This is a genomic window from Neorhizobium galegae (assembly GCF_017877055.1).
GTDB classification, from domain to species: domain Bacteria; phylum Pseudomonadota; class Alphaproteobacteria; order Rhizobiales; family Rhizobiaceae; genus Neorhizobium; species Neorhizobium galegae_D.
The window spans coordinates 1,236,462-1,458,975 of sequence record NZ_JAGIPG010000002.1 but is presented as its reverse complement, the minus strand read 5'-3'; the positions used below and the strand labels follow the sequence as shown (position 1 = coordinate 1,458,975).

The 222,514-nt window shown below is 62.2% G+C and carries 228 protein-coding genes, 1 tRNA gene and 1 pseudogene (2 of these 230 only partly in view); 137 read left to right on the top strand and 93 right to left on the bottom strand.

Translation table 11 applies throughout. The features are described from left to right. Positions 1–408, top strand: partial view of a GNAT family N-acetyltransferase gene (locus tag J2857_RS17590; RefSeq protein ID WP_210011366.1) — the 3' portion only. It extends 114 nt beyond the left edge of the window; 408 of the gene's 522 nt are visible here — the last part of the coding sequence; its start codon lies off the left edge, out of view; its stop codon occupies positions 406–408. 13 nt (positions 409–421) lie between these two features. Here the strand turns inward: J2857_RS17590 and J2857_RS17585 are convergent, their stop codons facing one another. From J2857_RS17585 to J2857_RS17565, 5 genes are all read right to left on the bottom strand, one after another. Next, on the bottom strand, positions 422–1,036 hold the full coding sequence (locus J2857_RS17585) for a riboflavin synthase (protein WP_210011365.1): 615 nt from the start codon (positions 1,034–1,036) through the stop codon (positions 422–424). After that, a complete protein-coding gene (gene ribD, locus J2857_RS17580; protein ID WP_210011364.1) occupies positions 1,036–2,124 on the bottom strand; it encodes a bifunctional diaminohydroxyphosphoribosylaminopyrimidine deaminase/5-amino-6-(5-phosphoribosylamino)uracil reductase RibD in 1,089 nt (362 codons plus the stop codon). The genes J2857_RS17585 and ribD overlap by 1 nt, the downstream gene beginning before the upstream one ends. A 3-nt stretch (positions 2,125–2,127) precedes the next feature. Then, positions 2,128–2,607, bottom strand: a complete 480-nt coding sequence (gene nrdR / locus J2857_RS17575) for a transcriptional regulator NrdR (RefSeq protein ID WP_007771094.1) — start codon at positions 2,605–2,607, stop codon at positions 2,128–2,130. A 63-nt stretch (positions 2,608–2,670) separates the two neighbouring features. Continuing rightward, the gene (gene glyA, locus J2857_RS17570; RefSeq protein WP_210011363.1) at positions 2,671–3,960 is read right to left on the bottom strand and encodes a serine hydroxymethyltransferase; all 1,290 of its coding nucleotides are present in this window, start codon (positions 3,958–3,960) and stop codon (positions 2,671–2,673) included. A 177-nt stretch (positions 3,961–4,137) separates the two neighbouring features. Further along, positions 4,138–5,469 (bottom strand): L,D-transpeptidase family protein, encoded by a 1,332-nt coding sequence (locus J2857_RS17565; protein WP_210011362.1) that lies wholly within the window; start codon positions 5,467–5,469, stop codon positions 4,138–4,140. 412 nt (positions 5,470–5,881) lie between these two features. Between J2857_RS17565 and J2857_RS17560 the strand changes: the two genes are divergently transcribed. Both J2857_RS17560 and J2857_RS17555 read left to right on the top strand, forming a co-directional pair. Then, on the top strand, positions 5,882–6,103 hold the full coding sequence (locus J2857_RS17560) for a hypothetical protein (protein ID WP_210011361.1): 222 nt from the start codon (positions 5,882–5,884) through the stop codon (positions 6,101–6,103). Between the two features lie 122 nt (positions 6,104–6,225). Further along, a complete protein-coding gene (locus J2857_RS17555) occupies positions 6,226–6,462 on the top strand; it encodes a hypothetical protein (RefSeq protein WP_210011360.1) in 237 nt (78 codons plus the stop codon). A gap of 134 nt (positions 6,463–6,596) precedes the next feature. Here J2857_RS17555 and ldtR read toward each other — a convergent pair whose 3' ends face one another. Next, entirely contained in the window at positions 6,597–7,112 is a 516-nt protein-coding gene (gene ldtR / locus J2857_RS17550) for a transcriptional regulator LdtR (protein WP_210011720.1), read from the bottom strand. A gap of 234 nt (positions 7,113–7,346) precedes the next feature. Beyond that, a complete protein-coding gene (locus tag J2857_RS17545; RefSeq protein WP_210011359.1) occupies positions 7,347–7,784 on the bottom strand; it encodes a DUF6163 family protein in 438 nt (145 codons plus the stop codon). Between the two features lie 118 nt (positions 7,785–7,902). Here J2857_RS17545 and J2857_RS17540 point away from each other — a divergent pair, with 118 nt between their 5' ends. From J2857_RS17540 to J2857_RS17520, 5 genes are all read left to right on the top strand, one after another. Further along, the gene (locus tag J2857_RS17540; protein ID WP_210011358.1) at positions 7,903–8,283 is read left to right on the top strand and encodes a cupin domain-containing protein; all 381 of its coding nucleotides are present in this window, start codon (positions 7,903–7,905) and stop codon (positions 8,281–8,283) included. Positions 8,284–8,376: 93 nt separating this feature from the next. Then, complete coding sequence (hemB, locus tag J2857_RS17535; RefSeq protein ID WP_210011357.1) at positions 8,377–9,390, top strand: porphobilinogen synthase; 1,014 nt, start codon at positions 8,377–8,379, stop codon at positions 9,388–9,390. A 62-nt stretch (positions 9,391–9,452) separates the two neighbouring features. Further along, positions 9,453–9,911, top strand: coding sequence for an RDD family protein (locus tag J2857_RS17530; RefSeq protein WP_210011356.1), 459 nt, complete (start codon positions 9,453–9,455; stop codon positions 9,909–9,911). Positions 9,912–10,038: 127 nt separating this feature from the next. Next, a complete protein-coding gene (locus J2857_RS17525; protein ID WP_210011355.1) occupies positions 10,039–10,800 on the top strand; it encodes an arginyltransferase in 762 nt (253 codons plus the stop codon). A 10-nt stretch (positions 10,801–10,810) separates the two neighbouring features. Next, a complete protein-coding gene (locus J2857_RS17520) occupies positions 10,811–11,716 on the top strand; it encodes a DMT family transporter (RefSeq protein WP_210011354.1) in 906 nt (301 codons plus the stop codon). Here the strand turns inward: J2857_RS17520 and parC are convergent, their stop codons facing one another. After that, entirely contained in the window at positions 11,717–13,999 is a 2,283-nt protein-coding gene (gene parC / locus J2857_RS17515; protein WP_210011353.1) for a DNA topoisomerase IV subunit A, read from the bottom strand. Positions 14,000–14,256: 257 nt separating this feature from the next. Between parC and J2857_RS17510 the strand changes: the two genes are divergently transcribed. Continuing rightward, the gene (locus J2857_RS17510; protein ID WP_210011352.1) at positions 14,257–15,447 is read left to right on the top strand and encodes a hypothetical protein; all 1,191 of its coding nucleotides are present in this window, start codon (positions 14,257–14,259) and stop codon (positions 15,445–15,447) included. 75 nt (positions 15,448–15,522) lie between these two features. On the opposite strand, the gene J2857_RS17505 is transcribed toward J2857_RS17510, so the two are convergent. Next, positions 15,523–15,843, bottom strand: a complete 321-nt coding sequence (locus J2857_RS17505) for a DUF1236 domain-containing protein (RefSeq protein WP_210011351.1) — start codon at positions 15,841–15,843, stop codon at positions 15,523–15,525. 388 nt (positions 15,844–16,231) lie between these two features. On the opposite strand from J2857_RS17505, the gene J2857_RS17500 reads away from it, so the two are divergent. The 7 genes from J2857_RS17500 (at position 16,232) to J2857_RS17470 (ending at position 22,656) form a co-directional block, all read left to right on the top strand. Continuing rightward, complete coding sequence (locus tag J2857_RS17500) at positions 16,232–17,386, top strand: serine hydrolase domain-containing protein (RefSeq protein ID WP_210011350.1); 1,155 nt, start codon at positions 16,232–16,234, stop codon at positions 17,384–17,386. Positions 17,387–17,661: 275 nt separating this feature from the next. Next, positions 17,662–18,051, top strand: coding sequence for a c-type cytochrome (locus tag J2857_RS17495; protein ID WP_210011349.1), 390 nt, complete (start codon positions 17,662–17,664; stop codon positions 18,049–18,051). A gap of 129 nt (positions 18,052–18,180) precedes the next feature. Beyond that, positions 18,181–18,999, top strand: coding sequence for a cytochrome c oxidase subunit II (locus J2857_RS17490; RefSeq protein ID WP_210011348.1), 819 nt, complete (start codon positions 18,181–18,183; stop codon positions 18,997–18,999). Between the two features lie 49 nt (positions 19,000–19,048). After that, the gene (ctaD, locus tag J2857_RS17485) at positions 19,049–20,827 is read left to right on the top strand and encodes a cytochrome c oxidase subunit I (RefSeq protein WP_210011347.1); all 1,779 of its coding nucleotides are present in this window, start codon (positions 19,049–19,051) and stop codon (positions 20,825–20,827) included. Beyond that, entirely contained in the window at positions 20,824–21,543 is a 720-nt protein-coding gene (locus J2857_RS17480; protein WP_210011346.1) for a cytochrome c oxidase subunit 3, read from the top strand. The genes ctaD and J2857_RS17480 overlap by 4 nt, the downstream gene beginning before the upstream one ends. 23 nt (positions 21,544–21,566) lie before the next feature. After that, positions 21,567–22,286, top strand: a complete 720-nt coding sequence (locus tag J2857_RS17475) for a heme-copper oxidase subunit III family protein (RefSeq protein ID WP_007770184.1) — start codon at positions 21,567–21,569, stop codon at positions 22,284–22,286. Between the two features lie 7 nt (positions 22,287–22,293). Further along, positions 22,294–22,656: a cytochrome C oxidase subunit IV family protein gene (locus J2857_RS17470; protein ID WP_210011345.1), complete on the top strand. Its 363-nt coding sequence runs from the start codon at positions 22,294–22,296 to the stop codon at positions 22,654–22,656. Between the two features lie 28 nt (positions 22,657–22,684). On the opposite strand, the gene J2857_RS17465 is transcribed toward J2857_RS17470, so the two are convergent. The 3 genes from J2857_RS17465 to J2857_RS17455 form a co-directional block, all read right to left on the bottom strand. Beyond that, positions 22,685–23,509 (bottom strand): DUF2189 domain-containing protein, encoded by an 825-nt coding sequence (locus J2857_RS17465; protein WP_210011344.1) that lies wholly within the window; start codon positions 23,507–23,509, stop codon positions 22,685–22,687. Positions 23,510–24,039: 530 nt separating this feature from the next. Next, positions 24,040–25,830 (bottom strand): aspartate--tRNA ligase, encoded by a 1,791-nt coding sequence (gene aspS / locus J2857_RS17460; protein WP_210011343.1) that lies wholly within the window; start codon positions 25,828–25,830, stop codon positions 24,040–24,042. 104 nt (positions 25,831–25,934) lie between these two features. Next, on the bottom strand, positions 25,935–26,867 hold the full coding sequence (locus tag J2857_RS17455; RefSeq protein ID WP_210011719.1) for a LysR family transcriptional regulator: 933 nt from the start codon (positions 26,865–26,867) through the stop codon (positions 25,935–25,937). A gap of 126 nt (positions 26,868–26,993) precedes the next feature. Here J2857_RS17455 and J2857_RS17450 point away from each other — a divergent pair, with 126 nt between their 5' ends. The 4 genes from J2857_RS17450 to J2857_RS17435 all read left to right on the top strand — a co-directional run bounded on the left by J2857_RS17450 (position 26,994) and on the right by J2857_RS17435 (position 30,419). Beyond that, on the top strand, positions 26,994–27,350 hold the full coding sequence (locus tag J2857_RS17450) for an antibiotic biosynthesis monooxygenase (protein ID WP_210011342.1): 357 nt from the start codon (positions 26,994–26,996) through the stop codon (positions 27,348–27,350). 162 nt (positions 27,351–27,512) lie between these two features. Continuing rightward, positions 27,513–28,751 carry an MFS transporter gene (locus J2857_RS17445; protein ID WP_210011341.1) on the top strand — a complete coding sequence of 413 codons (1,239 nt, stop codon included), beginning with the start codon at positions 27,513–27,515 and terminating at the stop codon, positions 28,749–28,751. 77 nt (positions 28,752–28,828) lie between these two features. Continuing rightward, on the top strand, positions 28,829–29,974 hold the full coding sequence (rnd, locus tag J2857_RS17440; protein WP_210011340.1) for a ribonuclease D: 1,146 nt from the start codon (positions 28,829–28,831) through the stop codon (positions 29,972–29,974). A 115-nt stretch (positions 29,975–30,089) separates the two neighbouring features. Further along, positions 30,090–30,419 (top strand): hypothetical protein, encoded by a 330-nt coding sequence (locus J2857_RS17435; RefSeq protein ID WP_210011339.1) that lies wholly within the window; start codon positions 30,090–30,092, stop codon positions 30,417–30,419. On the opposite strand, the gene J2857_RS17430 is transcribed toward J2857_RS17435, so the two are convergent. Continuing rightward, the gene (locus tag J2857_RS17430; protein ID WP_210011338.1) at positions 30,391–30,798 is read right to left on the bottom strand and encodes a DUF2000 family protein; all 408 of its coding nucleotides are present in this window, start codon (positions 30,796–30,798) and stop codon (positions 30,391–30,393) included. The genes J2857_RS17435 and J2857_RS17430 overlap by 29 nt on opposite strands. Between J2857_RS17430 and J2857_RS17425 the strand changes: the two genes are divergently transcribed. Next, positions 30,797–31,693, top strand: coding sequence for an AraC family transcriptional regulator (locus J2857_RS17425; RefSeq protein WP_245363397.1), 897 nt, complete (start codon positions 30,797–30,799; stop codon positions 31,691–31,693). The genes J2857_RS17430 and J2857_RS17425 overlap by 2 nt on opposite strands. Before the next feature lie 128 nt (positions 31,694–31,821). After that, entirely contained in the window at positions 31,822–33,192 is a 1,371-nt protein-coding gene (locus J2857_RS17420; protein ID WP_210011337.1) for an esterase-like activity of phytase family protein, read from the top strand. A 116-nt stretch (positions 33,193–33,308) separates the two neighbouring features. Here J2857_RS17420 and J2857_RS17415 read toward each other — a convergent pair whose 3' ends face one another. From J2857_RS17415 to J2857_RS17395, 5 genes are all read right to left on the bottom strand, one after another. Next, positions 33,309–34,610, bottom strand: a complete 1,302-nt coding sequence (locus J2857_RS17415) for a HEAT repeat domain-containing protein (protein ID WP_210011336.1) — start codon at positions 34,608–34,610, stop codon at positions 33,309–33,311. Between the two features lie 141 nt (positions 34,611–34,751). Further along, positions 34,752–36,272, bottom strand: a complete 1,521-nt coding sequence (gene ppx / locus J2857_RS17410; RefSeq protein WP_210011335.1) for an exopolyphosphatase — start codon at positions 36,270–36,272, stop codon at positions 34,752–34,754. A gap of 5 nt (positions 36,273–36,277) precedes the next feature. Beyond that, complete coding sequence (locus J2857_RS17405) at positions 36,278–38,479, bottom strand: RNA degradosome polyphosphate kinase (protein WP_373426734.1); 2,202 nt, start codon at positions 38,477–38,479, stop codon at positions 36,278–36,280. A gap of 68 nt (positions 38,480–38,547) precedes the next feature. After that, entirely contained in the window at positions 38,548–39,267 is a 720-nt protein-coding gene (gene hdaA / locus J2857_RS17400; protein ID WP_210011333.1) for a DnaA regulatory inactivator HdaA, read from the bottom strand. Between the two features lie 7 nt (positions 39,268–39,274). Further along, on the bottom strand, positions 39,275–40,471 hold the full coding sequence (locus J2857_RS17395; protein ID WP_210011332.1) for an AI-2E family transporter: 1,197 nt from the start codon (positions 40,469–40,471) through the stop codon (positions 39,275–39,277). 179 nt (positions 40,472–40,650) lie between these two features. Here J2857_RS17395 and purM point away from each other — a divergent pair, with 179 nt between their 5' ends. Genes purM through J2857_RS17375 form a run of 4 tightly spaced genes read left to right on the top strand, consistent with a single transcriptional unit; the run spans position 40,651 to position 43,100 of the window. Next, a complete protein-coding gene (gene purM / locus J2857_RS17390) occupies positions 40,651–41,724 on the top strand; it encodes a phosphoribosylformylglycinamidine cyclo-ligase (RefSeq protein WP_210011331.1) in 1,074 nt (357 codons plus the stop codon). Further along, entirely contained in the window at positions 41,721–42,401 is a 681-nt protein-coding gene (gene purN / locus J2857_RS17385) for a phosphoribosylglycinamide formyltransferase (protein ID WP_210011330.1), read from the top strand. The genes purM and purN overlap by 4 nt, the downstream gene beginning before the upstream one ends. A gap of 55 nt (positions 42,402–42,456) precedes the next feature. Further along, the gene (locus J2857_RS17380; protein WP_210011329.1) at positions 42,457–42,696 is read left to right on the top strand and encodes a type II toxin-antitoxin system Phd/YefM family antitoxin; all 240 of its coding nucleotides are present in this window, start codon (positions 42,457–42,459) and stop codon (positions 42,694–42,696) included. Continuing rightward, positions 42,696–43,100 carry a type II toxin-antitoxin system VapC family toxin gene (locus J2857_RS17375; RefSeq protein ID WP_210011328.1) on the top strand — a complete coding sequence of 135 codons (405 nt, stop codon included), beginning with the start codon at positions 42,696–42,698 and terminating at the stop codon, positions 43,098–43,100. The genes J2857_RS17380 and J2857_RS17375 overlap by 1 nt, the downstream gene beginning before the upstream one ends. A gap of 2 nt (positions 43,101–43,102) precedes the next feature. On the opposite strand, the gene J2857_RS17370 is transcribed toward J2857_RS17375, so the two are convergent. The 3 genes from J2857_RS17370 to J2857_RS17360 all read right to left on the bottom strand — a co-directional run bounded on the left by J2857_RS17370 (position 43,103) and on the right by J2857_RS17360 (position 47,169). Then, positions 43,103–44,272: an alpha-D-ribose 1-methylphosphonate 5-triphosphate diphosphatase gene (locus tag J2857_RS17370; RefSeq protein WP_210011327.1), complete on the bottom strand. Its 1,170-nt coding sequence runs from the start codon at positions 44,270–44,272 to the stop codon at positions 43,103–43,105. A gap of 153 nt (positions 44,273–44,425) precedes the next feature. Next, positions 44,426–45,019 (bottom strand): NUDIX domain-containing protein, encoded by a 594-nt coding sequence (locus tag J2857_RS17365; protein ID WP_210011326.1) that lies wholly within the window; start codon positions 45,017–45,019, stop codon positions 44,426–44,428. Continuing rightward, positions 45,016–47,169 (bottom strand): molybdopterin-containing oxidoreductase family protein, encoded by a 2,154-nt coding sequence (locus J2857_RS17360; RefSeq protein ID WP_245363395.1) that lies wholly within the window; start codon positions 47,167–47,169, stop codon positions 45,016–45,018. The genes J2857_RS17365 and J2857_RS17360 overlap by 4 nt, the downstream gene beginning before the upstream one ends. Positions 47,170–47,252: 83 nt before the next feature. On the opposite strand from J2857_RS17360, the gene J2857_RS17355 reads away from it, so the two are divergent. The 3 genes from J2857_RS17355 to J2857_RS17345 are packed head-to-tail and all read left to right on the top strand — an operon-like array spanning position 47,253 to position 49,479. Continuing rightward, a complete protein-coding gene (locus tag J2857_RS17355; protein ID WP_210011325.1) occupies positions 47,253–48,131 on the top strand; it encodes a 23S rRNA (adenine(2030)-N(6))-methyltransferase RlmJ in 879 nt (292 codons plus the stop codon). Between the two features lie 50 nt (positions 48,132–48,181). Then, positions 48,182–48,859 carry a ribonuclease T2 family protein gene (locus J2857_RS17350; protein WP_210011324.1) on the top strand — a complete coding sequence of 226 codons (678 nt, stop codon included), beginning with the start codon at positions 48,182–48,184 and terminating at the stop codon, positions 48,857–48,859. Positions 48,860–48,882: 23 nt separating this feature from the next. After that, a complete protein-coding gene (locus tag J2857_RS17345) occupies positions 48,883–49,479 on the top strand; it encodes a glutathione S-transferase (protein WP_210011323.1) in 597 nt (198 codons plus the stop codon). Positions 49,480–49,537: 58 nt separating this feature from the next. Here the strand turns inward: J2857_RS17345 and J2857_RS17340 are convergent, their stop codons facing one another. After that, positions 49,538–50,173, bottom strand: coding sequence for an outer membrane protein (locus tag J2857_RS17340; protein WP_210011322.1), 636 nt, complete (start codon positions 50,171–50,173; stop codon positions 49,538–49,540). 682 nt (positions 50,174–50,855) lie between these two features. On the opposite strand from J2857_RS17340, the gene uvrC reads away from it, so the two are divergent. The 4 genes from uvrC (at position 50,856) to J2857_RS17320 (ending at position 54,454) form a co-directional block, all read left to right on the top strand. Beyond that, the gene (uvrC, locus tag J2857_RS17335; protein ID WP_210011321.1) at positions 50,856–52,895 is read left to right on the top strand and encodes an excinuclease ABC subunit UvrC; all 2,040 of its coding nucleotides are present in this window, start codon (positions 50,856–50,858) and stop codon (positions 52,893–52,895) included. Between the two features lie 127 nt (positions 52,896–53,022). Next, complete coding sequence (pgsA, locus tag J2857_RS17330; RefSeq protein ID WP_210011320.1) at positions 53,023–53,610, top strand: CDP-diacylglycerol--glycerol-3-phosphate 3-phosphatidyltransferase; 588 nt, start codon at positions 53,023–53,025, stop codon at positions 53,608–53,610. Then, positions 53,607–53,864, top strand: coding sequence for a molybdopterin converting factor subunit 1 (moaD, locus tag J2857_RS17325; RefSeq protein WP_210011319.1), 258 nt, complete (start codon positions 53,607–53,609; stop codon positions 53,862–53,864). Before pgsA ends, moaD begins: the two co-directional genes overlap by 4 nt. A 125-nt stretch (positions 53,865–53,989) precedes the next feature. Then, positions 53,990–54,454 (top strand): molybdenum cofactor biosynthesis protein MoaE, encoded by a 465-nt coding sequence (locus J2857_RS17320; RefSeq protein ID WP_210011318.1) that lies wholly within the window; start codon positions 53,990–53,992, stop codon positions 54,452–54,454. 1 nt (position 54,455) lies between these two features. On the opposite strand, the gene J2857_RS17315 is transcribed toward J2857_RS17320, so the two are convergent. After that, on the bottom strand, positions 54,456–55,352 hold the full coding sequence (locus tag J2857_RS17315; protein ID WP_210011317.1) for a branched-chain amino acid ABC transporter permease: 897 nt from the start codon (positions 55,350–55,352) through the stop codon (positions 54,456–54,458). A 64-nt stretch (positions 55,353–55,416) separates the two neighbouring features. Here J2857_RS17315 and J2857_RS17310 point away from each other — a divergent pair, with 64 nt between their 5' ends. Next, complete coding sequence (locus J2857_RS17310) at positions 55,417–55,965, top strand: CGNR zinc finger domain-containing protein (protein WP_210011316.1); 549 nt, start codon at positions 55,417–55,419, stop codon at positions 55,963–55,965. Then, a complete protein-coding gene (locus tag J2857_RS17305) occupies positions 55,965–56,459 on the top strand; it encodes a hypothetical protein (protein ID WP_210011716.1) in 495 nt (164 codons plus the stop codon). The genes J2857_RS17310 and J2857_RS17305 overlap by 1 nt, the downstream gene beginning before the upstream one ends. Before the next feature lie 90 nt (positions 56,460–56,549). Here the strand turns inward: J2857_RS17305 and ndk are convergent, their stop codons facing one another. Then, complete coding sequence (gene ndk, locus J2857_RS17300) at positions 56,550–56,972, bottom strand: nucleoside-diphosphate kinase (RefSeq protein ID WP_007769585.1); 423 nt, start codon at positions 56,970–56,972, stop codon at positions 56,550–56,552. Between the two features lie 97 nt (positions 56,973–57,069). Beyond that, entirely contained in the window at positions 57,070–57,759 is a 690-nt protein-coding gene (locus tag J2857_RS17295) for a glutathione S-transferase family protein (protein WP_210011315.1), read from the bottom strand. A 218-nt stretch (positions 57,760–57,977) separates the two neighbouring features. On the opposite strand from J2857_RS17295, the gene J2857_RS17290 reads away from it, so the two are divergent. The 3 genes from J2857_RS17290 to J2857_RS17280 all read left to right on the top strand — a co-directional run bounded on the left by J2857_RS17290 (position 57,978) and on the right by J2857_RS17280 (position 61,989). Continuing rightward, entirely contained in the window at positions 57,978–59,021 is a 1,044-nt protein-coding gene (locus tag J2857_RS17290; RefSeq protein ID WP_210011314.1) for a GGDEF domain-containing protein, read from the top strand. 91 nt (positions 59,022–59,112) lie between these two features. Continuing rightward, positions 59,113–60,996 (top strand): ATP-binding cassette domain-containing protein, encoded by a 1,884-nt coding sequence (locus J2857_RS17285; protein WP_210011313.1) that lies wholly within the window; start codon positions 59,113–59,115, stop codon positions 60,994–60,996. Between the two features lie 141 nt (positions 60,997–61,137). Next, complete coding sequence (locus J2857_RS17280) at positions 61,138–61,989, top strand: polysaccharide deacetylase family protein (protein WP_210011312.1); 852 nt, start codon at positions 61,138–61,140, stop codon at positions 61,987–61,989. Positions 61,990–62,007: 18 nt separating this feature from the next. Here the strand turns inward: J2857_RS17280 and J2857_RS17275 are convergent, their stop codons facing one another. Next, positions 62,008–62,457, bottom strand: a complete 450-nt coding sequence (locus tag J2857_RS17275) for a DNA polymerase III subunit chi (RefSeq protein WP_210011311.1) — start codon at positions 62,455–62,457, stop codon at positions 62,008–62,010. After that, complete coding sequence (locus J2857_RS17270) at positions 62,457–63,947, bottom strand: leucyl aminopeptidase (RefSeq protein ID WP_210011310.1); 1,491 nt, start codon at positions 63,945–63,947, stop codon at positions 62,457–62,459. Before J2857_RS17270 ends, J2857_RS17275 begins: the two co-directional genes overlap by 1 nt. Before the next feature lie 230 nt (positions 63,948–64,177). Between J2857_RS17270 and J2857_RS17265 the strand changes: the two genes are divergently transcribed. The 7 genes from J2857_RS17265 to rsmA all read left to right on the top strand — a co-directional run bounded on the left by J2857_RS17265 (position 64,178) and on the right by rsmA (position 72,642). Continuing rightward, on the top strand, positions 64,178–64,969 hold the full coding sequence (locus J2857_RS17265) for a phosphatase PAP2 family protein (RefSeq protein ID WP_210011309.1): 792 nt from the start codon (positions 64,178–64,180) through the stop codon (positions 64,967–64,969). Positions 64,970–65,083: 114 nt separating this feature from the next. Next, positions 65,084–66,259: an LPS export ABC transporter permease LptF gene (lptF, locus tag J2857_RS17260; RefSeq protein ID WP_210011308.1), complete on the top strand. Its 1,176-nt coding sequence runs from the start codon at positions 65,084–65,086 to the stop codon at positions 66,257–66,259. Then, the gene (lptG, locus tag J2857_RS17255; protein ID WP_210011307.1) at positions 66,256–67,344 is read left to right on the top strand and encodes an LPS export ABC transporter permease LptG; all 1,089 of its coding nucleotides are present in this window, start codon (positions 66,256–66,258) and stop codon (positions 67,342–67,344) included. Before lptF ends, lptG begins: the two co-directional genes overlap by 4 nt. Further along, the gene (locus J2857_RS17250) at positions 67,344–69,671 is read left to right on the top strand and encodes an LPS-assembly protein LptD (protein ID WP_210011306.1); all 2,328 of its coding nucleotides are present in this window, start codon (positions 67,344–67,346) and stop codon (positions 69,669–69,671) included. Before lptG ends, J2857_RS17250 begins: the two co-directional genes overlap by 1 nt. A 199-nt stretch (positions 69,672–69,870) precedes the next feature. Next, entirely contained in the window at positions 69,871–70,749 is an 879-nt protein-coding gene (locus J2857_RS17245) for a peptidylprolyl isomerase (RefSeq protein WP_245363545.1), read from the top strand. A gap of 43 nt (positions 70,750–70,792) precedes the next feature. Continuing rightward, positions 70,793–71,809, top strand: coding sequence for a 4-hydroxythreonine-4-phosphate dehydrogenase PdxA (gene pdxA / locus J2857_RS17240; RefSeq protein ID WP_210011305.1), 1,017 nt, complete (start codon positions 70,793–70,795; stop codon positions 71,807–71,809). Further along, the gene (gene rsmA, locus J2857_RS17235) at positions 71,809–72,642 is read left to right on the top strand and encodes a 16S rRNA (adenine(1518)-N(6)/adenine(1519)-N(6))-dimethyltransferase RsmA (RefSeq protein ID WP_210011304.1); all 834 of its coding nucleotides are present in this window, start codon (positions 71,809–71,811) and stop codon (positions 72,640–72,642) included. The genes pdxA and rsmA overlap by 1 nt, the downstream gene beginning before the upstream one ends. A 56-nt stretch (positions 72,643–72,698) precedes the next feature. Here rsmA and J2857_RS17230 read toward each other — a convergent pair whose 3' ends face one another. Next, entirely contained in the window at positions 72,699–73,487 is a 789-nt protein-coding gene (locus J2857_RS17230; protein WP_210011303.1) for an AraC family transcriptional regulator, read from the bottom strand. A 97-nt stretch (positions 73,488–73,584) separates the two neighbouring features. Here J2857_RS17230 and J2857_RS31410 point away from each other — a divergent pair, with 97 nt between their 5' ends. Then, entirely contained in the window at positions 73,585–74,487 is a 903-nt protein-coding gene (locus tag J2857_RS31410) for a DMT family transporter (protein ID WP_210011302.1), read from the top strand. A 149-nt stretch (positions 74,488–74,636) separates the two neighbouring features. Here J2857_RS31410 and J2857_RS17220 read toward each other — a convergent pair whose 3' ends face one another. From J2857_RS17220 to fabD, 8 genes are all read right to left on the bottom strand, one after another. Further along, entirely contained in the window at positions 74,637–75,029 is a 393-nt protein-coding gene (locus tag J2857_RS17220; protein ID WP_210011301.1) for a hypothetical protein, read from the bottom strand. 254 nt (positions 75,030–75,283) lie between these two features. Beyond that, a complete protein-coding gene (gene gmk / locus J2857_RS17215; protein WP_210011300.1) occupies positions 75,284–75,964 on the bottom strand; it encodes a guanylate kinase in 681 nt (226 codons plus the stop codon). Positions 75,965–75,967: 3 nt separating this feature from the next. Further along, positions 75,968–76,855: a YicC/YloC family endoribonuclease gene (locus J2857_RS17210; RefSeq protein WP_210011299.1), complete on the bottom strand. Its 888-nt coding sequence runs from the start codon at positions 76,853–76,855 to the stop codon at positions 75,968–75,970. A gap of 32 nt (positions 76,856–76,887) precedes the next feature. After that, on the bottom strand, positions 76,888–78,081 hold the full coding sequence (gene mltG / locus J2857_RS17205) for an endolytic transglycosylase MltG (protein ID WP_210011298.1): 1,194 nt from the start codon (positions 78,079–78,081) through the stop codon (positions 76,888–76,890). Positions 78,082–78,257: 176 nt separating this feature from the next. Then, positions 78,258–79,520, bottom strand: coding sequence for a beta-ketoacyl-ACP synthase II (gene fabF / locus J2857_RS17200; RefSeq protein WP_210011297.1), 1,263 nt, complete (start codon positions 79,518–79,520; stop codon positions 78,258–78,260). Between the two features lie 128 nt (positions 79,521–79,648). Next, positions 79,649–79,885: an acyl carrier protein gene (locus tag J2857_RS17195; protein ID WP_003502080.1), complete on the bottom strand. Its 237-nt coding sequence runs from the start codon at positions 79,883–79,885 to the stop codon at positions 79,649–79,651. A 286-nt stretch (positions 79,886–80,171) separates the two neighbouring features. Beyond that, a complete protein-coding gene (fabG, locus tag J2857_RS17190) occupies positions 80,172–80,909 on the bottom strand; it encodes a 3-oxoacyl-[acyl-carrier-protein] reductase (protein WP_210011296.1) in 738 nt (245 codons plus the stop codon). 28 nt (positions 80,910–80,937) lie between these two features. After that, positions 80,938–81,885, bottom strand: a complete 948-nt coding sequence (gene fabD / locus J2857_RS17185; protein WP_210011295.1) for an ACP S-malonyltransferase — start codon at positions 81,883–81,885, stop codon at positions 80,938–80,940. A gap of 166 nt (positions 81,886–82,051) precedes the next feature. Between fabD and J2857_RS17180 the strand changes: the two genes are divergently transcribed. From J2857_RS17180 to J2857_RS17120, 13 genes are all read left to right on the top strand, one after another. Further along, a complete protein-coding gene (locus tag J2857_RS17180; protein WP_210011294.1) occupies positions 82,052–83,095 on the top strand; it encodes an aldo/keto reductase in 1,044 nt (347 codons plus the stop codon). A 106-nt stretch (positions 83,096–83,201) separates the two neighbouring features. After that, positions 83,202–83,504 carry a hypothetical protein gene (locus tag J2857_RS17175; RefSeq protein WP_210011293.1) on the top strand — a complete coding sequence of 101 codons (303 nt, stop codon included), beginning with the start codon at positions 83,202–83,204 and terminating at the stop codon, positions 83,502–83,504. Between the two features lie 293 nt (positions 83,505–83,797). After that, positions 83,798–84,277, top strand: coding sequence for a 30S ribosomal protein S6 (gene rpsF, locus J2857_RS17170; protein WP_038541657.1), 480 nt, complete (start codon positions 83,798–83,800; stop codon positions 84,275–84,277). A 21-nt stretch (positions 84,278–84,298) separates the two neighbouring features. After that, the gene (rpsR, locus tag J2857_RS17165; protein ID WP_007771634.1) at positions 84,299–84,553 is read left to right on the top strand and encodes a 30S ribosomal protein S18; all 255 of its coding nucleotides are present in this window, start codon (positions 84,299–84,301) and stop codon (positions 84,551–84,553) included. Between the two features lie 159 nt (positions 84,554–84,712). Next, a complete protein-coding gene (locus tag J2857_RS17160) occupies positions 84,713–85,699 on the top strand; it encodes a DUF2232 domain-containing protein (RefSeq protein WP_210011292.1) in 987 nt (328 codons plus the stop codon). 22 nt (positions 85,700–85,721) lie between these two features. After that, entirely contained in the window at positions 85,722–86,297 is a 576-nt protein-coding gene (gene rplI / locus J2857_RS17155) for a 50S ribosomal protein L9 (protein WP_210011291.1), read from the top strand. Between the two features lie 265 nt (positions 86,298–86,562). After that, a complete protein-coding gene (locus J2857_RS17150; RefSeq protein ID WP_210011290.1) occupies positions 86,563–88,059 on the top strand; it encodes a replicative DNA helicase in 1,497 nt (498 codons plus the stop codon). A gap of 279 nt (positions 88,060–88,338) precedes the next feature. Continuing rightward, the gene (alr, locus tag J2857_RS17145) at positions 88,339–89,502 is read left to right on the top strand and encodes an alanine racemase (RefSeq protein ID WP_210011289.1); all 1,164 of its coding nucleotides are present in this window, start codon (positions 88,339–88,341) and stop codon (positions 89,500–89,502) included. Between the two features lie 104 nt (positions 89,503–89,606). Beyond that, positions 89,607–91,010 carry a DNA repair protein RadA gene (gene radA / locus J2857_RS17140; protein WP_210011288.1) on the top strand — a complete coding sequence of 468 codons (1,404 nt, stop codon included), beginning with the start codon at positions 89,607–89,609 and terminating at the stop codon, positions 91,008–91,010. A gap of 104 nt (positions 91,011–91,114) precedes the next feature. Further along, complete coding sequence (locus J2857_RS17135; RefSeq protein ID WP_210011287.1) at positions 91,115–91,702, top strand: CvpA family protein; 588 nt, start codon at positions 91,115–91,117, stop codon at positions 91,700–91,702. Positions 91,703–91,857: 155 nt separating this feature from the next. After that, a complete protein-coding gene (gene purF / locus J2857_RS17130) occupies positions 91,858–93,360 on the top strand; it encodes an amidophosphoribosyltransferase (protein ID WP_210011286.1) in 1,503 nt (500 codons plus the stop codon). A 227-nt stretch (positions 93,361–93,587) separates the two neighbouring features. Continuing rightward, positions 93,588–94,328, top strand: a complete 741-nt coding sequence (locus tag J2857_RS17125; RefSeq protein ID WP_210011285.1) for an SDR family NAD(P)-dependent oxidoreductase — start codon at positions 93,588–93,590, stop codon at positions 94,326–94,328. Between the two features lie 25 nt (positions 94,329–94,353). Then, complete coding sequence (locus J2857_RS17120) at positions 94,354–94,584, top strand: hypothetical protein (protein WP_210011284.1); 231 nt, start codon at positions 94,354–94,356, stop codon at positions 94,582–94,584. A gap of 19 nt (positions 94,585–94,603) precedes the next feature. On the opposite strand, the gene J2857_RS17115 is transcribed toward J2857_RS17120, so the two are convergent. Then, positions 94,604–94,996, bottom strand: coding sequence for a low affinity iron permease family protein (locus J2857_RS17115; RefSeq protein ID WP_210011283.1), 393 nt, complete (start codon positions 94,994–94,996; stop codon positions 94,604–94,606). Positions 94,997–95,174: 178 nt separating this feature from the next. Here J2857_RS17115 and J2857_RS17110 point away from each other — a divergent pair, with 178 nt between their 5' ends. From J2857_RS17110 to cimA, 8 genes are all read left to right on the top strand, one after another. Beyond that, a complete protein-coding gene (locus J2857_RS17110) occupies positions 95,175–95,555 on the top strand; it encodes a hypothetical protein (protein ID WP_210011282.1) in 381 nt (126 codons plus the stop codon). A 207-nt stretch (positions 95,556–95,762) separates the two neighbouring features. Then, the gene (gene cysS / locus J2857_RS17105) at positions 95,763–97,148 is read left to right on the top strand and encodes a cysteine--tRNA ligase (RefSeq protein WP_210011281.1); all 1,386 of its coding nucleotides are present in this window, start codon (positions 95,763–95,765) and stop codon (positions 97,146–97,148) included. A gap of 35 nt (positions 97,149–97,183) precedes the next feature. Further along, positions 97,184–97,582 (top strand): VOC family protein, encoded by a 399-nt coding sequence (locus tag J2857_RS17100; RefSeq protein WP_210011280.1) that lies wholly within the window; start codon positions 97,184–97,186, stop codon positions 97,580–97,582. Beyond that, entirely contained in the window at positions 97,579–98,079 is a 501-nt protein-coding gene (locus J2857_RS17095; protein ID WP_210011279.1) for a GFA family protein, read from the top strand. Before J2857_RS17100 ends, J2857_RS17095 begins: the two co-directional genes overlap by 4 nt. Next, entirely contained in the window at positions 98,076–98,603 is a 528-nt protein-coding gene (locus J2857_RS17090; RefSeq protein ID WP_210011278.1) for a GFA family protein, read from the top strand. Before J2857_RS17095 ends, J2857_RS17090 begins: the two co-directional genes overlap by 4 nt. Beyond that, complete coding sequence (locus tag J2857_RS17085) at positions 98,600–99,088, top strand: GFA family protein (protein WP_210011277.1); 489 nt, start codon at positions 98,600–98,602, stop codon at positions 99,086–99,088. Before J2857_RS17090 ends, J2857_RS17085 begins: the two co-directional genes overlap by 4 nt. Beyond that, positions 99,085–100,044 (top strand): prolyl aminopeptidase, encoded by a 960-nt coding sequence (pip, locus tag J2857_RS17080; protein ID WP_210011276.1) that lies wholly within the window; start codon positions 99,085–99,087, stop codon positions 100,042–100,044. The genes J2857_RS17085 and pip overlap by 4 nt, the downstream gene beginning before the upstream one ends. A 155-nt stretch (positions 100,045–100,199) precedes the next feature. Continuing rightward, a complete protein-coding gene (cimA, locus tag J2857_RS17075) occupies positions 100,200–101,816 on the top strand; it encodes a citramalate synthase (RefSeq protein ID WP_210011275.1) in 1,617 nt (538 codons plus the stop codon). A 99-nt stretch (positions 101,817–101,915) separates the two neighbouring features. Here the strand turns inward: cimA and J2857_RS17070 are convergent, their stop codons facing one another. Then, complete coding sequence (locus J2857_RS17070; RefSeq protein WP_210011274.1) at positions 101,916–102,896, bottom strand: phosphotransferase family protein; 981 nt, start codon at positions 102,894–102,896, stop codon at positions 101,916–101,918. Positions 102,897–103,040: 144 nt separating this feature from the next. On the opposite strand from J2857_RS17070, the gene rsgA reads away from it, so the two are divergent. Then, positions 103,041–104,063 carry a ribosome small subunit-dependent GTPase A gene (gene rsgA / locus J2857_RS17065; RefSeq protein ID WP_210011273.1) on the top strand — a complete coding sequence of 341 codons (1,023 nt, stop codon included), beginning with the start codon at positions 103,041–103,043 and terminating at the stop codon, positions 104,061–104,063. A 271-nt stretch (positions 104,064–104,334) separates the two neighbouring features. Then, positions 104,335–104,493, top strand: a complete 159-nt coding sequence (locus J2857_RS17060) for a hypothetical protein (RefSeq protein WP_172745617.1) — start codon at positions 104,335–104,337, stop codon at positions 104,491–104,493. A gap of 56 nt (positions 104,494–104,549) precedes the next feature. Here the strand turns inward: J2857_RS17060 and J2857_RS17055 are convergent, their stop codons facing one another. After that, positions 104,550–105,239 carry a pentapeptide repeat-containing protein gene (locus J2857_RS17055; protein ID WP_210011272.1) on the bottom strand — a complete coding sequence of 230 codons (690 nt, stop codon included), beginning with the start codon at positions 105,237–105,239 and terminating at the stop codon, positions 104,550–104,552. Between the two features lie 159 nt (positions 105,240–105,398). Then, entirely contained in the window at positions 105,399–106,271 is an 873-nt protein-coding gene (locus J2857_RS17050; RefSeq protein WP_210011271.1) for a protein-L-isoaspartate O-methyltransferase family protein, read from the bottom strand. Between the two features lie 151 nt (positions 106,272–106,422). Here J2857_RS17050 and rarD point away from each other — a divergent pair, with 151 nt between their 5' ends. Further along, a complete protein-coding gene (gene rarD / locus J2857_RS17045) occupies positions 106,423–107,337 on the top strand; it encodes an EamA family transporter RarD (RefSeq protein ID WP_210011270.1) in 915 nt (304 codons plus the stop codon). Positions 107,338–107,356: 19 nt separating this feature from the next. Next, positions 107,357–107,686, top strand: coding sequence for a DHCW motif cupin fold protein (locus tag J2857_RS17040; protein WP_210011269.1), 330 nt, complete (start codon positions 107,357–107,359; stop codon positions 107,684–107,686). Between the two features lie 17 nt (positions 107,687–107,703). On the opposite strand, the gene J2857_RS17035 is transcribed toward J2857_RS17040, so the two are convergent. Continuing rightward, positions 107,704–108,333 (bottom strand): TIGR00730 family Rossman fold protein, encoded by a 630-nt coding sequence (locus J2857_RS17035; protein WP_210011714.1) that lies wholly within the window; start codon positions 108,331–108,333, stop codon positions 107,704–107,706. Positions 108,334–108,478: 145 nt separating this feature from the next. Here J2857_RS17035 and J2857_RS17030 point away from each other — a divergent pair, with 145 nt between their 5' ends. The 5 genes from J2857_RS17030 to J2857_RS17010 all read left to right on the top strand — a co-directional run bounded on the left by J2857_RS17030 (position 108,479) and on the right by J2857_RS17010 (position 115,278). Continuing rightward, the gene (locus J2857_RS17030; RefSeq protein ID WP_210011268.1) at positions 108,479–110,305 is read left to right on the top strand and encodes a LysM peptidoglycan-binding domain-containing protein; all 1,827 of its coding nucleotides are present in this window, start codon (positions 108,479–108,481) and stop codon (positions 110,303–110,305) included. 813 nt (positions 110,306–111,118) lie between these two features. Then, positions 111,119–111,805 (top strand): hypothetical protein, encoded by a 687-nt coding sequence (locus J2857_RS17025; protein WP_210011267.1) that lies wholly within the window; start codon positions 111,119–111,121, stop codon positions 111,803–111,805. A gap of 157 nt (positions 111,806–111,962) precedes the next feature. Continuing rightward, positions 111,963–113,852, top strand: a complete 1,890-nt coding sequence (locus J2857_RS17020) for an ABCB family ABC transporter ATP-binding protein/permease (RefSeq protein ID WP_210011266.1) — start codon at positions 111,963–111,965, stop codon at positions 113,850–113,852. Positions 113,853–113,874: 22 nt separating this feature from the next. Next, positions 113,875–114,015, top strand: a complete 141-nt coding sequence (locus tag J2857_RS17015) for a hypothetical protein (protein WP_210011265.1) — start codon at positions 113,875–113,877, stop codon at positions 114,013–114,015. A 240-nt stretch (positions 114,016–114,255) separates the two neighbouring features. Further along, entirely contained in the window at positions 114,256–115,278 is a 1,023-nt protein-coding gene (locus tag J2857_RS17010) for an LLM class flavin-dependent oxidoreductase (RefSeq protein WP_210011264.1), read from the top strand. Positions 115,279–115,334: 56 nt separating this feature from the next. On the opposite strand, the gene J2857_RS17005 is transcribed toward J2857_RS17010, so the two are convergent. Beyond that, entirely contained in the window at positions 115,335–116,180 is an 846-nt protein-coding gene (locus J2857_RS17005) for an SDR family oxidoreductase (RefSeq protein WP_210011263.1), read from the bottom strand. 94 nt (positions 116,181–116,274) lie between these two features. Between J2857_RS17005 and J2857_RS17000 the strand changes: the two genes are divergently transcribed. The 4 genes from J2857_RS17000 (at position 116,275) to J2857_RS31290 (ending at position 119,185) form a co-directional block, all read left to right on the top strand. Then, a complete protein-coding gene (locus J2857_RS17000; RefSeq protein WP_210011262.1) occupies positions 116,275–117,201 on the top strand; it encodes an AraC family transcriptional regulator in 927 nt (308 codons plus the stop codon). 114 nt (positions 117,202–117,315) lie between these two features. Continuing rightward, on the top strand, positions 117,316–118,014 hold the full coding sequence (locus J2857_RS16995; protein WP_210011713.1) for a phosphatidylserine decarboxylase: 699 nt from the start codon (positions 117,316–117,318) through the stop codon (positions 118,012–118,014). Positions 118,015–118,031: 17 nt separating this feature from the next. Then, positions 118,032–118,883 carry a CDP-alcohol phosphatidyltransferase family protein gene (locus J2857_RS16990; RefSeq protein ID WP_210011261.1) on the top strand — a complete coding sequence of 284 codons (852 nt, stop codon included), beginning with the start codon at positions 118,032–118,034 and terminating at the stop codon, positions 118,881–118,883. 173 nt (positions 118,884–119,056) lie between these two features. Continuing rightward, a complete protein-coding gene (locus J2857_RS31290; protein WP_255759033.1) occupies positions 119,057–119,185 on the top strand; it encodes a hypothetical protein in 129 nt (42 codons plus the stop codon). Positions 119,186–119,233: 48 nt separating this feature from the next. Here the strand turns inward: J2857_RS31290 and J2857_RS16985 are convergent, their stop codons facing one another. The 5 genes and pseudogenes from J2857_RS16985 to J2857_RS16970 all read right to left on the bottom strand — a co-directional run bounded on the left by J2857_RS16985 (position 119,234) and on the right by J2857_RS16970 (position 121,592). After that, positions 119,234–119,851, bottom strand: a complete 618-nt coding sequence (locus J2857_RS16985) for a LysE/ArgO family amino acid transporter (RefSeq protein WP_210011712.1) — start codon at positions 119,849–119,851, stop codon at positions 119,234–119,236. Positions 119,852–119,891: 40 nt separating this feature from the next. After that, positions 119,892–120,659, bottom strand: coding sequence for an SOS response-associated peptidase (locus tag J2857_RS16980; protein WP_210011260.1), 768 nt, complete (start codon positions 120,657–120,659; stop codon positions 119,892–119,894). Positions 120,660–120,704: 45 nt separating this feature from the next. Further along, positions 120,705–121,031 (bottom strand): YnfA family protein, encoded by a 327-nt coding sequence (locus tag J2857_RS16975; RefSeq protein ID WP_210011259.1) that lies wholly within the window; start codon positions 121,029–121,031, stop codon positions 120,705–120,707. Between the two features lie 168 nt (positions 121,032–121,199). Beyond that, positions 121,200–121,292, bottom strand: a pseudogene (locus J2857_RS31405) (type II toxin-antitoxin system RelE/ParE family toxin); the annotation flags it as partial. Between the two features lie 39 nt (positions 121,293–121,331). After that, a complete protein-coding gene (locus J2857_RS16970; RefSeq protein WP_210011258.1) occupies positions 121,332–121,592 on the bottom strand; it encodes a type II toxin-antitoxin system ParD family antitoxin in 261 nt (86 codons plus the stop codon). Between the two features lie 112 nt (positions 121,593–121,704). Here J2857_RS16970 and J2857_RS16965 point away from each other — a divergent pair, with 112 nt between their 5' ends. From J2857_RS16965 to J2857_RS16930, 8 genes are all read left to right on the top strand, one after another. Continuing rightward, positions 121,705–122,121 (top strand): NUDIX domain-containing protein, encoded by a 417-nt coding sequence (locus J2857_RS16965; RefSeq protein ID WP_210011257.1) that lies wholly within the window; start codon positions 121,705–121,707, stop codon positions 122,119–122,121. A gap of 34 nt (positions 122,122–122,155) precedes the next feature. Continuing rightward, a complete protein-coding gene (locus J2857_RS16960) occupies positions 122,156–122,587 on the top strand; it encodes a TIGR02301 family protein (RefSeq protein ID WP_210011256.1) in 432 nt (143 codons plus the stop codon). A 101-nt stretch (positions 122,588–122,688) separates the two neighbouring features. Further along, on the top strand, positions 122,689–122,946 hold the full coding sequence (locus J2857_RS16955) for a hypothetical protein (protein WP_007752665.1): 258 nt from the start codon (positions 122,689–122,691) through the stop codon (positions 122,944–122,946). 16 nt (positions 122,947–122,962) lie between these two features. After that, positions 122,963–123,721, top strand: a complete 759-nt coding sequence (locus tag J2857_RS16950; RefSeq protein WP_210011255.1) for a hypothetical protein — start codon at positions 122,963–122,965, stop codon at positions 123,719–123,721. Between the two features lie 359 nt (positions 123,722–124,080). Next, positions 124,081–124,923 carry a YgfZ/GcvT domain-containing protein gene (locus tag J2857_RS16945; protein WP_210011254.1) on the top strand — a complete coding sequence of 281 codons (843 nt, stop codon included), beginning with the start codon at positions 124,081–124,083 and terminating at the stop codon, positions 124,921–124,923. Between the two features lie 35 nt (positions 124,924–124,958). Continuing rightward, on the top strand, positions 124,959–125,543 hold the full coding sequence (locus J2857_RS16940) for a YfbR-like 5'-deoxynucleotidase (RefSeq protein ID WP_210011711.1): 585 nt from the start codon (positions 124,959–124,961) through the stop codon (positions 125,541–125,543). Then, the gene (locus J2857_RS16935; RefSeq protein WP_210011253.1) at positions 125,540–126,064 is read left to right on the top strand and encodes a tyrosine phosphatase family protein; all 525 of its coding nucleotides are present in this window, start codon (positions 125,540–125,542) and stop codon (positions 126,062–126,064) included. Before J2857_RS16940 ends, J2857_RS16935 begins: the two co-directional genes overlap by 4 nt. A gap of 120 nt (positions 126,065–126,184) precedes the next feature. Beyond that, positions 126,185–127,108, top strand: coding sequence for a mechanosensitive ion channel family protein (locus J2857_RS16930; RefSeq protein ID WP_037080886.1), 924 nt, complete (start codon positions 126,185–126,187; stop codon positions 127,106–127,108). Positions 127,109–127,187: 79 nt separating this feature from the next. Here J2857_RS16930 and J2857_RS16925 read toward each other — a convergent pair whose 3' ends face one another. Continuing rightward, entirely contained in the window at positions 127,188–127,880 is a 693-nt protein-coding gene (locus tag J2857_RS16925) for an RES family NAD+ phosphorylase (RefSeq protein WP_210011252.1), read from the bottom strand. Next, entirely contained in the window at positions 127,877–128,266 is a 390-nt protein-coding gene (locus J2857_RS16920) for an MbcA/ParS/Xre antitoxin family protein (RefSeq protein ID WP_007768817.1), read from the bottom strand. The genes J2857_RS16925 and J2857_RS16920 overlap by 4 nt, the downstream gene beginning before the upstream one ends. 141 nt (positions 128,267–128,407) lie before the next feature. Here J2857_RS16920 and J2857_RS16915 point away from each other — a divergent pair, with 141 nt between their 5' ends. Then, positions 128,408–128,902, top strand: a complete 495-nt coding sequence (locus J2857_RS16915; RefSeq protein WP_210011251.1) for an HIT family protein — start codon at positions 128,408–128,410, stop codon at positions 128,900–128,902. A gap of 38 nt (positions 128,903–128,940) precedes the next feature. Here J2857_RS16915 and J2857_RS16910 read toward each other — a convergent pair whose 3' ends face one another. The 3 genes from J2857_RS16910 to J2857_RS16900 form a co-directional block, all read right to left on the bottom strand. Then, positions 128,941–129,750, bottom strand: a complete 810-nt coding sequence (locus tag J2857_RS16910) for an ABC transporter permease (RefSeq protein ID WP_210011250.1) — start codon at positions 129,748–129,750, stop codon at positions 128,941–128,943. A gap of 10 nt (positions 129,751–129,760) precedes the next feature. Further along, positions 129,761–130,549, bottom strand: a complete 789-nt coding sequence (locus tag J2857_RS16905; RefSeq protein WP_210011249.1) for an ABC transporter ATP-binding protein — start codon at positions 130,547–130,549, stop codon at positions 129,761–129,763. A 183-nt stretch (positions 130,550–130,732) separates the two neighbouring features. Then, entirely contained in the window at positions 130,733–131,773 is a 1,041-nt protein-coding gene (locus tag J2857_RS16900; protein WP_210011248.1) for an ABC transporter substrate-binding protein, read from the bottom strand. Between the two features lie 523 nt (positions 131,774–132,296). Here J2857_RS16900 and J2857_RS16895 point away from each other — a divergent pair. Genes J2857_RS16895 through J2857_RS16880 form a run of 4 tightly spaced genes read left to right on the top strand, consistent with a single transcriptional unit; the run spans position 132,297 to position 137,099 of the window. Continuing rightward, positions 132,297–135,068: a DUF2339 domain-containing protein gene (locus J2857_RS16895; protein WP_210011247.1), complete on the top strand. Its 2,772-nt coding sequence runs from the start codon at positions 132,297–132,299 to the stop codon at positions 135,066–135,068. 20 nt (positions 135,069–135,088) lie between these two features. Then, positions 135,089–135,727, top strand: a complete 639-nt coding sequence (locus J2857_RS16890; protein ID WP_210011710.1) for an HD domain-containing protein — start codon at positions 135,089–135,091, stop codon at positions 135,725–135,727. Between the two features lie 10 nt (positions 135,728–135,737). Beyond that, positions 135,738–136,589, top strand: a complete 852-nt coding sequence (locus tag J2857_RS16885; protein ID WP_210011246.1) for an MOSC domain-containing protein — start codon at positions 135,738–135,740, stop codon at positions 136,587–136,589. Next, the gene (locus J2857_RS16880) at positions 136,590–137,099 is read left to right on the top strand and encodes a GNAT family N-acetyltransferase (protein ID WP_348635683.1); all 510 of its coding nucleotides are present in this window, start codon (positions 136,590–136,592) and stop codon (positions 137,097–137,099) included. Positions 137,100–137,124: 25 nt separating this feature from the next. Here J2857_RS16880 and J2857_RS16875 read toward each other — a convergent pair whose 3' ends face one another. Next, the gene (locus J2857_RS16875) at positions 137,125–138,348 is read right to left on the bottom strand and encodes an MFS transporter (protein WP_210011245.1); all 1,224 of its coding nucleotides are present in this window, start codon (positions 138,346–138,348) and stop codon (positions 137,125–137,127) included. Between the two features lie 158 nt (positions 138,349–138,506). Between J2857_RS16875 and J2857_RS16870 the strand changes: the two genes are divergently transcribed. Continuing rightward, complete coding sequence (locus J2857_RS16870) at positions 138,507–139,124, top strand: TetR/AcrR family transcriptional regulator (protein WP_210011709.1); 618 nt, start codon at positions 138,507–138,509, stop codon at positions 139,122–139,124. Between the two features lie 305 nt (positions 139,125–139,429). Here J2857_RS16870 and J2857_RS16865 read toward each other — a convergent pair whose 3' ends face one another. Continuing rightward, positions 139,430–139,726, bottom strand: a complete 297-nt coding sequence (locus tag J2857_RS16865) for a hypothetical protein (protein ID WP_210011244.1) — start codon at positions 139,724–139,726, stop codon at positions 139,430–139,432. Next, the gene (locus J2857_RS16860) at positions 139,707–141,740 is read right to left on the bottom strand and encodes a PHP domain-containing protein (RefSeq protein WP_210011243.1); all 2,034 of its coding nucleotides are present in this window, start codon (positions 141,738–141,740) and stop codon (positions 139,707–139,709) included. Before J2857_RS16860 ends, J2857_RS16865 begins: the two co-directional genes overlap by 20 nt. Positions 141,741–142,121: 381 nt before the next feature. Between J2857_RS16860 and J2857_RS16855 the strand changes: the two genes are divergently transcribed. Further along, entirely contained in the window at positions 142,122–143,021 is a 900-nt protein-coding gene (locus J2857_RS16855) for a DMT family transporter (RefSeq protein WP_210011242.1), read from the top strand. A 103-nt stretch (positions 143,022–143,124) separates the two neighbouring features. Beyond that, a complete protein-coding gene (locus J2857_RS16850) occupies positions 143,125–144,384 on the top strand; it encodes an MFS transporter (protein WP_210011241.1) in 1,260 nt (419 codons plus the stop codon). A gap of 16 nt (positions 144,385–144,400) precedes the next feature. On the opposite strand, the gene recO is transcribed toward J2857_RS16850, so the two are convergent. Continuing rightward, complete coding sequence (recO, locus tag J2857_RS16845) at positions 144,401–145,153, bottom strand: DNA repair protein RecO (protein ID WP_210011240.1); 753 nt, start codon at positions 145,151–145,153, stop codon at positions 144,401–144,403. Positions 145,154–145,356: 203 nt separating this feature from the next. Between recO and J2857_RS16840 the strand changes: the two genes are divergently transcribed. Beyond that, entirely contained in the window at positions 145,357–145,746 is a 390-nt protein-coding gene (locus J2857_RS16840) for a hypothetical protein (RefSeq protein WP_210011239.1), read from the top strand. 9 nt (positions 145,747–145,755) lie between these two features. Here the strand turns inward: J2857_RS16840 and J2857_RS16835 are convergent, their stop codons facing one another. From J2857_RS16835 to J2857_RS16805, 7 genes are all read right to left on the bottom strand, one after another. Continuing rightward, positions 145,756–146,259 (bottom strand): PAS domain-containing protein, encoded by a 504-nt coding sequence (locus J2857_RS16835; protein WP_210011238.1) that lies wholly within the window; start codon positions 146,257–146,259, stop codon positions 145,756–145,758. Positions 146,260–146,416: 157 nt separating this feature from the next. Next, complete coding sequence (gene era, locus J2857_RS16830) at positions 146,417–147,370, bottom strand: GTPase Era (RefSeq protein ID WP_210011237.1); 954 nt, start codon at positions 147,368–147,370, stop codon at positions 146,417–146,419. 10 nt (positions 147,371–147,380) lie between these two features. Then, positions 147,381–148,100, bottom strand: coding sequence for a ribonuclease III (rnc, locus tag J2857_RS16825; RefSeq protein WP_210011708.1), 720 nt, complete (start codon positions 148,098–148,100; stop codon positions 147,381–147,383). Continuing rightward, positions 148,097–148,846: a signal peptidase I gene (lepB, locus tag J2857_RS16820; protein WP_210011236.1), complete on the bottom strand. Its 750-nt coding sequence runs from the start codon at positions 148,844–148,846 to the stop codon at positions 148,097–148,099. The genes rnc and lepB overlap by 4 nt, the downstream gene beginning before the upstream one ends. 83 nt (positions 148,847–148,929) lie before the next feature. After that, the gene (gene acpS, locus J2857_RS16815; RefSeq protein WP_210011235.1) at positions 148,930–149,331 is read right to left on the bottom strand and encodes a holo-ACP synthase; all 402 of its coding nucleotides are present in this window, start codon (positions 149,329–149,331) and stop codon (positions 148,930–148,932) included. Between the two features lie 39 nt (positions 149,332–149,370). Further along, positions 149,371–149,931, bottom strand: a complete 561-nt coding sequence (locus J2857_RS16810) for a DUF2062 domain-containing protein (protein ID WP_210011234.1) — start codon at positions 149,929–149,931, stop codon at positions 149,371–149,373. A 233-nt stretch (positions 149,932–150,164) separates the two neighbouring features. Further along, positions 150,165–150,320 (bottom strand): DUF3563 family protein, encoded by a 156-nt coding sequence (locus J2857_RS16805; RefSeq protein ID WP_210011233.1) that lies wholly within the window; start codon positions 150,318–150,320, stop codon positions 150,165–150,167. Between the two features lie 303 nt (positions 150,321–150,623). Between J2857_RS16805 and J2857_RS16800 the strand changes: the two genes are divergently transcribed. Together J2857_RS16800 and J2857_RS16795 are read left to right on the top strand one after the other, a co-directional pair. Beyond that, positions 150,624–151,277 carry a glutathione S-transferase family protein gene (locus tag J2857_RS16800; protein WP_210011232.1) on the top strand — a complete coding sequence of 218 codons (654 nt, stop codon included), beginning with the start codon at positions 150,624–150,626 and terminating at the stop codon, positions 151,275–151,277. A gap of 182 nt (positions 151,278–151,459) precedes the next feature. Further along, positions 151,460–152,938, top strand: a complete 1,479-nt coding sequence (locus J2857_RS16795; protein WP_210011231.1) for an FAD-dependent oxidoreductase — start codon at positions 151,460–151,462, stop codon at positions 152,936–152,938. Positions 152,939–153,006: 68 nt separating this feature from the next. Here J2857_RS16795 and J2857_RS16790 read toward each other — a convergent pair whose 3' ends face one another. Next, on the bottom strand, positions 153,007–155,235 hold the full coding sequence (locus J2857_RS16790; protein WP_210011230.1) for a RelA/SpoT family protein: 2,229 nt from the start codon (positions 155,233–155,235) through the stop codon (positions 153,007–153,009). Positions 155,236–155,393: 158 nt separating this feature from the next. Further along, complete coding sequence (rpoZ, locus tag J2857_RS16785; protein WP_210011229.1) at positions 155,394–155,801, bottom strand: DNA-directed RNA polymerase subunit omega; 408 nt, start codon at positions 155,799–155,801, stop codon at positions 155,394–155,396. Positions 155,802–156,090: 289 nt separating this feature from the next. Between rpoZ and J2857_RS16780 the strand changes: the two genes are divergently transcribed. Beyond that, complete coding sequence (locus J2857_RS16780) at positions 156,091–156,666, top strand: NYN domain-containing protein (protein WP_210011228.1); 576 nt, start codon at positions 156,091–156,093, stop codon at positions 156,664–156,666. Positions 156,667–156,751: 85 nt separating this feature from the next. After that, the gene (locus J2857_RS16775; RefSeq protein WP_210011227.1) at positions 156,752–157,813 is read left to right on the top strand and encodes a bifunctional transcriptional activator/DNA repair enzyme AdaA; all 1,062 of its coding nucleotides are present in this window, start codon (positions 156,752–156,754) and stop codon (positions 157,811–157,813) included. Positions 157,814–157,913: 100 nt separating this feature from the next. Here the strand turns inward: J2857_RS16775 and arr are convergent, their stop codons facing one another. The 5 genes from arr to dapA all read right to left on the bottom strand — a co-directional run bounded on the left by arr (position 157,914) and on the right by dapA (position 161,340). Beyond that, positions 157,914–158,327, bottom strand: coding sequence for an NAD(+)--rifampin ADP-ribosyltransferase (gene arr, locus J2857_RS16770; RefSeq protein WP_210011226.1), 414 nt, complete (start codon positions 158,325–158,327; stop codon positions 157,914–157,916). A 110-nt stretch (positions 158,328–158,437) separates the two neighbouring features. After that, on the bottom strand, positions 158,438–159,403 hold the full coding sequence (locus tag J2857_RS16765) for a lysylphosphatidylglycerol synthase transmembrane domain-containing protein (RefSeq protein ID WP_210011225.1): 966 nt from the start codon (positions 159,401–159,403) through the stop codon (positions 158,438–158,440). 70 nt (positions 159,404–159,473) lie between these two features. Then, positions 159,474–159,767, bottom strand: a complete 294-nt coding sequence (locus J2857_RS16760; RefSeq protein WP_210011224.1) for a WYL domain-containing protein — start codon at positions 159,765–159,767, stop codon at positions 159,474–159,476. Positions 159,768–159,858: 91 nt separating this feature from the next. After that, positions 159,859–160,335 carry an SsrA-binding protein SmpB gene (gene smpB, locus J2857_RS16755; RefSeq protein ID WP_210011223.1) on the bottom strand — a complete coding sequence of 159 codons (477 nt, stop codon included), beginning with the start codon at positions 160,333–160,335 and terminating at the stop codon, positions 159,859–159,861. A 120-nt stretch (positions 160,336–160,455) separates the two neighbouring features. Continuing rightward, positions 160,456–161,340 carry a 4-hydroxy-tetrahydrodipicolinate synthase gene (dapA, locus tag J2857_RS16750; RefSeq protein WP_210011222.1) on the bottom strand — a complete coding sequence of 295 codons (885 nt, stop codon included), beginning with the start codon at positions 161,338–161,340 and terminating at the stop codon, positions 160,456–160,458. Between the two features lie 276 nt (positions 161,341–161,616). On the opposite strand from dapA, the gene J2857_RS16745 reads away from it, so the two are divergent. Beyond that, entirely contained in the window at positions 161,617–163,692 is a 2,076-nt protein-coding gene (locus tag J2857_RS16745; protein ID WP_210011221.1) for a lytic transglycosylase domain-containing protein, read from the top strand. Between the two features lie 264 nt (positions 163,693–163,956). Here J2857_RS16745 and J2857_RS16740 read toward each other — a convergent pair whose 3' ends face one another. The 5 genes from J2857_RS16740 to J2857_RS16720 all read right to left on the bottom strand — a co-directional run bounded on the left by J2857_RS16740 (position 163,957) and on the right by J2857_RS16720 (position 168,928). Continuing rightward, the gene (locus J2857_RS16740) at positions 163,957–165,012 is read right to left on the bottom strand and encodes a porin (RefSeq protein ID WP_210011220.1); all 1,056 of its coding nucleotides are present in this window, start codon (positions 165,010–165,012) and stop codon (positions 163,957–163,959) included. Between the two features lie 182 nt (positions 165,013–165,194). Beyond that, positions 165,195–166,265, bottom strand: coding sequence for a porin (locus J2857_RS16735; protein ID WP_210011219.1), 1,071 nt, complete (start codon positions 166,263–166,265; stop codon positions 165,195–165,197). Positions 166,266–166,683: 418 nt separating this feature from the next. Continuing rightward, a tRNA-Ser gene (locus J2857_RS16730) sits at positions 166,684–166,773 on the bottom strand. Between the two features lie 125 nt (positions 166,774–166,898). Next, positions 166,899–167,699, bottom strand: a complete 801-nt coding sequence (locus tag J2857_RS16725; RefSeq protein WP_210011218.1) for an aldolase/citrate lyase family protein — start codon at positions 167,697–167,699, stop codon at positions 166,899–166,901. Between the two features lie 11 nt (positions 167,700–167,710). Then, positions 167,711–168,928, bottom strand: a complete 1,218-nt coding sequence (locus tag J2857_RS16720) for an NAD(P)/FAD-dependent oxidoreductase (protein WP_210011217.1) — start codon at positions 168,926–168,928, stop codon at positions 167,711–167,713. 275 nt (positions 168,929–169,203) lie between these two features. On the opposite strand from J2857_RS16720, the gene J2857_RS16715 reads away from it, so the two are divergent. From J2857_RS16715 to J2857_RS16705, 3 genes are all read left to right on the top strand, one after another. Next, complete coding sequence (locus tag J2857_RS16715) at positions 169,204–169,557, top strand: PilZ domain-containing protein (protein ID WP_210011216.1); 354 nt, start codon at positions 169,204–169,206, stop codon at positions 169,555–169,557. Between the two features lie 351 nt (positions 169,558–169,908). Further along, on the top strand, positions 169,909–170,772 hold the full coding sequence (locus J2857_RS16710) for a LysR family transcriptional regulator (protein ID WP_210011215.1): 864 nt from the start codon (positions 169,909–169,911) through the stop codon (positions 170,770–170,772). Between the two features lie 75 nt (positions 170,773–170,847). Further along, positions 170,848–171,957, top strand: coding sequence for a pyridoxal phosphate-dependent aminotransferase (locus J2857_RS16705; RefSeq protein WP_210011214.1), 1,110 nt, complete (start codon positions 170,848–170,850; stop codon positions 171,955–171,957). A 187-nt stretch (positions 171,958–172,144) separates the two neighbouring features. On the opposite strand, the gene J2857_RS16700 is transcribed toward J2857_RS16705, so the two are convergent. Further along, complete coding sequence (locus J2857_RS16700; protein ID WP_210011213.1) at positions 172,145–172,411, bottom strand: sel1 repeat family protein; 267 nt, start codon at positions 172,409–172,411, stop codon at positions 172,145–172,147. A 531-nt stretch (positions 172,412–172,942) separates the two neighbouring features. Between J2857_RS16700 and J2857_RS16695 the strand changes: the two genes are divergently transcribed. The 11 genes from J2857_RS16695 (at position 172,943) to vapC (ending at position 178,896) form a co-directional block, all read left to right on the top strand. Next, complete coding sequence (locus J2857_RS16695; protein WP_210011212.1) at positions 172,943–173,281, top strand: DUF2147 domain-containing protein; 339 nt, start codon at positions 172,943–172,945, stop codon at positions 173,279–173,281. 572 nt (positions 173,282–173,853) lie between these two features. Continuing rightward, positions 173,854–174,072, top strand: a complete 219-nt coding sequence (locus J2857_RS16690) for a hypothetical protein (protein WP_210011211.1) — start codon at positions 173,854–173,856, stop codon at positions 174,070–174,072. 86 nt (positions 174,073–174,158) lie between these two features. Further along, positions 174,159–174,425 carry a hypothetical protein gene (locus J2857_RS16685; protein ID WP_210011210.1) on the top strand — a complete coding sequence of 89 codons (267 nt, stop codon included), beginning with the start codon at positions 174,159–174,161 and terminating at the stop codon, positions 174,423–174,425. 87 nt (positions 174,426–174,512) lie between these two features. Continuing rightward, positions 174,513–174,737: a hypothetical protein gene (locus tag J2857_RS16680; protein WP_210011209.1), complete on the top strand. Its 225-nt coding sequence runs from the start codon at positions 174,513–174,515 to the stop codon at positions 174,735–174,737. Between the two features lie 87 nt (positions 174,738–174,824). Beyond that, a complete protein-coding gene (locus J2857_RS16675) occupies positions 174,825–175,091 on the top strand; it encodes a hypothetical protein (RefSeq protein WP_210011208.1) in 267 nt (88 codons plus the stop codon). Positions 175,092–175,177: 86 nt separating this feature from the next. Next, positions 175,178–175,432, top strand: a complete 255-nt coding sequence (locus tag J2857_RS16670; protein ID WP_210011207.1) for a hypothetical protein — start codon at positions 175,178–175,180, stop codon at positions 175,430–175,432. A 447-nt stretch (positions 175,433–175,879) separates the two neighbouring features. Beyond that, on the top strand, positions 175,880–176,173 hold the full coding sequence (locus J2857_RS16665; RefSeq protein WP_210011206.1) for a hypothetical protein: 294 nt from the start codon (positions 175,880–175,882) through the stop codon (positions 176,171–176,173). A gap of 300 nt (positions 176,174–176,473) precedes the next feature. Then, positions 176,474–176,644 carry a hypothetical protein gene (locus tag J2857_RS16660; protein WP_210011205.1) on the top strand — a complete coding sequence of 57 codons (171 nt, stop codon included), beginning with the start codon at positions 176,474–176,476 and terminating at the stop codon, positions 176,642–176,644. Positions 176,645–176,718: 74 nt separating this feature from the next. Continuing rightward, the gene (gene amn, locus J2857_RS16655; protein WP_210011204.1) at positions 176,719–178,221 is read left to right on the top strand and encodes an AMP nucleosidase; all 1,503 of its coding nucleotides are present in this window, start codon (positions 176,719–176,721) and stop codon (positions 178,219–178,221) included. 59 nt (positions 178,222–178,280) lie between these two features. Continuing rightward, positions 178,281–178,496, top strand: a complete 216-nt coding sequence (locus tag J2857_RS16650) for a type II toxin-antitoxin system VapB family antitoxin (RefSeq protein ID WP_210011203.1) — start codon at positions 178,281–178,283, stop codon at positions 178,494–178,496. Between the two features lie 10 nt (positions 178,497–178,506). Continuing rightward, entirely contained in the window at positions 178,507–178,896 is a 390-nt protein-coding gene (gene vapC / locus J2857_RS16645) for a type II toxin-antitoxin system VapC family toxin (RefSeq protein WP_210011202.1), read from the top strand. Here vapC and J2857_RS16640 read toward each other — a convergent pair whose 3' ends face one another. Continuing rightward, complete coding sequence (locus tag J2857_RS16640; protein WP_210011201.1) at positions 178,897–179,856, bottom strand: lysylphosphatidylglycerol synthase domain-containing protein; 960 nt, start codon at positions 179,854–179,856, stop codon at positions 178,897–178,899. It abuts the gene before it with no gap. An 85-nt stretch (positions 179,857–179,941) separates the two neighbouring features. On the opposite strand from J2857_RS16640, the gene J2857_RS16635 reads away from it, so the two are divergent. Beyond that, complete coding sequence (locus J2857_RS16635) at positions 179,942–180,961, top strand: glycosyltransferase family 2 protein (protein WP_210011200.1); 1,020 nt, start codon at positions 179,942–179,944, stop codon at positions 180,959–180,961. After that, the gene (locus J2857_RS16630; RefSeq protein ID WP_210011199.1) at positions 180,945–182,444 is read left to right on the top strand and encodes an ArnT family glycosyltransferase; all 1,500 of its coding nucleotides are present in this window, start codon (positions 180,945–180,947) and stop codon (positions 182,442–182,444) included. The genes J2857_RS16635 and J2857_RS16630 overlap by 17 nt, the downstream gene beginning before the upstream one ends. Positions 182,445–182,497: 53 nt before the next feature. Here the strand turns inward: J2857_RS16630 and J2857_RS16625 are convergent, their stop codons facing one another. Next, complete coding sequence (locus J2857_RS16625) at positions 182,498–183,865, bottom strand: aspartate aminotransferase family protein (protein WP_210011198.1); 1,368 nt, start codon at positions 183,863–183,865, stop codon at positions 182,498–182,500. Positions 183,866–183,949: 84 nt separating this feature from the next. Here J2857_RS16625 and J2857_RS16620 point away from each other — a divergent pair, with 84 nt between their 5' ends. After that, on the top strand, positions 183,950–185,284 hold the full coding sequence (locus J2857_RS16620) for a glutamine synthetase family protein (protein ID WP_210011197.1): 1,335 nt from the start codon (positions 183,950–183,952) through the stop codon (positions 185,282–185,284). Here J2857_RS16620 and J2857_RS16615 read toward each other — a convergent pair. Then, entirely contained in the window at positions 185,281–186,006 is a 726-nt protein-coding gene (locus J2857_RS16615; protein WP_210011196.1) for a hypothetical protein, read from the bottom strand. The genes J2857_RS16620 and J2857_RS16615 overlap by 4 nt on opposite strands. Before the next feature lie 377 nt (positions 186,007–186,383). On the opposite strand from J2857_RS16615, the gene J2857_RS16610 reads away from it, so the two are divergent. Continuing rightward, positions 186,384–187,127, top strand: coding sequence for a GGDEF domain-containing protein (locus J2857_RS16610; protein ID WP_210011195.1), 744 nt, complete (start codon positions 186,384–186,386; stop codon positions 187,125–187,127). Between the two features lie 43 nt (positions 187,128–187,170). On the opposite strand, the gene J2857_RS16605 is transcribed toward J2857_RS16610, so the two are convergent. After that, on the bottom strand, positions 187,171–188,109 hold the full coding sequence (locus J2857_RS16605) for a diacylglycerol/lipid kinase family protein (RefSeq protein ID WP_210011194.1): 939 nt from the start codon (positions 188,107–188,109) through the stop codon (positions 187,171–187,173). Positions 188,110–188,379: 270 nt separating this feature from the next. On the opposite strand from J2857_RS16605, the gene J2857_RS16600 reads away from it, so the two are divergent. Continuing rightward, a complete protein-coding gene (locus tag J2857_RS16600; protein ID WP_210011193.1) occupies positions 188,380–189,621 on the top strand; it encodes an MFS transporter in 1,242 nt (413 codons plus the stop codon). A 201-nt stretch (positions 189,622–189,822) separates the two neighbouring features. On the opposite strand, the gene J2857_RS16595 is transcribed toward J2857_RS16600, so the two are convergent. Together J2857_RS16595 and J2857_RS16590 are read right to left on the bottom strand one after the other, a co-directional pair. Continuing rightward, positions 189,823–190,251, bottom strand: coding sequence for a hypothetical protein (locus tag J2857_RS16595; protein ID WP_210011192.1), 429 nt, complete (start codon positions 190,249–190,251; stop codon positions 189,823–189,825). A gap of 82 nt (positions 190,252–190,333) precedes the next feature. Beyond that, positions 190,334–190,729, bottom strand: a complete 396-nt coding sequence (locus tag J2857_RS16590; RefSeq protein ID WP_210011191.1) for a winged helix-turn-helix transcriptional regulator — start codon at positions 190,727–190,729, stop codon at positions 190,334–190,336. A 123-nt stretch (positions 190,730–190,852) separates the two neighbouring features. Between J2857_RS16590 and J2857_RS16585 the strand changes: the two genes are divergently transcribed. After that, on the top strand, positions 190,853–191,869 hold the full coding sequence (locus J2857_RS16585; protein WP_210011190.1) for a zinc-binding alcohol dehydrogenase family protein: 1,017 nt from the start codon (positions 190,853–190,855) through the stop codon (positions 191,867–191,869). Positions 191,870–191,946: 77 nt separating this feature from the next. Here the strand turns inward: J2857_RS16585 and J2857_RS16580 are convergent, their stop codons facing one another. Beyond that, positions 191,947–192,555 (bottom strand): L,D-transpeptidase, encoded by a 609-nt coding sequence (locus tag J2857_RS16580; protein ID WP_210011189.1) that lies wholly within the window; start codon positions 192,553–192,555, stop codon positions 191,947–191,949. A 458-nt stretch (positions 192,556–193,013) separates the two neighbouring features. Beyond that, on the bottom strand, positions 193,014–194,690 hold the full coding sequence (locus J2857_RS16570; protein WP_210011188.1) for an electron transfer flavoprotein-ubiquinone oxidoreductase: 1,677 nt from the start codon (positions 194,688–194,690) through the stop codon (positions 193,014–193,016). A 257-nt stretch (positions 194,691–194,947) separates the two neighbouring features. On the opposite strand from J2857_RS16570, the gene J2857_RS16565 reads away from it, so the two are divergent. From J2857_RS16565 to J2857_RS16545, 5 genes are all read left to right on the top strand, one after another. Beyond that, on the top strand, positions 194,948–195,736 hold the full coding sequence (locus J2857_RS16565) for an SDR family oxidoreductase (RefSeq protein ID WP_210011187.1): 789 nt from the start codon (positions 194,948–194,950) through the stop codon (positions 195,734–195,736). Between the two features lie 128 nt (positions 195,737–195,864). Then, positions 195,865–196,224, top strand: a complete 360-nt coding sequence (locus tag J2857_RS16560; protein WP_037080972.1) for a hypothetical protein — start codon at positions 195,865–195,867, stop codon at positions 196,222–196,224. 98 nt (positions 196,225–196,322) lie between these two features. Continuing rightward, the gene (locus J2857_RS16555; RefSeq protein WP_210011186.1) at positions 196,323–196,526 is read left to right on the top strand and encodes a hypothetical protein; all 204 of its coding nucleotides are present in this window, start codon (positions 196,323–196,325) and stop codon (positions 196,524–196,526) included. A gap of 201 nt (positions 196,527–196,727) precedes the next feature. Further along, positions 196,728–197,954, top strand: coding sequence for an efflux RND transporter periplasmic adaptor subunit (locus tag J2857_RS16550; protein ID WP_210011185.1), 1,227 nt, complete (start codon positions 196,728–196,730; stop codon positions 197,952–197,954). Continuing rightward, positions 197,951–201,076 carry an efflux RND transporter permease subunit gene (locus J2857_RS16545; RefSeq protein ID WP_210011184.1) on the top strand — a complete coding sequence of 1,042 codons (3,126 nt, stop codon included), beginning with the start codon at positions 197,951–197,953 and terminating at the stop codon, positions 201,074–201,076. Before J2857_RS16550 ends, J2857_RS16545 begins: the two co-directional genes overlap by 4 nt. A 207-nt stretch (positions 201,077–201,283) precedes the next feature. On the opposite strand, the gene blaOXA is transcribed toward J2857_RS16545, so the two are convergent. Beyond that, complete coding sequence (blaOXA, locus tag J2857_RS16540; protein ID WP_210011183.1) at positions 201,284–202,108, bottom strand: class D beta-lactamase; 825 nt, start codon at positions 202,106–202,108, stop codon at positions 201,284–201,286. 104 nt (positions 202,109–202,212) lie between these two features. On the opposite strand from blaOXA, the gene J2857_RS16535 reads away from it, so the two are divergent. Then, positions 202,213–203,100: a LysR family transcriptional regulator gene (locus J2857_RS16535; protein ID WP_210011182.1), complete on the top strand. Its 888-nt coding sequence runs from the start codon at positions 202,213–202,215 to the stop codon at positions 203,098–203,100. A gap of 3 nt (positions 203,101–203,103) precedes the next feature. On the opposite strand, the gene J2857_RS16530 is transcribed toward J2857_RS16535, so the two are convergent. Beyond that, positions 203,104–203,427 (bottom strand): hypothetical protein, encoded by a 324-nt coding sequence (locus J2857_RS16530; protein WP_210011181.1) that lies wholly within the window; start codon positions 203,425–203,427, stop codon positions 203,104–203,106. A 260-nt stretch (positions 203,428–203,687) separates the two neighbouring features. On the opposite strand from J2857_RS16530, the gene J2857_RS16525 reads away from it, so the two are divergent. The 4 genes from J2857_RS16525 (at position 203,688) to J2857_RS16510 (ending at position 206,613) form a co-directional block, all read left to right on the top strand. Further along, positions 203,688–204,980 carry an Hsp70 family protein gene (locus tag J2857_RS16525; protein WP_210011180.1) on the top strand — a complete coding sequence of 431 codons (1,293 nt, stop codon included), beginning with the start codon at positions 203,688–203,690 and terminating at the stop codon, positions 204,978–204,980. Positions 204,981–205,175: 195 nt separating this feature from the next. Beyond that, positions 205,176–206,066, top strand: a complete 891-nt coding sequence (locus J2857_RS16520; RefSeq protein ID WP_210011179.1) for a uracil-DNA glycosylase — start codon at positions 205,176–205,178, stop codon at positions 206,064–206,066. A gap of 176 nt (positions 206,067–206,242) precedes the next feature. After that, on the top strand, positions 206,243–206,434 hold the full coding sequence (locus J2857_RS16515; RefSeq protein ID WP_210011178.1) for a hypothetical protein: 192 nt from the start codon (positions 206,243–206,245) through the stop codon (positions 206,432–206,434). A gap of 26 nt (positions 206,435–206,460) precedes the next feature. Beyond that, complete coding sequence (locus J2857_RS16510) at positions 206,461–206,613, top strand: hypothetical protein (protein ID WP_210011177.1); 153 nt, start codon at positions 206,461–206,463, stop codon at positions 206,611–206,613. Positions 206,614–206,623: 10 nt separating this feature from the next. On the opposite strand, the gene J2857_RS16505 is transcribed toward J2857_RS16510, so the two are convergent. Next, on the bottom strand, positions 206,624–207,562 hold the full coding sequence (locus tag J2857_RS16505; protein WP_210011176.1) for a DMT family transporter: 939 nt from the start codon (positions 207,560–207,562) through the stop codon (positions 206,624–206,626). Between the two features lie 326 nt (positions 207,563–207,888). On the opposite strand from J2857_RS16505, the gene pepN reads away from it, so the two are divergent. Beyond that, complete coding sequence (pepN, locus tag J2857_RS16500; RefSeq protein WP_210011175.1) at positions 207,889–210,537, top strand: aminopeptidase N; 2,649 nt, start codon at positions 207,889–207,891, stop codon at positions 210,535–210,537. Between the two features lie 15 nt (positions 210,538–210,552). Here pepN and J2857_RS16495 read toward each other — a convergent pair whose 3' ends face one another. Next, on the bottom strand, positions 210,553–211,272 hold the full coding sequence (locus tag J2857_RS16495; protein ID WP_210011174.1) for a hypothetical protein: 720 nt from the start codon (positions 211,270–211,272) through the stop codon (positions 210,553–210,555). 126 nt (positions 211,273–211,398) lie between these two features. Between J2857_RS16495 and J2857_RS16490 the strand changes: the two genes are divergently transcribed. Then, the gene (locus J2857_RS16490; protein WP_210011173.1) at positions 211,399–211,863 is read left to right on the top strand and encodes a winged helix-turn-helix transcriptional regulator; all 465 of its coding nucleotides are present in this window, start codon (positions 211,399–211,401) and stop codon (positions 211,861–211,863) included. A gap of 14 nt (positions 211,864–211,877) precedes the next feature. Here J2857_RS16490 and J2857_RS16485 read toward each other — a convergent pair whose 3' ends face one another. Beyond that, positions 211,878–212,429, bottom strand: coding sequence for a TetR/AcrR family transcriptional regulator C-terminal ligand-binding domain-containing protein (locus tag J2857_RS16485; RefSeq protein WP_210011172.1), 552 nt, complete (start codon positions 212,427–212,429; stop codon positions 211,878–211,880). 121 nt (positions 212,430–212,550) lie between these two features. Between J2857_RS16485 and J2857_RS16480 the strand changes: the two genes are divergently transcribed. The 3 genes from J2857_RS16480 to J2857_RS16470 all read left to right on the top strand — a co-directional run bounded on the left by J2857_RS16480 (position 212,551) and on the right by J2857_RS16470 (position 216,672). Continuing rightward, on the top strand, positions 212,551–213,750 hold the full coding sequence (locus tag J2857_RS16480) for an MFS transporter (RefSeq protein ID WP_210011171.1): 1,200 nt from the start codon (positions 212,551–212,553) through the stop codon (positions 213,748–213,750). Positions 213,751–213,860: 110 nt separating this feature from the next. After that, the gene (locus J2857_RS16475) at positions 213,861–214,190 is read left to right on the top strand and encodes a carboxymuconolactone decarboxylase family protein (RefSeq protein ID WP_210011170.1); all 330 of its coding nucleotides are present in this window, start codon (positions 213,861–213,863) and stop codon (positions 214,188–214,190) included. A 139-nt stretch (positions 214,191–214,329) separates the two neighbouring features. Then, positions 214,330–216,672 carry a PAS domain-containing sensor histidine kinase gene (locus tag J2857_RS16470; RefSeq protein ID WP_210011707.1) on the top strand — a complete coding sequence of 781 codons (2,343 nt, stop codon included), beginning with the start codon at positions 214,330–214,332 and terminating at the stop codon, positions 216,670–216,672. A gap of 37 nt (positions 216,673–216,709) precedes the next feature. Here J2857_RS16470 and J2857_RS16465 read toward each other — a convergent pair whose 3' ends face one another. The 4 genes from J2857_RS16465 to J2857_RS16450 form a co-directional block, all read right to left on the bottom strand. After that, the gene (locus J2857_RS16465; RefSeq protein ID WP_210011169.1) at positions 216,710–219,661 is read right to left on the bottom strand and encodes a bifunctional [glutamine synthetase] adenylyltransferase/[glutamine synthetase]-adenylyl-L-tyrosine phosphorylase; all 2,952 of its coding nucleotides are present in this window, start codon (positions 219,659–219,661) and stop codon (positions 216,710–216,712) included. 32 nt (positions 219,662–219,693) lie between these two features. Further along, positions 219,694–221,085: a sensor histidine kinase gene (locus tag J2857_RS16460; protein ID WP_210011706.1), complete on the bottom strand. Its 1,392-nt coding sequence runs from the start codon at positions 221,083–221,085 to the stop codon at positions 219,694–219,696. Between the two features lie 27 nt (positions 221,086–221,112). Continuing rightward, complete coding sequence (locus J2857_RS16455) at positions 221,113–221,871, bottom strand: response regulator transcription factor (RefSeq protein WP_281068622.1); 759 nt, start codon at positions 221,869–221,871, stop codon at positions 221,113–221,115. A 77-nt stretch (positions 221,872–221,948) separates the two neighbouring features. Further along, a protein-coding gene (locus J2857_RS16450) for a Do family serine endopeptidase (protein WP_210011168.1) crosses the window boundary here: on the bottom strand, positions 221,949–222,514 show its end. The gene runs 1,015 nt beyond the window's last position; the window shows 566 of its 1,581 coding nt (coding positions 1,016–1,581); the start codon falls outside the window, past its right edge; the stop codon is at positions 221,949–221,951.

The window sequence follows — 222,514 nt, the reverse complement described above, 5'->3', positions numbered from 1 at the left end:
TCCGGCATCCCCTCGTCCCGCGAAAACAGCTGGAGCCGCATGCTGCGCGTCACCGGCATGTGGCATCTCATGGGTTTCGGCTTCCTGGCGATCGAAGAGAAGGCGACCGGGCGCTTTCTCGGTGAGGCCGGTTTCCAGGACATGCGCCGGGAGTTTCAACCCTCCATCGAGGGGACGCTCGAGACGGGCTGGGCGCTCATCCCTTCCGTCCATGGCCGCGGTTACGCGACCGAGGCGGTGGGCGTAATGATTTCCTGGGGCGAAGCCCATTTCCCCGATCGCCGGATGACCTGCATCATCAGCCCGGAGAATGCCGCCTCGCTCAGGGTCGCGGCAAAACTCGGCTTCCGCGAGTTCGCCCGCGCCGATTACCACGGCCCGATCATGGTGCTGGAACGCGAAAACTGATGGGTGTGAACCGTCAGCTCTTCGCCGGGAATTCCGCGAGCCGCGCTGCGTAACGCGCCATCGTGTCGACTTCGAAATTGACGAAATCGCCCGCCTTGCGGTCGCCCCAGGTGGTGACGGCAAGCGTGTGGCGGATCAGCAGTACGTCGAAATCGGTGCCCTCGACGGCGTTGACTGTCAGCGACGTGCCGTCCAGCGCGACCGAGCCCTTCGGAGCCACAAATCGGGCAAGCGCCTCGGGTGCGCGAAGGCGGATGCGCACCGCCTCGCCTTCATGTTCGATGCCCAGAATTTCCGCCGTGCCATCCACATGGCCGGAGACGATATGGCCGCCGAGTTCGTCGCCGATCTTCAGCGCCCGCTCCAGATTGACCCGCGTGCCCTCGGTCCAGGCGGCGATCGTCGTCAGCCGCAACGCCTCTTCCCAGGCCTCGACCTCGAACCAGCGTTCGTTGCTGCCTTCGTCCGGCAGGTTTGTCACCGTCAGGCAGACGCCGCCATGGGAAATCGAGGCGCCCATATCGATGGTCTTCGGGTCGTAATTGGTGGCGATCCTGAGCTTGACGCCTTCGTCCATCGGCGTCGTTGCCGCGACCGTGCCGACATCGGTGACAATTCCGGTGAACATCAGAAACCTCTCTCGTATTCAAAACAGCGGTCCGGTCCGAAGCTTTCCTCGCGCACGAACTTAAATCCTGCCGGCATATCGGATGGCGTCAACGGCGATTCAAGTCCATTCTCGCCGACAATCCCGGTCCCCTGGAAGAGGAGGACGCGGTCGACGAGGTCTGCTTCGAGAAAAGCTCTTGCGATGGTGGCGCCGCCTTCGACCAGAAGGGAGGACATGCCGCGAACCGCGAGGATCGCCAGCAGGATATCGAGTTCGGTGGCGTCCATGATCTCGACGCCGGCCTCGATCAGTTTCTCGCGCTTGTCCCCCGCCCCAGTCTCCAAGGTGGAAGAAGGCGCAGCCACCACGATCACCGGCACATCCCGCGCAGTCTGCACCAGCTTGGACGTCAGCGGCAGTTCCAGCCGCCGGTCCAGCACGATGCGGATCGGAGAGCGTTTCTCGAGACCGGGAATGCGTACGGTCAGCTCCGGATCGTCCGACAGCACCGTCCCGATGCCGACGAGAATCGCATCCGCCTCGGCCCGCAGCCGGTGCACGTCCGCCCTCGCCTCCGCGCCCGTGATCGACACTTCCTCGCCTCGGCGGCCGAGCATGCCGTCGGCGGAAACCGCAAGCTTCAGAGTCACATGCGGGCGGCCTTTCGTCTGGCGGGTGAGGTAGGCGGCAAGCGCACGGCGCCCCTCCTCCTCCATCAGCCCAGTCTCGACGACGATCCCGGCATCGCGCAGGATCGCGATCCCACGGCCGGAGACGCGCGGATCGGGATCGGTCAGCGAGATGACGACACGGGCGACGCCGGCTTCGACCAGAGCGTTGGCGCAGGGAGGCGTGCGGCCGTAGTGAGAGCAGGGTTCAAGCGTGACGTAGGCCGCCGCTCCCCTCGCCTTCTCGCCTGCGATATCGAGCGCCTGGGTTTCCGCATGCGGCCGCCCGCCGGGTGCGGTAACGGCGGAACCGACGACCTCGCCGTCCCTGACGATCACGCAGCCGACCGAAGGATTGGTGCCCGTCTGACCGGTATGAAGGCGCGACAGACGCAGCGCCGACGCCATGAACCACCGGTCTTCGGCAGCGCTCGTCATGATCTACGGCTCGATGCCGGGATCGCGGGCGATCTTGGCGTTGATCTCCTGGATCACCTTCTCGAAATCTTCCGCATGGGAGAAGTCGCGATAGACGGAGGCGTAACGGACGAAGGCGACGTCATCGAGGCTCTTCAGGGCTTCGAGCACCTGCAGGCCGATCTCTTCCGACGAGATCTCGTTTTCGCCCGAGCTTTCGAGCCGGCGCACGATGCCCGACACCGCCCGCTCGATGCGGTCATTGTCGACCGGCCGCTTGCGCAGCGCGATCTGGAACGACCGTACCAGCTTGTTGCGATCGAACGGCACCTTGCGGCCGGTCTTCTTGGTGACCATCAGTTCACGAAGCTGCACGCGCTCGAAAGTCGTGAAGCGGCCGCCGCAATCCGGGCAGATGCGCCGCCGGCGAATGGAGGTATAATCCTCCGCCGGACGACTATCCTTGACCTGCGTGTCTTCCGAACCGCAATAGGGGCAGCGCATCGCCTCTCCTTGGGCTTGCAAGAGGGACCGCGAGATTGCGGTCCCCGTTGGTACCAGTTGGGGTCACATGTAGGGATACATGGGGAAGCGGCCGGTGAGTGCTACCACCTTGTCGCGCACACCGGCTTCCACCGTCGCGTTGCCCTCGTCGGAATTGGCGACCTTCAGTCCGTCGAGAACCTCGATGATGAGATTGCCGATCTCCCTGAATTCCGCTTCCTTGAAGCCGCGCGTCGTACCGGCCGGGGTCCCGAGGCGGATACCTGACGTAACGAAGGGCTTTTCCGGGTCGAAGGGAATGCCGTTCTTGTTGGTGGTGATGTAACCGCGGCCGAGAGCGGCCTCGGCGCGCTTGCCGGTGGCGTTCTTCTTGCGCAGATCGACCAGCATCAGGTGGTTGTCGGTGCCGCCGGAGACGATGTCGAGACCGCCGGCCATCAGCGTTTCGGACAGCGCCTTGGCATTCTTGACGATCTGGGCGGCATAGTCCTTGAAATCCGGCTGCAGCGCCTCGCCGAAGGCAACCGCCTTGGCGGCGATGATATGCATCAGCGGGCCGCCCTGGAGACCCGGGAAGACGGCCGAATTGAACTTCTTGGCCAGTTCCTCGTCGTTCGTCATGATGACGCCGCCGCGGGGCCCACGCAGCGACTTGTGCGTGGTCGTGGTGGCCACATGGCAGTGCGGGAACGGTGACGGATGCTGGCCGCCGGCAACCAGGCCGGCGATATGGGCCATGTCGACCATCAGATAAGCGCCGACCGAATCGGCGATCTCGCGGAAACGCTTCCAGTCCCATATGCGGGAATAGGCGGTGCCACCGGCGATGATCAGCTTCGGCTTGTGCTCTTCGGCCTTCTTCTGCACTTCGTCCATGTCGAGCAGGTTGTCGCCTTCGCGCACGCCGTAGGACACGACGTTGAACCATTTTCCGGACATGTTGACCGGCGAGCCGTGGGTAAGATGCCCCCCCGAATTCAGGTCGAGACCCATGAAAGTATCGCCCGGCTGCAGCAGCGCCAGGAACACCGCCTGGTTCATCTGGGAACCGGAATTCGGCTGGACGTTGACGAAGTTGACGCCGAACAGCTTCTTGGCGCGCTCGATGGCGAGTTCCTCGGCGATATCCACGAACTGGCAACCGCCGTAATAACGCTTGCCCGGGTAACCTTCCGCATATTTGTTGGTCATGATCGAACCCTGCGCCTCAAGCACGGCGCGGGAAACGATGTTCTCCGATGCGATCAGCTCGATTTCGTGGCGCTGGCGACCCAGTTCCTTCTCGATCGCGCCAAAGATTTCCGGATCGGATTCGGCCAGCGGGCGGGAGAAGAAGACGTCGGTGTTCGACATGTGCGAGGCTCCTCAAAGGGGTGGGCATTGCAATGTCGCGTCTTAGCGTTCCGCCTCCCGCAGGGCAATACGCAGAACGACATTTGCGCGTCGGAAGACGCGGAGATGCTCCTGGAAACGAAAAAGCCGCACCCTTGGCAGATGCGGCTTCCCGTAAACGGAAGATGAGGTCGGTTCTTATTGCGGCAGCAGATCGTCGTCGGCAGCGCCGGCCGGCTTTTCGATGCCGGTGGTCGTCTGCAGTGCCAGTTCCTGGTTGCCGTCACGCTCGTAGATGTCGTCACGGAACTGAACGACACGGTCCTTCGCCGACCAGGCGGTGATGTAGACGATATAGACCGGAACTTCCACGGCAAGCTTGATCGGGTTGTTCTGGCGCGTCGAGATCACCCGTTCGATCTCCTGGCGCGACCAGCCGGTCGTGTCGCGCAGAAGCCAGGTAATGAGGTCGCGGACGTTCTGGACGCGCATGCAGCCCGAGGACTCGAAGCGCATCAGCTTGTTAAACAGGCCCTGCTGGGGCGTGTCGTGCATGTATTCGTTGTTCGGATTGTGGAAATTGATCTTCGTCGAGGCCATCGCGTTGATCTTGCCCGGGTCCTGCCGGAACATGAAGTTCGGCGCCTTCGGCGCGAACCAGTCGACCGTTTCCGGCGCAACCTCGTTGCCCTTGCCGTCGATCAGGCGGATGTTGTTGCGCGTCAGATAGGTCGGGTCCTTGCGCATCAGCGGCACGATGTCCTTCTCGACGATCGAGCGCGGCGCAGTCCAATAGGGGTTGAGGATGACCTCGTAGATCTTCGAATTGATGGCGTGGGTCGGACGGTCGATGCGGCCGACAACGGCATTGGTGCGCAGTGCCACGCGGTCGTTCTCCACCGCCTCGATATAAGCGGCCGGAATATTGACCATGACGTAACGCGGGCCGAGGTCGCCGGACATGGACTGCAGGCGCACCAGATTGGTCCCCAGCTGACGCAGGCGCACGTCGGCGGAGATGTTCATCGCCTTGACGGTGAACTCGCCCATCACGCCGTCGGAGGGCAGGCCGTGGCGGGCCTGGAAACGCTTCACCGCGCCGTCGACGTAAGAGTCGAACGAAGACGACATGCCCGCCTCGCGCGGCAGGTCGCCTGAAATCATCAGACGCTGGCGCAACTGCTGGACGGAAGGATCGACGACGCCGAGGCGCAGGCGCTGCTGGCCGGGATTGACCTCGGGCCAGCCGCCATTGGCGACAATCTGCTGGTAGTCGACGATTGCCTGCTGGATGTTCGCCGGTCCGCCGGGACCGAGCACCGGATTGTTGGAAACGACGTTGACGGCGGTGCGCGATGCGGCCTTGGCATCGAACTGGTCGTCCCAGGTGCCGCGGCGCGGCGCATTGATCAGATCGTCCATCGCCGTCTGGGCGAATGCAGGCGCTGCAAGCGCTGCGGCGCCTGCAGAGACGGCCGTGCGAAGCAAAGCACGGCGGGAAAGAGCTTCAGATCCGATCTTCTTCGACATCAATTATACCCATCTCATCCGAGCAGCATCAGAGACGCCTACAGGGATATGGTTAAGAACGCGCAAAAAGTTAGCGCAGCCGCTTAGGGGTTCGTCGTCATCGCAATGTCATGAAAGCGCGAATTCCCGCCGGCCCGTTGCATCCAGCCGGTCCCATAGCAATATGGCCAATTCGTGTCAGGTACTTGCGCGTCACAAAGCCGTGTTGGCACGTGATTTTTTCACGCGGCATATAGGCCACACCGCGGACCGCAAGCGATCCCGGACGTGCGAGATGGTCGGTCGAGATCCGCGTTTGATAAAAACCGCTCAAGTCGCTTGGACATCAGCCCCTTTACCGAACGCAAGAGCCGTAAGCCTGGGGCAAGCGGACTGGCTAAAAATTATCCCTCATTAATGAGGAATTTGAGATTTGAACTGGTACCCGATCGAAGCGCTTGAGCCTGGAAAGCTGGTCGTCCTGCATTTTCGCGATGAGACCGCACCGCAATGCGTCGGCTATGTCGAACAGGACGGCGTCTGCGGGTGGCCCGAAAAGGTGACAGGCCGCAGACCTGACGGCTGGCTCGACCTCTCCTCGATGTTTGCGGGCATGACAACTGAAATTCGCCGGGTTGTGGCGGCGACGTTATAGGCAGATATCCCGGCGCAAACGGACGTATCGGAACGTATTTCCGACGCTCATGGCAGAATTTGTCTATCTACCCGGGCTCCATACTGGTACGCACCCCGTACATCACCCATTGGAGAGCTACCGTGACCCTGGACGAAAAGTACCAAATTATTGTCAATGCTTTCCAGAACAACAAATTTGGCGTCTCGCCGACCTCCACACGAGGAGCCGTCCAGAATTACTGCAAAAAGCACGGTCTGCAGGGCGAAGACTATACAGAGACACTCGCCGCAGCGATGACCGCCGGCTTGATTGCGCAGATGGCGGACTCGGCACTCACCATCAGAAACGCCGGCCGCGCCCTGCTGGCCCAGCGATAGGGCCGTATCCGCCAGAAGCGCTACGCAACCGGCACGCAAACAAGCGTAACGGCACGTCTTCCGACGTCCCGTTACGCTTTTGCGTAGCACCGCATGACTGGAGGTAATGGAGTGTTTCGCAAGCCCCCGGTGGATTAAAGGCGGTAAAGGATCTGGTCGTTCCAGAAGCGGTCGAGGCGCTGGAGCAACTTGTTCATCTGGGAGAACTCGCCCTCGCCGATGCCGCCGACCTTTTCGATCGAGCCGATATGGCGCTCGTAGAGCTTGCCGACGGCCTCGGCGATCTCCTGGCCTTCCGGCGTCAGGCTGATGCGGACCGAGCGGCGGTCGATGCGCGAGCGCTGGTGGTTGATGAAGCCGAGATCGACCAGCTTCTTGACGTTGTAGGAGACGTTGGAGCCGAGGTAATAACCGCGGGAGCGCAGTTCACCGGCCGTCAGTTCCGAATTGCCGATGTTGAACAGCAGGAGCGCCTGGACGGCGTTGACGTCGTCGCGACCCTGGCGGTCGAACTCGTCCTTGATCACATCGAGAAGGCGGCGGTGCAGGCGTTCGACCAGATGCAGCGACTCCATGTAGAGGGCGCGAATGGTTTCTTCATGCGGATCTGCTACTGCCGGTGCCGCCTGCGGCTTCAGTTTCGTGTTCATCATGACTGCCTCATCCTGTTTTGTTTGGCGGTGTTTGTTTTCTTCCCGCCTTGAGACAGACACTATCCAATACGCATAAAATTCGACTTAAAACATAGGCTTAACAAGCGCTTAACGCGTTCCGCTGAATTCCTTCGGCACGTCACCGACCGGAAACGCCGCCACGCAGATTTAAAATAAATCAATGACTTAACAGAGAATTCTCGGTCAAATCCGGCCGTCAAAGCTTTAATTTCAGGGTGAATCAATCCTTACCCGCTCCGCCTTGCGGCGCGCCTCGATCCATAAGGAGAGCCGAAATACGACGTAAAGCGCGGCGACGAGGCCGTGCATGAGGGGAACGAGACGGTTGTGTCCGAAGATCTCCGGCCAGACGATATACATCGACACCTGCGAGATTGCGGCAATCGCCCAGAGCACAGGCCCCCAGGACACGGTGAGCCAGAGGCCGAGCGAGGCGACCGGAAACAGCACGGCAAGCGAAGACGCCGCCACCTTCCAGGGAAGTGACAACAGATCGAAGCGGGCCAGGCCCTTCAGCGAATAGCCGACCAGCATCGCCCAATATTGCAGGCCGAACCAGAAACAGGCGACTGCGACCAGCCTGAGGAAGACGACGTAGAGAATTTCGGTCAGCGTGCGCTTCGGCACCGTGAGTGAATCGGGTTCCATGGGGCTACACTAGCCGCCACGGTCGCCGACCGCCAGTACCGGCCTGTCGTCTGCACGATCGTTCAAGAGCCTTGCGCGTTGCCCTGATAGGGTTTGCCGCCAAATCAAAGGAGAAGGCATGACCGATCGGAACTTTTCACATACGCCGATAAACCTCGCCGAGAAGCTCGCACGGATACCCGACCTCTGGCAGCAGCGCGTCGTCGCCGAAATGAACGACTACCAGTTCAAGCTCGTCCGTATCGAAGGCGATTTCATCTGGCACGATCATCCGGAAACGGATGAAGCCTTCATCGTCATCGAAGGCCAGTTGCGGATCGACTTCCGCGATGGCAGCGTTCACGTCGGCCCGGGCGAAATGTTCGTCGTGCCGAAGGGCGTGCAGCACAAGCCGTTCGCCGAAAAGGAAGTGAAGATGATGGTTATCGAGCCGCGCGGCGTTTTGAACACCGGCAGCGAGGGCGGCGACCGTACTGCTCAAAACGATCTCTGGATCTAATCCGGGTCCCAGCTGCGGCGATCGTTCCCATTCGCAAATGGCGTGCTGCATGATAATGACCCGCGCATGGGAAGAGAAGTTGGAGACTTTGCCATGGACAGGACGCATCTGGTCGACGAAATCACCGGCCACCGCCGCATGCGGCGCAACCGCAAGGCCGACTGGACGCGCAGGCTGGTACAGGAGAACCGGCTGACGGTGGACGACCTGATCTGGCCGATCTTCATCGTTCCCGGCACCGGCATCGTCGATCCGATCGCCGCCATGCCCGGCGTCAACCGCATGAGCGTCGACAAGGCGGTCGAGGCGGTGAAGGAAGCCGCCGGTCTCGGCATTCCGGCGATCGCCACCTTCCCCGATATCGAGATGGAATTGCGCGACGAGACCGGCTCCAACAGCCTGGTCGCCAACAACCTGATCAACCAGGCGACTGCCGCTTTCAAGAAAGCGGTGCCAAATATCGGCATCGTCACCGACGTGGCGCTCGATCCGTTCACCAGCCACGGCCATGACGGGATCCTCCGGAACGGCGTCATCGTCAACGACGAGACGGTCGACCAGATCGTCCGCGCCGCCGTCATGCAGGCGGATGCCGGCGCCGACATCATCGCGCCGTCGGAAATGATGGACGGTCGTATCGGCGCCATCCGCCGCGGGCTCGACGCCGCCGGCCACCAGGATGTCGGCATCATGTCCTATGCGACAAAATTTTCGTCCGGCTTCTACGGCCCTTATCGCGAGGCGATCAACACCAGCGGCCTGTTGAAGGGCGACAAGAACAGCTATTACATCTCGCCGGCCAACGGCACCGAAGCTCTCCGCGACGCGGCTCTCGACGTCGAGGAAGGCGCCGACATGCTGATGGTCAAGCCCGGCATCGCCTATCTCGACATCTGCTGGCGCATCAAGGAAGCGTTCGGCCTGCCCGTCTTCGCCTACCAGGTTTCCGGGGAATACACCCAGATCAAGGCGGCGGCGATGAACGGCTGGATCGACGGCGACCGGATCATGATGGAGACGCTGCTCTGTTTCAAACGCGCCGGCTGTGACGGCATTCTTTCCTATTTTGCGATGGACGTAGCGAAGAAGCTGGCGAAAAACGGATAAGTCTTGTTGCAGAGGCGGTTTCTTCCCATATCAATGTGCGAGAAACAGGAGATGTTGAAACGATGAGCCTCGACCCGAACCCGACCTATGCCGCACCGGACGATTGGCGCGCCTATAGCGGCGTTCTTTCGCGCCGGGTGTTCGCCTTCATCATCGACTATGTGATCGTGCTCTTGCTGTGCATTCCGGCTGCGGTTGTCGTGTTCTTCCTCGGCATCATCACGCTCGGCCTCGGCTTCATGCTCTATCCGGTCCTGTTCGTGATCGTCGCGCTTCTCTATTTCGGGATGACGCTCGGCGGCACGGCCCAGGCCTCGCCCGGCATGCGCGCCATGGGGCTCGCCATGGTGCGGCTCGACGGCCGGCGGATGGATTTCCTGACCGCCATGGCCCATACGGTGATTTTCTGGATCATCAATTCGGTGCTGACGCCGCTCATCCTGCTCGCAGGTTTGTTCATCGAGCGTTCGCGCCTCGTGCACGACCTGTTGCTCGGCACGATCGTCGTGCGCACCTCGTAACGATCACGCTACTGGCCAAAAGTTTATGGTGCAAGCCGGCTGAGCGTCGCAGCATGTGGTTGACGTTTTGCTTTTATGCGCCATGGTATGACATTTACGATCATAGAGACCGGACTGCCACGACGCAATGAACACCCAGGCAACGCCCTCACCGCAGTTCTACCTGACGGCCCCGGCAGTTTGTCCCTATCTCTCGGGTGAAATGGAGCGAAAGGTCTTCACTCACCTGGTAGGCTCTCGCGCCGCCGAGATGAACGACCTACTGACCCAGGGCGGTTTCCGCCGTTCGCAGAACATCGCCTATCGGCCGGCCTGCGAATCATGCCGTGCGTGCATTTCCGTGCGCATCCTCGCTCACGAATTCGAACCCGTGCGCTCGATGAAACGGGTTCTCGCCACCAATCGCGACGTGATCGCCACGGTCTACCCCGCGCAGCCCTCGACCGAACAGTTCTCGCTCTTCCGCCGCTATCTCGATGACCGCCATCAGCGGGGCGGCATGTCGGACATGTCGGCGCTCGACTATGCGATCATGGTCGAGGACACGCATGTCAACACCCGGATCATCGAGTACCGCCGCCGCGAGCCTGGCTCCGGCATCAGCGCCGAGCCGAAGGGCGAACTGCTTGCCGTCGCGCTCACCGACATGATGAGCGACGGCCTTTCGATGGTCTATTCCTTCTTCAATCCCGAGTATGAAAAGCGCTCGCTCGGCACGTTCATGATACTCGACCACATCGCCCGCACCAGAACGCTCGGCCTGCCGCATGTCTATCTCGGTTATTGGGTGAAGGGTTCGGCGAAGATGGGCTACAAGACCCGCTTCCTGCCCCAGGAACACCTGACGCCGCGCGGCTGGGAAATCTTCGATCCCACCACGGACATCTGAAATCATCCCCATGAACGATCATAAAAAGGGCCTCGTGCTCACCGCAATCGGCGGGCTTGCGCTCTCCTTCGACGTGCCGCTCGTGCGTCTCGGGCATGGCGAGATGTGGTCGACGGTGGCGGTACGGAGCACGGCGACCTTTGTCGCCGCCATCGTGCTGTGGCTGCTCGTCCGCCGCTTCGGCACCAGCCGCCCGGTGCTGATCCCCGGCAAGGCGGGCCTTGCCGCAGGCTTCTGTTACGGCATTTCGACGATCGCCTTCCTCGGCGCAGTCTTCAACACGGCAACCGCCAATGTCGTGTTCATCGTCGCCTTCACACCCATGTATGCCGCCCTTCTAGGCTGGCTGGTCCTGAAAGAACGGCCCTCACCCTCGACGCTCGTCACCATGCTGGTGATGTTTGCGGGCGTCGGCCTGATCGTCTCGGGTGGCCTTGCCGGCGGGCACATCTTCGGGGACGTCTTGGCGGCAACCGCCTCGCTGCTTCTGGCGCTGGCGATCACGCTCAGCCGGACGGCCCGCATCGACATGGGTTTCGTGCCGCTGGTCGCGACCATCATCCCTGCAACGATCGGACTTTCCCTGGTCGGCGCATCTTCGCTGGCCGGTACGGGCGGCTTTTCAGTCGCGGACCCCGTCTGGGTTCTGTTCGACGGCGCGATCATGATGCCGCTCGCCTTCTGGTGCCTGGCAACCGGCCCTAAATATCTCTCCGGCCCCGAAGTCGGCATGTTCTACCTGCTCGAAACCATCCTCGCACCGATCTGGGTCTGGCTGATCTTTTCCGAAATCCCCTCCGCCCGCACCCTTCTCGGCGGCTCGATCCTCGTGCTGGCGCTGATCGGTTATTCCGCATGGCAGATGCGGCGGGTTGCGCGCCGCGACTATCTCGCGACGCCCCCTATCAGTCCCTGATTACCCGGCAAACTTCCCGCTTCGCGGAAAGCCCTTCGGAACGGCGCGGCCGGCGGTGGCACGGTCGGCGATCCATTCCAGCAGTTCGTCCTTGTTGCGGGTGAACGAACGGCCGGCGCTGTCTTCCCAGGAAAGGCCGTCGGCCATGGTGAAGCAGCGGATGTCGGAAATGCCGCCGTCCTTGTAGCGCTGCAGGCGCACGCCCTTGCCGCGGGTCATTTCCGGCAATTGGGTCAGCGGGAAGACCAGCAGCTTGCGGTTCTCGCCGACGACGGCGACGTGATCCCCCGAGACCGGCACGACCAGCTTCGCCTCGTCGGGCATGGCGACGTTCATGATCTGCTTGCCCTTGCGGGTATTGGCGATCATCTCGCTTTCGGCCACTACAAAACCGTTGCCCGCAGTCGACGCGAGGATCAGCTTGCGCTGCGGATCGTGGACGAAGGCAGTCAGGATGTCCTGGTCGTTCTCCATGTCAACGATGATGCGGATCGGCTCGCCATGGCCGCGGCCGCCCGGCAGCTTGTCGGCGCCGAGCGTATAGACCTTGCCGCCCGTCGTGACGAGCAGCAGCTTGTCGGTGGTCTGCGCGGTGAAGGCGATCTTCGGCCCGTCGCCCTCCTTGAAGGTGAGCGTCGAGGTATCCGAGATGTGGCCCTTCAGCGCGCGGATCCACCCCTTCTGCGAGACGACGACGGTGATCGGTTCCTTTTCGATCATCGCCTGGTTGATGGCGTCGATATCGGCATCCGGCGCATCGGCGAAGGTGGTCAGGCGCGCATAGGGCTTGCCGCGGCCCTTGGCGAAATTCTTGCGGACGTCCTGTATCTCGTGCTCGATCACCCGCCACTGCTTGTCCTCGGAGGCAAGCAGCGCCTCGATATCCGCCTTCTCCTTGGTAAGGTTCTCGTGCTCGGTGCGGATCTCGATTTCTTCCAGCTTGCGCAAGGCGCGAAGCCGCATATTGAGGATCGCCTCGACCTGGATGTCGGAGAGCGACCAGCGCTCCATCATCACAGGCTTCGGCTCGTCCTCCTCGCGGATGATGCGGATCACCTCGTCGATATTGAGGTAGGCGATCAAGAGGCCGCCGAGGATTTCCAGGCGCCTGTCGATCGCGGCCAGCCGGAAGCGCGAGCGGCGCACCAGCACGTCGCGGCGATGCGCCAGCCATTCCAGCAGCACTTCGTTGAGCGCCATCACCTTGGGCACGCGGCCCATGGAGAGCACGTTCATGTTGAGCGGCAGGCGGGTTTCCAGCTCGGAAAGCTTGAACAGCGATTCCATCAGCAGGGTCGCATCGACCGTGCGGCTCTTCGGCACCAGAACGACGCGAACGTCTTCAGCCGATTCGTCGCGTACGTCTTCGAGAAGCGGCAGCTTGCGGGCAAGTAGCAGTTCGGCGATCTTTTCGATCAGCCTGGACTTCTGCACCTGGAACGGGATTTCGGTGACGACGATCTGGTAGCCGCCGCGGCCGAGATCCTCGATGATCCAGCGGGCGCGGACGCGAAAACCGCCGCGGCCGGTCTTGTAGGCCTCGACGATCGACTCTCGGCTGTCGATGATGATGCCGCCGGTCGGCAGATCCGGACCTTCGATGCCACCCTTGGCCGGCTCGGCCGGATCCGCCATCAGATCCTCGACACTCGCCGCCGGGTTCTTGATCAGGTGCAGCGCGGCATCGCAGAGTTCATGGACATTGTGCGGCGGGATCGACGTCGCCATGCCGACCGCAATGCCCGACGTGCCGTTGGCGAGCAGATTCGGGAACGCGCCGGGCAATACGACCGGTTCCGAATTCGATTCGTCGTAGGTGTCGCGGAAATCCACCGCGTCCTGGTCGATGCCCTCGAGCAGCAGTTCGGAAACCGCCGTCATCTTCGATTCGGTGTAACGCATCGCCGCCGGGCTATCGCCGTCGATATTGCCGAAATTGCCCTGGCCGTTGACGAGCGGATAACGCTGCGAGAAATCCTGCGCAAGGCGTGCCAGCGCATCGTAGATCGACTGGTCACCGTGCGGGTGGAAGTTACCCATCACCTCGCCGACGATCTTGGCGCACTTGCGGAAAGCGGCGTTGGGGCGCAGGCCCATCTCGCTCATCGCGTAGACGATGCGGCGGTGGACGGGTTTCAGGCCGTCGCGCACGTCCGGCAGCGCGCGGTGCATGATGGTGGAAAGCGCATAGGCGAGGTAACGCTCTTCGAGCGCTGCTTTCAGATCGACCGGCAGGATATTGTCGCCGCCGTCGCCGCCGGGTGGTGTCAGATTTTTTCCCATGGGCCTTGACTAGCGGAAAGCCCGATTCTCGGCAAGAAAGTACCGGCGACAGCCTGTGGATGAAGGCTTTTCCCAAGCTGAAATCAGTGTTTGATTTACCCTGATTCGTCAGCCGCAATTTTGACGAAAGGAATGTGGAACACAGCCATAAACCTTTTACCCGGCTTGCCTATAAGGTGCCGCGAACAAGCAGACCGAACTATCGACAAACCCTAAACGATCGCGGGCCGGACCACTGCCCGCCAGGAGGAAATCCGATGCAATATTCCACCAAGGCCCGGCTTCTGCTCGCCGGCGCAGCGCTTTCGACTTTCGCCGGCCCGGCCTTTGCGCTCGACGGCAATGATCTTGTCGCCAAGATCAACAACGTGCTCGCGATCCAGGGCGCCGCCGGCTTCTCGGCGGAAAAGACTACCGTCAGCGGTTCGGACGTGACACTCACCAATGCCAAACTGGTGGTCGAAGCCGGCAAGCAGAGCCTGCCGCTCGGCACCGTCAAGTTCGAGGGCGTCGAAGAGGATAACGGCGGCTACACGGTCGAGAAAGTCACATTCGACAATATCAACGTTGCGGAGGACAAGACCACCTTTACCGCCTCCGATATCTCGATTAGCGGCCTCACCGTGCCGGCCAAGGCGACCGGCGACGGCCTCGATGCGATCCTGCTCTACGACGAAGCCCATGTCGGAAAGATAGCGGCCACCGTTGACGGCAAGCCGGCCTTCACGGTCGACGAGGCGAACGTCACCACCGAGGTCGCAGACGACAATTCCTCCGTCGGCTTCGACCTCCAGGTCAACGGCATCAAGAGCGACCTCAGCCTCGTCGAGGACGCGCAGGCCAAGGACACGCTTAAGCAGCTCGGCATCACCTCGCTTGACGGCAAGGTCGCCATGTCCGGCGCCTGGACCCTCAAGGACGGCACGCTCGATATCGACGAATACGCGCTGGATTTCGCCAAGGTCGGCCGCCTCAACCTCGCCTTCAGCATGTCCGGCTACACGCTCGACTTCATCAAGTCGGCGAACGAAACGGCCAAGGCGATGGAAGCCAATCCGAACAAGGAAGAGGCCCAGCAGGCCGCCGGCCTTGCGATGCTCGGCCTGATGCAGCGCCTGACCTTCAACAGCGCCGAGATCCGCTTCGAGGACGCCGGCATCACCAAGAAGGCGCTCGACTACGCCGGAAAGAGCCAGGGCACCACGGGCGAAGCCATGGCGCAGATGCTGAAGGGCATGACGCCGATGATGCTGGCGCAGTACAATGTGCCGGAACTGCAAAACATGGTGAGCGCCGCGGTCAACACCTATCTCGACAAGCCCGGCAGCTTGACGATCACTGCGGAACCGGCCGATGCCGTCCCCTTCCCGATGATCGTAGGCGCCGCGATGGGCGCGCCGAATACGCTGCCGAAGGTCCTCGGCGTCAAGGTCACCGCCAACGACTGAGGCCCCGGGTCCGCGAACAAAAAAAACCGGCGAGCGATCGCCGGTTTTTCTGTTGCTCGAAAGAGCCAGATGAAACTATTCCAGAACCTGGATGACTGTCCGGGTCTGCGGATTGACGATGACGCGTCGATCGTTGACGACCGTGTAAGCGTAGTCGTCGTAACCATCCACCGTGTGGACCTCGACCGTTTCCGGCAGGGCCGCGCCGACAGCGATCTCTCCCTGGTAGGAAACTGACGGAACCTTCTGCTCCATGACGTAGGTGCGAACTTCGCCGGGCAGAACGACCGTCGAACTGGTGGTGACCGGATCCTGGGTGACGATCGTCGTCTGGGCGTAAGCTCCGCCTGAGAGGGCGATCAGGACCGCCGAGGCGGCCAGTAGGGTCTTGCGCATGTCTTTTTCTCCCTGTGCTTCTGCTGCCCTAACAACACGAGCGCACGGATATGGTTCCCCCATTCGCTCGACTCACGGGAAAGCCAGGGCCGACGTGTTGACGCCGCAGGCAGGCACAAGCGACAAGATTGCGATGACGAGGCGGGGACCGACAACCAGACATCGGCAGATGTATCATGGCGAGAGGTTTGTATTCCATACCGTCCGGGCTTGCCGCCGAAATCCTCCGTCGAGCTCCGGTAGCCGACTGATTCAGGATGTGAAACCGATCCGTTCCGCCGTCCAGGCGATCGTCTTCAACCAAGTCGTCCAATATTTTGTCGCCCGTCGGGTCGTCCCCCTCAGGGGCGACCCTAGATAAAGGCGTCTTTAGCGGAGGTTTTGCCACATGAATTTGCCGATCAGTCACTCGAACCGAACACCTTGCCCCACGATTGAGGCAGTGATCGATGATGCCCTCGCCGCAAAACGGCTTGTTGGCACGGTCGTGATGGTCGCCAGGGATGGCGAAATCGTCTACCGCCGCGCCGCAGGATTGGCGGACCGGGAAGCGGGCCTGAAGGCCAGCGAGGACACGATCTTCCGCCTCGCCTCGATAACCAAGCCGATCGTCACCATCGCCGCCATGCGGCTGATCGAACAGGGCCGCATCGGCCTCGACGATCCCGTGACGAAATGGCTGCCGGATTTCCGGCCGCGCCTCGAAGACGGCTCGGAACCGGCGATCCTGATCCGCCATCTCCTCACCCACACCTCTGGCCTCAGCTATGGTTTCCACCTGGAAGATGGTCCCTATGTCCGCGCCGGCGTTTCCGACGGCCTTGATCAGCCGGGCCTCTCGCTCGCGGAGAACCTGCGGCGAATCGCTTCCGTGCCGCTGCTTTTCGCGCCTGGCACCGGCTGGCAATATTCCGTCTCCATGGACGTCATCGGCGGCGTCATCGAGAAGGAAACCGGCAAGCGCCTCGGCGAGGCCGTTACTGAGCTGGTGATGCGGCCGCTCGGCCTTTCCGATACCGGCTTTTCCGTCACCGACCGCAGCCGGCTTGCGGCACCTTACGCCGACGATTCGCCGGAACCGAAGCGGATGGGCGAGACGGAAAGGGTGCGAGCCCTCGATGGCTCGGTAACGTTCGTGCCGGACCGGATCTTCAACCCGGACTCCTTCCACTCCGGCGGCGGCGGCATGGCAGGGACCGCGTCCGACGTGTTCACCGTGCTAGAGACTATCCGCAAGGGCGGCGCGCCGCTGCTTTCGGAAAAAACCGTCAAGGCGATGATGACCAACCAGATCGGCGATCTTCTCGAACCGGCACGGCCGGGCTTCGGCTTCGGTTTCGGGTGGGCGATCGTGCGCGATCCCGCAAAGGCAGGCCTGCCGGTTTCCCCCGGCTCGCTGCAATGGGGCGGCGTCTACGGCCACCATTGGTTCATCGATCCGGCAAGGAAGGTCACGCTTGTGGGCCTGACCAATACCACGCTCGAAGGCATGTGGGGCCAATTCACGCTCGACCTGAAAAAGGCTGTCGCCGCCGACCTTTAAGGCGGGCATCCTCCGCTCGACTTTGTACATTATGCGGCGAAGCAAATTGCCTGTGTCATGCGTGTGAGCCGACTTGGTGGAACTTTATGAATATCCGGGTCTGACGGGCATTGTCGATAAATGTCCTGGCTCCACAAAACCATGCGGACTGATCTTGGCCCCGGTTGACTTGCCACCCCGGAGGACTACTCTTTTAGTGGTCGCAAACATATCCGCGCGAAGATGACGGTGGATGATGTGGCGATTGGGCAACCTTGAGGAGGATGAGGTTTGCCATGACCTATCGTGTTGTTCTGTGGATCGGCGCGTCCATCGTCGCCGTTTCGTCACTTGATGCCCAGGCTCAGGAAGGTGACGCAACGGCGGGCGCCACCGTTTTCAAGAAATGTGCGACCTGTCATATCGTCGATTCCGATACGAACAAGGTCGGTCCGTCGCTGAACAAGCTGTTCGGCCGAAAGGCCGGAACGCATCCCAATTTCGCCTATTCGACCGGGATGAAAGAGGCCGGAGACGGCGGCCTCGTCTGGGACGAGGCGACACTGCGCGACTATCTGCACAATCCAAAAGCGAAGGTGAAGGGCACCAAGATGGCCTTCGTCGGCGTGAAGGACGAGCAGGAGATCACCAATCTCATCGCCTATCTGAAGCAATATTCCCAGTAACCGGCCGAGAGACCACCGGCTGGACATGCCTAAATTGCAGTAATTGCCCATCTTTTCCATTCGTGCGATAATAACCCGGTATTTTCGCGGAATGCGGTTTCACGGTCGGTCGCTCAGGGAGGGGCGGAGATGGCTGTTGTGCTGATTCTCGTCATGATTGTTGTCGGCTCCGTGCTGTTCCATGTGCTGAGCCCGTGGTGGTGGACGCCGATCGCCTCCAACTGGAACTATATCGACAGCACGCTTGTCATCACCTTCTGGATCACCGGCATCGTCTTCGTGGCGGTGGTTTCGTTCATGGCCTATTGCGTCTTCCGCTTCCGGCACAGACCAGGCAACCGCGCGGCCTATGAGCCGGAGAACCGTAGGCTGGAGGTGCTGCTGGCGGGAGGAACGGCGGTCGGCGTCGCGGCGATGCTGGCGCCCGGCCTGGTGGTATGGAACCAGTTCATTACGGTGCCTGACGATGCCGTGCCGGTCGAGGTCGTCAGCCAACAGTGGCTGTGGAGCTTCCGCCTGCCGGGCGCGGACGGAAAGCTCGGGCGCGCAGAAACGCGCGACGTGAGCCCCGACAATCCGCTCGGCCTGAACAAGAACGACGCAAGTGGCCTCGACGACGTGATCATCGAGGGCGGCGAGCTGCATCTGCCGATCGGCAAGCCGGTGCGCATATTGCTGCGCTCCGTCGATGTCCTCCACGATTTCTACGTGCCGGAATTCCGCGCCAAGATGGACATGATCCCCGGCATGATCACCTATTTCTGGTTCACGCCGACGCGGACGGGAAGCTTCGAGATTCTCTGTGCCGAGCTCTGCGGCATCGGCCATGCGCAAATGCGCGGGACCGTCGTCGTCGACGAAGCGGCGGACTATCAGACCTGGCTCGGGCAGCAGCAGACATTCACCCAGCTTATGGCGTCATCGGGAGAGCCGCCGCCGGCAAACTGAACCAGCGAAGCGGTTTCAGGCAGCATCGGAAGGAAAGGGAAGAGACATCATGGTCGAGATTCCATCCGGCAGCGCAGGCGCCATCCCGTCCGCCGAAGTCGAGGATGTCGAGCTTTATCATCCGAAAAGCTGGTGGACGAAATATGTGTTCAGCCAGGATGCCAAGATCATCGCCGTGCAATATTCGGTCACCGCCATCTCGATCGGTCTTGTGGCGCTGGTGCTCTCCTGGCTGATGCGGCTGCAGCTTGCCTTTCCCGGTTATTTCGCCTTCATCGATGCCGACCACTATTATCAGTTCATCACCATGCACGGCATGATCATGGTGATCTATCTGCTGACCGCGCTGTTTCTCGGCGGCTTCGGCAACTACCTCATTCCGCTGATGGTCGGCGCGCGAGACATGGTGTTCCCCTATGCGAACATGCTGAGCTACTGGATCTATCTGCTGGCCGTACTGATCCTTGCCGCGGGTTTTTTCGCCCCCGGCGGACCGACAGGGGCCGGCTGGACGCTCTATCCCCCGCAGGCCGTTCTGTCAGGCACGCCTGGTGGCAAGGACTGGGGCATCCTCCTCATGCTCACCTCGCTGATCGTCTTCATCATCGGCTTCACCATGGGAGGCCTGAACTATGTGGTAACCGTGCTGCAGGGACGCGCGCGCGGCATGACGCTGATGCGCATGCCGCTCACCGTCTGGGGCATCTTCACCGCCACCGTGATGGCGCTGCTCGCCTTCCCTGCCCTGTTCGTAGCCTGCGTCATGATGCTGTTCGACCGCCTGCTCGGCACGAGCTTCTTCATGCCGGCCATCGTCGAAATGGGCGAGCAGCTGCAGCATGGCGGCGGCAGCCCGATCCTGTTCCAGCACCTGTTCTGGTTCTTCGGGCATCCGGAGGTCTATATCGTCGCGCTGCCGGCCTTCGGCATCGTCTCGGATCTGATCAGCACGCACGCGCGCAAGAACATCTTCGGCTACCGCATGATGGTCTGGGCGATCGTCATCATCGGCGCGCTCAGCTTCATCGTCTGGGCGCACCACATGTATGTCAGCGGCATGAACCCGGCCTTCGGTTTCTTCTTCGCCACTACGACGCTGATCATCGCCATCCCGACGGCGATCAAGGTCTACAACTGGGTGCTGACGCTGTGGCGCGGCGACATCCACCTGACGCTGCCGATGCTCTTTGCGCTCGCCTTCATCGTCACCTTCGTCAATGGCGGCCTGACCGGCCTGTTCCTCGGCAACGTCGTCGTCGACGTGCCTCTGTCGGATACGATGTTCGTCGTCGCGCATTTCCACATGGTCATGGGCGTGGCGCCGATCCTCGTCATCTTCGGGGCGATCTATCACTGGTATCCGAAGGTGACAGGACGCATGCTGAACGAGACGCTCGGCCAGATCCACTTCTGGACCACCTTCCTTGGCACCTACGCGATCTTCTTCCCGATGCATTACCTTGGCCTGCTCGGCGTGCCGCGCCGCTACTTCGAGATGGGAGAGACGGCCTTCGTTCCGCCTTCGGCCCATACGCTGAACATCTTCATAACGGTCATGGCGCTGATCGTCGGGGCCGCGCAGATGGTTTTCCTGTTCAATCTGGTTTGGAGCCTTTTCCGCGGCAGGGAGGCAGGCGGCAATCCATGGCGCGCAACGACGCTCGAATGGCAGACGCCGCAGACGCCGCCCGCGCACGGCAACTGGGGCAAGGAACTGCCGGTGGTCTACCGCTGGGCCTATGATTACAGCGTGCCGGGAGCGGCCGAGGACTTCATTCCGCAGACAGTGCCGGCAAGCGGCGGCGTCACACGGGAGGTTCCGGCATGAACGTCACGCTGATCTTCCTTGCCGTCATCGGCGCCATCATCGTCTGGTGGCTTTCCGGACAGCGGCTGACCTCGAAACCCTGGCTCGAAACCGGGTCCGTGCAGCTGCCGGATCATCACGGCGCCGATCGGCAACAGCCGCCCGTGCCGGCGGTGAAAATCGGCCTCTTCGTGTTCCTCGGCGTCGTCGGCGCACTCTTCAGCCTTGCCGTCAGCGCCTATTTCATGCGCATGGCGTCAGCGGATTGGTGGGCCACACCCGTTCCCCGGCTGCTCTGGGTCAACACCGCGGCACTCGCCTTGAGCAGTGTCGCGCTGCAATGGGCGAAAAGAGAAGCGGAGCACGGCCGCATGGAAAGCCTGCGGCCGGTGCTTTCTGCCGCCTTTGCCCTTGCCGTCTTCTTTCTCGTCGGACAGGTCCAGGCATGGCGGGAACTGACGGCGGCCGGTTACGTGCTGGCTGACAATCCCGCCAACAGCTTCTTCTATATGCTCACCGGCCTGCACGGCCTGCATATCCTCGGCGGGCTCGCTGTCCTCGCTCACACGACGGTCAGGGCATTCGCGAGTGACGTTCAGCCAGACAGGCTGCGCCTCAGCATCGATCTATCCGCCATCTATTCGCATTTCATGCTCGCCGTCTGGCTCCTGCTCTTTTCGCTCTTTGCCGGGTGGGCGAATGATTTTGTCGATCTCTGCCGCACATTGCTGACCTAGGGGCCGAACCAGGAGATTTGCAGATGGCACAGACTATCGGGACACATGGCGAGCCAGACCTCAGGCCGGCGGGCCTGCGCGGAGTCGCTGCCGATTTCAGTTCGGATCAGCGCGCCTTCAAGACCGCCTCCTGGGGCAAGGCGATGATGTGGATCTTTCTGCTCAGCGACACCTTCGTCTTCGGCTGTTTCCTGATCGCCTACATGACCGCCCGCATGTCGACGCCGGTCGCCTGGCCCAATCCGAGCGAGGTCTTCGCGCTGCATATCGGCGGCCAAGACGTGCCGCTGATCCTGATCGCAATCATGACCTTCGTGCTGATCTCGAGCAGCGGCACCATGGCGATGGCGGTCAATTTCGGCTATCGCCGCGAACGCCACAGGACCGCGATGCTGATGCTGCTGACGGCGCTTCTCGGGGCATGCTTCGTCGGCATGCAGGCCTTCGAATGGACGAAGCTGATCACCGAAGGCGTCCGCCCCTGGGAAAACCCCTGGGGGGCGGCCCAGTTCGGATCGACCTTCTTCATGATCACCGGCTTTCACGGCACCCACGTCACGATCGGCGTCATCTTCCTCCTCATCGTCGCCCGCAAGGTCTGGCGGGGCGATTTCGACCAGGAACGGCGCGGCTTCTTCACCAGCCGGAGAGGCCGCTACGAGGCCGTCGAGATCATGGGCCTCTACTGGCACTTCGTCGACCTGGTCTGGGTCTTCATCTTCGCATTCTTCTATCTGTGGTGAGGTCGTCATGAACGAGACAACGGCGCATACACACATCCAAGTTGGACAGCAGCTCCAAACCGGACAGCAGCATCCGATCCGGCTCTACCTCTTCGTCTGGGGCCTGCTCTTCGTGCTCAGCGCCTTTTCCTACATGGTCGATTATCTCGGCTTCCAGGGTTATCTCAGATGGACGCTGATCCTGCTCTTCATGATGCTGAAAGCCGGGCTGATCGTTGCCGTCTTCATGCACATGGCCTGGGAACGGCTGGCGCTCGTCTACGCCATCCTGCTGCCGCCGCTGCTGGTGCTGGTTTTCGTCGCGCTGATGGTATCGGAGGCCGACTATACAATCTTCACCCGACTCGCCTTCTTCGGCACTGGCCCTTGACCGGCAGTGCCGAAGCCTATTTTCCGACCTACCTGCCGCTGCTGCTCCCCAAGCCGGTTTCCGGTTCAACGACCTTGCGATACAGATGCCAGGTCGCGTGGCCAAGCACAGGGATCACGATAGCCAGACCGGCAAAGAACATCACAAAACCGACGACCAGAAGCACCGCCACGATGAGGCCCCAGAGCATGATCTCCAAGGGATTGCCTGCAAAGGCTTTCATCGAAGTATAAACCGCTGCCGCCGCGCCGGTATCACGATCAAGAAGCAACGGAAATGCGACAACTGTGGTGCTAAGCACGGCCACAGCAAAGAGGAAGCCGACGGCATTGCCGTAGAGGATCAGTTGCCAACCCCTGCTCGTCGAGAACACCTCGTTTAAGAATGTCATCAGCGATTCCGGCCGTCCCGGCCCGAACAGGCTGACATACAGCGACTGCGCCGTCAGAAGCCACAGGATAAAAATCACCGCCAGCAGAAGGCCGATGGCAAGGATTGCCGGGACCGCCGGGGAATGCCTGATTTCGAGCGCATGCTGCCAGGAGGTGTCGAGGCCAAGCTCACGCCGGCGACTGATTTCATAAAGACCGAGCGCCGCTATCGGACCGACCAGGGCAAAGCCTGACATCAGCGGAAACAGCAGCGGCAGCGCATTGGCGCCGGATGTCCAATACGCGAGGACCACGCCGGCCACAGGATAGATCAGGCAGAGAAAGACGTAGTGCGACGGCTTGGTCCAGAAATCATCCAACCCCTGACGTAGCGAGGTGAAGACATCTGCCACATTGATGCGCCGCACGGTGGGATAGGCCACCTTCCTGGCGCCTCCCGCGATCACATGAAAATGTGCCATAACAATTCCTCTCCATTCTTGTCACAGACAACAACGATCACAACGGATGCCCACGTGAGGAACGGCGCTATCGGACTGAACCTGCACGCGTGAAGGATTATACGCCCACGGTCGAAACTTGACCAGCGGCCCACGTTACGGCGCAGAATCGCTGCGCATCCAAGCGTTGTCACATAAACCATGTGTCAGTGAGCGGGGCATGAGGTTGTCACCTTATCGAGCGATGATCGAACTATGCCGCTGCTGTCTGAGATCGGGCAACGTTGCCGTCCACGTCGCTTCCGCAGCTTGATCCAAGAAAACAGATTTTACCTTCTCCGATGCCACCGGAGCGGTCCGCATGGTTTTGTGGAGCCAGGACATTTATCGACTGCCCATCAGACCCGCATATTCATAAAATCCCACCAAGTCGGCTCACATGCATGACACAGGCATTTTGCTTCACCACTTAATGTACAAAGTCGAGCTCAGAGATTGAATCAAAAAGCCCGGCGCTTGGCCGGGCTTTTTCAGTTCAGCGTCCGAAATACTCAGTCCTTCTTCGGCGTCGGCACGACGCGGATCGCGAGTTCGCGCAGCTGCTGCGGCGTTGCCGGCGACGGGGCACCCATCAAAAGGTCCTGCGCCTGCTGGTTCATCGGGAACAGCGTCACTTCGCGCAGGTTCTTGGCGCCGACAAGCAGCATGACGATACGGTCGATGCCGAAAGCCGCGCCGCCATGCGGAGGCGCGCCGTACTGGAAGGCGCGGTACATGCCGCCGAACCGGTCCTCGACATCCGCCTGGCTGAGGCCGACCTTTTCGAAGGCCTTGACCATCAGTTCCGGCGACTGGTTGCGGATCGAGCCGGAGGCGATTTCGAAGCCGTTGCACACCGCGTCATACTGGTAGGCCTTGATCGTCAGCGGATCCTGGTTTTCCAGCGCCTCAATGCCGCCCTGCGGCATCGAGAACGGGTTATGGGCGAAATCGAGCTTCTTTTCTTCCTCGCTCCATTCGTAGAACGGGAAGTCGACGATCCAGCACATCTCGAAACGGTCGCGATCGACAAGGTTCAGTTCCTCGCCGGCGCGGGTGCGGGCTTCGCCTGCGAACTTGTAGAACTTGGCCGGATCGCCGGCGACGAAGAAGCAGGCGTCGCCGTCATCGAGGCCGAGCTGGGTGCGGATCGCTTCGGTGCGCTCCTCGCCGATGTTCTTGGCGAGCGGGCCGGCGCCTTCGAGCTTGTCGCCTTCCTTGCGCCAGAAGATGTAGCCGAGACCCGGCTGGCCGGTCGATTGCGCCCAGGCGTTCATGCGGTCGCAGAAGGCGCGGCTACCACCGGTCTTGGCCGGGATCGCCCAGACTTCGACCTTCGGGTTGGAGGCGATCATGCCCGCGAACACCTTGAAACCGGAGCCGGCGAAGTGTTCGGTGACGGCCTGCATCTCGATCGGGTTGCGCAGATCCGGCTTGTCGGAACCGTATTTGCGGATCGCCACGTCATAGGGAATCCGCGGCCAGTCCTTGGTGACCGGCTTGCCTTCGGCGAACTGTTCGAACACGCCGGTCATGACCGGACCCATCGTGTTCCAGACGTCTTCCTGAGTGACGAAGCTCATTTCCAGGTCGAGCTGGTAGAACTCACCCGGCAGGCGGTCGGCGCGCGGGTCTTCGTCGCGGAAGCAGGGGGCGATCTGGAAGTAGCGGTCGAAACCAGCGACCATCAGCAGCTGCTTGTACTGCTGCGGCGCCTGCGGCAGCGCGAAGAACTTGCCTTCATGGATGCGGCTCGGCACCAGGAAGTCGCGCGCGCCTTCCGGGGACGAAGCGGTCAGGATCGGCGTCGAATATTCGGCAAAACCGATCTCGCCCATGCGGCGGCGCATGTCGGAGATGATCTGGGTGCGCTTGACGATGTTCCTGTGCAGGGTCTCGCGGCGCAGGTCGAGGAAGCGGTACTTGAGGCGCACGTCTTCCGGATAGTCCGGCTCGCCGAACACCGGCAGCGGCAATTCCTTGGCGGCGGAGAGCACTTCGATCTCCTGGGCGTAGAGTTCGATCTCGCCGGTCGCCATGCCCTTGTTGACGGTATCTTCCGAGCGCGCCTTGACGAGGCCGTCGATGCGGATCACCCACTCGCCGCGGACGATCTCGGCGGTCTTAAAGGCAGGGCTGTCCGGATCGGCGACGACCTGGGTCATGCCGTAATGGTCGCGAAGGTCGATGAACAGCACGCCGCCGTGATCTCGCACGCGATGCACCCAGCCGGACAGGCGGACGGTCGATCCGACGTCGGACTTCTTGAGGGCGGCACAGGTATGGCTGCGGTAACGGTGCATTTCAGTATCCTGGACTGGTAGGTTTTGCGGTCTTTTGGCGTGCGAAGCAGGCCTGCCGGCTTTATGGAAAATCGGCGGGAAAAGCGCATGGCCCGCCCCGTTTGTCAAGGCTTGGCAGCAGAGCCTGCCGTGAGCGGCGCGGCCGCGGCGCCGTCCACAACCAGATTATCCGCCATGAAATCCACAAACGCGCGGATTTTTGGCGACAGGAAGCGGCCGGTAGGCCAGAGCACGCGGAAGGTTCCCGTCTGGACGATGTGGTCATCCAGCAGGGTGACGAGGAGTCCGTCATCAAGCTGTGGCCTGATGACGAAGGGAGGCAGGCAGGCGATGCCAAAACCTTCCTCGGCAAGATCGATGATCGGCTCAAGCGTGCTGGCGGTGACGGCGACCGGCAGGACCAGGCGCGCATTGCCATCTTCAACGGCGAGCGGCCAGGGCTCGAGCCTGCCGGTACTCGGATAGCGATGGTGCAGGCATCGGTGATCCAGAAGGTCGGATGGCACCTCGGGCCGCCCCCACGCCTGGACATAGCCGGGAGAAGCGACAATTCGATGGCGAAACGAACCGAGCTTGCGGCTCATCAATCGTGTGTCCCGTACCTCGCCGGTGCGGACGACCGCGTCGAACCCCTCTTCGATCACGTCGACCAGGCGATCGGTAAAATCCAGATCCATGGTGATTTCGGGATAGGCGCGCATGAATGCCGAGATGGTCGGCATCAGGAGCATGCCGACCAACGGCAGGCTGACGCGCAGTATGCCCCGGGGGGCCGCCCGCAGCCGCGACAGCTCCGATTGCGCCACATCCAGTTCGGACAGGATACGCCGGCACGTATCCAGAAAATAACTGCCCTCCTCCGTCAGAGTCATGCTGCGCGTGGATCGGTGGAAGAGGCGCACGCCCATCTCCTGCTCCAGCCTCGCCACCGCCTTGCCCACGGCGGAACTCGATATCCCGAGCCGCCTGGCGGCGGCGACGAAACTGCCACCCTCCGCCGCCTGAACGAAGATGTCGAGCGTTCCCAACCTGTCCATCATCACTCCAATTGCGGAATTTGTATCCGCACTGTTGCGAATAGCGGATTATTTATCTGTGATCATCACGTCGATATCCAGTCGGCGCGGCCAAAAGACCGCTTCCCGACTGAAAGGACCTCACTGATGGATACGCTTCTAACCGCCGGCTTCTCCGCAACGCCGGAACCGACCACTTTCATCGTCAACGTCATCCACGCTCATCCCGGCAAGCAGGAAGAAGCCTTCCGCATCATTCAGGATGTCGTTCATTACGTCGCGGAACGGAAGGAAGGCTTCCTCTGGAGCAACCTCGCCAAAAGCACGGACGGCAAGACCGTGGTGAATATCGAAGCCATCCGCGATGCCGGCAACGTCGACGATTTCTTCTCCGATCCGGTCTTCCGCGAAAAGTTCCGCAAGCTCGACGAAGTCTCCACGTTCGAGTTCCATACCTATGGCGTCGATGACCTCATCCTGCCCAAGCTTGGCCGACAGGTTTAGCACCACCTTGGCAGAAGCCCCGTCCGCGGGGCTTCTGCATCCAGGCACAAACTCCCGCACGAGAGGACCGGGCAAGGTCGTTTATGAGCTGTATTGGACATCGCTGACGCGATAGAAACGCATTGTCATCTCCGACAGCGATTCTCTTCCCCTGCGGCACCCATGAGCCATATCCGTCCGCTGATCCCCCTCCTCGTCACCGCAGGCATCCTGATCGGCGGCAACGGGTTGCAGGGCACCTACATCGCGCTGCGTGGCTCGGCCGAAGGTTTTTCACCCTCGACCATCGGCATGATCGGCGCCGGCTACAGCATCGGCTTCGCCTTCGGCTGCATGTATGTGACGCGACTGCTCCGCCAGATCGGCCATATCCGCACCTTCTCGGCGATGGCAGCGGTCACGGCTTCAGCCTCGATCGGCATGTCGATGATCATCGACCCGGTCTTCTGGTTCGCGATGCGCTTCGTGATCGGTATTGCCGTCGCCAGCCTGTTTGCAACGGTCGAGAGCTGGATCAACGCCAAGGTCACCAATGCCAACCGGGCGCGCACGCTCTCCGTCTACCGTTTCGTCGACCTCGGCTCGGTAACGGTGGCGCAATACATCATCCCGACGGTCGGCATCGAAGGGCCGGTCATCTTCAACATTATCGCCATCGCGCTGATCCTGTCGCTGGTGCCGATCTCTATCGCCGACAAATCGAGCCCGGCGCCGCCGGAAACGATCGCCTTCGACCTCAAGGCCGTGTGGCGGATTTCGCCGCTCGCAGTCGTCGGTGTCATTTCGGTCGGCCTGTCGATGGCGGCCTTCCGCAACATCGGACCGATCTATGCGAAAGAGATCGGTATGAGCATCACCTCGATCGCCACCTTCATGAGCGCCGGCATCATCGGCGGCGTGGTGCTGCAATATCCGCTGGGCCTCTATTCCGACCGGCTAGACCGGCGCCGCGTCATCCTGTGGACGACGATCGGCTCGATCATAACCGGCGTCTATCTCTCCTTCGGGGCCGGCGCCAGCGAGACTGCCAATATCGTCAGCGTCTTCCTGTTCGGTGCCTTTTCGATGCCGCTCTATTCGCTGTGCTCGGCGCATGGCAATGACTACGCCAAGCCGGGCGAGCACGCGCTGGTCTCGGCAGGCCTGCTGTTCTACTGGTCCGTGGGCGCGACGGTCGGGCCGCTGCTCGCCTCGGTTCTCCTGCAATACCTCGGACCGCGCGCCTTTTTCGCCTATACCTCGTTCATCTTCCTGGGCTTCATGATCTTCACGCTCCGACGCATGCGGGTGCGTGCCCCGGTGCCCCCGTCGGAGCGCACCTGGCGTTTCCGCTCGTTGCTTCGGACATCGGCCTATTTCAACAGGCTCGCCGGCCCGCCCGATAAAGACGAGCGCGAGTAAAGGTTAAACAGCGTTGCGTATTGACATATGCGGCGGGAAGGAGAAGGAAGGTTGATCACCCTCACGTGAATGAAACGATGATCCAGACGACCGCCGCACTCGAAGAAGCCTGCATCCAGCTGGCCCAATCGGACTTCATCACCATCGACACCGAGTTCCTCAGGGAAACGACCTTCTGGCCTGAGCTGTGCCTCATCCAGATGGCGAGCCCGACGGTCGAAGTTCTCATCGATCCGCTCGCCAAGGGGCTGAGCCTGAAACCCTTCTTCGAGCTGATGGCCAATCCCGCCGTCACCAAGGTGTTTCACGCCGCCCGCCAGGATATCGAAATCATCCACCACCTCGGCAATCTGGTGCCGCATCCGATCTTCGACACCCAGGTCGCCGCCATGGTCTGTGGTTTCGGGGATTCGGTCTCCTACGACCAGCTCGTCAGCCGCATCAAGGACGTCCATATCGACAAGTCCTCGCGCTTCACCGACTGGAGCCGCCGGCCGCTTTCCGACAAGCAGCTCGAATATGCGCTGGCCGACGTCACCCATCTGCGCGACGTCTATCTCTTCCTCAAGACCCAGCTCGAACGCGAAGGCCGCGCCCTGTGGCTGACCGAGGAAATGGCCGTGCTGGAATCGCCCGGCACCTATGACCTGCATCCGGACGACGCCTGGCAGCGCCTCAAGTCGCGCCTGCGCAAGCCGACCGAGCTCGCCGTCCTCAAATTCGTCGCCGCGTGGCGCGAGCGAGAAGCCCGCAGCCGCAATGTGCCGCGCTCGCGCGTGCTGAAGGACGATGCGATCTACGAGATCGCCCAGCAGCAGCCGAAGGACGTGGAAGCCATGTCGCGGCTGCGCACCATCCCGAAGGGCTGGGAACGCTCCGCCTCCGGCACCGCTATCATCGAAGCGGTCAACGCCGCGCTTGCCCTGCCGAAGGCCGAGATGCCGCATGCGCCGAAACACGTGCATGTCCCCGAAGGCACCGCCGCCGCCGTCGAACTGCTCAAGGTCCTCCTGAAGCTGATCTCCGACAAGCAGGGCGTCGCCGCCAAGATCATCGCCAATACCGACGATCTCGAAAAGATCGCCGCCGAGGGCGAGGCAGCCAATGTCGGCGCCCTCTCCGGCTGGCGCCGCGACCTCTTCGGCGAAACCGCACTCAAACTAATCAGCGGCGGCGTGGCCCTGCGCTTCGTCAACAAGAAGGTCGAGGCTGTGGAGCTTTAAGGGTTATGCCCCAATCGCTTGCCCGGCATTTTGTGACAAGCGCCAGGCCCCCCGCCGCCTGCGATTCCAAGACCGAACGTTGGATGGCGAGCTTCACCATCCTGGTGCTCGAAGTATGAACCACGGAACGAGGCTTCCCTCCTCCCTCCTACTGGTGGTGATCGCCGCCCTCCTGTCACTGCTTCTCATCTTCCTCACGGAGGCAGCGTTGCTGGGAGCCTTCTCGTCGGTCTGGATCCGCCCGTCCATCCGGGTGATCTGCGCCGCCAACCTGCTCGTCGCCCTGCCGGGCCTGATGACGGCGAAGCAGGTCGCCTGGCTAAACTACCTGCTCCTCAGCATCGCCACTTATGTCGTGGCCTCGACCACGCCGATCGCCGCGCTCTGGGTCATTCCGAGGACTGCGTTCCTCGCCGTCAGGCATGCATTTTCGAGCCTTTGGTGATCTTGTCGACGATCTTCTTCTCAGTCCTGATCGCGATGCCCACCAGTTTCGCATCCTCCGGCGAGAATTGCGCAAACACCTCGCGGTTGGCCGCATCATGGCCGGTCGAGAACATTTCCTCGATATAGGCCGAGGTCGTCACTTCGCGTTCCAGCGAGCGCCGGTGGATGGCACGCAGCGTCTCCTGGTCGGCGGTCAGCACCACGATCGGCTGGATGCTCATCGGATTGTAGACATGACCCGCCCCATCCCGATATGGTTCACCGATGATCGCGGGATTTTGCGCGATGATGCCGCTGGTCAGGAAGGCGGTCACATTGAGCTCCTGCCAGGGGGCAAGGTCATCGCGAAGCACGATCGCGATCTTGGTATCGAACATGAAGAACAACTCCGTCGAAGGTTATGCGAGAGCTGACGAGATAACGGCAGCTGATGCCGCGGGTCTTGAACGTTCGTGCAACGCCGCAGACACATCTGACGGCATCGTCCAGGCCCCTTCGTCGCGCGGCATCGAGCGGATCGAGGTTCGCTTCCATGGCAACGGTTTCGAGCCGCATCGCCACGACACATACGCGCTCGGCGTTACGCTGTCGGGCGTCCAGACCTTCCAGTATCGGGGCTCCGCACGCGCCAGCCTGCCCGGCAACGTCATCGTGCTGCATCCGGACGAGGTGCATGACGGTGCTGCCGGCACCGATGCCGGCCTGCGCTATCGCATGCTCTACCTGCCACCGGAACGGCTGATCGAGGCGGCCGGCGGTTCACGCGGCCTGCCCTTCGTGCCCGATCCCATCATCGCGGATGCGCAATTCCGGCAGTGCCTGACCGAAGCGTTGGACGATCTCGAAGCCGAGCCGCAGGACCTGTTGCTCGACGACCTGATCGCCCGCATGGCCACCAGCCTCTGGCGCCATGCGGACGGCAAGGGCGGTGCGGCGAGCACGCCGCGCGCGCAAGAGGCGGTGCGGCGCTGCCGCGATTACCTGCAGGCGAACACGGACCGGACGGTCTCTTCCGAAGAACTCGAAGAGGTGAGCGGCTTCGACCGTTATACGACCGCCAGGCAATTCCGGAAGCTTCTGGGTACCAGCCCGCACCGCTATCTCGTCATGCGCCGGCTCGACCGAGCGAAGATCCTGCTGTCGCAAGGTGGCAGCCTGGCGGAGATCGCAGCCGATACGGGGTTTGCCGACCAGGCGCATTTCACCCGTCATTTCAAGAAGACGTTCGGCATGACGCCGGGCCGCTGGATGGCGCTTCGCAGGAGCGCCTAAGTTCCCCTGATGTTTGTGAAATTACCGTCATCAAAGCTTCATCGAAGCGTCAATCTTCCATCACCTCACCGTCATGCACTCGCCTTAACCGGTTTGCGTCTTCGACACGCCAACCAACAGGTGATCCCATGACTCGCTTTCCGCTTGCTTCCCCCGTAGTGATTGGCGCGCTCGCCGCGCTGATCGGCGGCTCCGCTTCCGCTGACGACAAGGTTTTCCCGGCCAAGCTCACCGGCCAGGCGATCCTGCCCGCCAATACGGTCGTCGCGGCTCCGGCCGATGCGCCGGCATTCCTCAAGACCTCCGGCAAGTTCACCACTGCCGACCGCAAGCGCACCGAAGCCCTCGGCACCCTGCCGAGCAAGGACGGCGCGCGCGTCACCGACGTCAAGCTGCCGCTCGACGGCCAGCCGGTCCAGGGTTTCTCCGGCATCAAGACCATGGCCGACGGCACCTTCTGGACGCTGTCGGACAACGGTTTCGGCGGCAAGACCAATTCCGCCGACGCCATGCTCTTCCTGCACCAGATGAAGTTCGACTGGGCCGCCAACAAGGCTGAAGTCGTCAAGAACGTCTTCCTCTCGGACCCGAACAAGATCGCGCCGTTCCCGATCGTCACGGAAGCTTCGGAAACGCGCTACCTTACCGGCGCCGATTTCGACATCGAATCGATCCAGCCGGTCGCCGACGGCTTCTGGCTCGGCGACGAGTTCGGCCCCTCCCTCATCAAGGTCGACATGCAGGGCCGCCTGACCGACGTCGTATCGACGCTCGTGGACGGCAAGCCTGTCACGTCTCCCGACAGCCCGCTCGTCCAGCTGCAGGCCAACCCGGCTGCCAAGGCACCGGTCTTCAACGTGAAGCGTTCCGGTGGTTATGAAGGTCTTGCCATGTCCAAGGACGGGGCCAAGCTCTACGGCCTGCTCGAAGGCCCGCTCTACAAGGACGACGGCAAGGTTGAAGACGCAGACGGGCTGACGGCGCTGCGCGTCATCGAGTTCGACGTCGCCTCCAAGAAGTGGACCGGCCGCTCCTGGCTTTACCCGCTCTCCAAGGGCGGCGAAGCGATCGGCGATTTCAACATGATCGACGCGACCACCGCTCTCGTCATCGAGCGCGACAACGGCGCCGGCACCGCCGACAAGCCCTGCGCCGACCCGGCAAAGCCGGAGCCGACCTGCTTCAACGCGCCTGCCAAGCACAAGCGTGTCTACAAGATCGAAATGACCGACGCCAATGTCGGCAAGGCGGTCCGCAAGATCGGCTATATCGATCTGATGAACATCCAGGACCCGGACAACAAGAAGAAGGCCGGCAGCGTCGCCGGCGTCTACGACATGCCGTTCGTGACGATCGAGAATGTCGACGTGATCGACGCCACCCACATCATCATCGGCAACGACAACAACCTGCCCTTCTCCGCCGGCCGCGCCGTCGACAAGGCCGACAACAACGAGTTCAGCGTGCTCGAGGTGGGTGAGTTTTTAGGCGCGAAGTAAACTCGTCTTACGGCCTACGCTCAATACAAAGGGCATCCGCAGCCGCGGATGCCCTTTTGGGTCTGCAGGTGAAACCGTATGTACTCGTAGGATTCAATTTGCCCTCTGTCGCTGCTCTACCATTTGAGAATTCGATTGAGCGACGACGGATCCTTGAAAGTTTTATTGAGATTGCCGGACGGATCGTTCAACTGCCTGACAATATCGTCCTTCTGAGACGAAGGCAGATAGCTGCCCGATTGACGCAGAATGAGGATTTGGTTGTTCGCAACGCCTTCATCCGTGGCCTCCTTTGCAGCGTCAATGCTGGGCTGGACGGCGCGCCGGTCTTGCAGCATGTAAAGAAACTCGGCCGCTTGGTAGCGGATGGTCCTGTCCTGATCTGCCGCAGCCCGCACCAGAAACGGGAAATCCTCCGCCTGCAATTGAGCCGAAATGGCGGGAGCCTGTTTCGGATCTGACCGCAGCATTTCGGCAAGTGCATAAATGACACCCAGCTTTATGCGATAATCCTCCTCCGATCCGCGTAAGGCCGCCATCAGGATGGGTACCGCGCTTTCTCCTGCCGAGGCGAGAAGGTCGCGCGAATTCCGGCGCACGTAGGTGTCTTCGGCACGCAGTCCCTCAAGCGCAGCCCTGATCCGGTCCGGATCGCCGCCGGGAAGCGGTTCCTGTGCGAATGCATTCAGGCTCCACCAGTTCCCCACCACAGGAATGCCCGCTCTCGGAATGTCCAGATCGGCGGAACGAACAGGATCGATCCCATCCAGTTCAGAGAGAATGACGACCGATCCGTCCTTCACCTGGCGCGCCTTGTAGTCGAATTTCCACTGCACCGGCTTGCCCTGTGAGAAAGCGCCCCGGATCGTCTCGGTGTCACCGGTCAGTTCGAAGAATTCCTTCCCTGCCTCCTTTTCAGTCGTATCGACCTGCATGCGTATCCGGGTACTTTTAAGTGATTTTCCAACGCCGAGAAACTTGATGCGCCTTACCTGCGTGTCCCGGTAGATGTACATCGGCTCTTCGTCGATGATCCTAATCTCTGCAACCCGTGAAAAATCACCGCCGATTTCCCCCTTCATCAATTCTGGCTCATCGACAGGCGTGTATTGCTGGAGCACTATAAACAGGAGCACGGTCATTGCGCCCGCGCCGGTGACCGACCAACCAGCCCAGCTGCCGGCGATCTTGGCGCCGAACGCCGCAAGAACGAGGCCAAAGCCGACACATATCGTCAAGGACGAAGCGACCTGGTTTTTTCCGAATAGGAGAATGCCTGTGCCCAGCAGCACGAGGAACAAACCAACCCCAATGCCAAGTATAATATAACGCTCGGGAAAGTTGTTTTCCGGTTTTAGGCCTTTGGGTTTGGAAGCGACTGCTTCGTCGTTCCCGTTTTCGATGCCTGCCTCTGCCATGTTCCAGCCCCCTCAAGCCAACAGCAACAACAGCGCTCGTCATTCAACCTATGATAGATTCAAGATCAGCACTTGCCAATATACTAATTGCAAGTGTGGATGGAGACACAGGGGGCGTGAGTCATCGCACGACCGGAGCTCCTACTCGAACCTGAACGCCAGCCGCTTGCCCGTCAGCCTCGCCAGCTGCTGCAGACGGCCGTCCAGCCGCTCGCCGGCGAAATCGCGGTAGGCGGAGGGGACGACGAATTCAAGGTCGAGGTCCGGCTCGGAGGACGGGCGGAAGGTCAGGTTGTGGACGAGGCCCGGCATCGAGGCCGAGAACAGGTAGACGACCCGGAGCAGCCCGCCGAGCAGCTTTGCGAGATCGAGCAGACGGGGTGTGGCGATCGTCGCCAGCGGCCCGGTCGCGCCGTCGTCGTGCAGGCCTTCGAAGCGGTAGTAGTTGGCGAGCGCCAGATAGGCGCGGCCGGCATGGGTGATGCCGACGAAGGAGGAGTGGGCGATCAGGTTCAGGGCCTGGAGGCCGCGATAATCCGGATGGGCGCGCCAGCTGATATCAGCAAGCAGGCAGGCAGCCTGGCGATAGCGGCTTTCCTCTTCCGTTTCGTTGATCCCGAAAGCCGGCACCATGCGGCCGGTCCAGTCTGCGAGCTCGCGGGCGTGTTCGGGCGAGCGGGCGCGCAGGATGGCGAGCTGGTCGGCAGCGACCAGCAGCGGATCGCCTGCCTTCTCTTCGTCGGAAAGCAGCGAATAGAGATAGCCTTCGCGAACGCCCTGCGCCGAAAAGCTCACTCTGGCGGGCTTCATCACCGCCAGGACTTCCTGCATGGCGATGGCGCCGAAGGGCAGCAGCGAACGGCGACTCTTCGAGACGGCCTGCCAGGCGGGATCCTTGCTGTCCTTGGCGGCAATCACCTCGTCAAGGAATTTCTGCATATCCTCGAAAGACAGCTCGTAACCCTGCATCATGTGCAGCGGATACTTGCTCATTTCCATGTGCAGCTTGGCGATGTTTCGCCACGTGCCGCCGACGGCATAGAAGGTGCGGCCGGCGCCGTTTTCCAGGAACCGCGCCGTATTGAGCTGCTTGCGGGCGAAGGTGCGCGCCTTGGAAAGCGAATTGCCGGAGGATTCCGAGAGCCTCAGGCCGCCGAGCGGCAGGGTGATGCCCTTGCCGAATTCCGTGCCCTTGATGTCGATCAGTTCCAGCGAACCGCCGCCGAGGTCGCCGGCAATGCCGTCCGCGTCATGGAAGCCGCTGATGACGCCAAGCGCCGAATAGCGCGCCTCTTCCTCGCCCGACAAAAGCTGGATTTCCTGCCCGAGGATCTCTTCCGCCTGGCGGATGAAATCCGGACCGTTCGACGCTTCGCGGGCGGCGGCGGTCGCCAGCACGTAGACTTCGGTTGCCTGGGCCTGTCTGGAGAGCGCCCGGAACCGCTTCAGCGACGCCAGGGCGCGTTCGACACCCTCGTCGTCCATGCGGCCGTTCGAACCCAGCCCCTTGCCGAGGCCGCACAAAACCTTCTCGTTGAAGAGGACGGTCGGCGCGCGGGACAGGCCTTCGTAGATGACGACACGGACGGAGTTGGAGCCGATGTCGATGACGGAGACAGGAGCGATCCCCGGAAGGCGCCCCTGGGCTTCTGATCGTACCATATTGCCTATTTCTTGCGTCCCGACACAAGGCCGGCGATAAGTTTCGGAGCACTCGACTTCAGGGCTTCACCGCGCCCCGAGAGGCTCGGATTGGTCATGAAATAGTGCTGCGCGTTAAAAGGTTCCTCGCCCTTGCGAACTTCCATGCGCCGCGACGTGCCGTCGGCCAATATCTCGTAGCTCTGCTGGTTGTCAATCAGGTTGCCCAGCATGATCTGGGATAAAACCTGCTCGTGCACGGTCGGATTGAGGAGCGGCACCAGCGTTTCGACCCGGCGATCGAGGTTGCGCGGCATCATGTCGGCCGAACCGATATAGACGAGCGCCTTGTCGGACGGCAGGCCGAAACCGTTGCCGAAGCAGAAGATGCGGCTGTGTTCCAGGAAGCGGCCGACGATCGACTTGACGCGGATGTTGTCGGAGAGGCCGGCCACCCTCGGACGCAGGCAGCAGATGCCGCGCACCACGAGATCGATCTCCACGCCGGCGCGGCTGGCGCGATAGAGCGCGTCGATAATCTCCGGATCGACCAGCGAATTCATCTTCATCCAGATTGCCGCCGGCTTGCCTTCCTGGGCGTGGCAGATCTCTTCCTCGATATGGCGCAGGATGCGCGGCCGAAGCGTATAGGGCGAGACCGCCAGTTTCATGCTCTCGGCCGGCTCGCCGTAACCGGTGATGAAGTTGAAGATGTTCGCCATGTCGTGGGCGATCTTCGGGTTGCAGGTGAAGAAGGACAGGTCCGTGTAGATCTTGGCGGTGATCGGGTGGTAGTTGCCGGTGCCGAGATGGCAATAGGTCCTGAGCTTGCCGTCCTCGCGGCGCACCACCATCGACATCTTGGCATGCGTCTTCAATTCGATGAAGCCGAAGACCACCTGCACGCCGGCGCGCTCCAGGTCGCGCGCCCAGCGGATGTTGGCTTCTTCGTCGAATCGGGCCTTGAGCTCGACCAGCGCCGTCACCGACTTGCCCATTTCGGCCGCGTCGATCAGCGCCCGGACGATCGGGCTGTCGTTCGAGGTGCGGTAGAGGGTCTGCTTGATGGCGAGCACGTCCGGGTCGCGCGCCGCCTGCAGAAGGAACTGCACAACCACGTCAAAAGATTCGTACGGATGATGGACCACCATGTCCTTTTCGCGGATGGCTGCAAGGCAGTCGCCGGCGTGTTCGCGGACCCGCTCGGGAAATCGGGCATTGTGGGTCTCGAAGCGCAGGTCGTCGCGCGGCGCCTTGGTGATCTCCGACATGGTGTTGAGCGCCAGAAGGCCCGGCAGAACCGCGACGCGATTGTCCGGCACGCCGAGTTCCTGCACCACGAACTGGCGCAGCGACGCCGGCATTTCCGAATCGGTCTCGATGCGGATGACCTTGCCGCGGCGGCGGCGCTTCAGCGCCGTCTCGAAGAAGCGCACCAGGTCTTCGGCCTCTTCCTCAACTTCGATATCGCTGTCGCGGATGATGCGGAACGTGCCGGCGCCCTTTACCTCGTAACCGGGGAAGAGCCGGTCGGTGAACATGCCGACCACATCTTCCAGGGTGATGTAGCGGATCGCCGAATTGAGGTCCGGCAGACGGATGAAGCGGTCGAGCGTGGTGGGCAGGCGCAACAGGCCGGTCATCGGCTCCTTGCCGTGCTTGCTGTGCAGCTGCAGGCCCATCGAGAAGCCGAGGTTCGGGATGAACGGGAACGGATGGGCCGGGTCGATCGACAGCGGCGTCAGGACCGGGAAAAGTTCGTCGTCGAAGGAGTTCGCCAGCCAGTTGCGATCCTCGGCGGACAGGGCCGCGGGTCGGACGATCAGGATATCTTCCTTGGCGAGATATTGCTGCAGCACGGCTAGCGAGGCCTGCTGCTCCATCTGCAGGTTATCGATCTCCTGCAGGATGTTGTCGAGCTGTTCGGCCGGCGTCTTGCCATCGGGTGATCGGATGACGATGCCCTGCCGCACCTGGCCTTCGAGGCCGGCGACGCGCACCATGAAGAATTCGTCGAGATTGGCCGCCGAGATCGACAGGAAACGTACCCGCTCCAGAAGCGGATGGGCGGTGTTCAGCGTTTCCTCGAGGACGCGGCGGTTGAACTGCAGCCAGGAGAACTCACGATTGATGAACCGGTCCGGGCTGGTCATCAGGTCGAGGTCGGTATTGGCCGCCTCCAGGCCGGGCTCGCGCGCTTCCGTCGTGATCGAATCCATCTCATCCATCCCATGCTGACCCTTGGCCAATGCTAACCCTAAGGGCTGATTACAGTTTGACGAGGGAACTGTCACAGTCAATCGTCAGAGCCGGCGCCGGTTCCGGAATTCCCAAAATCATTCAGCACTTCGGCCGCCAAGGGGCGGGTGATCCGTGTCCCCCGCGCCAGCGCCAGGCGGTCCAGCCGCTCGACGATCGTCTGCGCCGCGCCGAGCGACCGCTCCATCCGGTTGACGATGTAGCCGACCAGCTTGTCGTCGATATAAAGCTGGCGGTCGGCGAACAGCTTGACGATCACCTGCGCCAGCAGGTCCTCGTCCGGCTCGCCGATTTCCACGACGGTGGCTGCCTTCAGCCGGGATTTGAGGTCCGGCAGGCTGACACCCCAGGAGACCGGCCAGAGGCGCGAAGTCATCAAAAGGCTATGACCATTCTCGCGCACGCTGTTGATGACGTGGAAAAGTTCGGTTTCGTCAAAACCGCGGCGTTCGGCATCCTCGAACAGGACCGGTCCTGCGGCGGCAAGGGCTTCGGCATTCGAGCCGGCAACGGGATGGATGTCGGCGGCGCCTGCCTTTTCCCGCCAGATATGCGCCAGATGCGATTTTCCCGACCCCACGGGGCCTGCCAGCACGACGACCGGCGACGGCCATGCCGGCCATTCGTCGACGATCGCCACCGCCGCAGCCAGCCGTTCGGACACCAGGAGGTCATCCCGGGTTCTCGCCGCATCATGGGTGAATTGCAACGGCAACTGTTCTTGTCTGCGCCGCTCGCGCTCGCTCGTCTCGGTCATTGGTCTTTCAAATGCTCTTCTGAGAGTCATTCGCGTGAGGATCGTTCGGGGCGGTTATCTGCCCAGCATTTTCGCCGTGTTCCAGCACGTGCGGCCGCTCGGCCTCTTCCCAGGGAAGCGACGCCGCTCGCCCGAAATAGATATCGCTGTCAAGATACCGCGCCAGCACGAAACGAACAAGCACGCCGACCACGGCGGCGGCCGGCACGGCGATCAGCAGGCCGACGAAGCCGAATATCGCGCCGAAGGCGAACAGCGCGAACATCAGCCAGACCGGATGCAGGCCGACGCTTTCGCCGACCAGCTTCGGCTGCAGGATATTGCCCTCGATGAACTGGCCGACGAAGAAGACGCCGGCGACGGCGAGAATCCATGGATAATCCGGCCAGAATTGCACCAGCGCCACACCGACCGAGAGCACCAGGCCGATCAGCGAACCGATATAGGGGATGAAGCTGATCATGCCGGCGACGAAGCCGATCAGAAGCCCGAAATTGAGCCCGACCACCGACAGGCCGACTGCATAGAAGATGCCGAGAATGAGGCAGAGCGAGCCCTGGCCGCGAATGAAACCGGCGACCGATTCATCCATTTCCCGGGCGATCTCGCGCACCGTCGCCACCTGGTCGCGCGGCACCCAGCTGTCCACCTTGGCAACCATGCGGTCCCAGTCGAGCAGGATATAGAAGGCGACGACGGGCGTGACGATCAGCAGCGACACGACGTCGATGATCGCCTTGCCGGAATTCCAGATCTGGGTCAGCAGCGAACCGACGAAACCGGCGCCCTGGCTCAGCACTTCGGAAAAGTTCTGCTTGACCGTCTCGATCTGGGCGCTGATCCAATGCGGCAGGAACGAGCTTTCCGGGCTCGATATGATCTGCTGCAGCTGGGAAATATAGCCCGGCAACGCGGCGGCGAACTCGGTGAACTGGTTGATGATGATCGGGATCACCAGCATCAGCGAGAGCGCGAAAACCAGCACGAAACAGACGAGGATCACCACCGTCGCCATCAGACGGCTCAAGCCCCGTCGTTCCAGCCAGTCGGCCACCGGATCGAGAAAATAGGCGAGTGCCATGCCCGCCACGAAGGGGAGAAGGATCGAGCGGAAGAACCACAGGAAGACGATGAAGACGATGAGAACGCCGACCCAGAAGAAGACGTAGCGCTTCAGGCTCGCGCCGCTGATATGATATGCCATCGCCGCTTCCTCTGAATTGCCCGGGCGAAAAAAGGGATAGGGAAGCCCTTGACCCAGGTCAAGGGTTTGGAAGCGGTGCAGCAAGACCTGTGAAAAGCCTTCAAAACCGCGTCCAACGCTTGCATCCGGCGCCATGTCGTGCAATTGCGGGCCGCTACAACGATCATTGGAGATGAACGATGAGCGAGGCGGGCAAGAACGGTCTCACCTATAGCGATGCCGGCGTCGATATCGACGCGGGCAACCTCATGGTCGAGAAGATCAAGCCGGCGGTGCGCTCCACCCGCCGCCCCGGCGCAGACGGCGAAATCGGCGGTTTCGGCGGGCTCTTCGATCTCAAGGCCGCAGGCTTCACCGATCCCATCCTGGTTGCCGCCAATGACGGCGTCGGCACCAAGCTGAAGATCGCTATCGACGCCAATTTCCACGACACGGTCGGCATCGATCTCGTCGCCATGTGCGTCAACGATCTGGTCGTCCAGGGCGCCGAACCGCTGCTCTTCCTCGACTATTTCGCGACCGGCAAGCTCGACCCGGACCAGGGTGCGGCGATCGTTTCAGGCATTGCTGCCGGCTGCCGCGAGGCGGGCTGCGCGCTGATCGGCGGCGAGACCGCCGAAATGCCCGGCATGTATTCCGACGGCGACTACGACCTGGCGGGCTTTGCAGTCGGTGCCGCCGAACGCGGCCAGCTGCTGCCGGTCGGCGATATCGCTGCCGGCGACGTCATCCTCGGCCTCACCTCCTCCGGCGTCCATTCGAACGGCTTTTCGCTGGTTCGCAAGATCGTGACACTCTCGGGCCTCGAATGGGATGCGCCCGCCCCCTTCCGCGAGGGCATGACTCTGGGTGAGGCACTCCTGACGCCGACCCGCATCTACGTGAAGCCGCTGCTGAAGGCGATCCGCGAGACCGGCGCCCTCAAGGCGCTCGCCCACATCACCGGCGGCGGTTTCCCGGAGAATATTCCGCGCGTGCTGCCGAAGCACCTCGCGGCAGAAGTTGATCTCGACGGCATTCCCGTGCCGCCCGTCTTCTCGTGGCTCGCCAAAACCGGCGGTGTCGAGGCGAAGGAAATGCTCCGCACTTTCAACTGCGGCATAGGCATGATCGTCGTGGTCGCGCCGGAAAACGCCCAGGCCGTCGCCAATATCCTGACCAATGAAGGCGAGATCGTCGTGCCGCTCGGCCGCATGGTCGAACGTTCCGAAGGCGCTGCCGGCGTGATCTACCAGGGCACGCTCGGCCTATGAGCACGCCTACGGCCGAAACGGCGCGCCGAAAGCGCGTCGCCGTATTCATTTCCGGCGGAGGCTCCAACATGCTGGCGCTCGCCGATGCCTGCGTCGCACCGGATTTCCCGGCGGAAATCGTCGCGGTCTTCTCCGACAAGCCCTCGGCGGGCGGCATCGAGAAGGCGCAGGCGCGCGGCATCAAAACCTTCGTCTTCGAACGCAAGGGTTTTCCCGGCAAGGCCGAACACGAGGCGGCGATCCTCGCAGCCCTCGACGAGGTCCAGCCGGACATTCTCTGCCTCGCCGGCTACATGCGGCTTTTCTCCGCCGAATTCATCAGCCGTTACGAAGGCCGCATCCTCAACATCCACCCTGCCCTACTGCCGCTCTTCCCTGGCCTCCACACCCATGAACGCGCCATCGAAGCCGGCGTGAAGATCGCCGGCTGCACCGTGCATTTCGTCACCGAAGGCATGGACGAAGGCCCGATCGTCGCCCAAGGCGCCGTCCCGGTGCTGGCAGACGACACCCCCGAGACCCTGGCCGGCCGCGTTCTGACCGTCGAGCACAGGCTCTACCCACTGGCGCTGAAGCTTCTGGCGGAAGGTCGGGTAAGGATGGAGAGTGGGAAAGCGGTCTTCGAGGGCCCTCCGGCGGATGACGCGGCAAGGCTGATCTCACCCGAGCTGCCGTAATTGACCGCAACCGCAACTGCGGTCATCATTGCCGCCAGTCTACGGGAGCCCGGACATGACGATCACGGTGAATATCAGCGACGCCAATCTTGCAGAACTGCTGGCAAAGGTGGAAGCCGGCGAAGAGATCATCCTTGCGCGCGGCGACGTTCCGGTGGCAAGAATTGCCCCGGTCACTGACGGCGATGCCGAGCGGCGCAAAAAGGCGATGGAGGAAATCCTCGCCTTTCGGGCAAGGATGCCGAAGATCACCCAGGAAGAAATCGCTGAATGGAAGGCAATCGGCAGACGCTGATGGCTGATTTTGTCGTCGATGCGTCGGTCGTATGCGGCTGGGTTCTGCCTGATGAAAATTCGCCGGTCGTCTCGGCGGCCTTCGAGAAGCTGCAAACCGCGAACGCCATCGCTCCGGATATTCTCTGGCATGAGGTGCGCAACGTCCTCATGATGGCGCGCAGACGCAAGCGCATCGATTTCGAGGCGGTCCGCGAGGGTATCAGCCTGTTGCGTCAGCTCAGCATCGGGACACGCCCGTCGCCGGGCGACGATGTCATCCTTGAGCTTGCGGAACGTCACAAGCTAACCGCTTATGACGCCGCCTATTTCGCGCTTGCAGTCGAGATGGACTTGCCGCTGGCGACGCTCGATCGACAGTTGATCGACGCAGCGGCACAAGAAGGCGTACCGCTGCTGGCTTAACTTTACGCCGCCAGCGCCCGCAGCGGGTGCAGCGTGCCGTCGCTGTAGACGAAGCGGCCGGCGCGGAAGGTGGCGCGGATGCGGTGCACGTCGCCCTTTTCCACCGCAACCAGGTCGGCGCGCTGGCCGATGGCGATCTCTCCACGGTCGGTCAGTCCGGCGGAACGTGCAGCATTGCCGGTCGCCATGGCGACGGCCGCCGGCAGGCCACCTTCGGATACGTCCGCGAGCTTGAAGACGCCGGGCACAAAAGCGGCCGGGTGGTAATCGGCGGCAATCACCGTCAGCAGGCCGGCCCTGGCGGCGTCGAGGGCGCTGAGATTGCCGGACATGGACTGGCCGCGCAGCGCGTTCGGGGCACCCATCAGCGTCCAGAGACCGCGACGGCGGGCTTCTTCGGCGGCCGGCAGCGTCACCGGGAATTCGCTGATGGTGACGCCGAGATCGAACATTTCAGCGACCTTTTCGACGCTGTCGTCGTCATGGGAGGCGAGCGACAGGCCGTGTTGCAAGGAGAGCGAAACGATTTCCTTCAGCTTCACCTCGATCTGCGGGTTGTCGCGCATGGCGATGCGCTTCTGGACGATCTCTGCGGCCATTTCCTCCGAAATCGCCCTGCGTTCGGAAATGCTGGCGACATAGGCGGCGATGTTGTTGTACTGGCCCTGGCCCGGCGTGTGGTCGGTCAAGGAGACCATGTCGATCTCGTCGGTCCTCAGCAGCCGTTCGAGTGTCGGGGCAGCGCCGATATTGGTGATCTCGTAGCGGGCATGGACGCGGTGATCGATCAGCAGGTTGTCGCGCAGGCGGTTGATGCCTTCGATGATCGCCGAGGTCGTCTCCAGCGAGCGGACATGGCCATAGACGCTCTCGGTGGCGAAGGAAACGGCGGCATAGGCCGTGGTGACGCCGGCCGCGGCCAGCTTCTTGTCGAGTTCGTGGATGCCGAAATCGATCGGCATCTGGGCGTTCGGCCGCGGCGCGATCTCCCGCTCGATCATGTCGCCATGCAGATCGACGAAGCCCGGCATCAGCAGCCGCCCGCCACCGTCGATCACGGCGCCTGCGACCTGTTCGGCGCGGATTTCGGCGATCATGCCATCTTCAATCCGCACAGAACCTGAGTTCACCACCTCGTTCGGCAGAACGAGGGTGAAATTGCCGAGCCACATGGCTTTCTCCTGACCATATAAGGATGATTATCAAGAGGCAGCGCTTAGCCGCCATTCGTGACAATCATGTGAAATCGGCGCAGCACCAGGTCAAGTCACAATCAAACGGCGGCTGAAACAACAGGCGAGCAGATAATTTTGACGTTTCCGCTTTCAGGTTGCGAGCGATGCCCGATTGATCGCCGCCCATTGCAGCATCATGATCGTCTTGGCGTCGATAATGTCGCCGGAACCGATCATCGCCACCGCCTCGTCGAGCGGCAATTCCAGGACCTCGATATCCTCGTGCTCCTCGACCAAGCCGCCGCCGCCGTTAACCCGGTCGGCGAGGTCGATCGGAGCATAGAAGAAATGCACAAGCTCGGTGATCGCCCCCGGGGACATGAATGCCTTGAAGAGAGACCGCACATCCCGCAAACGGTAACCGGTTTCCTCCATTGCTTCCCTTCGGATCGCATCCTCGGGATGATCCTCGTCAAGCAAACCGGCGGGTACCTCAATCATCCAGGCCGGCTTCCCGGAGAGATAGGCGGGCAGTCGAAACTGCTTCACCAGCACGACCGTGTCGCGCCTGGCATCGTGGAGAAGGATGCAGGCAGCCTCGGACTTATGGTAGATTTCCCGGTGCAGGCGATGCGTCTCGCCGCCGCGATCGGTGTAATCGATCTCGTAGTTCGAAAGCCGCGTCCAACCGTCCGACAGCGTCTTTTCGCTGGCGATCTTCACCCGATCATTCTGCCCGGTCATGCGAATTCCTTGCGAAGCCATACCTTGTTGTCGTGGAAGGCGGCGCCGCCATAGGGCGCCACGGCGTCGGCGCCTGTCAGCACGTTGATGCCCTCGCCGTCGAGATGCTTGTGGTTCGGCCACAGCCCCTCGGCGATCAGCACGCCCGGCCTTGCGCCGGCCACCAGCCTCGCATGCAGGCGGATTTCGCCACGCGCATTGCCAAGCCGGACGATATCGCCGTCAACGATGCCGAGGCGTTGGGCATCGGTCGGCTCGATCATCACCTCCGGCCTCCCTTCCCGCTCGTAGGAGCTTTTCGTCTCGGTGAAGGACGAATTGAGGAAGCTGCGGGCCGGCGAGGTCGCCAGCCGGAACGGGTGTGCTTCGTCCGCCACTTCGATGACGTCGACTTGGTCCGGGAATACCGGCAGTTCGGCGATCGGTCCCAGCGGCCCGACATTTTTCGGCGGCTTGTCCGGTGATGGGCCGTTCGCCCAGTCCGGCCTGAAGCGGAACTTTCCGTCCGGGTATCCGAAGCCCTTTATGTAATGCGCGGTTTCGAAATCCGGCTGCGCGTCGATCCATTTGTCACGCGCCAGATCCTCGTAGGCGCCCCAGTGGCTGGCCTTCAGGATGCGGTCTATATGCTGGCGTTCGTCGAGGCCGAAGCCGGGGAAATGAGCCACGCCGAGGCGTTTGGCCAGTTCCTCGATGACGAAGAGATTGGTGCGCACCGTTGACGGCGGCTCGACGAGCTTCGGGCCGAGCAGGATATGCTGCTGGCCGCCGGCGCGGTAGAGGTCGTCATGCTCGACGAACATGGTGGCCGGCAGGACGATATCGGCGACCTCGGCCGTGTCGGTCATGAACTGCTCGTGCACCGCGACGAACAGGTCGTCGCGCAAAAAACCCTGGCGGACGAGGCGCTGTTCCGGCGCCACGTTCATCGGGTTGGTGTTCTGGATCAACAGCGCCGTCACCGGCCCGCGGCCCCGCAGCGCTTCCGCATCGCCGGTCAGCACCCGGCCAATCTGCGACTGGTCGAGCTGGCGGATATCCGGATCGGCGTAGGCCGTGCCCATCAGTTCAGACTTGTTGAGCCGGAAAATCTCGCCATTGTTGTGGAAGGCGCCGCCGCCCTCGTATTGCCAGGAGCCGAGTACGGTGGCGATCGACAGCGCCGCGTGCATGGCGACCGTGCCGTTGCGCTGACGGGCGAAGCCGTAGCCCAGCCGGAAGAACGTCCTTTTCGTCGCACCGACGAGGCGTGCGAAAGCCTCGATTTCCTCAATGGATAGCCCGGTAATGGCGGAGGCCCATTCCGGCGTCTTCGTCCTCAGATGTTCTTCGAGGCCGAGTGGATCATCAGCATATTTCGCCATGTAGGCGCGATCGGCGTAACCATCTCGGAAGGCGATATGCATGACGGCGCAGGCAAGCGCGGCATCCGTGCCGGGGCGCACGGTCAGCGCCATGTCGGCCTGTTTCATCGTCGGGTTGTCGTAGATGTCAATGACGACGATTTTTGCGCCGCGTTCCTTGCGGGCCTTCACCGCATGGGTCATCACGTTGACCTGGGTGGAGACGGCATTCGTGCCCCAGATGACGACGCAATCGGACTTCGCCATCTCGCGCGGGTCGGGACCGCGCAGGGCACCGGTACCCATCACATAACCGGTCCAGGCCATGTTGGTGCAGATCGTACCGAAGAAGCCGGAGTATTTTTTCGCGTGCCGCAGGCGCTCGATCGAATCGCGCTGCACCTGGCCCATCGTGCCGGCATAGAAATAGGGCCAGACCGCCTCCGAACCATGCCTCGCCTCGGCCTTGACGAAGGCATCGGCGATCTCGTCGAGCGCGGCCTCCCAGGAAATCTCCTGCCAGTTCCCCTCGCCCTTGGCGCCTGCGCGGCGCTTTGGAAACATCAGCCGGCCGGGATGGTAGAGCCGTTCGGTATAGCGGGCGACCTTGGCGCAGATGACGCCGGCCGTGTAGGTATTGTCCGCAGCCCCGCGCACCCGGCCGATCCTGCCGTCGGCGGTGAGATCTATGTCCAGCGCACAGGCCGAGGGACAGTCGTGCGGACAGACGGTGTGTCCGACGGAATTGTGGCCGGACTTTTCTGGGGCGATTGGGGTTTTCGCGGTGATCGGGGTCGCAACGTTCATGGCTTTTCTATATTGCAAGCTGACGTCCGCAAAAAGCGTGATTTGCAGCGCATCAATTTAATTCAAGCGAGACACCAGCAACGATGAACTACCGGCACATCTATCACGCGGGCAATTTTGCCGATGTCCTCAAACACGCGGTTTTGGCGCGGCTGATCCGCTATGCGCAGAACAAGGACAAGGCTTTTCGCCTGCTGGATACCCATGCCGGCATCGGGCTCTACGATCTGTCTTCGGACGAGGCGCAGAAGACCGGCGAATGGCGAGACGGCATCGGCCGGCTGATGGAAGCGGAACTGCCGGCAAAGGTCGCCGATCTGCTGGAGCCCTATCTGACGGCGGTCAGGGAATTGAACCCCACCGGCCCGCTGAAACTCTATCCCGGCTCGCCGAAGCTTGCCCGCATGCTGTTCCGCCCGCAGGACCGGTTGTCGGCGATGGAACTGCATCCGGACGATTTCAACCGCCTGCACAATCTGTTCGAAGGCGATTTCCAGGTGCGTGCCACCGAACTCGACGGCTGGCTGGCGCTCGGCGCGCATCTACCGCCGAAGGAAAAGCGCGGCATCGTACTCGTCGATCCGCCTTTCGAGGAAGAGGGCGAATACAAGCGGCTGGTCAAAGGCCTGTCGACCGGCTGGCGTCGATTCCAAGGCGGCACCTATTGCCTCTGGTATCCGATCAAGAAGGGCGCACCGCTCAAGGCCTTCCATGACGAGTTGAAGGCACTGGAAATCCCGAAGATGCTGTGCGCCGAACTCACCGTTCAAAGCGACCGCGAGACGACCGGGCTCTCCGGCTCCGGCCTCATCATCGTCAACCCGCCGTTCACGCTGAAGGACGAGTTGCACGCTGTCCTGCCGACGTTGAAAACCATCCTGGCACAGGACCGGTTCGCCTCGCAGCGTGCCTTCTGGCTGACCGGCGAAACCGTCGACAACGACCTCGATTCGGAGTCTTGACCGGGCGGGCCTTCCCGCCCATGGTGCCGCGCATTGCAGGGGGCCGGCCGATGACCAACCGATTTATCGCTTTCCTTTTTCTCGCGCTTTTCGCATCCACTGCCTTCGCCCAGGAGCGCCGATCGGACAATCGGCAGGATCATGCGGGGCAGTTTGATTTCTACGTCCTGTCGCTTTCCTGGTCGCCGACCTTTTGCGCTTCCCAAAGCGGGGGCAAGAGCGGCGGCAAGAACGACCAGCAATGCAGCACGGACAAGGATTTCCGCTTCATCGTCCACGGGCTGTGGCCGCAATACGAAAAGGGCTATCCGGATTTCTGCGACACAAAGGAGCCGGGCCGCGTTCCGCAATCGCTCGGCGAGCCGCTGTTCGACATCATGCCGTCGATGGGCCTGATCGGCCATCAGTGGCGCAAGCACGGAAGCTGCACAGGCCTCAGCCAGCGCGAATATTTCGGCAAGCTCCGCGACGCCTTTTCGCGGATCAAACTGCCCGCCGATCTGTCCCGCGGCGATGCAGCCGTGACGCTGTCGGCCGACCAGATCGAAGAGAAATTTCTTGCCGCCAATCCGGGCATGAGCCGCCGCGGCATTTCGACGAGCTGCGAGGGCCAGCAGCTGGAGGAAGTGCGCATCTGCCTCAGCAGGGACCTGCAATTCCGCGATTGCGCCGAAGTAGACCGTGACGGCTGCCGGATCAGCCAGATCACCCTGCCGCCCGCACGCTGACGTTTATCCAGAAGGACACGACCATGAAGCTGCTTTATTCCCCGGCCTCGCCCTATTCCGCCAAGGTGCGCATGGCGGCGCGCCATCTCGGCATCACGATCACCGAGGTGAAGACCGATACAAATGCCGCCCCGCCGGAACTCATCGACAACAACCCCCTCGGCAAGATCCCGGTTCTGATCCGTGAGGGCGAGCCGCCGATCTACGACAGTATCGCGATCATGCACTGGCTCGACCGCCAGTCGGGCGGCAAGCTCTATCCGAAGAAGGATGCCAAGCGCACCGAGACCGAAGTGCTGGAAGCGCTCTGCGACGGCATCATGGATTGCCTGCTGGCAATCGTCTACGAACGTCGCTCGCGCGAAGAAAGCAAGGTCCACCAGCCCTGGATCGACAAGCAGTGGAGCAAGGTGGTGCGCGGGCTCGACCACCTGGAAAACAACCTGCCGAAAACGGGCAAGAAGCTGCATGGCGGCCATTTCGCGCTGGCCGCATTGATCGGTTACCTCGACCTGCGCTTCAACGGCCAATGGGCCGAGGGCCGGCCGGAGCTCGCCTCCTGGCCGGATGTCTTCGCCAAGCGCTTCGCCTCCTACACCACCATGAAATCGGCGGCCTGAAACAAAAAAAGCCCGGGCCGAAGCCCGGGCTTTCCCCAGCCTGTTAAGGCTATCGAACTTAGAACTTCACGCCGATACCAACCTTGACGCTGTGGTCGTCGAAACCCTTCGAGACCGAACCGGAATCGAGCGAGTAGCTGTCCGAACCGTAGTCCGTGTAACGGTATTCGACACGAGCGGTGATGTTGTTGGTGACGAAGGCTTCCGCACCGGCACCGACCGTGTAACCGACGCCGGTCTTGTTGTCGGACGAAGTCGCGTCGCGCAGTTCATTGTCCTGCAGGGCGACACCGGCCGTACCGTAGATCAGGAAGGGGTTGAGGTCGTAACCGACGCGGCCGCGAACAGAGCCGTTCCAGCCGGCCTTGCCTTCAAAGCCGTCGTCCGTGGTGCTCTTCGTGCCGTTATAACCGACGTCTGCTTCGACGCCGTAGACGATCGAGCCGCTCTGGAAGTTGTAGCCCGTGTAAGCACCGCCGCCGAACTGGCCGTCACGGTCGCCGCTACCGAAGCGACCCCAGTCATACTGACCGTAACCACCGAGATAGAAACCCTGCCAGCTGGCGGCCGGGGCCGGCTCTTCGACTGCAACCGGGGCCTGCGGAATTTGTTCGACGGCATCAGCGGCATTGGCCGCAGAGATGGCGATGAAGCTGGCTGCCGAGGCCATCAGAGTTGCGATGAGAGTACGCATACATTTTCTCCTTTTACTGCTGCGCCGGGAATTCGCCGCGACAACATGGTTGGCGACACATTTGTTCCCTGCTCGCTGAAACGGAATGTGGAGGTCAATTGAGGAATAGAAAGAGCCGAAATGTGAATTGATTGTGGCGCGGAGAAGGCCAAAATTGGATGTTGCTGTACCGCAACACACGTTTGATTAACCTTAAGCAATGCTTACTTTGAATATAAATATTTTTACATTTATAACTTACTTCTTAAATCCAAAGCACAACTCAGTCAATACACTTGCTGGCGCGGACGGACGCGGGCGCCATTGGCCAAGTTCGACTTGTATTCGCAGCAAAACCGGATCCGGCACCTGCAGAAACCGAAATCTGAGCAGAAACACCGACGTATTTCCCCTCCCAGCAGGCGCACGCCTGGAGCTGGCGGTGCCCGCCGCCGGATTTCTGCCTCAAATATTCCACCGCGGGAACGGGCATTTCGGCCTTCGTCAAGAGCAAGGGGCGGAATTCTCGCCGGCGCTTTCAAAATCTGCCACGACACACTATTTCTCCGGCAGCGGCCTTCCTGCAGGGAATCGGGTCGCTTCAGCGCTATATTTTGACAAGCAGCCGGTCTCCGGCACATGTCATGGGCGCGTGGTTCGAATCGGCGATGGCCGGATGTCGATATCCGGCGGAGACTGTGGAATGAACGGAACGAAGCTGCCCGACGGCGGCGTTCTCTATGACGAGACGGAAGAAGATGACGATGATGTGGTCGTGGCAGAACCGAGCCAAGGCCCCGCTGCGTCGATCGATTGGAACGAGGGCTGGAAGAACGAAACGGGGCTGAAGGGCGCCGACCTGATCGCCGAATTCGTCAAGCACCTGCCGAATGCACCGGGCGTCTACCGGATGTTCAACGATGCGCAGGACGTGCTCTATGTCGGCAAGGCGCGCAGTCTCAAGAAGCGCGTCGGCAATTATGCGCAGGGCCGCGTCCACTCCAACCGCATCGCCAAGATGGTGCGCGAAACCACCCACATGGAATTCGTCACGACGCGGACGGAAACCGAGGCGCTGCTGCTCGAAGCCAATCTCATCAAGCGCTTGCGGCCGCGCTTCAACGTTCTCCTGCGCGACGACAAGTCGTTTCCCTATATCATGATCACCGGCGACCACCGGGCACCGGCGATCTTCAAACATCGCGGCGCGCGGGCGCGCAAGGGCGATTATTTCGGCCCCTTCGCCTCGGCTGCCGCCGTCGGCCGCACCATCAACTCGCTGCAGCGCGCCTTTCTGCTGCGCACCTGCACCGACAGCGTGTTCGAGACCCGCACCCGCCCCTGCCTGCTCTTCCAGATCAAGCGCTGTTCGGGGCCTTGCACCCGCGAGATCAGCGACGAGGGGTATGCGGCACTGGTGGGCGAGGCCAAGGACTTCCTGTCCGGCAAGAGCCAGAATGTCAAGTCGGCGATCGCCCGCCAGATGGCGGAAGCCTCCGAGGACCTGGATTTCGAGCGCGCCGCGGTCTATCGCGACCGTTTGGCGGCGCTTTCCCACGTCCAGAGCCACCAGGGCATCAACCCGGCCGGTGTCGAGGAGGCGGACGTCTTCGCCATCTACAACGAGGGCGGCCTCTCCTGCATCCAGGTGTTCTTCTTCAGGACCGGCCAGAACTGGGGCAACCGCGCCTATTTCCCGAAGGCCGATCCGCAGCTTTCCGGCCCGGAAGTGCTCAACGCCTTCCTCGCCCAGTTCTATGACGACAAGCCGGTGCCGAAGCAGATCCTGTTGTCCGAGGCCGTCGAGGAACAGGAATTGCTTGCCCAGGCGTTTTCCGAAAAGGCCAATCATAAGGTCACGATCTCGGTGCCACAGCGCGGCGAGAAGAAGGACCTGACCGACCATGTTCTGGCCAACGCCCGCGAGGCGCATGGCCGCCGGCTTGCCGAGACCTCGTCGCAGGCGCGCCTGCTGCAGGGCCTGGCCGAGACCTTCGGCCTGTCCTTCGTGCCGCGCCGGATCGAGATCTACGACAACTCGCATATCATGGGCACCAATGCCGTCGGCGGCATGGTTGTGGCGGGGCCGGAAGGTTTCGTGAAGAGCCAGTACCGCAAGTTCAACATCAAATCGACCGACATCACCCCCGGCGACGACTTTGGCATGATGCGCGAGGTGATGACCCGCCGTTTCAGCCGTCTCCTGAAGGAAGAGGGTATTCCCGACCGCACCATTACGGCCGGCACGGGCGGCGAGGATGCGATCGATGCCGCCTTCCCCGCCTGGCCCGACGTGATCCTGATCGACGGCGGCCAGGGCCAGATGACCGCCGTGCGCGCCATTCTCGACGAACTCGGCATCCGCGACGTGGTAACCGCGATCGGCGTCGCCAAGGGCGTCGACCGCGATGCCGGCCGCGAGCGGTTCTTCGCCGACGGCCGGTCAGACTTCTCACTGCCGCCGCGCGATCCAGTCCTCTATTTTATCCAGCGCATGCGCGACGAGGCGCATCGTTTCGCCATCGGCTCGCACCGGGCTCGGCGAAAGAAGGAGATGGTCAAGAACCCGCTCGACGAAATTTCCGGCATCGGCCCGGGCCGCAAGCGCAAGCTGCTGCAGCATTTCGGCACCGCGAAGGCGGTGTCGCGCGCGGGCCTCACCGACCTCATGGCCGTCGAGGGAATTTCGGAGGCCGTTGCTAAGCAGATCTACAACCATTTCCACGAGAACCGGGCGGGATGAGGAATTATTCGCCGCCGATCGGCCACCCGAACCCGTCCGACGCAATCGGCTGCAAAAAAGCCGCGAAACCCTGTTGACGCTTCGACCTCAACACATCAACTAGGAGCAAACATTCGGAAGGCTCCCCATGGCGTCGCGCGCGTACAATATTCCCAATCTTCTGACCTATGCGCGCATCGTGGCAGTTCCGATCATCGTCGGTTGCTTCTTCATCGAGGGACAGCTTGAAAGCTCGGACGTGGCACGCTGGACGGCGCTTATTCTCTTCGCCGTCGCCTCGATCACCGACTATCTCGACGGTTATCTCGCCCGCATCTGGAACCAGACGTCGAATATCGGCCGCATGCTCGATCCGATCGCCGACAAGCTGCTGGTCGCCGCAGTGCTGCTGTTGCTCGCCGCCGACCAGACGATCGCCGGCTGGTCGCTCTGGGCGGCAATCACCATCCTCTGCCGCGAAATCCTGGTCTCGGGCCTGCGCGAATACCTGGCTGCGCTGAAGGTCTCCGTGCCGGTGACGCGCATCGCCAAGTGGAAAACGACGATCCAGATGGTGGCGATCGCCTTCCTGCTGGCCGGGCCTGCCGGCGACAAGATCTTGCCCTACACGACCCAGATGGGCATCGTGCTGCTTTGGCTCGCGGCAATCCTGACCTTCTACACCGGCTACGATTATTTCAAGGCCGGCGTCAAACATCTGGTGGACGAAGAATGAGCGTCAAACTCGTCTATTTTGCCTGGGTGCGCGAGCGGATCGGCAGACCCGGGGAAGATCTCGACCTGCCGGCAAGCGTCGTCACCGTGCGTGATCTGCTCGCCCATCTGACGACATTGGGCGAGGAATACGAAAGCGCCCTGCAGTTCCCCGATGTCATCCGCGTCGCCATCAACCAGGAACATGCCGAACACGACGAACCGATCGCCGGTGCGCGCGAGATCGGTATCTTCCCGCCGATGACAGGCGGGTGAGGAGTGGTCCGGCGAAGCCGGAGAAATCGATCCAGTGAATCGATTTCAGCGACGAACGCCCTGAGCCAAAGCGAAGGGCGGGGAGCGGGTGAGGCAAACTCGGCCCGCCGCAATGGAGACAGCAGATGTCGATAATTACCCCCACCATCCGCGTCCAATCCGCCGACTTCGACCTGCAGGCCGAACTCACGGCACTGACCGCCGACCACAAGAATATCGGCGCCGTCGTCACCTTCACGGGCCTCTGTCGCGACGAACAGGGTGCGCTCTCGGCGCTGGAGCTCGAACACTATCCGGGCATGGCGGAAGCGGAGATGTTTCGTATCGGCGAACTGGCGATCGAGCGTTTCTCGCTCATCGGCCTCACCGCCATCCACCGCTTTGGCAAGATCATGCCCGGTGAAAACATCGTGCTGGTCATCGCCGCCGCCCCGCACCGGCAGGCAGCCTTCGACGGCGCCAATTTCGTGATGGATTTTTTGAAGACCTCGGCCCCGTTCTGGAAGAAGGAACATGCCGCCGACGGCCAGCAAGGCGACTGGGTCGCCGCCAAGGATGCGGACGACACCGCCCGCGACAAGTGGCGGTGATCTAAGGCACCACCCGCTCGCGCCGGCTCATCACCAACACCATGACCAGAGCGGCGACCACAAAAAGGTCGCGCCAGACGATCGGGCCGTAGCCGCTCCAGAGCGTTTCGGCAAAGCCGATAACGGCAGCCCCCGCCGCCGAGCGCAGCGGATTGGAATAGCCGCCGGCGGCGGCGATCAGCACGACCTTCAGACCGAACAGCAGGCCTGCGCCAAAATCCATCGTGCCGTAATGGGAGGTGGCGAGCACGCCGCAGATCGAGGCGTAGAGCGCTGCCGCCGCATAGGCGGTGACGAAAACCCCCGCGGAATTGGTGCCTGACAATTCGGCCGCGAGCGGGTCGTCGGAAACCGCCCGCCACATGCGGCCCCAACGGGTGTACGCCAGCACCAGATAGCCGGTTCCGATGGCCGCCAGCATGATGGCGGTGTTGAGGAGCTGGATCAGCGTCAGCGCCACCGGAAAGCCGTCTGCTTGCCAGAAGACGATCGCGTCATTGAGGAACGGCGGCAGCCAGAGTTCGCGCGTATCGGCAGCAATCCGGGCGCCTTCCATCAACACCATCAGAACGCCGAGCGAGGCGACGATGACCGCATTCGGCGAGATCTTTGCAAGCGGCCTCATCACCAGCTGCCCGATCGCCACCCCTGCCCCGATGCCGCCGGCGATTCCGGCCGCCGCCCCCAAAGCCAGAGCCGCCGGCAGGACCAGCCACAACTGGTTCCAGCCGAAATGGGCAAAGAGCAGGTAGAGATGGCCGGAAAAGGCAAAGATCGCGCCGTAGGTGATGTCGGCCCTTCGGGTCACCGCAAAGGCGATCGAATATCCGAAGGCGAGCGTCGCATAAAGCGCCGCCAGCGGAAACGCGTTCGCCAATTGCTGCAGCAGATAGGCCATGGGCACTCCGATAGCGACAACGAATATAACTGGTCAATGACAGTTTACCAGTTATAATATTGCCATGAGCTTTTCCTGGACCCCGCATCGTTTTGCCGGAGGCGCGCTGGCGCTGGATGTCGCCAACAGCGTTATCCTGCGCTTCGACCCGACACGCAGCATCGACCGGTTCGCCGAGCCGCAGCAGATGGATGCCTTTCCGAAGGCGGCCGAGAAATTCTCCGCCGAACGGGCGCTGTTCGGCGATCTCGCACCTGTGGAGCCCGACAACCACACGCCGTTCATCGCGCTGCGTGAAGCCATAGACCGCTATTTTCGCGCCCGGGTGCTGGGCGACGATGCACAGACGTTGCTTGCCGATTTCCTTGAAGCGACGGCGGCCATCCTGCGCCGTGCGGAAAGAAATTCGCTGGAGGCCGCGACCGCCCATTCGGCGCTCAGGCTGCTTGCCGACGAAGAGATCTCCCGCATGAAGATCTGCGGAAGCTGCGGCTGGCTGTTCGTCGATCGCAGCCGGAACCGCAGCCGCACCTGGTGCGACATGGCAGTGTGCGGCAATCGCATCAAAGCCAGCCGCCATTATCACCGCAGGAAGAAGGAGGCCGTATCATGATGCGCCGGTTTATGGTTCTCAGCCTTGCCCTCGCCCTTGCCGCCTGCCAGCGCGAGGCGGAAAAGCTGGTGGAGGTGAGTGGGCATATCTTCGTGTTCAATTACCGGGTCGCCAGCGCCACTTATCTCGTGACGCTCAACAAGACCGGCCCGATCCCCGAGGGAACCATGGTGATCGCCAAATTCGACGACCCCGCCGGTGGCGATCCGATCGTCATCAATGAAAAAATCTTCCCCGCCTGGAACAAGATCACGCTGCAGAGCCCCAATGTCCGCTGCGTGCGTAAGGACAAGCCGTATTTCGTCGACATCAGGCTGGTGGATGCGAGCGGCGGCACATTGCAGGAGTTGAGGACCCAGCTCGTTTCCGACGTCGACCAATCGGTGCTTCCCAGCAAGCCGCTGGTGCTCGGCGCCGGTTACGAGCGGAACCCGGAGGTCTTCAAGCCGGATGGCACGGTGGACTATGGCCGGGATGCCGGCTGCCCGGCGTGAGGCGGCAGATGCCAGCCGAATATCCAAAAACGAAAAAACCGGGGCCAAAACCCCGGTTTCATCAAAGTCTTCCGTCGAGACAGGCTTAAATCAGCCAACGATCTCGGTTTCGGAGAACCAGTAGGCGATTTCCTGGGCGGCGGTTTCCGGAGCGTCGGAACCGTGAACCGAGTTTTCGCCGATCGACAGCGCGAAGGTCTTGCGGATGGTGCCTTCGTCGGCATTGGCCGGGTTGGTGGCGCCCATGATCTCGCGGTTCTTCAGGATGGCGTTTTCGCCTTCCAGAACCTGAACGATGGTCGGGCCGGAGGTCATGCCTTCGACGAGTTCGCCGAAGAACGGGCGTTCCTTGTGAACGGCGTAGAAGCCTTCGGCTTCGCGCTTGCTCATCCAGACGCGCTTGGAAGCGATGACGCGCAGGCCATTGTCTTCAAACACCTTGGTGATGGCGCCCGTGAGGTTGCGCTTGGTGGCATCCGGCTTGATCATCGAAAACGTGCGTTCAATCGCCATTGTTCTGTCCTTCGTTTCCAGTGGCCCCGTAGTTAAGGGGGAAAGTGGGCGGTCTTTACCCGCCCCTTTCACTGGAAACAAGGGGGTTCCGGCAATTTCACGCCGGTGTCACACTGCGCCCGACGCCATTATGCAGGTCGAGGCAGCGCTCGAACCACAACCCGACCGGATCGTCATCGGAAAACACCTTGTCGCCGGCGGTGATGCGCATCCACTGCAGCGCGCCGAACAGGATGTAGTCGACGAAAAGCGGGCCGTCGCCGCCGATAAAGTCATGATATTTCAAGGCGTGGCGGATCGGCTCCAATTTTGGCGCAAAGCCGTCGATCTCCGCCTGGCGGCTCGCCTCCATCTCTTCCAGCGTCCGGCCGAGCCGGGCCTCGCGGCTGGTGCGGAAATAGACCTGGTCCGTCTCTCCGAGCATGTCATGAATGTTCTTGACGGCGATCCTGGTGATCGCGGTGTGCACCACCATCTGGGAAAACCCCTCGACGAAACGGGCGAGCGCCTTTCCGGCCTCTCCACCGAACAGCGTCGGACGGTCCGGATAGGCCTCTTCCAGATACAGCGCGATCTCGAAACTGTCGCGGATCAACTCGTTGCCGTCCCTGAGGATCGGCACTGTCTTCGAAAACCCGCCTTCGAGGCTGGGGATCTCGGTAAACGGCACCGGCTTCTCTATGAAATCGAGGCCCTTGTGGGCGAGCGCCTGCACGACTTTCCAGCAATGCGGCGAAAACGGGCGGCTCTCGTCGGCGCCGCAGAGCGAATAGAGAATACGGGTCATGCCAGGCTCCTGATCCGGATGGTCGGCCGACGATATTGAAAGCAAATTCTGATTTGAATCCAGTCAGGAAATTTCATGGATCGCATTCGATCGGCTGTCTGGACGATCCCTTAACCGTAACTCCCGACGATCCCGTCATTTTTAGCAAATGTTAAAAGCCGGGGCCGCATGGCTTGTCGCACAATCGAACAAACCGGATCAACCTGTGGGGACGAGAGATGGCGGGCGAAGCGAGCAGAACGGGACAGGATCGCAGCCTGCAGGCTGTCGTCCAGCTCATGGCGAAGCTGGACGTGAGTGGTCTGCCGCGCAATTACGAGCTCTTCCACGAGGCGCTGCTCGGCGCCGACCCCGCCCTTTCGCGCGAAGTGCTGGCGCTCCCGCCCGGTCCTTCCCAGACGGTGCTCGACGAGATGGGGCTGCGACATCAGCTCTCGGCTTTCGTCGCGCTCATGCCCGTCAGGGGTCGCGATCAGGAGATAAAGCTGCTGCTGGAGCTCCAGGACAAGATGGCCAGCGGCGTCACCCAGAAGAAGGGCTTCAGCCGTGTGCTGGAAACCGTCGCCCGCAGCCTGCGCCAGGACAGCAATGCGGGACCTGAGGATATTCTGGCCGAGATCGAATACCTGAGCGTCTCGCTTTCCGATGCCGTGGTCGCCGAAACCGAACTGGAAGCCATTCTCCGCGCCGGTGCCGATCGTCTCGTCAAGGCCGAACGCGAGGCATCGGCTGCCCGCTCGGTGACGCTGCGCGACCGGCTGACCTCGCTGCCGAACCATGCGGCGCTCGCCGAACGGCTGGAGGCTCTTTACGGCGTCGATGCCGACAGCCGAGATACCGCGCTGTTCCTGGTGACGATCAACGACCTGCCGCACCTCGCCCGCACCTACGGCGAACCTGCCGTCAACAGGATCGTCAAGAAGGCCGCCTCGATCTTCCGCAAGGCAATCAAGAAGAACGATTTCCTGGCGCGCATCGGCAAGGGCGATTTCGCCTTCGTCTTTCGCGACGTCAGCCGCGACAGCGTGCAGCCGATCGCCGAACGGCTGCACGCCTCGATCACCGACAATCTCGTCTTCGCAGCCTCCGACGGCACGAACGGGATCGGTCTTTCGGTCGGTGCGGCCCTCACCGCGGATGCCTTTTCACCACAGGAACTCCGTCTCCAGGCCGGTACGGCGCTTGAAACGGCAAAAGCCAATCCGCGCCTGATCGTCGCGCTTCACGGCGAGGCGCCAAAACGGTCATCCCGAGACGGATAGGACTGCCGGAACCCAAAAGGCCGCAGTTTCCCGCTCCATCGGCCCATCGGCGCCCTTGCCAACAAACGGGGTTTCCGCCAAAACCCCGGCCATGATCACGATTACCGACCTTTCCGCCCGCATCGCCGGGCGCCTTCTCCTCGACAATGCCAGCGTGACGCTTCCCGCGGGCACCAAGGCTGGGCTCGTCGGCCGCAACGGGGCCGGCAAATCCACGCTGTTCAAGGTCATTACCGGTGAGCTCGGCTCGGAAACCGGTTCGGTCTCCTATCCGAAAAACGCGCGTCTCGGCCAGGTAGCGCAGGAGGCACCAGGCACCGAGGATTCGCTGATCGAAATCGTGCTTGCCGCCGACAAGGAGCGCGCCGCACTGCTGGCGGAGGCGGAAACCGCCACCGACCCGCATCGCATCGCCGACATCCAGATGCGGCTGGTCGATATCGACGCGCATTCGGCAGAGGCGCGCGCGGCCAGTATTCTCGCCGGTCTCGGCTTCTCCCAGGAAGCGCAGTCCCGTCCTGCCTCGTCGTTTTCGGGTGGCTGGCGGATGCGTGTTGCGCTCGCCTCCGTCCTGTTTGCGGAGCCCGACCTGCTGCTGCTCGACGAACCGACCAACTATCTCGATCTCGAAGGCACGCTGTGGCTGGAGGACTATATCCGGCGTTATCCGCATACCGTCATCATCATCAGCCATGACCGCGACCTCCTCAACAACGCGGTCAACGCCATCGTTCATCTCGACCAGAAGAAGCTGACCTTCTATCGTGGCGGCTACGACCAGTTCGAGCGACAGAAGGCCGAGGCCGACGAATTGCAGACCAAGGCCAAGGCCAAGAACGAGGCGGCCCGCAAGCACCTGCAGAGCTTCATCGACCGCTTCAAGGCCAAGGCCACCAAGGCCCGGCAGGCGCAAAGCCGCGTCAAGGCGCTGGAGCGCATGGGTACCGTTGCCGCGGTGATCGAGGATCACGTGCAGCCGATCACCTTTCCCGAGCCGGAAAAACAGCCCGCCTCGCCGATTGTTGCGATCCAGAACGCCGCCGTCGGCTACGAGCCGGGCAAGCCGATCCTCAAGAACATCACCCTGCGCATCGACAATGACGACCGCATCGCCCTGCTCGGTTCGAACGGCAACGGCAAGTCAACCTTCGCGAAATTCATCGCCAGCCGTCTCAAGGCGGAAAGCGGCGATATCCGCCTCGCGCCCAACCTGAAGATCGGTTTCTTCGCCCAGCACCAGCTCGACGATCTCGTGCCGGCGGATTCGCCCGTTGCCCACGTGCGCCGGCTGATGCCGGATGCGCCCGAGGCCAAGGTTCGCGCCCGCGTGGCGCAGATGGGGCTTGCGACGGAAAAGATGGCGACGGCAGCAAAAGACCTGTCGGGCGGCGAAAAGGCGCGCCTGCTGATGGGCCTCGCCGCCTTCCATGCGCCGAACCTCCTGATCCTCGACGAACCGACCAACCATCTCGACATCGACAGCCGCCGGGCGCTCATCGAGGCGCTGAACGACTACGAAGGCGCCGTCATCCTGATCAGCCACGATCGTCATCTGATCGAGGCCACCGTCGACCGGCTGTGGCTCGTCAACAACGGCACCGTGTCGAATTTCGAAGGCGACATGGAGGAATACCGCAACCTGATTGTCAGCTCCGGCAAAAAAAAAGACGAAAAAATTGAGCTGACCGAAGATCTCTCCTCCAAGGCGGACCAACGCAAGGCGAATGCCGAAAAGCGCGCATCGCTCGCGCCGCTCAAGAAAAAGATCAACGAAATCGAGGCCGTAACCGCCAGGCTCGAGAAACTGATCAAGGCTCTTGATAAAGAACTTGCGGACCCGGCACTCTACGAAAAAGCTCCCGCCAAGGCGGCCCAGAAGGCCAAGGAACGCGGCGAAGCCGCCGCAAAACTCTCTGCCGCCGAAGAGGAATGGCTGATGCTGTCGTCGGAGTACGAAGAGGCGATGGCGAGCTAACCTCGTTCAGCTCGGAATTCTGCCCTCTGCCGTCGCGCAATTTGAATGCGGCGGCCGACCCATCATAACCACCCGTTAACCATAATCGGCGAATGTGACGTCGCTTCAACTTCTTAGTCACTTTTTAGCCGAGTCGCCCCCATGTTTGTCCGCGTCCTTTGTGTCGCCGCCGCCGTCGCGTGCCTTCTTTCCTCCTGCGCCGGTCGCAGCCAGACCGAGAGCGGCTCGCTTGCCACTTCATTTGCGCCCGCCAAGGCGCTCTCCTCGACCAGTCTGGCCAAGAAGGCCGAGGCGGATTCGCCGGTGGCGCTGACGCCGGTCGCCTGGGGGCGTTTCAACAATCCGGGCAGCCTTTCCGGCCGTACCCTCACCGTTTCGTCGCTTTCCGACCTGAAGCTCGCCAACAAGGAGGTCGTGCTGACCTTCGACGACGGTCCGATGCCGAAGAAGACCGAGAAGATCCTCTCCATCCTCGACGAATACGACGTCAAGGCGACCTTCCTGATGGTCGGGCAGATGGCCAAGGCCCATCCGGAGATCGCCCGCAAGGTCGTCAATGCCGGCCACACGATCGGCAGCCATACCTACCGCCATGCCGACCTGCAGCACCTTTCCTTCGATGCGGCCGTGGCCGAGATCGAAAAGGGGCGCGATGCGGTGACCAGCGTCACCCACGAGGATGCCGGCTTCTTCCGCTTCCCCTATCTCGCCGACACCAACCGCCTGCGCCAGTGGGTCGCCTCCAATGGCATGGTCGTGCTGGACGTCCAGATCGACTCCAAGGACTATTTCGGCGTCTCTCCCGCCGCCGTTGCGACACGGACGATGAATTCGCTGAGGGCAAACGGCAAGGGCATCATCCTGCTGCACGACATCCATGCCCGCACCGCGGCCATGCTGCCGGCGCTGCTGACGCAGCTGAGCGCCGAAGGCTACAAGGTCGTTCGCCTGCGGCACAGCAATTCGTCGATGATGATGGCCTGGCTGAACTGAGAGGAAGAATGCGCAAGGTCAGGCTTTCTTGACCCAGCGCCCCTCTTCCGACTGCTGCCAATAGGTCAGCGCATGGCCCTCGCCCTTCAGCTTCTTCCATTGGGCGCGGGCATTGTCGAGCTGGACGGTATCGTAGCCGTCGAACATGAAGACGATCCGGTCATAATCGGCGACCGGCGGCGGCTCTGCACCATCCACCAGAAAACGAACCGTCGCACCATTGCCGTTTTCGGCAGCGGAGGTCAGCAGCACCGGCTGCGCCTCGGCCATCGGCGAGGCATCGGTGCCATGCGGCAGAAAACTGTCCTCGCGAAAAGTCCAGAGATGCGCGTCGAGAAAATCCCGACGCACATCGCCGCTCGTCTGCACCGCCACCTTCCAGCCGCGCTCGACGCTCTTTTCGAGAAGCGCCGGCAGCGCCTCCTCGAGCTTGGATTCGGTCAGGTGATAGAAGAGAACTTCGGTCATCAGCTCTCGTAGTGCGCGCGGACGAGTTCGTCCAGCAGCCGGACGCCGTAGCCCGATCCCCAGGACTGGTTGATCTCGCTCGACGGCGAGTTCATCGCGGTGCCGGCGATGTCGAGATGCGCCCAGGGCGTGTCGCCGACGAAGCGCTTCAAGAGCTGCGCCGCCGTGATAGACCCTGCATTGCGGCCGCCGGTATTCTTCATGTCGGCGAATTTTGAATCGATCAGCTTGTCATATTCCTTGCCGAGCGGCATGCGCCACAGGCGCTCGCCGGTCACATCGCCGACACTGGTCAACTGACCGGCCAGCGTGTCGTCGTTGGAGAACAGGCCCGCCTGCAAATTGCCGAGCGCCACCAGGATCGCGCCAGTCAGGGTGGCGAGATTGATCATGAAACGCGGCTTGAAGCGATCGTTGCAATAGTGAAGCGCGTCGGCAAGCACGAGGCGGCCTTCCGCATCGGTGTTGATGATCTCGATCGTCTGGCCGGACATGGTGGTGACGATGTCGCCCGGCCGCTGGGCATTGCCGTCCGGCATGTTCTCGACCAGACCGAGAATGCCGATCGCGTTGACCTTGGCCTTGCGGGCGCCGAGCGTATGCATAAGGCCGATGACGGCGGCCGCGCCGCCCATGTCGCCTTTCATGTCCTCCATGCCGGCGCCCGGCTTGATGGAAATGCCGCCAGTGTCGAAAACCACACCCTTGCCGATGAAGGCGACCGGCGCATCCTTCGGCTTGCCGCCCTTCCATTGCATGATGGCGAGCCGCGGCGGCCGGACGGAGCCCTGCGCCACGCCGAGAAGCGCGCCCATGCCGAGCTTCTTCATCTCCTTTTCGGTGAGAATTTCCACCTCGACGCCGAGTTTCTCCAGGTCCTTCGCCCTGTCAGCGAACTCGACCGGCCCGAGCACGTTCGGCGGCAGGTTGACGAGCTCGCGGGCCAGCAGCACGCCGCCGGCAATCGCTTCGGATTCGGCAAAGGCCTTCCTGGCGGCCGCATGTTCGGCGGTGACGATCGTCACCTTCACCGTCTTCGGCGCCTTTTCCTCGTCATCGCCCTTCTTGGTCTTGTAGGTGTCGAAACTGTAGGCTCGCAGCAGCATGCCGAGCGCGAAGCCGGCCAGTTCGGCAGCGCCGACCGCAAGGCCGGGCACATCCGTGAAGATCGCCACCTTGGTCATCGACTTGACCGTGGACGCAGCGATGCCGCCCGCCTTCAGCCAGTCGTAGGCGGTCAGCGCCTCGGCCTTGCCCAGCCCCAGCACGACCAGCCGGTCGGCCGGAGAGCCTTGCGGCGCGATAAGGTCCAGCGTCGACATCGGCTTGCCGGAAAACTTCGAGATCTCTGCCGCCCGGGTCACGATGCCGGCAGGGTCGGCATCGGCAGCTCCCGCTGCCGGCCCGTCGCCGGCAAGCTTGAGCTGGATGGCAAGGCCGCCGTCGATCTTGGCGGACTTGGCGAAGGAGATATCGAATTTCACGGACATTGCGACTCCAGGAGGCTTTCGAATGGAACGCGGCGATCATCGCCGTTTCGGCTTGAAGCGCAAGGGCGAGATGTCACAACTGCGTCAACGAGTTCACGGCTCCTTCTCAGCCGCGTCATTTAGCCCGATGTCGGGAGCGGACATTCCCTTCTATCGGCAGCCGGCCCTGTTCAAATCCGGCGCGCCATGCTCTAGGGTCGCGCCGCCCGACGACCAACGGATCAGTTCGCATGACCTCGCCTTCCCAAACCGTCCCCGAATGGCTTGCTGCCATGCGACGATTCTTCGCCAGGCCGAAGGGATGGTTCATCGTGCTGATGGCGCTCTGGTGGGTGCTGCTGGCGGTCTTCTATCTGGTACCCCAGATCGACCTTGCCGTGGCGCGCGCCTTCTTCGCCCAGGCCACCTGCGGCGACGCTATCGAACAGGGCCGTGTCTGCGGCAGTTTCCCCTATGGTACCGAAACCCTGTTCGTCCTGATCCGGCGCATCCTCTTCTACCTGCCGACGCTGGTCGCGATCTATCTCCTCTACCGGCTGATCGCCAACCTGCAGCACCACGGCACGACCTACAGCCCGCGCAAGACGCGGGATTATTCCATCGCCCTGATCTCGTTCCTGATCGGCCCGTATGTGTTGGTCAACCTGATCCTGAAGCAGGTCTCCAACCGGCCCCGCCCCTACGAAACCGACTTTTTCGGCGGCAAGGACGTGTTCACGCCGGCCGGCGATTTCGGCGGGGCCTGCGCCGGCAACTGTTCCTTCATTTCCGGCGAGGCGGCGGGCGCCGGATGGCTGGCCTGCCTCATCGTTTTGCTGCCGAAACCGCTGCGCCCGGTGCTCGGCCCGCCGCTGATCGCCATCTCGCTGATCTCGCCGGCGCTCAGGACCTCCTTCGGCGGCCACTATTTTTCGGACGTGACGCTCGGGTGGTTGTCGTCGCTGGTGGTCTATGCGGGCGTAGCTGCGTGTTTCGAAATGTCACAGCGAAGAAGAAAACGGAATTCGCAAACAAATTTGTGACGCAGGCCCTGTCGCAAAGCTGATCTCAATCGCTTAGATAGGCGCGACCGTCATCTCGGGGCAATCTGTCGTCACTATCCCCCGGGTGACGTTGTGCAGGGTATCTAGGCCGGAATGAAGCTTCTCGAAGTCTACATATTGCGCCGGATTTTTCAGATGTTCCTGGTGACGCTCCTGCCGGTGCTCACCATCATCTGGACCATCCAGGTGCTGGGACGCATCAACCTGGTCACCGATACCGGCCAGTCGATGGGCTCGTTCGCGACTCTCGCCACCTACATCCTGCCCACCATCATCCCCGTCGTGCTGCCCTTCGCGCTCGTCATCGGCATCACCCAGACGCTGACGGCAATGAACAACGATTCGGAACTGCCGGTCATCGACGCGGCCGGCGCGTCGCGCAGCATCATCTACCGGCCGGTGCTGGTGCTCGGGCTCGCGCTCAGCCTGTTCTCCTTCCTGGTGACGAATTTCGTCGAGCCGCCTTCTCGCGTCGCGGCCCGCCAGATGGTTGCCGCCGCCTATGCCGACCTGCTCTCCTCGGTGATCGAGGAAAAGACCTTCCGCAGCATCGAGCCGGGACTCTACGTGCAGATCTCGGAGCGCCATTCCGGCCGCGTGCTCAAAGGCCTGTTCGTCGTCGATTATCGTGACCCGAATTTCGACCTCATCTATTACGCCCGCGAGGGATCGATCGACGAAAGCGGCACGTCGCTCACGATGCGTGACGGCGAGGTCCACCGCAAATCCGCCGACGGACGCATCTCGATCATCAAATTCGTCTCCTATGCCTTCGACCTGTCGGCGATGGCGAAGGCGGAAGGCGGTCTGCCGCAATATTCGACCGACCGCAGCCTCGCCTTCCTGCTGAACCCGGATCCGAGCGACCCGGTCTACCAGAAATCACCGGATGCCTACCGGTCGGAACTGCACAGGCGCTTGTCCGACTGGCTTTTCCCGATCACCTTCGCGCTGATCTCGCTGGTGATTGCCGGCAGCACCCGGTCGCACCGGCAGACCCGGGTCCATCCAATGGTGTTTGCGCTGTTCCTCGCCTTTGGCGTGCGCTGGCTCGGGTTCTCGGCCACCAACATGGTCGAACGCCATCCGCTCTACACCCCGCTCCCCTATGCGGTGCCGATCGTCTTCTCGCTGATCTCGATCTTCATGCTTGCCACCAACAGACAGTTCTCGGCGCCGCGCTTCGTGGCTCGCGGCATGTCGCGCCTGGCCGGCAGCCTGCAGCGGCGCATGCCCGCCTCGCGGACTTCGGGCGGAGGCACGGCATGATCTTCACGACGCTCGGCCGGTATTTCTTCCGTCGTTATATCATCACAGCGCTCTGGTTCCTGCTCGGCGTCGGCGCCATCATCTTCCTCGCCGACTTCAGCGAAACCAGCCGCCGCATGTCGGGCTTCAGCGGCTACACGGTGTCGGCCGGGCTGGCGATGACCGCAATGCGCGTACCGCTCATCCTGCAGCAGACCATCCCGACGCTCAGCCTGTTCATCGGCATGACGGTGCTGATCGCGCTCAACCGCCGCTACGAGTTGGTGGTGACACGCGCCGCCGGCATTTCCGTCTGGCAGTTCATCTCGCCCTTCGTCATCGGAGCGTTTCTGATCGGGCTCGCCACCTTGCTTGTGATCAATCCGCTCGCGGCCTGGGGCCAGCGCGAATCCGCTTCCATGGAGGCAAGCTGGCGCGAAGCGAGCAACCGCTCCCGGGCATCCACCTTCATTCCCTGGATCCGCCAGATCAGCGGCGACGACGATACGGTCATCGGCGCCAAGAGCTATCAGGAGAAGGGAACGCTGCTTGTCGACGTGGTGGCTTTCCAGTTCGACAAGGATGGCCGCGTAATCCTGCGGCAGGATGCCAAGACGGCAAAATTGGAAGATGGTTACTGGCTGCTTAACGAGGTTCTGGAAAACCGGCCGGGCGAAATTCCGGTGCGTCGCGAGACAGCACAGGTTCGCACCAACTTGAAGCGGGAATATATCCAAGAGAGCCTTGCGCAGCCTGATACTGTTGCGTTTTTTGATCTTTCCAGAAAAATCGAGGTCAGCAAATCTTTCGGCATTCCCACAAAGGCGCTCGAGACGCAGTACCACTCGCTTCTCTCTCTGCCGATCCTGCTCGTGGCAATGACTCTCATTGCTGCAACAGTCTCATTAAAATTCAGTCGGTTCGCCCAGTCCCGCTCCGTGATTCTGGGTGGAATAGTTTCTGGCTTCGTGCTTTATGTCGTCACGGTGCTTGTGAAGGCATTCGGGAGCAGCGGGGCAATTCCTCCTTTCGTGGCGGTCTGGATTCCAGTGATCGTCGCGACGGCACTGGGGACGACGATTCTGCTTCATCAGGAGGATGGCTAGTGGCGGTAAGTGACCGCAAACATATAAGACGGCTCGCCGCCGCCCTGCTGACAGGTGTGTCTGTATGCGTATTCGGCGTATCCGCAACGGTCGTGCAGGCTCAGGGTCTGGTGCCTCAGGCAGCTGATGGCGCCAAGATGCTGCTGCGCGCCAATGAACTCGTCTATAATCAGGACGCCGAAGTGGTCACCGCGACCGGTGGCGTGCAAATCTATTACAACCGCTACAAGATGGTGGCGCAGCGCGTTCAGTACGATCAGAAGAGCGGCCGCGTCATGGCGACCGGTAATATCGAGCTGATCGAGCCGGGCGGCAGCCGCGTCTATGCCGAACAGCTGGACGTCACCGACAGCTTCGGCGAAGGTTTCATCAACGCGCTCCGCGTCGAGACCACCGACAATACCCGCCTTGCCGCCGAGAGCGCCGAGCGCCAGCCTGGCGACTTGATGGTGCTCAACAATACCGTTTATACGGCCTGCCTTCCCTGCACCCAGACGCCGGGCAAGGCTCCGCTCTGGCAGGTCAAGGCGCAACGGGTGGTCCGCAATGGCCAGACCCATACGATTCGGCTTGAAAATGCCCAGTTCGAACTGTTCGGCCTGCCGATCGGTCGTCTGCCCTTCGCGATCGAGGTGCCGGACGAAACGGTCGAGCGCAAGTCGGGCCTTCTGTTCCCGCAATACAGCGCGAGCGACAACCTCGGCTTCGGCGTAACTGTACCTTACTATCACGTGTTCTCGCCGAGCATGGATGCGACGCTCAGCCCCACCTATTATTCCAATCAGGGCCTGCTGCTTCAGGGCGAGATCCGCAACAAGTTCGAGACCGGTGAACATACGTTCCGCTTCGCCGGGATCCACCAGAACGATCCGGAAGCCTTCGATCCGAATACCAGCGACCGGGCTGCGAACAACCGCCTCATGGCCGCCTCCAAGGGCGAGTTCAAGATCAATCCGCGCTGGACATTCGGCTGGAATGTCATGACCCAGAGCGACAACAATTTTTCGCGGACCTACAAGCTGACGGGCGTCGGCGGCGGCACGTTCACCAACGACGTCTATCTCACCGGGCTGGGGACGCGGAACTACTTCGACCTGCACAGCTATTACTTCAACATCCAGGACGACACCTACAGCAACACGGCCGAACAGAAGCAGGCGATCGTCTATCCATCGCTCGACTACACCTACTACGCGCCGGAACCGATCCTCGGCGGCGAGTTTTCGGTCACCTCCAACATTACCAACCTGTCCCGTCGCGAAGACGACTGGTACAGGGACGGCACGACCAATCGTTTCCCCGGTCTTGAAGGCAGCTACAGCCGCTTGACCGTGGAAGCCGAATGGAAGCGCACCTTCAATACGCTCGACGGCCTGCTGCTGACGCCGATCCTCGCCGCCCGCGGCGACGGCATCCGCCATACCGGTTCCGGCACGCCGGGGGCCTATTTCGGTGACATGGAGACTGAAGGCGCCAACGGCCGTTACATGCTCACGGCCGGCCTTGAAGCCCGTTATCCGATCCTGCTGACCACCGAAAACAGCAGCCATATCATAGAGCCTATTGCACAGATCTTCGCGCGTCCCGATGAGCAGATGGCCGGCGGATTGCCGAACGAGGATGCGCAGAGCTTCGTCTTCGACGCCACCAGCCTGTTCGAGCGCGACAAGTTCTCGGGCTTCGACCGTGTCGAAGGCGGCACGCGCGCCAATGTCGGCCTGCGTTACACCGGCACCTTCGCCAATGGCATCGGCGTGCGCAGCATTGTCGGCCAGTCCTACCAGATCGCCGGCCAGAACTCGTTCGCGACCGAGGACCTGGTTCAGGCAGGCGCCAATTCCGGTCTCGAAACGCGCCGGTCCGATTATGTCGCGATGGCGGCCATCGACCTGCCGCAGGGCTTTACGATCGGGGCAAACGCCCGCTTCGACGAGAAGACGTTCGCGATCAAGCGCACCGATGCCTCGCTTGGCTACACGACGCCGCGGGTAAGCGGCACGCTGGTCTACACGCAGGTCGATGCTCAGCCGGAATACGGTTCAGACGACGCAAGAGACGTGCTGAAGCACTCGATGAGCTTCCGGATCAACGAAAACTGGGCGCTTGCCGGCACGGCGACCTGGGATCTCACGGACAAGGAACTGATCCGGCGCGGCATCGGCATCAGCTATGCGGACGAGTGCACGATCTTCACGCTTGCCTATACGGACAAGCCGTCGGACACGGCCGCCAACGACTGGACCGTCAGCGCACGCCTGAGCTTCCGCACGCTCGGCGACATCAGTGTCGGCTCGACCGAAGGTTTCGATCAGGACTACCGCTACTGACACAGCGGCTCGTCCGATCGGTCGATTGTCATCGTTTCGCCGCAAGAATTGTGCAAGCGGTCGCAAATAGAGTATGAAATGCGAGGCCGGTCGGGCTCAAGTGCCCACCGGGGCGGGAAAAGGGATTGGTATGATGTTCGCAATGACCGCAACGCGCAAGCTGGTGCTGGCCGCAGCCGTCCTGGCTGCCTCGGTCGTCATGCAGCCCGCCGTGCAGCAGGCGCAGGCCGCAAGCGAAGTCGCAGCCGTCGTCAACAGGACGGCGATCACCAGCACCGACGTCAGCAGGCGCGTCGCTTTCCTGCGCCTTCAGCGCCAGAAGGCCGATGCCAAGACCGCGCGTGAGGCGCTGGTGGATGAAACCCTGAAGCGCCAGGAAATCTCCCGCGTGAAGATGTCGGTCAGCACCGAGGACGTCGACAAGGCCTTCGAGCGGTTTGCCGCCGGCAACAAGCTGAGCGTGGCGCAGATGAGCCAGATCCTCGACAAAGCCGGCGTCGGCGTCGAGCATTTCAAGAATTACATCGCCGTGCAGATGAGCTGGCCACGACTGGTCAACGCACGCTACGGCGGTTCGCGCGGACGCATGTCGAGCCAGGAACTCGTCACGCGCATGATGGAGAACAAGGAAAAGCCGGTCACGACCGAATATTTCCTGCAGCAAGTGATCTTCGTCGTGCCGCCGGCCAAGCGCAACGCCATTCTCGCCAAGCGCCAGAAGGAAGCAAACGCCGCGCGCTCAAAATTCCCGGGCTGCGAGCAGTCGAGGGATTTCGCCGCGACCATGCTGGACGTGTCGATCCGCGACCTCGGCCGCGTCCTCGCCCCCGAACTGCCGGCCGACTGGAAGCCGCTGATCGAGAAGACGACCGATGGCGGCACGACGGGCACCCGCGTCACCGAACGCGGCGTCGAGTTCCTGGCCATCTGCAAACAGCGCCAGGTGTCGGACGATCTCGCGGCAGAAGTCGTCTTCCGCGCCGAGGATCTCGGCAAGGAAAAGAAGGGCGCCCCAGACCCCAACGACAAGAAATATCTCGATGACCTGCGCAGCAAGGCGCAGATCGAGTATCGTTGAGAATATCGCTGATCGCGACACTTAAGTCATTTTCGGAGCCGTAATGCCTCTCGACCGTCCGCTTGCGTTGACCCAGGGCGATCCTGCCGGCATCGGCCCCGATATCACGCTTGTCGCCTGGGCCTCGCGCCAGGCACATGACCTGCCGCCCTTCCTCTTCCTCGGCGATCCGGCCGTGCTCAAGGCACGTGCCGTGATGCTCGGCCTCGACGTGCCGATCCGGGAGGCGGATAGCGACAGCGCGATGTCGATCTTCGACGACGCCCTACCCGTGCTGCCAATTGCCGCCGGCGCAGAGATCGCCGCCGGACAACCGCATGTGGCGACCGCCAAGGGAACGATCCAGGCGATCGAGACCGCCGTTTCGCTCTCGCTTGCAGGCAAGGCCGCCGGCACCGTCACCAATCCGATCGCCAAATCCATTCTCTACCAGGCTGGCTTCGGTTTTCCCGGCCATACGGAGTTCCTGGCCTCCCTCGCCGAGCGCGCCATTGGAAAAAAAGTCCTGCCGATGATGATGCTGGCGGGGCCGAAACTCCGGGCGATCCCGGTCACCATCCACATCCCGATCGCCCGAGTCCCGGCAGCCCTCACCGAGGAGCTGATCGCCGAGACCTGCCGCATCGCCCATCACGATCTCAAGACCCGCTTCGGCATCGACAAGCCGCGGCTTGCGGTCGCAGGCCTCAACCCGCATGCGGGCGAGGACGGGGCGATCGGCCGCGAGGACCAGGACATCATCCATCCGGCGATCTTCAAGCTGCGGGCCGAGGGCCTGCACGTGTTCGGGCCGCTGCCGGCCGACACGATGTTTCACGACGAGGCGCGCGCCCGTTACGACGTGGCGATCTGCATGTATCACGATCAGGCGCTGATCCCCGCCAAGGCGCTCGGCTTCGATACCTCGGTCAACGTCACGCTCGGCCTGCCCTTCATCCGCACCTCGCCGGACCATGGCACCGCGTTCGGCATTGCAGGCCAGGGTGTGGCCCGCGAGACGAGCCTCGTCGAGGCGATCAAGCTCGCCGGCAATCTCGCATCGAAGTCGAAAGCCGCCTGATGGCCACTCTGGACGGCTTGCCGCCGCTGCGTTACGTGATCCAGCGTCACGGGCTCGATGCTAAAAAGGCGCTCGGCCAGAATTTCCTTCTCGACCTCAACCTAACCCAGAAGATCGCCCGCAGCGCCGGACCGCTTGCAGATGCGACGGTCTTCGAGGTTGGCCCCGGCCCCGGCGGCCTCACCCGCGCCATCCTGTCGCTCGGCGCCAAAAAAGTGATCGCCGTCGAACGGGACAGCCGCTGCCTGCCGGCACTCGCCGAAATCGGCGACCACTATCCCGGCCGGCTGGAGGTGATCGAAGGCGACGCCCTGAAGACCGACTTTACGGCGCTGGCGCCCGAAGGCCCGGTGAAGATCATCGCCAACCTGCCCTACAATGTCGGCACCCAGCTTCTCATCAACTGGCTGCTGCCCTCGCCGGACCGATGGCCGCCCTTCTGGGAAAGCCTGACGCTGATGTTCCAGAAGGAAGTCGGCCAGCGGATCGTCGCCGACGAGGATGACGACCATTACGGCCGCCTTGGCGTGCTCGCGGGCTGGCGCACCGATGCGCACATGGTCTTCGACGTACCGCCGCAGGCATTCTCGCCGCCGCCGAAGGTCACCTCGACGGTCGTGCACCTGACGCCCCGGACAAATCCCCTACCCTGCGACGTCGCCAAGCTGGAGCGCGTCACCCACGCCGCCTTCGGCCAGCGCCGCAAGATGCTGCGCCAGAGCGTCAAGTCGCTCGGCGGCGAGGCGCTATTGGTGAAAGCCGGCATCGACCCGGCGAGGCGGGCGGAGACGCTGTCGGTGGAAGAGTTTGTCAGGTTGGCGAACAGCCTTTGAGCTGCGGCCAAGACCGCTTTCGGCCCGAAGCGGACAGTCTACTTTTACGTCGACCTTCAGGATTGGATGACACTCTGGCTGGTCGCCATGGACGCCAAATGTGTCGGGCTAGTCCCCGTCTGTCTTTTGAACATGGCAATAAACGCCGACGCGCTGCTGTAGCCCAGTTCGTTCGCGATCGATTGAACCGATTTACCATCTTCGATGAGCGAAAGCGAAGCGACCAGCTTCAGCCTCTGGCGCCATTCGTTGAACGATATTCCAAGCTGTCCCTGAAACCGCCTCGACAAGGTTTTTTCGGTAGTGCCGAGAGATCGTGCCCATTCTGCGAGAGACTTCCGATCGCTGGCATTTGCCTGAAGTGCATGGATGACGGGACGGAGCAGTTCATCGTCCGATATGGGTAGAAAGCTCTCCCGCCTTGGAGCCTTGAGCAACTGGTCGACCAGAACGAAGGCAAGTCGCCGATCGGCATCCGTCTCGGGCACTGTGATCCGACGATCGGCGAAGTCAGCGAGGATAGCCTTGATCAACGGGCTGAGTGCAAGCGTGCAGGGTCTTTCCGGCATGTTGGTGCAAAGACTGCTGTCGATGTAGATCGACACGAATTTGACGTTCTCGCGATTGTGGCACGCGTGCAAGGCATCGGCGGGGATCCATGTAGCGTAGTGCGGCGGACAGAGAAATCGCCTGCCCTCCACTTTCGCTTCAACCACGCCCTTCACCGCGTAACCCACCTTGCACCAGGGCTGCCGTCTTTCTTGAAATACAGATCCGGCCTCATAGTTTTCCGTCCGGAATGAGAGGGGGGCCGGTGTCTCTCCAGCGGCGATTTCAGTCTTCATGATCCGTCCGATCGCAACTGCTCGATGTCCTTTTATTGCTATATATTGATAATTGGACATTTGCTAGCAAAAGCCTTCATCAGCAAGGAGGCTTCTTGTGCCTATCAAATATCTTCTATTCGCCCTGCTCGCGGTGTTCATCTGGGTTGGAAACACCATCGTCAGCAAGCTCGCAGCAGGCGCGATCGCCCCAGGCGATATCGCCTTCGAGCGCTGGTTTATTGCCCTGGTCATCTTGACGCCGATCGTCGGGCGCGACGTTTGGCGTCACCGCAGAACAGTTGCAACCTACTTTCCAAAACTGGTCGTTCTAGGCCTGCTCGGCATGGCGGCATGCCAAGGGCTCGGCTATTATGCGGCCGCGTTCACCTCGGCAACCAACATAGCGATCATGCTGTCGCTTGTTCCACTGCTGACCCTGATCCTGAGCATCGTCTTCCTGGGCGACAAACCATCCAGCCTTGCGATGCTTGGCGGCCTTATTTCCCTTTTCGGGATCTTCGTTGTGCTGGGTCAGGGCGAGCCATCACGCCTCCTGTCGCAAGGCGTGGGCCGTGGAGATGCGATCATGCTGATCGCAGTGCTCGCCTATGCCGGTTATGGAATTCTTCTCAAGCGCTGGGCTATTCCGCTGGCCATGTGGACGTCCATCTACGTCCAGATCTGCACTGCGGTGGTGTTCCTCATCCCAACCTACCTAATGTCAGCACCGTCGACTTTTAACATGTCAAACACGGCCATGGTCCTTTATGCGGCGCTTCCTGGCTCCATCCTTGCCCCATTCGTATGGATGTCAGCGGTCAAGCATCTGGGGGCAGCCCGGACGGCAATCTTCATGAACCTGATCCCGATCTTGACAGCCATCGTCGCCGCTGTCTTTCTCGGAGAGACCTTGCATGTCTACCATCTCGTTGGCGGTGGCATGACCATCGTGGGGATCATCCTGGTCCAACGGAAAGCGACGAGGACGCAGTTGGGCGTGAAGGCATTGGCTGAATAGAAGCCAACCAAGTTCTTTCAATGGAGACATGCGGTGTCTTTTCGGCACTCAACATTCGTTTTATCGAAATTTTCAACGACAAGCGCATGTCTCCTCTTGGCGCGAAACTGCCACCGCAACCAGAATCCTTCAAGTTTAGAGCGCGGGGTTCAGGCCGGCGGCTGCCGCCCGAGATTGTTGAGTTCCGGAAACGAGTAGTATTTGAGGCGGCGGTCCTGGCAACGGATATCGTCGAGCGTGTAGCCCAAAATCTTTCCGTCGCGCATGGATACACCGTAACGAGCGGGATAATTATACTGCCGTCCAAAGCCGGAAACGCAGAAGGCGTAGATATTCTTCTCCGGCTTGAGCAGGACGATGCTTGAAATCTGCGCGCCGTAGATGTCCTGGCCGCGGAAACCCATCCGATAGGCAGTTCTCAGCACCTCCCGCTTCACGGAAGCCGTCGGCGGTGTCTGCGACGATGCAACGCTTTCCGGCACGGATGTCTGACAGCCCGTCAACAGCAATAAGCCCGCGAATGCGGCAAGCATAAATTTCATGAATATCCCCGGTCACCTTTAGTAGACAGGGATCATACAGAACCGGATCAAGCGGTCTACTCACTGCGCCATTGTCGCGCGAAACACTTGGAGCGTGTGGACATGCTGCAACGTCATGACCTGAAGAGGTTGCGATCTCCGCTTCTGAGCGCAAGCGGTCCCGTTATTCCTCACATTTGGCGTGTAAACCGCAAATGGCGGCGGTGAACCGCTAGGATTCCCTGCAACAGGCAAGCACACCACCAGCCCGCCCCCTAAAGCTTCGGCTCCTCCGTCAGCAACTCGCTCACAAAATCGAACAACCCATGCCGCCGGTCGCGGCGGATGCGTTCGGCGTTGACGATGCAGCTGACATGCCCGAAGGCCTCGTCGAGATCGTCGTTGACGATGACGTAGTCGTATTCCCGCCAGTGCTCGATCTCGGCGCGCGAGTTCAGAAGCCTGGTGCGGATCACCTCTTCGGAGTCCTCGGCGCGGCGGTGCAGGCGCGACTGCAGTTCGGTCATGGTCGGCGGCAGCACGAAGATCGAGACGACGTCGGCGGCCATCTTTTCCTGCAGCTGGCGGGCGCCCTGCCAGTCGATGTCGAACAGCATGTCGCGGCCTTCGCTCATCGCCTGTTCCACAGGCTCGCGCGGGGTGCCGTAGAAGTTGCCGTGCACTTCGGCCCATTCGAGCAGGTCGCCGGCGTCGCGCATCTTTTCGAACTGCGGCACGGTGATGAAGTGATAGTGCTTATCCGCGATTTCGCTCGGCCGCTTGGCCCGCGTGGTGACGCTGATCGAGATTTCGAGGCTGCGATCCGCATCCAGAAGATTGCGGGCGATCGTCGACTTGCCGGCGCCCGACGGCGAGGAAAGAACCAGCATCAATCCGCGCCGGGCGATCTTCACGGCCGAGGACGGCTTGCCCTGAGACGATGGGGCCGGGCTCATGTCTTACTCCAGATTCTGGACCTGTTCGCGGAACTGGTCGATGACGACTTTCAATTCGATGCCGGCGGACGTGACCGCGGCCGAATTGGACTTCGAACAGATAGTATTCGATTCCCGGTTAAATTCCTGTGCAAGGAAATCGAGCCGGCGGCCAACCGGGCCGCCCTTGTCTATAAGCTCGCCCGCGGCCGCGACATGCGCCTTCAGCCGATCGATCTCCTCGCGCAGATCGGCCTTGGTGGCAAGCAGGGCCGCTTCCGCATGCAGCCGATCGCGGTCGAGCGTCGGCGCCTCCTGGAGAAGGGCTGCAAGCTGGAAGGAGAGCTTGCGGGCGATCTCCTCCGGCGTGCGGGAAGGGTCGGCTTCGACGATCCGAGCAAGCTCGGCGATGCGGGCGACCTGCCCCTTGAGCACGGCCGTAAGCGCCGTCCCCTCGCCTTCGCGCATTCGCTGCAGATGGCCGACCGCTTCCTCGAGGCTTGCAAGGATCGCGGCATCGCGGGCGGCAACCGTCTCCTCGTCCTCTTCCGCCTCGCGGATATCCACCAGGCCGCGAATGCCCACCAGCGTATCGAGCCTCAGCGGCGAAGGGTCGACGAGATCGCCGAGTTCGGCGCGCAGCGCCAGCACGGCCGCCAGCGCATCGCGATTCAGCACCGCTTCCACCTTGGTCTCGGCAACGGTGAGGGTAAGGCTCGCCTGCAGATTGCCGCGCGAAAACTTTTCCGAGATCAGCCGGCGGACGTCCGGCTCCAGCCGTTCGAGACCCGGCGGCAGACGCAGCCTCATATCGAGGCCTTTTCCGTTCACCGAGCGCAGTTCCCATGCATAACGGTTGCGCCCGCTCGTGCCTTCGCTGCGGGCAAAACCGGTCATGGACTGCAATGTCATCGGTGTCTCCAGATCATGCTTCAAGGAAGCGGTCAGTTGCTCTTCGGCGGCTTTTCCGCTTCGTCGCCGTCCGGCTGGCCGTCCACCACTTCCGGGTTGGCGGCGCGCTCGGATTCCATTCTGCGCCAACGGCGAACATTGGCATTGTGTTCCTCGAGGGTTGCTGCGAACACATGCCCGCCGGTGCCGTCGGCGACGAAATAGAGATCCTTGGTCCGCCAGGGATTGGCAACCGCCTGCAGCGCCGCACGGCCGGGATTGGAGATGGGCGTCGGCGGCAGGCCCTTGATCTGATAGGTGTTGTACGGCGTCTGCTTGGCAAGATCCGACTTGAAGATCGGCCGGTCGGAGGGTTTTCCCTCGCCGCCGAAGATGCCGTAGACGATCGTTGGGTCCGATTGCAGGCGCATGCCGCGCTGCAGCCGGTTGATGAAGACGGAGGCCACATGGGCGCGCTCGTCTTCCTTGCCGGTCTCCTTCTCGACGATCGAGGCGAGCACGACGAATTCTTCCTTGGTCTTGACCGGCAGGTCCGGATCGCGGCGCTCCCAGATCTGGTCCACCATCTTCTGCTGCGCAACCCGCATCTGCTGGATGATGTCGGCGCGCTTGCTGCCGCGCGAGAACTTGTAGGTATCGGGCCTCAAGCTTCCCTCGGGCGGCAGTTCGGACGGCAGGTCGCCTTCGAGCACCGTATCCTCGGCGAGACGCAGCATCATCTGGCGCACCGTCAGGCCTTCCGGCATGACGACCGAATAGAGGATCGACTTGCCCGATTCCAGGATGCCCATGATGTCCTTCATGGAGGCGCGCGCCTTGATTTCATATTCACCGGCCTTCAGCGTGTCGCCCTTGCGCAGGTAGGTCGCCGTCACGTAGCGGAAGATGCGTGCATCGGCGATGATACCGTTGCGTTCGAGATTGGTGGCGATTTCCGCAAGCCCGTTGCCGGGCCGGACCATGAAATGAGTATTGGCTTCGAGCGGGCCTGGCTGCTGGAAGGCCGAGATCATGTAGTAGAATCCGGCCACCCCGATCACGCAGAGAACCACGACCATGGTCATCACGAAATTCAGGAAGATGACGACCTGGCTGCGCGCCTTCTTGGAACGACGGGGCGGTTCCGGAACGCGTTCGGGCTTCAGGGCCTCGTTCGGCGATTTCGGAATAATCGGCCCTCTGCCATTGCCGGGCGGCAATTCACTGACATGATTCGTATCGTTCAACCGCGCCCCCCGGGGTTAACGCCCCCTACAGACTCAAATACTTGAAACCCGCTGTTTGGCCAACCAATGCGGCGAAAAACAGGTCCAGAAGATGATACGAGCCGGCTCGCGAGTCCAGCCGGCATGTGTTTCAGTACCCGAAACAATCGGTGCCCTAGAAATGAGGCATCGAGAGATCAAGCGTCGTAGCGGCGCAGCACGAGAGATGCGTTGGTGCCGCCGAAGCCGAAGGAGTTCGACAGCGCGACATTGATCTCGCGCTTGCGCGCCTTGTACGGCACGAGGTCGATCGCCGTCTCGACATCGGGATTGTCGAGGTTGAGCGTCGGCGGCGCGATGTTGTCGCGGATGGCGAGCGCCGAGAAGATCGCCTCGACCGCACCGGCGGCACCGAGAAGATGGCCGATCGCCGACTTGGTCGACGACATGGAGATCTTCGAAGCGGCATTGCCGACCAGGCGCTCGACCGCGCCGAGCTCGATCGTGTCGGCCATGGTCGAGGTGCCGTGGGCGTTGATGTAATCGATGTCTGAAGCCGAGATACCCGCGCGCTTCAGCGCCGCAGTCATGCAGCGGAACGCACCGTCACCGTCTTCCGAAGGCGCTGTGATATGGTAGGCGTCGCCGGACATGCCGTAGCCGACCACTTCCGCGTAGATCTTAGCGCCGCGTGCCTTGGCATGTTCCAGTTCTTCGAGAACGACGATGCCGGCGCCCTCGCCCATGACGAAACCGTCGCGGTCGCGGTCATAGGGGCGCGAGGCCTTCTGCGGATCGTCGTTGTGCTGCGTGGACAGCGCCTTGCAGGCGGCGAAGCCGGCGAGCGCAATGCGGCAGATCGGCGATTCCGCGCCGCCGGCGACCATCACCTCGGCATCGCCGAAGGCGATCATCCGGGCCGCGTCGCCGATTGCATGGGCACCGGTGGAGCAGGCCGTGACGACCGCATGGTTGGGACCGCGCAGCTTGTGGCGGATCGATACCTGGCCGGAGACGAGATTGATCAGCCGGCCGGGGATGAAGAACGGCGAAATACGGCGCGGCCCCTTGTCGCGCAGCGTATAGCCTGCCTCGACAATGCCCTCGAGACCGCCGATGCCCGAGCCGATCAGCACGCCGGTGGCGATCTGGTCTTCGTCGGTCTTCGGGTGCCAGCCGGCATCTTCGAGCGCCATGTCGGCTGCCGCCATGCCGTAGATGATGAAGGGATCGACCTTGCGCTGTTCCTTCGGCTCCATCCACTGGTCGACGTTGAACGTGCCATCCGAACCGTCGCCGACAGGAATGCGGCAGGCGATCTTTGCGGGAAGGTCTTCGACCTCGAATTCAGTGACGACGCGGGCGGAGTTCTCGCCGGCCAGCAAGCGCGACCAGCTGACTTCCGTTCCGCATCCGAGAGGAGATACCATGCCGGTACCGGTGATAACGACCCGTCTCATCGCCAGTGCCCTACCCTATAATTTTTTGTCGATTTTCAGGGGCCGAGCCCCAATTGCTGAAACGGCCCGAACAAGCGGGCCGTTTTCGGGACCTGCCTTGCGGCGTCATCCCCACTATGTCGGGTTGATCAGGCCTGGGCCTTCTCGATGAACTTCACAGCGTCGCCGACGGTCAGGATGGAATCGGCAGCATCGTCAGGGATTTCAACGCCGAATTCTTCCTCGAAAGCCATGACCAGTTCGACGGTGTCGAGCGAGTCCGCACCGAGATCGTCGATGAAGCTTGCGCCTTCGACGACTTTGTCGGCATCGACGCCGAGGTGGTCAATAACAATTTTCTTCACGCGTTCTGCGATATCGCTCATGTCGGTTTCCTCGACCTTTGTCTTTATCGAATGCCCGATTGGCATCCGCACCCTGTTAAAAACCTGCGACCGCCGCTTGTTCAGCGCCGATGCGGGCAAACCCGTTCTCCCCTTTTCAGGTTCCGATCCTATTGCACTCACGCAATATGACGGCCTGCATTTCAGGGTGACCATTCACAGTCATGGCCCGCTTAACATGGTTTCCGTGTTCAGCAAAGCCAGAATTTGTTCCATTGCACAGCCGCCAACAACCGATTGTAACGTGTTTCCTGACGGCGGCACTCAATCAGATCATCGCCATGCCGCCGTTGACATGCAGGGTCTGGCCGGTGACGTAGCCAGCCTCGCTGGAGGCGAGATAAAGAACCGCAGACGCTATGTCCGACCCGACGCCCATGCGCTTCATCGGGATGGCGCCGAGGATGGCCTCTTTCTGCTTGTCATTGAGCTTGCCGGTCATCGCACTGTCGATGAAGCCCGGCGCGACGCAGTTGACCGTCACGTTGCGGGTGGCGATTTCCTGGGCGAGCGACTTCGAAAACCCGATCATGCCGGCCTTGGAGGCGCAGTAATTGGTCTGGCCCGGATTGCCGGTGACGCCGACCACCGAGGTGATGTTGATGATGCGGCCGTAACGGCGGCGCATCATCGGATGGGTGAGTTCGCGGGTCAGGCGGAAGACCGCCGTCAGGTTGACTTCGAGCACCGCATCCCAGTCCTCGTCGCTCATGCGGACGAACAGGCCGTCCTTGGTGATGCCGGCATTGTTGACGAGGATGTCGACGCCTTCGAGTTCGGCTTCCGCCTTCTCGCCGAGCGCCTTCACCTCGGCGCGATCCGAGAGGTTGGCCGGGAAGATCTTGACGCGTTCGCCGAGTTCGGAGGCAAGCGCCTCGAGCTTCTCGACACGCGTGCCGTGCAGGCCGACTGTGGCACCCTGCTTGTGGAGCATCCGGGCGATCTCTTCGCCGAGCCCGCCGGTTGCGCCCGTCACCAGTGCCTTGCGGCCGGTCAAATCAAACATGATCCTGTTCCTTCGCGTATCTTTGGTTTCAGCCGAGAATGGCTGCGAGCGCGGCTTCGATATCGGCCGGCGTGTTGACGGCAATGCCGGAGATATTCTTGTCGATGCGGCGGGCAAGGCCGGTCAGCACTTTTCCCGAACCGATCTCATAAAGAGTGGTGACGCCGTTGGCGCCGAACCATTCCACCGTCTCGCGCCAGCGCACCTGGCCGGTCACCTGGGTGACCAGCAGCTTGGCGATCTCGTCGGCATCGTAGACCGGCATGGCGCGCACGTTTGCGACGACCGGCACGACCGGGTTGTTCTTCTCCACCTTGTCGAGCGCGTGGCGCATGGCGTCGGCCGCCGGCGCCATCAGGTCGCTGTGGAAGGGTGCGGAGACCGGCAGCATGATGGCGCGCTTGGCGCCCTTTTCGGTCGCAAGCGCAGCCGCCTTTTCGACAGCCGCCTTCGAGCCGGAGATGACCAGCTGGCCGCCGCCATTGTCGTTGGCGATCTGGCAGACGCCGGCATCGCGCGCTTCAGCGCAGATCGCGTCGACGTCACCGTGTTCGAGGCCGATGATCGCCGCCATGGCGCCCTGCCCGACCGGAACCGCCGACTGCATCGCATCGCCGCGGATGCGCAGCAGGCGTGCCGTATCGGCCAGCGAGAAGGTGCCGGCGGCACAGAGTGCCGAATATTCACCCAGCGAATGGCCGGCGACGAAGGCGACCTTGTCGGCGAGTTTCAGGCCGCGCGCTTCCATGACCCGGATCGCCGCGACAGAGACGGCCATCAGCGCCGGCTGCGCATTGGCGGTCAGCGTCAGCGTTTCTTCCGGGCCGTTCCACATGATGGCGGAGAGTTTCTGGCCGAGCGCCTCGTCGACTTCATCGAAGACGGCACGGGCTTCGGGAAAAGCCTCCGCCAGGTCCTTGCCCATGCCGACGGCCTGGCTGCCCTGGCCGGGGAACGTGAATGCGATCGTGCTCATGGGGATGATTTCCTTCCCTTATGTTTTGCCTCTCCATTCACATTCCGGCCCGGAGAGTCAAGGGCGGCGCAGTTTTCGGGGCCTTTTCCGGCCCGTTGTCCCCTTGCGCTTCGTCAAATCGCGCTTAGAGTGCCGCCGACTTTTTTGAGAACGGGATCTCATTGCCATGAAGTATCGGAAACTCGGCCGCACGGATATCTCCGTGTCGGAAATCTGCCTTGGCACCATGACCTGGGGCACCCAGAATTCGGAAGCCGAAGCCCATGAGCAGATGGACTACGCGTTCGAGAACGGCATCAACTTCTTCGATACCGCCGAACTCTATCCGACCACGCCGGTCGGCCCCGCCACCTATGGCCGCACCGAGGAATATATCGGCACGTGGCTGAAGAAGAGCGGCAAGCGCAAGGACCTCGTCCTCGCCACGAAGATCGCCGGCAGCGGCCGCCCGCATATCCGCGAGGGCCGCGACATCGAAGCCGCCACCATCCGCCAGGCGGTTGACGCCAGCCTCAAGCGCCTGCAGACCGATTATCTCGATCTCTACCAGATCCACTGGCCGAACCGCGGCACCTTCCATTTCCGCAATTCCTGGACCTTCGACGTTTCCAAGCAGGACCGCGACAAGGCCGCCGCCGAAATCGCCGAAATCCTCGAAACGCTCGGCGACCTGGTGAAGGAAGGCAAGGTCCGCGCCGTCGGCTTGTCCAACGAAAGCGCCTGGGGCGCGATGAAATATCTCCGCCTGTCGGAGAAAAAGGCCCTGCCGCGCATCGCCTCGCTGCAGAACGAATACAATCTACTCTACCGGCACTTCGATCTCGACCTCGCCGAGGTCGCCCATCACGAGGATGTCGGGCTGATGGCCTATTCGCCGCTCGCCGCCGGTCTCCTCACCGGCAAGTACCAGAACGGCGCAAGGCCGGAAGGGTCCCGCGCGACGATCAACAAGGATCTCGGCGGCCGCCTGACGCCCTATCAGGAGCCGGCGGTGAAGGCCTATATCGAGGTCGCAGCCAAACACGGCCTTGACCTCGCCCAGATGGCCCTCGCCTTCTGCCTGTCGCGCCCCTTCATGGCCGCAGCCATCATCGGCGCGACGTCGATGGCCCAGCTGAAGCACGACATGGCGGCCGCGGAACTTAAGCTGTCTAACGAGGTGTTTGCGGATATCGCCGCGGTCCATCGGCAATATCCGATGCCGCTCTAACAAGTGCGAAGGCCGGAGGACATCTACCTCGAATGGGCGACTTGCTCCGGCCCGCAAAAAGACCGCTAATCAGTGCCCTCCATATCCGGAGCGGCGCGCTGAAATCATGCAATCCGTTGTGCCCCGAAGAGAGTTCGCAAGGCGTCGAAAGCAACTGAAACTGACGCGGGAGGAACTTGCCTCGGAACTGGATCTGCCGCTTGACGAACTGCGGAAGCTGGAAAGCGGCGATCAGCCAGTGCGCAGGCTTCATTTTCTGGCGCTCGACCAGTTGCGATTGGAGGCGGCCGTGCGGGATTCGACGCTTGTGACCGCAGCGATGCTTTTGAATGCCGAACAGCTCCTGGAAAGCGTCGGCTACCGCATCAGCCGAAGCCAGGACGTGGGCGGCGATTGGAGCCCGGACTAGGGCCGGGAACAGGGCTGCAGACCGGATTTCGAACCTTCCCCTTGCCATCCTCCCAAAAATCCGTATAAGCGCGCTGTTCGCAACACCCGGTCTTCTGGCTGGTGGCTGAACGGAGGGCAGGCTTCCCCGAAAAGGAAGCCGCAGGGACCACAGGGTCCAAGCCTCCCGTGTCTCCGCTCTCGACCGTCTCGATACAACACTTTTCTTGGGTACGGGTTTTCCCGTTCAGGAGCAGTCGTTGAGGCTTAGCCGCCGAGGTCCGGGTAGACAACCGCAAGAAAAGGCAAAGCTACATGGCTCTTTACGAACACGTATTCCTTGCCCGGCAGGATATGTCCGCTCAGCAGGTTGATGCCCTCGTCGAACAGTACAAGGGCGTCATCGAAGCTAACGGCGGCAAGGTCGGGCGCATTGAAAACTGGGGCCTCAAGTCCCTCACCTACCGCATCAACAAGAACCGCAAGGCTCATTACGCGCTGATGGACATCGACGCACCGGCTCCGGCCGTGCACGAGATGGAACGCCAGATGCGCATCAACGAAGACGTTCTTCGCTACATGACGATCGCCGTCGAAAAGCATGAAGAAGGTCCGTCGGCGATGATGCAGAAGCGCGACCGTGACGACCGTCCGCGCCGCGATGGCGACGACCGTGGTCCGCGCCGCGAATTCGGCGACCGCCCGCCGCGCCGCGAAGGCGGCTTCGGCGACCGTCCGGACCGTGGCCCGCGTGAAGGCGGCTTCGAGCGCCGTCCGCGCGAAGACCGTGCGTAATAGAGGCTAAGGAGAAAAAACATGGCTGACGTATCATCCTCTTCCTCCCAGGCACGCCGTCCTTTCCATCGCCGCCGCAAGACCTGCCCGTTCTCGGGCGCCAATGCGCCGAAGATCGATTACAAGGACGTACGCCTCCTGCAGCGCTACATTTCCGAGCGCGGCAAGATCGTTCCGTCGCGCATCACGGCCGTTTCCCAGAAGAAGCAGCGCGAACTCGCGCAGGCGATCAAGCGCGCCCGCTTCCTCGGCCTGCTGCCCTACGTCGTAGCGTAATTTCCGAATACCGGACCCGCTGAACAAAAGTCAGCGGGTTCATCCCTTCCGCGATGGGCGCGGATCGGAACTTCCAAATCCCATGTTGGGGATGAAGTACCTGAGACATCGATCCAGGACTTGTCCCCTAACTGCTTCAAAAAGCAGGACAGCGAGACCGTGACGAACAAGATACAGACAGTGCTGCCCACCGGCATTCTCGCCGGCATTGCCGCCACCCTGCTCGTGCTGGGTGCGAATGCGCAGCTGTCCTTTGCGTCCTTGCTCTACGCTGCTTCCTCGCTCCCGATCTTCATCGCCGGCCTTGGCTGGGGCAATCGCGCCGCCGTCATCGGCATCGTCACTGCCGGCATCCTTGGCGCCATCCTCGTTTCGCCGATGTTTGCGGTCGCCATGGCGGTGTTCACGCTGATCCCGGCTGGCTGGCTGTCGCATCTCGCCAACCTTGCGCGTCCCGCTTCGGAACTCGGCGGCCCGGACAACCTGATGGCCTGGTATCCGATCTCGGATATCCTCCTGCATCTCTGCGGCCTGGTGACTATCGCCGTCATCGCGCTCGGGGTTGCGATCGGCTACGGCCCGGAACTCACGGACCGGATGGTCGACGCGATGATCGCGGCTCTGCAGGCCCAGGAACCTGCCTTCACGCCGGAACCGGCGGGCATGGCGCAGACCAAGTCGCTGCTGGTGCTGATGCTGCCGCTCGTCCAGGGCGGCGTCTGGGTGACACTGCTGTTTGCCGCCTTCTACATCGCCGTGCGCATCGTCTCGCGCTCCGGCCGGGCGCTCCGTCCACGCGAGGACATGCCCTCGGCACTCCGGATGAACCGGCACGCGATCTTCGTCTTCCTCGGCGGCATCGTGCTGGCCTTCCTCGGCGGCGTTCCGGCAATGATCGGCGCCACCATCTGCGGCACCTTCGGCGCCGGTTTCCTGATGGCGGGCTTCGCCTCCCTGCATTTCCGCAGCCTTGGCAAGGACTGGCGCATTCCAGTCCTCGTCCTCTGCTATCTCTCTTCCATGCTTGTCCTGCCGGCGATCGCGATCCTCATTCTGGGGCTTTCCGATACACGGCGGACGATCGCGCTGACCCCGCTGAAAGGCGGCGCGAGCCCCGATAACAAGACCACCGAAAACAAGAATTGACTGATCGAAAGGAAACCTAACCATGCAAGTCATTCTGCTTGAACGCGTGCCGAAGCTCGGCCAGATGGGCGAAACCGTCAAGGTCCGCGACGGCTTTGCCCGTAACTACCTCCTGCCGCTTGGCAAGGCGCTGCGCGCCAACGAAGCCAACAAGAAGCGTTTCGAAGCCGAACGCTCCACGCTCGAAGCCCGCAACCTCGAGCGCAAGGGCGAAGCCCTGAAGGTCGCTGAAGTTCTCGACGGCAAGTCCTTCGTCGTCGTGCGCGCCGCCGGCGAAACCGGCCAGCTCTACGGCTCGGTCGCCGCCCGCGACATCGTCGAGGCACTGGCTGCCGAAGGCTTCAACATCGGCCGCAACCAGGTCGACCTCAACACCCCGATCAAGGAAATCGGCCTGCACAAGGTTTCCCTGCACCTGCATGCGGAAGTCGAAGTTTCGGTCCAGCTGAACGTCGCCCGCTCCGCGGAAGAAGCCGAACGTCAGTCCCAGGGCGAAAGCCTCACCTCGGCCGACGCCATCTACGGCGTGGACGAAGATGCCCTGCGTCCGGAAGACTTCTTCGATCCGGAAGCCGACGGTCTCGGCGACGACGAATAATCGTCGTCTTCCCAGGACGTTTCAAAGAGCGCCCGGCCTGCAAAGGCCCGGGCGTTTTTTTGTCTTTTTCGGGCTATAAAAAGAGAGAAATCCGAGTCGATTCGCTCCGGGAACACAGTCAAACAGATTCACGGTTTCCGACCGTTTTTTGCTTCACGCAGTGCTTTGGCCTGTGAACTACTGTGGGAATCAAGATTACCGTTTCGTGACAGGCCGGACACCTCTAAGGGTACTGCCGGGGTACAGGGACAGAACGGAAAAGACCATGAACGACGCAGTACGCAAGCTCGCCAACATCCAGCCGGCAGAGCCGCATTACCGCGAAGCCCCGAACAATATCGAGGCCGAACAGGCACTTCTCGGCGCGATCCTGGTCAATAACGACGCCTATTACCGCGTCTCCGACTTTCTGAAGCCCGTCCATCTCTACGAGCCGCTGCACCGCAAGATCTTCGAGGTCGCCGGCGACATCATCCGTATGGGCAAGACCGCCAATCCGGTGACGATCAAGACCTTCCTGCCCGCCGACGACAAGGTCGGCGACCTGACGGTGGCGCAATATCTCGCGCGCCTCGCCTCCGAAGCCGTGTCAATCATCAACGCGGAAGACTACGGCCGGGCGATCTACGACCTGGCGCTCCGCCGCGCGCTGATCACCATCGGCGAGGACATGGTCAACATCGCCTTCGACGCGCCACTCGACATGCCGCCGCAGACGCAGATCGAGGATACCGAACGGCGCCTCTTCGAACTGGCCGAAAACGGTCGCTACGACGGCGGTTTCCAGTCGTTCAACGACGCGGTGGCGCTTGCCATCGACATGGCCGGCCAGGCCTTCGAGCGCGACGGCCATCTCTCCGGCATCTCGACCGGCATCATGTCGCTCGACAGCAAGATGGGCGGGTTGCAGCGTTCCGACTTGATCGTGCTCGCGGGACGCCCCGGCATGGGCAAGACCTCGCTTGCCACCAATATCGCCTATAACATCGCGGCCTCCTACGAGCCGGAAGTGCAGCCGGACGGTTCGTTCAAGGCCAAGAACGGCGGCGTGGTCGGCTTCTATTCGCTCGAAATGTCGGCCGAACAGCTCGCCACCCGTATCATCTCCGAGCAGACGGAAGTCTCCTCGTCAAAGATCCGCCGCGGCGACATCACCGAGGCCGATTTCGAAAAGCTCGTCGCCTGCAGCCAGATGATGCAGAAAGTGCCGCTGTTCATCGACCAGACCGGCGGTATCTCGATCGCCCAGCTTTCCGCCCGCGCCCGTCGCCTCAAGCGCCAGCGCGGCCTCGATTGCCTGGTGGTCGACTATATCCAGCTGATGACCGGCTCGGGCAAATCCGGCGAAAACCGCGTGCAGGAAATCACCCAGATCACCACCGGCCTGAAAGCGCTCGGCAAGGAACTGAACGTGCCGATCATCGCCCTGTCGCAGCTTTCGCGCCAGGTGGAAAGCCGCGACGACAAACGCCCGCAGCTCTCCGACCTTCGCGAATCGGGCTCGATCGAACAGGACGCCGACGTGGTGCTCTTCGTGTTCCGCGAGGAATATTACGTGAAGAACATGGAGCCGCGCGACATTTCCGATCCGAAATACCCGGAATGGGAAGCGCATATGGACAAGGTCAAGGGCACGGCGGACGTCATCATCGCCAAGCAGCGCCACGGACCGACCGGCACCGTCAAACTCGCCTTCCAGTCCGAATACACCCGCTTCGCCGACCTGGCCGACCCGAGCTTCACGCAGTACGAAGAGCATTGATCGAGGGCGGTTGCATTCTCTCTTCTCCCCAGCGGGGAGAAGAGACTTGCCGCGCCGTTTCACTCCAACGTACGTCGGGACCTGGAGCATGCGGCTTGTGTCCTTCTGCCCGTCCAAACGGGGAGAAGGTGGCAGTAGCCGAATGAGGGACACTCTCCAATCGCAACTACCTCGCCCCTAAAAGATTGTGCAGCGCGAAGGATTTTCCGGGCGCGGTCTTTTTCCTGCCTTCGAAACCGGTAGGATCGTTGCAACCGTCCTCATGCCCAACGAGCCGACATGACCGATTTCGACAGCGAGCTTTCCTATCCCGACGATTTCGATATCGCACCCGTCCGGCTGACGGTCGATCTGGGTGCGCTTGCCGACAACTGGCGGGAGATGGCGCGGCGTTCGGGGACAGCGCGGGCAGCGGCTGTCGTCAAGGCAGACGCCTACGGGCTCGGGCTTGAGGATTGCGGCGTTACGCTTTACGAGGCCGGCGCTCGGGATTTCTTCGTCGCCGTGGCACGGGAGGGCGTAACGCTGCGCGCCTATGCACCGGATGCCCGCATCTATGTTCTCTCCGGCATCTGGCCCGGCCAGGAGGGAATGTTCTTCGAACACGACCTCGTGCCGGTCCTCGCCTCGGAAGAACAGCTCGCCTTCTGGATGTCGGTGACCTCGGAATATGGCGACCACCCCTGCGCGCTGCAGGTGGACACCGGCTTCAATCGTCTCGGCCTGCCGCTCGAGGATGCCATCGCTTTTGCCGACGACGTGTCGCGTCCGGCAAGCTTCTCGCCGGTCCTGGTGCTCTCGCATCTCCACAGCGGCGATACTCCCTCCTCGCCGCTCAATCAGAAACAGCTTTCCGCTTTCCAGAGGGTCGCGGAGGCTTTCGAAGGCATCGAGACGAGCCTCTCTGCCTCCGCCGGTATCTTTTTAGGCCCGGACTATCATTTCGATCTCACCCGCCCCGGTATCGCGCTTTATGGCGGCGAGGCGGTCGTTGGGGTACCGAACCCGATGAAGCCGGTCGCCAAGGCGGAAGCCCGCATCATCCAGATCCGCGACGGGAAAAAGGGCGAGACGGTTAGCTATGGCGGCACCTACCAGCTTTCCCGCGACAGCCGGCTGGCGATCGTCTCTGCCGGTTATGCGGACGGCTACAGCCGGGCGCTCTCCGGCTCCGGCGTGCCGCTGCGCCAGACGGTCGCCCAGGGCGGTTTCGGCTTTGTCGCCGGCCGCAAGGTGCCGGTGATCGGCCGCATCACCATGGACCTGACGATCTTCGACGTCACCGATATCCCGGCCTCGGACATCCAGGCCGGTGACTATGTCGAACTGTTCGGCCCCAACGTCGCCCTCGACGACGTCGCCCGCGCCGCCGGCACGATCGGCTACGAGCTGCTCACCAGCCTCGGCCTGCGCTATGAGCGCCGGTATATCGAGGCCGAATAACTCCCTTCCTCCTTGCCATCATCTGCATTTTCGGATTAGAGAAGAAAAGTTCCGCTTTTGTTCACGGTGGAATGTTGTGAATATCGAAGGCGGCAACTGACCCCATGGCAAAATCCAAGACCCAATTCGTGTGCCAGAACTGCGGCACGGTGCATAACCGCTGGGCCGGCAAGTGTGACGGCTGCGGTGAGTGGAACACGATTATCGAAGACGACATGATGGGCGGCATCGGTGGAGGCCCCGGCAAGGTGCCGAAGAAGGGCCGCGCCGTGGCGCTCACCACGCTGTCGGGGGAAACCGAGGAAGCGCCGCGCATCTTCACCGGCATTTCCGAGCTAGACCGGGCGACCGGCGGCGGTTTCGTGCGCGGCTCGGCGGTGCTCGTCGGCGGCGATCCGGGCATCGGCAAGTCGACGCTGCTGATGCAGGCGGCCGCCGCCCTCTCCCGCCGCGGCCACCGGATCATCTACGTCTCGGGCGAAGAGGCGGTGGCGCAGGTGCGGCTGCGCGCCCAGCGCCTGGATGCCGCCGATACGGAGGTGCTGCTTGCCGCCGAAACCAATGTCGAGGACATCCTCGCCACGATCGGCGAAGGCAAGCGCCCCGACCTCGTGATCATCGACTCGATCCAGACGCTGTGGAGCGACACCGCCGATTCGGCGCCGGGCACCGTCACCCAGGTGCGTACCGGTGTGCAGGCGATGATCCGGTTTGCCAAGCAGACCGGGGCCGCCATGGTCCTTGTCGGCCACGTCACCAAGGAAGGCCAGATCGCCGGCCCGCGCGTCGTCGAGCACATGGTCGATGCGGTCCTCTATTTCGAAGGCGACCGCGGCCACCACTACCGCATCCTGCGCACCGTCAAGAACCGATTTGGGCCGACCGACGAGATCGGCGTCTTCGAAATGTCCGACAAGGGGCTTCGCGAAGTCACCAATCCGTCCGAACTCTTCCTCGGCGAGCGCAACTCGAAATCGCCTGGCGCCGCCGTCTTTGCCGGCATGGAGGGTACGCGGCCGGTTCTGGTCGAGGTGCAGGCGCTGGTGGCGCCGACCTCGCTCGGCACGCCCAGGCGCGCCGTGGTCGGCTGGGATTCGTCGCGCCTGTCGATGATCCTCGCGGTGCTGGAGGCCCATTGCGGCGTCAAGCTCGGACAGCACGACGTCTATCTCAACGTCGCAGGCGGCTACCGGATCACCGAACCCGCGGCCGACCTTGCGGTCGCTTCCGCACTGGTATCGTCGCTCGCCGGCCTTGCCCTGCCGGCCGATTGCGTCTATTTCGGCGAAATCAGCCTCTCGGGCGCGGTGCGGCCGGTTTCACAGACTGCGCAACGCCTTAAGGAAGCTGAGAAACTTGGTTTTGCAGGAGCGATGCTGCCGGCCACGTCCGCCGAGGTGCCGAAAGGTGTCAACGGACGCTGGGTGACGATCGAGGACCTGCCGGATCTGGTGTCCCGCATCGCGGGTTCCGCCGCCAAGCTGAGACAAACGCCGGAAGATGATTGATCTTCCGTTAACAAGCCCGCTGATGTATGACGGCTGCGGTAAGGCGGGGCGCCGGGCTTGAAGCCGGCAAGTCTTGAAGTCGGCAAGTCTGGAGTAGATCATATATGCCCATCACGATTTTCGATGGTATCGTCATTGCTGTGACGCTGTTTTCCGCCGTACTCGCCATGGTTCGCGGTTTTTCGCGAGAGGTGCTGTCGATCGCAAGCTGGGCGGGCTCAGTCGCCGCCGCCTATTACCTCTACCCTCTGGTTCTGCCCTATGTGAAGCCGCACCTCAGTGACGAGCGCATCGCGATCGCCGCATCCGCCGGCGCCATCTTCATTATCGCGTTGATCGTCATCTCGTTCATCACCACGCGGATCGCCGATTTCATCATCGACAGCCGCATCGGTGCGCTCGACCGGACGCTCGGCTTCCTGTTCGGCGCCGCCCGCGGCATCCTGCTGCTCGTCGTCGCCGTCGCATTCTGGAACTGGCTGGTGGCCGCCAACGCCCAGCCGACCTGGGTGACCCAGGCGAAATCCAAGCCGTTCCTCGACACGCTGGTCGCGCGCCTCGAAGCCGTGCTGCCCGCCGATATCGAGCCACAGATCCGGGCCCGCATCCTCGGCCGCGAGGCAGCGCCCACCGATGGCGCTCCGGCTCAGGATCAACCGGCGGCAGATGACGCGCCTGCGACAAATAATTGACGTGATCTTGCGCTTGATGCAGCGCAAAACGTCACCATTTGTGGTAACATTCGCATCCAAGTGAAAAACAGGCTGGTTTCCGGGGAGATACTCCCCCGGCCGGCCTTTCCATTTTTCCGACAGGGACAGGTTGTCCAAAGGGATAAGGGGCCAAGATGAATCAGCCGGTTTCCGAGACATTCGCCGCAGACAGCGTCAATGAATGGGATGGCGATACTCTACATGAGGAATGCGGCGTGTTCGGCATTCTCGGCCATCCAGAGGCCGCGACGCTGACGGCGCTCGGGCTGCACGCCCTGCAGCACCGTGGCCAGGAAGCCGCCGGCATCGTCTCCTTCGACGGATTACGCTTCCATTCGGAACGCCGCATGGGCCTCGTCGGCGACCATTATACCGATCCCGTCACCCTTGCCCGCCTGCCCGGCAATATCGCGATCGGCCACAACCGTTATTCGACCACCGGCGAAGTGGCGCTGCGCAACGTCCAGCCGCTGTTTGCCGAACTCGAAGTCGGCGGCATTGCAGTTGCCCATAACGGCAATTTCACCAATGGCCTGACCCTGCGCCGGCAACTGATCGCCGGCGGCGCCATCTGTCAGTCGACCTCCGATACCGAGGTCGTCCTGCATCTCATCGCCCGCTCCCGCTATTCGTCGACCGCCGACCGCTTCATCGATGCGATCCGGCAGATGGAAGGCGGCTATTCGATGCTCGCGGTCACCCGCACCAAGCTGATCGCCGCCCGCGACCCCACCGGCATCCGCCCGCTGGTCATGGGCGAACTCGACGGCAAGCCGATCTTCGCGTCGGAGACCTGCGCGCTCGACATCATCGGCGCCAAATTCGTCCGCGATGTGGAAAACGGCGAAGTCATCATCTGCGAGATCCAGCCGGATGGTTCGATCTCGATCGACGCCCGCAAGGCCGGCAACGGCCAGGCGGAACGGCTTTGCCTGTTCGAATACGTCTATTTCGCCCGTCCCGATTCCGTCGTCGGCGGCCGCAGCGTTTATGTCGCCCGCAAGAACATGGGCATCAACCTTGCCAAGGAAGCCCCGGTCGAGGCCGATGTGGTGGTGCCGGTCCCGGATGGCGGCACGCCGGCTGCCCTCGGTTACGCGCAGCAAAGCGGTATCCCGTTCGAATACGGCATAATCCGCAACCACTATGTCGGCCGCACCTTCATCGAGCCGACCCAGCAGATCCGCGCCTTCGGCGTCAAGCTCAAGCATTCCGCCAACCGGGCGATGATCGAGGGCAAGCGCGTCGTGCTGGTCGACGATTCGGTGGTGCGCGGCACCACCTCGCTGAAGATCGTGCGGATGATCCGCGATGCCGGCGCCAAGGAAGTGCATCTGCGCGTCGCCAGCCCGATGATCTATTATCCGGACTTCTACGGCATCGACACGCCGGACCGCGACAAGCTGCTTGCCAATCAGTATGACAGCCTGGAAGCCATGTGCCAGTATATCGGCGCGGACTCGCTGGAATTCCTGTCGATCAACGGCCTCTACCGCGCCGTCGGCGGCGAGGACCGCAATCCCGCCCGCCCGCAATTCACCGACCATTATTTCACCGGCGACTATCCGACCCGCCTGCTCGACAAGGATGGCGAGACGATGGGGCGGAAAGTTTCGGTTCTGGCCAGCAACGGCTGAGGTGAGCTTCTCCCGAAGCTGAAATCAGATGTCGAGCAAGCTTGACGCCTATTGCGCGCAGGTCTGCGAATGACGAAAAGGGTCTCCCGCGCGCAAGGACTTGCGCGCACTGGATCCCTGTGACAAGCACAGGGATGAGGGAGATCGAGGCCGGACTGGTGCAAAAAAGCAGCCGCCTCCTCCTCGAAGATCTATCGGCGCGCATTGCATTTTGAAGGCGGAAAATCATGACTATCGATCTGAAGGGCAGGATCGCGCTGGTGACCGGCGCATCGCGGGGCATCGGCTATTTCACGGCGCTGGCGCTCGCGAAAGCCGGCGCGCATGTGATCGCCACCGCCCGCACCGTCGGCGGCCTTGAGGATCTCGACGACGCGATCAAGGCGGCCGGCGGCACCGCCACGCTCGTCCCCTTCGACATCACCGACATGGCCGCGATCGACAAGCTCGGCGCCTCGATCTTCGAGCGCTGGGGCAAGCTCGACATCCTCGTGGCGAATGCCGGCATCCTCGGCGTCATCTCGCCGCTCGGTCACATCGAGGCGAAGGTGTTCGACAAGGTGATGCTGACCAATGTCACCGCCACCTGGCGGCTGATCCGCTCGGTCGAGCCGCTGCTGACCAAATCCGATGCCGGCCGGGCGCTGATCATGTCGTCGGGCGTCGCCTCCAAGGCGCCGGCCTTCTGGGGCGCCTATTCGATCTCCAAGGCGGCGGTGGAGAACATGGCCCGCATCTGGGCCGCCGAGACCAACCACACGCCGCTCAAGGTCAACATCGTCAATCCCGGCGCCACCCGCACCGCGATGCGCGCCCAGGCAGTGCCCGGCGAAGATCCGGAAACCCTGCCGCATCCGTCGGAAGTCGCCGAAAAGATCCTCTTCCTCGCCTCCCCCGATCTTCAGGATACCGGCCGCCTGTTCGTCGTGCGCGACAACAAGTTCGTGGATTTTCGCGCGCCGGAATAGACGCGACCCATCAAGGCATGGAGGCTTGCGTTCGACATTGCAACCGCACCTTACCGACGAGCAGAGAGAACAGGCGACGGCAACCGCCAATCTGGTTGCCGCGGCGATGGCCCGCCTTTACCGCGAGCATGGCGACGCCGCCGTCATGGAGGCGATGCGGCTGATCAGCTCCGCCATGACCGACGACGCGCGGCGCAAATCCATCGCCCAAGCCCTGCTCGACAACAGCAATCCCCCCGCCGACAAAGGACGCTGACGCGGCAACTTCGGTTGCCTCAGACCCTCCCCGCCTCCTGATCCAGCTCCTTGGCACGGCGCTGCAGGCTTTCGCTGAGCTTGCGGAGCTGTTTCTCGTCCAGCTTTTCAATGCCGATGAACTCGTTGGCGGCCTGACTGGACAGGATCAGTTCGTCGAGCTTCGCCTGGACCGCCTCGCCATCCCTGTTCTGGGAGTTTTGCAGGACAAAGACCATCAGGAAGGTGATGATCGTCGTGCCAGTGTTGACCACCAGCTGCCAGGTTTCCGAAAATCCGAAGAACGGTCCGGTAACGCCCCAGATGACGATCAGCACGACGGCCGCAACGAACGTGACCGGCTTTCCCGACCAGGAGGAGATGGCGCTCGAGAAGATGTCGAAAACGTTGTGGTGTCTATCCTGGCTGGCCATTTTGGCATCCATCCGATTGGTGGAATTCGTGTCCGTCAACGTGCGAAACCCATGTTTTGATCCCGGTGGCACACCAGCGGCGACCCGGGAGATACCCCGTGTATGAAAATCGGATTTTCCGTTATGCTGGGGGCCCTGCGATAGGGCGCAGGAACTTCATATTTCGGGGGACAATCTGATGAGAAATATCGCTTTCTATTTCTTCGGCGCAGCCGTGCTCTGTGTCACCGTCGGCATGTTCTGGGGCATTCAGATGGCAATCTCCGGCGACCATCTGATGGCGCCGGCGCATGCGCATCTGAACCTGGTCGGCTGGACGACGATGGGGATCTTCGGCCTCTATTACACCGCCACGCCGGCGGCTGCGGATACCCTGCTGTCGAAGGTCCATCTCGGCTTTGCGGTTCTCGGCGTGCTCTGTCTCGTGCCGGGCATCGCGATGGCGGTATCCTCGGGCGGCGAGGCGCTGGCCGCGATCGGCTCGATCCTCACCGCCATCTCGATGCTGATCTTCCTGTTCACGGTCGCCAGGAACGGCATCGGTCGCAGGACGGCATAAGGCCGCTTTCGGAGGCCCGGCGCGGGTGAAGCCCACTTGACCAAACGGCTTCCCCGCGCCATAACCACTTCCATGAAAACGGCGATTTCCATTTGTGGGATCATTATCCGCTAGCGTTCGCGCTGGCCCGGCCGTTTTCGTCTCTCGAAAAGCCTTGAAGACAAACGACCCGGTCCGGCCGGCCCCTTGTTGTCGGGAGATTTTTCGATGAGCATTCCGCTCAGGTTCTACAATACGCTGACCCGTGAAAAGACGGCGTTCGCGCCGATCGATCCCCAGAACGTGCGCATGTATGTCTGCGGCCCGACGGTCTATGACTATGCCCATATCGGCAATGCCCGACCGGCCATCGTCTTCGACGTGCTGTTCCGGCTGCTCCGCCACGTCTATGGCGAGGCTCACGTGACCTATGCCCGCAACATCACCGACGTCGACGACAAGATCAACGCGCGGGCGCTGCGCGACCATCCCGGCCTGCCGCTCAACGAGGCGATCCGCCTCGTCACGGAAAAGACCGAGACGCAGTATCACGAGGACATTGCCCTGCTCGGCAATCTGGAGCCGACCGTCGAGCCGCGTGCTACCGACACCATCGCCGAGATGATCGAGATCATCGAGAAGCTGATCGGCAACGGCCATGCCTATGTCGCAAAGGGCGAAGTGCTGTTCGACACCAAGTCGATGCGCGACTACGGCCAGCTTTCCAAGCGCCCGCTCGACGAGCAGCAGGCCGGCGCCCGCGTCGCCGTCGATACGCACAAGAAGAACCCGGCCGATTTCGTGTTGTGGAAGCTCTCGTCCCACAACGAACCCGGCTGGGAAAGCCCCTGGGGCCGCGGCCGGCCGGGCTGGCATATCGAGTGCTCGGCGATGAGCCGGCGTTATCTCGGCGAGGAGTTCGACATCCATGGCGGCGGGCTGGACCTGATCTTTCCGCACCATGAGAACGAGATCGCCCAGTCGCGCTGCGCCCATGGCACGGAGGTGATGGCGAATGTCTGGATGCATAACGGCTTCGTGCAGGTCGAAGGCCGCAAGATGTCGAAGTCCGAGGGCAATTTCATCACCATCTACGACCTGCTGCACACCGAAGCGTTCGGCGGTCGCAAATGGCCGGGCGAGGTGCTGCGGCTTGCCATGCTGATGACGCACTACCGCGAGCCGATCGACTTTTCGGTGAAGCGGCTGGAAGAGGCCGAACGTCTTCTCGCAAAGTGGCCGGCGGCAGAAGCCTCCGGCGCGGTCCCCTGCGATACCGTCATCAACGCGCTTGCCGACGACCTCAACACGGTCGCCGCCGTTCAGGCGCTGCACGCCCTGGCGCAGGACGCCCACGGCGACCCGGAGGCACTTGCGGTGTTTGCCGCCAGCGCCGCCTTTCTCGGAGTGCTGCCTGAGAAAACCGAGGTCGACGAGGCACTGGCGTCCGCCGTCGATGCGCTGGTCGCCCTGCGGCTCGAAATGCTCAAGGCGAAGAATTTCGCCGAGGCCGACAAGATCCGCAACGAACTGTCGGACAAGGGCATCCAGCTCAAGGACGGCAAGGACCCGGCGACGGGCGAGAGGGTGACGATCTGGGAGGTGAAGCGGTAAGCTTCACTTCCTGGAACAACGCGGAGGAGCAGGCGATGATCGATCACATGGGCATCAAGGTCGCGGATTTCGACCGGGCCAAGGCATTCTACGACGCAGCCTTCGCGCCGCTCGGCGCCTCGCTGCTTTACATGGTTCCGGCCGAATATACCGGCGGCGTCAAGGTCGGCGGCTACGGGCGCGAGCGACCGATCTATTGGCTGCATGAGGATAAGCCGGTCCCCGGCCATTCCCAGCACGTCGCGTTTACCGCCCACAGCCGCGCCGAGGTGGACGCCTTCTACGAAGCCGCGATCGCTGCCGGCGGCCGCGACAACGGTCCGCCCGGCCTGCGCACGCATTACCACCCGAACTATTACGGCGCCTTCGTCTTCGACCCCGACGGCAACAATATCGAGGCGGTGTGTCATGCGCAGGAAGGAACTCAAGGATGAGCGCGGCGATCCACACCGGTGGGTGCCAGTGCGGGGCGGTACGCTACCGGGCAGAGGGCGAGCTCGGGTTTCCGCATCTGTGCCATTGCCGCATGTGCCAGAAGGCGGCGGGCAATTATTTCATGCCGCTCGGCGGGGTGATGCATGAAAACTTCAAGCTGACGCGCGGCGAGCCGGCATGGTTCCGGTCGTCGGAAACCGTGCGGCGCGGTTTCTGCGAGAAATGCGGCACACCGCTCTTCTACGACGGGTCGAGCGATCATATCAGCATCACGCTCGGTTCGCTCGACGATCCGCAATCGGTGAAGCCGGCGCTGCAGACCAATCTTGCCCACAAGATGTCCTGGTTCGGCGAGCTCGACCACCTGCAGCACGATATCGCCATGGACATGACCGAGGAACAGGAAAAGACTGTCTCGGCCAGCAGCAACCAGCACCCCGACCACGACACAGAGGTCTGGCCTCGAGGCAAGCGACATGCGGAGGGTCATTCATGAGCGATACCATCCGAACCGGCGGCTGCCAGTGCGGGGCGATCCGTTTCCGGCTTGAAGGAGAGCCGTTCGATTCCTCGGTCTGCCATTGCCGCATGTGCCAGAAGGCCTTCGGCGCCTATTACGCGCCGCTGGTGGCGACCGGCGAGGCGAAGCTTACCTGGACGCGTGGCGAACTGAAGTATTTCCAATCGTCGAACCATGTCCGGCGCGGTTTCTGCGGGAATTGCGGGACGCCGATGACTTACGAGGCGGCGGACGGGATTGCCATCTCCGCCGGCAGTTTCGACGACCCGGCCCTGCTGCCGCCGGTCGTGCAGTTCGGCGTCGAGGGCAAGCTTCCCTTCGTCGACCGGCTGTCCGAATTGCCGGCGCGCCACACGATGGACGATATCGACACCGCCCCCTTCCTGGCCGATATCGTCTCCTACCAGCATCCCGACCACGATACTGAAATCTGGCCGCCAGAGAACGATATACCGGAGCCCCGCCCGCCAGAAAACCAGCCACCGGAGAACAAGCGATGAGCGAAACCCTTAGAACAGGCGGCTGCCAGTGCGGCGCCGTGCGCTTCCGAATCCACGGTGAACTCGGCCGCGCCTCGATCTGCCATTGCCGCATGTGCCAGAAGGCCTTCGGGGGCTTTTTCGGGCCGCTGGTCAGCGCACCGCCCGAGGGGAACGGCTCCGGCGTCGAATGGACCCGCGGCGAGCCCAAATATTTCCAGTCCTCGGTCAATATCGACCGCGGCTTCTGCGAGAACTGCGGCACGCCACTCACCTACCGCTATCCCGGCGGGCTGGAACTGGCGATCGGCGCCTTCGACGACCGCAGCGACCTCGCCCCGAAGATCCAGGTGAACTACGCCTCGCATATCCCGTGGGTGACGACGATCTTCGACCAGCCGGTCCGCGACTCAGGCGAGGACGCCGTCAAGCAGGAGCAGATCATCTCCTTCCAGCATCCCGATCACGATACCGAAAACTGGCCGGCAAAAGGTCTCCATCTATGACTGAAGTTCTGCGTACCCTCTATCCCGAGGTCGAACCCTACGCGACCGGGCAGCTCGATGTCGGCGACGGCCATGTGATCTATTGGGAGCGGGTCGGCACGCCGGGCGCCAAACCCGCCATCTTCCTGCATGGCGGCCCCGGTGGCGGCTGCAACCCCAACCAGCGCCGGCTCTTCAATCCGGACCTCTATGACGTGGTGCTGTTCGACCAGCGCGGCTGCGGTCGCTCCACCCCGCATGCAAGCCTCGAAGCCAACACGACCTGGCACCTGGTCGCCGATATCGAGCGGCTGCGTGAAATGACCGGCGTCGACAAATGGCAGGTGTTCGGCGGTTCCTGGGGATCGACCTTGGCCCTCGCCTATGCGGAAACCCATCCCGAACGGGTCAGCGAACTCCTGGTGCGCGGCATCTATACGCTGACGAGGCCGGAGCTCGACTGGTATTACCAGTTCGGCGTCTCGGAAATGTTCCCGGACAAGTGGGAAGCCTTCGTCGCCCCCATTCCGGAAGCCGAGCGCCACGAGATGATGGCCGCCTATCACCGCCGCCTCACCGGCACCGACACGGCCGAGCAGATCCGCTGCGCCAAGGCCTGGAGCGTCTGGGAAGGCTCGACCATCACGCTTCTGCCGAGCCCCGAACTGGCGTCGGACCACGACGACGACCATTTCGCGCTCGCCTTCTCGCGCATCGAAAACCACTTCTTCATGAATGCCGGCTGGCTGGAGGACGGGCAGCTCCTGCGCGACGCGGTGAAGCTCAAGGGCATTCCGGGCGTCATCGTGCACGGCCGCTACGACATGCCCTGCCCGCTGAAATACGCCTGGCAGCTCTCGAAAGTCTGGACGGACGCGGATTTCCACATCATCGAAGGCGCCGGCCATGCGGTCTCGGAACCGGGGATCACTGACCAATTGATCCGCGCGACGGACCGGTTTGCGGGGAAGGTTTAGAACCATACCTCCGTCATCCTCGGGCTTGACCCGAGGATCCATCTCTTCGGTCGGCGGGTCGCCTCCATCAAACCCGTAAGCTTGGCCTTGGATCCTCGGGTCAAGCCCGAGGATGACGGCCTAGAATTAGAACCACCGCTCCAGGAGGAGCACCCATGACACGCGAACGCATCTATCTCTTCGACACCACGCTGCGCGACGGGCAACAAACCCCCGGCGTCGATTTTTCCGTCGAGGACAAGATCGCCATTTCCAACCTTTTGGACGAGTTCGGCCTCGATTATGTCGAGGGCGGCTACCCCGGCGCCAATCCGACCGACACCGCGTTCTTTTCCCAGAAGCGGACGGCAAAATCGAAATTCGTCGCCTTCGGCATGACCAAGCGGGCTGGCATGTCCGCCTCCAACGATCCGGGCCTGGCCGTGCTGCTGCAGGCGAAAAGCGACGCCACCTGTTTCGTCGCGAAAAGCTGGGATTACCATGTGCGGGTCGCGCTCGGCTGTTCGAACGAGGAGAACCTGGAATCGATCCGCGACAGCGTGGAGGCGGCCCGCGGCGCGGGAAAGGAAGCGCTGGTCGATTGCGAGCATTTCTTCGACGGCTACAAGGCCAATCCGGAATATGCGCTCGCCTGCGCCAGGACCGCCTATCAAGCCGGCGCGCGCTGGGTGGTGCTCTGCGACACCAATGGCGGCACCCAGCCGAGCGAGATCCGCGCCATCGTCGAGGCGGTGATCGCGTCGGGCATTCCCGGCGCCTCGCTCGGCATCCATGCCCATGACGATACCGGACAGGCGGTCGCCAATTCGCTCGCGGCGATCGAGGCGGGCTGTCGGCAGATCCAGGGGACGCTCAACGGCATCGGCGAACGCTGCGGCAACGCCAATCTCGTGACAATCATCGCGACGCTTGCCCTGAAAGACGCTTACTCCAGCCGGTTCGAGACGGCGATCGACGCGGAGCGGCTGACCGGCCTCACCCGCCTCAGCCACGCCTTCGACGAGCTCTTGAACCGCTCGCCGAACCACCAGGCGCCCTATGTCGGCGCGTCTGCCTTCGCCACCAAGGCCGGCATCCATGCCTCGGCGCTGCTGAAGGACCCGCGCACCTACGAACACGTGACGCCGGAGAGCGTCGGCAACCTGCGCAAGGTGATGGTGTCCGACCAGGGCGGCAAGTCGAACTTCATCAACGCGCTGAAGCGCCGCGGCATCGAGGTCGGCAAGGACGACCCGAAGCTTGACCAGCTGATCTCGATCGTCAAGGAACGCGAGGCAACCGGCTACGCCTATGAAGGCGCGGATGCCAGTTTCGAACTGCTTGCCCGCCGCACGCTCGGCACCATTCCGGAGTTCTTTTCGGTCGAAGGGTTCCGGGTGATGGTCGAGCGCCGGTTCGACAGCCACGGCCGCATCAAGATCGTCTCCGAGGCGGTGGTCAAACTCGTCGTCGACGGCCAGACGCTGATGTCGGTCGCCGAAGGCGACGGCCCGGTCAACGCGCTCGACCGGGCGCTGCGCAAGGACTTCGGCAAATACCAGCACGAGATCGACGACCTGGTGCTCGCCGACTTCAAGGTGCGTATCCTCAACGGCGGCACCGAGGCGATCACCCGCGTTCTGATCGAATCGATCGACAGCACCGGCGTGCGCTGGTGGACGGTCGGCGTCTCGGAAAACATCATCGACGCGTCGTTCCAGGCGCTGATGGACTCGGTCATCTACAAGCTGATGAAAAACCGCCAGCTGGCGGGGAAGATCGCGGCTGAGTGAGGCTGGTGAGAGCGAGGCTGAGGCAGCCTCGCCATCTTCCGGCGGTCGCTACCATGCGCCGTTCCGAACTCCACCGCGCCGCGCTGGTCCGGGCGTCGTTCAGCTCACCGCAGAGCCTCGGCCAGCCATCTCGCGCAGATTCCGGATAAGACCGCCGGGGCCGGTCTCGGCCGTCGCATCGACGCCGAGCTTGGTCAGCCAGCACCACATGCTGGTGCGGTGGAAAAGGGTGTAGAGCCACAGCGCCCGCTCCATATCCGGATGATCGGTCCGGCCGTAACCTTCGAGGATCGGCCGATGGCTGCGCGGGTCCTCGTGCGAAGAGCAGAACAGAGCCTTGGCCAGATCGAAGAGCCTGTCTCCTGCCCGCGCGTTGCCGAAATCGACGAGCCCGCTCAGCCGAAGATCTCCTGCCTCGTCGCGCAACGCGAGCACATTGCCCTGATGGAAGTCGTCGTGGCAGAGCACCGGGCCGGCGCTTTCGGCCAGCAAACCAAAACTGCCTTCGGCAAGGCGCTGGAGGTTTCGCCCGAGTTCGGCATCGCCGCCGAGATCGCGAAAACGCCGGAACACGTCTTCGAACGCCGCCGTCATATAGTCCGTATTGGTCGGACACGGCTTGTCGATCCCGTCGCCGCGAATGTAGCCATAGGCTGGCATGGGCACGGCGTGAACCTGCCTCAGCAGCTCTCCCATCTGCCGATAAGCCTGCGCGATATCCGGTTCGCCCATCCAGTGGCGGAGCGAACGGCCGGGCAACAACGTCAACAGAGCGTAGCGCAACGGCAGAAGGGTGCGCGTTTCATCGACCCGCAGCCACCGGGGAACAGGCGGTATCAGCCCTTCCAGCCAGCCGGCCACCAGGTTCTCCTTCCTCGGCGGCCATTCGGGTTGATCCGGATAGATTTTGAGGACGAGCGGGCCGTGCTCCGCCGCGACGAGATCGATCCTGTAAACCTCGGTACTGCCGCCCTCCAGCCTGTTGAAGCCGCTGGCGACAAAATCACGATCGAGGTGCTGGACGAGCCGATTGACGGTTTCCCCGTCGAGCTCGAGGGTCGTTCTTCGCTGCGGCGCCATTTCCACCGTCCAGTGATTGCTGTATTGGGTTACCCGCTATCGACACTGTTGGAGCGTGGACAACGCGGTTCTCCATAAAACCACGCAATCGCAACCTGCGGAAAGCCTACCCATGACGTCGTCCCCGAATTTCCGTATCGAACCTTGACCGGCTCCAACCCGCCTTCATCGCTTGAACTGCTCGGCTGGTCCGATTTCTTTGCGGCTCAGGTCGGGCCGGACGAGACGGAACTCCTGGTCCGGCGCATTGCCTCCGTTCACCGGGCGCGCGTCGATGCGATCGATGTCAATGGGCCGGTCGATCTAGAACTGCCTGCCAATGCCAATACCGCGGAGTTTGCGGTAGGCGACTGGGTTCTTGCCGACCCGCTGACAGGCCTGTTCGTGCGCCGTCTCGACCGGAAAACCGTGTTTCAGCGGCGTTCGGAAGGCGGGCACGGCCAGCAGCTTGCCGCAGCCAATGTGAATACCCTGTTCATCGTCACGTCGTGCAATGCCGATTTCAACCCCGGACGGCTGGAACGCTACCTGATCATGGCCAACCAGGCAGGCACCAATCCGGTGATCGTGCTGACCAAGGCCGACACGGTTGAAGACGCCGGCCTCTTTGAGCAGCAGGCCAAGGCGCTGCAGCGCGACCTGCCGGTGGTCGTCCTGAATGCACGGTCCGACGATGCGGTTTCCCTCCTGAAGCCGTGGTGCGGTGTCGGGCAGACCGTCGCCCTGGTCGGTTCCTCCGGCGTCGGAAAGTCGACGCTGGTCAACACCCTGGCCGGACCTCACTCCGATACGATGCAGAAGACCGGAAGCATCCGCGAACATGACGCGAAGGGCCGTCACACCACGACGGCACGATCGCTGCATGCGATTGCGGGCGGCGGCTGGGTGATCGATACGCCGGGCATCAGGACGCTCTATGTCAGCGACGTTACCGACGGCATCGATACGCTGTTTGCCGAGATCACCGATCTGGCGCCGAATTGCCGGTTCCGCGATTGCACCCATGCCCACGAACCGGGCTGCGCGGTGCAGGCGGCCGTCGCCAGCGGCGAACTTTCCGCCGAGCGTCTGGAACGCTGGCGCAGCCTGCTTGCGGAAAACCGCGACAGGACGCCGGTGCTGAGCGGGCCACGGGGCAACAAGATCGTCCGCAAGAAGAAATATTGAAGGGTTCGTGCGGCAATACCGTCCCTGCAAGACCCCCGTGGGGGCCGGAGTGGGCAGAGTTTCGATGCGGTGCCTTGCCGGATCCTGCAGACCTGATCCTTGGCTGTGATCCTGGCCATTGTGTATCGGGGGCTTTCGTACCATATAGACGACATATTGAGGTGGCCGCTCGCGGTAATGTCGCAGCAGCGCCTGGCAACCAACTCCCTCACTATTTCATTCATCCAAGAGGCTGCGGCATCCTGCCGGAGCATCGAGATCGGAGACGTCCATGTCTGATAAAAAAGCAAACACCCCGGACCAGCCTTACCAACCTATCCCCTTTGCCAAGAAGCATCGCATTTCGGTTGAGGATGCGAAGGCCATCATCGAAAAACACGGCGCAGACCGCAAGTCGGCCGACAAGGAAGCACGGCGGGTGGCCGTCTAACCCTGCTCACCTGCAAGACGACTGGAAGAACCGGAGACTGAGGATGCCGCACCCGGCTATTGAACCTTCAGTCCCAGTTCCGCCAGGATATCTCCGGCCTGCTGCCGCGAGATCGTGGCACCCTTGAACTTCCTGGCGTCGATCAGCTTCAGCCCACCGAGGTCCGCGCCGCGCAGATCGGCCCCTTCGAACCTCGCATCGACAAGCCCCGCGTCGCGCAGGCTGCAGCCGTCGAACACGACATCGCGAAAATCGCATTTCGACAGATCGGCCATGCCAAAATCGACCCGCTCGATCCGGGATCTCCGGAACGACACTGCGGGAAGCCTCGCCTGCGCCAGGATCGTCTCCTTGAACGACAGGCCGAGCGAGGCGATCCGCGTCAGATTGGCGCCCGTCAGCTTGCAGCCAGCGAACCGGGTGTCGTTCATTTTGGCTTCCAGGAAAACGGCGTTGTTGAAGTCGCAGTTCCGGAATTCCGCTTCCGCGAGGTTCGCGCCTGAAAAATTGGCGAACGGTCCCCGGCATCCCTCGAACTTGGCCCCTTCGAGATCCGCGGCCCGCAGATTGACATTCGTCATCCTGCAGTTCCTGAATTCCCAGCGCTGAAGATCGAGCCCCGACAGGTCCGCCGCCTCCAGCGTGCAGCCGTTCAGGACCACGGTGCTTCCGGCGGCCGTAAAGCCGAGCACGTCCGCGCGTCCGATCTGCTGTTCGAAAAGCTCGATGGAATCCTGCTCCGCCATGACATTCGCCTCCGCCGACATTTGTTTGCGTGGTTGATCAGAGATTCGGGTTGGAAACAACCGGTGGGACGGCGCGGCAGACTCCCAATGATCTCCCCCTTTGGCAGGGCGATCAACTACGGGACATGAGGCGGTACGGCATCCCTAACCCTCCCCCCCTCACACCTCCTCAAAACTCAGCCCCCAATCCTCCTCGCCGTACCACTCGCCCTCTTGAGGCGGCTGCCGCCAGCGCAGGCTGCGGACCTGATAGCCGCGGCGCGAGCGGAAGGCTTCGGCGAGGCCCTCGTGGCGGCCCGGCGGAGGTGGCTGCTGGCCTTCGGCCCAGACGAAGGAGACCGGCTGCAGGAATCTGGCGCCAAAACCTTTGGCACGGCGGTCGATCATCAGGAAACCCGCGGAACGGGTAAAGCCGCTCGACCGGCCGTGGTCGGTCGCCGGGAAGCCGAGCGGGAAGAGTGCGCGCCCGGAGACCGCGAGATTGTCCATCCAGGCGGCCGGCGGGTGGTCGAGCGCGAAATTGGCGTAGATCACGTCCGCATCCTCCTTCGGCCATTCGGTCGCGTCGCCACGGACGAGCTCGACATTGGCGTAACCGGCCAGGTTCCGCCGCGCCTTTTCCGCGAGAGCCTCGTCGTATTCGACGGCGATCACCCGGCCCGACGGCCCGGCCAGCTCGGCGATGATCGCCGTGTAATAGCCCGTCCCGGCGCCGAGATGGGCGACCGTCTCGCCGTCGCGGATGCCAAGCGCGTGGAGGCCTCCGGCATGCAGCGACGGCATGCCGTTGTTGACGCCGCGCGCCGTGTCCAGCCCGACCAGCACATCCTGGTAGAGCACCAGCGGATCTGTGGAAGCGAGCTCGCGGTAATTGCGGAAATCATTGTAGACCCAGGGCGGCGGGCCCACGAATTGTTCGCGCGGCACGGCGGCGAAGGCGGCAAGCAGCCGATCGTTGGCCCCAACGCCGGCCTTGGCCAGGATCTGGCGGGCATAGATCTGCCGGTGCAACGGCTGGTTCTCAAAATTCATCCAATTCCTCCGTTCTAACAGGGGATCACTATCGCAAGCCAAGCCGACGGAATCGCGACAAACGATTGGTCCTTCAATGAAATGAATTGGTCCGGCTCGACCCATTCGTTTAAACGGGAGACAACCAGAACAACATACCGGAAACACCCGCATGGCCACCGACACCGCCCCGGCGACGACAGTGAAGAACGAAGATACGCCGCGCGGCTTCGCCTTCGGGCTGACGGCCTATTTCCTCTGGGGTTTCCTGCCGTTCTATCTGAAGGCGGTTGCCCATCTTCCTTCGCTGGAAGTACTGGCGCATCGGGCGATCTGGTCAGTGCCGGTCGCCGGGGCCGTACTCTTGGTCCTGCGTCGCACCGGCGATCTCAAGGTGGCCGTGCAGAACCCGCGCATGCTGGCCATGGCATGCCTGACCGCCCTGATCATAATGGCGAACTGGGGCATCTATGTGTGGGCGGTCGCCGCTGGCCGGACGCTGGATGCGGCGCTCGGTTATTTCATCAATCCGCTGTTCAGCATCTTCCTAGCGGCGGTCCTGCTCAAGGAGCGGCTGGCGCCGGTTCAGCTCGCCGCGATCGGCCTTGTGGCGGTGGCGGTGGCGATCCTCACCTATGACGCGGGCGGATTGCCGTGGGTTTCGCTGGCGCTCACCGTCACCTGGGGGTTTTATGCGCTGTTCCGGAAAACCCTGCCGATCGGCCCGAACCAGGGTTTCTTCCTGGAAGTGCTTCTGATCAGCATTCCCTGCCTGCCCTATGTGATCTGGCTGGAATCGACCGGCCAGGGCCATCTCCTCAACTCGACCGGCTGGGACACGTTCATTCTGATGGCCGCCGGCATCATCACCGCCGCACCGCTGATGATCTATGCCAACGGCGCCAAACTGTTGAAGCTGTCGACCATCGGGATCATGCAGTACATTGCCCCGACGATGATCTTCCTGGTCGCGGTCTTCGCCTTCCACGAGCCACTCAGCCCCGTGAAGCTCGGTGCCTTTGTGCTGATCTGGACGGCACTGGCGATCTATACCTGGTCTCTTCTGAAGCAGGCGCGCGGCCGATAGGCCTTTCCGGAGCATTCCCATGAAAATCAGCGATATCCCGTTCGGCACCACCGACTGGAGCGCCGTACCGAAGACCGAGCACAAGGGCGATACGGGACTGGCGACCTGGCAGACATGCCATTTCGGCGGGATCCGGGTGCGGATGGTCGAATATACCCCGGGCTATCTCGCCGACCACTGGTGCGTCAAAGGCCATATCCTGCTCTGCCTTGAAGGCGAGCTGACGACGGAACTCACAGACGGCCGGGTCTTCGTGCTGAAGCCCGGCATGAGTTATCAGGTGGCGGATGATGCCGAGCCCCACCGCTCGTCGACATCGGCCGGAGCCCGGCTCTTCATCGTCGACTAGAAGTTAAGCGCCTGCTCTCAAAGCCTTGAAATCACCGCGTCTTCGCCACCGGACGGCAGGCGGTCCTCGCCCTGTTCGAGGATCGCCGGAACGATCTCCTCAACATCGGCGATGACCAGCGGCTGGACCAGATGCGCACGGTGGATGAAACCCTGTTCGCGCATGTGGGTGATGAGGTCGAGCATCGGATCCCAGAAACCGCCGATATTGGCGAACACCATCGGCTTCTCATGCCGCCCGAGCTGCGCCCAGGTCATGATCTCGACGATCTCCTCCAGCGTGCCGATACCGCCCGGCAGGGTCACGAAAGCGTCAGCGCGCTCGAACATCTTGTGCTTGCGCGCATGCATGTCCTCGGTCACAATCAGCTCGTCGAGCTGGCCGAGCGAATGGCGCGTGGCCTCCATGTCGACCAGGAATTCGGGAATGATGCCGGTAACCTGACCACCGTTCGACAGAACGCCGGCTGCGACCGCACCCATGATGCCCTTGGTGCCTCCGCCATAGACAAGCCGAAGCCCATGGGCGGCGATGGATTTTCCGAGCGCACGGCCGGCTGCAATATAGGCGGGATCGCGTCCCGGCTGCGAGCCGCAGTAAACGCAAATGGATCGAATCGGCACAGTTTTCTCCGCAACGCATTTCAAAGGGAGGGCCAAACCTGCCCCCGGTCGTCAAAATTGACGGGAAATGCCCGGAAGAGCAAGGGTTTATCGTGTGAAAAGCTTGTGAAGGCGGGAGGAAAAGGTTAATCCGAATATGCGACAGCCATAGCTGTCGGGAGAGGCATTGATGATGAAAAACCGCGCCGGCTGGCTGGCTCTGATCGTATTGGCTATCGCATCGCTGCTGATGGTGTTCTTGGTGATGCCTGCGATAAACAAGGATTCAAAGCCGATCGGCGATGCGATCAATGCCGCAGGCAATGCCGTCAAGGACGCAGTGACGGAACCCCAGCCGACGGCCAGGGCGCCCGACGCCGCAAAGCCGGCCGACCAGGCCGCTGCCACCGCGCCGCAGACGGCCCAGCCTGCCGCGTCTTCCCCAGCAGGCCAGACGACCGCGATGACTCCGCCCTCCTTCGACGTGCTGCGCGTCGAGCCGGACGGTTCGACCGTGATCGCCGGCCGCGCTGCCCCCAATTCCAAGCTCGAAGTCACCGATGGCGCCGCGACCGTCGCCAAGGTCGATGTCGGCCCGAGCGGCGATTTCGCCGCCATCCTGGAAAAGCCGCTGCCGCCCGGTGACCACCAGCTCGTGCTCAAGGCGATCGGCAAGGACGGCAAGACCACCGTGTCGGAAGAAACGGCGACCGTCTCGGTGCCCGCCGACAAGAACGGCAAGCTGCTCGCCATGGTCACCAAGCCCGGCAAGGCAAGCCGCCTGATCGCCACGCCGACCCCGGACGCCGCAACTCTTCCTGGCGTGAGCGCTGCGCAGCCGGCCGCCCAGGCCGCGGCAGCTTCGCCCGCCGCCAATCCGGCTCCCGCCAGCCCCGCGCTTGTCGCCCCGTCGGCCGCCCCCTCCGCCAACCCGTCGGCCACGCCCTCCGTTGCCACCCTGCCGGCACCGCCGTCCGGTTCGTCCAATCTTGCGTCTTCCGCGCCGAGCATACCGGTCTCGACGCCCGCCTCTCCGACGGCGACATCCGCTGCACCTGAACTGCGCATCACGGCTGTCGAAATCGAGGGCAACAAGATCTTCGTCGCCGGTAACACGAAGGCCGGCACCTTGCTGCGCGGCCAAGCCGACGGCCGGCCGATCGGCACCGCCCAGGCGGGCCAGGACGGCAGTTTCGTGATCGAAGGAGCGATCGACCTCGCAGTCGGCGACCATCGGATCGGCGTCGAGGTGCTCGGGGCCGGCGGCCAGCCTCTGGTACGGGTCGAAGTGCCCTTCAACCGCCCGGCCGGCGATCAGGTCGCCGCCGTTGCGGCGTCGCAGGCCGCCAATAACGGCATGTCGGCGGCCGACAGCGGCGCCTTCGACAAGCTGCGCAATGAGGCGGTACGCGCCTTCAACCTGCTGCGCGGGCTTTACGACGACGGCCGCGTACCCTCTGCGGAACAGATGGCAGCCGCCCGCTCCGCCACCTCGATCGCCCTGAAATCGCTATCCGAATACCGCCTGCCGGCCGAGGCGGCCGCCTCCGCCCGGGTGCTTGCCGAAACCACCGTCCAGAACGCGGCCGCAGCAGGCGCCGCGCTCGACGCGCTTCCCAAGGATGTCGCAAGCGTCGGGGCCGGCCTGAAGCGGATCGGCGAAATGATCGCCCGCGCCGTCGGCCCGGTCATTGCCCGCGAACTGCACGGCATTCCGGCCACCACAGCCGCCCCGATGACGGTGACCGACGCCAGCGGCACCCGCACCATCCAGCAGGAGCCGTTGACTCAGAGCGAACGCAGCTCGGTGATCATCCGCCGCGGCGATACACTCTGGCAGATTTCCCGCCGCGTCTACGGCCAGGGTGTGCGCTATACGACGATCTACCTCGCCAACGAAGACCAGATCCGCAACCCCGACGTCATCCAGCCCGGCCAGATTTTCGGCGTACCGGACGAGGCCCTGCCGGACGCCGAAGAACTCCATCGCCAGCGGATGATACAGCGCCGGTCGTAAGGGGGCGATTTGGGGTATCAATACCCCTCCTGGTCCATTTGGGACATCGTTTGGGATTGCCGCGGCTCCCCGACCTTCCTCATCCCTGTGCTTGTCACAGGAATCCAGCCGCGCCGCGTCGGCGGTGCGAATGACCTTTCCTGCGCATCTCCCCTGCCAAGAAACCGGGGACAATTTCCCACCTCGTGAAAAAACCGCCCAACCCAACCAAGTCTTTAGCCGCATTCATTTCCCCAGCCATCCCCGCCTTCCGAAGCCGCCCCATAATGCCCCCGTCATCGGATGGGAAACGGGGTTCGCGAACCGGCATCCTCGTCCAAGGGTTTTCGGACCCCGGTTTCCGGTGATGGCCGTCGAACGTAGTGGAACGGGAACTGACAACTCTCGGAAAGCTGCAGGAAACGGTCGGGGCAGGCGGAAAGCCTGAACACCCAGTATCCCGAAATACCCCGCCTGCCCTTTTTCCCAACCAAAACCGCACCGGACACGACGTCCGGTGCGGCCGCCCGGGTTTGCGGCCAAAGCGCTCGGTGCAGGAATCTCCTTGAGCCACAGCAGAAACTGGCAGTGCCCCCGAGTCGGCCCGTTGTCGCACCCGACCCGGATAACGCGAGGTCCTCGCTCCACCCGACACGCTGCGAAGGCACCGCCGTTGCCCTGCACCAGCGAGAACCGCGCATTTCCGCGCCGGCAGCCCCCGAGATGCAGCATCGGCCAGCTTCGCGCAGGTTGGGAGGAATACGGCGGTGGTCAGGCGGCGTGCTCGCATATTATCTCCGACTCTGATCCATGCCGCGCGGACAGGAGAAGAAAATGGTTTCCAGCATTAATTCCGTTCGGATTTGGTCCTCTCAGGTGGCCCTCAACGCATTTAAGGATGTCTCCGACAACAGGACACCCGGCAGCTCGACGTCCGGCTCGTCCTCCTCGTCGCTCGCCGACATGCTGTTTTCCAGCGGCAGCGGTGGCGACAACGACTATGAGGATGACAAGATTGCGGCGCTGATTGCCTCGCTGCAGCAGACCCTGAACGGCAATGCCCCCGATACCGCGGGCGACGGATCGGTTGGCGACATGTCCAGCAAGGCGTTCATGAAGGCGCTCCAGGAGAAGCTGGACGCGCTGAAGGCGAGCCCCGACAGCAAGGCGATGGCCGAGGCAATGCAGAAGGCGATCGATGCCGGCACCCTGACTTTGACCGACGCGGTCGCCGGCGACAAGATCACCGCCTGGGACATTACCGACGGCAAACAGACTTCAGCCGGCATTACTTCCGTCGACAAATCCGACTGGACCCAGTTCCTCAAGGACCGCCTGACGCGGGACGAAAGCGGCAAGTTCGTGCGCAATGCCGATGGCAGCTATATCGAGAAGGCGACCGGCGCGAGCTCCTATTTCGGCATGGTCGGCGAGGCCTATTACTACATTTCCTGGGCCGCGTCGGCAACCACCAAGCCGGCCACAAGCCCCGCGCCCGCCTCCTCCACCAATACCAAGTAAGGCGATCAGCCAGGGCGGGTAACATCCCGCCCTCGCCACTGAGTGCCGCCTGCCGCCGATCGCCCGGCCTTCAAGTTTCACGAAACCGTCATTGCAACATTCTTCCCCGGACCTTATGTGCGGGAGGCGTTTCCACGCGCCCGTCCCGGAGACATTGATGGCGAATACCAAGAAGACCATATCGGCGGATGCCAGCAATCCGCTCGGCACGCTCGTCAACCTGTGGCCCTATATGTGGCCGCAAGGGCGCGCCGACCTGAAGGCCCGCGTCATCTGGGCCACCTTCTACCTGTTCCTCGCCAAGTTCGTGCTCTTGACGGTGCCCTATTTCTTCAAATGGGCGACGGACGCGCTGAACGGCAAGCTGGACATGGCGGGCATCCTGCCCGCCTTCCTGCTTGGCGCCGTGGTTTTGGTCATCGCGCTCAATTTCACCCGCATCCTGCAGGTCGGGCTGAACCAGCTTCGTGACGCGCTGTTTGCCTCGGTCGGGCAATATGCGGTGCGCCAACTCGCCTATCGCACCTTCGTGCACATGCACCAGCTCTCGCTCCGCTTCCATCTGGAGCGCAAGACCGGCGGCCTGTCGCGGATCATCGAGCGCGGCACCAAGGGCATCGAAACCATCGTCCGGTTCACCATTCTCAACACCGTCCCGACGCTGCTCGAATTCCTGCTGACGGCCATCATTTTCTGGGTCAGCTACGGCTTCTGGTACGTTCTCGTCACCGCCGTCACGGTGGCGCTCTACATCTGGTTCACAGTCAAGGCCAGCGACTGGCGCATCGCCATCCGCCGCTCGATGAACGACAGCGACACCGACGCCAATACCAAGGCGATCGATTCGCTCCTCAATTTCGAGACGGTCAAATATTTCGGCAACGAGGAGATGGAAGCCAAGCGCTTCGACGCGTCGATGGCGCGCTACGAGAAGGCCGCGACCGACGTGTGGACCTCGCTCGGCTGGCTCAACTTCGGCCAGGGCGTCATCTTCGGCCTCGGCACGACCGTCATGATGGTGATGTCGGCGCTGGCCGTACAGCGCGGCGAGCAGACGATCGGCGATTTCGTGTTCGTCAACGCGCTGCTGCTGCAGCTTTCCGTGCCGCTCAACTTCATCGGCTTCGTCTATCGCGAAATCCGCCAGGGACTGACCGATATCGAGCAGATGTTCGAACTCCTGGAAGTGCAGCCGGAGGTCGTCGATCGGCCGGATGCCAGGCAGCTGGACATCGGCCAGGGCGCGATCGCCTTCAAGAACGTGCATTTTTCCTACGATCCGGCCCGGCCGATCCTGAAGGGTGTCTCGTTCGAGGTGCCAGCGGGCAAGACGGTGGCGATCGTCGGGCCGTCCGGCGCCGGCAAGTCGACGATTTCCCGGCTGCTCTACCGGTTCTACGACGTCCAAGGCGGTTCTATCACCATCGACGGGCAGGACGTGCGCGACATCACGCAGCATTCGCTGCGCGCGGCGATCGGCATGGTTCCGCAGGATACCGTCCTGTTCAACGACACGATCGCCTACAACATCCGCTACGGCCGCCCCTCGGCCAGCGAGGAAGAGGTGCTGGCCGCCGCCGACGTGGCACAGATCGGCCATTTCATCAGCGCGCTGCCGGACGGTTTCGGAACCAAGGTCGGCGAGCGCGGCCTGAAACTTTCGGGCGGCGAGAAGCAGCGCGTGGCGATCGCCCGCACCGTCCTCAAAGCCCCGCCGATCCTCATCCTCGACGAGGCGACCTCGGCGCTCGACACCACGACCGAACACGAGATCCAGTCGGCCCTCGACGTGGTGTCCAGGAACCGCACGACGCTGGTCATCGCCCACCGGCTTTCGACCGTCATCGGCGCCGACGAGATCATCGTGCTGCGCGACGGGCAGATCGCCGAACGCGGCACACACAATGCGTTGCTCGAACAGAACGGGCTTTACGCCTCGATGTGGAACCGCCAGCGCGAAGCGGTGCAGGCCGAAGAACAACTGCGCAAGGTGCGCGAGGAGGACGACCTCGGCGTCGTCATGCGTGGCGTTCCGGCAGCGGAATGAAACAGACAGGACAAGGTTTGACGTGAAGAGATACCTCACTCCCCGCATGCTCGTCCTCGGCAGCATTGCCATCGCCTATATGCTGGTGTTGATCTTCTTCGGCTCGCCACTGCTTGCCTTCACCACCTGGATGGGCTGGGTGGACCCGCAGGCGGCGCGGTAAGCGGACGCACTGTTCACAGGGCGGTGACTGTGAATGTGGGGGACGGCGTGCCATCTGTGGGGCAAGTCAATGCCGCTATGGTATTCGGCCGTGGAATGACGGTTGGGGAGCGCGCGCGCTCCGTCTTCATTCCTGTGCTCGTCACAGGGATGAGGGAGGTCGCAGGTCCGGCCCCGCCCCAACACCCGTAGCCGGAAGACCATATGCCGTGCGCCCACCCCTCTCAGAAACGGTAGCATCATGAAAAAGATCGGCTTTCTCTCCTTCGGACACTGGACCCCCTCGCCGCAGTCGCAGGCGCGGTCGGCGTCCGACGTCCTCCTGCAATCCATCGACCTTGCGGTGGCGGCCGAAGAACTCGGTGCCGACGGCGCCTATTTCCGCGTCCACCATTTCGCCCGGCAGCTTGCCTCGCCTTTCCCGCTTCTCTCCGCCGTCGGTGCCCGCACCAAGAAGATCGAGATCGGCACGGCCGTCATCGACATGCGTTATGAAAATCCGCTCTACATGGCGGAAGATGCCGGCGCTGCCGACCTGATTTCCGGCGGGCGCCTGCAGCTCGGCATCAGCCGCGGCTCGCCGGAACAGGTGATCGACGGGTTCCGCTATTTCGGCTATCAGCCGGCGGAAGGCGAGACCGACGCCGACCTGGGCCGGCGCCATGCGGAAGTGTTCTTCGACGTTTTGCGCGGCGAAGGTTTCGCCAGGCCCAATCCGCGGCCGATGTTCCCGAACCCGCCCGGCATGCTGCGCCTGGAGCCGCATTCCGCCGGCCTGCGCGACCGCATCTGGTGGGGTTCGAGCTCCAACGCGACCGCCGTCTGGGCCGCCAAGCTCGGCATGCACCTGCAGAGCTCGACGCTCAAGACCGACGAGAGCGGCAAGCCGTTCCACATCCAGCAGGCCGAGCAGATCCGCATCTATCGCGAGGCCTGGAAGGAAGCCGGCCATGTCCGCGAACCGCGCGTCTCCGTCAGCCGCAGCATCTTCGCGCTGATGAACGACACGGACCGCGCCTATTTCGGCGGCAGCGGCGAGAGCCAGGACCAGATCGGCAATATCGACCCGCAGACCCAGGCGATCTTCGGCCGCTCCTATGCCGCCGAACCGGACAGGCTGATCGACCAGCTGAAGGCCGACGAGGCGATTGCCGAGGCGGATACGCTGCTGCTCACCGTGCCAAACCAGCTCGGCGTCGATTACAACGCCCATGTGCTGGAGAGCATCTTGAAGCATGTGGCGCCGGGGCTTGGGTGGCGGTGACATGCCGCCAGTCGCGATGACGAGGGGCCGGCTCGCACCGGTCCTTCGCGCTGCGATCATTTTTCCTTTGCCTGCCAGGCGGTGTGGCCGGTCAACCGTTGCATGCCGGCGCGATATTCGGCCTCCGAGGTCGACCAGCGCAGGCGGGCATATTCCTCCACATCCGGGCCGACCTGGTAGCGAAGGCGGTCCGTCGGGTCGATGGCGGCCGCAAAGATCGCCTCGACCACCGACTGCTCTTCCGTCGAGGCGAAGGGATAGTTGATCATCGACTGGAGCATGTGGTCGAAATAGGGCCTGTAGCTTTCCGGCACCGGTGCCGCCTGCGAAGCGGCCATGCCAGTGGCGGTGAAGTTGGTGCTGCGCATCGCGCCGGGCTGGATCAGCCGGACCTTGATGTTCTGCGATGACAGTTCATAGGAGAGCGATTCGGACAGGCCTTCGACCGCCTGCTTGGAGGCACTGTAGAGCGACAACAGCGGCATGGCCGCGATGCCGACGCCCGAGCCGACGTTGACGATCGTGCCGCCGCCGCGCCGGCGCAGATACGGGACGGCGGCCCTGATGACGTTCATCATGCCGAAGACATTGGTCTCGAAGATCCGGCGGATCGCATCGACCGGCGTCGCCTCGAAGATCGAAACCATGGTGATGCCGGCATTGTTGACGACCGCGTCGAGACCGCCGAAGCGATCGACGCCGGCCTGGATGGCTGCCTCGATACTCGCCGGATCGGCGACGTCGAGGGCGGCGACCAGGATGTGGTCGGGATATTGATTGGCGAGCTCCGGTTCCGCCCTGCGCATTGTCGCAACGACGTTCCAGCCCTTGGCGGCGAAATGGCGCGCAGTCGTCTTTCCGAGGCCCGACGAGCAGCCGGTGATGAGAATGGTCTTGGTCATGTGTTTGGCTCCAAATTGCTGATGAGCGCTCACTAGCCCGGCCAAGCGGAACACTCTATAATAGAAACTCCATTATTCATTACGGATCGTCCCGATGGATGCTCTTGCCGACGTTATCAAGCTGCTTCGCCTATCCACCGTTCTGCTCGGCAGCATGTCGGCCAGGGGACGGTGGGGCGTTCGCGTTCCCGAACAGTCGGGACCGACCTTCTACTTCGTCACGGAGGGCCGCTGCTGGTTCAGGACCAATGACAGCGGCCCCGTCGAGCTGCAGGAGGGCGATTATGTCCTCTCGGCTAGACCGCTCTCGGATTCGTTCCAGAACGAAATCGGCGCGCAAACCGAGCTGTCGGACGATGCCTTCAAGGCCCGCCATACCGTTGACGGCGAGATACGTATTGGCGACGAGGGATCGGGACCAGCGACGCGCGTTCTCGGCGGGCTCATCCAATGCGATCCCGCCAATGCCGACCTGCTGATCGGATTGCTGCCGCGCCTCGTCCATGTGCCGGCCACCGAGAAGACGGCCGTGCGATTGCGGGCGCTGGTCTCGATCATCCTGGAGGAGGCCGCCGACAGCCGGCCCGGGCGCGAGGCGGTCCTCTGCCGCCTGATCGAGGTGATGCTGATCGAGACCCTGCGGCGCGAAGCCGCCTGGTCGCCGCATGCCGGTCTGCTTGGCGGCCTTGCCGATCCGCAGCTCGCCCAGGCGCTCGGCCATATCCATGCCGATGTCGCCCGCGGCTGGACGGTCGAGGAACTGGCAAGGCGCGTCGGCATGTCTCGCTCGGTCTTCGCGCGGCGGTTTTCCGAGGCGGTCGGGGTCGCGCCGGTCGAATATCTGCTCGGCTGGCGCATGGCGCTGGCGAAGGACGTGCTGCTGCGCGGCGGCAATACGCTGGAGGAAGTCGCGGAGACCGTTGGTTACCAGTCAGCCAGCGCCTTCAGCACCGCGTTCAGCCAGCGCGTGGGTTGCCCGCCAAGTGAATATGCCGCGTATCTGCGGGCCGCACGGGGGTAGCGGCGGCATTTTTGTGCAACATGTTGGCGCGGCGGGTTCACCCCACGGAACCGCATTGCCGCAAAAACGGTTTCGCTGTAGTCAGATGGCACTGACATACGGGAGAAAACGTTGATCAACCTCTTCGACACCATCCGCAATACGCTCGTGCCGATCCACAAGGAAGGTTACATCTTCGTCGCTGCCTTCTTCATCGCCTCGCTGATCCTCGGTTATATCGCCGAGCCGCTGTTCTGGATCGGCCTGGTGCTGACCTTGTGGTGCGCCTACTTCTTCCGCGATCCGGAACGGGCGGTGCCGCAGGACGACGACCTCATCCTCAGCCCTGCGGACGGTCGCATCAGCCATGTCGCCATGGTAGTGCCGCCGGTCGAGCTGCAGCTCGGCTCGGAGCCTATGCTGCGCATCTCGGTGTTCATGAACGTGTTCGACTGCCACATCAACCGTTCGCCGGTGCGTGGCCAGGTGTCGCGCATCGAATATCGCCCCGGCCAGTTCATCAATGCCGAACTCGACAAGGCCTCCGAGGACAATGAGCGCAACGGCCTCGTCATCGAAACCCGCCACGGCAAGGTGGGCGTCGTGCAGATCGCCGGGCTGGTGGCGCGGCGCATTGTCTGCTGGGTGAAGCCGAGCGAATCGGTCAATGCCGGCGAACGGTTCGGCCTGATCCGCTTCGGCTCGCGTCTCGACGTTTTCGTACCGGCGGGCGGCCAGGCGCGCGTTTCGGTCGGCCAGCTCGCCATCGGCGGCGAAACCGTGCTTGCGGAATTCGGCTCGACCAAGGGTCCGATCATCAGCCGCCGTACGTAAAGGGAAGACCAAGCTTCATGGAGACGCCAGCCTCACCGCCTTCGCGCCCCTCTTCGCAGAATGAGCTTCACCGGGAACCACATCGCCCCAATGACGAGGCCCGCGGGCCTCGTCTGCGCGAAATCCCGCTCCGGCTGCTGGTGCCGAACCTCATCACCGTGCTTGCCATCTGCGCGGGCCTGACCGGGATCAGGCTCGCCTTCGAGGGGCGTTACGAACTCGCGGTCGCCATGGTGCTGCTCGCCGCTTTTCTGGACGGGATCGACGGGCGGGTGGCGCGGCTCCTGAAGGCGACGTCGAAATTCGGCGTGCAGATGGATTCGCTTGCCGACATCATCAATTTCGGCGTCGCGCCGGCGCTGGTCTCCTACGCCTTCCTGCTCGACCAGGCCCATTCGATGGGCTGGATCGCCGCCCTGCTCTATGCGATCGCCGCCGGCCTGCGCCTCGCCCGGTTCAACGTCATGGAGGACCGCAACATCAAGGCCGACTGGCAATCGGAATTCTTCGTCGGCGTGCCGGCGCCGATGGGCGCCATGCTGGTGCTGCTGCCCGTCTATCTCGGCTTCCTCGGCCTCCAGCCGACGCCGGTCTTCGTTTATGCCAGCGTCGCCTATACTCTGCTGATCGGCTACCTGCTGGTGTCTCGCCTGCCCGTCTGGTCCGGCAAGTCGAGCCGGATCCGCCGCGACATGATGCTGCCGATCATGCTCGGCGTGGTGCTCTATGTGGCGCTGCTGATGAGCTACACCTGGGAAGTGCTGTCGATCACTGTCGTCGGCTATCTGCTCGTCCTGCCGTTCAGCGCCCGCGCCTGGCACCGCCGCTACGGCACGATTACAATCGAGGATGACAGTGCGAACGTCTGAAGGCAGACGCACTCGGTAAGTTGCAACTTCCGCGCAACAGTTTCCCGCAAGATGACAGTTCTATGAATAGCGGGCGGCGGTGCCGGCTTGCCGGCCACGATTCCGCCCGCTTTTATGGGAAAAGCCGCGATCGCAAAATGCAAACAAGAGATTCGCGTGTTGAGGAGACAGCCATGAGCACCGAGAAGAAGATTGAATCCAAACCGGAAATGACCACGCCCTACCGTCCGTTGGGCTTGAAGGCCGTGGTTGCCGCCGCCCTGATGCTGAACCGCAAGCCGAAGCTTACCCCGGCCGGCTGATCAGGCAGGCTGACCCGGCCCGGCCCAGGGACCAGCCGAGCCGATCGGTCACCTACCGCTGAGAAAACTCCACAGGAGCCCCAGCGCGAGAAGGCCCATGACGATGCCGATGACGACATCCAGCACCCGCCAGGCGGCGGGTCTGGCAAACAGCGGCGCCAGGAACCGCGCGCCGTAACCGAGCCCGAAGAACCAGACGAACGAGGCAATCGCCGCACCGGCGCCATAGGCCACCCGTTCCACCCCTTCGAAGGCCGCTGACAGGCTGCCGAGCAGCACGACCGTATCCAGATAGACATGCGGATTGAGAAAGGTGAAGGCAAGGCAGGTCAGAACCGCCGCCTTCAGCCCCATCGGTTCCGGCGCACCTGCCACCATCGCAGCCGGCTTCACCGCCCGGCGGAAGGCCATGAAGGCGTAGACTCCGAGAAACACCGCGCCACCCAGCGTCACCACCGAGATCAGCACCGGGGATTGCGCGACGATCGTGCCGAGCCCGCCGATGCCGGCGGCGATCAGCGTCGCATCCGACAGGGCGCAGATCAGGCAGAGGATGAAGACATGGGACCGGATAAGCCCCTGGCGCAGGATGAAGGCGTTCTGGGCGCCGATTGCGATGATCAGCGAAGCCCCGAGTGCGAGGCCGGAAAGGCTGGCGGAAAGCAGGTTCATGGGATTGTCCGTCTTAAGGAAGAAAGCCGAAGGATCAGAAAAGCGACATCTGGGTGGAGTCGGGTTTCGGCTTCTTCGGCGGCTCCTCTTCCGGCGGGGCGACCGCGACTGGCTTCTGCAGGTCCGGCCCCATGTTGGCGACCTTGTTGACGAGGTCGGAGACCGGCAGCGCCTCGAAGAAATCCTCCTGCACCGGCCGCATCAGGTCGGCCACTTTGCGCGGTTCCTGCGTCCTGCAATCGAGCCAGCGGGAAAAGTCCTCCGGCTCGATAACGACCGGCATGCGGTCGTGGATGTGGCGGATGCCGCCGCTTGCCGCCGTGGTCATGATCGCGGCGGTATCGACTTCGGAACCGTCGGCCGAGGACCAGGTCTCCATCAGGCCGGCAAAGGCGATGACGCCGCCGCGCTTCGGGCGGATCCAGTAGGCCTGCGGCTTGACGCCGCTTTCCTTCGGGGGCCGGCGCCATTCGTAGAAGCCGGTGGCGGGGATCAATATACGGCGATGGCGCATGGCGGCACGGAAGGAGGCCTTGCCGATCGCCGTCTCGGAGCGCGCATTGATCAGCAGCGGAAACTCCTTCATGTCCTTCACCCAGCCGGGGATCAGCCCCCAGCGGGCGAGGAAGGCGCGGCGCTCCGGCAGGTTGCTGCCAGGCTCGCGCTTTTCCGACGACATGACGACGAGGATCGGCTGGGTCGGGGCGATATTGTAGCGGGCCGGGAAATCGTCGAGATCCGCCAGGCTGAAGAACTCAGAAACATCCTTGGGAGTCGCCGTCAGGGCGTAACGTCCGCACATGCGGACTATGTGGCATCGGGCTTTAGACGGGTCAAGCGTCGACGATCAGACGCTGCGCGGTCCGAAGAGGATGATGGCGCCGCCAACCAGGCACACCGTGACGCCGAGAATGTCCCATCGGTCCGGCACGCGGGCTTCGATGGCCCAGAGCCACAGGATCGAGGCGAGGATATAGATGGCGCCGTAGGCCGCATAGGTGCGCCCCGCCGCCTCGCTCGGCACCAGCGCCAGCAACCAGGCGAAGACGACCAGCGACGCAATGCCCGGCGCCAGCCACCAGGCCGGCTTTTCCAGCCGGAACCATGCCCAGAAGGCGAAACAGCCGGCGATCTCGGCAAGAGCGGCGATGGCGTAGAGGGTGTAGGTTTTCATCTTACCTATTCGAAATCCTGCGGCTTCACATCCCGAACGCCATGCATGACCCGGAGAACCGCGATCCGGTCGGGTTAGGACCGGTAGTAGATGCAGCGCTGCCGATACGGGAACCCGCGAAGTCCCCGGCGAAACATGGTCGCGCGGGGTGCCGGTGAAATCCGACTCGGCGATCCAGGCGATCCTTTCGGTGATGTCTGCCAGGAATTCCCGGGCGTAGAAGGGGCTGCTTTCTGCGATGAAGCGACGGATGCCGCGCAAGTCCTCACGTGCCAGAGGCGCGATGATGAGGCGCTTGGGCTAATGGCCTTCGCCCTCGTTCATGACGTCGGCCAGCAGGTCGGCACCCGAGGCATATTCCTTGCCGAGCCCGGCCTCGATTTCCGCATCCGCCGCACTGATCGCATGTCGGAGCGACCGAACACGCATCTCGTAGTCCGCAAGCATCCGGATGCCTGCACGAACGGCTTCGGTCTCGGTGCCAAAGCGGCCATTCTTGACGAGATCGGCCAAAATGCCGTCATAGGCATCGCCGAGGGAGAATGTTTTCGCACGCGCCATCGCAAGCTCCTTCGCTTGAAGCATACGATAAAATACAATACTTTTACAATATCAGCTCGCCGCCCTGAAAGCCTTCGGGGATCTCACGATCAGGCCAATGGTTACGTCAAACATGCCCCCTTCCCCTCAAGCTGCGTCCTCCGCCATTCTCGAGCGCGATGGCCGATTCCTGCTGATTCGCCGGATGAACCCGCCATCGATGGATCTGTTTGCCTTTCCGGGCGGCCGGGCCGAGCCCGGCGAGACGCCGGACCAGACGGCAGTGCGGGAATTCCTGGAGGAGACCGGCATTCCGGTGCGCAATCCCATCCTCTTCGCCACCTATGACCTGAAGAGCGAGAGGCAAGACGGGCGGCATTTCTTTCTGTCGGTCTTCCGGGTCGAAGCGGATGCGGATCTCGAAGCGGCCGCCGCTGACGATGCGGCGGATGCGGGCTGGTATACGGTGGAGGAGATCCGCAGTCTGCCGGTGCCCGCAAGCGTGCTCGAATGTGCCGAGAGGCTGGCGGCGGAGATCAATGCCCGCTAAGACGAAAACAATCGCGCCCTTTCGAGACCCGTTCATGAAGCTGATTCCGCGACTTGCCTGCCTGGCGCTGCTGGCACTTTCAGCGGCCACCCCGCTCGCCGCCCAGTCGACAAGGCAGCAGCCGGCCACCCCGCCGCCGCCTCCCCCGGCGATCGAGGAAAAGCCGGCGCCCTATGACGCGCAGTTGACGCGGCTGGCGGAAGTGCTTGGCTCAATCCAGTATCTGCGCACGCTCTGCGGCGCACCGACATCCGAGTGGCGGGCCTCGATGCAGCAGCTGCTGGATGCCGATACCGGCACCGAGCCGAAACGCCGCGAGCGGTTGACGGCGGCCTTCAACCGGGGGTATCGGTCGTTTGCCGCCGTGCATACGTCCTGCACCGATGCGGCAAGGACCGCCGAGGAGCGTTATCGTATCGAAGGCGCAACACTCGCGACAGAAATCGCCGCGCGCTTCGGAAATTAGAGGATTATTTACCTCTTTTCGCAGGAGGCCGTGTCGTTTTGATAAAAGGCTGATAAAGTTTTTAACGGGCTAGTAATTAAACGGGCACCGAGGACGACAGAATGCAGACAGGCCGCAACGACATCGACGACATGATTGTGCATGAGAAGATGCAGGCTGCCTTGGAATATCAGAGTGAGGCTTGGGCCGACGGCCGTGCCGACGGTATCGAGCCGGAAATCATCGCCGACGCAGCTCTGGTACTTGCCATGCGGGAAACCATCCGCATTCATGGGGAAATGGGTGCCGAGGCCATGCTCGATTCGCTCAAGAGCCGCATGCTCGCCGGCGAATTCTCCCCCGAGCGCACTGTTCAATAAACGATAGAGGTTTCCCGTGCGGAATGCGGCGGAAACGACGACAGCCCAATTGATCATCCGCCTTTCGGCGGCAACCGTGCTTGCCGTGGCGGTCGGTGGCCAGGCTCTTGCGCTGTCCGAGCTTCGCTCGGGCGACGAGCCTAGCCAGCCGGAACAGGCCCAGAGCCGGGCCATCCTCCAGGCTTTCGAAGGCACGACACTGCCGCAGCCGGGTCCCGCGATCAATCGCTCGGCACAGGCCGGCGACACCAAGACGACCGCTCCCCCGGCGGACCCCAACGCCGCCAAACCCGCGCCGGCCGATGGTAAGCCGGCGGAAATCATTCGCGACATGACCAAGCTGCCGGCGCCGGTCAAGCACATGCGCGAGCAGCTCGTCGAGGCCGCGGCCTCCGGCGATGTCACCCGCCTGCGTGCCCTGATGGGAACGGGACCCACCCAGACGCAGGTGATGAACGGCGAATTCGAGGATCCGATCGAGACGCTGAAGAGCTTTTCGGGCGATGCGGACGGCCAGGAGATCCTCGCCATCCTGCTCGACATCCTCTCCACGGGCGCTGCGCATTTCGACGTCGGCACACCGGACGAGGCCTATGTCTGGCCCTATTTCGCCGGCAAGCAGCTTTCGACGCTGACGCCCCCCGAACGGGTCGACCTGCTGCGAATCGTGACGGCCGGCGACCTCGCCGGCATGGAAGAGAACGGCAACTACAACTTCTTCCGCGCCGGCATCAGCCCGGACGGCAAATGGAAGTTCTTCTCCGGCGGCGATTGAGGCGGGTGGGGAATTCGGGTTTTGCGATTGGCTTTGTGCTGGTCGCGACCACTGCATTTGCGGAGCCGCCGTTACCCCCTCTGTCACTTTCGTGACATCTCCCCCTCAAGGGGGAGATCATGGGGAGATTGCCGCGCCGGCTTCATTCCCCCGAATAACGTCTCAGGAAGACGACACCGCATATTGGGAACCGGACGGTGCCCCCAGCCAATCCTCCCCCTTGAGGGGGAGATGCCCGGCAGGGCAGAGCGGGATGCGGCGGCATATTTCCCCGCCTCTGCATTTGCCGCCCGGCATGTCTTGCCGCCGCCGTCGCGAAGACTTAACTCTCAGTCTCAGAACAACCGGATTCCCGCACCATGCCCGCCGCTATTCTTCCCTCGCGAAGCCTGATCCGCCTCACCGGCAAGGATGCGCAGGATTTCCTGCAGGGGCTGATCACCACCGACATCGATGGGCTGCCGGAAGGCGAAGCCCGGCCGGGGGCGCTTTTGACGCCGCAGGGCAAGATCCTGTTCGATTTCCTGGTCTGGCGTGACGGCGACGGGTTCGTCATCGAGACCGAGACGGCCCAGCGCGAGGCGCTGATGCGGCGCCTGACCATGTACAAGCTGCGCGCAGCCGTAGATATCGCTGCCGGTCCCGAAGACGGGGTTACCGTTTTCTGGGGCGACGATTCGGTCAAAGGCGCGGTGAAGGATGCCGCCTTTGCCAAGTCCGGCATCACGCTTACCCGCACGCCCGGCAAGCTGGGTGACGGGCCGGAAGCGGTTTATCACGCTCTCCGCATCGGCGCCGGCATCTCGATGTCGGGCCACGACTATGCGCTGCAGGACGCCTTTCCGCACGACGTGCTGCTCGACCAGACGGATGGTCTTTCCTTCCGCAAGGGCTGCTATGTCGGCCAGGAAGTCGTTTCCCGCATGCAGCATCGCGGCACGGCGCGGCGGCGGGTGGCGATCGTTTCGGGCGAGGCCGCCCTGCCTGCCTCCGGCACCGAGATCGTGGCCGGCGGCAAGCCGGTCGGCACGCTCGGATCGGTTTCCGGCAACAAGGGACTGGCGATCGTGCGCATCGACCGAGTCGGCGACGCTTTGGCACGCGGTGTTCCGGTTTCGGCCGGGGACGTAGTGGTCAATCTGACGCTTCCCGCCTGGAGCGGGCTCTCCTTCCCGGTCGAGGCTGAAGAGGCCGAGACGTGAGCCCAGTGGTGACGGCACCACGTGCCTGGCAACGAATGCTGTCGGGACGCCGGCTCGACCTGCTCGACCCCTCGCCGCTCGACGTCGAAATTTCCGATATCGCCCACGGGCTTGCCCGCGTCGCCCGCTGGAACGGCCAGACGCGCGGCGACCACGCGTTTTCGGTCGCCCAGCATTGCCTCGTCGTCGAAGAAATCTTCCGACGCTGCAACGAGGACTGCACGGCCGATGCGCTGCAGATGACCATGCTGCACGACGCGCCGGAATATGTGATCGGCGACATGATCTCGCCGTTCAAATCCGTGGTCGGCGGCGGCTACAAGGCGGTCGAGCAGCGGCTGGAGGCGGCGATCCACCTGCGCTTCGGCCTGCCGCCGCATCCGACCCGTGAACTCAAGGCGCTGATCAAGAAGGCCGATACCATCGCCGCCTTTTTCGAGGCCACCGAGCTTGCCGGATTTTCGGTCGCCGAGGCCCGAAAATTCTTCGGCCAGCCGCGCGGCATCACCCGCGACATGCTGCCGATCCAGCCGATGCCGGCACTGACGGCGCAACAGCGTTTCCTCGACCGGTTCCATGAGATAGAAGCCGCACGCGCCACTTCGGGCAAGGCGTCATGACCGCGATCGTTGTCTGCCCGCTCGGCGCCATCGCCGAGACCGCCGTGCGACACAAGGCGCGCGAAATGGTGAGCCTGATCGCCGAAAAACAGGATTTTCACCGGCCGGGCGTGATTTCCGCCGATCGCCACCTGAAGCTTGCGATGAACGATATCGGCTTTGCCGGCACGGGAGGCTTGATCGCGCCCAGCGAAGCGCATGTGGAAAGCCTGATCGCCTTCGTGCGCGACTGGGACCAGTCGGCGCCGATCATCATCCATTGCTGGATGGGCGTCTCCCGTTCTCCGGCCGCGGCGGTGATCGCCGCGCTCTCTCTCAACCCGGAAGAGGACGATTTCGCGCTGGCCGCAAGGCTTCGCAGCGTCGCGCCGCATGCGACGCCAAATACGCGGCTGATCGAGATCGGCGACCGGCTGCTCGGGCGGAACGGCCGGCTGATCGCCGCCATCAAGGGGATCGGCCGCGGCGCCGAGACGGATGGGCGTGCGTCCTTCATCCTGCCGCTCAAAATCTCCCATTGAACCTGAAAGTTGAACTTTCCTAATTGTTTAGCCAGGCGCGGGAAAGCGCCATTTTTTTCTTGACCTCGCGGCCTGCTGCGCCAATTAACGGCGAAACCGAAAGAGGGAGCAGATTGCCGGATGGACCAGGCATCGGAATTCGTTGTGGCCACCAGAGCAGCGCTCGCTCAGTTGAGCGCGCTGGCGGTGCAATATTCCTTCTCCGCCGTCGGCGCGATCGTTCTGCTCATCCTCGGCTGGATGGCCGCCGGCCTGATCAGCCGCTGGGCGCATCGCGGCTTGTCGCGCATCCACGGAATCGATGCGACGCTGTCGCAATTCTTCTCCAACATTATCCGCTACGCCATCCTCGTCATCGTCATCGTCATGGTGCTCGGCCAGTTCGGGGTGCAGACGGCGTCGGTGCTCGCGGCGCTGGGCGCGATCGGACTTGCGGTCGGCCTCGCGCTCCAGGGCACGCTGCAGAACATCGCGGCCGGCATCATGCTTCTGGTCCTGCGGCCGTTCCGGGTCGGGGAGAGCATCGAGACCGGCAGCGTTACCGGCACGATCGTCGATGTCGGGTTGTTTGCAACCGAACTTCGGACTGCCGACGGCGTCTACCGGCTGGCGCCGAACTCAACGCTGTGGAACGTGCCGATCACCAATTACAGCCGGTTGAAGACACGCCGCAACGAGATTTCAGTCAGCATCGGCACCGACCGCGATATCGGCCGGACCCAGGCGAAACTGATGGCAATCGCCAGCGGCGACAGGCGGGTGCTGAAGGATCCGGCACCGACCGTCTACGTGGCGGAATTCGATGCCGGCAGCGCCAAGCTGACGCTGCGCTACTGGACGAAGAGCAGCGACTGGTGGGAAACCGGCCGCGACCTGACCAGGGACGTCAAGCTCGCTTTCGATAAATTCCCTGGCGACAAGTTCCCTGGCGACAAATCGCCAGAACAGCTTCCAGACCCTCAGGTAGAAACCCGCGACGTTTCCGGTGAGAGCGGACCTCCGGCTCCTCACGGTGCGGACGAACCGGTCGCAGAGCGGACCTGAAGGAAAGGATGCATCGGGCCGGCTTTTCACGAGGAAGCCGGCCCGATGCCCAAATCTCATGAGAATCAATTGGCCATCGTCACACGGCCTTGAGGCCGTATTCCTCGCTGCCCGACCAGACGATGTCCCACGAGGCGCCGGGGCGGACGTTGCGGATGGCCGTCGGCTCAAACGCGACGAGGCAGCGGCCCTGGCTGTGGCGCACCGATGGATAGATCAGGCCGTCATGGCCGTCGCGCCTCAGTTTCTCGGCAAGCGCCTGGCCCTGGGGATAACCGATCGCCGGATCGGGGTCGAGCGCCGGGTGGCCTCGCTCGTCGGTGATGTCGGGATACTCGCCGATGAAATCCGCCAGCAGTTCGACGTAACGCGCCGTCTCCTCGAACACGCCGATGAACTTCAGTTCGCGGGTCTTGTGGAAGGCGACTTCGGCGAGCGAGGTCATCGTGTCCCAGCCGCAGTACCAGGCGCCGCGGTTTTCGTCGTTGAAGCGGTTCCCGCCTTTTCGCGTATAGGTGAAGGCAGCGTTGATATGGGTGTTGCCATAGACCTGCAGGTCGTGCTTGCGGCGTTTCCAGGCGAGTTCGCGGCGGTCGAGATAGAGGTTCAGCCCTCGCTCGGCGGCAAGGCGAGCGCTGGTAATGCCCTCGATCTCGGCAAGGATCGCCAGTTCCTCGTCGCTATCCACCAGGCCGCGCAGGCTGGGCGGCTTGTGGTAGGTCGCCGGGATCAGCCGCACCAGGCCCCGGTCGCTGACCGCCGTGACGATCACGCGCCGCCCCGCAGGGCATCCAGGTAATTGCGGACGGCGAGGAATTGCGGCAGCCCCTCGTCGATCAGCGTATCGATCGGCCGGGCGCCGCGGAACAGCGGCCCCTCGTTCGGAAGCGTCATCCACCTGGTGGCGATCGGATCGCTGAAATAGAGTTTCAGCGCCTTGTAGATGCCGATCACGGCGCTGAGGCGCAGCATCTGGTCCTTGGTCAGCCCGCCGGAATAACCGGGCTTTCGGGCGCGTTTCCAGGTGCTTTCCGACATGTCGGCAAGTGCTGCCGCCTCGTTTACCGGCACGCCCCATTCGGCGACGACATTGCCGAAGGCCTTGAGCGCCACCGCCGTCAGCTGTTCCGCCTGTTCTTTCCTTGCCGTGACCGCCATGCCGAGGCTCCTTTGCGTCGAACCAAATTTAGTTCATCTGGTCTAAAAGTAAAGGTCAAATGACCTTATATTGCTAACGTTGCGCCGGCACATGGCTGTTGCTACCTCTTTTGCAAGAGATCCACATATGGACCGGTCGAAATGCCCATCCCTTCAGAACTTCATGTCTTCGAGACGCCGCACTGGCTCGTCAATCACCGGACGAATTCCGCCCTTCCCGGCTATCTGATGATCGGCTCCAAGCGCTTCGCGGATGATCTCTTCGAACTTGCGGACGAAGCACTCCTGGAGCTCGGGCCGCTGATGGCGAAGGCTCAGAAGGTGCTGAGGCAGAACCTAAATGCGGAGCGGGTCTATATTGGACGATACGGACATTCGCCGGGCCATTCGATCCATTTCCACGTGATTCCGATCTACGCTTGGGTAGAGGCACTTTTCTGGCAGGACGAGCGATACAGGATGCTCAATACCATCGCGGAAGGCCCGGGCGAGACCGCGACCGACGGGGCAGAACTGACGTTCTTCGTCTGGCGGGAATTCTGCGAACGATTAGTACCGCCCCCGATTCAGGGGCCAGGCGCTGCAGAGGTCGTCGAACGCTTGCGGGATGTTTTTCGGGCGGAGCCGCGGGAGTAACCGGGATCGCAGACGCAGAACCGGCGCCGAAGGCCACGTCACTGCGACATGGTCGAACGATGCGCCCAGCCGGTCATACGCATCTCGATCCAGGCCATCAGCGCATACATGGCGATGCCTTCGACGGCGAGCATCAACAGGCCGGCGAAGACCAGCGGCACGTTGAACTGGCTCTGCGCGGAACTCATCATGTTGCCGAGGCCATAGTTCGAGGCGACGGTTTCGGAGACTACGGAGCCGACGAAGGCGAGCGTGATCGCCACTTTCAGCGAGCCGAAGAAATAAGGCATCGAGCGTGGGATGCCGACCTTCAGCATGATGTCGAGTTTCTTCGCGCCGAGCGCGCGCAGCACGTCCTCGGTTTCCGGCTCGATGGTGGCAAGGCCGGTCGCGACGTTGACGACGATCGGGAAGAACGAGATCAGAAAGGCGGTGAGGATGGCAGGTACCGCGCCGATGCCGAACCAGATGACCAGGATCGGCACGAGCGCCACCTTGGGGATGGCGTTGAAGCCGATCATCAGCGGATAGAGCCCGGCATAGATCGCCTTCGACCAGCCGATGAAGAGGCCGATCGCCAGGCCCGCCACCACCGCGATCGCGAAGCCGACGGTGGTCGTATAGAGCGTCTGCAGGGAGTTCTTCCAGATCGGCGACCAGTATTGCACGATCGCCTGGAAGACGCGCGACGGCGCCGGGAGGATGGTGGGCGGTGTCTGGAGCGCTATGACCAGCAGTTCCCAGGCGACGAAGAGCCCGATCGTGTAGAGCCAGGGCGCGAGCTTCACCCAGTTGATCCGCTGGGCAAGCGGTTTGACCGGCGTCGTGTTTTCCGTGACGGCGCTCATTGTGCATTCCTCATGCGACAACCCTCGCGCTGGCGATTTCGCCGTGCAGTTCATGCACCATGTCGTTGAAGGCCTTTTCGTACATGACTTCGAGATCGCGGGGCCGGGCGAAGGGCACGGCGTGCTCCTTCAGCACCTTGCCGGGACGGGCGCTCATCACGAAGATGCGGTCGGCTAGGAATGTCGCCTCGCGCAGGTCGTGGGTGACGAGGATGATGGTGACGCCCTGCGCCGCATGCAGGTCCCGGATGACGCACCACAGTTCCTCGCGAGTGAAGGCGTCGAGCGCGCCGAACGGTTCGTCGAGCATCAGCAATTCGGGTTCGTGGATCAGCGCGCGGCAGAGATTGGCGCGCTGCTGCATGCCTCCGGAAAGCTGCCAGGGGAATTTCGAGCCGAAACCCTTGAGGCCGACGGTTTCGAGGAGGTGTTCGGCCTTTTCGACATATTCCTTTTTGTTGGTGCGCAGGCGGTGGCGGTGCCGTTCAACGATTTCGAGCGGCAGGAGGATGTTGTCGAGAGTGGTGCGCCAGGGCAGCATGGTCGGGTTCTGGAAGGCCATGCCGACGATCGAGACCGGCTTGGTCACCTGTTTGTCCGCCACGATGACCACGCCGCTCTGCGGGATGTGCAGGCCGGTAACCAGTTTCATCAGGGTGGACTTGCCACAGCCCGACGGGCCGACGACGGCCGCGAACTCGCCCTTGCCGACTTTCATGGTGAGGCCCGAGACCGCAAGCGTGCCGGCCGCGCCGCCGTAGCGCATGTCGACATTGTCGATGGTAACGAGGTGGGGCATCTGGTCTCCGTTGCTGACGGCTTGTTTCCTCTTCTCCCCTCGGGGAGAAGGTGGCTCGAAAGGATGGATGAGGGGGCGCTTGCCGCAGGTTCGGCCTTTCGCTTTCGCTCAAGGCGTCGCTGCGCTCCTCCCCCTCATCTGCCCTGTCGGGCATCTTCTCCCCGAGGGGAGAAGATAGTCCAATCAGGGCAGCATCCGCTGTTCCTTGGCCGGCAGGAAGCTGGCGTCGAAGACCTGGTCGGCCTTGACGTTGCCCTTGAGGCCCATGGAGACTTTCAGCGTGTCAATGGAGGCGGTGAGCCGCGCCGGGTCGATGCCGCCGAAGCCGTTGGCGACGACGTAAGGGGTCTTGATGTTCATCGCGTTCGCCATCTTCAGGCGCTCGAGCTCGATATCCTTGTTGAGCGTCTCGTTGCGCTTGAGGACGGCGGCGACGCCTTCTTCCGGCTTGGCGACGGCATCGGCAAAGCCCTTGGCGAGCGCCTTCAGGACACCCTTGACGGCAGCCGGGTTCTTGGCCGCGAAATCGGTGTTGATGAGGATGGCGTTGCCATAAAGGTTGAGGCCGTTCTCAGCCATCAGGATGGTGGCAATGTCGTCATCCTTGATGCCCTGGGCCTTCAGGTTGAGGATGACCGAGAAGGCGAAACCGAAAACCGCATCGACCTTGCCCTGGGCGAGCATCGGTTCGCGGACCGGGAAGCCGATCGATTCGATCGTGATCTTGGAATCGTCGATCTTCGCGACCTGCTTGAAGGCCTTCCACTGGGCAAAAGCGCCATCCGGCGGCGGCGCGCCGAGCTTCTTGCCTTCCAAGGACTTCGGATCGGTGGTGATGCCGAGGGACTTGCGGCCGACGACGGCGAAAGTCGGGCGCTCGTAGATCATCATCGCGGCCCTGATCTTCTGGTTCGGATCCTCGTCGAGGAACTTGATCAGCGAGTTGATGTCGCCGAAACCCATCTGGTAGGCACCAGTCGCGACGCGCGGGATCGCCTCGACCGAGCCATTGCCGGTATCGATGGTGACGTCGAGGCCTTCGGCCTTGAAGTAACCCTTGTCCTGGGCGAGCAGGAAGCCGGCGGCCGGGCCTTCGAACTTCCAGTCGAGCGTGAACTTGACCGCGGTTTGCGCCAGCGCGGAAGTGGCGGGCATGGAAAAGCCGGCAGCAAGCGCCAGCGCCGTGACGGCCGACAGTTTTGAAAGCAGTCTGCGCGAGATCATGAAAGGTCGTCCCCCTGGAGTTTTTTGTTCGGATGGTTTGCATCCAAGCGTTAATTCATAGGCCGCGCAAGCCGAAACTGCACATAAAACCATCATATTTTAGTATTGATCATAATATATGCGATTGCCGTTCTAGCGCGCAGAATTCTGCCAATGTTTTTGGCAGAACCGATGGAGAACCGCACGTCGGGCGCGAACACTGAAATTCCTTTTCCATATCATTCAGCCAGTTAGCGAAACGATGGGCCACGCCCTCGCCCATCACGCGAATGCGGTACGGAAGCAGTTGAGAAGAAAACGAGGCGGACAGCGTCTTGCACAGCTGCGGAGCCGCGGACCATTGTCGGCCATCCAGCCTGAAACCCGCCCCGGCCACAGAACGCGGCATGGCGCTGCTGTGAAAACGACAATAGTTTCCATGGCTTCCGATCGGTGATTGGTGTGGAACACGGCTCTTCCCTTCCCTCGCCCGGCAATTGTATAACCGCTTGACCGAACTCTTCACCCGCGAGCGAGCGTGCCGATGATTGAAATCCTCCTTCTGCTGCTGGTGATCCTGATGGTGGGTCTCAATCGCAAGACATCGAACCGGGTGACTGCACTCGAAACAGAACTCGAGGCGATCAAGGCCGATCTCCTGGTTCGGCAACCGGTCTCCGGGGCGGCGCCGGCGGTGGCTCCCGTCGTGGCGGCCATTGCCGCTACCGAGGCCGTGATCGAAGAACCAGCATCAAAGGCCGAACCGGTTGCGGCCGAAGCCCTGCCGGAAGAGACGATCGCGGCGAGCGTGACGGCCGAAGAGATTGCGGCCGCAGAAGAAGTCCCTGCTCCCACGGTGGCCACGGTACCGCTGACTGCCAAGCCGAAAACCAAGGAAAACCTCGAAAGTTATCTCGGCGCCCGCTGGCCGGTCTGGGTCGGCGGCGTGGCGCTGGCCTTCGGCGGCATCTTCCTGGTGCGCTATTCGATCGAGGCGGGGCTGCTTGGTCCCGGCGCGCGCCTGACGCTCGCCTGCCTGTTCGGCCTCGTCCTGATGGCCGGCGGCGAGATCGTGCGGCGCCGGGCGATGCCGCAGGTGTCCGACCGGTTCAGAAATGCGATGATCCCCGGCGCGCTGACGGCCGCCGGTGCGGTGACGCTGCTCGGCGCGATCTATGCCGCCTATGGCGTCTACGAATTCATCGGCGCGACGCCGGCCTTCGTCCTGCTGGCGCTCGTCTCGTTTGCCACCATCGCGCTCTCGCTGCTGCACGGGCAGGCGCTGGCCGGACTCGGCCTGCTTGCCTCGCTGCTGACGCCCGGCCTCGTCGCCAGCGGCGAGCCGAACGCCAATGCGCTGTTCCTCTTCCTCGGCCTCGCCTGGGTGGCGGTCAATGCCGCCTCGCGCTTCCGCCAATGGACGATCGTGCCGATGCTCGCCAATATCGGCATCGGGCTGTGGGTGGTTGCCTATGCCGTGGGAGCCGACGATTTCGACCCGATGCCGCCGGCTCTGACGCTGATCGTGATGATCGCCGGTACCGGCTTCTTCTGGCCGGGTGCAGTCTATGGCAGGGACCGGGTGGCCAAGACCGGCTGGGGCGGAATGCTCGGACGCCAGCCGCTGACCATCACGCTGTCGGTGGCGATCATGTCGGTTCTGCCGTCGCTCGCCATGCTGGCGACCAACCCGGTGACCGGCATCGATCCGTATTTTCCCGCCGCGGCGGTGATCGCGGCACTTGCGGCACTCGGCGCCAGCCGCATCTACACGGTCTGGCCGGCGATGATCGCCGCCGGCGGAGCGGTGCTGAGCCTTGCCATCGTGGCGATTTCGCTGCTCGACACCTATGTGCCGCAGCCGGTCGGCAACGAGCCACTGCCTGTCATCACCTATACGACCGAAATCGCAGTCAGCCTGCTGCTCGGGGCGGTGTTCACGATGCTCGGCTTTGCGTTTCTCAGGCGCTTCCGCAAAACGGAGCTGGAATTTGCTATGGTCTGGAGCGTACTGATGTCCGGCGTGCCGGTGGCGCTGGCGACGATCAGCTTCCTCAATTTCGGCAATCTCGGACGCGACTGGACGCACGGACTTTACGGGCTCGGCCTCGGCCTCGTGCTCTTGGCGGGCGCCGAATGGTTGTTCCGTGAACGTGACGAAACACGGGGAGGACGCATCGACTGGGCGGCCAATCTGCTCGTTGCCGGCTCGTTTGCCGGTTTCACGTTTGCGCTGCATGCACTGACCAACGGCATCGTCACCACCATTCTCCTGTCCGTGCTGGGTTTCGCCTATGTGCTCGGCATGCGGGCACGGCCGTGGCCGGCGCTGCCGTGGATGATGGCGGCGGCGATCCTGATCGTCTTCGGCCGCATCGCCTGGGAGCCGACGCTGATCGGCCAGAACAGTCTCGGCACCACGCCGTTCTTCAACGCGCTTCTGCCGGGTTACGGCATTCCGACGCTGCTGGCGATCGTGACGGCCTATCTCTTGAAGGATTCGGCCGATTTCCGCATCCGCAACCTGATGCAGGCGCTCGCGTCGCTCGCCGGTCTGATGACGGTTGCCGTTCTGGTGCGCCACGCGATGAACGGCGGCGTGCTCGACGACCGGGTGCCGACGCTCGGCGAACAGTCGATCTACACGCTGCTGACGGTGGGTTTCTCCGGCATATTGATGACGCTCGATCTCAAGTCGCCGAGCCCGGTGTTCCGCTGGGGTTCGATGATCGCCGGCGTGCTCGCGACGATCAACGCGCTGTCGCTGCACGTGTTTGCGCTCAACCCCTATTTCAGCGGCGAAAACACCGGCCCCTGGCCTTTCTTCAACCTGCTGCTGCTCGGTTACCTTCTGCCCGGCCTCGCCTATGCGCTGGTCGCCTATTATGCGCGCGGGCGGCGGCCGATGCCTTACGTGACCATGCTGGCGCTCGCCGGCGCGGTGCTCGGCTTCCTGTGGGCGACGCTTTCGGTGCGCCGCTTCTGGCAGGGCGAGAACATCGCCGACTGGAAGGGGTTTTTGGCCGCCGAGACCTATACCTATTCGGTGGTCTGGCTGCTGATCGGCGTGGCGCTTCTGGCGCTCGGCTCGAAGCTCGACGCCAAGAGCCTGCGGCTGGCTTCCGCCGGGCTGGTGCTGGTCGCGGTGGTGAAAGTGTTCCTGGTCGACATGTCGAACCTCGAAGGGATTCTTCGGGCGCTGTCGTTCATCGGGCTCGGCGCGGTGCTGATCGGGATCGGGCTTTTCTACCAGCGCATTCTGGTGAACAAGGGTGGTGACACCGCCACCACCGATTCCCAGGAAACCGCTTCGTGACCGCTTCGCTTGCCTCTCCTCTGGCCGCAGCCTTCTTGCCTTTCGAAGCGCTTGCCGAGACCCTGATCCCGCATGCGACCGAGGGCGACGACGGCTCGCACGACATCGCCCATATCCTGCGCGTCTTCCGCAACGCGATGCGCATCCATGCAAAGGAAGGTGGCGACGGACGGGTGCTGGCGGCCGCCGTGCTGCTGCATGATTGCGTGTCGGTCGAGAAGAACTCGCCGCTCAGGGCGCAGGCCTCGCGGCTGGCGGCGGAGAAGGCGTCCCTGATCCTTGGCGATCTCGGCTGGGACAAGACGGATGTCGCATCCGTCGCCCATGCGGTGACGGCGCACAGTTTTTCGGCGAACATAACGCCGGAGACGCTGGAGGCGAAGATATTGCAGGATGCCGACCGGCTGGACGCGATCGGCATGGTGGGCGCGGCGCGCTGCTTCTATATCGCCGGGCGCATGGGCTCCGGCCTCTACGACCCGGCCGATCCGCTGGCCAGACACCGGCCGCTCGACGACAAGGCCTTTGCGATCGACCATTTCGAAGTGAAACTGTTCAAGCTCGCCGACGGCTTCCAGACGGCCGCGGGCCGGGCTTTTGCCACTGAGCGGCACGCGCGGCTGAGACAGGTCCTCGACCTCTTCATCGACGAGATTTGAAGGAGAAACCATGCGGATCAGCGAACTCAATTTCTATCCCCTGAAGAGCGGCCGCGGCATCGCCCTGACGGAGGCGGAGATCGCGGCATCGGGCATTCCCGGCGACCGGGAGATGATGGTCGTCGATCCGACCGGCATGTTCATCACCCAGCGGGAATTGCAGCCGCTTGCCAGGCTCGAGGTCTATCCGGAAGCGGGTTCCGTGCGCTTCGCCATGGAGGGCAAAGGCGAGATCCGGGTCGCCCGGCCGCCGGCCGACCGGCGCATGGAGACGGTGGTGTGGAAATCCAGCGTCAACGCGGCGCTTGCCGACGATGCAGCCAATCAGACACTGTCGGAATGGCTCGGGCGGGATATCCGGCTGGTGTTCTTCGACGGACAGGCCCGGCGCGTCGCAAGCCCGGAATGGGCGGGCGACAATTCGCCCGTGACCTTTGCCGACGGCTACCAGGTGCTGGTGACCACGACGGGCTCGCTTGCCGCGCTCAATGCGGACATGGTGGCCAGGAGCGAAGGCGCGGTCGGCATGGAACGGTTCCGGCCGAACATCGTGCTCGACCACGACGAACCTTGGGCGGAGGACGGCTGGACCGGTATCGAGATCGCCGGCATCCGCTTCGATTTCGTCAAACCCTGCGCCCGCTGCATCATGACCACGCAGGACCAGCAGACCGGCTCGCGCGACGTGCCCGATCCGATCCCCGCCATGGGCCGCATCCGCATGTCCGCCGACCGGCGCGTGCCCGGCCCGCTGTTCGGGTGGAACGCCGTGCCGCGCGGCACCGGGCAGGTGAAGATCGGCGACGTGGCGAGCGTGATCGGCGAGCGGGCGGAGGCCTGGGCGATCAAGCGGCGGGGTTGAGTGGTTCCATCGATGATCGTCACCGACCGGCTCATCCTCAGGCGCCCAAAGCTTGCCGACGTGCCTGCCCTGTTCGAATTCCTCGGCGACCCGAACGCGATGCGGTTCACCCATGTGGACGGCTCACCGAGGGAATGCCGGCGGCGGGTGGCGGTGCACGAATGGCGGCGGCGGCGCGACGGTTACGCCCCCTGGACCGTCGAGCTGAAGGAGAGTGGCCGGATCATCGGCTGGGGCGGGCTTTACGACGATCCCTTCGATCCCGGCTGGGGCGTCGAGCTTGGCTACTACTTTCACCCCGATAGCTGGGGCAAGGGATTTGGCCGCGAGCTGACGGCGGCAGCGATGCATGAAGCCGACGAGGTGCTGAAACTGCCGAAGGTCGGGGCCTTTGCCCGGCCGGAAAATGCCGCCTCGCGGCGACTGCTCGAAAAGACGGGCTTTCAGGTGGTGCGTTACGTGCCCGAGATGGAACGCTATTATTTCGAGCGCCTGTCTCCGGAAAGTTGAGGGGCCGCCCGGGCGGCCCCTGCCATTATTCGGCGGGATTGAGCGCCACGCCACCCGGCACCGCCTGCGGCTCCGGCCGGTTCAACAAACCATATCCGATCAGCATCGTCGTGAACGCCAGCGCGCCGCCGGCCACCGCGACCCAGAAACCGTTGGAGGCACCGTAGGCGTCGATCGTCCAGCCGGCGAGCGACGAGCCGGCCGCAAAGCCGATGCTCATGCCGGTCATGGCATAGGTGATGCCTTCGGTAACCTGCGACGACGGGACGATGCGTTCGATCAGCGTCATGCCGGAAATGAAGGTCGGCGAGATCGCAGCACCGGCGAGGAAGACAACCGCCGTCAGGCCCCAGAGGCTGCCGACGAAGGGCATGGGCAGCGTGGTGACCGCGGCAACCAGGCTGGCGAAGAGCAGCCGGCGCGCAAGCGACGACTTGAACTTGATGGCGCCGAAGACGATGCCGACCACGAAGGAGCCGGCGGCATAGGCCGACAGGATGTAGCTGGCGGCCCCCTTGTTGCCCAGCGCTTCCGAGAAAGCGACGACCGAGACTTCCGCCGTGCCGAAGATGACGCCCATGCCGGCGAAGACGACGACCAGGAACCACATGGGCAGCAGCCGCATGACCGAGCCGCCGCCTTTCATCCGATGCGGATCGACCTTCGGTTCCGTGGATTTCTGGACCACGAACAGCGTCGTGCCGACCGCCAGGAAAGCGGCGGAGGCGAGCACGCCTGCTTCCGGGAAGAGCGCGACGCTGAGGCCGATTCCGAAGACCGGGCCGCAGATATAGACGAGCTCGTCCATCACCGATTCGAAGGCGAAGGCGGTGTGCAGTTCCGGCCGGTCGCGATAGATTTCCGACCAGCGGGCGCGCACCAGCGCCATCATGCTCGGCATAAGCCCGGCGATCAGCGCGAAGGCGAACAGCGTCCAGTTCGGCCAGCGCATCCAGGCGGCGGCGGCAAGACCAATCAGCGATAAAAAGGTGACGATCGTGGTCGGCACCAGAACCGCCGACTGGCCCCTGGCATCCACCCAGCGCGAGACCTGCGGGGAGATGAAGGCATTGGCGAGCGCAAACGTGGCCGAGACCGCGCCGGCCAGCCAATATTCGCCATGCGTCTGGGAGAGCATGGCGACCAGGCCAATCGTCGTCATCGGCAGCGGCAGCCTCGCCACGAAAGCGGCGGCGGAAAAACCTTTCGTACCCGGCCTTGCGAATATTTCGCGATAGGGATTGGGCATAACCTGCTCCTTGGGTTATTTTGAATGAGGACTTACATACGCTGCGTATGTAAGTTAAATAGTCGCATACGTTTCGTATGTCAATTAACATACGGCACGTATGCGAATAATTCGGAGTCCGCATGGCAGAAAAGATGGCAGACAAGATCGTCACGGAGATGGCTTCCGGAACGACGCCGCGGCTTGCGGCCAGGCCGCGCAAGGAAATGATCGCCGAAACCAAGGCGAAGCTGATCGCCGCCGCAAGGGACGCCTTTGCGCGCCAAGGTTATGCCGAAGCCTCGATGGACGATTTCACCGCCGGCGCCGGGCTGACGCGCGGGGCGCTCTATCACCATTTCGGCGACAAGAAGGGCCTGCTTCTGGCGGTGATCATGCAGATCGACGCGGAAATGTCCGACCGGCTCTGCGCCATTTCATCGAGGGCCGAAACGCCCTGGCAGGGTTTCGTCGACGAATGCGTCGCCTATATCGAGATGTCGCTGGAGCCGGAGATCCAGCGCATCATGCTGCTCGACGGCCCGGCCGTGCTCGGCGATCCGTCGCAATGGCCGAACCAGAGCGCCTGCATCCGCGCCACCACCGCAAGCTTGCAGACCCTGATCGACCAGGGCACGATCCGCCCCATCGACGCCGAAGCCACCGCCCGCCTCGTCAACGGCGCCACCTTGAGTGCCGCACTTTGGATCGCCAGTGCGGAGGACCCTGAGGCGGTGTCGAAGAAGGCGGTGGAGGCGTTTTTGACGCTGGTTTCGGGGTTGTTGGTGGAGGGGTGAGGTGTGGAGCCTAGTTTGGCTGGACTAGGAGAAAGACGCCTTACGTCAACTTTCGGCCCAAAGCGGTCGCTGGAAGTCTAAATCGGCGCGCAGCTTTTGCTCCCTCATTTTGGACCCCTTGATCGTTCGTAGCCGCGCTCGAAAGCAGCTATTTGACACCCCGCACAGTAACGGCGGTTAGGGTGAGAACGGCAGACGTTCTGCTATGGATGCTAGCGACCCACACAACTATGGGAATGCGAACCTTCGCAAATGGGAAGAAACTGCTATCTTTAGTCGCAACGGCACTTATTTTGGTCAGGGCATCAAGCTGACGCGTACTTATTAATCTCGTCGAAATATAGGCGCTCGCTGTCATCCTTGAAGGAAGACTTACTTTCTGAAAGCGAGGAGAGCTTCTGGAAAATATGGGCGTAAATAATCTTATGGACTTCGTTACGCAAATTGATCTCGTCGGGGGCATCCATTTGGGCATCGGCATCAAGAAATAGGTCGAGCAACGAAAGTAGCCCATCCTTATCAATCTCGTCTATTTTGCGCCACTCACCCGAAGCCGCCAACCAAAAATAACCAGATCCGTCTTCAATCTTTAAGATCTTCATAAGTCCCGCTCCGTTCTTCGTAAGTTTTCACTCCCGCCTCTAGGCTTCCAAGAAGTATATCCCTTGTTGATAGTTCTAATCCGTCCACAGAGACGAGTCTCTTGCTTGTCGGCGGCCCGGAGAAAATTCGCCATTTGATCTCCGTGCCCTCAATCTCTTTCTGAGTGTAGAGGATGTAATCCGGGCGGATTGAAACTCCCACGGTGTTATTGTGGGTAACTACGACTACGGGCATCTTCCTGGACATTTCTTTTATAATTTCATTAACTTCGGCCTTCAGGAAGTGGTTGTCGAACGACGACTCGGGTTCATCTATAAGCAAGATATCTGCGGTGCTCGCTCCTTCTATCTTGTCTAGCAAGAAAAATTCCGACCTTTCTCCCCCAGACGCAGAGAGCCCATCCCTGTTGAGAATCTTATATTCAACCTTGACCAGATATTTACTGAAATCAGAAGCGTCGACTGGAGATCCAATCTTTCGAAGCTCTTGCAGGAATTCATAGGGCCGATCGTACTTCTCGAAGGCCGCGCTGAAGCCTTTGGTCGACCTGGAAAGGTCTTTTAGTTCGCCACCCCTGGTAAATGGCCCGACCTGAGCAACAATCTCAAAGCTGCCTTTTTTCTTCCGAAGCGGAATTTTGGGTGTGCGAGCCGCTTTTGCCAGCTCATCGAATTTGGCTATAGCTCTTTTATTGGTTGCGACTCTCAGAAGATCAACGTCCGTCACACTAGGCGCAGATGACTTTCTCTGAAGTCTCCCTTTAATGTCTTGAATGGCGGTGTTCACCCAATCTTTTTTTAAGTTGCCCTCTTTTTGGGTGCTGTAAGTCATCATCAGCTCGACATACAGCGCCCTCAGCGCATCCTGCGGAACGTGTTTATCGATTGTTGCTCTATACTCAACGTTACTGACAAGGCGCTTTGTCGAAGATATTAGGTTCTCTAGGCCCGATAGGTTTTTTTGCTGAAATGGTTCCTCGTTATAAATCGTAGCTTTCGAGAATGCGTCATGCCTACTTGTGTCACGTGCATAATTCAGCAGCGTGGACACATATTGTTCCACGGCGTCTAGATCCGATTGCAGGTCGATTTCGAGCATATGCCCAACCGCCTCTTGCAGGTCTGCCAGATACTCGCGCGAAAAAAGGCTGGTTTTCTCACTAAGAAAATCTTTGAATTTCTTTTCGTCTTCTAATTCATTGCGAGCCACAAGATCGAACTGTCGTATATATTTTGTATCCTTGGCTCCGAACCAATCGCAAATCCTTTGCAGCGTATAAGACTTACCAGACGATCGATCGCCCAGCACTACATTCAGGCCAGTTGAAAGCTGCTGACCGTCGGGAAATATCTGGAAGTGGCTATTCCCACCGGTGCTCGACAAAGACACCTTATCTCTGTCCTTGAGCACTTGTCGCAGAGTGCCGAACGTCAGTTCCTCGCAATCGACATATGTTTGTTTGGTTGGAAGATCAGAAAGAGTGTCGCTAATTCGGCAGTCGCTAAAAAATACTGGCACGAGCATCTCAGGGTCTTTGAGACAAGCCATGAATTTTTTCGGGCTACTGACTTCGCCGCAGTGAATATGACCTTCAAAGCGCTCCAAACTTTCAGGACCGATTTTGGGGTCCTTTAGATAGTGTGGAATGAGGATATATTGGCGAAGGTCGCCCAAGATAGACAAGAATTCTTCATGCCGCAGAGGAGATCCAGTCTTCTGCCATTTCTGCGCCACCAAATCACATCGATCAGAAAAATCATCTAGACTTCGTCCGTCTGCCAAGACCAAGATGTGAAATTTTTCAACGTCAACTTCTATCCCTGGAAGAACGAGAATATCCGTAATTGACCTGATTTTCTCAAATTGCTTCCTATCAAATAAGTTGTGGTTGGTTATCGCAATGCAGTCCAGTTCAGCGTCGCGCACATAGCGCTTGAGATTTTCCTCGCTAAATAGAAAATCTCGATCCTGAGAGCTAGTCTTTGTGTGGATGTGTAAATCTATTTTTTTCAAACAAAAACCTCCCCCTTCCGCATGAATTTAATATCTGATTTGGAAGGGGGAAACCATGCGCTGAATGTTTCTTGCCCTCTTTTTCCCGCGAAATGACCTAACGCTCCGCTTTCAAGAACGTCAGTTTCTGCTGGACGGCAATCCGGAACCTGCCGGTCAGGATACGGCCCTCATTGGACAGAGCCTGTCTTAGAGCGAATGACCGTAATTGGCGCAAAGCGGACACACAACACACTCCCCCGCCCCACGCATGGCAGCTATTCGCAAAAGCGGGTTGTCCGGCCCCTTGCCGAACGGTCACAACGGGGTCATCACCATACGCTGCCTGATCCTCATGCGCCGGCCGGGTTTTCGGGCGGTTTGCCGAAAGAGACTGCCTTCATGACCCCTCGGTCCACCGGCCTCATCTGCGCCATCGCGGCGGTGACGATCTTTTCGCTGCAGGACGGGATTTCCAAACATCTGGGCAGCGCCTATCCGCCGATCTTCATCACCATGATCCGCTACTGGGCGTTCGCGGGTTTTGCGTTTGCGCTGGCGAGCCGGTCGTCCGGCGGGGTGAAGGGGGCGGTGAAAGCCCGCCGGCCCTGGCTGCAGGTTGCCCGCGGCGCGCTGCTGGCGGTGCAGATCGTCATCTCGATCTTCGCCTTTTCGCATGTCGGGCTCGCGGCCAGCCACACGATCTTTGCGGCGACGCCGCTGGTGGTCGCCTGTCTTTCGGTGCCGTTTCTCGGCGAAAAGGTCGGCTGGCGGCGGTGGACGGCGATCGGTGTCGGCTTTGTCGGCATCCTCCTGATCGTCAACCCGCTCAACGCCACCTTCGACATCAGGATTGTCATTCCGATGGTCGCGACGCTGATGTTCGGGTTCTATTCCGTCATGACCCGGCTTGCCAGCCGCAGCGACACGTCCGACACGGCCTTTTTCTACACGGGCGTCGTCGGCGCGGTGACGATCACCTTGGTCGGCCCGTTCTACTGGACGGATGTCACGCCCACCGACTGGCTGTGGATGATGGTACTCTGCATCACCGGCATGAGCGGGCATTACCTCTTGATCCGCGCCTTCAACCTGCTCGATGCCGTGGTCGTGCAGCCGATGTCCTATATCCAGTCGGTATTTGTCTGCCTGATCGGCGTCTTCGTGTTCGGCGAGGTGATGACCGCCAACATGATCCTCGGCGCCGCAATCGTCATCGGCGCCGGCATTTTTACCATCTGGCGCGAGGCCCGGCTCGGCCGCGCCTCGCCGCCGGCGATCGATCCGCCGGGGACACCGTAGAGGGTGCACCATCAATCCTGGTGATGGATTGATTGAGCAAAAGTTGTTTTAAGAACAGCGGCGCACGCGGTATGTTTTGCTCCTTGTGTTCGAGGAGATTCCCATGCCCACGTCCGCGTCGCCATCCGTGCATCCCTCGGGACCGAGACCGGCTTCCATGCCCTGGCTGATCATCGGCGCCGGCGCCCTGATCGCCATGCTGACCTTCGGTCCGCGCTCGGCCATGGGCTTCTTCCAGCTTCCGATGCTCGCCGATACCGGCTGGGACCGATCGACCTTCGGGCTCGCCATGGCGATCCAGAACCTTGCCTGGGGGCTCGGCCAGCCCTTGTTCGGGGCGCTTGCCGACAAATACGGCACAGGCCGCGTCCTCACCATGTCCGGCGTGCTCTATGCCGCCGGCCTCATCATCATGGCCAATGCCAACGCGCCGATCTGGCTGCATATCGGCGGCGGCGTGCTGATCGGCCTGGCGATCGCCGCCGGCTCGTTCAGCGTCATCCTTTCCGCCTTTGCCCGCAACGTGACGCCGGAGCAGCGCTCGATGGCGTTCGGCATCGGCACGGCCGCAGGCTCGGCCGGCATGTTCCTGTTTGCGCCGCTGAGCCAGGCGTTGATCAGCAATTTCGGCTGGTCCGACAGCCTGGTCTATCTATCGGTGCTGATGCTGATCGTGCCGCTGCTCGCCTTTCCGCTGCGCGGCAATGCAAGCTCGGGAAGCCAGTCGCACAGCCAGTTCCAGCAATCGGTAGGTGCGGCCCTGAAGGAAGCCTTCGGTCATCAGAGCTACCTGCTGCTCACCTCCGGCTTCTTCGTCTGCGGCTTCCAGGTCGCCTTCATCACCGCGCATTTCCCGGCCTATCTCGGGGATATCGGCATCGCGCCCGCTTACGCGGTAATCGCCATGGCCCTGATCGGCTTCTTCAACATCATCGGCTCGCTCGCAGCGGGCTTTATCGGCCAGCGCTATTCGAAGCCGTATTTCCTCGCCTATATCTATATCGCCCGGTCGATCGCTGTGACGGCCTTCCTCATCCTGCCGCAAACGCCGGTTTCGGTGATCGTGTTCGCGATCGTCATGGGGCTGCTCTGGCTTTCCACCGTGCCGCCGACCAACGGGCTGGTCGCCATCATGTTCGGCACGCGGCATCTGGGGCTGCTCGGCGGCCTCGTTTTCCTGTCGCACCAGGTGGGTTCGTTCCTCGGCGTGTGGATGGGCGGTTATCTCTACGACCGTTTCGGCTCCTATGATCCGGTCTGGTGGCTCGGCGTCGCGCTCGGCATCTTTGCCGCGTTCGTGCACTGGCCGATCCAGGAAAAGCCGGTCGAGCGCGGCGTATTGCAGCCGCAGCCCGCCGAGTAAGAGCGCCGGCCGAACCTCAGCCGGCCTGGCGTTCCACATCCTTCGAAAGCGCCTTCAGCGCCGCCTGGACGAAACCGTCGCGGGCGGCATTTTCCGTCAGGCCGCGCGGTTCATAAACGTGGCGGTGCAGGAAATAGCCGGTGAGCCGAAAAGCCTCCGCCATGCTGTCGCGGTCGGCGGCGGAAGCAGCCCCTTCGCTCAGGAAACCGGGCAGAGCCAGCATGCGGTCGGCATAGGGAGCGCCAGCCTCGCGGGAGACGGCGCGGCCGCTTTTCGGCGAGACGTAGATGAGGTCCTGCCGCCCGCCGGTCGCGGCGCATTCGGTGAGGTCGAGGCCGAAACCGAGGTCGTTCAGCACCGCAAGCTCGAAACGCACGAAAAGCTCGCCGGCATCCGACGGGTCGTCGAAGGCATCGAGGATGATGTCCAGCGCATCGAAGAGATGCGGATGCGGGTCGCGCTCGGGCAGCAGGCGCAGCAGCGCGCCCATCGCCTGGACGCCGTAGACGGCGGTCGCGGTCTCCATCAGCTTGGCGGCGCGCAGGCGGACCGGCTCCAGCTTGAACTCGCCGAGGTGTTCGTCGAGCCGCGCGCGCCAGACGGCCTCGACCCGGTTTCCGGCCTGCAGGACCGGCTGCATCGCCCGCGATCGGCCGGAGCGGACGAGGCCCAGATGCCTGCCGCGGTCACGGGTCATCAGCTCGGCGATGACGCTCGTCTCGCCGTGGCGCTTGACGCCTATGATGATCGCTTCGTCCTGCCACTGCATGTATCGAATAAAGCTCCTTCCGGGCCGATTCAACAATAGAGCATAAGTCCTTCGGACTGAATCGGTTTCTGCTTTCACGCGGGCTGCGGCAAAGATGCAGGAACCTGTGGGCTTGCCTGGAACAAATCGGCCTCCATTTGGATTCCTGTGTGAAAATTCGCCACGTCAGACGACCCACATCACGCCATCCTTGGGGAGCCTTCATGAAATACGCCCTCTTCGCCGCCACCCTTCTGGCCGCCTCGCCCGCCACCCTTCTCCCCTCGCCGGCCGCCGCGCAATCGCAGCAGCTCGAGCAGGCCTGCATCACGGTCGCCAAAAATTTCCTGCTGGTGCCGTCGATCAAGACGGGGATCGTCCAGTCCTTCCCGGAACTGGATCCGCCTGGCGCGCGGCTCACCTATTCAACCCGCGAGGACGCCAAGCCGACCGACTTCACCAACCAGATCGAATGCGAATTCGACAAGGGGCAGCCGCCCTTCCGCCTGCAGCGCTTCTGCATTTCCGACACCTGCTACGGCCCGAACGAGCAGGACCAGGACAACCGCCGCCGGTACCAGGAGGTCAAGGCGCTGATGGACCGGCAGAAATGAGGCGCAAGCCTATTTGCCGAGCACGTTGAGCGCCGACGTGAGGTAGCGTGCGGCGAGCATCTGGCGGCGCTTGGTAGCTAGCCCGAGAGCGGCGCGGCAATGGCGCTCGAGCGGATCGGTGGCGGCAACCGCCGCAGCCGCGGGCTGGATCGTGACCGTGCCGGAATAGATATACGGAACGCCCTCGGCATCGCGCAGACAACGACCGTTCGCGATGACGTCGATCCGGCGGCCGTCCGGATGGGTGACGCGGTAATTTTCGCGGTATGCGCCGCCGCTGACGATGGCATCGTGGATCGCTTTTGCAACCCGTTGCCTGTCGCCCTCGCTGATATAGCGGATGACCCTCTCGATGGAGGCGCCGGCAGCCAGTTCCTCTTCGGAAAGGCCGAATATGTCGGCGATCACCTGATCGCCATACACCTTGTTTTCCGGCACGACCCAACTGTAGAAGCCGAGAGAATTCGGATCATCCGAGCCCATGTCTTCCTCTCCCGATCCGAAGTCCGACATTCATGACTCTCCATGCCACTTTGCCGATAAATTGAATGTTCGGCTCTACGTTAGCAAGTCATTATAATGATGGATAAAAACCGCTACCTGGTTCCGTCCCCAAGTAACGCTCGGAGGAATTGACGCCGCCATGCGGCGTAGGTGGATATGGCAGTGCTCAGGACTTCGGAAATTCCAGTCCCATTTCGCGGAAGCGTTCGGGATCGTCGCCCCAGTTCTCGCGAACCTTGACGAACAGGAAGAGGTGGACAGGCTGTTCGAGGATCTCTGAGAGCTCCTTGCGGGACGCGGTGGAGATCGCCTTGATGGCGTCGCCGTTCTTGCCAAGCGCGATCTTCTTCTGGCTATCGCGCTCCACGTAGATGACCTGTTCGATACGCACCGAACCGTCCTTGCGCTCCTCCCACTTCTCAGTCTCGACATGGCTGGCATAGGGAAGTTCCTGGTGGAGGCGCAGGAAGAGTTTTTCGCGGGTGATTTCGGCGGCGAGCTGCCGCATCGGCAGGTCGGAGATCTGGTCCTCCGGGTAATACCAGGGACCTTCCGGGAGCGTCGCCGACAGATAGTCCATCAGGTCGTCGCAGCCGGAACCTGTCGTGGCCGAGACCATGAAGGTGCGCTCGAACGGCACGGCCTCATTGGCGGCGGCGGCAAGCTTCAGCAGATCCTCGTGGCGAACGCGGTCGATCTTGTTCAGCACCAGGATCTTCGGCTGATGGACTTCCTTCAGGCCTTCGAGGATCGCCTCGGCGTCGCCGCGGATGCCGCGTTCGCTGTCGATCAGGAGAAGGATCAGGTCGGCATCCTTGGCGCCGCCCCAGGCCGACGTCACCATGGCGCGGTCGAGCCGGCGGCGCGGCTTGAAGATGCCGGGCGTATCCATGAAGACGATCTGGGCGTTGTTGTGGATGGCGATGCCGCGCACGATGGCGCGCGTCGTCTGCACCTTGTGGCTGACGATCGAGACCTTGGCGCCGACGAGCCGGTTGAGAAGCGTCGATTTGCCGGCATTGGTCGGACCGATCAGCGCCACGAAGCCGGAGTGTGTTGCACCGGCGGATGTCTGGCCGGCTGCGTTCTCTTCACCGGTATTGTTGTCGTTTTCGGTCATAGTGTCCAATTCATTGTTCGGCAGAGGGTTTCTGCCACACGCCTTCGCGTTCGAGCATCTTGGTGGCGGCCACCTGTTCGGCGGCCCGCTTGGAGCGGTCCACGCCGGTTTCCGGCCCCACGCCGGTTACCTCGACGGTCACCGTGAAACGAGGATCATGATCCGGGCCGGACCGTTCGTCCACCCGGTAGGCGGGCGTCAGGCCGAATTTCGCATGCGCCCATTCCTGCAGCTCGGTCTTGGCATCGCGCCGCGCGCCGTCGGCACGGGTGGCGCGGCCTTCCCAATATTTGATGATGAAGCCGCGGGCGGCTTCCAGCCCGCCATCCAGATAGAGCGCGGCAATCAGGCTTTCGACCACATCGGCGCGCACGTTCATCATCCGCTTGCCGGTCAGCTTCTTGACGTCGGCGCCGGTACGAATGAACCGATGCAGCTCCAGTTCGTCGGCGACAAGGGCGCAGCTATCGGCGCTGACAAGCTGGTTCAAACGCACGGAAAGCTCGCCTTCAGCGGCGGTGCGGAACGTCTTGAACAGGAGTTCCGCGACACAGAGGCCGAGCACGCGGTCGCCCAGGAATTCCAGCCGTTCGTAATTGGCGCCCTTGGCCGACCCGGTGCTCGCATGGGTGAGCGCCCGGTCGAGCCATTGCTTGTCGGCGAATTCATGACCAATGGCTTTTTCAAGCTGGCCGCGTTCCTCCGCCGAAAGCGTCTTTGACTTCATCACCGAACGACCTTGAAAATCCGATCCCAGCGCATGTTGGTCGGCCATTTCCAGATCTCGCGGAACGAGGTGTCGTTGCCGAGCGAGAAGAAGATGACGCTGGCGCGGCCGACCAGGTTTTCGGCGGGCACGTAACCAACGTCGAAACGGCTGTCGAGCGAGTTGTCGCGGTTGTCGCCCATGAAGAAATAATGGCCGGCGGGAACCACGAATTCCTGGGTGTTGTCGCCGCGCGAAACCGGCGAATGGTCGAGCGTGTCATAGGTCACGCCGTTGTCCAGCGTTTCGCGGAAGACCGGCACGTCGGTTCCCGGATCGAGGCTGTAATCTGAGGTGAAGGTGCCGTCGCCCTGTTTGGGAACCGGTTTGCCGTTCAGGAACAATACGCCATTCGTAACCTGGACGCGGTCGCCCGGCAGGCCGATCAGGCGCTTGATATAGTCGATGTCCGGATGGCTCGGCAGACGGAAGACGATGACGTCGCCGCGCTTGGGTTCGTTGAATTCCAGGATACGGCCGGAGAACAGGTCGGGCGAGAAGGGCAGCGAATATTTCGAATAACCGTAGGCGAACTTGTTGACGAAGATATAGTCGCCGACGAGCAGGGTCGGCATCATCGAGCCGGACGGGATGGTGAAGGGCTGGAACAGCACGGTGCGGATCACCATTGCCAGCAGCAGAGCCTGGATGATGACCTTGATGTTTTCCCAGAGGCTGTTCTGCGACTTGGTCTCGGCTTTGTCGGACACGTTTGACGTCTTTCTGTTCGGCGCGGCTGTTGCCAGCGGTTTTGCGTTCTCTAAACCCTTCGCAAAGCGGCGGCAATGGTCGATTAGGGCGCGGGGTGCGCTTCGATCACCACAAAGGCCTGTGCGTAAGGGTATTCGTCGGTGATGGTGATGTGAATAACCGCTTCGTGGCCTGCCGGCATCATGCTCGCCAGACGTTCGGCGGCACCATTGGTGAGGACCATGGTCGGTCTCCCGCCGGGCAGGTTGACGACACCCATGTCCTTCCAGAACACGCCATGGGCGATGCCGGTGCCGAGCGCCTTGGAGCACGCCTCCTTGGCGGCGAAACGCTTGGCATAGGAGGCGGCGCGGTTCTGGCGGCGATCGGATTTCGCCCGCTCGATCTCGGTGAAACAGCGATGGGTGAAACGCTCGCCGAACCGTTCGATGGATTTCTCCACGCGTCTTATGTCGATGAGGTCGCTACCCATGCCGATGATCATGAAATCTCCCCTGCGGCGCCCGGCCGGTTCTCGTCAGTTCTATACTGACTTGAGGGCTCCGGCCCGCGCCGTCAAGCGTTCCAGCCGCCGGTTACGGAAACTGCGCACGCCCAGATACGTGACGGCATAGAAAACCAGACCGCACAGGATGCCCGGCGGCAGGGAGCCGATCAGCATCGGCTCCAGGATCGGCCGCCAGAGCTGCGAGACATCGAGGTGATGAAAAAGCCTGCCCAGATCGAGACTGTCATGGCCGGCGGCTTCGTGGCCGAGCATCGTCTCGCCGATCTTCCAGGTGAGCGGCCAGATGATCGGACAGGTGATGGGATTGGCAAAGGTGGTGCCGAGCGCTGCTGCGATCATGCTGCCGCCGAAGAGATAGGCGAGCGGGATGGCAAACAGGATGTGGAGGCCGAGAAACGGCGTCCAGGCGCTGACCACGCCGATCGCAAGCCCTGCCGCGACCGCATGGGGGGAGCCGCCGATGCGCATCACTTTCAGGCGATAGTAATCGAGGACGCGGCGGAAGCCCCTGGGAGGCAGGACGGCACGGCGCAGTCTTTCACGAAATGCAAGCGGTGTACGGCGGCGAAACGGCATGGGTGCGCATCTGGTTCGGCAGCGGGATATTCATCCGTGGGGCTGCGGGAATCTTCGATCGAACAGGCTCTAGCCCAAGCCGAAGATGATGGCGAAAATTGGCCCGTCTCGCATGAGACAAGGTTTTCGCGGAGGTGATCGGGTCTTCGGCCGCATCGAGGCGGCACACGAAGACCTGCAACTGCCGCGCGGCAATTTTCCGCGCGAACGGGTGGCCGGTCGAAACGTGCCGCTTAGAAACCCGACTTGCGGAACATGCCGCGGTCGATCTGGCGCATGCGGTATTCGAGGTCGATCCGGTCGTTGGCTTCGTTCAGGTAAGCGACTTCGCGGTCCTGGGTAGTGGGGACGCGGAAAGCGCGGGCGAACTTGCGTACTGTGTCAAACATGACGTCTTTCTTCCTTCTCATATTGCACTGCAACAACATAAGACGCGGCATCGCGCTTTACCAACGCCGCAACCGCCGGGCAGCCCTGCGTGGGAAGCATGGCGGGTTAACGGGGATGCGCAGGAAATGGGCGAGCGTCCGCGTTCGTCAGGTTCCAACTTGCGGAGAAGCCGACACTCCAAAGCAGAGGGAACGTGCGCCTTTGAGCCCTATTTGATATGACGGCAGGCATTGTTTGAGCACGGATGTCGGAATCGCGTTTAGCCGGCCGTCTTCAAGACGAACAAGCCATGGAGGACGACGATGACCATTACTATCACCGCCTTCGAACGGTCGCCGGACCGTGGCAGAGGGTTGGCGCGTGACATGCGCGTTCGCTGGGCGCTCGAAGAAGCGGGACAGCCTTACGATGTTCGTCTTGTTTCGTTCAAGGCTATGAAGGAGCCCGCGCATCTGGCACTTCAGCCTTTCGGGCAGATTCCGACCTATGAAGAAGGCGATCTCGCGCTGTTCGAGTCGGGAGCGATCGTGCTCCATATCGCGGAACGGCACGGAGGCCTGCTGCCAGCCGATGCCAATGCCCGGGCACGCGCCATCGCATGGATGTTCGCCGCACTCAACACCGTGGAGCCGCCGATCTTCGACCGCAGTCTCGCCAGGATCCTCGAGCGCGACGAACCCTGGTACGAAAAGCGTCTGAGCGCCCTCGAGGACAGTATCCGGAAACGGCTGGCCGATCTTTCCCGCCGTCTCGGCGACGCCGACTGGCTGGATGGTACTTTCAGCGCCGGTGACCTTCTGATGGTGTCGGTACTGCTCCGGTTGAAAGCATCTTCGGATATCCTGGACGACTATCCGAACCTTTCCGCCTATGTCGCCCGCGGCGAAGAGCGGCCCGCATACAAGCGGGCTTTCGACGCCCAGCTGGCTGTTTTCATGGCCGCATCGGCCGGCTGACAACCGCCGGCTCCGGGTTCGAAGCCATCATCAGGGCCTTTTGCTCGCGCTCCGGGGCCGATCCTAACCCAAATCGAGAAAGCTCTATCGGCGGATTGGTGTCTTTCCGAGCAGCCTTTTCCTTGGCTAAATCCCCCCCGGGCTCGTCGGGCGCGACAGCCGGCGGAAATGAGGAGGATGCCATGAATGATCGCAACGTATCGGTGAAGGAGATACGCCAGAACGAGAACCGCTTCCTGAGCTCCGACATCTTTGAATCAGGGCAATATGTCTTCCCCCGCCGCAACGGAGAAGGTGTCCTCAGGGAAGAGGCCCGCGATATTCCCGTCTATCATCGCTGCGACGTGCTGGTTGTGGGCGGCGGACCATCCGGAACCGCCGCGGCGCTCGCCGCTGCTAGAACCGGCGCGGAGGTCGTGGTGCTGGAGCGCTACAATCATCTCGGCGGACTTTCCACCGGCGGCGTGGTGATCTGGATCGATCGGATGACCGACTGGGACGGGCGGCAGGTCATTCGCGGCTTTGCCGAGGAGGTTCTCGGCCGTCTTCCCCGTGAAGCCGTCGCCGGGCCGGACAGGAGCCTGTGGGGACAGCGGGACGCGGACCTTGCAAAATACTGGCGGCTGCGCACCTCCGCCTTCCACGGCATCGTCACCTGGGCGCCGACCATCGATCCCGAGCGGCTGAAGCTGACCTCGCAGGAAATGCTGATCGAGGCGGGCGTCAGGATCGTCTTCCATTCCTGGGCGGCGACGCCGGTGGTCGAGGACGGCGCGGTCAAGGGCGTCATCTTCGAAAGCAAGGAAGGCCGCCAGGGGATCATGGCCAAGGTCGTGGTGGACTGCACCGGCGATGGCGACGTTTTTGCCCGTGCGGGAGCGAGTTTCGAGGCCGATATCGAGGAAGGCGACGTGCATCACTCGATGAATACCGGCTTCATGCTGGGCGGCGTGGACATGGCGGCATGGCTCGCCTTCCGATCAGAGCAGGAACAGGCGTTTACCGACTTCAACACGCTCGGGCGCGACCAGCTCGGTTTCTTCCAGACACCCTATGTCTCGTGGCGCAACGACATCGCACTGTTCCTCGGGCCGCGGCAATCGGGGCTTTCGGCGCTCAATGTCGACGACATGACGGAAGTCGAAATCCGCTCGCACCGGTTCATGCAGTCGCATTGCGAGTTCTTCAAGATGCACGCACCCGGTTTCAAGGATGCCTATATGCTGCTCAGTGCGCCGCAGCTCGGGGTCCGGCATACGCGGCGGCTCGCGGGCGTCGGCAGGGTCGAGCGCGGGCAGTGGCCCGAGGGTAAGGTGCTGCCGGACGAGATCGGCGTCAGCCCCTCGGTCTCGCCGAAATTTCCGGTGATCTCCGTGCCTTACGGGGCGCTCGTGCCGGCCAGACTGAACGGACTGCTGGCCGCCGGACGGCATATCTCCTGCGATGCCAACAGCCACGGTTTCATGCGCGAAATTCCGCAATGCTGGCTGACGGGACAGGCGGCGGGTGCCGCGGCGGGTATTGCGGCCAATCGTGGGGTGACGCCGCGGGATGTGAATATTGCGGAGCTGCAATCGACGCTGCGGGCGCAGGGGGCATTCGTGCGGGATGCGAGCGAGGCGGCTGTGGTGGTGGGCCAGGCAGAGACGGTACAGGGCTGATTGTCAGGCGGGCGGCACCTCAGGCTCCTTTTCCCCCCTTGCGGGGGAGAAGGAGATTGCCCCTCCCCTCAGTCATACACCCGCTTCACATTCGCCACGCAATCGAGATCCTTCATCTGGCTCAACAACTGGTTCAGCTGCCTTAAGTCCCAGACCTCGACTTCCATGGTGATCTCGGAAAAATCGGCGGCGCGATTGCTACCCATGGTGAGCGTGCGGATGTTGATGTCGAGATGGGCGATCGTCTGGGTGACGGTCGCCAGCGTGCCGGGTTCGTTCAGCGTGTTGACCTCGATGCGGGCGAGGAAGCGCGATTTGTTGGCTTCGTCGAGATCCCAGCGCACGTCGATCCAGCGTTCCGGCTGGTCGTCGAAGCGCTGCAGGGCCGACGCCTGGATCGGGTAGATGGTGATGCCCGTGTCCTTTTCCATGATGCCGACGATGCGATCGCCGGGGACCGCGCCGCTCGGCGCGAACCGCACCTGGAGATTGCCCGAGAGGCCGCGGATCGGCAGCGGATCGGGGCCGGCCTCGAGCTCCTCCGGCGAGACGCGCCGCTGGTTCGGCAGCTTGAAGATCATACCCGCGGCGCTGCGCATGTTGAACCAGCCGTCGTCGGCGGCCGGCTTCACGGTGACGCGCTCGTCCTTGTAATCCGGGAAGACGGCACGCAGCACGTCGAGCGAGGAAAGCTCACCGCGGCCGACGGCGGCGATCGCATCCTCGACATCCTTGTGCGCCAGGCGGGGTAGCGCGGGTTTGAGCGTATCGCGGGCAAAGACCTTGCCGGCGCGCTCGAAAGTGCGCTCCAGGATCCGGTGGCCGAGACCGGCATATTGCTTGCGGATCGCCATGCGGGTGGCGCGGCGGATCGCCGAGCGCGCCTTGCCCGTCACGACGATCTCTTCCCAGGCGGCGGGCGGCACCTGCACGCCGGAGCGGATGATCTCCACCTCGTCGCCATTGTTGAGGCGGGTGACGAGCGGCATGATGCGGCCGTTGATCTTGGCGCCGACGGTGGTGTTGCCGATCGTGGTGTGGACCGCATAGGCGAAATCGATCGGGGTGGCGCCGCGCGGCAGGGCGATCAGCTTGCCCTTCGGCGTGAAGCAGAAGACCTGGTCCTGGAACAGTTCGAGCTTGGTATGTTCCAGGAACTCTTCCGGATTGTCGCCTTCGGCCAGCGACTCGATCGTATGCCGCAGCCAGGAATAGGCGTTGGATTCCTTCGGCAGCAGTTCCCCGCCCTTTACCGCCCCTCGGCCGTCCTTGTAGAGCGCGTGCGCGGCGATCCCGTATTCGGCGATCTCCTGCATCAGCTGGGTGCGGATCTGCAGCTCGATGCGCTGGCGCGAGGGGCCGACGATCGTCGTATGGATCGAGCGGTAGTCGTTCTGCTTCGGGTTGGAGATATAGTCCTTGAAGCGGCCCGGCACGACGCGCCACCGTGTATGGACTATGCCGAGCGCCCGGTAACAGGACGGAATGTCGCCGACGACGATGCGGAAGCCGTAGACGTCCGAAAGCTGCTCGAAGGAGAGCGACTTCGACTGCATCTTGCGGAACACCGAATAGGGCTTCTTCTGGCGGCCCTTGACGAAGGCATCCTTGAGGCCGTTGGCGATCAGCAGCTCGCGCAACTCGTCCTCGATCTTCTTGATCAGGCCCTCGTTGCGGGCTTCGAGATCGACAAGCCTCTGGGTGACGGTCTCATAGGCCTCCGGGTTCATGTAGCGGAAGGAGAGTTCCTCCAGCTCGTCGCGCATGTCCTGCATGCCCATGCGGCCGGCCAGCGGCGCATAGATATCCATCGTCTCTTCGGAAATGCGCGCCTTCTGTTCGGCCTTCATGTGCTCCAGCGTGCGCATGTTGTGCAGGCGGTCGGCGAGCTTGACGAGCAGGACACGCACGTCGTCGGAAATGGCGAGCAGCAGCTTGCGCAGGTTTTCCGCCTGCTTGGCCTTCTTGGACACGAGGTCGAGGCGTTTCAGCTTGGTGAGGCCCTCGACCAGCCGGCCGATATCTTCGCCGAACAGCTCGTCGATCTCGGCCCGGGTGGCGGTGGTATCCTCGATCGTGTCATGCAGCAGGGCGACGGCAATCGTCGACTCGTCGAGATGCATGTCGGTGAGGATGGCGGCAACTTCGAGCGGATGGGAAATATAGGGGTCGCCGCTGGCGCGTTTCTGCTGGCCATGCTTCTGCATGGCGTAGACATAGGCCTTGTTGAGCAGAGCTTCGTTGGCTTCGGGCTTGTATTTCTGAACCCGCTCCACGAGCTCGTATTGCCGCATCATCCTGAAAAATGTCCTCGATACCGCTTCAGTGCCGAAGAATGGGCACCGGACGAAAAGAAAATGGCGCGCCAACCCTGAAGATTGGCGCAGCCATCATAAAACATTCAAGCAGATTAGGGCGAGAGAATGAACGAAAACTTGCTAAGCGAATGTTTCGCTTAGTAATCGTCGCTCTTTTCCGGCGGCACGAGGCCTTCGATGCCGGCGAGCAGTTCCTCTTCCGACATCTGGTCGAAGGTAACGGCTTCCGGAGCGTCGTCTTCCTCGTCGCGATCCGAAGCGGCGGACACGCCGCCGGCAGCGATCAGCGAAGCTGGATCGGGCTCGGGCTCGTCCACTTCGACATGCTTCTGCAGCGAATGGATGAGGTCTTCCTTGAGGTCGTCCGGGGAAAGCGTCTCGTCGGCGATTTCGCGAAGGGCGACGACAGGATTTTTGTCATTGTCGCGATCGATGGTGATCGAAGCGCCCTGCGAGATCTGGCGGGCGCGATGGCTCGCGAGCAGGACCAGTTCGAACCTGTTGTCGACTTTGTCAATGCAATCTTCTACTGTGACACGGGCCATTGCCTGTCCTTTGATCGGTGATTTCCGGAATTGATACGCCCGATACAGCCATTGCGCGGCAAATTCAAGTTTTTCCTGATAATTGACTTTTGACAAGCGGCGCAGCGTCTTCTGGGGGCGCCCGCGAAATTCAACCCCAAGCTGCTTGGATTATTATGAATCGTGCCATAAATGACAGTTATATGAATAGTTCGTAATGTAGTGGATTATTCCGGAGATTTGGTTCGGCTTATATTGACCAGGTCTCCACCTGCAAAGCAGGTTCATAAGAAAAGGGGATGGAGACCACATGTTTGACCCAAGGGAGAAGATTGCTCTCTTCATAGACGGCGCAAATCTTTACGCTGCTTCGAAAAGCCTCGGTTTCGACATCGATTACCGGAAATTGCTCAAGGCGTTTCAGAAGCGCGGTTATCTTCTACGCGCCTATTACTACACAGCCCTGATCGAGGATCAGGAATATTCTTCGATCCGCCCGCTGATCGACTGGCTCGACTACAACGGGTACAAGGTCGTCACCAAGCCGGCCAAGGAATTCACCGACTCGATGGGCCGCCGCAAGATCAAGGGCAACATGGACATCGAGCTCGCGATCGATGCCATGGAACAGTCGGAAACCGTCGACCACCTCGTGCTGTTTTCCGGCGACGGCGACTTCACCACACTGGTGGAAGCCCTGCAGCGCAGGGGCCGCAAGGTCTCCGTGGTTTCGACCATGGCGACCCAGCCTCCGATGATCGCCGACGACCTGCGCCGCCAGGCCGACCATTTCATCGACCTCGTGTCGCTGAAGGCGGAAGTCGGCCGCGACCCGTCCGAACGCCCGGTGCGCCCCGCGGAACCGACCGAAACCACCGATCTCTGATCACCCGGCATTCGCAATATCAAAAAGAAGAATAGGCGCCCGTTTTTCGGCGGCGCCTTTTTTCGTTCCGGGCTAGAAAAGATTCATGCTTTTCGAACGCCCCTCCGACGACGCCCTTTACAATGCGCTGGTCTCCCGCGACGCCTCCTATGAAGGTTTTGCCTGGGCGGCGGTGAAGACGACCGGCATTTTCTGCCGCCTCACCTGCCCGGCCCGCAAGCCGAAACGCGAGAATACCAGTTTCTTCGAAACCATTGCCGAGTGCCTGGAGGCCGGGTTCAGGCCCTGCAGCCGCTGCAGGCCGATGCTGAAGCTCGGCGAGACCGATCCGATGGTGACGCGGTTGCTGACGGCGCTCGACGCCGAACCCTTCCGTCGCTGGAGCGAGGAGGATGTCGTTTCGTTGGGCATCGACCCTTCCACCGCAAGGCGCGCCTTCAAACGGCAGTTCGGCATGAGTTTTCTGGAGATCGCGAGGCTCCGGCGGATGGGCAAGGCGGCCGAGACGCTGAAGGAAGGAGCGAGCGTTCTCGATGCGCAGCTCGATGCCGGCTACGAATCCGGCAGCGGTTTTCGCAGCGCCGTGACCAAGCTCTTCGGAGCAGCGCCGGCCAGCCTGCGGACCAGGACCCTGCTGCGGGCGGACTGGATTGAAACGCCGATCGGACCGATGATGGCGATCGCCGACCAGCACTCGCTGCATCTGCTCGAATTCGCCGAGCGCAAGGCGCTGCCGGCCGAGATCAAGAAGCTGCAGAAGTTCACCGGCAGCGGTATCGTCATGGGGCGGCATCCGCCGATCGATGAGATCGAGGCGGAGCTGAAGGCTTATTTCGCCGGCGAGAATCTTGGCTTCAAGACGCGGCTTGCCGGGCATGGCTCGCCCTTTCAGCGGCAGGTATGGGCGGCATTGCGGGCAATCCCGGCCGGGGTGTCCACCACTTATGGGGCGGTCGCAGCCGGGCTCAACCTCCCCTCCTCCACCCGCGCGGTGGCGGGCGCCAACGGCGCCAACCAGATCGCCATCGTCATCCCGTGCCACCGCCTGATCGGCGCCGACGGGAGCCTGACCGGTTACGGTGGAGGGCTGTGGCGCAAACGCTGGCTGCTGGAGCACGAACGACGGATGGTGGCCAAAGGCGGCTAGGCGCCATTCGGTGTGGCTCCCGGCTTTCTCCGTGGACGATTTCACGCCATCGTAGCCGCACAGCCCGGATACCGGGCGACCGCGCCTTCCCGCCAAGCGGTCAGTCGATGATCGTGTTGGCTCCCTCGGCCGTCAAACGGGCGAGACCGTCCTTCATCTGCTGGATCTGTTCGGGCGAATGTCCCTGCCATCCGGTCAATTCGCCGATAATGCGCAAGGGGTCTCGGGATCGATAGGATAATGTCGGATTGCCGGGGAATTTCTTGTCGGTCAGATTGGGGTCATCCATGATCGGGCCGGTTGGCTCCACGACGTAGATCCGCTGCCGGCCGCCGCCGGCTGCAAGCTCAGCTCCCCAGATCGCGGCATCCAAGGTCCCGGAGAAATAGACCCAGGACAGCGGGTCAGTGATGAAGTTCGAGCGATAGCCGACGACGATCAGATCGCCGGGTTTCAAATCCGCCCGCGTTCCATGGAAGAAGGACTGAACAAACGTCGTGGCACTGGCTGCCATGGATGCGCCCCCAATTTTTGCCTGCCCGATCTTTCGCCCTGGACCTCGAACCCGGCACAAGGCTGTGGTGACGAAGAGAGATACCGGATAACGGCACCTCGCCCAAGCGGTCAAACCGCCGCCGGCTTGCTCATCTGGAGCCCTTCCGCCGAAGAGCGTCTTGCTTTCCTCGCGCGGAAGACCGCTTCGACGACCAGCGACAATGGCAGGCCGATGAAGAACGGGATGAAGAAGTAGATCACCCGGAAGGCGACCAGCGAGCCGATGGAGGCCTGGTCCCCCATGACATGGCGGACGGTCGCTTCCAGGACGCCGAGACCGCCCGGCGCATGGGTGATCAATATCGCTAGGTTGGCGAGCACGAAGGCAGTTGCGGCCTTGAGATAGCTGACATCCGCCGTGGCGGCCATGACCTCGCGCAAGCAGGCGGAGACCAGCGCGAAATTGATCGTACTAATCACGACCTGGGCAATCGCGATCTTCAGCACCGGCATTTCGAAGGTCCAGGAACGGATCTTCAGCGGGGTGCGGACGAAGGCCGCGAGCGCCAGGTAACCGGCTGTTGCGGCAAGGCAGGCAAAACCGATCGCGATGATCACGGTCTCACGCAGGCCCAGCACCGACGCGGCATCCTTCTGGTTGAGCACCATGACGATGCCCGACAGCGTCGCCATGCCGATACCGACCGTAACGCCCGACAGCAGCACGATCTTCGCCACATCCTCGGTGCTCATGCCCCAATGGGCATAATAGCGGTAGCGCAGCGCGCCGCTGCTCAAGCCGGAAAGACCGACGCTCTGGCCGATCGACAGCGCGATGAAGGAGGCAAGCCCGATCTTCGGATAGGCGAGGTCGTTCCTCACATATCGCACGCCGGCCCAGTCGAAGCCCGAGAGGCAGAGATAGGAACCGAAGGCGAAAAGGAGCGCCATCAGGAGATTGAAAGTGGGGATGGCGCGGACGGATTCGACGATGTCGGAGAGCGAGTATTCACGAAAGGTGTGATAAAGCAGATAGCCGGCGGCACCGAAGCCGATCACCAGCATGCCATAGGTCAAAATTTTCCTTCGCGTCATTGCCCCGTTGCCCGCTTGCTTCCAAGACGTACGCAACGGAATGGTGCGGATTTTGTTCCTGAGGCGACTTTCACAGCCGTTCGATGATGCGCGAAAAGGCGGGATCGTTGGGGTTATACCCGCGCGCGGGGCTGCGGAAGCCCGCCTCGGTCTGCGCCAGATCGCTGATCTCATCGACATGAAACAGGCGCCATCCGGAGCCCGTTCCGGCAATCTGCCAGGCGCTGAGGGCGAGCGCGCCTTCGCCGGCGTAACCGAGGATATGCGGCCGCACCCTGCGCTTTATGCCCTTGTAGCGGAGTTCGACGATCCGCCGCCGCGCGATCGCATCGATGATGATATCCGGATAGCTTGTCTTCCGCACGAAAACTCCCTGGTGTCTCGCTTAACGGCTGGGAGGCACGGAAGTTCACGAGCGATTAGGGCGAGATGGCTTCGGCGGCAGCTGCGGTTGTTCAGTTCGACTTCAACAGCCGCGACTTCTGGCGGTTCCAGTCGCGTTCCTTCTCGGTCTCGCGCTTGTCGTGCAGCTTCTTGCCCTTGGCGAGCGCGAGTTCGAGCTTGGCGCGGCCCTTTTCGTTGAAATAGATCTTCAGCGGCACCAGGGTCATGCCTTCGCGGTTGATGCCGGCGCGCAGACGGTTGATCTCGCGCTTCGACAGCAGCAGCTTGCGGCGGCGGCGCGGTTCGTGATTGAAGCGGTTGGCCTGCAGGTATTCCGGCAGATGCGAATTGATCAGCCAGATTTCATTGCCCTCGTCGGAGGCGTAGGATTCGGCAATATTGGCCTTGCCTTCGCGCAAAGACTTGACCTCGGTCCCAGTCAGGACCAGTCCGGCCTCATAGGTATCCATGATTTCATAGTTGTAGCGGGCCTTGCGGTTCTCCGCGACAATCTTGTTGACCGTGCGCTGGCTGCCTTTGGGGGCCATGAGTGTATTCCGTTCCGCCCTTTATCCGAAAACAAATCCCCGCCCATGGGCTATGAGCGGGGTTACTTGTCTATGTAATGCGGCCGATGCCGAAAGTGAAGCGGTGAGCGCGGATGCGTCTCAGTTCAACAGCCCCGCGTGGCGCAGCGCCGAATCGATCGCCGCCTCGGTTGCCGGCTCCAGCGTCGAGACCAGCGGCGAGCGGACCGTGCGGTTCATGCCGCGGATCCTGTTGAGGCCGTATTTGGCGCCGCAGAGGCCAGGTTCCAGGAAGATCGCCTTGTGCAGCGGCATCAGGCGATCCTGGTATTCGAGCGCCTTGGTATAATCGCCCGCAAGCGTCGCCGCCTGGAATTCCGCGCAGAGGCGCGGCGCGACATTGGCCGTCACCGAGATGCAGCCGACTCCGCCATGGGCGTTGAAGCCAAGCGCTGTCGCATCTTCCCCCGAGAGCTGCACGAAATCCTTGCCGCAGGTGATGCGCTGTTCCGAGACGCGCTCGATCTTGCCGGTCGCATCCTTGACGCCGACGATATTCCGGTGCGCCTTCACCAGCGCGCCCATCGTTTCCGGCGACATGTCGATGACCGAGCGCGGCGGGATGTTGTAGATGATGATCGGCAGCTTCGTCGCTTGCGCGATCGCCGAGAAATGCGCGATCAGGCCCTTCTGGGTCGGCTTGTTGTAATAGGGCGTGACGACGAGGACGGCATCGGCGCCGGCCTTTTCCGCGTGTACGGCAAGCTCCACCGCTTCGCGCGTATTGTTGGAGCCGGCGCCGGCGATAACGGGAACCCGCTTTTTCGCCACTTCGATACAGAGTTCCACGACGCGCCTGTGCTCGTCATGGCTCAGCGTCGGCGATTCACCGGTGGTGCCGACCGGCACCACACCGGTGCTGCCTTCGCCGATCTGCCAATCCACATGCGCGGCAAAAGCCTGCTCGTCCACTGCACCATCGGCAGTAAACGGGGTGACCAGCGCGGGCATTGATCCCTTGAACATGCAAAACTCCCAATCGACAGCGTTCATTCTGCTGCCGCAATCCGTGACTATGAGGGCTCCCGGCAACTTTGGACGGGCAGCGACGCAGCCGACCTTTTTCCCGAAAGCCTTTCAGGTCGCGCACCATAAAGCGGCGGGAAAGCGGCGACAAGCGCAAGTGCCAGGGATTTCATATGGAATCTCATATAAGAAACCACGCATTTTCATAAACGTGGTAAGCTTTCGTTAACGTGGCTGGCGGCTAATAAGGGGACGACTATTTTCGCGAGTTACCGGATGTACAGGCCTGTTCTGATCCTCGCAGCACTGGGGCTCGGCGCTGCGAGCATGCATGCGTTTGCCGCATCGCTTCCCGAGAGCATTGCGCCTCTTCCCTATGTGAAGCCCGAAAACCCGGTCGCGATCACCATGCCCGCCGCGATGCCTGTGCCCGACGTGACCGGCACCATCCCGAGGACCGGTCCGCTGGTGGTTGCGCCCGAGTTGAAAGCCGGGCTTGACGCACTTGCAGGCAATGACATCGCCGCCGCCCTTGCCACACGCAACGGTCTCGCCGAAGGCTCACTCGACCGGCATATCCTCACCTGGGCGATCGCCACATCCGGCGCGCCGGGCGTGCCGTCGGGCGAGATCGCCGCGGCCCAGACGGAACTGAAGGGCTGGCCGGGCCTGAAGGGCCTGCGCGCCAATTCCGAACGCGCGCTTTATCGTGAAAACCCGCCCGCCCCGACAGTGCTCGCCGCCTTCGGCGCAACCCGGCCGGAAACCACCGAGGGCACGATCATCCTCGCCCGCGCGCTCGTCGCCTCGGGCAAGCAGCCGGAGGCCGCCCGCCCGCTGCGGCAGATCTGGGTGAGCGAGACGCTCGACAAGCCGACCGAGGACCAGATCCTCTCTGAATTCTCCGCGCTTCTCACCGCCGCCGATCACAAGGCGCGGATGGACTTCCTGATGTACAAGGGGCGTGCGGCACAGGCAAAACGTTTCGGTGATCTCGGCAAGGCGCAATCGCTCTACAAGGCCTGGACCGCAGTCATCAGCAATGCCAAAAATGCCGAGGCGCTGCTGAACGGTGTCGATAGTTCGCTGAAGGAGGATGCCGGTTATCTCTTCGCCCGCGTCGAATATCTGCGCCGGCAAGACAAATACCGGGACGCCGCGGACCTGCTCGAAAAGGCGCCGCGCGAGGCGGCAAAGCTGGTCAACACGAGCGAATGGTGGAACGAGCGCCGCATCGTGGCGCGCGGCCTCGCCGACCAGGGCGAGTTCAAGCTGGCCTACCGGACGGCGGCCAATTATATTGCCGCGTCCTCCACCGATATTGTCGATGCGGAATTCCACGCCGGCTGGTATGCGCTGCGGGCGCTGCATGAACCGGCAACCGCGGAGAAACATTTCCGCAAGATCCTCGATACCTCGAACAAGCCGCTTTCGGCGTCGCGCGCCCTCTACTGGCTCGGCCGCGCGGCGGAGGACGGCGGACCGGGCAGCGCCCAGGAATTCTTCGCCAAGGCGGCCCATTTCTCCAGCACGTTCTACGGCCAGCTTGCCGCCGCACGGCTGGACCTCAAGTCCCTCGACGTCACTTATCCGACGCCAAGCGGGGCCGACCGCCAGAATTTCGAAAACCGCGAAGCCGTCCGGGCGATCGCAAGGCTCGAAGATGCCGGCCATGGCAAACGCGCCGCGATGCTCTATCGCGCGCTGGCGGAAGAAATGACCAGTCCCGGGGAACTTGCGATCCTCGCGGCAAGAGCCGAATCGGAAGACAATCACGCCCTGTCGCTACAGATCGGCAAGACCGCTTTCAGCCGCGGCATCGATGTGGCCGCACTCGCCTTCCCGATCGGCGTCATCCCGCCCGGCGCCGATATCGCCGGTTCCGGCAAGGCGCTCGCCTACGCGATCGCCCGCCAGGAAAGCGCCTTCAACCCGGGCGCGGTTTCACCAGCCAACGCCCGTGGCCTGTTGCAGATCCTGCCCGGCACGGCGCAGGGCGTCGCCAAGCGGCACGGCCTCACCTACGCGGCGGCAAGGCTGACCACGGATGCGGGCTACAATGCCACGCTCGGCGCGCATTACCTCGGCGAACAGATCGATACGTTCGGCGGCTCCTATATCCTCACATTCATCGCCTACAATGCCGGTCCCAAACGGGTGCCCGAATGGATCACCCGCTACGGCGACCCCCGCGGCAAATCCATCGACGAGGTGGTCGACTGGATCGAGCGCATCCCCTTCCCTGAAACCCGCAACTACGTGCAGCGGGTGATGGAGAACTATCAGGTCTACAAGGTAAGGCTGGGACAGAAGGCGGATATCGAAGCGGATCTGAGGTACGGGCGGCAGTAATCAGACCGCGGCCTGATCGGGATCGATTTTCTCTTCTTTCGAATAAGGAAGCGGCGCTGGCCGCCGTGGCCTCGCCGGCGATGGACAAATTCACGTCGCGGTAGTTCGCCGCCTCGGCGCCCGGCGGGACGCGAACGACCGCTCCCGACTTCCAAAATCACCCGGGATTCATTTCGAACAGCCATCCCGTTGCAGCCGAAGTCCCTTGAAGCAAAAAGCCCGGCACAAGGCCGGGCTTTCTCAATTCAATCCGATCAGACCGGATTAGAAGTCGCGCTGCAGGCGGACGATACCCTGTACCGTACCGTCTTCGTCGCCAACTTCCACGTAGTTTACAGCAACCTTGGCAGCGAAGTTTTCGACGATCTGGTAGTTGACGGTTACGCCAGCGCCCCAGGCATCGTCACCGAAGAAGTCGCCATCTGCATCAACTTCCGTATTCCAGATGTACTGGGCTTCCGGAATGATTTCGAGCTTGTCGGTCGCCTTGAAGGAATAGGCAACGGCCACAGCTGCTTCACCAGCGCCGGTATCGGTTACGCCGTAGTAGGCATTGTCACCCGACGACCAAACGCCGGAGAGGTAGAAGGTGCCCGGACCAACGGCAACAGAACCGATCGCACGGATCGCGCCGTTTTCTGCGCTGAAGTCGTAGGAACCGAGCAGTTCGAGCTTGGCCGGGCCGATAGCCGCCTGAATGACAGCTTCGATACCGACGTTCTGGCCACCGAGGCCGCGAGCCCGCGACAGTTCGTCAACCTGAATGCCGGCCGTGAAAGCGCTGCCGGTATAGGTGTAGGAGATCGACTGGAGACGGTTCGAACCGAGGTTGTCGAGTTCGCCCGGAAGATCGTTAGCATCCCACCAGTTCAGCCAGCGGCCGACGCGGAAGCCGCCGAGCTGGATGTAGGCTTCGTTGATGTAAGCGTCGTTGACGCCGCCGCTACCAGCGGTGATGTTCGAAGCGTAGCCGACGTCCTGGTTGGCTTCGAAACGGACCGAGGCAACCGAGGTCAGCGTGCCGAGTTCGGTGTCGGACTTCGCAGTGAACTCGAGCTGAGCGCGGCTGTAGGAATCCCAGTCGCCGCCGCTGAAGCCGTTCGTGTCTTCACCAAAACCGACTTCGAAACGAACATAACCGCCGATTTTGAGGCAGGTTTCAGTGCCCGGGATGTAGAAGTAACCAGTGCCGAACGCGTCGCAGACGCGAACGTATTCCATTGGCTCCGGTTCAGCAGCGACGATAGCGTCGGCAGCCTGAGCGCCGGAAACTGCCGCGAGAGCCGCTGCAGAACCGAGAAGAAGGCTCTTGATGTTCATTCTTTTGACCTCCAGTCAATTTCTCTGAATGCTAAATGATGCCCGATCGATAATTGATCAAACACATGCAGGCTGCATAAGCAGCCCATTCCCCGGTCTCAGCTCCCCATACGGAGGCCTTATTTAGGCCAGCCATTTTTTTTGAGAACTCCCCCGGGCAAGCCGGGGGAGTTCCTACAGTATTAGAACGTGCGGTCGAGACGGACGAAACCATCCCAGAACTCGTCAGCCGCAGTCTGAACCTTGTTGTAGTTACCCGTGATCTTGGCGGTGAAGCCCGGAACGATCGTGTAGTCGATGGTCAGACCAACACGGTAAGCTTCGTCGCTGCCGTAATCGCCAACACCATCAGCTGCGTTCCAGATGTAGGTACCGCCGGGGGTGATGGTCAGCTTGTCGGAGACCTTGTAGGCGTAGGAAGCCGCCAGAGCCCACTCACCACGGTTGTAGTAGGCGTTATCGAAGAACGCGCCACCGCCGAGACCGCTCGACCAGATAGCGAGAGCCTGAAGGGTGCCCGGACCGACCGGAGCCGACAGGATAGCGCGAACAGCGCCTTCTTCAGCAGCAACGTCGTAACCACCGAGAAGGTCGAATGCTACAGAACCGAACTTGGCGGTTACGATACCTTCGATACCAACGTTCTGACCGCCGACGCCAGCAGCGCGGGACAGTTCGTCAACCTGGATACCGGCGCTGAAGGCAGAACCGGTGTAGGTGTAGCTAACCGCCTGCATGCGAGCAGTGTTAGAGTTGGCATTCCAGTCGGATTCACCGTTGATGCCCTTATCCCACCAGGTCAGGTAACGGCCGACCTTGAAGCCGCCGAGCTGGATGTAGGCTTCGTTGATGTAAGCGTCGTTAACGCCGCTACCACCACCGTTTGTGATGTTCGAGGTGTAGCCGATGTCCTGGTTAGCCTCAACACGGAGAGACGCAACCGAGGTCAGCGTGCCGAGCTCGGTATCGCTCTTGGCAGTGATGTTAAGCTCTACGCGGGAGAAGGTATCCCAATCGTAGTCATTGAAGCTGTTAACGTCCTGGCCGAAGTCGACCTGGAAACGAACGACGCCGCCGATCTTGAGGCAGGTTTCGGTGCCCGGGATGTAGAAATAGCCGGTGCCGAAAGCGTCGCAAACGCGAACGTATTCCATGGGCTCCGGTTCAGCAGCTACGATGGCGTCAGCCGCCTGAGCGCCGGAGACTGCTGCGAGGGCAGCAGCGGAGCCGAGAAGAAGGCTCTTGATGTTCATTTTTGACCTCCAGTCAAAGTTTCGTATGGGTCTGGGTTCTTTTGGCTGAAGGACAGCGTTCCCTGCCCCATCCCCGTCGATTGCTAGAAGAAGGACGATCCACCGCCTCGCTTCCGGATTTGAAAATACAAGACGGGGAAGGTCATGCAATCTGGAACTTCAATCGGGCGCCCTTCCGGTACCCGCTTCCCATAAGTCTGTTGCTGAAAGGACACAAAGCAGAGTGCCGCATTAGGTGGTATTTTACGCTTTATTAAGAAAGAGCTTATGCCGCAGTCACTTAGCGCAATGGAAACGCGGCTGAAGGACTCAAGGGACCGGCCAGGATTCGCCAGCGATTCCTTTTTGCCAAAAGGGCTGCAAAGCTGACAGAAGGGGAACCGTATACAGGATTGGGGCGGGCGCTTGGAGCCAGGAATGGCGGAGAAGATGGGATTCGAACCCACGATACCCTCTCGGGTATACTCCCTTAGCAGGGGAGCGCCTTCGACCACTCGGCCACCTCTCCGGTCGGGCCTGATTATTGGGAAACGATATCGATGGCAAGGTCTTTTATGGAAATGTCATGCGATTCCATCGGTCACGACACGCGAATCGCAACAAGTGATTCCATTCTTGCAGCTTCAGTGATTCTCAGTAGCCCGAACGCTGCTTGCCGACCCCGCCACCGCGGCCGTAACGGCCGGCAAGCGATCGTAGTGCGCCGGAAAATTCGGTGACATCGGCGCCGACCGCCACGAAGCTCGCGCCGAGATCGAGATAGTGGCGGTTCAGGGATTCGCTGAAGGTGAGGATGCCGGCCGCCTTGCCGGACTTCACGATCGTGCCGATCGCCTTCTCGATCACCTCCTGAACCTCCGGGGCCTCCATGCGGCCGAGATAACCCATGTCGGCCGAAAGATCGGCCGGGCCGATGAAGACGCCGTCGACGCCATCGACGGCTGCAATGTTCTCCAGGTCCCGAATCGAGGCCATGGTTTCGGCCTGGACGATCAGGCAGATCTCGTCGGCGGCGGTCTCGGCATAGTCGGGGATGGCGTTGAAGCCGGAGGCGCGGGCGACGGCGGCACCGACGCCGCGCACCCCGCGGGGCGGATAACGGACGGCGCGGACGAGCTCCCTCGCCTGCTCGGCCGAATCGACCATCGGCACGAGCAGCGTGCGGGCACCGATATCGAGCATCTGCTTGATGACCCAGGTCTCGCCGATCGGCGGGCGCACGACCACTTCCGAAGGGGAGGTGGCAAGCGCCTGCAATTGCGCCAGAATGCTGCGCAGGTCGTTGGGTCCGTGTTCGCCGTCGATCACCAGCCAGTCGAAGCCGGCATTGCCGGCGATCTCGGCGGTCAGCGCCTCGCCCATGTTCAGCCAGAGACCGATCTGCGGCAGGCCGGCTTTCAGCGCCGCCTTGAAGTGATTCTTCGGAGCGGGCATGGGCGTTTCCTTCAGGCGAGGAGTTGTTTCAGATCAGCGGCGGGGTCGGCAAGGACGGCGCGGCTCGGTTCTATGCCGGTTTCGAGCAGCTTCTTGCCGCTCACATAGGCCTTGGCGTCGTTGATCGCATCGACGGCGATGAACCGCCCCTCGCGGAAATACCAGATCGACAGGCTGCCCTCGCGGGCGCCCTTGCGCACCAGCGTCTCGTCATACCCCATGTTGAAGCCAGCGATCTGCAGCTTCACGTCGTACTGGTCGGACCAGAACCACGGTTTTGCGTCATAGGGCGTGGTGCCGCCGGCGATCACCGCGGCGGCAGCCTCCGCCTGGTCGACGGCGTTCTGTACCGATTCGAGACGGATGCGCTTACCCTTCCAGGGCAACATGGCGCAGTCGCCCATGGCGAAGATCGAGGGATCGGAGGTACGGGCGAACTCATCGACGATGACGCCGTTGCCGACCTCGAGGCCGCATTGCTGCGCCAGCTCGTCGTTCGGTTTCACGCCGATGCCGACGATGACGAAATCGACATCGATCGTGCTGCCGTCGGACAGCTCGGCGGCGCGCACCCTGCCATTCTCACCGATCAGTTTGTGCAGGCCGGTCTTTTCGCGGATGACGACGCCATGGCCGGCATGGATGTCGCGCATCACGTCGGCGGTCTCCTTTGCGGCGACTCGCTGAAGGATTCGATCGGCCATTTCGATCAGCGTCACTTCGAGGCCGAGGTGGCGGGCAACTGCCGCCGCTTCGAGGCCGATATAACCGCCACCTATAATAAGGAGCCGGCGGCCAGGCTTCATTTCGCTGGCGAGCAGGTCGGCATCGCGCTTGTCGCGCACGGTGAAGACGCCGTCGAGATCGCCGCCGACACTTGCCGGCAGCGTGCGCGGCGTCGAGCCGGTGGCGAGCGCCAAGGTGTCATATTCGATGACCGCGCCGTCCTGCATGCGCACACGCCTAGTCTCGCGGTCGATCTCCTCGACATAGGTCGAGAGGAGAAGCTCGACATCGTGTTCGGCAAACCAGCTTTCGGGCCGGAAGGTCAGCCGGTCGAATTCCATTTCGCCGAGCAGGTATTTCTTGGAGAGCGGCGGGCGCTGGTAAGGGATCACGTCTTCCGAACCGATGATCGTAATCGGCCGCGCATCCTTCAAGGCCCGGAGTTTCGCAGCCAGCGCAAAACCCGCCTGCCCGCCACCGATGATAACCAACCTGCCCGTCACGTTTCGCTCCCCATACCGATCATGGTTTCCGTTGAGATAGCACCATTGATCCGATCGAAAGGGGTATCCCCGCGACACCGGTCCGTCAACAACGCGACATGCCCGATTACGCGCTTTGAGTTCGCAGCTGTTCCATACGCCAAGGAAAAGCCGCCTCGTCAGCGATCAAATGCCGGATTTTTCGGCGATATCCGTCGTATTTTATCATTCCGTTTCAGAATGTGTCAGCGCAGGAGGAATATAGTCACATGGTAGGAATGAAACAGGAGGGCGTCATGCCCTTGAATATGGACCAGGACACCAGAAAAGACGGCCCGCGCGACCAGGCTTTCGAGAAGTTCACGATCGATCGCCCCGGCAAGGTCATCCTTGTCGGTCATCATCTCAGCACCAAAACGAGCTTCCGCTGCCTGATCCGCAGCATCTCGCTGTACGGTGCGGAAATCGAGGTCGGCCCGACCCTGCCGATGCCCAACAACTTCTTCCTCGAAATCCTCGGCATCCATGACGACATCGGATGCACGGTGATCCGCCGCGAAGAAGAACGGGTCACGATCGGTTTCAACATGCTGATCGATGCCGAATTTCTGCATCACGTGATCCGACTGAGTTTTGAGACCAGCCACTGACCGCCAGGTCGGGCCGCGGCCGGCGGGCCTTCTTCGCCCGCCGCCTGTCGTGACCACCCGTCAACCACGAGAGAAGCGGTACGCTCCACAGCAGCCCGCGCCACTCGGCGCCTTCCAGAGGATCGGCAAGGGGATCGGCCATCGAATCCCGCCGCCCGTTCCGGCAGAGCTTCCTCCTATTCATCTGTTCGCAAAGTCTTACCCGGTTGAGAAGCATGGCGGTCACTCCATCTATGATGTGATGCCGTCGAGCTAGTGGTTTGCGGCGCCGGCTTGTAGACGCGCCGGCGAAAGCCATCTTTCATCCATGAACGATGGAAAGATCATCGCTGAAACTCTAAGGTGGCTGAGATGACGGATGCCGGCTGGGACGATCTGAAGCTGTTTCTGCATGTGGCGAGCGAGGGCGCTCTAAGCGCCGCCGCCGCCCGTACGGGCATCAGCGCACCGACGATCGGCCGGCGGATGCTGGCGCTCGAGCGGACGACCGGCCGGACCCTTTTCGTGCGCAGCCAGCAAGGCTACCGGCTGGCGCCGGACGGCGAGACGCTGCTCGAACATGTCCGCGCCATGCAGAAGACCGTTGACAACATCGTCGACTGGAAGGCGCAGGCCTTCGCCATGCCGATCGTTTCGATCGGCGCCGATGCCTGGCTTGCCGGTTTCGTCGGCGAGCACACGTCCGAGATCCGGGGCAAGGAGGACCGGTTCCGGCTCTGCTGCAAGTCGTTGCACAAGGGCGTGGATTTCACCTATCGCGAGGCGGATGTCGGGGTCGTCGGACGGCGGCCGGAATCCGGCAATGTGGCGATCCGCCGATCGGTCGCCGTCGCACACTCTATATATAGGGCAGAAGGCCTTGCCGAAGACGAGGCCATGCCGTGGATTTCAATCGGCACCGAAAGCTCCCATTCGCCGGCCGACAAATGGGTGTTCCAGCATCGCGAGACTCACATCCGCACGTGGACCAATTCGCCGGAGATTCTGCCGAGACTGATCGCTGCCGGCAACGGACGCGGCGTGCTGCCCTGCTTCATCGGCGATGAGTTCCCCGGGCTGGTGCAAGAGGGCGGCATCATCCCAGAGCTTACCTATACGATGTGGATCGTCGCCAATGACGACGACCGGCACCGGCCGGAGGTACGTCAGGTCATCGAAAGGCTCGACGCGCTTTTCAAACGGGAGGCGAAAAGATTTAGCGGCGATGAAGCCTAATCGGTCTCAAGCGGACTTGCATGCCGGTGAATCGATCCTATTGTGTGCCGGTTTTGAGAACCGGAACTGAAGTCCATGCCTGCATTCTCGCGTTTTACACCTCTGATCAGCGCCCTTCCCGCCAGCGTCCCCTTCGTCGGTCCCGAGGCTATCGAGCGCAATCGTGGCCTCATGGTGAAAGCCCGTATCGGCGCCAATGAAAACGGCTTCGGCCCGGCGCCTTCCGTCATCGAGGCGATCAGCGCCGCGGCCGCAAGCACCTGGAAATATGCGGATCCGGAAAATTTCGAGCTCAAGCAGGCGCTCGCCTCGCATCTGGGCTGCCAGCCCAACAACATTGCGGTCGGCGAAGGCATAGACAGCCTGCTCGGGCTGATCGTCCGGATGGTGATCGAGCCGGGCTTGCCGGTCGTCACCTCGTTCGGGGCCTACCCGACCTTCAACTTCCATGTGGCAGGCCATGGCGGCCGGCTGGTGACGGTGCCTTATGTCGACGATCGGGAAAACCTCGGCGGGCTGATGGAAGCCGTCCGCCGCGAAAACGCGCCGCTCGTCTATTTCGCCAATCCCGACAATCCGATGGGAAGCTGGTGGGATGCCGACAGCATCGTCGCTTTTGCCAAGGCGCTGCCGGAAACCTGCCTGATGATCCTCGACGAGGCCTATTGCGAAACCGGACCGGCCGGCGCGACACCGGATATCTCCGCCCTGATCGACCGGCCGAACATCATCCGCACCCGGACCTTCTCGAAGGCGTACGGCATGGCGGGCTCTCGCGTTGGTTATGCGATCTCGACGCCCGGCACGGCCGAGGCCTTCGACAAGATCCGCAACCATTTCGGCATGAACCGGATCGGCGTCGCCGCCGCACTCGCGGCGCTGAAGGACCAGGCCTATCTCGGCCAGGTCATCGGGCAGATCAAGGCCTCGCGGGAGCGGATCGCCGCAATCGCTGAAGCCAACGGGCTGAAGCCACTTGCCTCGGCGACCAATTTCGTGGCGATCGATTGCGGCCGCGACGGCGCCTATGCGCGTTCGATCGTCGATGGGCTGATGGAGCACGGCGTTTTCATCCGCATGCCGGGTGTGGCGCCGCTCAACCGCTGCATCCGCGTGAGCACGGGGCCGGAATCGGACATGGCGCTTTTCGAAGAAGCCCTGCCGAAGGTGCTGAAGGCTCTCTAAAACCAAAAGAAAATGACCGCGCCGGCCTTGTTCCTGCCGGTCGCGGTCTCAATGTCAGGCGTCGACCCCCGTCCAGATCCGACCGCCCTATCTCCCGATCCCTTTTGGGTTGATGTCTTTTGGATTGTTCTCCTGCCGGCCCTCTTGGGGGACCGGTCAATTCGTCGACCACGGCGCCCCCTGGAGCTCAGTGCATGGTCATCCATTCGCGCGCGGCGCGCAGTGCGGCGGCCAGCTGCATCTTGCTCATCGTCTGCGCGAGGTCGGCGCGCAGTTCGGCGGCGCGGTCGGAGCCCTTGATCGCGGCGATGTTGAGCCATTTGTGAGCGGAAACGAGATCGACGTCGCAACCACGGCCGGTCGCATACATCAGGCCCATTTCGCAGAAAGTGTCGGCGCGGGTCTCGCCACCCATGGTGTCCATTCCGGAATTGTTCATTTCAAAGCGTGCCATCGGTTTGATCCCTGTTAAAGCCTGTTATTCGTCGTCTGCCCTGTTTTTGCCCTTTCGGGCTCCGTCCGGATCACCGTCTTCAAGCGGCTGTTTCGATCCTTCCGGCCGGCGGTTTTTCCCGCTCGTTTGATGACTTCACTATGGGCCAAACCTTCCAAAAGACGCCTAAAAAGCATGATTAATTCAACGAAAACAAAGTTCAAACGCTTCGTAAACTTGAGCTTTTGTTAAACATGGGATGCCTTGCATTTTAAGGAATTTGCGGAGATTTTTACGGAAAATTTAGAAAACGAATTAAACCGATCGCTAACTACGAATCCGGGTCGCATCGGCCAATTCGTCTCCGGCCTGTGGAAAAAGTGCCCTCCCCGAGCGCGGAAATTCCGCCGCTTTCAGCCAATCTGATATTTACCTTTACGTGTGCGTAAGATAAATTTCGGCGCGAGTTCGTGCAGAGGAGTGCGAACTGGAGGAAACCGTGCCGTTTGTTGCTGCGAAGGCTCGGCGGCGGAAGCGAAGGAGGAACCTATCATGATGCACAGACTGATGCTTGCTGCCGTGCTGACACTTGCCGCGACCGGAGCCTTGGCGGCCGAACCTATCGAAGGCAACTGGAAGACCGCCAGCGGCGAAACCGCAGTGATCGGCAAATGCGGCACTGCCTATTGCGTGACGCTGAAGACGGGCAAACATTCCGGCAAACAGATCGGCAAGCTCTCCGGCAAGGACGGCGAATATAGCGGCGAGATCACCGACCCGGCGGAAGACAAGACCTATAGCGGGTCCGGTTCGGTCAGCGGCAATTCGCTCAAGATGAAGGGCTGTGTTCTCGCCATCCTCTGCAAGTCGCAGACGTGGACGCGCCTCTAAGCCGATTACCCAATATCGTCCCATATAAAGAAGTGCAGAGATGGTCGCGCCGGCAAGGGCACGGCCATTTTTCGCTTCTACCCGTCAAGGGCTGCCTCAATCTTTTGCTGCGCCGCATCAAGAAAAGGCAATCTGATCACGGAAACGGCATCGATTTTGATCCCGGAATTTCGCGGAATTTCCCATGTCACAGTTTTGTGAAAAGCTTGCATACCCCTTGCACCCGTTTTATGCCGCAAAAAAACCATAAAAAAGTCGCGATCCGCCAAAACCCACACGCGGATGGTGCAAATTCTTTTCTTCCCGTTTATCTATCTGTTTTTGTTTGTTTTTTATCTTACAGAATCGTAACTTAATCGGTTTATTTGTGGTATTTTCCAAAAAATTAGCATGCTCAGCACTTTTTACGGGTATTTCTAAGCGAGGATTTTCGTTGTCAACGTTTCGTTGACAGCAGTCGCCGAAACGAGGGCTTTCGGATCGAACCGATCGGTCCGATATCAGCATCGCAAACAGAAATTCACTCCGGTTCGACCCAAGACCGAACCGAACATAATCCAAGGACAAAGACAATGACCAAGATCACTTCCGCTATCGCCGCAGCCCTCATCGCTTCGGCCTCGTTCGCTTCCGTCGCCCTCGCTGACGGCGACTATTATGAAGGCGCCTCCAAGGCCTCTGCTACCGTCGATCATGTTCAGACCGGCAGCATTGCTCAGGATCAACAGAACCAGATCCGGGCTTCGGTCGACCGCGGCGACTACTACGAAGGCGCAAACCGCCCGAACTAATCGCAGCTCATTCAAGACACCGAAACAATCTCCGCAGGCCAGGTCGCAAACTTAAAGCCGCGGAACACTCTGAAAGGATTACCACAATGACCAGGATCACTTCCGCTGTCGCCGCAGCTCTTATCGCTTCGGCTTCCTTCGCCACTGCCGCTCTTGCTGAAGGCAACTACTACGAAGGCGTCAATCCGCCATCTGCCGGCCAGCAGCAGCCGGCAACACGTCAGAAGGCTCAGGCTTCCGCCAGCTACGGCTACACGGGCTCAGTCTCCAACGCCCGGTCGAACCAGTCCTTCGACGGCACCGTCACACTGGACCGTGGCGACTACTATGAAGGTGCAGTTCGCCCCAACTAACCGCAGCTCATTCAACACACTGAAACAACAATCCGCAGGCCAGGTCGCAAACTAGGAGCCGCGGACAACTCTGAAGGGACTACCACAATGACCAGGATTACTTCCGCTATCGCCGCTGCCCTCATCGCTTCGGCCTCCTTCGCTTCCGTCGCTCTCGCTGAAGGCGACTATTACGAAGGCGCCTCCAAGGCCCCTGCTACCGTCGATCATGTTCAGACCGGCAGCATCGCCAAGGACCAGCAGAACGCCCACCAGATTCCGGCTCCGGTCGGTCGCGGCGACTATTATGAAGGCGCAAACCGCCCGAACTAATCGAAGTTCACTCAACACACCGAAACAACCGTCCGCTGGCCAGGTCGCAAACTTAAAGCCGCGGAACACTCTGAAAGGATTACCACAATGACCAGGATCACTTCCGCTATCGCCGCAGCTCTCATCGCTTCGGCTTCCTTCGCCACCGCCGCTCTCGCCGATGAAGGCGACTATTACGAAGGCGCACAGCCCACCGAGCAGGCTCAGTCCGCCCATGGCGCTCGCGTCGACAGCTTCGGTTATACCGGCTCGATCGCTCGCGCCAAGGGTTCCGCCCAGTCGCACCAGTCGTTCGACGGTACGGTCACCCTGGACCGTGGCGATTATTACGAAGGCGCAGTTCGTCCGAACTAACGGCCTGACATTCAAGATATCGAACATATGTCCGCAGGCCGGGTCGCAAACTCACTGCCGCGGGCAACTCTGAAAAGGATAAGACAATGACAAAGATGACTTCCGCAATCGCCGCAGCTCTGATCGCTTCGGTTTCGTTCGCCGGTGCAGCACTTGCTGAAGGCGACTATTATCAGGGCGCCCAGAAGACTGGGCCTGTCACATCCGTCGATCGCATGAACACCGGCAGCATTGATCGTCAGGACGGCAAGCTTCCGTTCAACAATGGCGGTGGTCGCGATAACCGCGCTTCCGATCTGGATAGCGGCGACTACTACAGCGGCGTCAACCGCTCGAACTGACTCTGAAGTTCGTCGCCATCGATAGCCGCACAGAGCCCAGCCCGGTGCGGGATCAAACAGTCAGCAAACATACGGAAAAATGAAATGCCAGCCGCGCAAGCGGCTGGCATTCGCAGTTCATTCAAGACACCGATTGGAAAGACGGGTCGCAATCGTCCTTCCGGTGCGTAATGGCCGGACTCTGAAACCAGCCATCGAGTTCAAGATTAAGTGAAGCCTTTCCACGAATCAATCACGTTGATGCTCTTCTGCGTGAGATTCGCTATTTTCCACCGCAGGTGGCGCCGCTTTCTCTAAGGATCGTCTCAGTTTTCCATCGGGAAACAGGAATCCCGGCCATTCCCTTTCTTTTTTGCTGGAACGATCCTTGCTCCGAGGAATTTGTATTTCGACGGAGCGATGCAGACATCGCTTCGCAGCATGCGAACAAATGGAAAGGACAGAAAAATGAAGACCTATCTGACTTCCGCTATTGCCGCTCTTGCCGTTTCGGCAGGTTTTGCCGGTGCCGCCATGGCACAGAACGCCGTCTATCCGGATCCGAACGGCCTGCCTCAGTCTCCCCCGACCATCCAACAGGATCGCGGTTATGACCGCGGCCCGGCCGTTGATACGATGCCGACCGGCAGCATATATCCCAGCACCGGCTATATGACCCGCGGCGCGAGCGGCAATGCCGACCTTGATGGCGCGCAGGACGAAGGCGACTATTACGACGGCACGCTGCGCCCTCATAACTAGCAGCTGCTTCAAGATACCGCATCCCGGGCGGTCGCGCCAATGCGCGGGATGGCGTCTCCACCGACAGAACCCAATTTCGAAGCCGGCCCCCTCGTGGCCGGCTTTTTCATGACGGCATCGCTAGGGTCCCCACGCCTCGGGTGGGCGTGGATGACTTTGCCGCGGACGCAGTCATCGACGATTCGGCGCCCCGTCCGGCCTCTCGGCGTTAACCATTCTGAACCCCGGATGAAACCCTCCCTCAGGACGCGTTCAGCCCGGCGCCTTTATTCTGCCGTCATTGGCTTTGGGGAGAAAACCATGACCATCCTTGCACGCCGCCTGACAATCGTAACGCTGATCATGACCATTTTTGCATTCGTCTTCGGCGCGCTCGTGGCCGCGCCGGCGCGCAAGGATCTGCGCGTGCATCTCGGTACGGCGGTGCCATGTTATCACCCCGCCACGCCGAACTGCGTCGCAGCGCTTTGAAAAACTCATGTGATCAACCGGTGGGAACCCCTTGGCGTCGTTTGATTGTTATTGAGTTCCCACTATAATAGCGCATGAACACACGAATCTTTTCCCTGGCCCCGCTTTCCTTCATCAGCCCGAGCCCCTTCGAGCCGCGCGTCTTCGACAATCCGGTCGAAGCGGTCGCTGCTCTGACCGAACTCTACGAACGCAACACGAAATTCCTGATCGATGCGTTCGCGGCGCTTGCCGATGGCGCTGCCGTGACCGGCCGCTACCGCGCCTGCTACCCACAGGTCAGCATCGAGACAACCTCTTTCGGCCATGCCGACTCGCGCCTCTCCTACGGTCATGTCTCATCGCCCGGCGTCTATACGACGACCATCACCCGGCCAAAACTGTTCCGGCATTACCTGAAGGAGCAGCTCGGCCTGTTGATGCGCAACCACAGCGTTCCGGTGACGATTTCGGAATCCACGACGCCGATCCCGCTTCATTTCGCCTTCGGCGAAGGCGCGCATGTGGAAGCCTCCGCGACCAGTTCGCTCGCCGACATCTCGTTGCGCGACCTGTTCGACACGCCGGATCTCAATAATACCGACGACCTGATCGCCAACGGCGAATACGACCAGGTGCCCGGCGAGCCGGCGCCGCTTGCGCCGTTCACGGCCCAGCGCATCGACTATTCGCTCGCCCGCCTCAGCCACTATACGGCGACCAGCGCCGATCATTTCCAGAACTTCGTGCTGTTCACGAACTACCAGTTCTATATCGACGAATTCGCGGCCTGGGCGCGCGAGATGATGGCGCGCGGCGGCGACGGCTATACGGCCTTCGTGGAGCCCGGCAATATCGTCACGCTTGCGGGCAGCGACAAACCGGAAACCGATGCGGTGGTGCGCATGCCGCAGATGCCTGCCTACCACCTGAAGAAGAAGGGCCATGCAGGCATCACGCTCGTCAATATCGGCGTCGGGCCTTCGAACGCCAAGACGATCACCGACCACATCGCCGTGCTGCGCCCGCATGCCTGGCTGATGGTCGGCCATTGCGCCGGCCTGCGCAACAGCCAGCGGCTCGGCGACTACGTGCTGGCGCATGCCTATGTGCGCGAAGACCACGTGCTCGACGACGACCTGCCGGTGTGGATCCCCATCCCGGCGCTTGCCGAAGTGCAGCAGGCGCTCGAAAGCGCCGTCGAGGAAGTCACCGGCTACCAGGGTTTCGAGCTGAAGCGGATCATGCGCACCGGCACGGTCGCGACGATCGACAACCGCAACTGGGAACTGCGCGACCAGCGCGGACCGGTGAAACGCCTCTCCCAGTCGCGCGCCATCGCGCTGGACATGGAGTCGGCAACCATCGCCGCCAACGGTTTTCGCTTCCGCGTGCCCTACGGGACTCTGCTCTGCGTCTCGGACCGGCCGCTGCACGGCGAACTGAAACTGCCCGGCATGGCGACCGCCTTCTACCGCACCCAGGTCAGCCAGCACCTGCAGATCGGCATCCGCGCCGTGCAGAAACTCGCGGCCATGCCAACAGAGACGCTGCATTCGAGGAAGCTGCGCAGCTTTTACGAGACTGCGTTTCAGTGACATTGTAGGAGACCCAGCCTTGGTGTATGATTTTTGGCATTCATACACACGAGGTGGCAATGCGCACCAATATCGAACTTGACGACGAGCTAATCGCGGAAGCGATGGAGCTGACCGGCCTGCCGACGAAAAAAGCGACGGTCGAACAGGCATTGAAGGATCTGGTTCGTATCCGCAGGCAGATGCGCGCCTTCCACAATCTCGAAGGCATCGGTTGGGACGGCGATCTCGATGCGATGCGAAATGACTCGGGAGATTTGGCGACTGGGGCTTGAAGGATAGCGAATGATCGTCGCGGACAGTTCCGTCTGGGTTTCGCTATTTCGAAAAGATGATGTCGAAGTCACGGACAGATTGCGCTCTTTCATAGCTCAGGGCGTCGTTCTTATCGGCGATATCATCATGCTCGAGGTGCTTCAGGGTGCTCGCGATTACCGTCAGGCCCGCTGGATCGAACAAAACTTCCGCGACTTTCCCGTCGCACAAATGCTGTCTCCCTCACTCGCGATAACGGCAGCAGCCAACTACCGCACTCTTCGGGACCGAGGCGTTACCGTGCGGAAGACGGTAGACATGATCATCGGCACCTACTGCATCGCACATGGCCACAGCCTGTTGCATAAGGATAAGGATTACCTGCCGATGGCAGAGTATCTCGGACTGCAGATCGCCTGATCAATCAGCTCTTTTCGGCCTCGCCGCCAGCAACGACAACGCCGTCCCCACCAGCGACGAAACGATCACCAGGAGATGCGTGTTGACGGCGGCCCGGCCGAGTTCCTCCAGGGGCAGGCCGGCGGTGCCGGCGCCGAAGGCGACGGCGCCGGCGGTGATGCCGGCGGGATAGGTGCCGACACCGGCGGGAGCGTGGACGGGAAGAACCGAAGAGAGCTCGCCGCCGAGGGCGCCGCCGAAGCTTGCGGCGATCGAGAGGCCGCCGAGCAGCCCCAGCACCCAGGCAAGTACGGCGATCTTGGTGAACCAGTTGATCAGCGTCGCGCCCCAGGCGCGGACGAAGGCTTTCGCATCGAGCGGCAGGCCGGCCTCCACCTCGCCGAGGAGCTTTTTCGCCTTGTGCGGCAGGACCTTGGCCGCCAGGCGAAAGGCCGGGCCTCGCAGCGCGAAGGCAATCGCGGGCAGGATGAGGAAGGCGAGCCAAAGTGCCCAGGCCCAGGCTTTTCCTGTCTGAAGCGCCAGGCCCGTTCCGGCAGCGGCGAGCAGCGCATGCAGGTCGAAGAGCCGCATGACGAGCAGCGCCGCGGTACTGCGCGCAACGCCCAAGCCGAATTCGCGCTTCATCAGCAACGGAAAGCTCGCCTCCCCCGTGCGGAAGGGCAGCATGATGTTCAAGAGGTTATGGACCTGCACGAGTCTCAGCAACGTGCCAAAATGGCCGCCGGTCTCGGCTGGAAAATAGTCGTAGATGCGCCAGGTGCGCAGGACATAGGTGCCGAGCAGCAGTGCCAGCGCAGCCGCCGCCGAACCCCAGCCGGCCCCGCTCCACAGTGACACGACGCTCTGCCAGCCCCAGACCCATTGAATGAAGGCGGCATAGACGAGGATGATCGCCACCGTTCCGAGCGTCATCGCGTGGCGAATTATCCACGCCCGGCTGGCAACCGGAGAATTCTTCATATAGTAGGGTGCCCCATGTGATATTTCGGGTTTTGCCGCCATCAGGGCGCGCCGTTTCAAGCCCGTGGTTTAGGAGAAACGCAAGGTGCGTACAACAGCAGAGTCGGTGACGGGCCTCATCGAGACGGCCGAGCCGATCGAACTGTCCCTCGTCGTGCCCCTCTTCAACGAAGAAGAAAGCGTGCGCCCACTGATCGAGCGGATTTGCGCAGCGATGGCCGGTTATGCCGCGAGCTGGGAACTCATCCTCGTCGATGACGGCAGCACGGATGCGACGATCGCCAATGCCCGCGAGGCGCTCAACCAGCCAGGCCTCGACCTCAAGATCGTCGCGCTGCAGCGCAATTTCGGCCAGACGGCGGCCATGCAGGCCGGCATCAACCAGGCTGTCGGCCGGCTGATCGCGACGCTCGACGGCGACCTGCAGAACGATCCGAAGGACATTCCCGGCATGGTGGCCGAGCTGGAGCGGCGCGAACTCGACCTCCTGGTCGGCTGGCGCAAGAACCGCCAGGACGGTCTCTTGATGCGCAAGGTGCCGTCCTTCATCGCCAACCGGCTGATCGGCCGTATCACAGGCGTGCGCCTGCACGACTACGGCTGTTCCCTCAAGATCTATCGCGGTTCCGTCATCAGGCAGGTCAAGCTGATGGGCGAGATGCACCGCTTCATTCCGGCCTGGGTGGCCGGCGTGGTGCCGAGCTCGCGGATCGGCGAAATGCCGGTGACCCACCATGCGCGCCAGCACGGGGTTTCGAAATACGGCATTTCCCGCACCTTCCGGGTCATCCTCGACCTCCTGTCGGTGATGTTCTTCATGCGCTTCAAGGCGCGGCCGGGGCATTTCTTCGGCTCGCTCGGCCTGGGGCTCGGGGCACTGTCGGCGATCATCCTCTTCTACCTGTTCATCGACAAGTTCGTGATGGGCAACGACATTGGCACAAGGCCGATGTTCCTCATCGGCGTCATGCTGTTCCTGTCGGCGGTGCAGATGATCACCACCGGCATCATCGCCGAAATGATCGCCCGCACCTATTACCGGGAAGATACCGCCCTCAGCTACATCGTCAGGGAAGTCTATGAGGGCGATGCGGCGCATCAGTGACGCGTTCGCCCGCCGTCCCGACCTCATCCTCTGGCTGATCGCTGCATATTATGTGCTCGCGGTCATCCTCCGGGTGCTGCGCTCGGAGGCGCTCGAAAGCGACGAGGCGGAACAGCTTTACCAGTCGCAGTTCCTGCTGATGGGCTACGGCCGTCAGCCGCCGTTCTACAACTGGCTGCAATACGGGGCCGTGCAGCTGATCGGCCCGTCGGTTTTCGCGATTTCGCTGGTCAAGAATCTGCTGCTCTTCCTCACCTGCGCGGTCTATGGGCGCGCGGCGCGGGTCTTGCTGAAGGACAAGCGGCTCGTTGCCATCGCCATGATCGGGGTGATCGCCATGCCGGCGGTCAGCGTCATGGCGCAACGAGACCTGACGCATGCGATCGCCACGCTGTTTGCCGTCGCACTGTTCTTCTACGGTTTCCTCAAGACGCTGACGCGGCCAAGCTTCTCTACTTACCTGCTGACCGGCATCGCGGTCGGGTTCGGGCTGATCGCCAAGTATAATTTCGTCGTCGTTCCAATCGCGGCGATCCTCGCCATCCTGCCGGAACCGGAACTGCGCAAACGCATTCTCGACTGGCGGCTGATCCCGGCGCTTGCCGTCGTCGCGGTGATCTGCCTGCCACACGGGTTATGGGTGCTCAGCAATCTCGGCGAAGCGACGGCCGGGACGATCAAGGCGATGCGCGAGGATGCATCGGGCAACCCCATCCTCGATCGGCTGTCCGGCATCGGCACGCTTTTCGTCGCGATCCTGGCCGGCGGGGCGCCTGTGCTCGCCTTTTTCTTGATCGCCTTCCGGCGCACGCTCATCGATGCCTGGCAGGCGACGAACCAGTGGACGCGGGTGATCGGCCGGGCGCTCGTTATCTGCCTGATCGCCGTCGGGCTGATCGGGCTCGGCTTCGGCGCCACCAGCATCAGTGAAAAATGGCTGTCGCCCTTCCTGGTTCTGCTGCCGCTCTATCTCTGCCTGAAGCTGGAAGCCGCCAATGCGGATACGAGCCGCAGCATTCCCCGGCTGCTGGTTCCGGTGGCGGTGCTGGCGCTCGGTTTCGTCGTCTATATCGCACTCGGCAATGTCGTCGGCCCGATGTTCGGCAATTATACCAAGGAAAACCTGCCGTCAGGCCCGTTCATTAGACAGGTGGTGGCGGAGCATTCCCGCGCCAGGCTGGCTTATGTGATCACCGATGATCCCTATCTTGCCGGGAGCGCTCGGCTGGAGCTGCCGCAGGCCCGCGTGCTGCTGCAGAGTTTCGGGCAGACGCCGCCGCTCGGCGAGGCGGAGAGACACCAGCCGGGGCTGATCATCTGGCAGGGGGGCGATGAAGGGCTCGATGCTCTCAAGCCCTATCTGCAGGCGAACGGGATTGCTGTGGAAGGGCTTGTGCCCGCGACCAAGGCTGTGCCCTATCTTTTCTCGGGCGGGCGGGACAGCGTCACGTTCGGGTATGCCTGGGTGGAATTGGGCAGATAGAGACCCGCGAACTCCCTCTCCCCCAAGGGGAGAGATTGACTCGTGGTGGCGGTTCATTCCCTTACGCCGTCTCGCAGGTGGTCCAGCGCATTGCGCAGTTTGTCGATCACCTCGTCCACCTCCGCCCGACTGATCGTCAGCGCCGGAGAGGCGAGCATGCGGTCTCCGGTGGCGCGCAGGATGAGGCCGTTTTCGATACAGTGATTGCGCACCAGCGTGCCGATATCGTCGGGCTTTGCGTAACGTCGCCGGGTGGCTTTATCCGCTGCGAGCTGCAAGCCGCCGATCAGGCCGACGCTTTCGGCCTGGCCGACAACCACGTGATCTTCCAAGCTCTTCCAGGCGGCGGCGAAATACGGCCCGATATCGTCGCGGACGCGTTCGACCAGGCCCTCCTCCTCGATGATGCGGATGTTTTCCAGCGCGGCAGCGGCTGAGACCGGGTGACCAGAATAGGTGAAGCCGTGGTAGAAATCACCCAGCTCCTCGACCATCACGTCGGCGACGCGGTCGCTGACCAGCACGCCGCCGATCGGCAGGTAACCGGAAGACAGGCCCTTGGCGATCGGCGCCAGATCGGGCTCGAAGCCGTAATATTGGTGGCCGAACCATGTACCGAGGCGGCCGAAACCGCAGATCACCTCGTCGGCGACGAGCAGGATGTTGCGCGCCTTGCAGATGCGGGCGATTTCCGGCCAGTAGGTCTCCGGCGGAATGATCACCCCGCCCGCCCCCTGGATCGGCTCGGCGACGAAGGCGGCGACGCACTCCTCGCCGAGCTCATCGAGCTTCGCCTCCAGCTCGCGGGCGACCTTCAGGCCGAATTCGGCGGGCGAAAGGTCGCCACCCTCGGCGTACCAGTAAGGTTGGTTGATGTGGTGGATGCCTTCGATCGGCAGGTTGCCCTGTTCGTGCATCAGCTTCATGCCGCCGAGCGAGGCGCCGGCGACCGTCGAGCCGTGATAGGCGTTCTTGCGGGCGATGACCAAGGTCTTTTCCGGCTTGCCTAGCACCTTCCAATAGACCCGCGCCATGCGGAACCAGGTGTCGGTCGCTTCCGAGCCGGAATTGGTGAAGAAGACACGTTTCAGTTTTTCGCCCGTATGGGAGGCGATCTTCTGGGCGAGCAACGCCGCCGGCGCCGTCGTGGTGCCGAAGAAGGTGTTGTAATAGGGCAGGTCCTGCATTTGGGCATAAGCGGCGTCGGCGATCGACTTGCGGCCGTAACCGACATTGACGCACCAGAGGCCGGCAAAGGCATCGAGATATTTCTTGCCCGTCGAGTCGAAGATATGGACGCCTTCCGCGCGCTGGATGATCCGCGCGCCCTTGGCGTTCAACTGCTTCATGTCCGAAAACGGGTGCAGGTGATGGGCGGCGTCGATGGCGGCGAGATTGGAAAGCGGCGGCATATCGGTCATGACTGTCTCTCTGCCTCAGATTGTGCCGTCAATTCTTATCGGCTACGAACAGAGTTCCGCAACACCTGTCAAAAGACATTCCTCATGGCTTCAGACCCTGCACCGCCCCGCATCGAAATCCTGCTCGTCGGCATGAACGGCGACCTGCGCGGCAAGCAGATCCCGCTCGAGGCTGAAAAGAAGGTCTGGGATGGCACGGTGCGCCTCCCCTCCTCCACCCAGTCGCTGGATATCTGGGGCTACGACAATGACGAGATTACCGGGCTTTCCATGTCGATCGGCGACCCCGACGGCCTGTGCATCCCGGACCGCCGCAGCCTTGCGCCGATGCCCTGGGCGCCGGAAGGCTCGAAACAGGTTCTTTCGACCATGCACGAATTCGATGGCACGCCTTCCTTCATGGATCCGCGCGCCATCCTTGCAGCCCTTCTCAAACGCTTCGACGAACGCGGCCTGACGCCGGTCGTGGCGACGGAACTCGAATTCTACGTGGTGCAGGACGACTGGCGCGAGACGGGCCGGCCGCGGCCGCCCGCGAGCCTCATGTATCGCGGTGAACCGAACGGCTTCCAGCTCTACGATATGAGCGCCGTCGATGCGCTCGGCGACTATCTCCAGACGGTGCGGGCCTGGGCGAAACTCCAGGGCCTGCCGGCGGATGCGACGACCGCGGAATTCGGCCCCGGCCAGTTCGAGATCAACCTGCTCCACCGCGCCGATGCGCTGGCCGCCGCCGACGACTGCATTTATCTCAAGCGCATCGCTGAACAGGCGGCGAAGAAACATGGGCTGAAATCCACCTGCATGGCCAAACCCTATGCGGACCACGCGGGCTCCGGCCTGCATGTGCATGCGAGCATCATCGACCGGGACGGCAACAACGTGCTGGACGCCAAGGGCGGCGATCCGGTGCGACTGAAATCCGTCTGCGCCGGAATGTTGAAGACGATGCGGGATGCGCAACTGGTCTTCGCGCCGTTTGCCAATTCCTACCGCCGATTCCAGCCGGGATCCTTCGCGCCGGTCGATATCGACTGGGGCTACGGCCATCGGGGGACCGCGGTGCGCATTCCGGACGCCCAGGGGCCGGCAGCCCGCATCGAACACCGCGTCGCCGGTGCCGACGTGAACCCGTACCTGCTGCTGACCGCCATTCTCGGCGGCATGCTGCTTGGTCTCGACGAGACGCTCGATCCGGGCCCTGCAACCGAACCCGGCAAGGAACCGGCCGCCGGCACGAAAAAGCTGACGCACGATTTCCTGACGGCGGTGGAGGAGTTTTCCGCCTCGCCCTTCATTGCAGACGTTTTTGGGGCGCGCTATCAGAAACTCTATGGCGATACGAAGCGCAAGGAGGCGATCACTCACCTGCGCACGGTCTCGGATTTCGATTACCAGACATATCTGCCGCGGATCTAGGATCTAGGCGGCTTGGGGATCCAGGGCGCGCTCGCCAGGTCGTCGATATCGATCAGCATCGGCGAACCCTCGTCCTCCTTGTAGTCGAAGGCCTTGGTCATCGCTGCGGAGAACCTACCGAATTCCTCGTAGAGCTGAAACAGCCCTTCCTTATTGCCGGTGACAAGGGCCGCGATCTCTTCGTCTGATATCGCCCTGACCAGATCGCGATAGGTGCTGTTGCCCTCGCTGTCGGGGATAAAGACGACAACGCCGCCCCCATCCTTGAACTTGATGCCGATCTCGATTTCGTCGTCGGTGAACAGCTCGCGATTCTTGGCGACCATCTGCGGAATGGTAAGCGCAAACAGGCTTTCGCGGGTGAGGCCGCCATGCACCTCATACTGCTGGTTCGCCAGCTGCATGAACTGCCAGCCCTTTTCGGAAAGCAGGCCTTTCAGCATCAGTTTTGCTATCGGGTCACTGATCTTGAACTTGTCGGAATCGATGAACGCGATCGCATCGGAAACCAGCTGGCTCTTCTCATCCACATCGATGAAGGCCGCATTCACTGCAAATGCCGCCCGCATCGTCTCCTTGGAAGGTTCGCCGGAAATGCCGTTCGCCACCTGGACGAGATCGGCCTTCTTTTCCTCGGTCTTGTCTTCATTTTCAGCAGGCTGGGTATTCGCCTGCTGAAGGATCAGCAGAGCTGCAGGTTGAACGGCGGAGATGGAATTCATGCCGGTCCTCGTCCGCGGCGCACCGCCCCTGATGGGCATTGCCGCGATTCGCCGGGCGCTTCATGGCCAGACCAACCAATAATTCTATCAGTGGTTGAAAATCTAATGTTCCCCACTTAACGAGATATGAACGGGCGGATGCAAGAGGTTGTATTGTAGGCTTGGAACCCGCTCAAATCCCGCTGCCATCCGGTTCCCGCGGGTAATCGGCACGGCCGGCTCGCCGCCGACAGCACTGCCCCCGTACAAAGCCACGATCTGCGGTAGCGGGAATAGGCATTGGCCGCACACGGTCGATGTTTAAGCGAATGTTTCAACCTATCTTAAATTCATAAGGCCTAAGGAAGCTGGATATTTGAGGTCTTGCGGCACATTCGATGCGTATTGTTATCGCCAAATCACTCCTTGCCGGACTTTTGTCCCTGCTCGCATCTCTGGCTATATCGTTTACCTTCGTTCCAATGCTGGGCGGGGAAGTCGCCGGTGCCGGCCTGGTGATGACCATCGTTTGCCCGCTTGCGATCTCCATTCCCGCCTCGGCCGTGCTTTTCAGCCAATCGGAACGAGTTCGACGCGCGGAGGCCCGAGCCTCCGATGCTTTGGCAAAACTGGCAGCCGCCTATGAGGAGCTTCGCCTGCAATCCCGCCAGGATGGCTTGACCGGCTTGTTGAACCGGAGCGCCTTTCTGGAAGAACTTCAGCTCCTTAGCCGGCAAGGCGTGACGGGAGCACTTGTTTTCCTCGATCTTGACCATTTCAAATCGATCAACGACCGCCATGGTCACGCAACCGGCGACGAGGTCCTCCGTCGGACAGGGCAGATACTCGCCACCTATATGGGGCAATTCAATATAGCCGGCCGTCTTGGAGGCGAAGAATTCGCGCTCTTTCAAGGTGGCCTCGCTGTCGAGGAGATGTCGAGGTGGTGCGAGGATATCCGAGAGCTCATCGAGGGCATGCATGTGCGCTCCGCGTCGCGATCGATTGTCTCGGTATCGGCCAGCATAGGAGCCATTCACTGCGTTTCCGGCTTTGATCCTGACGAATGTCTCAGAGCCGCCGATGTAAATCTGTACGAGGCGAAATCGCTCGGGCGAAATCGGGTCGTTTCATCCGTCTGACGAGGCGGCAGAACGAGCGGTTCGGATACCGCGCCGAACTCGCTCAAATCCCGCTGCCGTCGCGTTCCTGCATTTCGCGCTGCTGCGGCTGGTTGACCAGCACGGTCAGTTCGCCCGCATGGATCTTCAACAGCACGTCGCGGTCCATCGGCAACAGTTCTCCATCGATGACGCAGCGGATATCGTGGCGCTCGCGGGGGAAATGCAGTTCCAGTTCGGTGGCCGTCATCGCCGTGACGGCGGCGTTTTCCTTCAGCCGGCCGCGGATGATGTCGAACGTCAGCCGCGCCACGCCCGCCGGTGTGAGTGGATCGGCGATGTAGAAGCCGAGATGGCCGCGCGTCAGGTTGTCGGCGAACATCAGCGGGTCACGGCCGAACTCGTTGTTGGAGACGGAAATCGCCGAGACCTTGCGGTGCCCGATCTTGCCGCCCGTTCTGAATTCCACTTCAAATTCCGGCGGATTGAACATGACGCCGATCGCCGCCCGCGTGCTCGCGCGTATCTTGCCCAGCCGTGAGGCGAAGGTCATTGAATTGCGGTAGCGCACCATCCGCGCATGCATGCCGGCAGAAAACTGGTGCACGAAGCTATGGCCGTTGGCGCTGGCTATGTCGACGTTTTCCGGGGTGCCTTCGGCGAGCGCATCCAGCACCTGCCAGATATCGAGCGGCAGCTTCAGCGAGCGGGCGAAGAGGTTCATGGTGCCGGCCGGCACGACGCCGAGTGTCAGTCCGCTTCTCCAGGCGATTCCCGCGGCCGCCGAGATCGTTCCGTCCCCGCCGCCGGCGATCAGCCCTTCGACGCCGGCCGTCGAGGCCGCCTTTTCCATCGCCGAGACCACGTCCTTGCCGGACACCACATGGCACTCGATCTCGTGGCCGGCCGCCTTGAACGTCTCGGCGGCGCGAGCGCAATAGGCCTCCATATCGGTGGTTCGGAAAGTACCGCCATCGCGGTTGAAGACGGCAAACAGGTTCATTTGATCTCGCTTGCAGAGGAGCGGATTTGGCGCGGGACAACGGCCCATCAGAGAAATGGTTGCGGCCGGGAGCTTTATCAACAAGTGCGCAATCGCTGCAGGAAAAAACACACAATCTCGTGAGGGCCGCCTCAATAAATGATCGGCACTACCGCGATGCACAACGTCATGTTAGTCTGGAGTCCGGTCATTTCGATGACCCGCTCACCTCCAGAGCGGGTGGATGTCTCCCACATCCTACCCGCGTCTTTTTCCAGCAGATTCAACACTATGACAGATACTGCCGCCGATTTTCAATCCGCACGGGACCGTTCGGAAGCTCAAGACTTTGATAGCGCTCCCGCTCTTTCGCGACTCGCCATCATCCTGATCGAGATCGCACTTGCGGTCGGCGGTTTCGGCATCGGAACCGGCGAATTCGCGATCATGGGCCTTTTGCCGGATGTCGCCTCCACCTACCAGGTCAGCATTCCGATGGCAGGCTACGTGATCAGCGCCTATGCGCTCGGCGTCGTCATTGGTGCCCCGATCATCGCGGTCGCCGCCGCCCGGACGACGCGGCGGTCGCTGCTGCTGATCCTGATGACGGTGTTCGCGCTCGGCAATATTTCGAGTGCCATGGCACCGGATTTCTGGAGCTTTACCGCGCTGCGATTCGTCACCGGCTTGCCGCATGGCGCCTATTTCGGCGTCGCGGCTCTCGTTGCGGCCTCGATGGTGCCGCCCAACAAGCGTGCCCGCGCCGTCGGCCGAGTGATGCTGGGCCTCACCGTCGCGACCCTGGTCGGCACGCCGATCGCCACCTTCATGGGACAGATGCTCAACTGGCGCGCCGCCTTCTTTCTGGTCGGCGGTATCGGCGTCGTCACCGTGGCGCTGCTCTGGTATTTCCAGCCGCGCGACACGGTGCATGAAGGCGCCAGCATCTGGCGCGAACTCAGCGCCTTCGGCCGCGCCCAGGTATGGCTGACGCTCGGCATCGCCGCAGTCGGCTTCGGCGGCATGTTCTCGGTGTTCAGCTATATCGCCTCGACCACGACGGTGACGGCCGGCATGTCGGTCAGCATGGTGGCGATCGTGCTGACGCTGTTCGGCATCGGCATGAATGTCGGCAATATCGTCGGCTCGCGGCTGGCCGACCTGTCGCTGAAAGGCACGATCGGCGGGGTGATGGTGTTCAACGTCGTCGTCATGGGCGCCTTCGGGCTGTGGGCAGAATATCCGCTCGTGCTCTGCATCTGCGTCTTCCTGATCGGCTGCGGGTTTGCCGCTGGCCCTGCGCTGCAGACCCGGCTGATGGACGTCGCCGCCGACGCGCAGACGCTCGCCGCCGCCTCCAACCACTCTGCCTTCAACATCGCCAACGCGCTCGGCGCCTGGCTGGGCGGGCTGGTGATTGCCTGGGGCTGGGGTTTCGCGGCGACCGGTTATGTCGGGGCGGTGCTGTCGCTGTTGGGGTTTGGCGTGTTTGCGGTGTCCGCGGCGCTGGATCGGAAGACGGCGGCGGCCTGAGAGCCAGCAGCCCCTCAACCGCCTCCGCTTTGTTTGATGGGCGATCTGGTTCGGGCCGACGGTCTCGACCCCTCCTTTGGCCCGAGGGGAGAGGTAGAGCTCTCGGCAAATTCCCTCTTCTCTCGCCGGGGAGAAGGTGGCCGGAAGGGGCGGATGAGGGGCGGAGCGCTGAGCTTGAATCCGGACAAGCAGCCCCGGCAGCTAGGGATAAAGCAGCAATACCCGGCCGATCTTTTCTCTTGGCTTCAAAACCAAGGGGATCCGAATACCGTCTTCGCCGTTGAAGAAGTCGAACTGACGAACGTCTTGAAATTCGGTGGTTGATCGTCCGTTGGAAAACGAGCAGCTGTCTTTGCAGCGCACGTTCAATTTACCAGCCAGATAATCGCGCTCCCGGTGGAGATTCACAGTCAGGCCAAGCTCGGGGTGCTCCTCCTGTTCGAGCAACCTGCAAACCTTTCCTATCGTGCAGACGACGCTGCCGGAAATCGGATCGTCATGATCCAGCAGAACCGCGAATTGGATCCGAATGTTTTCGTCGGCGAGACCGCTCGCCAACGCGCCTCTTGGCGCGGGAAGCCCTATGAGAGCAAGAGCGAAGAAAGTGAATAAGCGTTTCGTCAGCGTCACAACCGCCCTACATCAATGCCAAGCACTTCAGCCAAGTGTGCTGCAACTATGGCCTTTCTGCGGATGGACCTCGCCGACGACCCTAAGCCGCCTTCGACGCGGCCTTCTCTTCCGGCATGACCATGTATTTCCGGCCATTCTCGCAGATGACGTGTTCCTTGCCCCAGAGGCGAAGGGCGGCGATGACCGGTTCGAGGCTGCGGCCGATCGGCGTCAACGCATAATCGACGCGCGGCGGCACGACCGGGAAGACGGTGCGTGACAGCAGGCCCGCCTCCTCCAACTCCCGCAGCTGCTTGGTCAGCATGCGCTGGGTGACCGCCGGAATGCGGCGGCGCAGTTCGTTGAAGCGCAGCGTGCCGTCTTGCAACAGGTGATAGAGGATGACGCCCTTCCATTTTCCGTCGAGGAAACTCAGGGTCGATTCCACTGGGCAGCCGGGAAAATTGTCGGTCAGCTTGGCACGGGGTTTCGACATCTGCTGCGTCCTTTCACGGTATACTTTTCGGTACTATAGACCAAAAATGTGCATTCTTGCGCTCTTTGAACATAGGCGCCATCTAGTCTCCGGACAACAGGACACAAACCAAGGAGACGTTCCATGCGCGCCGTCGGCTTCAACATGCCCCAGCCCATCACCGCCGAAACCTCGCTGATCGATATCGAGCTGCCCGTGCCGGAGGCGAACGGCCGCGACCTGCTCGTCGAGATCATGGCGGTGTCGGTCAATCCCGTCGATGCCAAGGTGCGTGCCTCCGCCGCGGTCGAAACCGGCCAGCACCGGGTTCTCGGTTACGATGCGGCAGGCGTGGTCAAGGCTGTCGGGCCGGGCGTAAAGCTCTTCAAGCCGGGCGACGAGGTCTATTATGCCGGCGTGATCAACCGTCCGGGTACCAATGCGGAATTCCATCTGGTCGACGAGCGCATCGTCGGCTTCAAGCCGAAGACCCTGAGCTTCGAGGAAGCCGCCGCCCTGCCGCTGACGGCGATCACGGCCTATGAGGCGCTGTTCCATCGTATGAAGGTGCAGGACAAGGTGGCTGGTGCCTGGAACGCGGTCCTGGTCATCGGCGGCGCCGGCGGGGTCGGCTCGATCGCCATCCAACTCCTGCGCGAACTGTCGGACGTGACGGTGATCGGTACCGGCTCACGGCCGGAAACGCAGGCCTGGATCAAGGAGCTCGGCGCGCACCATGTGCTCGACCATTCTAGGCCGATGGCGCCGCAACTTGCCCAGATGGCGATCGGCGCACCCGCCTTCGTCTTCTCCACGACCCATACGGAAACGCACCTCAAGGACATCCTGGAGCTGATCGCGCCCCAAGGTCGCCTGGCGCTGATCGACGATCCGAAGGAGCCCATGGACCTGCGCGTCTTCAAGGGCAAGGCGCTGTCGGTGCATTGGGAAATGATGTTCGCCCGGGCCGTCTTCCAGACCGCCGACATGATCGAGCAGCACAAACTGCTGAACCACGTCGCCGAACTGGTCGACGCGAAAAAGATCCGCACGACGCTTGCCGAAACGCTGGGACCGATCAATGCCGCCAACCTGAAAAAGGCGCATGCGATGATCGAAAGCAGCCGTACCACGGGCAAGCTCGTGCTGTCGCGCTTCTGAGCGCCGTGCCGTGAGCTGAAACAAAGAAAGCCCACCGTGGCTGAAACGGCGGGCTTTCTTAACGGCCTGGCGGTGGATCAGGCTTGAATGACGACGACCTTGGCGCCGACGTTGACGCGGCTGTAGAGGTCGATGACATCATGGTTCATCATGCGGATGCAGCCGCTCGACATGGCAAGCCCGATCGATTCCGGCTGGTTGGTGCCGTGGATGCGGAAATGCGTGTCGCCGCCGCCGCGATAGAGATACATGGCGCGGGCGCCGAGCGGATTGTTGGGGCCGCCCGGCATGCCGCCGGCGAGCTTGCGATAACGCGCTTCGCGGTTCTGCATGTTCTGGGTCGGCGTCCAGGTCGGCCATTCGGCCTTGCGGCCGACATAGGCATTGCCGGCAAGCGCCAGGCCGGCGCGGCCAACACCGACGCCATACCGGATCGCGCGGCCATTGCCGAGAATAAAGTAGGCGCGGCGGGCGGGCGTATCGACGACCACGGTGCCAGCGGCATGCGGCGTGACGTAAGCCACCTCCTGGCGGCGCAGCTCCGGCTTTATGTTCTCGACCGGCACGGTCTTCAGCGGAAACGGCTCGTTCGGCAGCGCTGCATAATTCGTCTGTTCGACAGTGGAAGCGCAGCCGGCAAGCAGAAGCGGCAGGCCTGCAAGAAAGCCGCGACGGGAAATCGACATGAATGTGTCCTTGGTGCGTCGAGAGAATGACGCTGAACTTAAGAATATTATGGTTAATGAAGTGCTAAACGGCCGATTGCTGCGGTCATCACGAACGCGTCAGGAGGGTGCTGAGGTAGAGAGGCCACATTGCCATGTGTAAGACGGGAAATGCATCATCTGGTGTGGGCGGCCGGGAGGCTAAGATATGCGCACGACCATAACCGTCGACGAAAAATTACTTGCAGAGGCCAAGGAATTCAGCGGGATCGAAAATACGTCCGACGTGATCAAAAGAGCCCCTCACGCTTCTCATCCAGCACGAGGCAGCGCAGAGGTTGATCATGCTTGGAGGCAGCGCGCCGGATCTGGAAGATCCGCCACGCCGACGCTGAAACCCGGATGGCACTTGGGAGGGCAATCCGGAGTGATCTGCTTGGGGCCTCGCTCTGGATCGAACTCCGCGACAGGTACGAGCCTCACATATTCGGATAAACCGGCCCTTCGCCGCCCTGGGGCGGCACCCAGTTGATGTTATGGTTGGGGTCCTTGATGTCGCAGGTCTTGCAGTGGACGCAGTTCTGGGCGTTGATCACGTACACCTGTTCGCCATCCTTCTCGACCCATTCGTAGACGCCCGCCGGACAGTAGCGGGTCGACGGACCGCCATAGACGTCCAGTTCGGAACGCTTCTGCAGATCCATGTCCTTCACCTGCAGATGAACCGGCTGGTCCTCCTCGTGGTTGGTGTTGGACAGAAACACCGAGGACAGGCGGTCGAAGGTCAGGACGCCGTCCGGCTTCGGATAGGCGATCGGCTTGTGCTTTGATGCCGGTTCCAGCGAGGCTGCGTCGGTCTTGCCGTGTTTCAGCGTGCCGAAGAAGGAGAAGCCGAACAACTGGTTGGTCCACATGTCGAGGCCGCCGAGCGCGATGCCTAGGCCGGTGCCGAGCTTCGACCACAGTGGCTTGACGTTGCGAACCCGCTTCAGATCCTTGCCGATGTCGCTTGCGCGCCATTCGTTCTCGATCTCGATCACTTCGTCATTGGCACGTCCGGCGCCGATCGCCCTGGCGATGTTGTCGGCGGCGAGGATGCCCGAGAGAACCGCGTTGTGGCTGCCTTTGATGCGCGGCACGTTGACGAGGCCGGCGGAACAGCCGATCAGCGCGCCGCCCGGGAAGGTCAGTTTCGGCACCGACTGGTAACCGCCCTCGGTGATGGCGCGGGCGCCGTAGGAGAGGCGCTTGGCGCCTTCGAACGTGCCGCGGATCGCATCATGCGTCTTGAAGCGCTGGAACTCCTCGAACGGGTAGAGATAGGGGTTCTTGTAGTTGAGGTGGACAACGAAGCCGACGGCGACGAGATTGTCTTCCAGGTGATAGAGGAAGGAACCGCCGCCAGTCTTCATGCCGAGCGGCCAGCCGAACGAATGCTGCACCAGGCCCGGCCGATGGTTTTCCGACTTCACCTGCCAGAGTTCCTTCAGGCCGATACCGTATTTCTGGGGCTCGCGGCCGTCCTGCAGTCCGAATTTGGCGATCAGCTGCTTGGCGAGCGACCCGCGTACGCCCTCGCCGATCAGCACGTATTTGCCATGCAGCTCCATGCCGCGGGTAAAATTCGGGCCCGGCTCGCCGTTCTTCTCGACGCCCATGTCGCCGGTTGCCACGCCCTTGACGGCGCCGTCTTCGTTATAGAGCAGTTCAGTGGCGGCAAAGCCCGGATAGATCTCGACACCCAGCGCTTCGGCCTTTTCGGCCAGCCAGCGACAGACGTTGCCGAGCGATACGATATAGTTACCGTGATTGTTCATCAGCGGCGGCATCATGAAGTTCGGAAGCCGGATCGAGCCGGCAGGACCCAGGAACAGGAAGTGATCGGCGGTGACCGGGGTCTTGAACGGATGGTCCGCCTCCTCGCGCCAGCCGGGCAGCAGCGCATCGATGCCCGAGGGATCAACAACCGCTCCGGAGAGAATATGGGCACCGACTTCCGAACCCTTTTCGAGCACCACGACGCTCAGGTCCGGATTGACCTGTTTCAGCCGGATCGCGGCGGAAAGCCCCGCAGGACCCGCGCCGACGATCACCACGTCGAATTCCATCGCCTCGCGCTCTGGCAACTCGTGGCTGGGAAGTTCTTGCTCGCTCATATCCAACTCCGCTCGCCGGCCCCTTCCGGCTTTATTCAGGCAACCTGTTTGACAAAAGCGCCCCGGCTTGTCGAGGCGGGAAAACGTCCTCCGCCTTGTCATTCGCGCAAATGGCGTTTCGGTTTTCTCATATTACGTTTACGTTCACGTCAGTTATAAGCACCGAACCGCAGAAAGCAAGATCGGCCTTTCGCGCCCCTCTGCCGCTGCTATAAAGGCCCGATACCGATCACAGGAATTGGGGAAGGAACAACATCATGGATCTCGGTCTTACCGGCAAACGCGCTCTCGTGCTCGCCTCGTCGCGCGGGCTTGGCCTCGGCATCGCCAAGGCGCTTGCGAGCGAAGGCGCCCACGTTCTCCTCGTCGGCCGCTCGGGCGAGCGGCTGGCGGACAATTGCAAGGCGATCAATGCCGAAGGTAAAGGCAAGGCGGACTGGGTGTGGGGCGATCTCGCCGAAGAGAATTTCGTCGAGGCGATGAAGACCGCCGTCAAGGAAAAGCTCGGCGGCATCGACATCCTGGTCAACAATACCGGCGGCCCGACGCCGGGCACAGCAGAAGACATGACCGCCGACAAGCTCGACATCTTCTTCCAGTCGATGGTGCTGCGCGTCATCACGCTCACCAACGCCTTCCTGCCGCAGATGAAGGAACAGGGTTTCGGCCGCATCCTGACCGTCGCCTCCTCCGGCGTCTTCGAGCCGATCGCCAATCTGGCGCTCTCCAACACGCTACGCTCGGCACTGGTCGGCTGGAACAAGACGATCGCGACCGAAGTGGCGGGCTTCGGTATTACCTGCAACATGCTGCTTCCCGGCCGCATCCATACCGACCGTATCGACGAACTCGACGGCGCCAATGCCAAGCGCACCGGCAAGTCTGTAGAGGAAATCCGCTCCGCCTCGCTGAAGACCATTCCGGCCGGCCGGCTCGGCAAGGTCGAGGAATTCGCGGCCGCCGGCGCTTTCCTCTGCTCGGCCCCGGCAAGCTATGTCACCGGCACGATGCTCCGGGTCGACGGTGGCGCGTCGCGCTCGATCTGAGGTTTTCGAAAGACCGTTAAACCCAGGTCGTTAAACATTGAATCGAATTGGGGTGCCGCTGTTGGCGGTATCTCAATTCGCCTGTCGTAAGAGGCAAGCCGGCCCCCCAAAATTAAAGGATCGCCGGCATGATCGAAAGTGTTTCGGGGGCGACCGAGGCTCCCGCACCCAGTACCCCCTCCTCCGCGCCTCATGCGCCAGTCTCCGCTGCCGCCTCGATCTCGGCGACGCTTGCGGCCGGACATGTGGTGGGCACCTTTGCCGGCAGCTGGGAAGCGGCAACCCGCCACGCGGCCGAAACCTCGGCGATCTCCAGCCGGCCCGGGATCATGCATGCGCGAAGCCTGGAGGCCGTGGATGACGTGGTTGTCCGTAACCTCCTCGACAGCCTGTCGCCCGCAAGCCGCATCGCCGGCAGCTTCTTCCTGGCCGATGGTGAGGAACCGGCACCCAGGTCTCTCATCGCCACCTATTACGAAGACGTCTGACCGGAAACGCTTCGGGCCGATCCGACATCACGCGAATGCGTCTAGCGGCGGGCACCGCCCAGGCCTATGATCTCCGTCCCTGCTTCGGAGTTTCTCCCATGACATTCGCCAGACTTGCACTCACGGTGATCGGCGTCCTGATGGTCGCGATCGGTCTCATCTGGATCGGCCAGGGAAGCGGCGCCTTCCCCTATCCCGCCAGCAGTTTCATGATCAACCAGACGCCCTGGATCGTCCGGGGCGCCGGCGTGGCGATCGTCGGCATTGCCGTCATCTGGGGCGCCCGGCGGTTTCTCCGCTAGCTCCGGTAGGGGCCGCCTGTACTGCACAGCCAAAAGGTGAAGAAGATTAACTTCAGTCCATCTAAGCCCTTCATTACAAACCTTTAATCCGGTTTCACCGGTTCGTGAGCCGGTGGGGTAAAACCTGTCTTTTTTGCGCCGCAATAGGGGCGGTTCGATGGAGCGATACCATTGGCGCAACCATAGGCGAGCGGTTACCTCATGAAGAAGATCTGGATTTTTGCCGGCGTTCTTGTCGCTGCCGGCGTTGCGGGCTGGGAGTTCCGCGATCGGCTTCCCTTTCTTTCACCCTTCATCCAGCAGGCATCCGCCGATACCGGCGACAGTCAGCAGTCGGGCGCGCCGCGTCGGCGCGGCGCGGGCGGACCGCCGCCTGCGGTCAAGACGGTCGCTGCCACCCGGACCGCGCTTCCGATGGACGTCACCGCCGCCGGTGCGGCCAGTGCGGACGAGAACACCACGATCGCCGCGCAGCAACCGGGCGTCGTGGTCAGCATCGCGGCGACCGATGGCGCCTTCGTCAAGGCGGGCGACCTGATCGCCAAGCTCGACGACCGCACCGCCAAGGCAGCACTCGACAAGGACAAAGCGCTGCTCCTCCGTGACCAGGCGACGCTGACCCAGGCTCAAACCGCGCTCACCCGCGCCAACGACCTGCTGCGCGGCAATGCCGGCACCCAGCAAGCCGTTGATCAGGCGAGGGCGGCACAGGATACCGCGGCCGCCACCGTACAGAGCGATAATGCGGCAATTGCCGCCGATCAGATCGATCTCGACCATACCGATATCCGCGCGCCCTTCGACGGGCGGCTCGGCGATATCGGCATCAGCACCGGCGCCTATCTGAGTGCCGGCTCGGCGGTGGTGACGATCGCCAAATACGACCCGATCTATGTGAAATTCCACCTTCCCGAGGCCTATCTCGGCCAGCTCAAGCAAGGCTCGTCAGCGAATGCGGTGGCGGTCGATGCTCTGCCGCAAGGCGGCGGCACCTCAGCCAAGGGAACCTTGAGCTTCTTCGACAACAGCATCGACCCGGCTTCGGGCACGATCCTCGCCAAGGCCAGGTTCGACAATCCATCCGGCGCACTCTGGCCGGGACAATCGCTGAACGTCACCGTGCATTTCCAGAGCGACGACAACGACATCGTGGTGCCGACCGTGGCGGTCAATCCGGGCGTCGATAGCCCGTTCGTCTATGCGGTCGGCGACGACAAGAAGGTCCACGTAACGCTGGTCCAGATTGCCCGTTCCAACGGCCCGAACACGGCGATTGCCAGCGGGCTCACCGAAGGGGCGCATGTGGTGGTCGAGGGCCAGGTGCAGCTCGTCGATGGCGCGACCGTCGTCGAGCAGTTCGGCAGCGGCCAAAAGACGGCCGGTGCCAAGGGTAGCGATCAGGCGATCGAATTGGGGGCAGCGCAATGATCCCCGAATTCTGCATCCGCCGCCCGGTCGCCACCACGCTGCTCGCCATCGGCGCCGTGCTCGCCGGCCTTGCCGGTTACCAGCTGCTGCCGGTCGCCGCCCTGCCGCAGGTCGATTTCCCGACCATCAACGTCTCCGCGCAGCTGACGGGCGCCTCGCCGCAGACCATGGCGACCGCTGTCTCGACGCCGCTGATCAAACAGTTCGAGACGATCCCCGGGATCAGCGAAATCAGCGCCACCAACTCGCTCGGCAATACCTCGATCGTGCTGCAGTTCGACCTCAACCGCAATATCGACGCGGCGGCGGCCGACGTGCAGGCGGCGATCTCGCATGCGACCCGGCAGCTGCCGGACAACATGACGACGCCGCCGAGCTACCGCAAGACCAACCCTGCCGATGCGCCGGTCCTGCTTTTGTCGATCCGCAGCGACACGATGCCGCGCAGCAAGATCGACGAGATCGCCGAGGACGTGCTCTCCCCATCCCTCTCGACGCTTCCGGGCGTTGCGGAAGTCTCGATCTTCGGCGCCCAGACCTATGCGGTGCGCGTCGAGGTCGATCCCAACAAGCTGCAGGCCCGCAATCTGGGCGTCGACAACGTCACCAATGCGATTGCCAGCGCAAACAGCCAGGCGCCGGTTGGCTCGCTCGAAAACAACAGCCAGCGGCTGACCATCAATGCCGACACCCAGCGAACCAATGCCGACCAGTTCCGCTCGCTGGTGGTCGCCAGCCCGAACGGCGCGCCCGTCCATCTCGGCGACGTCGCCAACGTTCAGGACAGCGTCGCGAACCTCGACGCGGGAAGCTGGTATGACGGCAACCAGTCGATCATCCTCGCCATCCAGCGCCAGCCGGATGCCAACACGGTGGATGTCGTCGATTCGGTGCGCGCAAAACTGCCCGGGCTGTCCGCCGAACTGCCGGCCTCGGTGTCGATCGCCGTCATGAACGATTCTTCCACCGCGATCCGCGCCTCGATATCGGACGTTCAGTTCACGCTGATGCTGACGATCGGCCTCGTCGTGCTGGTCATCTATCTCTTCCTCGGCCGGATCACCGCAACGCTGGTTCCGGGGCTTGCCGTGCCGCTGTCGCTGATCACCACGTTCGGCGCCATGTATGTGCTCGGCTACAGCATCGACAACATCTCGCTGCTCGGGCTGACGCTTGCGGTCGGCCTGGTGGTGGATGATGCGATCGTCATGCTGGAAAACATCATGCGGCATGTCGAGGACGGGATGCCGCCGATGCAGGCGGCCTTGCAGGGCGCCGGCGAAGTCAGCTCGACGATCATTTCCATGTCGGTATCGCTGATCGCCGTGTTCATTCCCATCCTTTTGATGGGCGGGGTGGTCGGGCGGCTGTTCAACGAATTCGGCATGGTGGTGGCGCTCGCCATCATCGCTTCGGCTATCGTCTCGCTGACGGTAACGCCGATGCTCGGCTCGCGGCTTTCCGGCGCGGAACATCACCCGGGCCTGATGGTGCGCATCTTCGACGCCGGCTTCAGCCGCACGCTGAAGGGTTATGACCGGGCCGTCGGCTGGTGCCTCAGGAACCGGGCGATCATCCTCATCGTCTTTCTCGCCTCGGTCGGTGCCTCGGCCTATCTGTTCCGGACGCTGCCGTCGAGCTTCTTCCCGCAGGAGGATATCGGCCGCCTGACCATCTCGACCCGTGCCCGCGAGGACATTTCCTACCCGGCGATGCGCGACCTGCAGGCGCAGGTGGCCGCCGCCGTACAGCAGAACCCGGCGGTCAACCACGTCACCTCGATCGTCGGCAGCAACGGCCGCAGCTCGCTCAACAACGGCACGATCTGGGTGGAACTGAAGGACCGAGGTGAGCGCCCGCCGCTCGACCAGACGCTGCGCGAACTGAGGCAGGCAACCTCCAGGTTTGCCGGGATGAAAACCTTCATTACGCCGCAGCAGAGCCTGCGCTTCGGCGGCCGCGCGACGGCGAGCCAATACCAGCTCGTGGTGCAGGCGCTGAAAGCCTCGCAGACCAGCGAATGGTCGGACAAGATCCAGACAGCGATGCGCGCCGACCGGGCGCATTTCACCGACGTCACCTCCGACGCCCAGAACGACGCGATCGAAGCCAATATCAAGGTCGACCCCGAAAAGGCAGCCTCGTTCGGAATTACCGACGACGAGCTGCGCAAGACGCTGCAGATGGCATTCGGCGGGTATACGGCCGCCGAAATCCAATCGACCGGCGACAGCTACGACGTGATCACCGAGTTCGACAATACCCAGCAGTGGAACGACCAAATGCTGCAGGATGTCAGGGTCATGTCCTCGAACGGCTCGCTGGTGCCGCTCTCGAATTTCGCGACGATCGTGCGGCAGACGGCGCCCGTCACCATCAACCAGACCGGCCAACTGGTCTCGACGACGGTGTCGTTCAACCTGCCGGCCGGCGTCTCGCTCTCGGATGCGACGGCTGCGATCGATCAGATCAAGGCGAACCTGCAGATGCCGAACGACGTGTTCATCTCATATGGCGGCACGGCGCAGATCTTTCAGCAGAGCCAGGGCAATACGCCGCTGCTGATTCTGGCCGCGGTGCTGACCATCTATGTGGTGCTCGGGGTGCTCTACGAGAGCTTCATCCACCCGCTGACGATCCTGTCGGGCCTGCCGGCGGCGGCCTTCGGGGCGTTGCTGGCGCTGAAACTGTTCGGCTTCGACCTGTCGATTATCGCGCTGATCGGGCTTCTGATGCTGATCGGTATCGTCAAGAAGAACGCGATCATGATGATCGACGTTGCGGTGGAGACGATGCGCACCAAGGGTGAGACGGCGGCCGTCGCGATCCACGAGGCCTGCGTGCGACGCTTTAGGCCGATCATGATGACCACCTTCTGTGCCCTGCTCGGAGCGCTGCCGATCGCACTCGGCACCGGCGCCTCCTCCGAGCTTCGACAGCCGCTCGGCATCGCGGTCGTCGGCGGGCTGATCGTTTCCCAGGCGCTGACGCTGTTCATCACGCCCGTCATCTTCGTGGAAATGGATCGGTTCGAGCGCTTCCTCGGAAGGCTGTGGAGGAAGAAAGGCGAGGAGCGGCACGAGGCAAACGACGATGTGCCGACGGCGATTGCCGCGGAGTGATGCCCCTCACCCCGCCGTTCCGTTCGGGGGCGGCGAACGGGCTCCAGCGCAGGTAACCTTAACCGATAACCTGAACAGACGAACTCGTTTGCATTAGCCACCGCTAAAGCTTCTTATAGGTTGCGCAGCGCAGTGTTGCGTACGCGCTGGGCGGTCGGGCTTGGGGGTCGCCCGGCCGCTTTCAGCTTCAGGCAGGTGGCCGGAAACTCAGAAACTTTCTGCCAGTTTCGGGAAATCCCTGATCAGCCCATCCCGCACCACGAAGCTGATCGGCTCGTTCGGATACCGCTTGGTATCGACCAGCAGCCTTGCGAAGATGACGCGTCGCTCGTCCTTCGTCGCCCAGCCGACGAACCAGCCGAGCGGGCGGTCGTAATCCACCTTGCCGGCCTTGTCGCGCAGCCAGCCGGAACCGGTCTTGCCCTGGATGTCCCAGCCGTCGCCGGCCTGGAAATGCGGCACGATCGCCAGCGTCATGTCGACCGCATGTTCGGAGATCGGCAGGCCGCCGTTCAGGAACCTGCGGAGGAACCGAACCTGCTCATCCGGCGAAATCTTCAGCGACGACATCAGCCAGGATTCGGTCAGGCCGTCGGTATTGCCGGGGCCGCCGGCAATGTCGCGATTGCCGTAGCCGAAGCGCTGGATGTAATCCGCAAAGGCTTTGCTGCCGAGCTTGCGGGTGATTTCCTGCGAATACCAGACGATCGATTCCTTTTCCCAGATCAGCGGATCGACGTCCTTGCGCACCCGCTCCGGGCCCTTGAATTTGGCCTGGTATTTCCAGCGCGGGTTCTGGGCATCGGTGAGGATGCCGGCATCATAGCCCATCATGGCCAAAGGCAGTTTGAAGGTTGATTGCGGATAAAAACCCCGGTCGCAGGTGCCCTGGCGATAAAGCGCATCGCCGCTGTCCTCGTCGATGATCACGGTGCAGCGGATCGGATCGGCGGCACCAGCGGAGGTGCAATCGAGAAAAGTCGCGGTAATTCCAAGAGAAAATGCGAGAAGGAAAGAATTTCTGAAAGCCATCGAGGTGCTCCAAGTGTAGTGACGCAGCCTTTCTAGGTCGGCTTGCGAGCCCCAATCAAACGATGATATCTGCGGGCAGGCATGAATCAAATTAGGGCATGGCCATGGTTCGACCATATTTGCCGCTGAACGCGCTGCGCGCCTTCGAGGCGGCCGCGCGCCACCTCTCCTTCACCCGGGCGGCGATCGAGCTCAACGTCACTCAGGCAGCCGTCAGCCACCAGGTGAAGCTGCTCGAACAGCGGCTCGGCGTGACCCTGTTCCGGCGCCTGCCGCGCGGACTGATGATCACCGAGGAAGGGTTGGCGCTGCTGCCGGCGCTGCAGGACAGTTTCGACCGGATGGCGGACATGCTGGAGCGGTTCGAGGGCGGGCATGTGCGCGAGGTGCTGAAACTCGGCGCGGTCGGCACACTCGCGGTCGGCTGGCTGCTGCCGCGGCTTGTCGACTTCCGGGAGAAATATCCGTTCATCGACCTGAGGCTCTCGACCAACAACAACCGCGTCGATATCGCGGCCGAAGGGCTAGACTACACGATCAAGTTCGGCAACGGCGCCTGGCACGATATCGAGGCGGAAGCGCTGTTCGAGACGCCGCTTTCCGTCCTCTGCGTGCCGCCTATCGCAAGGCAGCTAAAAGCCCCGGAGGACGTCGCCCACCAGACGTTGCTGCGTTCCTACCGCGCTGACGAATGGCCAAGCTGGTTCGAGGCAGCGCAGGTCGCCCCGCCGCAGATTCGCGGGCTGGTGTTCGACTCATCGGTGCTGATGGTCGAGGCGGCGATGCAAGGGGCCGGCGTGGCGCTCGCCCCTCCCCTAATGTTTTCCCGCCAGCTTGCCGCGGGCATGATCGAACAGCCGTTCCCGCTCACCATTTCCAAGGGCAGCTACTGGCTGACGCGGCTCCAATCGCGCACCGTGACGCCGGCCATGGAGATGTTCCGCAACTGGCTTGCGGAACAGGCGGCGGAGACGCGCAGGCAGCTGAACTGACAATTAAGGACAAACTGCAATCCATCCAACTGTACACGCCCAACTGTTGTAGCTCGCAAAGCCCTGAATAATGGTACTCAGCGAAACCAGTCCCGCACTCACGGTAACTACGACAGCAGATACCCTCTGCCAGAACGAGAATGTAAATCGCTTTTCGATGGTAATGACGCGGCCATTCCAATGAAGGACGCCGCTTCGATCGATACCAAGGTTGTTAAGCTCTTCGATTCCAACGACGCGCACGCCTTCAGGCCAGCTCGCTGCGTCCGGAATAAAAAGTGGCACGTCTTGTAGTGCCCTTTCGCGTTCATCTTCGCGGTAGCCCACTAAACACTCCATAGTCGAATGAGCAACGATAGCGCGCAAATCGCAACTCTGCTATCCAATCCCCCGGAGGCACGTTGATCTGAACCCTGCTATTTCGGTCATCGCTCACTCCTCCCCTTGCCATCCCGGCCGCCTTGTGCGATCACCCGCCCTCTCAAAAATTCCGGGCGCAAGCAGCGCCCCTTTCGCGTTCGGAGCCCTGCCAGCACATGGTCGCGGCTTCGGTTCAATGACTTTCGATGGATAAAAGGAGCACGGCGATGGCACGGGCGCTCGGGCTTGATTTCGGCACCACGAATACGGTTATGGCACTGGCGGATGGTGGCAGCGCCACGCATTCGATGCGCTTCACCAGCAGTGCCGGCGTGAGCGATTCGATGCGCACGGCGCTTTCCTTCATGAAGGATCCGGTGATGGGGGCGCAGGCGCTGAAGGTCGAGGCCGGACAGGCGGCGATCCGCCAGTTCATCGACAATCCCGGCGACTGTCGTTTTCTCCAGTCGATCAAGACGTTTGCGGCAAGCGCGCTGTTCCAGGGCACGCTGGTGTTTGCCCGCCGGCATGTCTTCGAGGACCTGATGGAGATCTTCCTGAAACGCCTGAAGGCCTACGCGGAGGACAACTGGCCGACCGACGTGTCGCGGGTGATCGCCGGACGGCCGGTGCATTTCGCCGGGGCCAATCCGGATGCCAAGCTTGCGACCGAGCGTTACAACGAGGCGCTGACGCGGCTCGGCTTTCCCGAGATCCACTATGTCTACGAGCCGGTGGCGGCCGCCTATTATTTCGCCCAGACGCTGAAGAGCGATGCCACCGTTCTCGTCGCCGATTTCGGCGGCGGCACGACCGACTATTCGCTGATCCGCTTCGAGACCAAGGCGGGCAAGCTGACCGCCACCCCGATCGGCCATTCGGGCGTCGGCGTCGCCGGCGACCATTTCGACTACCGGATGATCGACAACCTGGTGTCGCCGGAAATCGGCAAGGGCAGCAAGTTCAAGAGTTTCGACAAGGTGCTGGACGTGCCGGCCGGCTATTACGTCAATTTCGGCCGCTGGAACCAGCTTTCGATCTTCAAGACCAGCCGCGAGTTCACCGACCTCAAATCGCTGGTGCGTTCGGCGCTGGAGCCGGAGAAGCTCGAACTGTTCATCGATCTCGTCGATCATGACGAGGGTTACCCGCTCTATCAGGCGATTTCGGCGACCAAGATGGCGCTGTCGGGAGCTGAGGAAGCCGAGTTCAATTTCGCACCGCTCGGCAAGGCGGGCCGCAAAATCGTGAAGCGCACGGATTTCGAAAGCTGGATCAGCGAAGACCTCGGCCGCATCGAGGGCGCGCTCGACGAGGTGCTGGAAAAGACCGGCACGGCGCCTGGAGAGATCGACAAGGTGTTCCTGACCGGCGGCACGTCCTTCGTGCCGGCCGTGCGGCGGATCTTCACGCAACGATTCGATGCCGGCAAGATCGAGACCGGCGGCGAACTGTTGTCGATCGCCCATGGCCTGGCGCTCATCGGTGAGAGTGACAATATCGCGCAATGGGCGGCGTGAGGTCGTTCTTTCTGCCGCATGCCCCTATCTGCAGAATTCCGCATGGGCGAAAACCCCAGCCGATCTCCCCCTTGAGGGGAAGATGCCCGGCAGGGCAGAGGAGGTGTCGCCGCACGGTCTCCGTCCACATGACATCGCCCATTCGAGCCCGAAACCGGTTCCCTCGTCCACGCGACATGCTGTAGTGTGAACGTGATGGACATCGTGAAAGACCTAGACGCCCCCGAGCTCGCCGCCCTTCTGCATTTCTATGCGGATGCGGGCGTGGATTGGCTTGTCGAAGACGAGCCTGTCGATCGGTTCGCGCAGTTTGCGGCACAGAAGGCGACGCAGGCCGAGGCCAGGGCACCCGCATCCGCGCGTCAACAAACGGCAAACAACGAGCAGGCTCCTGCCCCCCGAACGGCGGCGCCGAATCGCACCGCGACGACCGCGCGGGCCTCAGCCCCGCCGCCCGCTTCCGCCCCGGTCTCGGTGCCGGACGAACAGGCGGTCGCCTCGGCCCGATTCGCGGCCGAAAGCGCGCGGTCGCTCGACGAACTCAAGACCGCGCTCGAAGCCTTCAACGGCTGCAACCTGAAGAACGGTGCGCGCAATACCGTGTTTGCCAGCGGCAGTGCCGCATCCGGCATCATGGTAATCGGCCCGATGCCGAATGCGGATGACGACCGCGACGGCATTCCCTTTTCCGGGCGGCAGGGGCAATTGCTCGACCGCATGCTCGGCGCGATCGGTCTTTCCCGCGACGGCGTCCTGCTCACCAATGTCATCCCTTGGCGGCCGCCGGGCAACCGCATGCCGTCGCAGGCGGAGATGGATATCTGCCGGCCGTTCCTGGAACGCCAGGTGGCACTTGCCGAACCGAAACTGCTGCTGCTGCTCGGCAATTTTCCGGCCCGCTTCTTCTTCGGCGGCAATGGCACGATCCATTCGATGCGCGGCGAATGGCGCGACCTCTCCTTCGGCGGAATCGCTGTGTCGGCGATCGCCACGCTGCATCCACAGGAACTGCTCGCCGCACCCGCCAACAAGGCGCTGGCGTGGCAGGACCTTTTGATGTTCAAAATGCGGTTTTCCGGGCACTGACTGCCGCCATTTCAGGCAGATTTCTCAACAATTTACCCAAAGTTACGGAAATATGAAGAATGCCATGCAAACAACGCATGGCAGCGCGGCGTTTTGCTGCATTGCAGAATCGATGTTGCGCTGCAATATGGGCGGTGTGTCTTGGGAGGAATTCTAGGTTTAAGGAACCAAGGCCAATGACGACCCGCTTCCGCCCGATCCATTCGGGTTTCGAGACTCTTCGCATCGCAGGCCTGTCGCCGCGCTCGACGAAGGGTTATCACCATTTCGGCTCTGCAACGAACGAGCAGCTTACCTCCCGCGCCATGGCGCGTCCGGTCGGCGTCACGCGTCCGGCTTCGGTCTTCGCCGATTTCCGCGAACGTTGATCGCGCGATCCAAGGAAGCACCAGCCATGACAGCCATCCTCCACCCGATCCGCACCCTGCGTGAGAACTTTTCTCACATCGGCGCTGCCGTGAACGCCTCGCGCGAATTCAGCCGCGCCGGTGCTGTCCGCGCTTCCGCCGAAGCGGCCAACCCGGTCACCGCGGCCATTCCGCTTTAAGCATAACGTTTCACGCACCGGGCGGCGAAGCTTTGCGGGCCGCCTTTCGCTCGAGCCCCAGCTGGTGCTCGCGATAGATGATGAAAATCCCCGCCGATACCGTGATCGCCGTCCCAACCAGCATGGTTGCCGTCGGCACATCCCCGAACAGAACATAAGCGATGCAGATCCCGAGAAGGATCGAGGTGTATTCGAACGGTGCGACCGTCGAGACATCCGCGTTGCGGTAGCTTTCGGTTAGCAAAATCTGTCCGATGCCGCCGCAGAATCCCGAGCCGATCAGGAAAAGCTTCTCGGGCATCGTCAGCGCCGTCCAGCCGAAGGGCAGGCTGGCAAGAGAAAACAGCGCGCCCGAAAGCGAGAAATAGAGCACGATCGTCGCCGTCTTCTCGGTGCGCACGAGCTGGCGCGTCTGGATCATCGCAAAGCCCGCCAGCACCGCCGAGAGGATGACGGAGGCGGCGCCCAGCGCCTGCTCCGAGCCCATGCCGCCCTGTTCGAACATGGTGAGCTTCGGCCAGGAGATGATCACCACCCCGACCATTCCGACCATGACCGCGCTCCAGCGGTAGATGCGCACTGTCTCCTTCAGGAAGATCGCGGCAAAGACGACCGCCAGCAGCGGCGAGGAATAACCGATCGCGATCGCATCCGGCATCGGCAGGTGGACCAGGCCGTAAAAGCCGAAAACCATGGAGAGAATGCCGAGGAAGCCCCGTTTCACATGGCCGGTCAGGCTGTTCGTGTGGAAAGCGCCGCGCAACTCACCCTGGAAGGCGAGATAGACCATGATCGGCACGAGCGCGAAGGCGGAACGGTAAAAGGTGATCTGCCCCGCCGGGATATCAGGACCTGCCGATTTGATACAGGTCTGCATCATCACGAAGATCACCACGGAGGTGACTTTGAACATGATCCCGCGCAGGGGATTCAGGGCATCGGCGGCCATCAACAACTCATGGGGATTTTGGCGGAAAATCCGGTCCGCACTGACAGGACGTTTTGGGGAGACGATCTGGGGAGATTCAGTTTGACGGCAAAGTAACGGAAAAGTGCCGTGAAGGGGATCAAAACTGATGATAGGTCGATCAATATCCGTGACCCAATGAAAGATTACGCGACATATACCGGAATGAAATCAGGCTCTATTTTAGCCAGAGTTTCAACAATCGTTTAGCATTGCGTGTAATTATCCGCGCGGCGACGGGTATGTGCCAATCCGGGAATGCTGCGAAGCTCCCGATACCAATTTGAAGAGCCGGTTCAGGAAGCAACATGCGAACAGATACGGGCCAGATCGTTCATCTGGCAGATTACCGCCCCACCGACTTCGTCCTGGAACGCGTCGATCTGACCTTCGAGCTCGACCCTACCAATACGAAGGTTGATGCGCGGCTGATCTTCCACCGGCGCGAAGGTGTCGATCCGTCTGCACCGCTGGTGCTGGATGGCGACGAACTTACGCTGTCCGGACTGCTGCTCGACCAGAACGAAGTGCCCGCGGCGCAGTATGATGCGACGCCGGAAAGCCTGACGATCCGCGACCTGCCGGCCGAACAGCCCTTCGAAATCACCGTCACCACTTTCATCAATCCGGAAGCCAACACCCAGCTGATGGGCCTCTATCGGACCAACGGCGTCTACTGCACCCAGTGCGAGGCGGAAGGCTTCCGCCGCATCACCTATTTCCCGGACCGGCCGGACGTGCTGGCGCCCTATACGATCACCATCATCGGTGACAAGGCCGCCAACCCGGTCATGCTGTCGAACGGCAATTTCCTCGGCGGCGCGGGTTATGACGAGGGCCGCGCGTTTGCCGCATGGTTCGACCCGCATCCGAAGCCGAGCTATCTCTTCGCGCTGGTCGCCGGCGATCTCGGCGTGGTCGAGGACACGTTCGTCACCATGTCCGAGCGCGAAGTCACGCTGAAGATCTATGTGGAGCACGGCAAGGAGGCGCGCGCGGCCTATGCCATGGACGCGCTGAAGCGTTCGATGAAGTGGGACGAGGAGCGGTTCGGCCGCGAATACGACCTCGACATCTTCATGATCGTCGCCGTGTCGGACTTCAACATGGGGGCCATGGAGAACAAGGGCCTCAACGTCTTCAACGACAAATACGTGCTCGCCGACCCGGAAACCGCGACCGACCAGGACTACGCGAATATCGAGGCGATCATCGCCCACGAATATTTCCACAACTGGACCGGCAACCGCATCACCTGTCGCGACTGGTTCCAGCTCTGCCTCAAGGAAGGCCTGACGGTCTATCGCGACCACGAGTTTTCCGCCGACCAGCGTTCGCGCGCGGTGAAGCGCATCGCCGAAGTCCGGCATCTGAAATCGGAGCAGTTCCCGGAAGACGCAGGTCCGCTCGCGCATCCGGTCCGCCCGACCAAATACCGCGAGATCAACAATTTCTACACGACGACCGTCTATGAAAAGGGTTCTGAAGTCACCCGCATGATCGCCACGCTGCTCGGCCGCGACTATTTCAAGGCGGGCATGGACCTCTATTTCGAGCGCCATGACGGGCAGGCCGCGACGGTCGAGGATTTCGTCAAGTCGTTCGAGGATGCGAGCGGCCGCGACCTGACACAGTTCTCGCTCTGGTACCACCAGGCCGGCACGCCTCTCGTCACCGTGTCGAGCGACTACGACCAGGCAAGCGGCACGTTCAAGCTGTCGCTCGAGCAGATGACCCCGGCGACCCCTGGCCAGACGGCCAAGGAGCCGATGCATATCCCGCTCTCCTTCGCGCTCATCCTCGACAACGGCTCGGCGGCAGTGCCGACCAAGGTCGCAGGCGGCGAGGTGACCGGCGACGTGCTGCATCTGACCGAGCGCCGCCAGACCTTCACCTTCTCGGGCATTTCCTCCCGTCCGGTGCTGTCGCTCAACCGGTCGTTCTCGGCGCCGATCAACCTGCATCTCGACCAGACGCCGGTCGATCTCGCCCATATCGCCCGCCACGACAGCGATCTCTTCGCCCGCTGGCAGGCGCTGACCGACCTTGCCCTGCCCAACCTGATGCAGGCGGCGCGCGATGCCCGTGAGGGCAAGGCGATCACTTGCGATCCGTCCTTCGTTGCAGCACTTCTGGAAGCCGCCGGAGACGAGACGCTGGAGCCGGCCTTCCGCGCCCAGGCACTGACGCTGCCGAGCGAGGCCGACATTGCCCGCGAACTCGGCGGCAACAACGACCCGGATGCGATCCATGCGGGCCGCAACGCCATTCTTTCGGAAATTGCCAAGGCCGGAACCAAGACCTTCCAACGTCTGTTCGAAGATATGAAGGTCAAAGGCGCCTTTACGCCGGATGCGGCAAGTGCTGGCATGCGCTCGCTGCACAACACGGCACTTTCCTATCTGACCTATGCGGAAGGAACGCCGGCCCGCGCAGCCGAAGCCTTCGCATCAGCCGACAACATGACCGATCTCGTCCAGGCGCTGGCGGTGCTTGCGCACCGCTTCCCGGATGCATCGGAAACAGCAAAGGCGCTCGACACGTTCCTGACACGCTTCGACGGCAATGCTCTGGTGATCGACAAGTGGTTCTCGACCCAGGCGACCATTCCCGGTGCGGGCGCGCTTGCCCGCGTCAAGGCGCTGATGGAAAACCCGCGCTTCACCGCCACCAATCCGAACCGGGTACGCTCGCTGATCGGCACGTTCGCCTTCGGCAATCCGACCGGCTTCAACCGCGCCGATGGCGAAGGCTACCGGTTCCTCGCCGAGCAGATCCTGGCGATCGATCCACGCAATCCGCAGCTCGCCGCCCGCATCCTGACCTCGATGCGGTCGTGGCGGTCGCTGGAGCCGCAGCGTGCCGACCATGCCCGCGCTGCTTTGTCGACCATCGAGCATGCGGCGACACTCTCGGCCGACGTGCGCGACATCGTCGAGCGGATGCTGAAGGGGTGAACCTGAGGGACCGGGCTATTCTACATCGATGCCGTTGATGTCGATGGCGACCGCGACCCGGTCGAGGATGGGCCGGTTGTCCGGGCCGATGGAATAGACGCGGCGTCTGGTGGGGAAGACGAGGCCGCCGAAGGTTCTGGGTTCGGACGCATAGTTGGCGCTAGACGTCCCGCCCATGATCTCGACGCTATAGTCATGCCGGCGCAGGATGCCGGCTGCATCAAAATAAAAGATCTGCTCGGTGGAATGGCTGGCGACATCTTGCGGGAAGATCACCTTCAACCGTCGCCAGGTTTCCCCGTGTTCGTCCCAGGGCTCTATTTCCTCGACAATGAAACGGGGAAGCCCGAACAGGAACGGCGTCGTCAGATAGGTCCACATCGCATATCCTGAAAAATAGGCGAGATGCTGTACGTCCCAAGGGGTCTGGATCACATGCCCCTCGAAAGCCAGCCGCGGCTGCTCCCGCGCTTCGAGCACCTCGCCCCGATCACCAAGGATCGCCGTGCGGGCAGGCTCGTATTCGCTGTGATGGCCCGGCTCGATGAACGGCGAAAACTCGGCATGCTGGCGATGCGGGTCGATCGAAACGGCGACGTCCGACAGGACGCCCGCCCAGCCCTTGAGATGCCACATCGCTCCCGCGACCGAAATCCGGGCCGTCAGCTTCCTGACCTCGCGCCAACGACCCCAACCGCCATGTGCCGCCACGGCAAGTTCCAGCAAATCACTCATGTCCGTCTTCTCCTTCAACAGCAGACAGGCCTCGGTTTAATTTTGAAACCTGTCGACATACAATCTCATTCGGCTTAAATTTGCAACCTCGATTGAATGTCGTCGTCATGTCTCGGAGAACATTGGATGAAGGGCAGGAAAACCAATCTGGAAGGAGCCAATTGCGGCATTGCACGCAGTCTCCAGATCGTCGGAGACTGGTGGACGCTTCTGATCGTCCGGGACGCGTTCCGCGGGTATCAGCGTTTCGGGGAGTTCCAGAAGAATCTCGGCCTGGCCAAGAACATCCTGTCGGCGCGGCTGAAAAAGCTCGTCCAGGAGGGGATCTTCACCATTGAAGCCCACCCCGATTCCCCGTCGAGCCCTCGCTACGTGCTGACGCCGAAGGGCGAGAAGCTCTATACCGTGCTTGTCGCCCTGTGGCAGTGGGGAGAGGAAAACTGTTTCGATCTAGGTGAACTGGATACCGAAATGGTGGACAGGATCGACGGCGCGCCGATCAGGGCGCTGCAGGTCAAGGCGGACGACGGACGCCTTCTGGGTCCCCGTGATTTCCGCCTCGCATCCAGGCCGTCGCCAGCGGATGCGTAGAGGCGTCGGCAGGATCACTTCACAAAAAAGCGGGAGACGAGCGAACGGCAGTAGTCTGTGCTCAGTTCGCGGTCGCCGAACAGGATGTGGTAGATGATCGGTGCGACGACGAAGTCGATCGCTTCCTTGACGTCGAAGGCGGCTTCGCCCCGGCCCAAGGCACGCTCGCGCAACGTCTCCAGGTGATCATAGGTGAACTGGCAGCAACGGCCCGCCGCGTCGCCCTCCATGCTGCCCAAGACGTCCGCGAGCATCGCACGCCCGACCTTGGACGACATTTCCTCCGCATATTGGAGAATGAAGGCTTCGAGGTCGCTTTCCATCGCGCCGGTATCTTCCGGATCGGCGACCGGTCGCATGCGCGCGACCGCGACATCCGCCAGGAGTTCGGACAGATCGCCCCAGCGACGGTAGATGGTGGACGGCGTCACGCCGGATTTTTCCGCAATCATCGGCACCGTGATCTCGCCGCGATCCATGGTCTTCAGCAGATCCTGGACCGTGCGGTGCACTTCCGACTGTATGCGGGCACTGCGCCCACCCTGGCGCACCATTTCCCTGGCCATTTGTTCTCCTTGCCGGCGCGTCGCCGGAAATATCAAATCTCTTAATGCAAAGATATTGCATTAATCCAGGAATGCAACTATATGCGGCTAACGCTAAAAAATTGCATTAAGGTGAAACGCCATGAGCAATATCCTTTCCGCCTCCCATTCGCCTTCCGCGTTACGGATGACGGCCTACAGTTTCCTCGGCGCTGTCCTGATCTCCGCGACCAGCAGCGCGCCGACGCCGCTCTACCATCTCTACCAGGAGCTCTTCCATCTCTCGCCGGCGATGATCACCCTGATCTTCGGTTCCTACTCTTTCGCGCTGCTCGCAGCGCTTCTGACGGTCGGCGGGCTTTCGGACTATCTCGGGCGTCGCCCGCTGATCCTGCTGGCACTGATCTTCAACGCCGCGGCGCTGATCGTCTTCATGCTGGCCGAATCGGGCGCGATGCTGCTGATCGGCCGTATCGTCCAGGGTTTTGCCACCGGCATCGCCTTCCCGACCTTCGGCGCGACGATCCTCGATACCGACAAGCGCAGAGGGCCGACGCTCAACAGCGTCACCGCCTTTCTCGGCCTGATGGTCGGTACGCTTGCCGGCGGCACGCTCGTCGCCTTCGCACCCGCGCCGACCCACCTCATCTATGCGCTTCTTTTCATCGTGACGGTGGCCGGCATCATCGCGCTTGCCTTCATGCCGGAGACCATCACCGGCCGGCCAGGGGCGCTCGCCGCCATGCGTCCGCATATCAGCGTGCCGCAGCGGGCCCGTGCAACGCTTCTCAAGGTCACGCCGGTCAATGTCGCCGGCTGGGCGCTCGGGGGCTTTTATCTGTCGCTGATGCCGACGCTGGTCGCGGTTGCAACAGGCATCACGTCGCCGTTTGTCGGCGGCACGGTCGTCGCGACGCTGATGCTGAGCGCCACCGCCTCGGTCTTCGTGTTTCACGCATGGGCGCCGCAGCGGGTTCTCTCCACCGGCACGACCGCGCTGATGATCGGTGTCCTGATCACGCTCTCAGGCGTACACCTGCAGGCGGTCTGGCTCCTCTTCCTCGGCACGGCAGTGGCCGGTCTCGGGTTCGGATCGATCTTTTCCAATATTCTGAAGATCGTCCTGCCGCTAGCCGAGGGCCATGAAAGAGCCGGTCTGTTCGCAGCCTTCCTGGTCGAGAGCTACCTCGCCTTCTCGATCCCGGCTATTGCCGCCGGACTGATCGCGCCGTCACTCGGCCTCTCCAATACCGCCTATGTCTATGGCGGGGTGATCATCGCGCTGGCGATTACATCGATCGCCGCCACCCGCACCAGCCTTGCCGAAAGCCCTGCCGTCTGACGAAGCGTCCGCGCACCGCGCGGGCGTTCTGTTTCGGCGTTGACCAATGTCAGGGGGCGCCCGCGGGACAATGTTAGTATCCCGCCAGTTCCAAGCAGGGAGATTTCCGGATGAGCGACATGAACCGCGTCAGCAATGCATTTCAGCTATTTATAAAGGAGGCACCCGCCCACCAGGCGGCCTGGCTCGAGGCGGTGCAGAAACTGGGGGCCGCCTCGGCGCTGGATGCCAAGACCGAAGAGCTCGTCTATATCGGCATCCTGGCTGCCGCCAGGATGGAAAGCGGCCTGCCCTTCCACGTTGCGCATGCAAGATCGCTTGGTGCGTCACGCGACGAAATCATCAGCGCGATCTTGGCCGGCTTGCCGGCGGTTGGCAACGCGGTGATCCAGGCGCTTCCCGTCGCACTCGATGCCTATGACGAACCAGGCTCGCGATGATTCCGGTCCGGTTTCCAATCGAATCAAATCGTTAAAAAAATCTTAGCAAGCCTCTGGACACGAAGAATCACTAATGATTCATTGAGTCAGGTTCGCGCGAGCGGCGCGGCGAATCACCATGAGGGACAGAATGGAAACCATGTCGGACGTGCAGCGGGCAACCGCGGCCGAGGGGCGCTTGCGTCTTAAATTTCCGAGCCTTGGAAGTTTGCGGCGGGTGATCCCCGACGAGGCGCGGCTCTCCGTCAAGCCCCTCGCGCGGCAACTGCCCCGCGTGGAGCTCGTCCTCAAGCGTTCGATCCCTCTTCTTATCATCGCGTTCCTGACCGTCGTCGCTGCGTCGCGCATTCTCGGCATCGTCTCCGAATACACGCGGATGGAAGATGCCGCCCGGCAGGCGACGGCGCTGATGGCCGCCACGGCGAGTGCTGCCTTCTCCGGCGACGCGACCGCACTCATCGGTCGAGACCGCGCCGCCGCGGAAAAACGCCTTGGTACCTTTCTGCCGCAGGAACGCCTGGAGGCGGACGCCTTCTTCCTGTTCGTGGACGAAACCGGCCGGATCTTCGGCGGGACCAACCAGGCCGCCAGCTATATCGGCAGGCGCCTGACCTCCGTCTTGCCGGAAACCGCAGCACTCAGGCGGGTCGGCGACGAGAGCGGCGTGATCGAGACCTATTTCGGCGAAATTCCGCATTATGCGGCCATCGAGATGGTCGGCAGCGAAGGTGCGCTGATCGTGGCAGCCTATTCGCTGGAGAGCGTCAATCTTGCCTGGCGTCACGACGTGTCCCTCAACGTCACGCTCTTCACCGGCATTTCGGCGATCCTGCTGGTCATCCTCTACGCCTATTACATGCAGGTGAAACGCGCCCGCGAGGCCGACGAAACCTTCGTCGAATCCAATCTGCGCATCGAGACGGCGCTGTCGCGCGGGCGTTGCGGGCTGTGGGACTTCGATGTCAGCAACCGGCGCCTGTTCTGGTCGGGTTCGATGTACGAGATGCTCGGCCTGCCGCCTGCCGGCAACGTCATCTCGTTTACCGATGCCGCACGGATGATGCACCCGACAGACGGCAATATCTACGCGCTCGCCCGCGCCATCAGCCGCGGCAATGCCAAGCAGGTTGACCAGGTTTTTCGCATGCGCCATGCGGCCGGCCATTACGTCTGGATGCGCGCCCGCGCCCAACTGGTGAAGACCAGCCAAGGCCGCACCCATGTCATCGGCATCGCCATGGACGTCACGGAGCAACATCGCCTCGCCCAGCGTTACGCCGAGGCTGACCAGCGTCTCGCGGACGCGATCGAATGCACGTCGGAAGCCTTCGTGCTGTGGGACAAGAACGACCGCCTTGTCATGTGCAACACCCACTTCCAGCAGGCTTACGGCCTGCCCGACAGCGTGCTGGTGCCCGGCACCGAGCGTCACGCCGTCAACGCCGCCGCCGCGCGGCCGGTCATCGAGCGCCGCGTCGCCGATCCGGACGGCAGCGGACTTTCGCGCACCACGGAAGTGCAGCTCGCCGATGAGCGCTGGCTGCAGATCAACGAGCGCCGCACCCGCGACGGCGGCCTGGTCTCGGTCGGCACAGACATCACGCTGCTGAAGCGCCACCAGGAACGGCTGCGCGACAGCGAGCGCCGCCTGATGGCGACGATCGGCGACCTTTCTTCCTCGCAGAAGAAGCTGGAACGCCAGAAGTCCGAGCTTTCGGTCGCCAACGCCAATTATCAGGCGGAAAAGGAACGTGCCGAGGCCGCCAACAAGGCCAAGTCGGAATTCCTCGCCAACATGTCGCATGAACTCAGGACACCGCTCAACGCGATCCTCGGCTTCTCGGAAATCCTCGCCAACGGCATGTTCGGACCGCTCGGCTCGCCGAAATATTCGGAATATTCCAAGGACATCCACGACAGCGGCAAACATCTGCTCAACGTCATCAACGACATCCTCGACATGTCGAAGATCGAGGCCGGCCACATGCGCATCCAGTGCGAGGCAGTCGACCTGAAGCCGCTGATCGAAGAAAGCCTGCGCCTCACCTCGATCTCTGCCCAGGATAAGCAGATCGCCATTCATCAGCGCCTGTGCGACAGCCTCCACATGGTGGCCGACCGCCGCGCATTGAAGCAGGTGATGCTCAACATCCTCTCCAACGCGGTCAAGTTCACCAACCACGGCGGCAGGATCGAACTGCGTGCCCGCAAGATGGAAAAAGGGGTGCTGCTGACGATCGCGGATACCGGCATCGGCATTCCGATGGAAGCGCTCAACAAGATCGGCCAGCCGTTCGAGCAGGTGCAGAGCCAGTATGCCAAGAGCAAGGGCGGCTCGGGACTGGGCCTTGCCATTTCCCGCTCGCTGATCGGCCTGCACGGCGGCAAGATGCGGATCCGTTCACGGGTCGGCGAAGGCACGGTCGTCTCCCTGCTTATCCCTGACCAGCCGATGCTGGTCGGTCGCAAGCGGGTGGCCTGAGGTCGACCGCGAAACCGGATGAGGGCGGAGACGCCCATCACTTCTTAACGACCGCTCCGAACACCGCCCGCACCGCCTTCGAGAGCCGCTTCACCTCGCCCTCCAGCGTGCGGATATCCGGGCAATCCCCTGCCCGGCAGACGCGCTCGACTAGGCCTGCGGGCGCGTCAGCCGGATCGAACGGTCCATCGACGCAGAGCCGGACGATCTGCGAAAGCTCGGTGAACAGCCGTAGCGCTTCGACGCAGGTATCGAGGTCATCCGGCTTCATCAGCTTCTCGCCGAGCGCCTTCAGGGCCTCTTCCGTGCTGAAACCATAGGTATCGAGCGTCACGTCCCTGGCTGGCGCTATCAGCCGCAGATACTGGGCGATGAACTCGATATCGATCAGGCCGCCGGGGATCAGCTTGAAATCCCAGATGTCGCGCGGCGGCTTTTCCTTCTCGATCAGCTCGCGCATCTCGGCGACGTCGTTGGCGATCTTGGCGATATCCGGCTTGGTCGACAGCACTTCGCGGATCAGGCCTTTCGCCTCGTCGACAAGGCTTTCCTCGCCGCAGATCAGCCGGGCGCGGGTGAGCGCCATGTGTTCCCAGGTCCAGGCTTCCTGGCGCTGGTATTTGCCGAATGCGTTGATACGGGTGGCGACCGGCCCCTTGTTGCCCGACGGCCTCAAGCGCAGATCGACCTCGAAGATCACACCCTCGGCCATCGGCGCCGAAAGCGCTGCGACCAGTCGCTGCGTCAGACGGGTGAAATAACGGCTGGAATCGATCGGCTTGTCGCCCTCGCTTTCCATCGCCTCGCTATCGTAATCGTAAAGAAGGATGAGATCGACGTCGGACCCGGCGGTCAGCTCGAAACTGCCGAGCTTGCCCATGCCCATGACGGCGACGCGACCGCCCGGATAAAGGCCATGGGCGCTGCGGATCTCCGCCGTCACCGCCTTCAGGGCCGCGTCGATCAGGAGGTCGGCGAGATGGGTGAAGGCCCGTGCCGCCTGAGCACCCGAGATCGCCCCCGTCAGCAGCCGGATACCGATCAGGAAACGCTGCTCGGCGGCAAAGATGCGCAGCCGGTCGAGCTTCTCCTCGTAGTGCCGGCCGGCGGTGAGGAATGCGGCCAGGCGCCAGGAGAGATAGTCTCGGGTCGGCAGTTCGGCCATCAGGCCGGGATCCAGCATGCCGTCGAAGACATGCGGCTTGGAGGCGATGATATCGGCAAGCCGCGGCGCAGACGACATGATCGTGACGATCAGCGCCAGCAGCGGCGGATTGTTGCCGATCAGCGAGAAGAGCTGGATGCCGGCCGGCAGGCCCCTCAGGAAACTGTCGAACCGCAGCAGCGCCTCATCGGCGCGCTTGCTCTCTCCGAACGCCATCAACAGCGCCGGCATCAGCTCGGTCAGCCGCTCGCGCGCCTCGGCCGATTGGGTCGCCCGGTAGCGGCCGTAATGCCAGGTCCGGATGACGCGGGAAATATCGGCCGGCCGCTCGAAGCCGAGCGAGGCGAGCGTCTTCAGCGTGCCCGGATCGTCCTGCTGGCCGGTGAAGACGAGATTGCCGTCGCCGCCGGACAGTTTCGCCTCCTGTTCGAACAGCCGGGCATAACGTTTTTCGACAACCTTCAGCACAGATTCCAGCCTTGCGGAAAAGCTGGCGGTATCCGTAAAACCGAGCATGAAGGCGATACGCTTCAGTTCGGGCTCGGTTTCCGGCAGGTTGTGGGTCTGTTCGTCGTGGACCATCTGGATGCGGTGTTCGACATCGCGCAGGAACCAGTAGGCATCAGTCAATTCGGCGGCGATGTCAGGCGTGATCCACCGCGCCTCGGCAAGCGCTTTGAGCGCCACCTCCGTTTCGCGAGCCCGCAGGGGCGACATGCGGCCGCCGGCGATCAGTTGCTGGGTCTGGGCGAAGAACTCGATCTCGCGGATGCCCCCACGGCCGAGCTTGACGTCATGGCCCTTCACGGCAATCGCGCCGTGCCCCTTGTGGACATGGATCTGTCGCTTGATCGAGTGGATGTCGGCGATCGCCGCATAGTCGAGATATTTGCGAAACACGAAGGGGGTCAGCAGCCGCATGAAATTTTCGCCAGCGGCAATATCCCCTGCGATCGGCCGCGCCTTGATGAAGGCTGCCCGCTCCCAGTTCTGCCCCCTGCCCTCGTAGTAGATCAGCGCGGCATCGAGCGAGACGGCGAGCGGCGTCGAACCGGGATCCGGACGCAGGCGCAGGTCGGTGCGGAACACATAGCCGTCCGCCGTGCGTTCCTGCAGGATGCGGATCAGGCGCCGCATCATCCTTCCGTAGACTTCCGACCCGTCGAGCGGATCGGCAAGGATGCCCGCTTCAGGGTCGAAGAAGACGACGATATCGATGTCGGAGGAATAGTTGAGCTCGCGGCCGCCGAGCTTGCCCATTCCGAGCACGATGAGGCCTGCGCCGTTGCTCGGGTCTTCGAGGTCGGCGAGCTTCAGTTTACCGCTCTCGTGACCGGCGATCAGAAGGTGATCGATCGCTGCCGCGACGGACGCTTCGGCAAACAGGCTCAGCCAGCGCGTCGTGTCCCTGGCGGAGAAGATACGGGCGAGATCGGCAAGCGCGACGAGGAAGCTCAGGGCACTCTTGCCGGCACGCAACGCGGTCATCACCTCGTTTTCGGATGGCGCCTTGCCGTCCTGCATCCGCCAGGCCCGCCGCGCCGTATCGACCAGGCGGTTGAGCGTCGGCTCCAACGGTTCGGTGATCGCAGTCGACAGAAGTTTTGGCGAGATGACAGCCGTGTCGCGCAGATAAGGCGAGAGAGTGAAAGCGGCGACGATGAAATCCTTGAGCGCGCTATCCGTGCCGATCAGTTCCGCGACCGAAGGCTCGGACTTGCCGATATCCTTCAAGGCTGCCATCGCCGCCTTGGTTTCCGTCTGGTTCAGCGGGCGGATCACCTCCGCCTTCACCGTATCGAGCCGATTTCCGGTCTCCGACACTGGCACCTCCCGTGATTCTTCCCTGGCGAAACTTAGGGCTTCGGCACGGGAAAGACCATGGTGACCGTCAGGCCGGGCGCTGCAGTGTTCGTTTCGTCGGTGGCGGAGAGTTCCAGTGAGCCGCCATGCAGTTCCATCACCGCCTCGACCAGCGACAGGCCGAGGCCGGTGCCGGGCTTGGAGCGGCTTTCGTCGAGGCGAAAGAACCGCTTGGTCACCTCGCCGCGCTTGTTGGCCGGAATGCCGGGGCCGTTGTCGCAGACGGAAAGCCTCAGCGTACCGTCGCTCCTGGCGAGCTTCACCCCGATCCTGGGGTTCTGGCTTCCTTCGGAAGCATATTTGATCGCATTGTCGAGGAGATTGAAGATCGCCTGGCCGATGAGCTCCCGGTTGCCGTTGACGACCAGACCCGGTTCGAGCTCGGTGGTGAGCGACAGACCAGCCTCCTCCGCCGCCGGCTCATAAAGTTCTGCACTGTCGGCGGAGATCGCCGACAGATCGACATCGGACATTTCCGCGGCGATCGAACCCGCCTCGACGCGGGAGATCATCAGCAGCGCGTTGAAGGTGCGGATAAGCTGGTCAGATTCGGCGATGATGCCTTCGAGGGCTGCGCGGCGCACATCCGCACGATCCTCGCCCAGCGCATCGGCCGCCTTGTTGCGCAATCTCGTCAGTGGCGTCTTCAGGTCGTGGGCGATGTTGTCGGAAACCTGGCGCAGACCCTCGTTCAGCTTCTCGATGCGTCCGAGCATGGCGTTCAGCGAATCCGACAGCCGGTCGAATTCGTCGCCGGACTTGCCGACCGGCAGGCGCTGCGAAAGGTCGCCCGCCATGATCTTCTGGCTCGCCGCCGACATGCGGTCGATGCGTTTCAACGCATTGCGGCCAATGCCGAACCAGATCACCAGCGCTCCGACGCCCATGATGGCCAATGCCACCATCAGTGCCCGGCGCACGATGCCGCGGAACCGGCTCGGATCGCCGAGATCGCGGCCGACCAGCAGCCGCAGACCGTTGTCCAAGCGGATGACGTTGGCGGTCGCCAGATGCCGGCCGCGGCGGTCCACTTCCGTATAGGGTTCGTAGGTGAAGGGAATGTCCGTCCAGCCCTGCTCGTCGAGCACGCCGGGCTGGACCGCGGCGACGTTGCCGGCGAGCATCTCGCCGTTAGGGCCGGCAATCACATAGAGATTGGCGCCCGGCTGGCGGGCTCGCCGCTCCATCATGCGCAAGAGCAGGCTGACGCCGCCGCGTTCATAGGCGCGCTGTATCTCCTGCACTTCCTCCTGCAGCGACTGGCGCGTCTGCTGCGCCAGCAGCCGTTCGGACATCGCCGTCACGTAGATGACCAGGAAGGCCGCACACAAGGCGAAGAGCAGGATATAGAGCGCCGACAGCCGCACCGCCGTCGAACGGAACATCAGGCGGGCACGTGCCAGCAACTCGGCTTACCCCTCGTCCTTGATCATGTAACCGGCGCCGCGGATGGTTTTCAGCAGAGGCTTTTCGAAATCCTTCTCGATCTTCGATCTCAGCCGCGAGACATGCACGTCGATGACATTGGTCTGGGGATCGAAATGATAATCCCAGACGTTTTCGAGCAGCATGGTGCGGGTCACCACCTGGCCGGCATTCTTCATTAGATATTCGAGCAGGCGGAATTCACGCGGCTGCAGCAGCACTTCCTTGCCGGCCCGCTTCACCTCGTGGGACAGCCGGTCGAGCTCCAGGTCACCGACCCGGTAGACCATGTCCTGTTCCGGCGTGCCCTTGCGGCGGCCGAGTACTTCGACGCGGGCCAGAAGCTCGGAAAAGGCATAGGGCTTCGGCAGATAATCGTCGCCGCCGGCGCGCAAGCCGGTCACCCGGTCGTCGACCTGGCCGAGCGCCGAAAGGATCAGCACCGGGGCGTTGATGCCGCGCTTCCTCAACTCGCTGATGACGGAAAGCCCGTCCCGGCGCGGCAGCATGCGGTCGATGACCATCACGTCGTAGGAATTTTCGGTCCCCATGAACAGACCGCTCTCGCCGTCGCTTGCATGGTCGACCACGATCCCGGCCTCGCGAAAGGCCTTGGTCATGTAGGCTGCCGCCTCCAGGTCGTCTTCTATCACCAGAATCTTCATGTGTGGAACAATAGCGTCCGAGCCCGTCTTTGCACTATGGGAATCTGCCGTGCCGGCTGAATATCGGGTATCCGTTTCCATCGCTCGCTCCGTGGAAAGAAGAAAGGCGCCGACCGTTGCCGGCGGCGCCCCTGATCTTGCGACCTAGTTTTAAGAAATCAGCCTTCGTTGATCGGCAGGGCAACGAAGCGGCTGGTATTGTTTTCACCAGCCACCTGGAACAGCGCGCGGGTACGGCCGTCCTTGCGGGCCTGGTCGAGAACCTTGCCGACGTCGGCGGCGCTGGTGACCTTGCGGTTGTTGACCGAGACGATCTTTTCTCCGGTCTTCAGGCCGCGGGCAGCGGCTTCACTGTCCGGATCGACATCGGTGACCGAGAGACCGGAACCGTCCTCGGCCGGAGCGACGGTGATGCCGAGGCTGGCAAGCGCCTTGTCGCTGGAGGGCGCCGGGGCGTCGGGCTGCTTCGGCGTGGCCGCCGCAGCTTCGTCGCTCTGGAGATTGCCGAGCGTGACCGGGATCTTCTGAGCCTTGCCATCGCGCCACAGGTCGACCTCGACCTTGGTGTTCGGGCCGAAGGCGGCGACGCGCTTGGCGAGGTCACGGGCATCCTTGATCGGCTGACCGTTGACGGCGGTGATCACGTCACCTTCCTTGATACCGGCTTTCTGACCCGGAGAGCCTTCCTGCGGAGCAACGACGAGGGCGCCGGTCGCTTCCTTGA

Excerpts from the sequence above, each read along its gene's own strand:
- J2857_RS17450 (WP_210011342.1), top strand. The coding sequence starts at position 26,994 with ATGGATACGCTTCTAACCGCCGGCTTCTCCGCAACGCCGGAACCGACC.
- J2857_RS17115 (WP_210011283.1), bottom strand. The coding sequence starts at position 94,996 with ATGGCCAGCCAGGATAGACACCACAACGTTTTCGACATCTTCTCGAGC.
- alr (WP_210011289.1), top strand. The coding sequence starts at position 88,339 with ATGACCGATTTCGACAGCGAGCTTTCCTATCCCGACGATTTCGATATC.
- ppx (WP_210011335.1), bottom strand. The coding sequence starts at position 36,272 with ATGGTACGATCAGAAGCCCAGGGGCGCCTTCCGGGGATCGCTCCTGTC.
- J2857_RS17520 (WP_210011354.1), top strand. The coding sequence starts at position 10,811 with ATGAACGATCATAAAAAGGGCCTCGTGCTCACCGCAATCGGCGGGCTT.
- rnd (WP_210011340.1), top strand. The coding sequence starts at position 28,829 with ATGATCCAGACGACCGCCGCACTCGAAGAAGCCTGCATCCAGCTGGCC.
- gmk (WP_210011300.1), bottom strand. The coding sequence starts at position 75,964 with ATGAGCCCGGCCCCATCGTCTCAGGGCAAGCCGTCCTCGGCCGTGAAG.
- J2857_RS16960 (WP_210011256.1), top strand. The coding sequence starts at position 122,156 with ATGAAGCTGATTCCGCGACTTGCCTGCCTGGCGCTGCTGGCACTTTCA.
- J2857_RS16545 (WP_210011184.1), top strand. The coding sequence starts at position 197,951 with ATGATCCCCGAATTCTGCATCCGCCGCCCGGTCGCCACCACGCTGCTC.
- J2857_RS16605 (WP_210011194.1), bottom strand. The coding sequence starts at position 188,109 with ATGAACCTGTTTGCCGTCTTCAACCGCGATGGCGGTACTTTCCGAACC.
- J2857_RS16895 (WP_210011247.1), top strand. The coding sequence starts at position 132,297 with ATGATTGAAATCCTCCTTCTGCTGCTGGTGATCCTGATGGTGGGTCTC.
- J2857_RS16620 (WP_210011197.1), top strand. The coding sequence starts at position 183,950 with ATGGCTTCAGACCCTGCACCGCCCCGCATCGAAATCCTGCTCGTCGGC.
- uvrC (WP_210011321.1), top strand. The coding sequence starts at position 50,856 with ATGAACGGAACGAAGCTGCCCGACGGCGGCGTTCTCTATGACGAGACG.
- J2857_RS17375 (WP_210011328.1), top strand. The coding sequence starts at position 42,696 with ATGGCTGATTTTGTCGTCGATGCGTCGGTCGTATGCGGCTGGGTTCTG.
- J2857_RS17275 (WP_210011311.1), bottom strand. The coding sequence starts at position 62,457 with ATGACCGAAGTTCTCTTCTATCACCTGACCGAATCCAAGCTCGAGGAG.
- J2857_RS17510 (WP_210011352.1), top strand. The coding sequence starts at position 14,257 with ATGCAATATTCCACCAAGGCCCGGCTTCTGCTCGCCGGCGCAGCGCTT.
- J2857_RS17320 (WP_210011318.1), top strand. The coding sequence starts at position 53,990 with ATGTCGATAATTACCCCCACCATCCGCGTCCAATCCGCCGACTTCGAC.
- J2857_RS17010 (WP_210011264.1), top strand. The coding sequence starts at position 114,256 with ATGAAAAAGATCGGCTTTCTCTCCTTCGGACACTGGACCCCCTCGCCG.
- J2857_RS16710 (WP_210011215.1), top strand. The coding sequence starts at position 169,909 with ATGACGGATGCCGGCTGGGACGATCTGAAGCTGTTTCTGCATGTGGCG.
- J2857_RS17150 (WP_210011290.1), top strand. The coding sequence starts at position 86,563 with ATGAACGACGCAGTACGCAAGCTCGCCAACATCCAGCCGGCAGAGCCG.
- J2857_RS17030 (WP_210011268.1), top strand. The coding sequence starts at position 108,479 with ATGATGAAAAACCGCGCCGGCTGGCTGGCTCTGATCGTATTGGCTATC.
- J2857_RS17095 (WP_210011279.1), top strand. The coding sequence starts at position 97,579 with ATGAGCGCGGCGATCCACACCGGTGGGTGCCAGTGCGGGGCGGTACGC.
- J2857_RS16695 (WP_210011212.1), top strand. The coding sequence starts at position 172,943 with ATGATGCACAGACTGATGCTTGCTGCCGTGCTGACACTTGCCGCGACC.
- J2857_RS17175 (WP_210011293.1), top strand. The coding sequence starts at position 83,202 with ATGCAATCCGTTGTGCCCCGAAGAGAGTTCGCAAGGCGTCGAAAGCAA.
- J2857_RS16800 (WP_210011232.1), top strand. The coding sequence starts at position 150,624 with ATGACCATTACTATCACCGCCTTCGAACGGTCGCCGGACCGTGGCAGA.
- J2857_RS17110 (WP_210011282.1), top strand. The coding sequence starts at position 95,175 with ATGAGAAATATCGCTTTCTATTTCTTCGGCGCAGCCGTGCTCTGTGTC.
- J2857_RS17305 (WP_210011716.1), top strand. The coding sequence starts at position 55,965 with ATGCGCCGGTTTATGGTTCTCAGCCTTGCCCTCGCCCTTGCCGCCTGC.
- J2857_RS16585 (WP_210011190.1), top strand. The coding sequence starts at position 190,853 with ATGCGCGCCGTCGGCTTCAACATGCCCCAGCCCATCACCGCCGAAACC.
- J2857_RS17315 (WP_210011317.1), bottom strand. The coding sequence starts at position 55,352 with ATGGCCTATCTGCTGCAGCAATTGGCGAACGCGTTTCCGCTGGCGGCG.
- J2857_RS16940 (WP_210011711.1), top strand. The coding sequence starts at position 124,959 with ATGCTGTCGGGACGCCGGCTCGACCTGCTCGACCCCTCGCCGCTCGAC.
- J2857_RS16970 (WP_210011258.1), bottom strand. The coding sequence starts at position 121,592 with ATGGCGCGTGCGAAAACATTCTCCCTCGGCGATGCCTATGACGGCATT.
- J2857_RS16835 (WP_210011238.1), bottom strand. The coding sequence starts at position 146,259 with ATGTCGGACTTCGGATCGGGAGAGGAAGACATGGGCTCGGATGATCCG.
- J2857_RS17420 (WP_210011337.1), top strand. The coding sequence starts at position 31,822 with ATGACTCGCTTTCCGCTTGCTTCCCCCGTAGTGATTGGCGCGCTCGCC.
- J2857_RS16875 (WP_210011245.1), bottom strand. The coding sequence starts at position 138,348 with ATGCCCAATCCCTATCGCGAAATATTCGCAAGGCCGGGTACGAAAGGT.
- J2857_RS16535 (WP_210011182.1), top strand. The coding sequence starts at position 202,213 with ATGGTTCGACCATATTTGCCGCTGAACGCGCTGCGCGCCTTCGAGGCG.
- J2857_RS16615 (WP_210011196.1), bottom strand. The coding sequence starts at position 186,006 with ATGAATTCCATCTCCGCCGTTCAACCTGCAGCTCTGCTGATCCTTCAG.
- J2857_RS17585 (WP_210011365.1), bottom strand. The coding sequence starts at position 1,036 with ATGTTCACCGGAATTGTCACCGATGTCGGCACGGTCGCGGCAACGACG.
- J2857_RS17210 (WP_210011299.1), bottom strand. The coding sequence starts at position 76,855 with ATGACATTGCAGTCCATGACCGGTTTTGCCCGCAGCGAAGGCACGAGC.
- J2857_RS16915 (WP_210011251.1), top strand. The coding sequence starts at position 128,408 with ATGCCCATCCCTTCAGAACTTCATGTCTTCGAGACGCCGCACTGGCTC.
- purF (WP_210011286.1), top strand. The coding sequence starts at position 91,858 with ATGAATCAGCCGGTTTCCGAGACATTCGCCGCAGACAGCGTCAATGAA.
- J2857_RS17475 (WP_007770184.1), top strand. The coding sequence starts at position 21,567 with ATGGCACAGACTATCGGGACACATGGCGAGCCAGACCTCAGGCCGGCG.
- J2857_RS17445 (WP_210011341.1), top strand. The coding sequence starts at position 27,513 with ATGAGCCATATCCGTCCGCTGATCCCCCTCCTCGTCACCGCAGGCATC.
- J2857_RS17350 (WP_210011324.1), top strand. The coding sequence starts at position 48,182 with ATGACCAACCGATTTATCGCTTTCCTTTTTCTCGCGCTTTTCGCATCC.
- J2857_RS17025 (WP_210011267.1), top strand. The coding sequence starts at position 111,119 with ATGGTTTCCAGCATTAATTCCGTTCGGATTTGGTCCTCTCAGGTGGCC.
- J2857_RS16485 (WP_210011172.1), bottom strand. The coding sequence starts at position 212,429 with ATGGCCAGGGAAATGGTGCGCCAGGGTGGGCGCAGTGCCCGCATACAG.
- J2857_RS17405 (WP_373426734.1), bottom strand. The coding sequence starts at position 38,479 with ATGGATGAGATGGATTCGATCACGACGGAAGCGCGCGAGCCCGGCCTG.
- J2857_RS17540 (WP_210011358.1), top strand. The coding sequence starts at position 7,903 with ATGACCGATCGGAACTTTTCACATACGCCGATAAACCTCGCCGAGAAG.
- J2857_RS17310 (WP_210011316.1), top strand. The coding sequence starts at position 55,417 with ATGAGCTTTTCCTGGACCCCGCATCGTTTTGCCGGAGGCGCGCTGGCG.
- cimA (WP_210011275.1), top strand. The coding sequence starts at position 100,200 with ATGACACGCGAACGCATCTATCTCTTCGACACCACGCTGCGCGACGGG.
- J2857_RS17180 (WP_210011294.1), top strand. The coding sequence starts at position 82,052 with ATGAAGTATCGGAAACTCGGCCGCACGGATATCTCCGTGTCGGAAATC.
- hdaA (WP_210011333.1), bottom strand. The coding sequence starts at position 39,267 with ATGACCGAGACGAGCGAGCGCGAGCGGCGCAGACAAGAACAGTTGCCG.
- cysS (WP_210011281.1), top strand. The coding sequence starts at position 95,763 with ATGAGCATTCCGCTCAGGTTCTACAATACGCTGACCCGTGAAAAGACG.
- J2857_RS16555 (WP_210011186.1), top strand. The coding sequence starts at position 196,323 with ATGACATTCGCCAGACTTGCACTCACGGTGATCGGCGTCCTGATGGTC.
- J2857_RS16935 (WP_210011253.1), top strand. The coding sequence starts at position 125,540 with ATGACCGCGATCGTTGTCTGCCCGCTCGGCGCCATCGCCGAGACCGCC.
- J2857_RS16455 (WP_281068622.1), bottom strand. The coding sequence starts at position 221,871 with ATGGAAACGGATACCCGATATTCAGCCGGCACGGCAGATTCCCATAGT.
- J2857_RS17040 (WP_210011269.1), top strand. The coding sequence starts at position 107,357 with ATGAAAATCAGCGATATCCCGTTCGGCACCACCGACTGGAGCGCCGTA.
- blaOXA (WP_210011183.1), bottom strand. The coding sequence starts at position 202,108 with ATGGCTTTCAGAAATTCTTTCCTTCTCGCATTTTCTCTTGGAATTACC.
- J2857_RS16765 (WP_210011225.1), bottom strand. The coding sequence starts at position 159,403 with ATGACGCGAAGGAAAATTTTGACCTATGGCATGCTGGTGATCGGCTTC.
- purN (WP_210011330.1), top strand. The coding sequence starts at position 41,721 with ATGAGCACGCCTACGGCCGAAACGGCGCGCCGAAAGCGCGTCGCCGTA.
- J2857_RS16865 (WP_210011244.1), bottom strand. The coding sequence starts at position 139,726 with ATGAAGATCTTAAAGATTGAAGACGGATCTGGTTATTTTTGGTTGGCG.
- J2857_RS16795 (WP_210011231.1), top strand. The coding sequence starts at position 151,460 with ATGAATGATCGCAACGTATCGGTGAAGGAGATACGCCAGAACGAGAAC.
- J2857_RS16745 (WP_210011221.1), top strand. The coding sequence starts at position 161,617 with ATGTACAGGCCTGTTCTGATCCTCGCAGCACTGGGGCTCGGCGCTGCG.
- J2857_RS16870 (WP_210011709.1), top strand. The coding sequence starts at position 138,507 with ATGGCTTCCGGAACGACGCCGCGGCTTGCGGCCAGGCCGCGCAAGGAA.
- J2857_RS17530 (WP_210011356.1), top strand. The coding sequence starts at position 9,453 with ATGAGCCTCGACCCGAACCCGACCTATGCCGCACCGGACGATTGGCGC.
- J2857_RS16900 (WP_210011248.1), bottom strand. The coding sequence starts at position 131,773 with ATGATCTCGCGCAGACTGCTTTCAAAACTGTCGGCCGTCACGGCGCTG.
- J2857_RS16685 (WP_210011210.1), top strand. The coding sequence starts at position 174,159 with ATGACCAGGATCACTTCCGCTGTCGCCGCAGCTCTTATCGCTTCGGCT.
- J2857_RS16705 (WP_210011214.1), top strand. The coding sequence starts at position 170,848 with ATGCCTGCATTCTCGCGTTTTACACCTCTGATCAGCGCCCTTCCCGCC.
- J2857_RS17425 (WP_245363397.1), top strand. The coding sequence starts at position 30,797 with ATGAAGAACAACTCCGTCGAAGGTTATGCGAGAGCTGACGAGATAACG.
- rpsR (WP_007771634.1), top strand. The coding sequence starts at position 84,299 with ATGGCTGACGTATCATCCTCTTCCTCCCAGGCACGCCGTCCTTTCCAT.
- moaD (WP_210011319.1), top strand. The coding sequence starts at position 53,607 with ATGAGCGTCAAACTCGTCTATTTTGCCTGGGTGCGCGAGCGGATCGGC.
- J2857_RS16510 (WP_210011177.1), top strand. The coding sequence starts at position 206,461 with ATGACAGCCATCCTCCACCCGATCCGCACCCTGCGTGAGAACTTTTCT.
- J2857_RS17085 (WP_210011277.1), top strand. The coding sequence starts at position 98,600 with ATGAGCGAAACCCTTAGAACAGGCGGCTGCCAGTGCGGCGCCGTGCGC.
- J2857_RS17345 (WP_210011323.1), top strand. The coding sequence starts at position 48,883 with ATGAAGCTGCTTTATTCCCCGGCCTCGCCCTATTCCGCCAAGGTGCGC.
- J2857_RS16775 (WP_210011227.1), top strand. The coding sequence starts at position 156,752 with ATGCTTTTCGAACGCCCCTCCGACGACGCCCTTTACAATGCGCTGGTC.
- J2857_RS16640 (WP_210011201.1), bottom strand. The coding sequence starts at position 179,856 with ATGAAGAATTCTCCGGTTGCCAGCCGGGCGTGGATAATTCGCCACGCG.
- J2857_RS16920 (WP_007768817.1), bottom strand. The coding sequence starts at position 128,266 with ATGGCGGTCACGGCAAGGAAAGAACAGGCGGAACAGCTGACGGCGGTG.
- J2857_RS17290 (WP_210011314.1), top strand. The coding sequence starts at position 57,978 with ATGGCGGGCGAAGCGAGCAGAACGGGACAGGATCGCAGCCTGCAGGCT.
- dapA (WP_210011222.1), bottom strand. The coding sequence starts at position 161,340 with ATGTTCAAGGGATCAATGCCCGCGCTGGTCACCCCGTTTACTGCCGAT.
- J2857_RS16805 (WP_210011233.1), bottom strand. The coding sequence starts at position 150,320 with ATGTTTGACACAGTACGCAAGTTCGCCCGCGCTTTCCGCGTCCCCACT.
- J2857_RS16945 (WP_210011254.1), top strand. The coding sequence starts at position 124,081 with ATGCCCGCCGCTATTCTTCCCTCGCGAAGCCTGATCCGCCTCACCGGC.
- J2857_RS16905 (WP_210011249.1), bottom strand. The coding sequence starts at position 130,549 with ATGCCCCACCTCGTTACCATCGACAATGTCGACATGCGCTACGGCGGC.
- purM (WP_210011331.1), top strand. The coding sequence starts at position 40,651 with ATGAGCGAGGCGGGCAAGAACGGTCTCACCTATAGCGATGCCGGCGTC.
- lptG (WP_210011307.1), top strand. The coding sequence starts at position 66,256 with ATGATCTTCACGACGCTCGGCCGGTATTTCTTCCGTCGTTATATCATC.
- J2857_RS16475 (WP_210011170.1), top strand. The coding sequence starts at position 213,861 with ATGAGCGACATGAACCGCGTCAGCAATGCATTTCAGCTATTTATAAAG.
- J2857_RS17230 (WP_210011303.1), bottom strand. The coding sequence starts at position 73,487 with ATGAAGACTGAAATCGCCGCTGGAGAGACACCGGCCCCCCTCTCATTC.
- ctaD (WP_210011347.1), top strand. The coding sequence starts at position 19,049 with ATGGTCGAGATTCCATCCGGCAGCGCAGGCGCCATCCCGTCCGCCGAA.
- J2857_RS16980 (WP_210011260.1), bottom strand. The coding sequence starts at position 120,659 with ATGTGCGGACGTTACGCCCTGACGGCGACTCCCAAGGATGTTTCTGAG.
- lptF (WP_210011308.1), top strand. The coding sequence starts at position 65,084 with ATGAAGCTTCTCGAAGTCTACATATTGCGCCGGATTTTTCAGATGTTC.
- J2857_RS16975 (WP_210011259.1), bottom strand. The coding sequence starts at position 121,031 with ATGAAAACCTACACCCTCTACGCCATCGCCGCTCTTGCCGAGATCGCC.
- J2857_RS17195 (WP_003502080.1), bottom strand. The coding sequence starts at position 79,885 with ATGAGCGATATCGCAGAACGCGTGAAGAAAATTGTTATTGACCACCTC.
- J2857_RS16570 (WP_210011188.1), bottom strand. The coding sequence starts at position 194,690 with ATGAGCGAGCAAGAACTTCCCAGCCACGAGTTGCCAGAGCGCGAGGCG.
- J2857_RS17415 (WP_210011336.1), bottom strand. The coding sequence starts at position 34,610 with ATGGCAGAGGCAGGCATCGAAAACGGGAACGACGAAGCAGTCGCTTCC.
- J2857_RS17000 (WP_210011262.1), top strand. The coding sequence starts at position 116,275 with ATGGATGCTCTTGCCGACGTTATCAAGCTGCTTCGCCTATCCACCGTT.
- pgsA (WP_210011320.1), top strand. The coding sequence starts at position 53,023 with ATGGCGTCGCGCGCGTACAATATTCCCAATCTTCTGACCTATGCGCGC.
- J2857_RS16840 (WP_210011239.1), top strand. The coding sequence starts at position 145,357 with ATGAAATACGCCCTCTTCGCCGCCACCCTTCTGGCCGCCTCGCCCGCC.
- J2857_RS16610 (WP_210011195.1), top strand. The coding sequence starts at position 186,384 with ATGCGTATTGTTATCGCCAAATCACTCCTTGCCGGACTTTTGTCCCTG.
- J2857_RS31290 (WP_255759033.1), top strand. The coding sequence starts at position 119,057 with ATGAGCACCGAGAAGAAGATTGAATCCAAACCGGAAATGACCACGCCC.
- J2857_RS16675 (WP_210011208.1), top strand. The coding sequence starts at position 174,825 with ATGACCAGGATCACTTCCGCTATCGCCGCAGCTCTCATCGCTTCGGCT.
- J2857_RS17395 (WP_210011332.1), bottom strand. The coding sequence starts at position 40,471 with ATGGCATATCATATCAGCGGCGCGAGCCTGAAGCGCTACGTCTTCTTC.
- J2857_RS16665 (WP_210011206.1), top strand. The coding sequence starts at position 175,880 with ATGAAGACCTATCTGACTTCCGCTATTGCCGCTCTTGCCGTTTCGGCA.
- J2857_RS16790 (WP_210011230.1), bottom strand. The coding sequence starts at position 155,235 with ATGATGCGGCAATACGAGCTCGTGGAGCGGGTTCAGAAATACAAGCCC.
- J2857_RS16525 (WP_210011180.1), top strand. The coding sequence starts at position 203,688 with ATGGCACGGGCGCTCGGGCTTGATTTCGGCACCACGAATACGGTTATG.
- J2857_RS17455 (WP_210011719.1), bottom strand. The coding sequence starts at position 26,867 with ATGGACAGGTTGGGAACGCTCGACATCTTCGTTCAGGCGGCGGAGGGT.
- J2857_RS17355 (WP_210011325.1), top strand. The coding sequence starts at position 47,253 with ATGAACTACCGGCACATCTATCACGCGGGCAATTTTGCCGATGTCCTC.
- J2857_RS17245 (WP_245363545.1), top strand. The coding sequence starts at position 69,871 with ATGCAGCCCGCCGTGCAGCAGGCGCAGGCCGCAAGCGAAGTCGCAGCC.
- arr (WP_210011226.1), bottom strand. The coding sequence starts at position 158,327 with ATGGCAGCCAGTGCCACGACGTTTGTTCAGTCCTTCTTCCATGGAACG.
- J2857_RS16600 (WP_210011193.1), top strand. The coding sequence starts at position 188,380 with ATGACAGATACTGCCGCCGATTTTCAATCCGCACGGGACCGTTCGGAA.
- J2857_RS16580 (WP_210011189.1), bottom strand. The coding sequence starts at position 192,555 with ATGTCGATTTCCCGTCGCGGCTTTCTTGCAGGCCTGCCGCTTCTGCTT.
- J2857_RS17360 (WP_245363395.1), bottom strand. The coding sequence starts at position 47,169 with ATGAACGTTGCGACCCCGATCACCGCGAAAACCCCAATCGCCCCAGAA.
- amn (WP_210011204.1), top strand. The coding sequence starts at position 176,719 with ATGAACACACGAATCTTTTCCCTGGCCCCGCTTTCCTTCATCAGCCCG.
- rarD (WP_210011270.1), top strand. The coding sequence starts at position 106,423 with ATGGCCACCGACACCGCCCCGGCGACGACAGTGAAGAACGAAGATACG.
- J2857_RS17125 (WP_210011285.1), top strand. The coding sequence starts at position 93,588 with ATGACTATCGATCTGAAGGGCAGGATCGCGCTGGTGACCGGCGCATCG.
- J2857_RS16700 (WP_210011213.1), bottom strand. The coding sequence starts at position 172,411 with ATGGCACGCTTTGAAATGAACAATTCCGGAATGGACACCATGGGTGGC.
- recO (WP_210011240.1), bottom strand. The coding sequence starts at position 145,153 with ATGCAGTGGCAGGACGAAGCGATCATCATAGGCGTCAAGCGCCACGGC.
- J2857_RS16885 (WP_210011246.1), top strand. The coding sequence starts at position 135,738 with ATGCGGATCAGCGAACTCAATTTCTATCCCCTGAAGAGCGGCCGCGGC.
- J2857_RS16550 (WP_210011185.1), top strand. The coding sequence starts at position 196,728 with ATGAAGAAGATCTGGATTTTTGCCGGCGTTCTTGTCGCTGCCGGCGTT.
- J2857_RS16725 (WP_210011218.1), bottom strand. The coding sequence starts at position 167,699 with ATGCCCGCTCCGAAGAATCACTTCAAGGCGGCGCTGAAAGCCGGCCTG.
- J2857_RS16735 (WP_210011219.1), bottom strand. The coding sequence starts at position 166,265 with ATGAACATCAAGAGCCTTCTTCTCGGCTCCGCTGCTGCCCTCGCAGCA.
- J2857_RS17090 (WP_210011278.1), top strand. The coding sequence starts at position 98,076 with ATGAGCGATACCATCCGAACCGGCGGCTGCCAGTGCGGGGCGATCCGT.
- J2857_RS17500 (WP_210011350.1), top strand. The coding sequence starts at position 16,232 with ATGAATTTGCCGATCAGTCACTCGAACCGAACACCTTGCCCCACGATT.
- J2857_RS17490 (WP_210011348.1), top strand. The coding sequence starts at position 18,181 with ATGGCTGTTGTGCTGATTCTCGTCATGATTGTTGTCGGCTCCGTGCTG.
- J2857_RS17495 (WP_210011349.1), top strand. The coding sequence starts at position 17,662 with ATGACCTATCGTGTTGTTCTGTGGATCGGCGCGTCCATCGTCGCCGTT.
- pip (WP_210011276.1), top strand. The coding sequence starts at position 99,085 with ATGACTGAAGTTCTGCGTACCCTCTATCCCGAGGTCGAACCCTACGCG.
- J2857_RS16660 (WP_210011205.1), top strand. The coding sequence starts at position 176,474 with ATGACCATCCTTGCACGCCGCCTGACAATCGTAACGCTGATCATGACC.
- J2857_RS17285 (WP_210011313.1), top strand. The coding sequence starts at position 59,113 with ATGATCACGATTACCGACCTTTCCGCCCGCATCGCCGGGCGCCTTCTC.
- pdxA (WP_210011305.1), top strand. The coding sequence starts at position 70,793 with ATGCCTCTCGACCGTCCGCTTGCGTTGACCCAGGGCGATCCTGCCGGC.
- rpoZ (WP_210011229.1), bottom strand. The coding sequence starts at position 155,801 with ATGGCCCGTGTCACAGTAGAAGATTGCATTGACAAAGTCGACAACAGG.
- J2857_RS16495 (WP_210011174.1), bottom strand. The coding sequence starts at position 211,272 with ATGAGTGATTTGCTGGAACTTGCCGTGGCGGCACATGGCGGTTGGGGT.
- J2857_RS16460 (WP_210011706.1), bottom strand. The coding sequence starts at position 221,085 with ATGTTCCGTTCGACGGCGGTGCGGCTGTCGGCGCTCTATATCCTGCTC.
- J2857_RS16740 (WP_210011220.1), bottom strand. The coding sequence starts at position 165,012 with ATGAACATCAAGAGCCTTCTTCTCGGTTCTGCAGCGGCTCTCGCGGCA.
- J2857_RS17280 (WP_210011312.1), top strand. The coding sequence starts at position 61,138 with ATGTTTGTCCGCGTCCTTTGTGTCGCCGCCGCCGTCGCGTGCCTTCTT.
- J2857_RS16480 (WP_210011171.1), top strand. The coding sequence starts at position 212,551 with ATGAGCAATATCCTTTCCGCCTCCCATTCGCCTTCCGCGTTACGGATG.
- J2857_RS16630 (WP_210011199.1), top strand. The coding sequence starts at position 180,945 with ATGCGGCGCATCAGTGACGCGTTCGCCCGCCGTCCCGACCTCATCCTC.
- J2857_RS16965 (WP_210011257.1), top strand. The coding sequence starts at position 121,705 with ATGCCCCCTTCCCCTCAAGCTGCGTCCTCCGCCATTCTCGAGCGCGAT.
- ldtR (WP_210011720.1), bottom strand. The coding sequence starts at position 7,112 with ATGAACACGAAACTGAAGCCGCAGGCGGCACCGGCAGTAGCAGATCCG.
- J2857_RS17050 (WP_210011271.1), bottom strand. The coding sequence starts at position 106,271 with ATGAATTTTGAGAACCAGCCGTTGCACCGGCAGATCTATGCCCGCCAG.
- fabD (WP_210011295.1), bottom strand. The coding sequence starts at position 81,885 with ATGAGCACGATCGCATTCACGTTCCCCGGCCAGGGCAGCCAGGCCGTC.
- J2857_RS16670 (WP_210011207.1), top strand. The coding sequence starts at position 175,178 with ATGACAAAGATGACTTCCGCAATCGCCGCAGCTCTGATCGCTTCGGTT.
- radA (WP_210011288.1), top strand. The coding sequence starts at position 89,607 with ATGGCAAAATCCAAGACCCAATTCGTGTGCCAGAACTGCGGCACGGTG.
- aspS (WP_210011343.1), bottom strand. The coding sequence starts at position 25,830 with ATGCACCGTTACCGCAGCCATACCTGTGCCGCCCTCAAGAAGTCCGAC.
- J2857_RS17435 (WP_210011339.1), top strand. The coding sequence starts at position 30,090 with ATGAACCACGGAACGAGGCTTCCCTCCTCCCTCCTACTGGTGGTGATC.
- J2857_RS17370 (WP_210011327.1), bottom strand. The coding sequence starts at position 44,272 with ATGTGGCTCGGCAATTTCACCCTCGTTCTGCCGAACGAGGTGGTGAAC.
- J2857_RS16850 (WP_210011241.1), top strand. The coding sequence starts at position 143,125 with ATGCCCACGTCCGCGTCGCCATCCGTGCATCCCTCGGGACCGAGACCG.
- J2857_RS16855 (WP_210011242.1), top strand. The coding sequence starts at position 142,122 with ATGACCCCTCGGTCCACCGGCCTCATCTGCGCCATCGCGGCGGTGACG.
- J2857_RS17430 (WP_210011338.1), bottom strand. The coding sequence starts at position 30,798 with ATGTTCGATACCAAGATCGCGATCGTGCTTCGCGATGACCTTGCCCCC.
- J2857_RS17100 (WP_210011280.1), top strand. The coding sequence starts at position 97,184 with ATGATCGATCACATGGGCATCAAGGTCGCGGATTTCGACCGGGCCAAG.
- J2857_RS16590 (WP_210011191.1), bottom strand. The coding sequence starts at position 190,729 with ATGTCGAAACCCCGTGCCAAGCTGACCGACAATTTTCCCGGCTGCCCA.
- J2857_RS17060 (WP_172745617.1), top strand. The coding sequence starts at position 104,335 with ATGTCTGATAAAAAAGCAAACACCCCGGACCAGCCTTACCAACCTATC.
- J2857_RS16565 (WP_210011187.1), top strand. The coding sequence starts at position 194,948 with ATGGATCTCGGTCTTACCGGCAAACGCGCTCTCGTGCTCGCCTCGTCG.
- nrdR (WP_007771094.1), bottom strand. The coding sequence starts at position 2,607 with ATGCGCTGCCCCTATTGCGGTTCGGAAGACACGCAGGTCAAGGATAGT.
- J2857_RS17295 (WP_210011315.1), bottom strand. The coding sequence starts at position 57,759 with ATGACCCGTATTCTCTATTCGCTCTGCGGCGCCGACGAGAGCCGCCCG.
- J2857_RS17365 (WP_210011326.1), bottom strand. The coding sequence starts at position 45,019 with ATGACCGGGCAGAATGATCGGGTGAAGATCGCCAGCGAAAAGACGCTG.
- smpB (WP_210011223.1), bottom strand. The coding sequence starts at position 160,335 with ATGGCCCCCAAAGGCAGCCAGCGCACGGTCAACAAGATTGTCGCGGAG.
- J2857_RS17465 (WP_210011344.1), bottom strand. The coding sequence starts at position 23,509 with ATGGCACATTTTCATGTGATCGCGGGAGGCGCCAGGAAGGTGGCCTAT.
- J2857_RS16490 (WP_210011173.1), top strand. The coding sequence starts at position 211,399 with ATGAAGGGCAGGAAAACCAATCTGGAAGGAGCCAATTGCGGCATTGCA.
- glyA (WP_210011363.1), bottom strand. The coding sequence starts at position 3,960 with ATGTCGAACACCGACGTCTTCTTCTCCCGCCCGCTGGCCGAATCCGAT.
- era (WP_210011237.1), bottom strand. The coding sequence starts at position 147,370 with ATGACCGAAAACGACAACAATACCGGTGAAGAGAACGCAGCCGGCCAG.
- J2857_RS17220 (WP_210011301.1), bottom strand. The coding sequence starts at position 75,029 with ATGAAATTTATGCTTGCCGCATTCGCGGGCTTATTGCTGTTGACGGGC.
- J2857_RS16910 (WP_210011250.1), bottom strand. The coding sequence starts at position 129,750 with ATGAGCGCCGTCACGGAAAACACGACGCCGGTCAAACCGCTTGCCCAG.
- J2857_RS17480 (WP_210011346.1), top strand. The coding sequence starts at position 20,824 with ATGAACGTCACGCTGATCTTCCTTGCCGTCATCGGCGCCATCATCGTC.
- J2857_RS17005 (WP_210011263.1), bottom strand. The coding sequence starts at position 116,180 with ATGACCAAGACCATTCTCATCACCGGCTGCTCGTCGGGCCTCGGAAAG.
- J2857_RS17340 (WP_210011322.1), bottom strand. The coding sequence starts at position 50,173 with ATGCGTACTCTCATCGCAACTCTGATGGCCTCGGCAGCCAGCTTCATC.
- J2857_RS17270 (WP_210011310.1), bottom strand. The coding sequence starts at position 63,947 with ATGTCCGTGAAATTCGATATCTCCTTCGCCAAGTCCGCCAAGATCGAC.
- J2857_RS17070 (WP_210011274.1), bottom strand. The coding sequence starts at position 102,896 with ATGGCGCCGCAGCGAAGAACGACCCTCGAGCTCGACGGGGAAACCGTC.
- J2857_RS16560 (WP_037080972.1), top strand. The coding sequence starts at position 195,865 with ATGATCGAAAGTGTTTCGGGGGCGACCGAGGCTCCCGCACCCAGTACC.
- J2857_RS16780 (WP_210011228.1), top strand. The coding sequence starts at position 156,091 with ATGTTTGACCCAAGGGAGAAGATTGCTCTCTTCATAGACGGCGCAAAT.
- J2857_RS16625 (WP_210011198.1), bottom strand. The coding sequence starts at position 183,865 with ATGACCGATATGCCGCCGCTTTCCAATCTCGCCGCCATCGACGCCGCC.
- J2857_RS16690 (WP_210011211.1), top strand. The coding sequence starts at position 173,854 with ATGACCAAGATCACTTCCGCTATCGCCGCAGCCCTCATCGCTTCGGCC.
- J2857_RS17135 (WP_210011287.1), top strand. The coding sequence starts at position 91,115 with ATGCCCATCACGATTTTCGATGGTATCGTCATTGCTGTGACGCTGTTT.
- rpsF (WP_038541657.1), top strand. The coding sequence starts at position 83,798 with ATGGCTCTTTACGAACACGTATTCCTTGCCCGGCAGGATATGTCCGCT.
- J2857_RS16470 (WP_210011707.1), top strand. The coding sequence starts at position 214,330 with ATGTCGGACGTGCAGCGGGCAACCGCGGCCGAGGGGCGCTTGCGTCTT.
- rsmA (WP_210011304.1), top strand. The coding sequence starts at position 71,809 with ATGGCCACTCTGGACGGCTTGCCGCCGCTGCGTTACGTGATCCAGCGT.
- J2857_RS17265 (WP_210011309.1), top strand. The coding sequence starts at position 64,178 with ATGACCTCGCCTTCCCAAACCGTCCCCGAATGGCTTGCTGCCATGCGA.
- J2857_RS16715 (WP_210011216.1), top strand. The coding sequence starts at position 169,204 with ATGCCCTTGAATATGGACCAGGACACCAGAAAAGACGGCCCGCGCGAC.
- ribD (WP_210011364.1), bottom strand. The coding sequence starts at position 2,124 with ATGACGAGCGCTGCCGAAGACCGGTGGTTCATGGCGTCGGCGCTGCGT.
- J2857_RS17055 (WP_210011272.1), bottom strand. The coding sequence starts at position 105,239 with ATGGCGGAGCAGGATTCCATCGAGCTTTTCGAACAGCAGATCGGACGC.
- parC (WP_210011353.1), bottom strand. The coding sequence starts at position 13,999 with ATGGGAAAAAATCTGACACCACCCGGCGGCGACGGCGGCGACAATATC.
- J2857_RS17020 (WP_210011266.1), top strand. The coding sequence starts at position 111,963 with ATGGCGAATACCAAGAAGACCATATCGGCGGATGCCAGCAATCCGCTC.
- J2857_RS16515 (WP_210011178.1), top strand. The coding sequence starts at position 206,243 with ATGACGACCCGCTTCCGCCCGATCCATTCGGGTTTCGAGACTCTTCGC.
- J2857_RS17525 (WP_210011355.1), top strand. The coding sequence starts at position 10,039 with ATGAACACCCAGGCAACGCCCTCACCGCAGTTCTACCTGACGGCCCCG.
- J2857_RS17545 (WP_210011359.1), bottom strand. The coding sequence starts at position 7,784 with ATGGAACCCGATTCACTCACGGTGCCGAAGCGCACGCTGACCGAAATT.
- J2857_RS17565 (WP_210011362.1), bottom strand. The coding sequence starts at position 5,469 with ATGTCGAAGAAGATCGGATCTGAAGCTCTTTCCCGCCGTGCTTTGCTT.
- J2857_RS17380 (WP_210011329.1), top strand. The coding sequence starts at position 42,457 with ATGACGATCACGGTGAATATCAGCGACGCCAATCTTGCAGAACTGCTG.
- J2857_RS16955 (WP_007752665.1), top strand. The coding sequence starts at position 122,689 with ATGCAGACAGGCCGCAACGACATCGACGACATGATTGTGCATGAGAAG.
- J2857_RS16680 (WP_210011209.1), top strand. The coding sequence starts at position 174,513 with ATGACCAGGATTACTTCCGCTATCGCCGCTGCCCTCATCGCTTCGGCC.
- J2857_RS16520 (WP_210011179.1), top strand. The coding sequence starts at position 205,176 with ATGGACATCGTGAAAGACCTAGACGCCCCCGAGCTCGCCGCCCTTCTG.
- J2857_RS16505 (WP_210011176.1), bottom strand. The coding sequence starts at position 207,562 with ATGGCCGCCGATGCCCTGAATCCCCTGCGCGGGATCATGTTCAAAGTC.
- J2857_RS16650 (WP_210011203.1), top strand. The coding sequence starts at position 178,281 with ATGCGCACCAATATCGAACTTGACGACGAGCTAATCGCGGAAGCGATG.
- pepN (WP_210011175.1), top strand. The coding sequence starts at position 207,889 with ATGCGAACAGATACGGGCCAGATCGTTCATCTGGCAGATTACCGCCCC.
- J2857_RS16810 (WP_210011234.1), bottom strand. The coding sequence starts at position 149,931 with ATGCCGTTTCGCCGCCGTACACCGCTTGCATTTCGTGAAAGACTGCGC.
- J2857_RS17505 (WP_210011351.1), bottom strand. The coding sequence starts at position 15,843 with ATGCGCAAGACCCTACTGGCCGCCTCGGCGGTCCTGATCGCCCTCTCA.
- J2857_RS16930 (WP_037080886.1), top strand. The coding sequence starts at position 126,185 with ATGGACCAGGCATCGGAATTCGTTGTGGCCACCAGAGCAGCGCTCGCT.
- fabG (WP_210011296.1), bottom strand. The coding sequence starts at position 80,909 with ATGTTTGATTTGACCGGCCGCAAGGCACTGGTGACGGGCGCAACCGGC.
- rplI (WP_210011291.1), top strand. The coding sequence starts at position 85,722 with ATGCAAGTCATTCTGCTTGAACGCGTGCCGAAGCTCGGCCAGATGGGC.
- ndk (WP_007769585.1), bottom strand. The coding sequence starts at position 56,972 with ATGGCGATTGAACGCACGTTTTCGATGATCAAGCCGGATGCCACCAAG.
- vapC (WP_210011202.1), top strand. The coding sequence starts at position 178,507 with ATGATCGTCGCGGACAGTTCCGTCTGGGTTTCGCTATTTCGAAAAGAT.
- hemB (WP_210011357.1), top strand. The coding sequence starts at position 8,377 with ATGGACAGGACGCATCTGGTCGACGAAATCACCGGCCACCGCCGCATG.
- fabF (WP_210011297.1), bottom strand. The coding sequence starts at position 79,520 with ATGAGACGGGTCGTTATCACCGGTACCGGCATGGTATCTCCTCTCGGA.
- J2857_RS16990 (WP_210011261.1), top strand. The coding sequence starts at position 118,032 with ATGGAGACGCCAGCCTCACCGCCTTCGCGCCCCTCTTCGCAGAATGAG.
- J2857_RS17470 (WP_210011345.1), top strand. The coding sequence starts at position 22,294 with ATGAACGAGACAACGGCGCATACACACATCCAAGTTGGACAGCAGCTC.
- acpS (WP_210011235.1), bottom strand. The coding sequence starts at position 149,331 with ATGATCATCGGCATGGGTAGCGACCTCATCGACATAAGACGCGTGGAG.